Raw genomic sequence first — 227,657 nt, 5'->3', positions numbered from 1 at the left:
CGAGCAACGCCGTCGAAGTCCATATTCACGGGCTGCGTAAGAAGCTCGGCGCGGATGCCATCCGCACCGTGCGTGGCGTCGGCTACATGATGCCCGCGCAGACGGGCGAGAGCGCAAACGGTGGCTCGTCGGCGTCGGAGGCGAACTGATGCGCTCGATTCGCCGCCGTCTGCTCTTCGGGCTGCTTATCACGCTGGCGATTGCGCTGGTGCTCGCAGGCATCGCCATCTTCCGTCAGGCACGCACCGAAGCCAACGAGCTGTTCGACTTCCAGTTGCAGCAGATGGCGTTGTCGTTGCCCGCCGAATCGTTCTCCATCGTGCCGGGTGAGCACAACGACACGGAAGGTCTCGTCATCCAGATATGGAGTCAGAACGGTGTGGAGTTGTACTACTCGCACCCGCGCACGCCGCTGCCACCGCGTGCCGAACTCGGCTTCACCACTGTGCAGACGCCCGTCGGTGATTGGCGTGTCTACGCGGCGCGCGTAGGTGATAACGTCGTGCAACTGGCGCAGCCGATGGTGATCCGCGACTCGCTCGCCGTATCGATGGCCTTGCGCACCCTGTTGCCGCTGGTCGTCGCGATGCCGCTGCTCGGCTTGCTCGTGTGGATTGTCGTGGGACGTGGGTTGAGGCCGTTGCGTCGCGTGACGAAGGCGCTCGATGCGCGTGCGCCGGGGGCGTTGGAAGCGTTCCCCGAAGCCGGTTTGCCGGACGAAGTGCGTCCGCTGGTGCGTGCGCTTAACAGCCTGCTCGGCCGGCTCGACGACGCACTGGTTCAGCAAAAGGCCTTCGTCGCTGACGCTGCGCATGAGTTGCGTACACCGCTCGCCGCGTTGCAGCTTCAGGTGCAGTTGCTCGAACGCGCGCACACCGATGCAGAGCGCGCCGAGGCCATGCGCGATTTGCGTGAGGGCGTGCGTCGTGCGTCACACATGGTGGCGCAGTTGCTGACGCTGGCGCGTCAGGAGCCGGATGCCACGCGTGCGGCGGCGGCGTTCACCGACTTGCCGTTGGCCCCCTTGTTGCAGGACGTCGTGGCGCACCACGCGGCGCTGGCCGTCGCACGTGGGATCGATCTCGGACTGGACGCGCCTGACGCGCTGGCGCAGATCAGTCGCGTGCGCGGCGATACGAACGCGTTACAGACGCTCTTCGGCAACCTCGTCGACAACGCGCTGAAATACACGCCGCGCGGCGGACACGTCGATGTCCGACTGATATCGGCGACGCCATCTCCGGTGGTCGAAATCGAAGACACCGGCCCGGGCATTGCACCGGCCGAGCGCGAGCGCGTGTTCGATCGATTCTTCCGTGGCGGCGCGGCCACGACGGATGGCATGGCGCCGTCCGATGCGTCGGGCCAGCCTCCGGCGGACGCGGCAAGTGAGTCGGACGCGCCGCGCGCACAGGGCAGTGGTCTGGGGCTCGCCATCGTGCGAAACATCGCGCAGGCGCACGGCGCGCTGGTGGAGTTACTTGACGTTCGTGACGCTGGCAACGGTCACGGATTGCGCGTGCGTGTGAGCTTCGGCGGCGCGACCTCGGTGCCGCCAGCGCTGTGATCTCACGGGGCTCGCGTCTTGCGGTGCCGGCGCGCGCGCCGACACCGTGTTGGCGACGAACTGCGGCGCTCATCCCCGCGTCACGCTCGTGACCTTGTCGTTTTCAATCGTGAGCGTGCGGCGATCCGGGCGGTGATCGCGCGTCGTCGGCAGGGTCTTGCCGTCCTGCATGCCGATGCGCCACGGACACCCTTGCAGCATCGACTTCGCTTCCGTGAGCGACTTGCCGACGATCGCCTGATCGGTCGGCGCATCCTTCGAACATTCGCCGTTCTGGCTCTGCATCTGGCCGGACATCGCCCCTTGTGCCGGCGTCGAGTCCGCCGGCCCCTGCGTGCCCACACCGTTGCCCGATGCGGCCTGCGCAGACATCGCCAGCGTCAGACAGAGAAACGTACCGGCCGCGCCGATCCAGCGTGAAGCACGGCGAGCGTGATGACGGGACTGGGAGGATGTGGACGCTTCGGGGGTGTCCAACAAATCGATCTTGCGCATCGTGATTCTCCTGTCGATGAAAAAGCGCGGCGCGGAATTGCACCACTCAGCCACCGTAGACAGCGGCACGCGACGTACGCAAGTCGAACAACGCGAGGTGCGCCTTCAAACGCTTGCAGCCGTCACGCATAGCAATCACTGTGGCTTCGGATCGTCTTCGATGAATGACATTGCGGCGTCGACGTCTTTTCCGTGGAATGGCCGCGTTGCCGTCTTAAAGTCTTCTGAATGTTTCCTTAAGCTTCGTCTTAAGGTTCTCTTAAGGGAGCCTCTCTACGATGACAGTCATGTTCAAACGTGGTCGTCGGTAAGGAGAGACTCATGCAGACTTCGAAGCTCACTCGTACGTTGGTTGCCGGTGCCGTGCTCGTCGCCCTGACGGGCGGCTATGTGGCCGGTCGTCAGCACTGGCAGACGCCTCTGACCTCGGAAATGGTCAGCGATGCGAGCGCTGCAAGCTCCCCGGCCGCCACCCCGGTTGCAGCGCAAAATACCCCGAACACCGCGCCCCGTATGCTGGTGCCGGACTTCTCGCAACTGGCGGAACAATACGGACCGGCCGTAGTCAACATCAGTGTGACGCACGATGGGAAACCTTCGGCGCAACGCGGCGCGGCGGCGAACCCGTCGAATCAGCTCCCGCCGGGCATGGATCCGAACGATCCGCTGTTCCAGTTCTTCCGCCACTTCTACGGCGCACCGGGTAACGACGGTGGCGACGGCGGAGGGGACGACGGCAGCAGCGGGCCGACGCGCAGTCTCGGCTCGGGCTTCATCGTGAGCCCGGACGGCTACATCCTCACCAACGCTCACGTCGTCGACGACGCGAGTCAGGTGACGGTGAAGCTCACCGACAAGCGCGAGTACAAAGCGAAGGTCGTGGGCAGCGACAAGGCTAGCGACGTTGCGTTGCTGAAGATTGCCGCCACGGATTTGCCGACGGTGAAAATCGGCGATCCGTCGAAGTCGAAGGCAGGTGAATGGGTCGTCGCGATCGGTTCGCCGTACGGCTTCGATAACACCGTGACGGCGGGCATCGTGTCGGCCAAAGCGCGCGCGTTGCCCGACGAGAACTACACGCCGTTCATCCAGACGGACGTGCCGGTCAATCCGGGCAACTCGGGCGGACCGCTGTTCAACCTGAACGGTGAGGTCATCGGCATCAACTCGATGATCTACTCGCGTACCGGCGGATTCCAGGGCTTGTCGTTCGCGATTCCGATCGACATGGCGATGAAGGTCAAGACGCAGCTTCAGCAGTACGGCAAGGTGAGTCGCGGCCGCATCGGTGTGGCGATTCAGGAAGTGAATCAGTCGCTGGCGAAGTCGTTCGGTCTGCCCAAGCCTACGGGGGCGCTGGTGTCGTCCATCGACAAGAGCGGTCCTGCGGCGAAGTCGGATCTGAAGCCGGGCGACGTGATTCTGGCCGTCAACGGCGCGACCATCGAGGATTCGGTGCAGTTGCCGGAGAAGATTGCCGATATGCGTCCGGGGCAGACGGCCACGCTCACGGTGTGGCGTAACGGCGCGAAGCAGGACATCGCCGTGAAGATCGCCGCGCTGAACGACAAGAAGGACGTGGCGAGCACCGACGATTCGGCAACGCACGGTCGTCTGGGGCTGGCGGTTCGCGAACTGTCGCCGCAGGAGAAGCAGGCGGCGCAGGTGACGAACGGTCTGCTGGTCGCCCGTGCCGGGGGACCGGCGGAGCAGGCCGGGGTCGAGGCGGGCGACATCATTCTGTCGCTCAACGGCACGCCGGTGACAAGCGCCGCGCAACTGAGCGAGAAGCTCAAGAAGGCAGGCAATAATGTCGCGTTGCTCGTGCAGCGCGACGGGCAACAGATTTTCATCCCGGTCGATCTCGGCTAAGCCTCTGAGCAACACCACAGGCCCCGAGAAAGACGCCAAGGGGTGCCACGCACTACCCGGGTACCGACGGCTGCGCTGTCGGTACGAACCGCATCGCGAAGTCATGCAAGGGGAGGTTGAACATGTGGCAACAACAATGGCAACGCTGGTCGGTGGCTGCCGCCACCGCCGCAGCACTGACGGGCAGTCTGGGCGGCATTTCCGTCGCCCATGCACAGGGCGGCACATTGCCGCCGACGATGCAGCAGGGCAACGTGACGTACGTGTCCGGCGGTATCGACAGCGACGAGTCGGGCACTTTCAAGCGTGAAGCGTCGCGCTGGCCGCTGTCGATCACGATGGCCGCACGCGGCAATGGCGCGAACGAATACATTGCCGACGCACAGGTGCAGATCATGCACGGCGGCACGACAGTGCTCGATACGCGCTCGAAAGGGCCGTACATGCTGGTGAAGTTGCCCGACGGTGACTACACCGTGAAGGTGACGTACGAGGGCAAACCCATGACGAAGGATGTGAAGGTTTCCGCCAAGGGTCACGCCGTCGCAACGTTCCTGTGGCCGCACGACTGATGTGCCGATCGGTCGGACGAACACAGTGACGCAGTGGTTGATGGCTTGGAACGCGATTGACGAGCGCGTTTGAAGCCTGTTTGAGGCAGTTACCCAGGCAGTACCAGGCAGTACCACTCTGCAACGAGTGAGCGAGTTGCGCCGCCATGTTCCTCATGGCGGCGCTTTTTTTTGTGGATTTGGAAAGGTGCGGCGGGGGCGGGAGCGAACGAGGTGTCAGGCGGCGCTGCGGCACGCGGTCGCAGAAGGGGCGTCGTCGTCGGTGGCGCTGTCTACCGCATTGTCGGCACGCACGGCAAACGTCTGCGTGACGGCGATGCCGTTCTTGATCGCGGTCATTTCGGCCAGAATCGCCACGGCGATTTCAGCGGGCGTGCGTGCGCCGAGATGCATGCCGACGGGGCCATGCAGCCGCTCGATTTCCGTTGTGCTCAGATCGAACAGCGACAGCCGTTCGCGACGCCGCGCATTGTTCACGCGCGACCCGATGGCACCGATGTAGAACGCGGGCGATTTGAGCGCTTCGAGCAGCGCCATGTCGTCGAGCTTCGGATCGTGCGTGAGCGTGAGCACGGCGCTGTGCGAATCGAGTTGCAGACGGACGATGAGATCGTCCGGCATCTCGCGCGAGAGTTCGGTGCCCTCGACCTGCCATTCGTCCGCATACTCGCTGCGCGGGTCGCAGACGATCACGTGATAGTCGAGCGCGCACGCCATGCTCGCCACATACTTCGAGAGCTGGCCTGCACCGATCACGACCAGACGATGACGTGGCCCATGCGAGGTGATGAGACGCTCGCCGTCGAATTCGACAGATGGCGTGTGGTGCCCCGGGGCCATGCGGACCGCGCCGGTCGTCATGTCGAGTTCGCGCACGACGAGGCGGAATTTACCGATGCTGTCGAGCAGTTCGGGAATGCGCGACGTCTCGCGCACGGGTTCGAGCACCAGTTGCAGCGTGCCGCCGCAGGGTAGCCCGAAGCGATGCGCTTCCTCGGCGCTCACGCCGTAGCTGGTGATTTGGGGACGGTCTTGGGGCCAGTCGCCGTCGCGAATGCGCGCGACGAGATCGTCTTCGACGCAGCCGCCGGACACGGAGCCGACGAGATGACCGTCTTCACGGATCGCGAGCATCGAGCCCACGGGACGCGGGGCGGAGCCCCAGGTGCGCACAACGGTGCCCAGCGTGACGAAAAAGCCTGCGCGGGTCCACTGTACGGCGGACTTCAGCACTTCCAGATCGACACTGTCCATAGCACTTTTCCTTCGCCAATACGCAAGCGGCCGACCGCTGGCCAGGGGGACGCTGGCTACCGACGGTTCTGATGATTTGCCGCTCGATGTGATGCGGCGAGTATATCGCGCCTTGGCTCGCGCTGTATTTCAGCCGATACGCCGGTCGGACGGAGGGGCGGAGGGGGCCGACGAGGATTCGGCACAGCATAGGCAGTCGGGGACGCGATGCCGCAGCCGCGCTCTGACGGGCGGTAACTCGTGTCACAATAGTTCGATGTTCGAGACAACGCCGCAATGCCGCAATATCCAAACGTCGCCACACCGCGATGTCGCCACGCCACCTGACGGCCCGAAGTTCATCAGGCGCAGACGCTAAGGAGAAGGGCAATGGAGCTTAAGAACAGCCGGCAGTTACCCGTCGCGCGCGACGTCGCGTGGATCGCGCTGAACGACCCCGGTGTGCTGCAGGGATGTATTCCCGGGTGCGAGTCGATCGAGCGCGTGGACGACACGACGTGGACCATCGCCATCGCCGCGACACTCGGCCCCGTCGGCGGACGCTGGACCGGGCGTATCAAGCTCACCGACGTGATCGCGCCGACCTCGTACACATTGCATTTCGACGGGATCGGCTCGTCGGCCGGCCTCACACGCGGTCAGGCCGCCGTCACGCTGCAACTGCAAGGACCGATGACCACATTGATGACTTACGACCTGAAGGCGCAGTTCGGCGGCGAGTACGCCAAGCTCGATACGCCGCAGGTCGACGGCGCAGCCGCCGCGCTCGCCAACGAATTCTTCCGGCGCCTGACGGCCGCTATCGCGCCCCACCACAAGCTGAACGATCCCATCGCCGCCGACGGCGAAGTGGCCGCCGCGCTGGCGACCGATGCCGCCATGCGCGACATGCCCTCGACTCGGGGCAAACTCACGCGTTGGTGGCCATGGGCCGTGGCGCTGCTGATCCTGATCTTTATCGTGATGTGGGGCAACCATGCCAGCTGAGTACGACATTCGGGTACGTATTCGCGACGGCGAGACGCCGGTGTTCGGCCCGGGACGTCTCACGCTGCTGCGCGCCATCGATGCGACGGGGTCGATCTCGGCGGCGGCGCGTCGCATGAACATGTCGTACCGTCGCGCGTGGCTGCTCGTCGAAGCGATGAACCACGAGTTTCGGGAGCCGCTCGTGACGCGCCACATCGGCGGTGTATCGGGCGGCGGGGCGCAGTTGACGCCGTTCGCACAGAACCTCGTCGCGCATTACGACACGCTCATCAAAGAAATCCGCTCGCTGCTCGACGCCCACGTGCCGACCTTCGACGCCTATCTCAAAGACGGGAAAGCCGTCGATCCGGACGACGAGTGAATTTGTCCTGAGGCCCCCTCAGGACAGTCGTTCCGGCCCGCTTTCCACGATTCCCCTTCTGCACGCCCGGGCGCGGCAACACCGTTTGCCGCCCGGTATTCCCGCTTGCGCCGTTCGTCACGAAAAAGTTAATTCTTCGTGAGGACTTCGTCATCGGCATCCGGCGACACTGACTCCATCGAATAACACTTCTGCGATGGAGACCGCGATGACCACGATGACGAAGTCAGTGCCCCCTACGACACAGCCTCCGGTGCGTGCTGCTACGGTTCAGCCGTGGTGGCTGCGCGTGACTCACTGGCTCAACGTGCTGGCGGTCATCGCGATGGTGATGAGCGGCTGGCGCATCTACAACGCGTCGCCGATCTTCGGCTTCCGATTCCCGAACGAGATCACCCTCGGTGGATGGCTCGGCGGTGCAATTCAATGGCACTTCGCCGCCATGTGGCTGCTGGCCGCCAACGGGCTGATCTACCTGCTGGCCAACCTCGCCAGCGGCCGTTTCTCCCGACGCTTCTTTCCGCTGACGCCGCTTGGCGTGGTGCGCGATCTCTTCGCGGCGCTGCGTGGCCGTCTGGCGCATGACGATCCGCGTCACTACAACCAGGTGCAACGCGCGGCTTATCTGTTCGCAGTGCTCGATCTCGTGCTGCTGGTGGCGTCGGGACTCGCGATCTGGAAACCCGTGCAACTGGGCTGGCTGCTGGTGTTGTTCGGCAGTTTTCAGGGCGCGCGTCTGGTCCATTTCATCGCGATGTCGGGGTTGGTGGCGTTCATCGTGATTCACGTGGCGATGGTGGCGCTGGTGCCGCGAACGCTGCGCACCATGATCACCGGGCGCTGAGCGCAGCGACTTCACCCGATACCGCAACACGAACGATCCGGACGGCACTGCCATGACACTCGAACGTAAATCCAAGATCATCACGCCCGACGCGCCGGTCATCCGCGACGGCGAGGCGATTCTCCGCGAAGCCCGCACGCTGATGACGCGCCGCGTGACCGAGCCGTCGCGCCGAGCCTTCCTCACGCGCACGCTGACACTAGGCGGGGTGGCCATGCTCTCTGGCTGCTCGCTCGACAACAACGCCAGCGTGGAGACGGCGCTCACCCGGATCTCGCGCTGGAACGATCGTGTGCAGGCCGCGATATTCCGTAAAGACGCGCTCGCACCCACGTTCCCGGCATCGGCGATCACGCGTCCGTTTCCGTTCAACGCGTTTTACTCCATCGACGAAGCACCGACGGTGGACGAGGCCGACTACCGGCTGGAGTTGTCCGGGCTGATTGCGGACAAGGCACCGTGGCGACTCGATGTCCTGCGCGATTTCGCTGCGACGCGTCCGTCCGAACAGATCACGCAACACATCTGCGTGGAAGGCTGGAGCGCGATCGGTCGCTGGGGCGGCGTGACGTTCGCGGACTTCCTGCGCCGCATCGGCGCGGACACCACGGCGAAGTACGTCGGCTTCAAATGTGCGGACGACTACTACACGAGCATCGACATGCCCACGGCGCTGCATCCGCAGACGCTGCTGGCGCTCACCTACGACGGCCAGACGCTGCCCCGGGAGTACGGCTTCCCCATGAAGCTGCGCATGCCCACGAAGCTCGGCTACAAGAATCCCAAACACATCCAAGCGATCTACGTGACCAACACGTACTCGGGCGGGTACTGGGAGGACCAGGGATACAACTGGTTCGGCGGCAGTTGATGCGATGGCCGGGGTGCGCGTTTCGCTTCCCGGCTGCGTACGGCTGCACGATTCACGGGACGGACAGGAAACGTCTCACTGGAAATTTCTCACTCTTGGAGCAAACGCAATGAAGACACGATATCTCGCAGTGATGGCCATGGGTCTGGCACTCGGCACGGGCGCTGCTTTTGCGCAGGACGCCATGGGCAAGGGCGATGCGATGGGCAAGGGCGATGCCATGGCCAAACACGACGCCATGGGCAAGGGCGATGCCATGAAGAAGGGCGACGCGATGGGCAAGGGCGACGCGATGAAGAAGGGCGATGCCATGGGCAAGCATGACGCGATGGGCAAGGGCGACGCCATGAAGAAGGGCGATGCCATGGGCAAGGGCGACGCAATGAGCAAGTAATCGCTTCCCAGGGCGAAAAAGTGACAAGGCGTCGCAGCGAGTTCCGTTGCGACGCCTTGTCCTTTTTCAAACGACGCGAACGCGCCTCCCACGCAAGGCTAGCGTGTCAGCGCCACCGACTTGATGAGTAGGTACACGTCGCGTCCCGGCGCGAGTTGCAGTTGATCGGCAGAAAAGCGCGTGATGCGCGCGCGAAGCACGGTATCGGCAGCGTCCCCGGAGAGGGTGGCCCCGACCTCGACCGAGTCGCCAAGGTCGCGAAGCGTGGAGACGCGTGCGCGAAGCACGTTGAGCACGCTCGTGTCGACCGGGACAGACGTCGCGATCGCCACATCGCGTTCGCGCACGAGTATGCGGCAGGCGTCGCCCGCTTCGCCACTCGCGCGGGGTACGCGCAAGCGGATCGTGTCGCTGCCGTTCACGGCAAGCTCCGTCAGGCCATATTGCGTGTCGTGCGAGACGATGCGCGTCTCCAGCACGGTGCCCGGCGATTCGGCGATGCCGTCCAGCGCATCGCGATGCACGTTGAGCACGTCGGCCGGCGCACCCTGCGAAATCGTGCGTCCTTCCTTGAACAACACCACCTGATCGGCCAGTCGCATCACTTCGTCGAGCGAGTGCGTGACGTACAGCACGGGTAGCTTCAGCTCGTGGCGAATGCGGTTCAGGTAGTCGAGGACTTCGAGACGTCGCGCGTGATCGAGCGAGGCCAGCGGTTCGTCCATGAGCAGCATGCGCGGGCAGGACAGCAGCGCACGGCCGATGCCCACCCGCTGCTTCTCGCCGCCCGAGAGTGCGCCCGGACGTCGGTCGAGCAAGTGGCCGAGGTTCAGCACGTCGACGACATGTTCGAGGGCGATGGCGCCCGTGCCTTCCGTGGTAGAAGCGGCGACATCGCGACGTCGCAACCAGCGCCCGAAGAGCAGGTTCTGGCGCACGGTGAAGTGCGGCAGCAGGCGGGCGTCCTGAAACACGTAGCCGATGCGGCGACGCCAGGTCGGCAGTGCGATACCGGCGGCGCTGTCGAAGAGCACGTTATCGCCCACGACGATGCGTCCGGCATCGGGCTTGAGCAGACCGGAGACGGCGTTGACCACCGTACTCTTGCCGCTGCCGGACGGACCGAACAAGGCCGTGACACCCATGCCGGCGGCGAACTCGGCGTCGAGCACGAAGCTGCCGAAGCGGTGTTGGAGACGAACTTCAACCGTCATGACCCATCGCCTTGCGATTGCCGAAGCGGATCAACACTTCGGAGAAGATAAGCGTGGCGACGGCCAGCACGACCGAAATCGCGCACATGCGCCAGACCATCGCGTCACCGTCGGGGACTTGCGTGGCCGTGTAGATCGCCAGCGGCAACGTCTGCGTCTGTCCGGGGATGTTCGAGACGAAGGTGATCGTCGCGCCGAACTCACCGAGCGCACGCGCAAAGGCCAGCACGAAGCCGTGCAGCACGCCGGTCGCGGTGAGCGGCAGTGTCACGGTGAGAAAAGTGAGCCAGGGACCGGCGCCGAGCGTCTGCGCGGCTTGCTCGAGCTTCATGTCGGACGACTCCAGCGCCTGCCGGATCGCGCGCACGAGCAGCGGAAAGCCCATCACGCCGGCCGCGAGTGCTGCGCCCGTCCAGCGAAAAGCGAAGGTGAAGTTGAACCACTCACGCAGCAGCTTGCCGATCGCGCCTTGCGCGCCGAACAGCACAAGCAGCGCGAAGCCCACCACCACTGGGGGCAGTACGAGCGGTAAGTGCAGGATGGCATCGAGCAGCGCCTTGCCGGGGAAGTGCCGGCGGGCGAGCAGCCAGGCGGCCGCGTAGGCGAAGGGCAGGCTGCAAAGCGTGCCCCACAGACCTACGCGCAGGCTCAGTTCAACGATGCCCCATTCTTCCGGGGTCAGGCTCATACCGAGTTACGGACGGGTGAAACCGAAACGCTGGAACGTGGCCTGAGCCGTCGGCGTTTGCAGGAATTTGAAGAACGGATCGGCGTCGGCGCGATTGGCCTGCTTCGTCACGGCCACCGGGTAGACGATCGGTGCATGGCTGTCGGCGGGGAACGTACCGGCGATACGCACACGCTTCTCGGCGTTGGCGTCCGTCTTGTAGACGATGCCGTACGGCGCTTCGCCACGGGCCACCAGCAACAGCGCGTTGCGCACGTTGTCGGCGGCGGCCACCTTGCCCTGCACCTTCGACCAGATACCGAGCTTCTCGAGCGCAGCCTTGCCGTACAGGCCAGCCGGCACGTGAGCGGGGTCGCCCATGGCGAGCTTGCCGTTGCCGATCTTGGCGTCGAGATCCGCGCCAGTCTTGAGGTCGACGTCACCCGAGGTCGTGGCGGGCGCGATCAGCACCAGTTCGTTGCCGAGCAGGTTGGTGCGGGTCTTCGTGTCGATCAGGTCGTGCTTCTGTGCGTAGTCCATCCAGTCCTGGTCGGCCGAGATGAAGACGTCGGCGGGGGCGCCTTTCTCGATCTGACGGGCGAGCGTCGAGCTTGCGCCGTACACGAGCACCGGTTTCTTGCCCGTTTCCTTGGTGTAGGCGGCCGACAGGTCGTCGAGGGCGTCCTTCATGCTGGCGGCGGCGAACACTTGCTGGGCTGCGGCGTGGCCGGCAAACAACAGGCTGGCACCGACGGCGGCAACGCCGAGCGCGCGGCGCAGCATCGTGCCAGGGGTATTCGAGGCTTGGGACGTGTGGCTAACAGTGACAGTAGTTGCGACAGCTTTCACGAAAGTGGTCTCCAGCGTGTGGTGGCAAGGCTGACTCGGCTGACGCGATATTCGGCGCGCAGCGCCGTGAGCCGGCTCTTGGATACGGTCGGGCAGCGAGGCCGGACCTTCGGCTGCGCGGGGTGCGCAACGCGTTATGTAGGATTATATATAACGATGCGGCGCTGTACAGCGATATGCCTTATCACGGCATTCGAATGGCGCGCGGCGCGGCGATGCCGCGTCGCGAAACGGAGAATTCGGGACAATGTGCACATTCGCCGGACATGGCGAAGTGCGTCAGGCGAGGGAAAGCCAAGGGTGCCGAAGGGGGCCGAAGGGCGCCCGTTCGCGTGACGACTGCTAATTAATATATGTAGTAAATCGAAAGGGGCCACGATCGGGCCCCTTCGTCACGTCTCAGGCGGCTGCCGTCTGCCCGCTCGGGCGCAACATCGCCGGGCTGGTGCGCAGCATGTCGAAAAAGCCGTCGACGACGGCGTCGCACTCAGCGCCGAGATCGTAGTCGGGCAGGAAGAGCCAGTCCGACATCATGCCGACGACCAGCGCGTGCAGCATGATCGCCGCGCGCCGTGTGTCGAGCGCTGCAGGCAACTGGCCGCGCTCGATGGCACGTTCCATGTCACGCGTAATGCGCTGCTTGCCGTCTGCGCAGGCTTCGCGCTGACGCTCCAGCACCGAGAGCATCTCGTTCGTGTATTCACACTTGTGGAACAGAATGTCCAGCACGCGACGGCGGCGCTCGTTGCGCGCGGTTTCCTTGAGCACCAGCTTGCAGATCTCGTGCATGCGCTGCATGGGGTCGCCGTCTTCCGGCTCGGTGCATTCCTCGTCGATCATGCGCTCCATCGGCAGACGGATGCGATCCGTCATGGCGTTGAAGAGGTCGATCTTGTTCTTGAAGTGCCAGTAAATGGCGCCGCGCGTGAGGCCGGCGGCTTCGGCGATGTCGGCCAGCGACGTGCGCGACACGCCTTTCTGAGCGAACACCGTCTCGGCGGTGTCCAGCAACAGATTGCGGGTCTCGATCGCTTCTTCTTTCGTTCTGCGGGCCATCGTCGTGTCACAGGGGCAGCGGAAATTTGTGAAATGTCATGTAAACCGCGCCGCACTATGGTGCGACGCAATGTGATTTACATACATTCATGAATGTATCTATAATAGCAGCCGCTTGCTCTATTGCACAGGGACCATTTAAGCTGCCTCCTCTAAGGGATAACTCCCTGACCGGAGAGAGCGAATTGATGAAGCCGCGCCGCCTGATTGGGGGTTAGGTGCGTGAGTCAAGGTCGCCTGATGTCCCGGAGCCTGTTCGACGATCTCACACGAGTGCCAGCGTGCGCGGCCTGTGTCGCGCCCGGGGACGTCTTGTTGGCCCGCCCGTCCCATCCGGTGGGCCTGTCTCCGATGGCCCGCTCAACCGGGCCTTTTGGTATTTGCCGCCCGCCTTTGTGCGACGGGATTGCGGACCGGCCTTCGCCGTCGCAATCGTCGCAACGTTATTCGTCATTTTGTTTGACCGCATTCCATTTATCGGGGGCGTATATGCACGTCAAGAGAAGTTCACTGGGGATGGTCACTGCCGTCGCACTCGCGGTATTGACCCTGGCCGCGTGCGGCAAGAAGCCGCAGCAGCCGCAGGGCATGGTGCCGGAAGTCGGCGTCGTGACACTGCAACCCCAGAGCGTCACGCTGACGACCGACCTGCCAGGCCGTACCGCGCCCTACCGCGTCGCCGACGTGCGTGCGCGCGTCGACGGGATCGTGCTCAAGCGCGATTTCACCGAGGGCGGTGACGTCAAGGCTGGTCAGCGTCTGTACAAGATCGATCCGGCAACGTATCAGGCGGCTTACGAGAATGCCAAGGCAACGCTCGCGAAGGCCGTGGCGAATCAGGCATCGACCAAGTTGTTGGCCGATCGCTACAAGCAACTGGTCGCCGTCGAAGCCGTGTCGAAGCAGGACTACGACAACGCGGTCGCCGCCGCACTGCAAGCCGATGCCGATGTGCAGGCCGGCAAGGCTGCCGTCGATACGGCGAAGATCAACCTCGGCTACACCGACGTGCCGGCCCCGATCTCGGGCCGCACCGGTCTGTCGCAAGTGACCGAAGGCGCTTACGTGCAGTCCGGCGCCGCCACGCTCATGACGACCGTGCAGCAGATCGATCCGATGTACGTGGACGTGACGCAATCGGCCGCCGACGGCCTGCGTCTGCGCCGCGCGCTGGCCGACGGCAAGCTGCAAAGCGCCGGCAAGAACGCCGCCAAGGTCGAACTGACGTTGGAAGACGGCACGACGTACCCGCTCGAAGGCAAGCTCCAGTTCTCGGACATCACCGTCGACCAGACGACCGGCTCGGTGACCGTTCGCGCGATCTTCCCGAACCCGAACCGCGAGTTGTTGCCCGGCATGTTCGTGCACGCCAAGCTCCAGGAAGGCGTGAAGGACGGTGGTCTGCTGGTGCCGCAACAAGGCGTGACGCGTGACCAGAAGGGGCAGCCGACGGCGCTTATCGTGAACAAGGAAGGCAAGATCGAGCTGCGTCAGCTTGTGACCGACCGTGCGATCGGCGACAAGTGGCTGGTGAGTTCGGGTCTTGCCGCAGGCGATCAGGTGATCGTGTCCGGTCTTCAGAAGGCGCGCCCCGGTTCGCCTGCGAAGGCAGTGCCGGCGCAGTTGCCGGGTGCACAGGCGCAACAGCCGGCGGGTGCAAGCGCACCGGCCGCTGCCAACGCTTCGGGCGCCTCGCAGGCCGACGCCGCCTCGAGCGCCAAAGCCCAATAACGCGGAGCCTTATTCATGGCAAAGTTTTTTATCGATCGCCCGATCTTTGCTTGGGTGATCGCCATTGTCATCATGCTGGCCGGTGCGCTTTCGATTCTGAAGCTGCCGGTCTCGCAGTATCCGCCGATCGCACCGCCGTCCGTGCAGATCACCGCGACCTATCCGGGCGCTTCGGCGCAGACCGTGCAGGATACGGTCACGCAGGTGATCGAGCAGCAGATGAACGGTATCGATCACCTTGAGTACATGTCGTCGACGTCCGACGGCTCGGGTACCGCTCAGATCACGCTGACGTTCGCTCAGGGTACGGACCCGGACATCGCCCAGGTGCAGGTGCAGAACAAGCTGCAACTCGCCACGCCGCTGCTGCCGCAGCAGGTGCAACAGCAGGGTATCAAGGTAGCGAAAGCGACCAAGAACTTCTTGCTGGTGATCGGCGCGTATTCCGATGACGGCAACATGACCGACATCGACCTGGCGAACTACATTGCCGCCAACGTGCAGGATCCGATCAGCCGTGTGAACGGCGTGGGTCAGGTCCAGCTGTTCGGTTCGCAGTACGCCATGCGTGTGTGGGTCGATCCGCAGAAGTTGAACGGCTACAACCTGACGGTCATCGACGTCTCGAACGCCATTCAAGCGCAAAACGTGCAGATCTCGGCCGGTGAGCTGGGTGGCGCGCCTGCGGTGAAGGGCCAGCAGCTCAACGCGACCGTGACGGCACAGAGCCGTCTGCAAACGCCGGAGCAGTTCCGCAAGATTCTGCTCAAGGTCAACAAGGACGGCTCGCAAGTGCGTCTGGGTGACGTGGCGCGCATCGAGCTGGGCGGTGAGTCGTATCAGGTCGTGGCACGTTACAACGGCAAGCCGGCCGCCGGTCTGGCGATTACGCTGGCCACCGGTGCGAACGCGCTGCAAACGGCAACTGCCGTCAAGCAGCAGGTCACCGAACTCGAGCCGTACTTCCCGCAGGGCATGAAGGTCGACTATCCGTACGACACCACGCCGTTCGTGAAGATCTCGATCGAGGAAGTGATCAAGACCCTCATCGAAGGTATCGTGCTCGTGTTCCTCGTGATGTATCTGTTCCTGCAGAACCTGCGGGCAACGATCATCCCGACGATTGCGGTGCCGGTGGTGCTGCTCGGTACGTTCGGCATCATGGGTGCGGCAGGCTTCTCCATCAACACGCTATCGATGTTCGGCCTTGTGCTCGCCATCGGTCTGCTCGTCGACGATGCCATTGTGGTGGTCGAAAACGTCGAGCGGGTGATGGCGGAAGAAGGGCTGAGTCCAAAAGAAGCGACGAAGAAGGCGATGGATCAGATCGTCGGCGCGCTGGTGGGTGTGGCGCTCGTGCTCTCGGCGGTGTTCGTGCCGATGGCATTCTTCGGCGGCTCGACCGGTGCCATCTATCGTCAGTTCTCGCTGACCATCGTGGCGGCCATGGCGTTGTCGGTGCTCGTGGCTATCGTGCTCACGCCGGCCATGTGCGCAACGATCCTCAAGCCGATCAAGAAGGGTGAGGTTCACGAGAAACGCGGCTTCTTCGGCTGGTTCAACCGCAAGTTCGACAGCGGCTCGAAGGCTTATCAGGGGCAGGTGGAGCGCTTGCTCAAGCGCACCACGCCGCTCGTGATCGTCTACGTGGTGATCGTGGCGGTCGTCGGCTTCCTGTTCGTGCGCATGCCGACGGCGTTCTTGCCGGACGAAGATCAGGGCTACTTCTTCAACCTCGTGCAATTGCCGCCGGGTGCGACGCAAGAGCGTACGCTCGACGTCATGAAGCAGGTCGAGAAGCATTACCTCGAGAAGGAAAAGGACTCGGTTCGTTCGATCTTCACGGTGACGGGCTTCGGCTTTAACGGCCGTGGTCAGAACGTGGGTCTGGCGTTCACGATGATGAAGCCGTGGGAAGACCGTCAGGCATCCGACCTCAAGGTGCAGGCTGTGATTGCGCGTTCCTACCAGGCCTTCGCCAGCGTGAAGGACGCCATGATCTTCGCGATCAACCCGCCGTCGGTGCCGGAACTCGGTAACGCGGGCGGTATCGACTTCGAGTTGCAGGATCGTGCAGGTCTGGGTCACGACGCCCTGATGGCCGCCCGTAATCAGATGCTGGGCATGGCAGCGAAGAACCCGAATCTGGCGAACATGCGCCCGAACGGTCTGGACGACACGCCGCAGTACAAGGTGGACGTCGACGAAGAAAAGGCCGCGGCACTGGGTCTGTCGATTTCCGACGTGTACCAGACGTTGTCGGCTTCGTGGGGCTCGTCGTACGTGAACGACTTCATCGACCGCGGTCGTGTGAAGAAGGTGTACGTGATGGCAGAGCCGAAGGACCGGATGCTGCCGCAGGACATCAACAAGCTCTATGTGCGTAACAGCAGCGGGACGATGGTGCCGTTCTCGGCCTTCGCCACGGGCAAGTGGACGTACGGCTCGCCGCGTCTGGAGCGCTATAACGGTGTGCCTGCCGTGGAAATTCAGGGTATGCCGGCACCGGGCAAGTCGTCGGGCGAAGCGATGAAGGCAGTGGAAGAAATCGCGAAGCAACTCCCGCCGGGTATCGGTCTGGAGTGGACGGGTCTGTCGTTCGAAGAGCGTATTTCGGGCTCGCAGGCTCCGGCGCTGTATGCGATCTCCATCCTGATCGTGTTCTTGTGTCTGGCCGCGTTGTACGAAAGCTGGTCGATCCCGTTCTCGGTGATTCTGGTGGTGCCGCTGGGCGTGTTGGGTGCACTGCTGGCCGCCACGTTGCGCGGGTTGTCCAACGACGTGTACTTCCAGGTGGGTCTGCTGACCACAGTGGGTCTGTCGGCGAAGAACGCAATTCTGATCGTGGAATTCGCCAAGGATCTGCAGGAGCAGGGCCGCACGCTGATGGAAGCGACGATGGAAGCCGTTCGACTGCGTCTGCGACCGATTCTGATGACGTCGATGGCGTTCATTCTCGGTGTGCTGCCGCTGGCGATCTCCAACGGTGCAGGTTCGGCTTCGCAGCACGCCATCGGTACCGGTGTGATCGGCGGTATGCTGGCCGCGACGTTCCTCGCGATCTACTACGTGCCGGTGTTCTTCGTGCTGGTGCGCAAGCGCTTCGCACATGAGAATCTGGACACGGTGGAACATCCGGAAATGCGTCACGAGAACCCGGACGCGACCAACGGTCCCGCCAAGGAAGGAAACTGACCTATGAAGCACAAAGCATTGCCGATGGCCTTGGCGGCGGCGTTCCTGGCAGGCTGTACCCTCGCGCCGCACTATGAGCGGCCCGAGGCACCGGTCGCCACGTCGTTCCCCACGGGCCCGGCTTACAAGACGCCCGGCGCGGCGAACCAGAACGGGGCCGCCGACAGCAATGTCGTGGCCGCCGATCTGGGATGGCGTGATTTCTTCGCCGATCCGCGCCTGCAAAAGCTGATCGAGATCGCGTTGGAGAACAACCGCGATCTGCGTGTCTCGATGCTCAACGTCGAAGCCGCACGTGCGCAGTACCAGATCCAGCGCTCGGCGCTGCTGCCCTCGGTGGGGGCGGCAGGTCAGGCGTCGGTTCAGCGCTCGCCGGCCGATCTGTCGTCGTCGGGTCGTGCGGGGATCAGCCGCAGCTATCAGGTCGGCGTGGGTTTCACGTCGTACGAACTCGACTTGTTCGGTCGCATCCAGAGCCTGAAGGATCAGGCATTGGAGTCGTACCTGGCGAGCGAGGACACGGCCAAGGCGGCGCATATCACGCTCGTCTCGGAAGTGGCAACGGCGTACCTCACGTGGCTGGCCGATCAGGAGCTGCTCAAGCTCACGTCGGACACGCTCAAGAGCCAGCAATCGTCGTATAACCTGACCAAGCGCAGTTTCGACGTGGGTACGGCCTCCGGGCTGGATCTGCGTCAGGCGCAGACGCCGGTCGATACGGCGCGTGCGAACTTCGCGCAGTACACGCGTCAGGTGGCACAGGACGAAAACGCGCTGGCGTTGCTCATCGGCCAGCCGCTGCCGGCCGATCTGCCGCCGGCACGTCCGCTCGACGGGCAGGGCCTGCTGGCCGATCTGCCTGCCGGGCTGCCGTCGGACTTGCTGCTGCGCCGTCCGGACGTGACGGCCGCCGAGCACACGCTCAAGGGTGCCAACGCGAACATCGGTGCGGCACGTGCGGCGTTCTTCCCGTCGATTTCGTTGACGGCGAATGCCGGCACAGCGAGCGCATCGCTGAGCAATCTGTTCAAGGGCGGGCAGGGCGCATGGTCGTTCGCACCGACCATCACGCTGCCGATTTTCGCGGGCGGGCAGAACATCGCCAACCTCGATCTGGCCAAGGTGCAGAAGCGTATCGAGATCGCCAACTACGAGAAGGCGATTCAGACGGCGTTCCGCGAAGTGTCCGACGGTCTGGCGGCACGCGGCACGTTGGACGATCAGATTGCGGCGCAGGAATCGCTCGTGAAGGCGAGCGACGAGAGCTACAAGCTTTCGGACCTGCGCTACCGCAATGGCGTGGACAGCTATCTGAACGCGCTGGTTGCGCAACGCTCGCTGTACTCGTCGCAGCAAACGCTGATCGCGACGCGTCTGGCACGCTGGACCAACCTCGTCACGCTGTACAAGGCGATGGGCGGCGGTTGGGAAGAGCGCTCGGCACCTGCGAATGCAGGCACGGCGTCCGCAGCCTCTGCGTCGTGATGTAAGGTTTGACGATCGAGAAAACGCCCGGCAATGCCGGGCGTTTTTCATTGCAGTGCCGGTTGCGTTCTGTACATCGCGTGCGCCGGGCGATTTTGGTAACAAGCAACTCAGTTCCCGAGAGGTTTAGACGCAGGGTTCTACGCTGGCCCCTACCTTGCGTAGGCCATCGTCGCTATCCTTGTTCGCGTTGTATTCGCAACATCCCGAGCGTCGACGCGTGTGCCGCACACCTTGCTGCCAACATCGCCCAGTCGTCGCGCGGGTCACTTATAAGCTGACTGTTTTTCCAGGGAGAGACACCATGAGCGATCTTCAAGCCCGCTTCGACGAGGCGGTAGCCCAATCCAAGACGCTGCCCGAACGCCCCGACAATCTGACGCTGCTGCGCATCTACGCGCTGTTCAAGCAAGGCACGGAGGGCGACGTGACCGGTTCCCGCCCCGGTGCGATGGACTTCGTCGCCCGCGCCAAATTCGATGCCTGGGAAATGCTCAAGGGCAAATCGAAAGACGAAGTGCAGACGGCCTACGTCGAACTCATCGAATCCCTCAAGGGGTGAGGACGGTGTGTGCATCGTCGATGGCCCCTTGCGCTTTCGTGTGACGTAAGCGTCATGCTTAGGTGACGCGCGCTCGCAGCACGGCACGCGACCATCGATGAGAGGAAAGACGGCGACTTCGGTCGCCGTTTTTTATGGCGATGACGGATGCGATGAATGGGCTGGCACGGCTTTGCGTATGAGAAGTGAGGTGGCGCATAACGGGGCGGGTTTTGCGGTGCTGTCCGATTGGTTGGGCGATGGCGATGCGCGACGATGGACACGTCTTCAACGAGCCATCAACAACCCATCAACGAGTCGAGGAATCGCACCATGCAACAGGATCGCCATCACATGCTGCAACGCGTCGGGCATCACACGTCACGCCATGTACAACTGAACCGTGTGCGTGCATCGTCCCCGCCGACACCACCGAGACCGCATTCGCCGCCCGTTCGTTGTCGCCGCGCGATGCGAGGGGCAGCGCTGCTCGACGTCCTGTTCACGATGACCACGCTCGTCGCCGGTGCGCAGGGCTTCGCGCACTGGCAAGCGGCGGGCGGTATGTCGTCGGCCACAGTAGGGGTTGCGCACAAAGTGGTGACAACGGCATTGCCGTCTCCTTCGATGCACGCCGTCATGGCTGTCGAGCGTCAGCCATGACGACATTGCCAATGACGCATCGTCTACCGGCAGGCAATCGTCGCATGCGTGGCTTCACCTTGCTCGAATGGGTGATCGCCATGCCGCTGGGGCTGCTGATCGTGATGGCTGCGACTGCGATCTATCTCGCGGGTCTCCGGTTGTGGCGCGTGCAGGCGGAACGATACGAGGTGAACGAGCGTGCCGCCTTCGCGTTGACCCAACTCACACGTGCTGTCGGCATGGCCGGATATCGAAACTGGGATCCGTTGGAGGGGCCGATTCTCAAAGCAGATCAATCGGTTCGGCCCGGTCTGGGCGATTGGCCTTCACTGCGCGCCAGTGCCGAATGCGCGAGCACGGTCGACACCTGTCCGAAGCGTGGCTGGCAGGGCAGCACGATGCTGGAGGTGCAGTATCACGGTGCGGGCTACGGCGACGAAAACGGCAATGGCAGCGGTGCGGTGCAGAACTGTGGCGGGGCAAACGTCATCGCGCGAAGCAATGGTGATGACCGTAACGTGAGTGCCTTCTACGTCGACAAGAGCGAAGACGGTGTGCCGTCACTGTTCTGTCGTTACGGCGACCGGGGCTACAAGATCACGACGTTGCGCCCTGCGCAGGTGCTGGTCATCGGCGTCGAGGCGATGTACATCCGGTTGGGCGTGCGCGCCGGGGGAACCGGGCCAATGCGTTGGATGAATCCTGTGAAGAGCGCGCGACGCAAACCGCCCAGTGCGCCGGCCGGGTCCGGTGGCTGGGAGAACGTGAGTGCCGTGGCATTTTCACTCGTGCTGAGGGGGACGCCGCGACGTGGGGGAAAACAGCGTGTGGGCCGGACCGTCGAAGTTTTCGATGCGGCGTCCGGTGGTCGAGAGTACAAGTGGCTGACCAATGCCGGCGACGTCCATTTACATGTGTTCACTGTGGTGGCCTACCGGCGTAACGATGGCGGTATTCGCGAGGAGGCGAAATGGTTGGTGTCTTCATCGTGATGTGGCTCGCGGCGCTGATGGCGCTGGCGGCCTCCGGCATGCAGCATCGAGAGCTGGCGACTCGCTTCATCGCGTACACGAACGACAGGGTGTTTGCTTTCGGCGCAGCGCACGATGCACTGCGGGCGGCCCGCGCGCGCTTGGTCGGTGGTGCGGAGGCGCCAGACATTGCTGCGCCGTACGAATTCGACGAGGGGCCGCATGGTGTCATCGGTGCCCGTTACCGGGACGGAAGCCGGGAGCCCAACCAAATGGCGAACTGGATCGGGATCGGCTGGAAGGATGCGCGCGTCGTCGCGGTGAGCAACGCGCGGTACTTCATCGAGCGCATTGCGTTCACCGAATATTTGCCGGACGCGCGGGAGGCGAAAGCGGCAAGAGCCTCGCTCGTGCGCCGATACCGCGTGAATGCGATGGGGTGTGGCAAGTTGCCCGGGACACGCGTCTTACTGCAAGCGATCTATGAGGTCCGCGCGTCTCGTGGACGCAACGCCGCGGGAGTCGCTGTGCTGACATCGTTTTCGTCGCGCAGGTTGAACTGGCGCGAAGTCGCGACCTGGCATGACAGCGCAATATCCACGCGCGTGCCGGGTGCCAGACGTGAGCATTGCGATGCGTGATCGGGCCGGCGCGCCACGTCGGATCGATAGGCGGGACAGGTTCTGCAGGTTCGGTGGGTTCGATGCACGGTCGATGCGCGGCGTCACGCTGATCGAATGCCTTGTGGCGATGGCGGTGCTTGCGGTTGCGCTGTTTGCTGTTGCGCCGTCGATCGAGGCGGTGCGGCGTCGTGTGGCGGTGGAGACGACGGCGCGCGCATTTCTGGCGACGATGCAGGCGGCGCGCGCGGAGGCATTGGGACGACATCGACGTATCGCGATCGCACCGCACGACGGTGTGAGTCTCAACAGCGGTTGGGTAACGTTTGTCGACGAGAACCGCAATCACAGGCTCGATGCGGGCGAGCCGCTATTGGGACGTCATGCGCCGCTGCCGGCGGGCGTGAGCATCGAGGCGAGGTGGGGGTTGCATTACACGCAGGGGCTGGCATTCGCCGAGAGTGGCTTCATCCGGACCGAGGCGCGCAAGTGGTTGTCGGGCACGGTGCGCATCACGGGGCATGATAGGCGCATCTGCATCACCATCAATGCCTACGGTCGCGCACGGGTCGCAAAGCGTTGCGATGCGTAGGCGGCCGTATGGACAAGGGGCGACGACGGGCGTGTCTGCGTGTCTGCGTAAGAGGGGAGGAGGGGAGGAGGGGAGACGCGGGCAGAGGCGTGGCAAACCGGACTAGATGTCCGGCTTGCCGCGACTGCCGGTATTACATCAACGGCGGGGAGCCGCGATCCTTATCTTTGGATTGCGTCGGTGAGGCGGTTGCTGCGGGATTCGTCGAGGTCGCGGGGTCTGTCGAAGCGTCGGCTTGTGTCGACGATCCTTTCGTCGATTCTTGCCAAAGCTTGATGCCTTGCCACGCGAGTACGCCGAGGCTGCCCCACTTGAGTCCGCGTCGGGCGATGCGTCCGACAGGTGTGTGCGAGAGGCCTGTCAGCGCAATCGATGCCACCGAGCTGACGAGCGGATAGCGTTCGAGCAGACCGCCGAGCTTGAGACCGGAGTTGGCGAGGCCACCGAGGCCGCCGAGTCCGGAGAAGCGGGCGAGGCCGCCGGGCAACAGGTAGCGAACCCAGCGGAAGTTGCGCAGGCGCTCGCGAGTCACGTGTGACGCCTGAATCAGTTCGGCACGCTCGACGGCAATGCGCGTGAGCACGATTTCCTTGCGGATGGCGAGGAGTTCGTGACGGGAGCGTCGCGACTGACGCGGGCGACGTGGTCGTTGAGGATGGTTCTGTTCCAGCGGCACGGGCGGGTCTCCTTCAGTCCGGACGCAGCGCGTCGCGGTCCTTTTCGAACTCGGCCAGTGTGGCTTCGAACGGCATCGGGGCATCGCGCAGAATGTTGCGCGCACGCATGGCGCACCAGCTCGCGAGCAAGAGATACACGACGAAGATGCCGGTCATGGCCTGGAGGCGATAGGTGTCCCAGAAGATGACGATGACCAGCGCGGTCAGCGACACGAGGGCGAGAACACCGAAGAGCATTGCGGCAAGACCGAGAAACGCAACGCCCATCAGGCGTTCCTTCTCTTCGGTCAATTCGATGCCGATGAGTTCGATGCGCGACTGAAGGATCTCGAGCAACGCACCGGCGAGGCGCCGCAGCGAAGGTCGCGGCGGGGTCGTGCGATCATTGTCGGTCATGGGCTGGACGGGGCGGCCCACCCGACCCGTCGCACCGGTCAGGCAGGCTCCGCCTTTGGCAGAGTAGGCGAGAAAGTGACTTGTGCTGGTCGCGCTGACTGCGCGTATTCAGCGAGCTTACTTGCGGTTGAGCAGCAGGCCGATCACCACGCCGATACCGGCGGCGATGCCCACGGCTTGCCACGGATGATCGTGCACATAGTCGTCCGTGGCGCGAGCGGCTTGCTTGCTCTTTTCGACCACGACGACCTGAACGTCCGAGGCCTTTTCCTTGGCTTGCTTGAGCAGGGCGAGGGCCTTGTCGCTCAGTTCGGAAGCACGCTCACCGGTCGTGTTGGCAGCTTGCTTGAGCAGGTCTTCGGCGTCGGCCAGTACGGATTTGATATCGGTCATGAACTTCTCCTTGTTGATATGCACTTGCGACATAGTCGTTACCCGTTTCTGGGAGGAAAATGCGGGGGGATGTGCGGCTGATATGGGGGTTATCGTACCGCTTTCAACGCGTCGTTGCCAGAAAACAACAGACGGGCTGCGGTATATTTCCAGAAATCATTTGGAACAAATTTTTTATTCGTTCTGACTAAGCTTAGCATCCTTTAGTCTTGATCCCACTGAGTGAAAGGTTCTCAAGGAGACCGTAAATGACATTGCGTTTGGGTGATATCGCTCCCGACTTCGAGCAGGATTCGTCGATCGGCACGATCAAGTTTCACGAATTCCTCGGCGATGGCTGGGGTGTCCTTTTCTCGCACCCGGCCGACTACACGCCGGTGTGCACGACCGAACTGGGTCTGACTGCCAAACTCAAGGGTGAGTTCGAAAAACGTAACGTGAAAGCCATCGCCTTGTCGGTGGACGATGCGGAGTCGCACAAGGGCTGGATCAGCGACATCAACGAAACGCAGAACACCACGGTCAATTTTCCGATCCTGGCCGACGGCGATCGCAAGGTTTCGCAGCTGTACGACATGATTCACCCGAACGCCAGCGAAACCGTGACGGTGCGCTCGCTGTTCGTGATCGATCCGAAGAAGAAGGTGCGTCTGATCATTACGTACCCGGCAAGCACGGGCCGCAACTTCGACGAGATTCTGCGCGTCATCGATTCGCTGCAACTGACCGACAACTACTCGGTCGCCACGCCGGGCAACTGGAAAGATGGCGAAGACGTGGTGATCGTGCCGTCGCTCAAAGACGAGGCTGTACTGAAGGAGAAATTCCCGAAGGGCTACAAGGCCGTGCGCCCGTACCTGCGCCTCACGCCGCAGCCGAACAAGTAATCGATGGACGGATGAACGGTGGATGTGCGGATGCATCACGTTGCGCCGCACTCACCGAAGCAAGAAACGAAAAAAGCCAGCTCGCATGAGCTGGCTTTTTTGTTGGGTACGCGCCGTCACTCGGTGGATTGACGGCCCGCGACATGCGGCTCGAGAAACGACGCGTACCGAACAACAGAGATACAACCGCAACGCGGAGGCACGGGGCGATCCTCTCGGCCCAGGGAGACCGATGTGTCATCGACCTCCGAAGATCCGAAGAGGGACCGCAGGTCCCCCGCGCTTCTCACGTTTTCTACACTCCCGGAAATCAGAAGAACGCCTGAATGCCCGTTTGTGCACGCCCCAGAATCAGGGCGTGGATGTCGTGCGTGCCTTCGTAAGTGTTGACCACTTCGAGGTTCACGAGATGGCGGGCGATGCCGAACTCGTCCGAGATGCCGTTACCGCCGAGCATGTCGCGCGCCAGACGTGCCACGTCGAGTGCCTTGCCGCACGAGTTGCGTTTCATGATCGAGGTGATCTCGACCGCCGCTGTGCCTTCGTCCTTCATGCGACCCAGGCGCAGGCAGCCTTGCAGGCCCAGCGTAATTTCCGTCTGCATGTCGGCCAGCTTCTTCTGAATCAACTGGTTGGCGGCGAGCGGACGACCGAACTGTTGGCGATCGAGCACGTACTGACGCGCCATGTGCCAGCAGAATTCAGCGGCACCCAGCGCGCCCCAGGCGATACCGTAGCGGGCCGAATTCAGGCACGTGAACGGACCCTTCAGGCCGGAGACGCCCGGCATCAGGTTCTCTTCCGGCACGAAGACCTGGTCCATCACGATCTCACCGGTGATGGATGCACGCAGGCCAACCTTGCCGTGAATGGCGGGCGCCGACAGACCCTTCCAGTCTTTTTCCAGAATGAAGCCGCGGATCTTCTCTTCGCCGTTCTCGTCGGCGAGCTTGCCCCAGACGACGAAGACATCGGCGATGGGCGAATTCGTGATCCACATCTTGCTGCCGCTCAGCTCGTAACCGCCGGCGACCTTCTTGGCACGCGTGGTCATGCCGGCCGGGTCCGAACCGTGGTTCGGCTCGGTCAGACCGAAGCAGCCGATCCATTCGCCGCTGGCGAGCTTCGGCAGGTACTTCTGCTTTTGCGCTTCGCTGCCGAACTCATAGATCGGGACCATGACGAGCGACGACTGCACCGACATCATCGAGCGATAGCCCGAATCCACGCGTTCGACTTCGCGGGCGATCAGGCCGTAGGCCACATAGTTCAGACCGGGGCCGCCATATTGTTCGGGGATCGTCGGGCCGAGCAGACCGATCTCGCCCATCTCGCGAAAGATCGATGCGTCGGTGCGCTCGTGACGGAACGCTTCGAGCACGCGCGGCGCGAGCTTGTCGTTCGCATACGCGGCGGCCGCGTCGCGAATCATGCGCTCGTCGGTGGTGAGCTGTGCGTCGAGCAACAGCGGATCTTCCCAGTGAAACTGTGCATTGCCTGCCATGACCCATCTCCTCCAATCAACTTGACGAAAGTTCCGCAATGCGGAACAATGTTCTGAAATCGAAGTTAGTTTAACACTAAAATTTTTCGCCGGGCAACGGCCAATGCACGCATTGGCCGAATCTGTTTGATCGTGCTCGATCCTGTTTGCCCGGTCGTTCAATGTGACTGTGAAGTCGATGCGGAGTGTGCGATGGCTGTGATCAAAACGTCCCTTTCTGCCCTTACCGGTGCGCCGGCTCATGGCGTGTCGCCGTCGCACGACGAGCGCAAGTTCGTTACCGCGTTGGCGCGAGGCCTTGAACTGCTGCGCGCCTTCGGGCCGGACGACATGCTGCTCGGCAATCGCGATTTCGCGGCGCGCACGGGACTGCCGAAGGCGACGGTGAGCCGTCTGGCATACACGCTCACCGAACTCGGCTACCTGCGCTACGACGTCGACCTCGGCAAATATGCACTGGATGCCGGCGTGCTGGCCCTCGGCTACGCGTTCCTGAACGGCACCGATATGCTGACGCTGGCGCGTCCCCACATGCGTGCGCTCGCCAAGGAAATGGGATGCTCGATCTCGCTCGGATGTCGCGAGGGCGTGGACATGATGTATCTGGAGACGATTCGCAGCGATTCAGCGCATCTCACGCTGGGTCTGACGGCGGGCTCCCGCTTGTCGATGCTGACCAGTTCGATGGGGCGCGTCTATCTCGCGGCCATGACGCCGACCGAGCGCGAGACGATGCTCTCGGATTTGCACGATGCCTACGACGCCAATCCCGCCGCACTGCGCAACGTCGGCTGGGACGCGCTGCAATCGGGTGTCGACAAAGGGATCGAATCCTACAAGCGGGAAGGGCTCTGCTACTCGTTTCGCGAGTGGCATGAAGGTGTGAATGCCGTCGCCGTGCCGCTTCGCGATATCCGTCAGAACCGCTGGCTCGCGATCAGCTGCAGCGGGCCGTCTTCTTCGATTCCGGATTCGGTGTTTCGGGAGGAGATCGGACCCCGATTGAAACAGTTGGCCGCGCGGCTTAGCGGAAACGCTTAATCGGTCTGTGGTTAATCGACTTGGGTGTCGCCCGCAGCACTCCACTACCTTTAAGTCGCACTGCGGGCGACACCCAAGTCGATTCGTCACCTCATCAGATGCGACGACACCAAATGGTCGACAACCGCACCGGGTTTTGGGACATTCGATGGCGGTGATTGTCCGGCCCCTGACGTAGCGACTTAAAGGTAGTGGAGCGGAGTCAGGGGCCGGGCAAGCGCCGCTGCCCCGGGCACGTGACATAGGCGCTAACCGTATTCAACCGATTGGGTAAACGAAAAAGCGCCGTTGCCCGGACATCGAACAACGGCGCTCACCGAATCTAAGCGATCGGTTCCAACCAAAAACTCACAGCAACGTCCGCACGTGCCAAAGCTCGGGGAACAACACGACGTCGAGCATCTTACGCAGATACGGCGCGCCATTAGTGCCGCCGGTCCCTTGCTTGAAGCCGATGATGCGTTCGACCGTAGTCACGTGACGGAAGCGCCACTGACGGAAAGCATCTTCGAGATCGACCAATTCCTCGGCCATCTCATATAGCTCCCAGTGCTGCGACGGATTGCGATAGACCTCAAGCCATGCCGCTTCGACGCTCGTGTCGTGCGGCGTCGGCTTTGTCCAGTCGCGCTCCAGACGCTCCGGCGCAATCGCAAAGCCACGACGCGCCAACAGACGCACCACTTCGTCATAGAACGACGGCGCGTTGAGCGCAGCTTCGACCTGCTGATACAGGTCCGGACGATGCGAGTGCGGTGCCAGCATCGCCGCATTCTTGTTGCCCAGCATGAACTCCAGAATGCGGTACTGATACGACTGGAAGCCCGACGAGCTGCCCAGCGACGGACGCATCGACGAATACTCCGACGGCGTCATCGTCGCCAGCACACTCCACGCCTGCACCAGTTGCTCGAGAATGCGCGACACGCGTGCCAGCATCTTGAACGCCGGCGGCAGTTCGTCGTTGTGAACGGCCGTGCGCGCTGCCTGCAACTCGAACAGCGCGAGCTTCATCCACAGCTCACTCGTCTGATGCTGAATGATGAACAGCATCTCGTTGTGGTCCGTCGAACGCGGATGCTGCGCGTTCAGAATCGGATCGAGCGACAGGTAGTCGCCATAGCTCATGCTCTTCGAGAAGTCGAGCTGCGCGTCGTGCCATTGTGTGGCATTGGCAGACGTGCTGGCAGTCGTGGAAGACGTGGTGGACGTGGCGGACGCACCGCCAGTCGCTTCGCTTCCATGCCCGAACGGGCACCCGCCTTGAGCGGGCGTGTCGGACGTCGGCGTCGTAGTCTTGGGGGACGGCTTGGTCATGCTGACAACTCCTCGCTCAGGTCACCGTGCCACGGCGATGGAACTCGGGCTTGTCCCACGAACCGGTGCTCAGCACGTCGCGCAGAATCTCGACCGAATCCCACACGTCGGCAAAGCTCGTGTACAGCGGCGTCATGCCGAAACGCATGATGCGCGGCTCGCGATAGTCGCCGATCACGCCGCGCGCAATCAGTGCCTGAATCACGGCAAAACCTTCCGGATGCTCGAAGCTCACCTGCGAACCACGCGACGCGTGATCGCGCGGCGTCACCAACGTCAGCGGGAATTCGGCGCAACGCTCTTCAACCAGCTTGATGAACAGATCCGTCAGCGCGAGCGACTTGCGACGCAGTGCGTCCATCGACGTCTGCGCAAAGATATCCAGACCGCATTGCACCAGCGACAGCGAGACGATCGGCTGCGTGCCGCACAGGTAACGGCCGATGCCGTCGTCCGGGGTGTACTCCGGCGTCATCGCGAACGGCGTGCGGTGACCCCACCAGCCCGACAGCGGTTGCCAGAACGTGTCCTGGTGCTTCTTGTTGACCCACACGAATGCCGGCGAACCCGGACCGCCGTTCAGGTATTTGTACGTGCAACCCACGGCGTAATCGGCATCGGCGCCGTTCAGATCGACCGGCACCGCGCCCGCCGAGTGGCACAGATCCCACACTGCCAGCGCGCCGCTCGCATGAATCTCGGCCGTGCGCGCCTTCATGTCGTACATCGCGCCCGTGCGGTAGTTCACGTGCGTGAGCAGCACCACGGCAACGTCGTCGCCCAGCGCGCTTTGCAGCTCGTCCGGCGAGTCGATCAGGCGCAGCGAGTAACCGTCGTCGAGCAGACGCGTCAGGCCCTGCACGATGTACAGATCGGTCGGGAAGTTGCTGCGCTCGGAGATCACGACTTTGCGCTTGGGCGAACGCTCACGCTGCGCGTCGAGCGCGGCGGCCATCACCTTGAAAAGGTTGCTCGACGTGGTATCCGTCACCACGACTTCACCCTTGCCTGCACCGATGATCGGGGCGAGGTTGTCGCCGAGCGTGCGCGGCAGTGCGAACCAGTCGGCTTCGTTCCAGCTGCGGATGAGGCCCACGCCCCATTCGCCGGTAATCACTTCCTGCGCGCGCTTGGCCGACGCGATCGGACGCGCGCCCAGCGAGTTGCCGTCGAGATAGATCACATCCTTAGGCAGGTCGAACTGTGCGCGCAGCGGGGCAAGGGCATCGGCCGCGTCGAGGGCCAGACAATCGTTGCGAGAAGACGTCATGGTTTGCGTAGTTGAGTAATGAGTAAAAGCGTTGGATGAAAAAAGAAAACCGTGTGTGTCGCGATGCTCAGAGCGCGCGAAGCACTGCGCGCACCGGGCTTGCATCGAGCCGCATGAACTTCAGCGGCAGCGCGATGAGTTCGTAATCGGCCGGAGAGATGGCGTCGAGCACCAGCCCTTCGAGGATCGCCATGCGATGCGCACGAATGCGGTGATGGGCGTCCATCGTCTTGCTCTGCTGCGGATCGAGCGAGGGCGTATCGATGCCCACAAGCTTCACGCCGTGCGACGCCAGCAAATCGATCGTCTCCGGCGCAACGGCGCAGAACTCGCTGTCCCAGCGCGAAACCGGCGCTTGCGTATATGTGCGCAACAGCACGCGCGGCGGAACGTTGGTGAGGTGCGGCGCGACCATCTCGGGCGTGACGACCGGCGAAGCGCCAAGGCAATGGATCACCCGGCACGGCCCTAGATATGTCTGAAGATCGACTTCGCCGATGCAAACGCCCGCGTCGTCGTAATGACGTGGCGCATCGGCATGCGCACCAGTGTGCGGCGAGAGCGTGATGCGGCCGACGTTGACCGGGCAGCCGGGGCCGATCTGCCACACGGCTTCCTCGGTCAGCGGCGTGTCGCCGGGCCATACGGGCGTGTCTGCGGACAAGGGGGCGCTGATGTCCCACACGCGACGTTCGGTCGTGGTGGCCACTTCTGCGGTGTTGGCCGCGGCATTCGGAGCTTCCGGAGCGTTCGAAACGTTCATACGCAAGCGCTTGATAAAGCGCGTTTTGTGGAGGAAGAAATCCCAGATAGTGTAGGAAATTCTTCGCCGCAGGTGCTTGCGTATTCGAATGGCCGGGTAGGTTGAATTGAAATCAGGCAAACATTTTTGCCTGTTTCTCGGTGGATTCTTTTAAGTTTTGCGAATTTGATCGAATTCGATGCGAGTTCGCCCGAATTCGTCGGTGGGGTAATACGAGGGGAAGTGAGCGTGCGGGGAGGGCGACTAACCTCGATGCGTCATCTGGTCGATGAGCTCGCGCAGCGCTTCCTTGAGTTGTGCCGACTGCGTCTCGCCGAATCGGGCAAGCACGCTCGCCTCATGACGTCGCGCCCCCGCCAGCAGCGGGGTGACCTGGGCGATGCCCGCGTCGGTGAGCGTGACCAGCGATTGCCGGCGGTCAGTGGCGCTCTCGCCCCGCACGACGTCGCCCGAGGCTTCGAGCCGGTCGATGACCTTGGTCACGGTCGGCTGCTTGGCGAGCACGATGTCTGCGAGTTGATTGATGGTGCGCGCGCGCCCGTCGGACAACGTCGCAAGCACGCGCCACTCCAGCACGCCGAGACCGGCGGCAGCCACTTCGCGATGAAACTCGTCCGACACGAGCGCGCTCGCGCGGGCGAGCAGGTACAGCAGATAGTCGTCGACGAACGGTGTGTCGGAGGAAGCCGGTGTGACCGGCCGCGCAGCAGACATGATGTGCCTCAGCCCAGCGATTGCGGCTTGTGGAAACCGCCTGCGTGGAAGATCAGCGGCATGCGCTCAGCCACATCGGTATGCACACCGCAACGCTCCACTTCACCCACGAAGATGACGTGATCGCCTTCGTCGTAACGGCTACGGTTGTGGCATTCGAACCAGGCCAGCGCGCCATCGAGCACCGGGGTGCCCGACGCCGACAACGTGTACGGCACGCCCGCGAACCGGTCGCCCTTCATCGTTGCGAATCGCTTGCACAGATCGAGCTGATCGGCAGCGAGCACGTTCACGGCGTAATGTGTGTTTTCACGGAACACGGGCATGCTGCCCGCACGCGTGGCAAGACTCCACAAGATAAGCGGCGGCGTGAGCGACACCGAATTGAACGAACTGGCGGTGATGCCGATGAGCGAGCCGTCGTCGGCCCGCGTGGTGATCACGGTGACACCGGTCGCAAATTGACCGAGCGCACTGCGAAAAGCTGCGCTGTCGAAATCAGGCGCCGAGGCGCGATTGGCGTTCACTTTCCCTGCACTCCCGTCCGGCTAATTTGATCGGGTTGATTTGTATGAATATTCATATACTATGGCACGAACAACAGATCGACAAGACGCGTGACGGCCAACGTTGCCCGGCAAGGGCGCAAGGGTCAGACGCTCAGGAGACGATATGCTGATCGAGCGAATCGAGCATAAGTGGATCGACGTATTTGCCGAGACCTTGCGGCGCTGCGACATACGACCCGGTGATGTGGTGGCGATTGTAGCTGAAACGCAATCCCGGCCTATCAATGTGGAATTGGCGCAGTTGGCCGCCGAGGCGCTTGGCGCAAGGCCGTTCCGGCTGGTGGTGCCCAGTCCGCGTGTCAGTGCCCCGGTGCCTGTGCGCTCGACCGGCGCCAGCGACGCGCTGGGGCAACTCGCCCCCGTCGTGGCGGCCCTCAAGGCGGCGACACTCGTCGTCGACTGCACCGTCGAAGGCCTGTTGCACGCCCCCGAATTGCCCGAGATTCTGGGCGGCGGCGCGCGCGTGCTGATGGTGTCCAACGAACACCCCGAGATTCTGGAACGCTGCGCCACCGACCCGGCACTGGAGCCGAAAGTACGCGCCGCGATCAAGCGTTTGCGCAGTGCAGCAGAAATGCATGTGACGTCCGCTGCCGGCACCGATTTGCGCATCGGACTTCGCGATGCGCGCGTGGGGGGCGTGTGGGGCTGGTGCGCCAAACCGGGACAGGTCGCGCATTGGCCCGGCGGCCTCGCGCTGGCGTTTCCCGCAGCACACAGCGTCAACGGCCAGCTCGTGCTCGCGCCGGGCGACATCAATCTCACCTTCAAACAATATTTGCGCGATCGCATCGCGCTCACCGTCGAGGACGACTATGTCGTGGCCATCGACGGAGAGGGCGTCGACGTCGATCTCATGCGCGATTACTTCGCCGCGTGGGGCGACCGCGAGGCGTACGCCGTGTCGCACGTCGGCTTCGGCCTGAACCCGCGCGCTCGCTGGGATGCACTCGCCTGCTACGACAAGCGCGATTGCAACGGCACGGAGCAGCGCGCCTTCGCAGGCAACTTCCTGTACTCGACGGGGGCCAACGAGGTCGCGGGACGCCACACGCTGGGTCACTTCGATCTGCCATTGCGTAAATGCACGATTGCACTCGACGGCGATGTCGTCGTGCGCGACGGGCAACTCCAGGGCGAGTTCGCATGATGACGTCGCCATCGATGGCTGCGCCTGCTTGCCCCGCCTATCGGGAGTCCGGCGACGGTCCGCTCACGCTTGTACTGCTGCATGGTATCGGCGGGAACCGTCACGTCTGGCCCGCGCAGTTCGACACGTTCGTCGCCGCTGGCTACCGGGTGGTGGCGTGGGATATGCCGGGCTACGGCGATAGCGCCATGCCAACTGAGCCGACGATGGCGGCGCTCGCCGATAGCCTTCTTGCGTTGCTCGATACGTTGCGTTCGACGTCGGAGGCACCGCGCTTTGTCCTCGTCGGACACAGCATGGGCGGCATGGTCGTGCAGGAACTGATGGCGCGCGGCGCACCCTCGACCCGCGACGTCGTCGGTCTCGTGCTGTGCGGCACGTCACCGGCCTTCGGCAAACCGGACGGCGACTTCCAGCGCGAGTTCGTGCGTCAGCGCACGGCGCCGCTCGACGCGGGCAAGACCCTGCGCGAGATGGCCGAAGCGATCGTGCCGGGCATGCTCGGCGAGCCGGACGACGTGACACGCGCGAGCGCACATGCACTGGCCGTCGATGCGATGGGCGCGCTCACGCCGCCCGCATACCGCGCCGCGTTACAGGCCCTCGTCGGTTTCGAGCAACGCGCGGCATTGGCGCGACTGAACGTGCCGGTGTTGCTGGTCGCGGGCGAACACGACAACAACGCGCCACCGAAAGTCATGGCGCGCATGGCCGAGTCGATTCCGGACGCGCGCTACGTCTGCCTGCCCGGCGCAGGCCATCTCATGAATCTGACACACCCGGCCGCCTTCGACGCCGAGGTGCGCACCTTCCTCGCAACGCTCTAGAACAAACATCAGGAGACAACCGTGGCCTATCAGCCTCCCTCGATCGTCGGCGAGCACTTCCCGCTCACGGACAAGCAGCGGCGCTTGCTGGCGCTGGCAGAACAGGTCGGCCGCGAATCGCTCGCCCCACGCGCCGCGCGCTGGGACCGCGAAGCGTCGTTCCCGTTCGAGAACTACGACGACATGCGCGCTGCTGGCCTGCTGAAGTTGTGCATCCCGGAAGAAGACGGCGGGCTGGGCGCGGACTTCGCCACGTACATGATGGTGTCCGCCGAACTCGGCCGCCATTGCGGCGCGACCGCGCTCACGTTCAACATGCATACGTGCTCGATGATGTGGACCGGCATTCTGTCCGACGATCTCGACATGACGCCCGAGCAACGCACCGAGCATGCGGGCTATCGAAAGCACCACTTCGAGCGCGTGATTCAGGACGGCGCGATCTACGCGCAACCGTTCTCCGAAGGCAGCGCGGCGGCGGCAGGCAAGGCGCCGTTCGGCACCACGGCGACGAAAGTCGACGGCGGCTGGATGATCAACGGCCGCAAGATCTTCGCATCGCTCTCGGGCGCGGCGAACTACTACGGCGTGCTGTGCACGGAAGACAAGCCCGAGCTGTCGATGAAGGACACGTTCTACATCGCCGTGCCGGGCGACGCCCCGGGCGTGACCGTCACCGGCGACTGGGACCCGCTCGGCATGCGTGGCACGGTCTCGCGTACGCTGCTCTTCAAGGACGTGTTCGTGCCGGATGAGCTGCAACTGATGCCGCGCGGTGTCTACTATCAGGCCGCGAGCCGCTGGCCGCACATGTTCATGACGCTGGCACCGACCTATATGGGCATCGCGCAGGCGGCGTACGACTTCACCGTCAAGTATCTGCGCGGCGAAGCCGAGGGCATGGGCGCGCCGGTCAAGCGTCGTATGTATCCGACCAAGCAGATCGCCGTCGCGCAGATGCACATCATGCTGGAGCAAACGCGTGCGCTGTTCCTGCGAGCCTTGCAGGACGGCCGTGCCGATCCGGGCAAGGAAGCGCGTCTGCGCGCCTATGCAGCGCAGTACACGATCATGGAGAATGCGAACGAGTTGTGCCGTCTCGCGATTCGTACGTGCGGCGGCCAGTCGATGCTCAAGACCTTGCCGCTGGAGCGCATGTATCGCGATTCGCGTTGCGGCGCGCTGATGTTGCCGTGGACGGCCGAGCTGTGCCTCGACCGCATCGGCCGCGAGGCGCTGTACGAGCCGGGCGAGCGCGACGAGTGAGCCATCCCCGGGCGAGGCTTTCGCATCGCCCATCAGGAGTGCCGTGGTTCAGCGAATCGGCGAGACGATGACTGTCTCGCCGTCTCTCTTGTGACGGAGAAGAAGTTGACGCCTTTTGTAGAAGCGCTTGCCCGTCATGCGCGCGCCACGCCCAAGCGGCTGGCGCTGCGCTGCGGGTTCGGTGACGAAGCCCTCACGACCGCAACGACTGCCACGACTGATTACGCCGCGCTGTGGCGACGCGTCGAGCGCGTTGGCGGCCACCTGCGCGAGACGTGGCGCATTGCGCCGGGCGACCGCGTCGCCTGTCTCGGTCTGAACGACGAATTGCAACTGGCGCTGCTGTTTGCCTGCGCGCGCGCCGGTGCCATCTTTCTGCCGCTGAACTTCCGGCTTGCCGTGCCGGAACTGGCCGCCATCGTGCGTCATGCGGGCGTGCGCGTGCTGTGGTTCGACGCCACGCATCGCGACGCCGCACGTCAGATTCGCGACCTGCTCGAACAGGACACCATCACCGATCTGCCCCCACCGGCCATCGCGCCCATCGACGGCTTGATTGCGGTGCCGTCGGTCAAACCGGTCGACTACCCGGACGTGCCGGCCGATGCCCCCGTGCTGCTGGCTTACACGTCTGGCACGACCGGCGAACCCAAGGGCGCGTTGCACACGCAGGCCGGGCTGCTGGCCAATGCCGAAGCGAGCTGGTGGTCGCACGACATGCGTGCCGACGATCACATTCTTTCGACGCTGCCGATGTTTCACGTCGGCGGTCTGTGCATTCAGACGCTGCCCGCGCTGCTCTGTGGCGCAACCGTCACCTTGCATCCGCGCTTCGATCCGGCGGCATGGCTCGCCGATGTCGCGCGGCATCGCCCGACGCTCTCGCTGATGGTGCCCGCCACGATGCGCGCCGTGCAGACGCACCCCGCCTGGGGCGCGAGCGATCTCTCGTCGCTGCGGGGGGTGATGGCGGGATCGAGCGTGGTGCCGATGTCCGCCATCGACGCCTTCCACGCGCGCGGCATTCCACTCGGGCAAGTGTATGGCGCAACGGAGACGGGGCCGGTGTCCATCGCCTTGCGCTTCGGCGAGGCGAAGGCGCACCCCGGTGCGGTGGGGCGTGCGTGTCCTGGCGTGGAAGTGCGTCTGGTCGACCCGGCGGGGCAGGACGTGGCGCTCGGTGACGTCGGTGAAATTCTCGTGAGGGCGCCGAACGTGATGCGCGAGTATTGGCGTGCGCCCGATCACGTGTCGTTCGCCGATGGCTGGTTCCACTCCGGTGATCTGGCGCGACTGCGCGAAGACGGTTGCTATGAAGTCGTCGGCCGCAGCAAGGACATGATCATCTCGGGCGGCGAGAACATCTATCCCGCCGAAATCGAAAACGCGCTGGTCGATTGCCCGGGCGTGCTCGAAGCGTCGGTCGTCGGCGTGCCGGACGAACGCTGGGGAGAAGTGCCGGTGGCCGTGGTCGTGACAACGCCGCAAGCAGGCGCGACGCAGACGTCGGTACTCGACTTTCTCGGCACGCGCATCGCGCGCTTCAAACTGCCGCGACGCGTCGTCATTTTCGAGAGCTTGCCCAAGAGCGCACTTGGGAAAGTGCAAAAACCGATTCTCATCGAGTGGCTATCAAGCGCTGCGAATTCGCAAATGGCTACTAGAAGTCGCTAATCAGAAGCTTTATTCAAATCTTGCTTAAAAGCGCTGAATGCCTTGTCAGACAGGGGGTTCGGCGTTTTTTTATGCCCGACTTCCGCGATGCATAAGGGAAAGTCCCTATGCGTAATCTCCCAATTTGTTACCATCCGGTGAGAATTGCATTTTTTACTTTGGGAATTGCATCGCAAGATAGCGCCCATGTCGTCATCAGCGGCACAGCCTGCTGATTTTTTTGCTTTCTTTGGTTTTTGAAGACGATGGACACCACCGAAGCTCATTCGGTCTCCGAGCGCGTACTGCAAGTCCTCGTGACTGTAGCGCGTCATGGACGACCGATCGCGGCACGCGAGATCGCCGCGCAAACGAGCCTGCCGCTCTCTACGGTTTACCGCCACCTCGTTCCGCTCAAGAAGTGGGGGCTGGTACAGGAGCACGCCCATGAGGCGCTCTACGAACCGGGTCCGGTTGGCGTGCAATTGGCGTGGGGTTTCGACCACAACTCGCATCTTGTGACTCAGGCACGTGAAGAGATCGACGCCCTCGTGCAGCGCACCGGGGAGACCGTCGGTCTGCTCGTCGCCGCCAATGGTCAGGTCGTCTGCCTCGACATGCACGAGAGCGAGCAATCGCTGCGTTGCTCGTTCGCGAAAGGCCGCGCGCACCCGCTGGTGCACGGCGCCTCGGCCAAGGCCTTGCTCTCCTTCCTGCCCCAGACCACCCGCGAGAACCTGATCGGCCGTCAGCTGGCTGGCCAGCCGGTCGCGCAGGAGCGTCTTGCTGCGCAGATCGAAGAGATTCGCAAGCAACGGTACGCGGTGTCGGAGAGCGAAGTGGATTTCGGCGTCTGGGGCGTATCGGCTCCGGTCTTTGCCGCGAAGGAACGTCTGGAGGGCACCATCACGCTGATGGCGCCGGCCGTGCGTGTGGCGCAGCGCCACGAAGAGCTGATCCGCCTCACGGTGGCGGCAGCCGAGCGTATTTCGAATCGATTGCAGTACTTTTAACCGGTTTTTCCGAACCGAGACTACACGAAGGAGTACCAGATGAAATTGCGTCACATCCTGTTCACGATGGCGCTGGCCGTCACCTGCTCGAGCAAGGTCTTCGCTGCTGACGACGTGCTGCGTGTTGCCACCGACGCCACGTTCCCCCCGTTCGAGTATGTGGATAACGGCAAGCGCACCGGCTTCGACGTCGAAATGATCGAAGCGCTGGGCAAGGCCATGGGCAAGAAGGTCGAATGGACGGATATCGACTTCAAGGGTCTGATTCCGGCCGTGCTGTCCAAGCGTGTCGACGTGGCCGCCTCGGCGATCTACATCACCGACGAACGCCTGAAGGCCGTGAACTTCACGCACCCGTACTACACCGGCGGTCTGGCCATCATGGTCAAGGCTGACAACACCAGCATCAAGGAACCGGCCGATCTGAACGGCAAGAAGGTGTCGGTGCAGGTCGGTACGAAGTCGGTGCAGTTCCTGACGGAAAACTACCCGAAGGTCTCGCGCGTGGAAGTCGAGAAGAACGACCAGATGTTCGAACTCGTGAAGATCGGCCGTGCCGACGCCGCAGTGACGGGCAAGCCGGCAGCGCTGCTGTATGCCAAGGCCAACCCGAGCGTCAAGGTGCTCGACAAGACCCTGACCGTCGAGCGTTATGGCTTCGCGCTGCGCAAGGACGACAAGGCGCTGACCGAAGAAATGAACAAGGCGCTGGAAAAGGTGCGTGCTGACGGCACCTACGCCGCGCTCGTGACGAAGTACTTCGGCACGTCGAAGTAAGTCGCGTCATTCGCGAGTTGGTCGCATCACGTATGACCTGAGCAATACCGGGCGGGCTGGCCGTCACTCGTGTTGGAGTGACGTCGCCCGCCCAAGTAATAAAGCAATAGCGCAGTAGAGCAACTGACGGAGTACGCATGGAACTCGATTTTTCGCCGGTGTGGGCAAACTGGACGGACCTGGCGCGTGGCGCGCTGGTGACCGTCGAAGTCACCGCCTGCGCCCTGGCCCTCGGCTGTGTCCTGGGTTTGCTGGTCGGCATGGGCCGACTCAATCCGGCCAACCGCATTCGCTACGGCATCTGTACCGCGTACGTCACGTTCATTCGTGGCACGCCGCTGCTGGTGCAGCTCTTCATCCTGTTCTTTGGTCTGCCTCAGTTCAATATTCTGCTGCCGGCGTTTTTGTGCGGCGTGCTGGGTCTGGGCATCTATAGCGGTGCTTACGTCTCGGAAATCGTGCGCGGCGCCATCCAGTCGATCGAGCGTGGTCAGATGGAAGCCGCCCGCTCGCTCGGCATGCCTTACGGTCAGGCCATGCGCTCGGTGATTCTGCCGCAGGCAGTGGTGCGCATGATCCCGCCGCTGGGCAACGAATTCATCGCGCTGATCAAGAACTCCGCCCTTGTGTCGCTGCTCACGATTCATGACGTGATGCACGAAGGTCAGAAGATCATCAGCGTGTCGTATCGCTCGCTGGAAGTGTATCTGGCGATTGCATTTGTTTATCTGATTCTGACCGGTGTCACGACGCTGCTGCTGCAGCGCGCCGAGAAGTCCCTGCGTGCCGGAGGTGCCGTGCAATGAGCGAAGTGAAGACAACCAACGGCGCCCCGATCCTCAAGATCGAAGGGCTGGGCAAGGCTTACGGCAGCCATCAGGTCCTCAAGGGCATCGACTTCGAAGTGCAGCCGCGTCAGGTCGTCGTGGTCATCGGCCCGAGCGGTTCGGGCAAGAGTACGTTCCTGCGCTGCTGCAACGGTCTGGAAACAGCCGAGCAGGGCACCATCGAGATCGTCGGCAAGAAGCTCGTCGATCACGGCAAGATGATGGGCGAGAACGCACTGAACCATCTGCGCACGGAAGTGGGCATGGTGTTCCAGTCGTTCAACCTGTTCCCGCATCTGACGGTGCTCGATAACGTGACGCTCGCCCCGCGCAAGCTGCGCGGCATGAAGCACGCCGACGCCGAGAAGCTCGCCCGCGAACTGCTCACGAAGGTGGGTCTCGCCGCGAAGGCGGACGTCTACCCGGGCACGCTGTCCGGTGGTCAGAAGCAGCGCGTGGCGATTGCCCGCGCGCTCGCCATGCAGCCGCAGGTCATGCTGTTCGACGAACCGACGTCGGCACTCGATCCGGAACTGGTCGGCGAAGTGTTGCAGGTGATGAAAGCGCTGGCGAACGACGGGATGACGATGCTCGTCGTCACGCACGAAATGGGCTTCGCTCGCGAAGTCGCCGACGTGGTGGTCGTGATGGATCAGGGCCGCATCATCGAAGCCGGCTCGCCGGAGCAGATTTTCACGGCACCGCGCGAGGCGCGTACGCGTGAATTCCTGCAAGCAGTCATTACGCGTTCGGCGTAACGACCTGGCGGCACCGGCAGTGCCGGTGCTGGTCGGCGCGCGTCGATGCGAGTCGATGCGAGTCGATGAGTTAGGCAGAGTAATTCGGTAACGATCAGGTAAGGCAAGGCAGGAAAACGTATGACAATCGATCGAGCGGTCTGGCAAGGCCGTGTGGATACCGGCGAAACTGGGCACACGCTGCGTCTGCATCAGGTGCTGCGCGACTACGATGCTTGCGAAGCATCGGAAGTGGCGGGCGGCGCGGTGGTGCTGGGCTTTTGCAGTGACGAAGGCGTGCGTCGCAATCATGGACGTCAGGGCGCAGTTGCCGGTCCGGACATGCTGCGCCGGGCACTGGCGAGCCTGCCTGTGCAGGGCACGCCGGCCGTGTTCGACGGCGGCAACATCGTGTGTGCCGACGAACGGCTCGAAGCAGCGCAAGCCGCGCTGGGTCATCGTGTCGCCGAGGTGTTGGCGGCGGGTGCGCGTCCGGTGGTGCTGGGTGGCGGACACGAGATCGCTTACGGCACGTTCCTGGGCGTGGCGGAACACTACGGTGACCGTCTGCGCGACGAGCCGATTCTGATTCTCAACTTCGACGCCCACTTCGATCTGCGCGCACAGCCGACAGCCAGCTCCGGCACGCCGTTCTGGCAGATCTCGCAGTTGCTGGCGGGCCGTCAGGCGCCGTTCCACTACGCGTGTCTCGGCGTGAGCCGTTACAGCAACACCGATGCGCTGTTCGAGCGTGCCACCGCGCTGAACGTCGACTATTGGCTCGACTCGACGATGCTTGCGCACCGACTGCCGGAAATGTGCGAACAGTTGGAGAAGAAGCTGGCGAAGGTGAGCCACGTCTATCTGACCATCGACATGGATGTGCTGCCCGGCGAGAAGGCACCGGGTGTGTCGGCACCGGCCGCGCACGGTGTGGCGTTCGAAGTGGTGGAAGCGCTCATCGGCGTGGTGCGTCGTTCGGGCAAGCTGCGCGTGGCGGACATCGCCGAGTACAACCCGACGTACGACCGCGACGGTCTCACGGCACGTGTCGGTGCGCGACTGCTGCATCCGCTGATCACGCAGCTGCAGGGGTAAGCTGAACGGGTGGGCGCAAGGGTGAAGGGCAGGGTGAAGCGAACCGGCGAACGCATGAGCGCTTGAACGGTGCAGCTGCGGGGCGAGACGTACCGTTCATTCCGTTACGCACCGTGCCATGCTTAAGGTTATTTGCGCCGTTCGCGGGACTTCTGCGCGACAATAGGGCGGGCGATCGAACTCTCGATCGCCCGCCCTATTTGTTTGGTGCACTGCGGCATGCCGGACCGTCGCACGTGCGCACAATCGCAGTCGACAAGCGAGGTCAAGATGACAGAGCAGACGAACTCCCCGAGCGGTACCCGTACCGAAGTCGCCACGCTGGCTGGTGGTTGTTTCTGGTGTCTCGAAGCCTGCTATCAGCAACTGGACGGCGTGAAGTCTGTCGTCTCGGGTTATGAAGGCGGCCATGTCGACAATCCCTCGTACGAACAGGTTTGCGAAGGTGACACGGGCCACGCGGAAGTGGTGCAGGTGACCTACGACCCGGATGTCGTCACGTTCGAAGAAGTCCTGATCGTGTTCTTCCAGATTCACGATCCGACCACGCTCAACCGCCAGGGCAACGATGTCGGTACGCAATACCGCTCGGCGATCTTCTATCACAACGACGCACAGAAGGCGGCGGCCGAACACCTCATCGCCGAACTGATGGCGGAGATGACGTATCAGCATCCCATCGTCACCGAGGTCGTCGCGACGCAGACGTTCTGGCCCGCCGAGGCGTACCACCAGAACTACTTCCGTCAGCATCCCGATCAGGGCTACTGCGCCTATGTTGTCGCGCCGAAGCTCAAGAAATTCCGCGAGAAGTTCGCCCGTCGGTTGAAGCCGGCGGCGTAAGTGACGAGGCCTTGCGTGCAGCGCAAGGCTCGTCCTCGCTTGCGAACAAGTGGCGGCCGTCACAGGGCTCGCGGAATGGAGCGACAGGCGGTTAGCCCGACGCGGCGGAGTCGCTCACAGGATCGTGCAGTTGTAGAGCGGGTCGTGCTCACGCGACAGCGGATAAGGTGGATACGGAGGATGAGGTGGCGGACCGCTGTCCGCTGCCTTACGACGCGCGCGTTGTGCGTCCGTCGCTGTCGACAACGGAATCCGGCCCCACGCGCTGCCGCTACTGCTTCGCAAGGGCGGTGGTTCGGCACGCTGTCGACACCGTTCGATATGCCCGATGAAGGTGGCGATGCGGTGTTGCTGGTGCCGCGCATTTCTCAGACGTTGATCCAACGGCGCATCAGGCGTTGCCACGGCCGCCGCGATCGCTGCTGCCTCCGACTTGAAGGGGGCTCTGAGTTCTACCGATGACGGGAAGGCTGTGCGCCTCATGGCTTCAAGCGCTTGAAGGGCTTCATGCGCCGCAAATGCGCCAACCCCTGCTGCACCGTAATGGAAGTCGAGAATGCGTCTGTGGTCGCGCACGACTTCCGCCGCGTGCGGGCTGTCGCTATCAAGGTAAGACAACTCACGCGCGCCTGCCTCATGTAACGCGTCATCCCCTGGCGTATCGACGTCAGCGAGATCGGGCAACTCGCTTCGCCCGATGGCCACGATCTGTGCGCCCACGTCATACCGTAACGCTTCCAATGTTCCCGGCAGATATTGCGGCTCGTCGCGGAGCAGTGAAGGCAATCCCAGCGATTTCAATCTCGCTTCGAGCAATGCGGTGCCGCCCTCCGGATGCAGCGCCAGCGCGGTCGCGACCGAATGCCGAAGCTCCGCGTTGCGCGCATAGCGTCGCGACGGACACCCCTCCTTGGGCGTGACCAGGGCCGCGAGCACGTTGTGCATGTAGTCGTCCAAATGCACGCCCTGACACGGCGTTTCCGTAGGGACGGCATGCGCTTTTATCCCCACGGGGGCCGTGCGAACGGTATGCCCCTCGGGCAAGCGATTCCTGATGCTGGTGAACTGCGATGCCGGACGGGCGTTGTCGGGTGCCTCGCCTGCTTGGATTTGCCAGTTCGACAATTGCGGCCAGTAACCCGGAAGCGGTTGTGACGGTGCGGGCATGAAGTCCTCTCTCAAAGTCTGTCGTTGCTGTCATGGCTGGCGTCGGGCAGTCGCCCAACGGGGCGCGGCGCTCGCGAGATCCTGCGAAGCGTCAGAGAATGACGCAGGGACCGGTTTGCATCGTGTCGAGCGGTGAGACGGGATACACGCGCGATCCGCTGGCCAGGATTGAACGTGCGGGGCGCCCGAGGCGTCGACACCGCGTGAGGTGCGCAGTGAAATCCGAGAGATGTGTTTCGTCTTGTCCAGCGTTGACGTAGCCCGTCGGCGGTAGCGCCGTATGGCCTCGCATGCCAGCCGCCCGGTAGTGGAAGTCGAGGATCGACGCATGGTCCTCTCTGACCAGCGGGGCGACAGGGTCACCTTGACGAAGATGGGCCAACTCGCATTCGCCGGCAAAACGAAATGCTGCTGCCTTGCTATAGGGGTCGGTCTCCGGGAGTTTGAAGCGCCCAAGACGAATGGCGTTTGCCCCGACGTCGTAACGCATCGCACCGAGCGTCCCGGGTAAATACGTCGGATCGTCACGCAGCAAAGAGGGGTACCCCAACGCCTCGATTCGTTTAGCCACGCTCACCCCTTCGCCATCCGGGTGAAGCGCCAGCATTTCGGCAAGTTCTGCTCGGAGCGCGGCATTGCTCGCGAACGTTCGAGGAGCGCATTCGCCGCGAGGCGTGATGAACTCGGCGAGGGCATTGGCCAGGTATTTGTCGACCGGTGTCGGTTGGCATCCAAAAGCGCGGCGAGTCGATTTGACGAAGGCGTCGCCCCGATCCGTTGGCGATTCCTTGTCGATGACCGGCACAATGCCCCTGACCACTTGCGTTTCAATGGCGATCGACGGGATGACGGGGAGATCGACATTGGACGTGGCCGAAACAACGTTTCTGACCGCTTGTATTTCGATGGCGGTCGACGGGATGACGAAGTCGGCGTTGGACGTGGCCGACGCAGCGTTCGCGCGGGCCTGCGCAAGCGAAGCCCCAAATGTGAGAAACGGCATGGTCAAAGCTCCCTGAGCGTGGATACATCGTGGAAGAAGATGTGACGGCACGAGGAATGGCGAACCTCGTGCGTTGTGCAAACGCCGACATCGCGTCACGTCCACCTGCGGACCCCTCGAACGCCTACCGCATCTACCCGGCGACAGTTGCCGCGCCACCGGTCACTGAAGCGAAGAGGATCAGGCAGGGCTCGCCCACGTCTGCCGCATGCCCATAGGCGGCGTCGAAATGATCGAAGTAGAACGCTTCGGCGGGGCAGGGCACTTGTTGCGTGACGATGGCGAACTGGTGGTGATCGAAACGAATATCGAGATACGTGAGGCTTGCGTAAAACCAGACGACATACCCGGCGTACGGCAGTGTCTCGGGAATCTCCGGGAGTGCGGCCGTTTCCTGCGTCGACGCTTGTGCGTCAGCCGTTGCCTCGCCGCGCTGGGCGTTCAGCCATCGTCGATAGTCTTCGCGCGCAGGGCGTTGTTTCATGGGCGTATCTCCAGAGAAGTGACGACGACGCTTTGCGAAGCGTCGAGCGATGGTGCGACCGTTGTTAAAGCGCGGTTTTGGCGAATGCGCCGGGGATTGACGTATTTGCTGCGGTGCACGCCCGGCCAGGACACATCGATGATGCCCGCCGCCGAGGGGCGTGGGGTTGTGGCGCGTCCGAAAGGGGGATCGGACAACGCCCCGATTTCAGGGGATGGGGGCCAACACGAGATGCAAAACGAACGTTTGTTGAATTTTTTATGGATATTCGTTGAATTTAATTTTGTGATGACTTCGCAACAGCGCAAGAGGAGGCGGGGGACGCAGAACGAGGCATGCCGGGGGCTCTGGGCCGGAAATGCGCGTCATGCATAACCGTTCATATATTCATTATTTTTCGCATAAAATGGCGGCTCCCCTCCATGAAGTCTTCAGGTAGTTTGCCGTGCGCCCCCTGCCTTTCCGCGATGCGTTGATGGCCATGATCGGCATCGCGCTCGTCAACATGCTGGTCGCCCTCGACCAGACCGTCGTCAGTACAGCACTTCCCTCCATCGTCGCCGAGCTCAAGGGTTTCGAGTATTACGCCTGGATTGCGAGCATTTATTTGCTGGCCTCCGTCGTGACCGTGCCGGTATTCGGGCGGCTCGGCGATTACTTCGGTCGACGCAAGTTCGTCATCGCCTCGGTGCTGACGTTCACGTTCGCCTCCCTGCTGTGCGGGCTCGCCCCCAACATGCCGTTCCTCGTGTTCGCGCGCGGCCTGCAAGGCATTGGCGGCGGGATGATGGTCGGCACGGCCTTCGCGTCCGTTCCGGACCTGTTTCCGGATGCCCGTTCGCGTGTGCGCTGGCAGGTGGTGATCACTACGGCGTATGGCATCGGTACGGCGGCTGGCCCGTCGCTTGGCGGTCTGCTCTCCGAGCATTTCGGCTGGCGCTCTACCTTCTTCGTCAACCTGCCGGTCGGGCTGGCGGCGCTGTACTTCGTCTGGCGCTATCTGCCGAAATTCCCGCCCGCGCACAAGGGCGACGTTCGCGTCGACTGGCGCGGGGCGCTCTGGATCGCAGTGGTATTGGGCGGCTTTCAGGTGTTTATCGAGAGCGTGCCCGAGCATGGCGCATCGCTGGTCAATCTCGCGCTGATCGCCGCCGTCGCGATCGGGTTCTGGGCGTTGCTGCGCACCGAACGGCGCGCGACGCATCCGATCGTGCCGCTCGACATGTTCCGCCATCCGCAGCTCGTGGTGCTGTTCACGCTCTCCGTGCTGATCGGCTTCGTGATGTATTCGCTGATCTTCTTCGCGCCGCTGTTGTTGCAAGGCGGCTTCGGCCTCAGCCCGCAGGCTGCCGGGCTGATCGCGACGCCGATTGCGGCATGCATCGCGCTGGGCAGCTTCATCAATACACCGGTGGTGGTGCGTCTCGCACGGCCGACGAACATGCTGGTCATCGGCTTTTGCCTGCTCGCGGTGGCCTCAGTGGGCGTGGGGGTGGCGCATAACACTACGCCGCACGGCCTGCTTGCGTTGGCGATGGCCTGCGCAGGCATCGGCATCGGCTTCATCCTGAACAACATGAACGTGTTCGGGCAGGAGATCGCCGGGCGCGAGCGCTTCGGCATCACGACCGCACTGCTCCAATCGACGCGCATGGTCGGCGGCATGCTGGGCACGACCATCGTCGGTACGCTGGTCAATCACTGGTACGCGCGTGGTGTGGCCGGGGCCGTGACGAGCTACGACGGCACGCCCGCAGCGCACGCCGTGGCGCGCGCCCTCGATCCGCGCATCCTGATCGACCCGGCGCTGCGCACCGACTTGCTGACCGACCTGCGTGCCATGGGCATCGACGGCCTGCCGCTGGTCGAAACGGCACGTCAGACGCTGGTCAACGCTGTGCACGCTGGCGTGCTGCTCACGGGCGTGGCCGCTATCGTGGCCGCCTTGCTGGTGCGCCGCATTCGTCAGATCCAGTTCCCTAAGCGGGTCGACCGAACGGTGGTCGTTGCGCCGGAATAGCGCCGGAATAATCCGAATGGCGTTCGGCACTGTCTGATCGGGCATTGCCGAACGGCGGAAAGCGCCCGGAAATCAGGCGGCTGGCCGGGCAAAACGGTCTCAAACTGCCGGGCCCGGCCCGACCTCGTTTACAATGCGCGGTGTTTGCCGGGTGAGCCGGCATCACCGAATTTTGTGAATGAGGTTTCCATGATCATCAAGCCACGCGTGCGCGGCTTCATCTGCGTCACCACCCATCCCGTCGGCTGCGAAGCCAACGTCAAGCAACAGATCGAGTACGTCAAGGCGCAAGGCCCGATCGCGAACGGCCCGAAGAAGGTGCTCGTGATCGGCGCGTCGACCGGCTACGGTCTGGCTGCCCGGATTACCGCCGCCTTCGGCAGCAACGCCGACACGCTGGGCGTGTTCTTCGAGCGCGCCGGTAGCGAGACCAAGCCGGCCACGCCGGGCTGGTACAACACCGCCGCCTTCGACAAGTTCGCCACCGAAAAGGGCCTCTACGCGAAGAGCATCAACGGCGACGCCTTCTCCAAAGAAATCAAGGCCAAGACCATCGAGACGATCAAGAACGATCTCGGTCAGGTCGATCTGGTCGTGTATAGCCTGGCGGCTCCGCGCCGCACGCATCCGGAAACGGGGCAGGTGTTCAACTCGGTGCTCAAGCCGGTCGGCAAGTCGGTGACGCTGCGCGGCATCGATACGGACAAGGAAGTCGTGAAGGAGTCGGTGTTCGAACCGGCCTCGCAGGAAGAGATCGAGAACACGGTTGCCGTCATGGGCGGCGAAGACTGGCAGATGTGGATGGACGCGCTGGCCGAAGCCGGTGTGCTCGCCCCGGGTGCCAAGACAACCGCCTTCACGTATCTCGGCGAGAAGATCACGCACGACATCTACTGGAACGGTTCCATTGGCGCGGCCAAGAAGGATCTGGACGAGAAGGTGCTGGGCATTCGTGCGAAGCTCGCCCCGACCGGCGGCGATGCGCGCGTTGCCGTGCTCAAGGCACTCGTCACGCAGGCCAGCTCGGCGATTCCGATGATGCCGCTGTATCTGTCGCTGCTGTTCAAGGTCATGAAGGCCAAGGGCACCCACGAAGGTTGTATCGAACAGATCTACGGTCTGTACAAGGACAGCCTGTACAACGCGTCGCCGCTGCTCGACGAAGAAGGCCGTGTGCGTACCGACCAGAAGGAACTGTCGCCGGAAGTGCAGAGCGAAGTCTCGGCGCTGTGGGATAAGGTGACGAACGAGAACCTGTACGAACTGACGGACTTCGCGGGTTACAAGCACGAGTTCCTGCGTCTGTTCGGCTTCGAGATCGAAGGCGTGGACTACGACGCCGACGTGAATCCGGACGTCGCAATTCCGCACCTCGTCGCGTAAGCGCGTCGCGCCTTTCGCGTTCGAATGACGATGGCCTGAGTCTGGCGTAACTGCCGGCTCAGGCCATTGTCGTTTCTGGGGTGTGCGTCGGGGCGCGCAATGGCGACTCGGCAGTACCGGTCAGTCTGCGCTACCTTCGGCGGACGTCTGCGACAACTCGGAAATGCGCTCGGCCAGCGCCTTGCACGACAACGGCGACGACCCTTCCGCCTTGTTGTTGACGATGACGTAGACGGGGTGCCCGGCCAGTGCATAGTGCGTGGCCAGTGCGGCGAGCACGTCGCGCGTCGTCGGATCGGGATCGACGATCTTGTCGAACGGTGCGTACTTCGCTTTCGCCTGTTCGTACTTATGGCCGCTGTTCAGATTCCAGCGGACCACGAGCGGCCCTGCGCCCATCTCGTCGAGCAATGCCAGTGCGGCGGCCTGACGCTCCACGTGCGGCATGCGCGCATGCAGACCGATGCAATAACGCACACCCAGTTGCCCCAGCGTGCGCATGAGACGCGGCGTCAGCAGCGCACCATCGCGAATCTCCAGCGCGTAGCAGGGGCCAGGCGCTGTCGTCCCGTCGGGCAGCGTCTCGCCTTGCGGCAAGGGGGGAAGGGCGGAGAAAAACGATTCGATGCGCTGAACTAACGCGGGGATATCGCGTAGCAGCTCGGTCGGCAGCGGCGACATCTGAAACACGAGCACACCGGCCTTCGACCCCAGTCCTGCAAGGCAGGGCGCGACGAATTGCTCGGTAGCGATGCGCGCGTCGAGAAAACATGGGTTCGTGCTGAGTCCTTCGCCTTTCTCGCCACGCACGACCGCATCCGTCACGACGCTCGGTGCTTTCACCAGAAAGCGAAAATCCTTCGGAACCTGTTCGGCGTACTTCTGGTACTCGACGATCGACATCGGCTTGTAAAACGACCGGTCGATGCCGACGCAACGCAGCACGGGATGGCTGGCGTAAGCGGTGAGTCCCTGACGCGAGAGTTTGGTGTCGCTGTAATCGTCGTCCCAGACAATGCCTTTCCAGCCCGGGAAGGACCACGACGAGGTGCCGAGACGGATGTTGCCGGGCAGGCGGTCGCCCAGCGTTTGTACATCGGGAGAAAGGTCGGCCGCGCCGACACCACCGCCATTAAGCGATGGACGTCGGCCCTCGGAAGAGGCCGCAGACGCGGACTTGCCGTCGACCTGCCCGGCGCGTCCCCCTGGCGCTGGATCGTCAGGCGGCGCGCCGAACAGATCGATCTGACTCATTGATTGTTGCGATTCTCGTACATGTAACGGCGCGACCACGGAAGCTGCTTCGCCGATTGTCCTGCCTTGCGGCACACGACCTGATAGATCGAGACGTGATCGTGCTCGAACGCATAGGCGCAACCCGCAAGATACACGCGCCAGACACGGAAGCGTTCTTCGCCGGCCAGCTCGCGCAGACGCGGCGCGTTCGCTTCGAAGCGCTCCGACCACAGCCTGAGCGTTTGGGCGTAGTGACGGCGCAGACTTTCCACGTCGCTCGCCTCGAGTCCGCCGCGCTGCATCGACTCCAGCGCCAGGCTGATGTGCGGCAGCTCGCCGTTCGGGAACACGTACTTGTCGATGAACTCGCCACCGCCCATCGCCGTCTCGCCGCTATCGGGATCGGTCGACGTGATGCCGTGGTTCATGGCGACGCCGTCGTCCTTGAGCAGGGAAGCCATCTTCGCGAAGTAGTCCTTCAGATTCTTGCGCCCGACGTGCTCGAACATGCCCACGCTCGTGATGCGGTCGAACTGACCTTCCACGTCGCGGTAATCCTGAATGCGGATCTCGATCTTGTCTTCCAATCCGAGCTTTTTGACACGTTCGGTCGCCAGTGCGAACTGATTTTCCGAGAGCGTCACGCCGAGGCACTTCGCGCCGAACTTCTGCGCGGCGCGAATCACCAGGGCTCCCCAGCCACAGCCGATATCGAGCAGCGTCTGGCCAGGTTGCAGTCCGATCTTCGTGAGGATGTGATCGATCTTCTTCTCTTGCGCCGTGTCGAGGTCTTCGTCGCCATTTTCGAAATAGGCACACGAATAGACCATGTTCTTGTCCAGCCACAGCTGGTAGAACTCGTTCGACACGTCGTAGTGAAACTCGATCGAGCGCTTGTCGGACTTCTTGGTGTGATTGAAGTGACGCACGGCACGCTCAAGCGGACCGATGGTCGTCAGGCTGCTGCCCGCGAGCGCGTAGCTCATGTCGATGACGTCGGCCAGTCGGCCTTCGACATCGATCTCACCCTTCACATACGCCTCGCCGAGATTATCGAGGCTTGGACTCAGTAGACGCGTCATGGCCGCGGGGCCATTGATGCGCAACGTTACGCTGGGGTTGTCGAAGGCACCAAAATCGTACTGCTGACCGTTCCAAAGCGCGAGGCGAATGGGCAGGTTCGAAGAGGTCTTGACGCCGCTGACCCAGTTTTCGAGTTTTTTCTCCCACAACATGGATGTGCTCCAAGTGTCACCAAAAAAACTTTCATCCGTACCGTCGGCACGGTGACGTCTCCTCGTCGAAAACGGGCGGGCAGGCGTACCGCGTCGGCGTAGCCGACACAACAACGTTTAAGGGGACAGGCGCGCGACGCGCCACGCTCCATCGGCAAGCCGGAAAAATTTGATGCGATCGTGCAGGCGCGATTCGCGGCCCTGCCAAAACTCGATGGTTTCCGGCACGAGCCGGTAACCACCCCAGTGCGGCGGACGCGGCGGGGCGTCGCCGAACTGGCGCCGGAACTCCGCTTCGCGTTGCTCGATGATTGTGCGGTCGGCCACTTCGGCGCTCTGCACCGAGGCCCACGCGCCAAGGCGGGAACCCACCGGGCGCGAATGGTAATAAGCGTCGCTTTCTTCTGCGCTCACCTTCTCGACACGCCCCTCGATGCGCACCTGACGCTCAAGTTCGATCCAGTGAAACAGCAGGCAACCGTACGGCGTGGCCGCCAACTCCTGACCCTTGCGCGAATCGTAATTCGTAAAGAACGTGAACCCGCGTTCGTCGGCGCCTTTGATGAGCACGATCCGTGCATCGGGGCGGCCGTCCGGCGTGACCGTGGCGAGCGTCATGGCGTTCGGCTCGGCCAGTTGGGCCGCGAGCGCTTGCTCAAACCAGAGTCGGAATTGGTCGAACGGGCTGGACGCGACATCGGTCTCCGAAAGTGAGCCGAGGGCGTAGTTTTTGCGCAGGTCCGCGAGAGAAAGCGTCTGGTTCACGACGATCGTAATCGGTCTGGTGCGTTGGGGGTTGCGACACAGTATAGCGAAGAGTTAGGGAAATTGCGCACGTGGCGATTTGTCGCATCGTGCGCGCAACGATCCGCTGAATGCCCCGTGGAATGGGCATCTCACGCTATGTGCTTGATATTTAATGAGTGAAGTATTTCCGTTCAGAGCCGCACCCTGTCCCGAAAATCACCCCGGAAGGCGACGGCAAATCCATCACGTTGGCATGGGCATTGCTTTGCATTCTGTGGGCCATTGGCCGTGCCATGCCCATGCAACGCGAATCGGTCAGGGCTTTTCGCTCCCTGCGCCGACGGTGGCTGACGGAGACGTCTGCGAGGTGTGTCCGCGGCCGCCAGGCTTGCCGTCGGAGGCGTTACCCGATCCGGTGCCGGGGCCCTTCGCATCGGGGACCGGCTTGACGTTGGCGGGGTTGCGGCTCGGCGGGTGTTGCAGCTTGGCCAGCAGTTCGCCGCAGGGGCTGTCCTTGCCGGGGCCGAGTTCGAGCAACGGGATGAGCGCGGTGTACGGGGCGAGCACGCCCAGTGCAATGGCACCCCCTGCGCGAGCCACGAGCGTCGGTACATTGACGCCCACGTCCGGATGCTTGAAGGTGCCGCGCACATACAGCGGCGAGCGCAACGACAGCAGGCCGAAGTGCTTCGGCTCGGGGCGGATCGTCAGGTTGAAGTGTTCGCGCTTGAGGTCGACCTGACCCGTCACCCCAATGCTGGTGTCGTCGGTGTCGATCACGAAGGTGCGGGCGTCCATCAGGCCGTCGCGCACGGCAAAGTCGGCGGCGGCGCAGCGCATTTCGATCTGCTTGTCGCCGAAGAGCTTCGTCAGCACGATGTTGCCGACGTTCAGCCCCATGTATTGCAGCAGCAGCTTACTGACCGAGCCTTGGTCGATGAGCGTCTTGATCTCTCCGTTCGACGAGCCGGCCAGCGCCGCAATCGAGTTGCCGGTGGCGGTCAGGGCCGCGTCGCCATTCACTTCGCCGACACTCGTTTTCATCAGATCGACGTCGGGCAGCAGCTGCTTCATTTTCAGATGGCGCAGTGAGATCTGCGAATCCACCTTCATCGGTTCGGCCTGTCCGTTGAGGACGAGCGTCGACGTAATGCGTCCGCCCGCCACGCCGAATTCCAGCGGGCGCAGCGAGAGCACGCCGTCGTCCAGCACGAGATGCGTGACGAGGTTGTCGATCGGCAGGCTCTTGTCCTTGATGATCTTGCGGCCGGTGAATTGCACGTCTGCGTCGATGGCGCGCCAGCGGTCCGTCTTGAACGGATCGACCGGCAGCACCTTGTCGGACGGCGGCGCTTTCGGCTTGCCCGACAGGTCGCTGCCGCCCGACGGATTCTGTCCGCCGATGGCCGGTCCCAGATCGACCAGACGCAATTGATTCGAGACGACCGCGCCTTGCAGAATGTTGCGCGGCTCGCGCTGGCGGAACACCAGCGTGCCCGAGAGATCGCTCTGACCGACCTTACCCTGGAAGCGCTCGTACCGCCAGACACCGGCGGTATGCAGCAGGTGCCCGTTGGTTTCGTAAGAGGGGGTCTCCGGCAGCAGCACGCCGGTAATCGGATAAAGGTCGGCCATCGTCGGCCCGGCCAGACGCAGGTGCATGTCGAGTGCAGAGAGGGTGGCCGGATTCGTGAACGTGCCCTTGGCGGCGATCTGCGTGCGGCCGATGCGCACGCTCGCGTCGAGCGGATAGGGCTCGCCGGAGTCTTCGAGCGAGAGGACGTCGCCGCCACGCGCTTTACCGGTGACGGCGACCTTGCGGAACGTGCCTTTCAGCGAGACACCGATGCCGTAGGGGGCCTGACCGTCGATGGTGGCGATGTTGGCCGTCAGATCGAGTTGTTGCGGCGCGAGATTGGCGCGCACCACACCGTCTTCGAGAATCAGACGTCCGATGCGGAATTTCCACGGCGACGGCTGGCCATCGCCCTTCGTGAAGGTCCAGTTGTTGCGCCCGTCCGCCTGCTGTTCGATGACAACCTTCGGTGCGGACAGCGCGACTTCGGGCAGCACGATGTGCTTGTCGAGCAGGGGCAGCCATTCGAGCGAGAACGTGAGCCGGCCCACCGAGATCATGTTCGGCTCCTGACTCCACGCAACGTTGCCTAACACGATATCATTCGCGATCAGGCGAGGCCGCGGCAGCCAGCGCCCCAGACCCGGGGCCTGCGCATTCGGGGCCAGCCAGTGCAGCGAAAGGTCGCCCCGGATGGCAAACGGGCGGCCCGTCGCGGTGCTCACCTCCCGGTTGATAAAGGGCCGGGCGTAGTTCCAGTCAAACCACGTGATGAACGCCGCGAATGCCAGCACGATGGCGACTATCGTGATCGCCAGCCATTTCAAGGACGTTACCCATCGCATCATGAACAGTACCCCGTCGATCGTTGTAACTCCGGTGCCTGCCACGCCATCGGAGAAGGATTATGACGCGAACCGCCGTTTCGGCGGCCTCGCGCGCTTGTACGGTGACGACGGTCTCGCGCGTCTGCGTGAAGCCCACGTGGCCGTCATCGGCATCGGCGGCGTTGGCTCGTGGGTGGCCGAAGCGCTGGCGCGCAGCGCCGTGGGCCGACTCACGCTTATCGATCTCGATAACGTCGCCGAAAGCAATACCAATCGTCAGGTGCACGCACTCGATGGCAACTACGGCAAACCCAAAGTTGCCGCGATGGCCGAACGGATCATGGCCATCAATCCTGGTTGCCAGCTTACGCTCGTCGAGGACTTCGTCGAACTGGAAAATCTCGACGCCATGTTGGGCGGCGGCTTCGACTGGGTGGTCGACGCCATCGACAGCGTTCGGGTGAAGACGGCGCTCATCGCATGGTGCGTAGCGCATAAGCAGCGTCTGATCACCGTGGGCGGTGCAGGCGGTCAGATCGATCCGACACGGATTCGTATCGACGATCTCACCCGCACGATCCAGGATCCGCTACTTGCGAAAGTGCGTGCGCAATTACGCAAGCAACATGGATTTGTCCGTGGTCCGAAAGCCAAGTTCAACGTGCCGGCCGTGTACTCGGACGAGCCGTTGCACTATCCGGAAGCAGTGTGCGCGCCGGGCGAAACGCCCCAAACGTCCGATGCCGCTGTGGCTCCGCAGGGCTTGAATTGCGCCGGTTTCGGTTCGAGCATGTGTGTCACAGCGACATTCGGTATGGCCGCCGCAGCTCACGTTTTAAAGCAGGTGACGAAGGTCGGACGTTGAAATCGGCTCGGTGCGGGCACTCACGTGCCCGAGATTTTCCCAAGCCTCGCGCGTCACGTCTGTAACCAAAAGTTACGAAAGGGTGGCGGGTCGCTGTGCGGCGCACAGGAAATACCTCTCGATCAGTCTCTCGATTTCCAAAACAACAACGGCCGGAGAATCTCCGGCCGTTGTTGTTTGCAGCGCGTTGTTTCGTTATGCATAACGAAACAACGTGAATGCGGCACTGCCGCAATGAGAACGTCTCAGCGCAACTCGCGACGCAGCACCTTGCCCACGGGCGTCTTCGGCAGTTCGGTGCGGAACTCGATGACGTGCGGCACCTTGTAGTTCGTCAGATGCTGGCGGCAGAAGTCGATGATGGCCTTCTCCGACAGATCCTGCGATTTCTTGACGATCACTGCCTTGACTGCTTCGCCGGTCCGCTCGCTCGGCACGCCCACGACCGCTGATTCCAGCACGCCCGGGCACATCGCGAGCACGCTCTCGACTTCGTTCGGATAGACGTTGAAGCCCGACACGATGATCATGTCCTTCTTGCGATCGGTGATGCGCACGTAGCCTTGTTCGTCGATCGTGCCGATGTCGCCGGTGCGCAGCCAGCCGTCAGGCGTAATGGTCTTGGCCGTCTCGTCGGGGCGATGCCAGTAGCCCTTCATGACTTGCGGGCCGCGCACGCAGATCTCGCCTTCCTGGCCGAAGCCCAGCGCTTCGTTGGCATCGTTGCGAATGCTGACTTCGGTCGACGAAATCGGCAGACCGATGGAGCCGTTGAACTCGCTGCCGAGCGGATTGATACACACGGCAGGCGACGTCTCGGTCAACCCGTACGCCTCGATCAGCGGGTGCCCCGTGACCTTCTGCCAGCGTTCGGCCACCGCGCGTTGCACGGCCGCGCCACCGCCCAGTGCGCACTTGAGCGCGGTGAAGTCGAGCTGATCGAAGCCCGGCGTGTTGAGCAAACCGTTGAAGAGCGTATTCACGCCCGTCATGAACGTGAACTTCCACTTGCCCAGTTCCTTCACGAAGCCGGGCATGTCGCGCGGGTTGGTGATGAGCAGGTTGAGTGCGCCGAGCTGAAGGAACACCAGACAGTTCGCCGTCAGACAGAAGATGTGATACAGCGGCAGCGCTGTGACGATGATCTCCTTGCCCTCTTCGAGACCCGAGCCGATCCACGCGCGCGCCTGCAACATGTTGGCGATCATGTTGTAGTGCGTGAGCATCGCGCCCTTGGCCACGCCGGTCGTGCCGCCGGTGTATTGAAGGAAGGCGATGTCGTCGTGATCGAGTTGCGCTTCCTCGAACTTGGCGCGTGCGCCTTGCGCCATGGCCGTGCGAAAGGGTACGGCGTGCGGAATGTTCCACTCGGGCACCATCTTCTTCACGTGACGCACGACGTAGTTGACGATCCAGCGCTTCGGTGCGGGCACCATATCGCCGATGGCCGTGGTGATGACGTGCTTGACCGGCGTATTCGGCAACGCCTTTTGCAGCGTGGCGGCGAAGTTCTCGATGACGAGGATCGCGCCGCAATCCGCGTCCTTCAATTGATGTTCGAGTTCACCCGCCGTATACAGCGGGTTGACGTTCACGACGACCATGCCTGCGCGCAGGATGCCGAAGACAGCCACCGGATACTGGAGCAGGTTCGGCGACATGATGGCCACACGCGATCCGCGTTGCAATCCGGGCAGGCTTTGCAGATACGCGGCGAAGTCGCGCGACTTGCGCTCGAGGTCGGCAAACGTCAGCGTGACACCGAGATTGGTGAACGACGGACGATTCGCGAACTTCTGGCAGCTTTGCAGAAACACATCGTTCAGCGAACGATAAGTGTTGACGTCGATCTCGGCCGGTACGCCGGGCGGATAGCTTTTGAGCCAGACTTTATCCATGAGCGCCTCCTTGGACTGGTTTTTATCGCATCTGGCGCGCCGGGGGAAGTACCAGTGAAAAAGTACAGGGCGACCGATGCATCGTTTCATCGCATGTCGTGTGGGGGTGCGAGCGGGGCGTCTCCTTGCCCGATTCTGCCTCGCGTGCGCAGCGGGTGCGCCATTCGATGCGTTGCAAAAAGCCGTAGCATACCGTGCCGTCTCCGGCGCGAGCACATGGAAAGCCCTGATTTGATGCGGGTTTGCGTGGAGTAATTGTTCTAGCGGCAAAGGCTTGCCAGTGAGGGGGATTCCGCGCTAATCCCGCATGAATTGCCCGATGCGGCGAGAAAACTGGGGATATGACAAAAGAATTGCAAAAAACACTTGCGTGGTGAGTTGGTTTCTTACATAATTCTGTTCTCACAGCGCGGCTGTAGCTCAGTTGGATAGAGTACTTGGCTACGAACCAAGGGGTCGTGGGTTCGAATCCTGCCAGCCGCGCCATCTATTTCGAGGGTCTCCTCACGGGGAGACCCTTAGTTTTTCGGGAGAGTCCTTCCGTTGATGCACCGAGTGTCATGCACCGGTCAGTATCGATGAAAGGCAAGCCGACAGCAGCAGGATCGTCTGATCGGTGTCTCGTGCAGTAAGTGCGGCTGTAGCTCAGTTGGATAGAGTACTTGGCTACGAACCAAGGGGTCGTGGGTTCGAATCCTGCCAGCCGCGCCAACTCAGTTGGCAAAAACGCTCCAGAGGCGAAAGCTTCTGGAGCGTTTTTCGTTTACCGCTCACCCTTGATGTCATCCATTCATCGGGTGCGAGCGTGACGGCATCCCTCTCGCGAATGCCGTCACCGCAATGACGATCAACTCGTCGTCTGTCCCACCTGCCAACCCAAGCCCAGCGCCTTTTGCAACGTCACGAACGACTTGAGCAGTTGTGCGTCGCCCGCAATCCGGTCCTGCTCGGCAGAGAAGCGTGTGCGTTCGGCGTCGAGCCAGTCGAGCGTGCTTGCCGTGCCAGCGCGGTAACGCTGGCGGGTGAGCGTTGCCGCACGCGTGGCCGATGCTTCCACACTGCGCAAACGGTAGACGTTCTCACGCTGATGACCGTAGCGTGCCAGTGCGACGTCGGCATCACGCAACGCCGTGAGCACCGCACTCTCATACTTGGCCTGTGCCTGATCGCGTCCCGCCTTGGCACCGTCGACGCCTGCCTGCACACGTCCGAAGTCGAGCACGTTCCATTGCAGGCGCGGCAGCGTCATCCAACTGAAGTTGTCCTTGCGCACGAGATGTCCCGGATCGAACGCCGAATACCCGAGTTCGCCCATGATCGAGAGCTTCGGAAACCAGTTGGCGGTTTGCACGCCGATCTGTGCGTTCTGTGATGCGAGACGCCGCTCGGCCGCACGAATGTCCGGGCGCGCCTGCAACAACGCCGACGGATCGCCGATGGCTACCTTCGCGGGGACATTGGGCAATGCCTTGGGCGACTTGAGTGTCTCATCCAGCGAGCCCGGTGCGCGCCCCGTCAGGAGTGCCAGTTGATCGAGCGATTCGATGACGTCGGCTTCCAGTGGCAGCACCCGCGATTGCGTCTGCTCGACCTGCGTGAAGAGTCGCTCGACGTCCAGCTCCGAGGCCACGCCGCCTGCACGCCGCTGACGTGTGAGTTCGAGCATCTCGCCTTCGAGCTGCGCCGAGTCGCGCACCAGCGCAAGCCGGGCCTGCTGGTCGCGCAGCGCCACGTAGTTCTGCGCGACCTCCGCCGCCAGTTGCACGTGCGCGTCGGCGAGGTCTTCCGACGCCGCGTCGGCATCGGCGCTCGCAGCTTCCACGGCGCGACGCGTACCGCCGAACAGATCGATCTCCCAACTGGCGTCGAAACCGGCGACGTAAAGGTCGAGGGGGCCGCGTCCGCCGCCACCGCCATTGCCGGTCAGCATGCCGAGATCCGGCGAGCGCGTGCGCAGCATGGCAGCGTCGACGGTGGCCTTCGGCAACAAGTCCGCCTGATGGCTGCGAAGACTGGCGCGCGACTGACGCACTTTCGCCTGCGCCGCGCGGATATCGGGGCTATGGGCGATGGCGTCGTCGATCAGCGCGGTGAGCTGCGGATCGTCGAGCGCGGTCCACCAGCGTGCTACGCCGGGCGCGTGCGCTTCGACGCCTTCGCCCGCATGAGCAAAGGTCGCGCCGGTGCGCAGTGCGTCGCCGGCCACGTCGGGCGCGCCGCGATAGTCGGGGCCAACCGTGCAGCCTGCGACGAGAAAGGCGGCCGCGACGGCCAGCGTTTTGAGATGAAAAGTCATGATCGTTCAATGCCCGCCGGAGCTGAAACCGGCCGGTTGCTTGAGCATCAGGGCGAGCGGCACGCAGAGCAGCAGTGCGATCCCCAACGCATAAAAAGTCTCGGAAAACGTGATGACGCTGGCCTGTCTGGCGATCTCGGCGGCAAGCTGCGCTGTCGCCTGCAATTGCGCATGAACCATGTCGCCCGTCTGCGCGAAAAAGCCTGCCGCATTGGACGAGAGATGTTCCTGTCCCATCGGGTTGTTGGCGGTGAGCGACTCACGCAGCACGGCGTCGTGATAGTCCGTGCGGCGATCGATCAGCGTGCCCAGCAGCGCGAGGCCAACCGAGCCGCCTAGATTGCGGGCCATGTTGTAGAGGCCTGCGGCGTCGCCGGCGTCCTCTGCAGCCACTGCCGCCATCGAAGCCTGATTGAGCGGCATCATCGCGAGCATCTGTCCAACGCCGCGCAGCAACTGCGACAACGTGAAATCGTGCCCCACGCTTTGCGCCGTCAGATCGATGTCGAGCATGCAGCTCGCGAAGAAGCAGAGCAGCCCGAGAATCACCAGCAGACGGATGTCCACGCGACTGATGAGGCGCGGCAAGAACGGCATCATCAAAAACGCGGGCAAGCCCGAAAGCAACATGATGTTGCCGGACTGCTGCGCGTTGTAGCCCGCAATCGTGGCGAGGAACTGTGGCAGCAGATACGACACACCGTAAAGCCCGGCACCGACGGTGAACACGATGTAGATCACGCTGGCGTAGTTCTTGTTGCCCAGCAGCGCGAGTTTGACGATGGGCTTCTCGGCGGTGAACTGCGCCACGAGCATCATGCCGATGCCAATGACCGAGAACACCGACAGCCAGATGATCATGTGCGAATCGAACCAGCGCTCGCGCTGTCCTTCTTCGAGCACGACGGTGAGCGTACTCAGTCCGATCGTCAGACCTACGATACCCAGCCAGTCCGCTTTGAGGAACGCCTGCAAATTGGTCGGTTCGCGCTTGAGGCCCAGGCCGAGCAACGTCACGATGGCCGCAGAGAGCGGCAGGTTCAGGAAGAAGCACCAGCGCCAGTTCGCATTTTCGGTGAGCCAGCCGCCGACCACCGGACCGAGCAGCGGGCCGAGCAGAACGATCAGGCCGAACATCGCCATGCCGACACCCATCTGATGCCGGGGTAGACGCGTGCGAATGATCATCTGGGCCGTCGGAATCATCGCGCCGCCTGCGAAGCCCTGGCCGATCCGGCCGACCACCATCTCGGTCAGGCTGCTCGACACACCGCACATCATCGAGAACAGCGTGAAGAAGACGGCGTTGAGCATCAGAAAGCGACGCAATCCGAGCACGCGTGTGAGCCACGCAGCGAGCGGAATCATGACGATTTCGGACATCAGGTAGCCCGTGGAAATCCACGTGCCCTCGGTGCCCGACGCCCCGATTTGCCCCTGAATCTGCGGCAGTGCCGAGTTGGTAATCGAGATGTCGAGCGTGGCGAGCAGCGCGCCGAGCGCTCCGGCGGCAACGGCGATCCAGTCCGACGCGTTCGCGTTGGCCGGTTTGGCTGCTGCGCCGGCGATGCCAGCGGCCCCGGTGTTAGCCACGTTGGACTCCGCTAGCCGGTGCGGTACTGGCGTTCGACGGCGTGTTCGTCGCGGGGCCGACGCCCGAGCCGAGCGGCGCGCTGAGCGACACCTTTGTCGGTGCCGCTGCCGTCTTTTGGGTCGTTGCGTGCGTGTCGACGTCTGCCGTCACCGACAGGCCGGGCAGCAGCACGGCGCGCAGCGATTCCGGGGCATCGAGGCGAATACGCACCGGCACGCGCTGCACGATCTTCGTGAAGTTACCCGTCGCGTTTTGCGCGGGCAGCAGAGCGAACTGCGAGCCGGTACCCGGGGAGACGGAGTCGACCACACCGTGGATCGGCTCGCCGGGTAGCGCGTCGACGTGAATCGTCACGGGTTGACCGGGGCGCATATGACCGACCTGCGTTTCCTTGAAGTTCGCCGTCAGATAGACGTTCTGCACCGGCACGACCGTCAGCAGACGGGTGCCGGGTTGTGCGAACTGGCCCACGCGAACGGCACGGTCGCCGACGCGTCCGGCCAGCGTGCTCTTGACCACGGTATCGGCAAGATCGAGTTCGGCCTTGCGGGCGCTGGCCTGTGCCACGGCCAGTTGGGCCTTGGCCTGTGCGAGCGCCGCGGTCAACGTATCGGTCTGACGCTCGGTCGACTGAAGGCTGGCTTCGTTGCTCTTGAGCGAGGCATCCGCGCGGGTGCTGGTGTTACGCAGCTCGGCCAGTCGTTCGTCCGTCTCCGCGCCGGTCGCCACGAGCGGGGCGTAGCGCTTGACCTGACCGGCCGAGTAAGCGGCGTTTGCCTTTGCGCTGTCGAGTTCGGCGCGCGCCTGCGCAATCGTCGCGGCGTGTTGCGAAAGCTCGGCCTGTGCGCGGGCGACGTCCGCCTCACGCGCCACGACCGTCGCCGTCGCCTCGTCGTATGCGGCCTGATACTGACGCCCGTCCAGCCGCACCAGCGGTTGTCCGACCGTCACCGTTTCGTTGTCGCGCACCAGCACCTCGGTGACGTAGCCGCCGACCTTCGGCGCGACCGTCATGCTGTCGGCTTGCAGATAGGCGTCATCGGTCGATTCAATGAAGCGACCCACGAACCACCAGTGCGCGCCCCAGCCCAGCCCCGCAACGACGCCCAGCGCAAGCGCGCCCAGCAGCAGCTTCTTGCGACGCGGATTGGCCGGGGCCTTCGTCTGGCCGGGCTTTCCGGCGTTTTCCATCGCCTTTGCGGCGGGGGCGTCGGCCGGACGCTCCATCGTGTGCACCGGTTCCGACGGTTTGACCTGTGTTGCGGTATTCATGGGAAATTCCCCAAATTATTCCAATTGGCAGAATTATTCCAGTTGATCGATTTATGTCAAGTGTTATATTTTTGACGAAAGTTTTGGGAAGCAAGGAGAGTCATGACAGGGACATCACGTGCCGGGCGCGTTCGCATGCAGAGCACAGCCACGCGCCCGCGGCATGCGGTCGATACCGGCTATCAGCGCGGCGAGGAAACGCGTGCGCGCATCATCCTCGCGGCAATCAAGTGTTTCGGCGAGTTCGGCTTTGCCGGGGCGTCCACGCGCGACATCGCAAACGAGGCGGGCGTGAACGCCCCGGCGCTTCAGTACTACTTCGACAACAAGGAGGGGGTGTACAAGGCCTGTGTCGAGTACATCCTGGGGCTGGTACTCGGGCAGATGGGCGAGGCGATCGAGTCGGCCGAACGGGTGATGGCCGATCCCGATGCGACCGACAAGCAGCTCATCGACGCCTTCTGCGAGTTACAGAATCGCAAGGCGGGTTTCATGGAGGAAGTGCCTGAGATCGAGGGCTGGAACATGTTCATGGCCCGCGAGCAGGCGGGGCTCGGGCCGGAGGCGGGATTCAAGGTGTTTCACGATCGCTTTTCGCGCCGTCTGGCGTCTGTGGGCGCGAACATCGTGACGCGGCTCGCGGGCGTTGCGCCCGACGACGAGGCGATGCGGATACGCGCCGTGTGCATCAGCACGCTCGGGATGGCGTTTCGCGTGATGCGCCGTTCCGTCGACAGCTCGATGGGATGGGACTCGGAGCCGAACCCGGATCGCAATCGGATGGTGCGCGAAGCCGTGCTGGAGCAGACGCGTTACTTGCTGGAGCGCACGGTGCGGCAGCGCAAGGCAGCCGCGAAGTCGTGAGGAGCTGAACGACGTGACACGCGCCGATATGTGAAGCGGCGCGTGAATCGGAAAAGAGACGGGGCATCCATGGATGCCCCGTCTCTTTTTGTCACTGCGTGTGGTGAACGCTTACGATTGCGTCGCCGTGCGCGCCTGCGGCTCCCCGTCGCGTTTGCGGTACCACAGGAAGTAGATCAGCAGCACGGCGGCTACGAACGGCACCCCGAAGATCATCGTCATGCGGAACACGCCGGTCAGGAGCGTCGTGAGCATGATGGCGGCCATGAGTGCGGCCCCCAGCAGCGTGAGCCACGGAAAGCCCCACATGCGAAACGCCAGCGGCGGATGATTCTCGCGTCGCCATGCGCGACGGAAGAAGAAGTGCGTGACGAAAATCATCATCCACGTGAGCATTGCGCCGAACATCGAGATCGCCATCATGAACGTGAACGACGACTCGGGGTACAGGAAGTTCACGAGCGTCGCCAGCGCAATGCCGACCGTCGAGAGCAGCAGGGCGGCCAGCGGCACGCCGCGCTTGTTCACTTCGCCGAAGCGGGCGGGCGCATAACCGGCGCGCGAGAGCGAGAACATCATGCGGGTCGTAATGTAGAGCTGGCTGTTCATCGACGAGAGCGCCGCGATCAGCACCACGAAGTTGATCACGCCTGCTGCACCCGGAATGTTGATGGCCTGCATCACCTTCACGAACGGGCTTTCGTCCTGTCCGGCGGCGGTCCACGGCACGATGGCGAGCATCAGCGCGAGCGTGAGCAGATAGAACAGCACGAGACGCACGACCGTCGAGCGGAAGGCGCGCGTCACGGCGCGCTCCGGGTTCTCGGCTTCACCGGCGGCCACGGCGATCATCTCGATGGACAGATAGCTGAAGATCGAAATGATGACGGCCACCCACATGCCCCAAAGCCCCTTCGGAAAGAACCCGCCGTGCGCGGTGTAGTTCGCGAATCCGGCGGGAGAATGCGCCCCGTCGGCCACGGAACCCGGTGCAATGAACACCACGTAAGCGCCGATCAGAATGAACACGACGATGGCCGTGATCTTGATGAGCGAGAAGCCGTATTCGATGGCACCGAACAGATTCACCGACATGGCGTTCACGAGCACGAGCGCAGCGGAGAAGCCGGCGACCCAATACCAGCCCGGCACCTGCGGGAACCAGTACTTCATGTAGACGGCGATGGCGCTGACCTCGGTGCCCACGGCCAGCACGATGCACGACCAGTAGGCATAGCGCACGAGAAAACCCGCCCACGGTCCGATGTAGTGTTCTGCGTACGCGCCGAACGAGCCCGACGTCGGATGCGCGACGGTCATCTCGGCAAGACATCCCATGAGCATGAGCGCGATGAGCGCCCCGATGGCATAAGAGATCAGCACGCTCGGCCCGGCGAAGCCGATGGCAAAGCCGCTGCCCAGAAAGAGACCGGTGCCGATGGCGCCGCCAATGGCGATCATGGCCATCTGGCTGGCGGTCAGCGAGCGTCGCAAGCCTTGTTCGCGGCGCGTGATGTGCGAGAAATCGCGCTTGCCGGACGAAGATGACGAGGAAGACGAAGGGGGCTGGGGAGTACGCGTCATGACACACCTTTCACAACAAAAAGTTGAAGCGTGCTACGGGGGAGGGCGCGAGCCCGTCCGGAACGGAACGATGCTCGCGCCAGCCGCTTAGAAGATGTGGCGGATGCCTGTGCCCACACCGACTTGTGTCGAGTTACCCGGCAGTTCGACGCGTGCTGCGCCGCTGACCTTGTTGTAATCGACCGTGCCGTAGAGCTGCGTGCGCTTGGACAGTGCGTACTCGGCGAGCAGCACGTACGTGTAGCGACGGCCCGAACCGGCATCGCCCGCCTGGGCGTTGATGTTCTTGATGTCGTCGAAGTACGCTGCGCCCGTGATCGCGAGGTTCGGCATCGCTTGAATGGTCGTGCCGAGGTAGAACGTCGTGTCCTTGCGCGGGTTGTCGTTCAGGTTGCCCGTCGTGACCGTGTGCGCCGGATCGTTGAGCGTGCCGTCGAGCCAGCCGCTGCGATCGCGTCCGCCCATGTAGCCCACGAACACCTTGGCGATGGAGACGCTATAGATACCGCCCAGGCCCCACATCTGCTGCACACGCTTGGCAGCGTCGCGCGCCTGTTGATACACGCCGGCGACCTGGAACGGACCCATCGCATACGCGGCGCGTGCACCCCAGTAGTTGCTGGCAGCCATCGTGCCGGCCGTGTTGCCGAAGCCGTACGTTGCACCGACCGACAGACCGCCGAACGTGCCGGCGTAGCTCACCGCGTTATCCACACGGCCGCGCGTGATGTTGTACATCCACGAGTTGTTCGCGTAGTTGCCGATGGTGAGCGGGTCGAAGTCGCCGTAGACGTTGAACGCCTCGGTGGCCTGACGGCCGATCTTGATCGTGCCGTACTGGTTTTGCAGGCCGACGAACGCATAACGGTCGAACAGACGCGGACCGTTGGCGAGCGTGCCGTTTTGCGGGTTGATACCCGATTCCAACTGGAAGATCGCCTTCATGCCGCCGCCGAGGTCTTCCGTGCCCTTGAAGCCGAAGCGGCTGTTGGTCACTGCACCGTTGGCGACTTGCCACAGGGCGTCGTTATTGGCGTTCGAGTTGGTCTGATAGCGCACGCTCTGGTCGACGATCCCGTACAGGGTGACGTTGCCCGAACTTTGTGCTGCGGCGGTGGTGCTGAGGGTCAGGCCGCAAGCGGCCGAGAGGATGGCCAGACTGGCCGGAATTGCAGACTTCATGGGTCTCCTGGTGACGCCTTGTAGACGTTTTATGAATGCTCTTTAAAAACGATCCGCCGTTCCTTCCGATATAGGAGACAGCGGATTCTGCTCGGCACGATGACTGCAATATCTGAAAGCGCCCCACGGGGAATGTCTCACCCTTGCGGCGCGGGGCCGAGGGCTATCATATCAACGCAAAAATTGAATTTGCTTGCTATTTCTATCAAGCAACTGGCGGTAAATCGAAGGATCTGCCAGAATCCTGGGAAACTTGATGGATTCTGCCGATGAACCTCGACCTAGCCGATCTGCGTATCCTCCGCCATCTCGAACTCAATGGCCGCATTTCCAATCAGGAACTGGCGGATGCCGTCGGGCTGTCGCCGTCGGCATGCCTGCGCCGGGTGAAATTGCTGGAGGATCGGGGAGTGATTTCCGGATACCGCTGCATCGTGGACGCACAGCATATCGGGCTGGAGTTCGAAGCGCTAGTGCAAATCACGCTGCGTCCGGACGTCGATCAGTGGCATGAAAAGTTTCTGGCGGCCGTACAGAACTGGCCCGAAGTGGTCACCGCGCGCATCGTCACCGGATCGGCGAACTACATCTTGACGGTAAGAGCGCGCAACCTCGCGCATTACTCCGACTTTATCGTCAATGAGCTGTATCGAGCACCGGCCGTTATGTCGATTCAATCGAACATTGTCCTAAAGACAATCAAGAACACGCAGTCGCTTGTCGACCTCGTGAAGCAGAAATAAAAAAATATAGAACATATTAACTATTCTCAAAGTACGAGAGAGAATTCTTAAAAGAAGAGACGCAGCATGGCAGTGATCACCACCATCGAGGACTTGCGGGTTCTCGCGCAACGGCGCGTACCGCGCATGTTTTACGAGTATGTCGATTCCGGCTCGTGGACCGAATCCACGTATCGGGCCAACGCCGACGATTTCGGTGGTATCGGTTTCCGTCAGCGGGTGGCGGTCAACATCGAGCATCGCAGCACGCGCACGACGATGCTCGGCCAGTCGGTGGCGATGCCGGTTGCGTTGGCGCCCACGGGCATGACCGGCATGCAGCATGCCGATGGCGAGATCCTGGCGGCGCGCGCAGCGGAGGCGTTCGGTGTGCCGTTCACACTTTCGACCGTGTCGATCTGTTCCATCGAGGACGTGGCGGCGCACACCAAAGCGCCGTTCTGGTTTCAGCTGTATGTCATGCGCGATCGCGACTTCATCGAGCGTCTGATCGACCGGGCGAAGGCGGCTGGGTGCTCGGCGTTGATGGTGACGATGGATCTGCAAATCAGCGGTCAGCGTCACAAGGACATCAAGAACGGACTGTCGGCTCCGCCGAAGCTCACGTTGCCGAACATCGCGAACATGATGACCAAGCCGCGCTGGTGCATGGGCATGCTGGGCACGCGTCGTCGCACGTTCGGCAATATCGTCGGGCATGCGAAGGGCGTGGACGACATTGGCTCGCTGGCGGCGTGGTCGGCGGCGCAGTTCGATCCGTGCCTGTCGTGGGACGACGTCGAGTGGATCAAGAAGCGCTGGGGCGGCAAGCTGGTGCTCAAGGGCGTGCTCGATCCGGAGGATGCGCGTGCTGCACGCGATACCGGGGCGGATGCCATTGTGGTGAGCAATCACGGCGGCCGGCAGTTGGACGGTGCGATCTCGTCGATCCGCGCGCTCCCGGACATCGTGGCGGCGGTGGGCCGCGACACGGAAGTCTGGCTCGACGGCGGGATTCGCTCGGGGCAGGACGTGATCAAGGCGATGGCGCTGGGCGCGAAGGGCACGCTGATCGGGCGTCCGTTCCTGTACGGTCTGGGCGCGATGGGGGAGGCCGGTGTGCGTCGCGCGCTGGAGGTGATTGCAAAGGAGATGGACGTGACGATGGCGCTCACGGGCCGCACGACCGTCGACCGTCTCGACCCGTCGATGCTGATCCCGGGCAGCTACCCTACGGGCATCGGCCCGTACTTGCCGGAGCCGGGCGGCCGCTAGCTAGCCCCCGCGTCAATCAGAAAAGCCGCAGCGACTCGCTGCGGCTTTTTTCGTTTCCGTACCAGGAAAGCGGCTTGAAGTTCGGGCGGTCTGAGGTCAGACACGCCCGACACCCTGCATCAATGATGATGTTTGCGATGACCGCGACGCTTGCCGCGATAGTGGTCGTCGTCGTACGAGCTGGAGCGGGACATGTTGCCGCCGAGCGCCGCACCGGCACCACCGCCGACGGCAGCTCCAATCAGGCCGCCCGAGCGTCCGCCCATGGCATTGCCCGCCGCCGTACCCGCGCCACCGCCCAACGCACCGCCGAGAATCGCGCCTGTGCGCTCGCGACGGTTCGACGTGATCGCGCCGCCGGCACCCCCGCCGACCGCACCGCCCAGCACCGCACCGGTACTCCCACCCAGCGCGCCGCCCACGGCCGCGCCGGCTACGCCGCCCAGCGCACCGCCGAGGGCATTGTTCATATCACTGGCGCTCGCGCTCAGAGAGGTCGTTGCAGCCAGCGTGGCCATCGCCACGATCGGAAAAATTCGCTTGAACATGAGTCTTGATTAGAATTCGGATGAACGCGACGCAAGTATAAAGAGACCCCGCTGCGCCGCCGTCGCCCTAATGTTTCACTTCTCGTAAGACGGGTAACAAAGTGTTTCGGTGCGTGCAATCACGACGCATCGACGCTATCGACATTCTCTCCACCGTCGATGTCCGGCGTCTCCACGTCCGCCGCGCGCCGTCGCGCCCCCACCTTCATCTCCGCCACGAAGCGGTACAACTGCGCCGCCGCCGGCGAGAGCGGACGCGCCTTGCTGCGAATCATTCCCATGCGACGCGTCACCACCGGATCGACCAGCGGCACACTCGTGAGCAACGGATGACCGCTGCCCGGCATCGCCATCGTCGGCACGGCCGCGACGCCCAGACCCGCTTCCACCAGCCCGATCATCGTCGTGACGTGCTGCGTCTCGCAAATACTCGGCGGACGTTGCGGCAACCCGGTCAGCGCCTGATCGAGCAACAGCCGGTTGCCCGAGGCCTTGCCGACGGTGATGTAGTCGTACTCGTAAAGCTCGCGCCACGTCACGCGCTTCTTGCCCGCCAGCGGATGATCGCGACGGCATGCCGCCACGTACCGCTCCTGCAACAGCAGCTTGAACTCGATGTTCGGCTCCTGACTGCCGATGAAATTCAGCCCGAAATCGGCGTCGCCGTTCACCACGGCTGCCAACACTTCGTTGGCGCTCGCGTCGAGCACCGAGACCCGAATGCGCGGGAAGGCCCGGTGATAGCGCGAGATCACTTGCGGCATGAAGTAATAGGCGGCCGACGGCACACAGGCAATCGTCACATGACCTAGGCTGGAAGATGCTACGTCGCGAATCCCAAGCAGCGCGTTGTCGAGATCGTCGAGAATCCGCTCGGCATCTCGGGCGAAGGCCCGCCCGACGTTGGTCAGCGCCACACGACGCGTACTGCGCTCGAAGAGTTTGACGCCCAACGCGTCTTCGAGCTTGTCGATGCGACGCGAGAGCGCGGGCTGGGAGAGATGGATCGACTCGGCCGCGCGGCGGAAGCTCGCGAGTTGCGCGACGGCGCGAAAGGCCTGCAGATCGTTCAGATCGAAGTTGATCGCCATGACATGGGGGAATGAATGCCGTACAAGCACACGGCGGACCCGGAAACCCTTAATGGCAAGGGGACGCGGGCAAATACCGGCGCGGCGCAGAGTGTAACGTGTTACCGCTCGGTAGGTGCATTAGCATCCTGCCATTGATAGCGTATGTGCATCAATCCTTCCAAAACTTGCAATTCACAAGCGCGGAACTTCCGGCGCAACATTAGCGGCTTCATCAAGCGTCCGTGACGGCCCGACACGTCCTGGCAGAGACGCAGTGCGACGATTAATCTCGGCCCGACCCCCCGGGCCGCAGGCAACACGGAGACAGCGCATGTCACAGCGCCCCCAAGACGCGGTTTCGCGTCAACCCTCGAAAGTCGGCGCGGTCATTCGCGTCACCGCCGGTAACTTCCTCGAACAATTCGATTTCTTCCTGTTCGGTTTCTACGCCACCCAGATTTCGCGCGTCTTCTTCCCGACGGACAGTGAGTTTGCATCGCTCATGCTGACCTTCGCCGTCTTCGGCGCAGGCTTCCTGATGCGTCCGCTCGGCGCCATCGTGCTGGGGGCTTATATCGATAACGTCGGCCGTCGCAAAGGGCTGGTCACGACGCTGGCCATCATGGCGAGCGGCACGATCCTCATCGCCTTCGTGCCCGGCTACGAAACCATCGGTCTCGCCGCTCCCGTGCTGGTGCTGATCGGCCGTTTGCTGCAAGGCTTCTCGGCCGGTGCCGAACTCGGCGGCGTGTCCGTGTATCTCGCGGAAATCGCCACGCCGGGCCGCAAGGGTTTCTACACGAGCTGGCAGTCGGCCAGCCAGCAGGTCGCCATCGTCGTCTCGGCGGCGCTCGGCTTTACGTTGTCGCTCACGCTCACTGCGCAGCAGATCGCGTCGTGGGGCTGGCGTCTGCCGTTCCTCGTGGGCTGCATGATCGTGCCGGTGATCTTCGCGTTGCGCCGCTCGCTTCAGGAAAGCGACGAGTTCAAGGCACGCAAGCGTCACCCGTCGGTCAGCGAAGTTTTCCGCTCGATGGCGGCGAACCTCGGCGTCGTGATCGGCGGCACCATGCTCGTGGCGCTGACCACGACGGCGTTCTACCTCATCACCGTCTACGCGCCGACGTTCGGCAAGAGCGTGCTGCACCTGTCGAGCGCGGACGCGCTGCTCGTCACGCTATGCGTGGGTGTGTCGAACTTCATCTGGTTGCCGATCGGCGGTACGTTGTCGGACCGTATCGGGCGTCGTCCGGTGTTGCTGCTGTTTGCCGGTCTCACGCTGCTGACGGCGTACCCGGTGCTGTCGTTCCTCGTGCAGGCCCCGAGCTTCACGCGCATGCTGGTCGCGCTGCTGTGGCTCTCGTTCCTGTACGGCATGTACAACGGCGCGATGATCCCGGCGCTCACCGAAGTCATGCCGCCGGATGTGCGCGTCGCGGGTTTCTCGCTCGCGTATAGCCTCGCAACGGCGCTCTTCGGCGGCTTCACGCCCGCTCTGTCGACGTATCTGATTCACGCGACGGGCGACAAGGCTGCACCGGGTTACTGGATGAGCTTCGCCGCACTGTGCGCCATCTGCGCGACGCTGGCGCTCTATCGTGGCCGCCGCGGCGGTCAGAACCCGGCCGGACTTGCGGCCGGCTGATTTAGCTGACTGACAACACAAAACATCACCGGATACCGGACGCCGCGAAACAACGGCGTCCGCATCATCCCAACGCACAATAACGAGAGACAGGTCACACCATGAAAGCCATTTCGACGCGACGTTTGCTGAGCGCACTGGGCGCAGGCATCGTTCTGACGGCGACGCTCGGCGCCGCACCGGCGAGCGCAGAAAATCTGAACGTGATGAACTCAGGCGGTTTCACGGCGGCGTACAAGCTGCTGCTGCCGAAGTTTGAAGCCGCGAGCGGCGATCACGTCGACACGGCGTGGGGGCCGTCGATGGGTAAGGCGCCCGAGGCGATCCCGAACCGGTTGGCGCGTGGCGAATCGGCCGACGTCGTGATCATGGTCGGTTACGCGCTCGACGACCTCATCAAGGCAGGTAAGGTCCGTGCGGACTCGCGCGTCGATCTGGCCGACTCGCGCATCGGCGTCGTGGTGAAGGCGGGCGAGGTCGTGCCTGACGTGAGCACGCCGGAGAAGCTGAAGGCAGCGTTGCTGGCGGCCAAGTCGGTCGCGTACTCGGACAGCGCGAGCGGCGTGTATGTCGAGCGCGAACTGTTCAAGAAACTGGGCATTGCCGAGCAGATGCAAGGCAAAGCGGTGATGGTGCAGAAGACGCCTGTGGCCGAGAAGGTTGCGGCGGGTGATTACGCACTGGGTCTGCAACAGGTCAGCGAACTGCTGCCCGTCAAGGGCATTGCCTACGCGGGCAAGATTCCCGAGTCGCTGCAATCGGTCACGCGCTTCGCCGGTGGCGTGCCCGTGAGCGCACCGCATCCGGAAGAAGGCAAGAAGTTGCTGACGTATATGGCTGCGCCGTCCGTGGCGAAGGATGTCGCTTCGACCGGTCTGGATCCGCTGGCGCACTGAGCACTGCGACCTCCGGTATGAAAGCCGACGCGGCCCGACTTTCGTCGGGCCGTTTTTTTTGCTCGCCTTACTGGTCTTCCGTTGTTGCCGGTCCGGTCATCGGTTTGATCTGAATTTTCGCGACGTTGCCGTCGACGCCCAGCACGGTGATGATCCGTTGCGAAAGATCGTCGTACAGCGACTGACCGACTTGCAGCGACGTTTGCACCGGTCGTGGGCCTGACGGGGTATTGGTTGGGTCGACAATCGAACTCGCGATGATGTTCTCCAGTGGGTTCGATACCCGGATGGTGACACCGGTTGCCAATGGGGAGTTATCGTCCCAATCGTCGAAGCGCTTATCGGGGCGACGATATTCCAGCTGCAATTCGGAGCCGTCTTTGCGAGGAATTCGGAGGCCGACCGGCGCGGCGGCTCCCGCCGGGCTTCCATGTGAACCGGCGGGGCGTTTGGTCCAAATCGCCGCCAGTGTGAACGTGGTGCTCGGGTCGGCGTCCAACACGAGTGGATCGTCGTCTTCGGTAAGCCAACCGGCGTAACGCTGGTAGTTCACGGGATACGTTCCGTTGTGTAACAAAGACATCGGATCGGTGATGTCCTCCATGGTCGTTGTCGTGCAGTTTGCATTGAGGTGCCATTGACCGTGATTCTGTTTGCAGTTCCCAATGGTCGTCGCGTCAGAGAACCCTGCTATGCGTCCAAACAATGGGGCGATCCAGCGCACCCCTCCCAGACCCATCGACACCATCCATCGATTTGAGGGCTCGGCGAAGTCCTTGCCGTAACAGGCGCCAACATTCATTGGCGTGTCGATAAGGAAGTAATCGTATTGGCTCAGATCGATCTTTTTGGCATGTAGAGCGTCCTGCGTTGCTTTTATTATGGCTTCCGGATCGCAATTTTCTGGGACTGCGCCGAGGTCGACGATCTCCGGCACCGGATGTTTGCGAGCGTCCGGTCGGGCATCGACAAGATTCAATTTCCCTCTCGACACCTCGTCGATGTAACCCCAAAAACTGAAGGGACGCATGCCCGGCTCAGTTCCGAACAAGATGTCCAGAATCTCACTTGGGTAGTTGTAGGGGTAATCGGTGAAGCTGACCGGAACGAAAAGCAGCTTCTTGGTGCCGATCAGGTCCGTACGTGGCGGGCGCGTTCTCTGAAGCCGATACCACTGCGTGTCCGTCGCGTCCGATGACGGTGAGAGGCCGAGCTGCTGACGTTTCGCGTCGTAATTCAGACTCTGCTGCTTTTCGGGATCGCTGAAGGCCCCGTTCCTGAGCAACATTCCCCCTTTGCGCCCCTCGCCGATGATCCACGTGTCGGCAAGGCTCAAATCCCCGTCGCACTGTTTGAGCACCAGCCCGCCAGACCAGGGCACGGCGGTCAGGCACCGCGAGTCGTCGTCCGAGTTGTGGATGAAGTAGTTTCCTGTGTCCACGGGGTCGATTCGCCATAACTGGCCTTTCGATCCGTCGCATGCCTCCAGCGAGATGTTGTCGCCATCGGCTGACGCGTTCAGACACGCAAGCGCGTCGCCCTTGAACGCCTTGATCGGTCCCGGGCCTGCCGCGGGCGCGCTGAGCGCCGGGGCGCAGATCAGTGCCGACACCATCGCAACCGCCATCAGTCGATGCTTCATTTGCCATTCCTTATCGGGGGGAGGGGGAGCCAGAAGAGCGTCAAAAGAGGCTAGGAGCATTGCCCGCGAGCGAGAGGAAAAGCGCGTGAATTCGAGTGTTTTCCTCGCGGTCCGTGATCGCTGCGGATGAGCGAATCCCGATAGCGAATATGTGAAATAATTTTTCGCTTCGGCGTCGAGGCCGGATTGGTCGACAATGACGTACCACGTACCTGCCGGATAAGGACGTCGCACCGGACGACGTCGATACCATCGATTCCATGGATAGCGAGGAGACATATATGGCCGCAGTGCCGAACCTGAACGACATCGTCGCGCTCGACGCGCTGGCGCTGTCCGACGCCATTCACAGTCGTCGCGTGTCCTGCCGCGAGGTCATGCAGGCGTATCTCGCGCACATCGCGCAGTACAACCCAGAGGTCAATGCCATCGTGTCACTGCGCGACGCGCAGACGCTGCTCACTGAGGCCGACGCACGCGACCGTCAACTGGCCAGCGGTGAGTCGCTCGGCTGGATGCATGGCATGCCGCATGCGGTGAAGGACATCGCGTCGTGTGCCGGATTGCCCACGCGCAAGGGGTCGCCGTTGACCTCCGACGCGCCGGACACGCAGGACAGCATCAGTGTGTCGCGCATTCGCGCGGCGGGGGCCATCTTCATCGGCAAGACGAACGTCTCCGAGTTCGGACTCGGTTCGCACAGCTACAACCCTGTTTTCGGCACCACGGGCAACGCTTATGCCCCCACGCGTATTGCCGGTGGAAGTAGCGGCGGCGCGGGCAGCGCACTGGCGTTGCGCCTGTTGCCGGTGGCCGACGGAAGCGACTTCATGGGCTCGCTGCGCAACCCGGCGGCATTCGGTAACGTCTACGGATTCCGGCCGTCGCAAGGCCGCGTGCCGTATGGTCCGGCACCGGAAGTCTTCGTGCAGCAAATGAGCACCGAAGGACCGATGGGACGCACGGTCGCCGACGTCGCGCAATTGCTCGACACGCAGTCCGGCTACGACAAGCGCAGCCCGCTGTCCATTGCGAACGGCGCGTCACGCTTCGCCGGTGCCTTGCAGCGTGATGTCAAGGGCGTGAAACTCGGCTGGCTGGGTGACTACGGTGGCTATCTGCCGATGGAAGAGGGTGTGATGGCGCTGTGCGAGGCGTCGCTGAAGGATTTCAGCGCGATGGGATGCGAGGTCGAGGCGTGCGCGCCCGACTTTGCGCCTGAGCGGCTGTGGCAGACGTGGCTCACGCTGCGTCACTGGATGGTGAACGGCTCGCTCGGCGAGATGTACGCCGATCCGGTGCGTCGCGAGAAGCTCAAACCGGAAGCGCGATGGGAAGTGGAGGGCGGCAAAACGCTGAGCGCGGCCGACGTGTTTCGCGCGTCCATCGACCGCAGCGAGTGGTACCGGTCACTGGCGCGGCTCTTCGAACGTTACGACTTCCTGCTGCTGCCGTCGGCTCAGGTGTTCCCGTTCGACGTCGAGACGCACTGGCCGTCCGAGGTCGCGGGCAAGTCGATGGATACCTATCACCGCTGGATGGAAGTCGTGATTGGCCCGACGCTCGCGGGCTTGCCGGCGATCAGCGTGCCGGTCGGGTTCGACGCGCGCGGGTTGCCGATGGGCATGCAGATCATCGGCCCGGCGCAGGCCGACCTCGCCGTGCTGCAACTGGCGCATGCGCACGAGCAGCAGACGCAGTGGGTGCGTCGTCGTTTGCCGCCGATGCTCGCAGGGCGCTGAGCGTCTTACTTCCGGTGTGAGGCCTGCTGCGCCTGCGCGCGCAGCGGCCTCAGCAATTCGCCAAGCGCGTTATGGTCGATCTCGTGCATCAGCGCGAGCAGACGGCCGATCTCGTTGGGGGGAAAGCCTTCGCGGGCGAACCAACTGAGGTAGTTCCCCGGCAGGTCGGCGATCATCGTGCCCTTGTGCTTGCCGTACGGCATGGGCGTGGTTACGAGACGCATGAGTGCGTCGGCGTCGAAATCGAGCATGGGGACAGGTGCCAGGCGAAGCGGGGCGGTGAGACGGAAAGCGTCACGCTATCACAGCTGACGGATGTCGCGCCTTGGGCGATGCCGGGTAAGCCCCGGTCAGTCAAACCCGCGACGTCAGCAACTGCCAGCCCGCCGCACCGAAGACGACAGCCAGGCAGCCGTCGAGCCAACGGCGGATTCTGAGGTACACGCGTCGAGCGGTTTGCGTCGAGAACAGCATTGCGTAGCCGCAGAAGATCATCAGCCCGAGCATTGCGCAGCCGGGCACGACAGCCACCGGCATGGTCCCGTCCGGTCCCGACGACAGCGCGACCACAGACATCCACCCCAGCACGGCCTTCGGATTGGTGAGATGGAACAGCGTGCCGCGCACATAGAGGCGCTTGAGGGACAACACGCCGTTGGCGTCCATCGGCACGAAGGTCGCCGCTTTTGAGGGCCTCAGTGCCGCACGTCCCGACTTGAACGCCAACCACAGCAAGTAAGCACCGCCGAAGAGCTTGAGCGCGACGAGGAACTGCGCATAAGCCAGCAGCGTGGCCGAGATCCCGAGCATGGCGACCGCCGCCCAGAACAATGAGCCGGACATGACGCCCAGTGCGAACGTGAGCGCCGGACGGCGTCCATGGTTCGCGGCGATGGACATGATCGCGAGATTGCTCGGACCGGGACTCGCGGCGTTGACGAAGTACGCCGTGAAGGCGACCAGAAGATGGGCGGAGAGCGCGGTGCTGACGATCATGGCGGACCCTATGGACCTTAGGCCCGATGACCGATGCCCTATGAGGGGCCAGCGGACGGGCAATCTGACGGGGAATCGTCAGAGTGTCGGCGCGCGACTCGCCTCGCGCCATAGACAGTTCGCATGAAATCCACCGAGCCAGTTGGGTAGCGACCGACTCGGCGTCATTCACTCAGATGTTCCGTCTTGCCACGCCTCAGACCTTGATCGCAAAGCGCCGGTCGAAGGTCGGCCGGACGTCGAGCGGCTGACGCAGTAATCCGACCTGCGCGTAGAAATCCGCGGTGCGTTGCTGCTCGGCGACGAGTGCGTCGTCGATGTTGCGCCATTTCGTGGCCCGACGCGAGAACTGGAGCTTGGCCGCTTCCGGGGGAATACCGATGATGCGCGCCATCGCGGCCGAGTACGCGTCCACGTGCTGGTAAGACCAGACCTGCGCGCGCACCGCTCGGGCCAGAAAGTCTCGCAGCACCTCTTGTTTGGTGGCGATGGCGGCGTCTGTCGCTGCGAGATAGCTCAGGCCCGACCAGAGTCCCCGACCGTTCACGAGCACCCGCGCACGCCCCGTGGTTTCCGCCACAGCCGTATAGGGCTCCCACGTGGCCCAGGCGTCGACCGAGCCGCTTGCCAGTGCTGTGATCGTATCGGCGGGCGGGAGGAAGCGGAAATTGACGTCGCCCGGCGCAAGCCCGGCCGCCGTGATCGCCTTGAGCGTGACGAAGTGCCCGATGGAGCCGCGCGTCGTGCCGATGTTCTTGCCCTTGAGGTCGGCTGCGGTGCGCAGCGTCGCGTCCGGACGCACGAGCACGGCGGTGCCGAAAGCGTCCGAACGATTGGCACCGATGATCTTGATGGCTGCACCGGCGGACAACGCGAAGATCACCGGGGCGTCGCCAATCGGTCCGCAATCGACTGCGCCTGCGTTGAGCGCTTCGGCCAGCGGTGCGGCGGCGGGGAATTCCGTCCACTGAATGTCGTACGGCAATTGCTTCAGTTCGTCGGCCGCTTCGAGCAGCGCGCGCAGTCCGCCTTTCTGGTCGCCTGCCTTGAGGACAGGGCGTCCCGATTGCGCAAATGAGATGCCCGGCAGCGCGAGCGTGGTCAGCGTACCGGCGGCGCTGGAAGTCGTGACGTATTGCAGGAAACGGCGTCGGGAAATCGTCATGGTGAGAGCCTGTGGTGGATCGGAGAAATCTTGATTGAAGTGTTGGTCGTGGGGCCCTAATGGGCGTTAGTGCACGAAGCCGCCTTTAACGAAGCGCACGGGGTCGTTGTCCATCTCGCGAAGCGTAGCGGTGAGCGGGTCGCGTGCAGACGCCGTGTCGCCGTCTTGCAGTGAGGTCGACGTCGTGCACATGAGGCCCCCGTCGGCCCAGCCACGACGTCCTGCCGGGGCGAGCGCGCGCAGCCAGCCGTCGCGGTCCGCGAGCCACTCGGTGCCCGCCAGACCGGCAGCCGAAGCGCCCGCGATCTGCGCGAAGACGGGCCACGCGTCACGCGCATCGGCAACACAGTCCGCGCGGGTGCCGAACAGCGGCGTGACGTTGCCGGGCGCGGCCACGGTAGCCACTTTGCGCACTGACGCAGTCGCCGGTCCGGTCGCCTGACCATCGTCGCGCCGGATCAGCAGCGTGAGGAATCGTGGATCTTCGAATGGCGGCGGATGGGCGGCATCGACCGCCACCACGCGAACGCGCTGATGGCCGCGCCATGCGTCCAGCGGACGGTCGGGACGGCCCGCGCACTTCACGGCGACCGACGGCAGCGCAATCGGCACGGGCCAGCTTCCGCCAGCGGCCATGCCTGCGGACGCGGACAACACGCGCATGTAATCGAGCGCGGCCCACACTTCGCGGTCGCTCAGGCGTCCAACGAAGCCGGGCATCGTCACGCCCTGATCGTCGCGCATGCCGTACAGCACGTGCCAGAACAGTTCCCCGTCGGCACGACGGCTCAGCAGCGCACTCGCCATCGTGGGTGGCCAACGTCTGAGCGTGGCAGCGAGCGGCCCCTCGCCGCGACCGTCCGCGCCGTGACAGGCCGCGCATTGCGCCGAGTAGATGCGTGAGCCGCGCGCGATGCTGTCCACGGTGAATCCCGTCGGGCTGGAATGAAAGCTGGTCGGTACGGCCGCCGTTAGCCACAACGTGGGGGACGGCCACGGCGAGAGCACAAGCGCACCGATGGCGGCCGCTGTCAGCCAACGCCACGCACGTCGCCAGCACAACGCAAGCAACAGGCAGACGATGGCGAACGCGATGGCCGCCAGCATCCAGGCGAACTGCCGGGCGAGCGCCACGTCAATGACGAGGTTTTCCCCCGCGATGCGCTGCGCCCACGGCCATGCGGGTGCGCCGTGCGAATCGTCGGTGATGCCCAGCGCATAGAGCGCGCCGAGCCACGTCGACTGCACGAACTGCAACGCTTGCAGCAAGGCATTGAGCCAGAGATGGGAGGGCGGCGACGTCATCGGCCCCACACCGCGCCGGGGCGGTCCGATGACAGCGTGCGAGACGACTTCAACGACGTTGCAATGCGACGAACGACAACGCCCAGTCCAGAATTACCAGCTTGCATCGAGCCCCAGATGTCGGAGCGCTTCGTGGCGCAGTTCGGTGATGCGAGCGTCGCCGCGATGGCGCGGGTAGGGCAGATCCACATGCAGCTCCGCCACGATCTTCGCCGGACGCGGGCTGAACACGATCACGCGCTGTGCGAGGAACAGCGCTTCCTCGACGTCGTGCGTGACGAGCAGCGCCGAGAACCCGGCGCGTTGCCACAACTCGACCAGTTCGCTTTGCATCGCCAGCCGTGTGAGCGAATCGAGCTTGCCGAGCGGTTCGTCGAGTACGAGCAGACGCGGGTCGTTCACGAGCGCGCGAGCGAGCGCGACGCGTTGGGCCATGCCGCCCGAGAGTTGATGCGGGAAGGCGTCGGCGAACTCGGACAGTCCCACGCGTGCGAGTGCCGCGTCGACGCGATGACGTTCCTTTCCGAGGACGCCACGCGCTTGCAGACCGAGCGAGACGTTGTCACGCACCGTTCGCCAGGGGTAAAGCGTCGGGTCCTGAAACACCACGATGCGCGACGGGTCGGGGCGCGTGATGGCAGTGCCGTCCTGTGTGATCGTGCCGCGCGTGGCCGTCTCCAGACCGGCGACAAGGCGCAGCAACGTGGACTTGCCGCAACCGCTCGGCCCGAGCAGCGCGACGAATTCCCCGGGCGCGACTTTCAGATCGACGCCGTCGAGCACCTGCAACGGTGCCTGACGCGAGCCGAACCAGTGGCTCACCCCTTGAATGTCGATCTGCGCGCCAGTGTCGTTGGCTGAGTGTGCGCTGTCCTGAATCGACGGCGACGTCACATCGATGTCTGCGCCTGCGAATGTGGGTGAAGAAGTGGCGGCGCTTACCATTTGACGGTTCCTTTCTGCCAGGCGAGTGCACGGTCGCGCACGGTGAAGAGCAGCGTGATGACGCCGGAGAAGAGCAGGGCCATGACGATCAGTGCGGCGTACATGTTCACGTAAGACGCCCAGCCTTGCGCCCACGTGAGATACCAGCCGAGGCCGGACTTCACGCCCATCATTTCGGCCGTCACCAGCACCGAGAACGATGCACCCAGCCCCATGAACAGGCCGACGAAGACATTCGGCAGCGCGGCAGGAATCGCCACGCGCAGCACCAGAAACGCTTCGGATGCGCCCAGCGTGCGGGCCACGTCGTAATAGCTCTTGTTGACGCCCGCAACGCCCGACCACGTGAGCACGGCCACGGGAAACGCCGTCGACAACGCGATGAGGAAGGCCGCCGCCGAATAGCTCGACGGGAAGAAGTAGAACGTGAGCGGCAACAACGCCGTCGCGGGCACGGGGCCGAGCACGCGAAGCACCGGATGCACCCAGTACCCGATGGCGCGCGACCAGCCGATCGACACGCCGATCAGGAAGCCCGCAACCGCACCGAAGCCGAAGCCCAGACCGAGCAGCTTGAGCGTGTTCGCGGCGCTGTCGCCGAGGCGTCGCCAGTCTTCCGTGTAGACCTCGATGAGCGCCTGCGGCGGTGCGAAGAACGGCGTGGGCAGCGAACCGGTCTTCGCCGTGAGGATCTCCCAGGCGGACAGGGCCACTGCGATGGCCACAAGCCACGGCCCCGAACCGGTCAGCGCTTCACGTAGTCGCAACAGCGGCGGTGTCGCGCGACCGGCGACGGACAGCACGGCGAGTAAGGCGGCGACCGCCAGCGCGAACACCCCCAACTCGTCGGTGAAGGCCCAGTCGGAGAAGCCGACGACCTTGTTCGGCCAGCGCAGCGTGAGCGAACCGAAGGCCGCCCATGCCAGCGCGGCGGCGAAGCCCGTGCCCCACAGCGCAGACGTGCGCGGAGCCGCGAACAACTGATCGATTTCGGTCTCGTCGAAGGCGGGGATGCGCGGCGCAGAGGCGGCGCCCACCGCACCTGTTGCGCGGGTCCGCAGCGCGGACCCTTCGGTCTGTTCCGTCAGCTCAAGCGCACCGGCGGGCGATGCACCGCCTAATGCGCGACGTGAGGCGGCGTTGTCGAGAATGGCACTCATGGTCACTTGTCCAGTGATTCGCGCTCAGCCCAGCACGTTGGCGTAGACGTGTTGCGCGAGTTTCTGCGGATCGGTCGTCTTCTTGAGCACACCGATGCGGCGGAAGTCGTCGGCGAAGTACGCGATTTCGTCGCGCAGGTCCACGCCGGTCGGGTGGTGGGAATAGGTGAGCGTGGCGTACAACTTGCGCAGATCCTCGGGGCTGATCTTCGGCGAGTACTTCGCGAAGATCTTCGCGGCCTCGTTCGGGTTCTCGTTGACGAACTCGGTGGCCTGCACGATGGAACGCGCCAGCGCGCTCGCAGCAGCACGGTCGTTGCGCACGAGATCGCCGCGCGCGCCGATCACGCAGCACACCTTGCGCGCGTACTCGCCGGAGAGGTTCGTCGCCAACTCGACGTAAGCGCCATTGGTGCGCTTCTCCAGCAGATAGAGGTTCGGGTCGCCGTCGGCAATCGCCTGAATTTCCCCCTTGTCCACGGCCACGCCCAGCAGGTCGGCCGGGTACTGACGCCACGTGATGTCACGCTCGGCGTCGATGCCGTTCTTCGCCAGCAGAATCTGGAAGAAGTGCTTGCCTGGCGCGGCCAGATCCGACACGCCAACCGTCTTGCCCTTGAGGGCTGCGAGCGAGGTGATGCCCGCTGCCTTCGAGCCGAGCAGGCGCACGCAGCCGCCGTGCGAGCTGCCGATGATCTTCACGTCGAAGCCCGATTCGAGCGGCTTGAGCCAGCGGTGAATCATGCCCACGGCGGCGTCTGCCTTGCCGGTGGCAATGGATTCGAGGAGCTGGTCCGTCGATCCGCTGTAGTTGATGAGGTCGACTTGCAGGCCGTTTTTCTCGAAGAAGCCGCGCTCCTGTGCGGCGACGATGGGCGTCAGGCAGAACGAGTTCTGGTTCCACGCAAAGGTGAGCTTCTTCGGCTGCGACCATGCCGGACGGCCGAGCAGCAGGGCAGGTGCGGCGAGCGCGACAGCGGTGCCTGCACGCAGCACCTTGCGGCGACCGGCGTGCACATCGGTTGGCGTGGAAATGCTGGCAACGCCTGTGGTCTTGTCGGTGTGGCGAAACTTCATGGGTACGACTCCCCTATTGATTTCTGATGTTTGTGTGTGCGGTGCTTCGGTCGACCGCTTCAGTCGAGCAGGTCGGGCTCGGCTTCGACGAGCCCCTCGTAAAGGCTTTCGAACGAATACAGCGCGCCTTCCGGACCGCCAACCTGACTGTGCGTGTGACGTGCCGTCGCTTCGTCGATGGGCTGGGGCGTACCTGCCGCTTCGGCGAGCAATTGCGTGTGCGCCACGTTCTCCAGCGCGATGTACCACCACGCGGCGGCTTCGACGCTCGGACCGGCGGTGAGAATGCCGTGGTTCTTCAGGATGACGCCCTTGACCGTGCCGCTGCCGTCGGGCTTGTTCAGCGCGTGCGCGATGCGGTCGCCTTCGCTGCCGTCGACCACCATGCCGGTGAAGTCGTCGAACAGGGCGTGGTCTTCGAAGAAGCCGCAGGAGTCCTGCGTGAGCGGATCGAGCGGACGACCCAGCGTCGACCACGCTTTGCCATAGGTCGAGTGCGTGTGCGCGGCGGCGACCAGATGCGGATGCGCTTCATGGATCGCCGCGTGAATCGCAAACGCGGCCTTGTTCAGGGGACGGTCGCCGACCACGGTTTCACCCTTGGCGTTCACGAGCAGCAGATCGGAGACCTTGATGCGCGAGAAGTGCACGCCCAGCGGATTGACCCAGAAGTGGTCGGGCAACTCCGGATCGCGTGCGGTGATGTGACCGGCCAGCCCAAGGTCGAAGCCGTGACGCGCGAAGATGCGGAACGCCGCAGCGAGCCGCGTCTGACGATGGCGGCGCTCAGTGAGGATGTCGCTGCGCACGGGCGGTGCGTCAAACCAGAAACGCTGTTGCGGCGCGGCGTTGAGCACGAGACCGGTCGGCGTGGTACGGGTCGGGGTGGACGTGGTGGACGTGGTACGTCCAAAACTGTGCGTGTCGACGGGCAGAACGGCAGCCATTGTGTTTTCTCCGTGTTGGGTGGGGACGCCGTTCAGGCGGCGCGGCGCGTGGCGTCGTTCTGACGGTCGCGCTCGGCGACCAGCGTGCGCAGACGCGGGATCAACTCGCGGCCGTAGTCGATGGCGTCGCCCAGCGGATCGAAGCCGCGAATCAGGAACGTTGTGACGCCGAGGTCGTAGTAGTCGAGCAGCGCGTCGGCGACTTGCTCGGGCGTGCCGACCAGGGCCGTCGAGTTCGAGCGTCCGCCGATGAGCTTGGCGATCTCCGTCCACAACACTTTGTCCAGGCGTGCGCCCTTGTCGGCCGCCGCGAGCAGGCGTCGTGCGCCTTCGCTTTGCAGCGCCGAACCTTGCGGCACACCGGCGGCTTCGCGGATCGCTTTGGCTTGCGCCAGGATCTTGTCTGCGCGTTCCCACGCCTTCGCTTCGGTCTCGGCCAGCACCGGGCGGAACGACACCGAGAAGCGCGGCGTGCGGCCATGCACGGCGGCCGCAGCCCGCACGCGCGTGGTGATGTCGCGCACCTGATCGAGCGATTCGCCCCACAGCGCATAGATGTCGGCGTGTTTGGCCGCGACTTCCAGTGCGGCTTCCGACGCCCCGCCGAAGAAGATCGGCACATGCGGCTGCTGCACAGGCTTGACCTCGGAGAAGCCCTGTTTGAAGCGGTAGTACTTGCCGTCGTGATCGAACGGCGTGTCTTCCGTCCAGATCCGGCGCAGGATGCTCAGGTATTCGTCGGTGCGTGCATAGCGCTCGTCGTGCAGCAGGAAGTCGCCGTCGCGCTGCTGCTCTTCGTCCGATCCGCCGGAGATGAAGTGAACGCCGAGACGTCCACCGCTGAACTGGTCGAGCGTGGCGATCTGACGCGCGGCCAGCGTCGGTGCAACGAAGCCCGGACGATGCGCGAGCATGAAGTGGATGTTCTCGGTCACGGTCGAGGCATAAGCGATTGTGAGCGTGGCCGACGGGCTGGTGGAGTGGTGCGGCACGAGAATGCGGTCGAAGCCGGATTGCTCGTGAGCGCGCGCAAAGTTGCGCACGTAGTCGCGGTCGACGGCGGCACCTTGCTTGGGATGAATTTCGGATTGCTTACTGCTTTGAATCATGCCGATGATTTCTACGCTCATGACGACGTTCTCCTTGTGGGGTAAGGGACGCGTGCACGGCGACGTGGGTCGGTTTGCGCTACACGCCCATCGATCGGATCAGACGGTGAATGGGAGTGAGCCTACGCAAACAATCATCGAGCGTTAAATAATCATTTACGCAAAGATTATTCGATATGGATGGTTGGGCATGGCATCGCCGAGCCTTACGCTAGCGGCACTGCGTAGCGCGGCGCACCCTGCGTCGAACGCGTATTTGCTTATTCCAAAATCATGAATGCTTCAGGTCTCGCACCTATCGGGGCGGTGCTGACGCTGCCGCCCCAGCCAAGTGGAGATGGCCCCGCACGTCACGCGCAACTCGATGCGCTTCTGCCTCCGATCACACGCGCGTTGGCTGAGAGTGCAACTGCGCTTGATCGCGATGCTCGTTTCCCGTTCGACAACTTCGCACTGCTGCATCGCCACGGGCTGATCGCGGAAGTGGTGCCGCGTGCGGCGGGTGGGGGCGGTGGCGGGCTGACGGTGGCTCGGCACGTCATCGGGGCCATCGCCAAAGGCGAATCGGCCACCGCGCTTGTGCTGACGATGACGTATCTCCAACACCGCTCGCTTGTGCGCGAAAGCACGCGCTGGCCCGAGGCGCAGCGCCGCACGGTGTTCGAGAGCGCGGTGCGCGACGGCGCGTTGATCAACGCGCTGCGCGTGGAGCCGGATCTGGGGACGCCTGCCCGGGGCGGGTTGCCATCGACGATCGCGCGACGCACCGAGACGGGCTGGCGTTTGTCCGGCCGCAAGCTCTATTGCACCGGCATTCCCGCATTGCGTTGGCTGTCCGTCTGGGCGCGTACCGACGAAGCGGAGCCGCGCGTCGGGGTGTTCCTGGTGCCGCGTCCGGTGGGGCCGGAGCACTCGCCGGACCGCCCGGGCATTCGCGTCGTGCAGAACTGGGATCACCTCGGGCTGCGCGCGTCTGCGAGTCATGAGGTCATTCTGGAGGACATCGATCTGCCGTTCGGCAACGCCGTCGATATTCGTCCACCGAACGAATGGGCACCGGCGGGCATCGGACAGCGCGACAACGACGCGCACATCGAACAACAGGCATGGATGAGCGTGCTGCTGGGCACGCTTTACGATGCCGTGGCGCGTGCCGGCGTCGACTGGCTCGTGACGTTCCTGAACACCCGCGTGCCGGGCAATCTCGGCGCGCCGCTCGCCACCGTGCCGCGTATTCAGGAGACGGTCGGCGAGATCGCGGCGCTGTTGCACGTCAACCAGCGTCTGCTGGACGCGGCGGCGCAGGCGGCCGATGCGGGAGAACCCGATGACGATATCGCCAGCGGTGCGCTAAAGTTCACGGTGACGGGTAATGCGATCCGTGCCCTTGAACTGGCCTTGCAGCTTTCGGGCAATCACGGGCTTTCGCGCAACAACCCGCTTGAGCGCTATCATCGCGACGTGCTGTGCAGCCGTATCCACACGCCGCAAAACGACACCATTCTGAGCGCTGCCGGCCGGCAGACGCTCGCTGCTTTCCGGGAATCCGCATGACTGGTACGACCGAAGTGCTGGATGGCATCGCGTTGTCGCGCGACCTGCCGGCTCACGATTACGACGCGCTCGATCCCTTGCGCACCTTCGTCGCCGCATTTTCGCGGTTGTTGGAGCGGCGTCCGCACGAGACGACGCTGCTCGAAGAGGGCGCGGGCCTGCTCGCGCAACTGGTGGCCCGCGACGACTGGCTGCCGGACGCGTTCGCCACACCCCATCCCGACCATTACCAACAGTTCTTGCTGCACTGCGATTCGGCGCAGCGTTTCTCCATCGTGAGCTTCGTCTGGGGGCCGGGGCAACGCACGCCGATTCACGACCACACTGTGTGGGGCCTGATCGGTATGCTGCGCGGCTCGGAAGACTCGCAACCGTATGTGCTCGACGCGAAGGGCGTTCCCGTCGTGGCGGGTGAAGCGGTTCGGCTTTTGCCGGGCGATGTGGAGGTGTTGTCGCCACGGCTGGGCGACATTCACCGCGTGAGCAATGTGTATGCCGATCGCGTGTCCGTGAGCATCCACGTTTATGGCGCGAACATCGGCGCGGTGCATCGCAGCGTCTTTACGGAGACGGGCGAGCGCAAGGGTTTCGTGTCAGGCTACGCCAACGCGCAGTTGCCCAATCCGTGGGGTAAGGCCGCACCGCCCGCCGACCAGCAATGAACAAGCATCAACGTTTCGACATCTGACGAATTCAAGGAATGACCGTGTCCGAGTATCCGAACCACACGACCCACGATGCGCCCTCGCAGGCCGCAGACTTCCCCGAACTGACCTATGCCGACGTGCGCGCCGCGCTGCTCGCGCGCGAGGAAATCGCACTGCTCGACGTACGTGAAGAAGACCCGTTCGCGCAGACGCACCCGCTGTGGGCCGCCAACCTGCCGCTCTCGCGCGTGGAGATCGACGCGTGGGCGCGCATTCCGCGTCGCGACACGCGCATCGTCGTCTACGGCGTGCACGCTGGCGAAGACCTCGCGCCGCGCGCAGCCGCCGTGCTGCGCAAGCTCGGTTACACCGACGTCAATCTGTTGGCGGGCGGTCTTGACGGCTGGATTGCCGCCGGTGGCGAAGTCTTCCGCGATGTGAATGTGCCGAGCAAAGCGTTCGGCGAGTGGGTCGAAGGGCTGCGTCATACGCCGTCGCTCTCGGCGCAGGAAGTGCAGGCACTGCTCGATGCGGATGCCGACGTCGTGGTCGTCGATGCCCGACGCTTCGACGAATATCAGACGATGAACATTCCCGGTTCGACGAGCGTGCCCGGTGCCGAGCTGGTGCTGCGGGTTCGCGAGCTTGCGCCGGACCCGGCCACGCGCGTGATCGTCAATTGCGCAGGACGCACGCGCAGCATCATCGGCACGCAATCGCTCGTGAACGCCGGACTGCCGAATCCCGTGGCTGCGCTGCGTAACGGCACCATCGGCTGGACGCTCGCCGGTCAGACGCTGGAGCGCGGCGCAGACCGCCGTCATCCGGCCACGGTGCGCGAGGCCACCCTGGCCGTTGCCCGTGAAGGGGCGCGCGCTGTGGCGGATCGTGCGGGGGTGCGTCGCATCGCGCTGGACGACGTGCCGTCGCTGAATGCGCCGGGACGCACCGTCTATCGCTTCGACGTGCGTACACCGGAGGAGTATGCGGCGGGGCATCTGCCGGATTTCGCCAACGCACAGGGCGGTCAGCTCGTGCAGGAAACGGATCATCAGGCACCGGTGCGCGGCGCGTGGATCGTATTGGCGGACGATGACGGCGTACGCGCCGACATGACCGGCTCGTGGCTCGCGCAAATGGGGTGGACGGTGTATGTCGTGGAGCCGCACAGCGCGCATGCACGTAGCGCGCAGGGCGGCTGGCCGCTGCACACGCCGAGCGCACCGGAGGTCGCGACCGTGACGCCTGCGCTGCTCGCGCGCTGGCTTGAGGAAGCCGCGCCCGGACAGATCGCGGTGCTCGACTTCACGTCAGGCGTGAATTACGTCAAACGTCATGTCCCGGGCGCATGGTTCGTGATTCGCGCGCGTCTGGCCGAAGCGCTGCGCACGATTGGCCCTGTGCAGCGTTATGTGCTGACGTGCGGCTCCAGCCTGCTGGCGCGCTTTGCGGCAGCCGACCTGCGGCGTCTGACCGACGCCGAGATCGTGGTACTCGATGGCGGCACGCAGGCGTGGATTAACGCCGGGTTGCCGCTTGAGACGGGAGAGACGCATCTGGCTAGCGCCCGTGACGACCGCTATCGCCGTCCGTACGAAGGCACCGACAACGCAGCGGAAGCCATGCAGGCGTATCTCGATTGGGAGTTCGGTCTCGTTGATCAACTGCATCGCGACGGCACGCATCACTTTGCGGTGGTGTAGGTCGTCAGCGTAGAGGGCATTTGTCCGAATCTGCCGGGACGCGAACCGTCCCGGCGGTGCGCCCGTGGCATACTCCCGAACTTCCGGCGCTGCCCTGCGACGGCCTGCAAATTCGATCTCGCAGATCGGCGATGAGTGGGCCGGCGATATCGCGATACCGCGATAGGGCCGCCCAGCTTTCGAACCGACCATGCCACTTCCGCGTTTCATCGCCCGCCGACTGGAGGCGCTCACCGAGCCGAGCACCCGCATTCCCTACGCGTGGGTGTATCACGAGCCCGACGTCTTCATGCAACGCACGTCGGCGTTCACCGTCGCCAAAAAATACCTCCATCGCCGTCTGCGTCTCGCGATGAGTGGCCAACCGCGCCATGAGGTCCGGCACGTCGCGCCGCACGCACGTGTGTTGTGGATTTACGGCGGAAAGCACTCCGTGGGCGACGCCGTCATGGATATGTCGGGCCGTGCGTTGCTGCGCGGGCGCGAAGGTCCCATCGATCTGCTCATCAGCCCAGGACTCAAGGCGGTGTTCGAGGGCGACGACATCTTTCGCAACGTCTTCGACGATCCGGCGGCCGTGAATCCGGCCGATTACGACGTTGTCGTCATGCAGGAATTCAACTACCCGACGCTGCGCATCAAACGCCGCTTTTTCGCGACGCTGCCGTTCGCGTGCCTGTTCCGCTTTTTCCACGGACCGGACCGGAATCAGACGCAGTTCAGTCTGGCGGCCGTCAACGATGTCTTCGGCCTGCAACTGGGACCGGACGAACTCTTTACACAGGCAAAGCCGTATCTGCGTGAAGAGACGGACTTGCCGGCAGCCGTCGTGAATCAACTGCCGTCAGGGCCGTTCGTGGTGCTGGCGATGGGCGGTGTAGAGCCGCGCCGGACTTATGCCCACTGGCATGCGTGCCTCGACGCCTATGACGCAGCGTATGCCCCCGGCTTGCCCACTGGCATCGTGTTGTTGGGTTCGGGCAACGGTGCCGATGCCGCCAAGGCGCTCATGGAGGCAAAGTTCCGGCATCTGGAGTTGGTGTCGTTCGTCGGTCAGTTGACGTTGCGCGATGCCAAGCGAGTGATTGGGAACGCATCGCTGTTCGTCGGCGCAGACGGCGGGCTGATGCATGTAGCCCACACCACACGCGCGCCGAGCGTGACGCTGTTTGCTGCCGCCGAGCCGCCCTATCTGCGTCTCACGCCGCGCTGCCAGTCCACGCCGCTGCAAACGGAAAGCGACGTGAGCGCGGTCGATCCGGCGGAGCTTGCCGAGACCATGATCGCAACGCTGGCCACTACGCCGTCGTTTATCCCGAATCTGCCTGATCTGGCGAAGTCGCCGTCAGCGCCGTCTTCCGCCTCCGGCGGTGCCCGCTGAGGGGCATTTCTCCGACCTTGCGCCGCTCCCGAACGCCTCTCGCGTCGGGACGGCCGCGTCCCGAGCATTACACGAAAGCTTCGCCTTGACACCTGTCAACGTTGACAGGTGCGATTTCGGCCGTCTGAACCTAACTTTCAATCAATAAAGATGTCGCAACCCCATGATTGCATAGGGTTTTCCCTTGCAAATAAGACGGGGTGCGGCCGACAGTCCACGAGGTCGGGCAATCAGGGGGGGGTGAAGGGGCTTGTTTGTCGGCGGATCGCCTGGTGGGGGCGACCGCCGGTCTTGTCGCATCAATCGGTTTGTCATGCCTTTGTGTAGGAGAACCGTATGAAAACGTCAAAGCCCAGGACGCTTGCGCGTCATCCGATTGCACATGCCGTCGCGGTCTGTGTGGCGTGCCTGGCGGCTCAGGCCCATGCGGCGATCGTGGACGGTGTTGCTCAAACCGTTGCGGCACCGGGAAACCCGGCGGAAACGTGGAGTGTCATCAACGGCGGTTCGCTGACAGTCGAACCGGGGGCGGCGACCAACTTCATCACGCTCTCCACGGGAAGCACGCTGAACATGGATGGAGCGACGGTGCTGCAAACCGTGGGCGTGAACTCAGCCATTCAGTTTCTGAATACCTCGGGCACCATCTCGAACAGTTCTGTCACCAGCACTCGTTCGACAGCCGTTGCATTGGGGGCGGCCGGTGGGTCTACCGTTCAACCTATTGTGACCATCAACAACAGTACGCTCTCGGGCGTGCTGTTCGGTGCGTCCGTGGGGGCGCGAGGGGTATTGACGATCAACAACTCGACGTTGAGCGCCAACGGCCCGGACCCATTTCAATCCGGTGTTGCCAACTTCGCTTCCACCTTGGTCATTAATGGCGGTAGCGTGACGGGCCAGAATGGTATGTGGGTCGCCACGGGGACGGGCGGTGTCGCCTCGACGACGACCCTCAACGGCACGTCACTGACCGGGAACGCCGGGGCCGGCATCCTCATCCAGCCTCAGAACGGCATTACCGATGGCCCAACGGCAACCATCAATATCGAGAACGGCACTACGATTACCGGTAGCGACGGCAACGTCATCAAAGCCGTCGGCGCTATGACCTCGACGGTGACCGTCGACAATTCACAACTGACGGGGAACGTGACCGGAGACGGCACCGCGATTGTCGATCTGACTTTACAGAACAATGCGTCACTGACGGGCTCTCTCGTCAATCTCAATTCGCTCGCCGTCAATTCCGGTGGCAAGTGGAACCTGACGGCGAACAACACGGTGCCGACCGTGACCATGAACGGCGGCACGATCAATATTTCGGGCACGGCGGCCGGTACCGGAACCTTCCACACGTTGACGCTCGGAACACTCTCCGGTAACGGCGACTTCCAGATGGGCACCAACATCGCGACCCACACCGGCGATTTGCTGGCGGTGACGGGCAACGCGACCGGCAGCTACCAACTTCACATCCAGAACACCGGCGCGGAACCGCCGCAAATCCAACCTTTGACCGTGGTGACGACCGGCGGCGGCGGCGCTGCATTCTCGCTGGTGGGTGGCAAAGTCGACGCCGGCGTGTATAGCTACGACCTGCGTCAGGATGGGAACAACTGGGTGCTCATGACCGATCCGCACGATCCCGGCGACCCGGGTGGGCCGGATCTGACGCCGGGCGCTCAGACCGTCATCGGTATTTCCGGCGTAGCACCGACAGTCTGGCAGGGCGAGCAGGCGATTCTGCGCACCCGTCTTGGCGATGTCCGTCTCGCAGACCAGAGCAATAGCGGCGCATGGATTCGGACCTATGGAAAGCAGTTTCATGCGACGCCGGTCTCCGGTGTCGATTACAGACAGACCCAATACGGCGTCATGGGCGGTGCCGACGCCGTCGTCGGGAAGGCCTGGGGCGGCACATGGCTGGTCGGCGCATTGCTCGGTACCAGCCACAGCAAGCTCTCATTTGACGGTGGCTCGACCGGTGGTGTGAACAGCTACACGGCAGGTCTCTATGGCACGTGGCTCGCCGCAACGGGTTACTACTTCGAGACCGTGGTGCGCTACAACCACTTCCAGAACGATGCCAACGTGATCATGAGCGATGGTGAAGGCGCGCACGGCAGTTTCGGTGAAAACGGCGTCGGTGCCACGTTCGAGTTTGGCCGTCATATGAAATTCAACGACGACTGGTTCCTCGAACCCTATGCGCACCTATCATTGCTGCGCGTAGGCGGAGACGACTTCACGCTAACCAACGGCATGCAATCCAGTACGGCGCATACCGGCTCGGTGCAACTGCGCGTGGGGGCTGCGTTTGGCAAGACACTGGCGCTCTCCGGCGGTGGTCTGATCCAACCCTACCTGAAGCTCGCGCTGGTTCAGGAGTTCATCAAGAGCAATCAGGTCGTCGTCAACGGTATTGGTTTCAACAGTGATCTGTCAGGAACGCGCTTCGAGTTCGGCGCAGGGGTGACGGGGCAAGTGCGCCGCAATCTTCAGATCTATTCGGAAGTGGAATCGAGTGTCGGCCGTCACATCAACCAGCCCTGGGGTGTTCAATTGGGGGTGCGTTACACGTTCTGAATCGGTGAGTGCGGTGGAATATCGGTGAATTTCGATGAATATTGGTGTTTTTCATCGCAAAAATTAAGTTTTAGTGGGAGGTGTCCGTACGCTTCGCGTCGTTTTGATCATTTTTGGAAACGACCATCATGCGTACGACCAGCCAGCGGCGCGATGCCGCATCTCCCCATTCTCCTGCGTCTTCGTCTCTTTTTCCGAGCCGTATCGCACAGGGTGTTGCGCTCCTGCTCGCGTGTCTGAGCGTCACCGCGCAGGCCCGGATCATCAGCGACGGCGGCGAACACACGCTTGACGCGCCGGGTGATCCTTCAGAAACCTGGGTCGTGAACAACGGCTCTCAATTGACCGTCAACCCGGGCACAGAGACGAATTGGATCCGCGTCAATGAAAATAGCCATCTGAATCTCGATGGCGTGCGAGTGCATGGCACTGTCGGTATGAACGGCGGTCTCGCGCTTGAGAATTCGACCGCAATCGTCCGAAACTCTCACATTTCGAGCGAGAACGGTGTCGGGTTGTGGCTCGGTACCGGGGGGCAGAACGTTAAGCCCTCCGGGGCGTCGGTGTTCAACTCCACGATTACGGGCGTTGGATTTGGCGTGCACTTGGGCCGGAGTGCATCGCTCCTTCTCAAAGATTCGCACATCCGCGCCACGCCACGCCCGAACCCCAACGGCGAGAAAACTGCCGGCGTGTATTCTCGCGATTCCGAAGTTCACATCTTCGGGGGGAGCGTGACGGGTGATCACGGCATCTGGCTGTCGAGCGGCGTCAGCCGAGATGAATCGCGAGCTGTCCTGAACGGAACGCACATCGAAGGCACCGATGGTCCCGGCATTCTGATTCAGGCCGATCCTGTCGATAGGGAAGGTAAGAAGGTGGTGCTTGAGATTGAGAACGGCACCACGATCACAGGCTCGAATGGCGTGTTGATCGAACTGCGAGATGGTCTCGATTCGACCGTGAGCGTCGATAACTCCCAGTTGACCGGCGACATCGTGAGCGACGGCAGCGCGACGCTGGATCTGACGCTGCAAAACTATGGCTCCATCACCGGAAAGCTGATCGGCGTCGATTCGCTGGCCGTCAACTCGAACGGCAAATGGGCGCTGACCGCCGATCAGGAGATGGCCAAGATCACGATGGACGGCGGGTTCATCGACATCCACGGCACTGCGGCCGCAGGCACTTTCCATACGCTCGACGTCGCCGATCTGTCAGGCAACGGCACCTTCCAGATGCAAGCAGACCTGCAACTGGGCGGCGCTGATCTGCTCGACGTGGAGAACGCGACCGGCGAGCACCAGTTGCACGTTAAGAACACCGGGACCGAAGGCGGCGTCGAGACACAGCTTCTGGTCGAACAGGGGGCCGGCGACGGCACGTTCTCGCTTGTGGGCGACAAGGTGGATGCCGGTGTGTACTCGTATGTGCTCAAATCCACGGGCGACGCGGGTGGCGAGCAGTCGTGGTATCTGGAGAAAACTGAAGAGTTGACGCCGGGTACCGACGCGACGGTCAACATCCACAACGCATTGCCGACCGCGTGGCTGGGTGAGCACACTGTGCTGCGTCAGCGATTGGGTGAAGTGCGACTGGGTGAGGGCGATGAGGGCGGCACCTGGGCTCGTGTGTTCGGTAGCAAATACAATGCGCGTCCCGCAGCGGGTACGGGCTACAACCAGAATCAATGGGGTGTCATTGGCGGTAGCGATGCGGTCGTGGCGCGAAACGACGCGGGTCGCTGGCTGGTGGGTGGCATGTTCGGTACCAGCACGAGCCGGTTGAAGTTCAACAACGGTTCGAACGGCACCATCGAAAGCCACACCGTAGGCGCTTATGCCACCTGGCTGGGCAATAACGGTTACTACTTCGACGGTGTGCTGAAGTACAACCACTTCGGCTCGGAGCTGGATGTGCGCATGAGCGATGGCACGCGCAGCAAGGGCGACTTCAACAACCATGGTGTGGGCCTGTCGGCGGAAGTCGGTCGCAAGATCGAATTCGGCAATCGCTGGTTCATCGAGCCGTTCGGACAAGTGGCAGGCATGTGGGCCAGCGGCACGGACTTCACGCTGGACAACGGCATGCATGCCGAGACCAGTAGCACGAAGTCGCTGCTCGGCACGGTCGGTATGCATTTCGGCCAGACGTTCGAGACGTCGAAAGGCACGTTCCAGCCGTACGGCAAGGTTGCGGTGACGCACGAGTTCGTTCGCAGCAACTCGGTCCGTGTGAACGGCATCGATTTGCAGCAGGACATTTCGGGAAGGCGAAGAGTCCGACGAATACGATCACGACGACACCGTCTACGTCACCTTGCGTGGCAACGAGGACGCGATAGTCGGCTGTGCGCGCCTGTTGCCCGCCACGCATCGCTATCTACTACGAGATCATTTCCGGCACCTTGTGGACGATTTGAACGCCGCTGTGGACGTCGACGGCATGGACGACGCACCGGATTTTCACTGCGGCGATGGCGGTGGGAGTGCCGTGGTGTCCCGCGTGTGGGAGTTGTCCCGATTTGCGTGGGATTCGCCGAAGTCCGACGACGCACCCGCAACACAGAAGGACGCGTCGATGGCCGGCACACGAGAGTTGCTGCGTGCCGCAGTCTTCACCGCGAGAGCGTTGGGCGCGCGCCGACTCATCGGCGTGACGTTCGTAAGTCTCGCTCGCCTGTTCGTGCGTCTTGGCGTGCCGACTCACAAACTCGGCGCGGCGTATCGCATCGATGGCCGCTGGGTGGCGGCTTACCGCATCGATCTCGATACGCAGACGCTCGCTGCACTTGGCCTCATCAGCGAGATCACTGCCGCCCAGCCGGCGGCCCCCTGGGGCACGCCGTGCGAGGCGGCAGATGTGATTCTGCCGCGCGAAAGCACTAGCGCCACATAACGAGGCGGATCGCGCTCTGCACCTTGTTTCGGCAGCCGGTTTTGTCGAGACAGTTGCGGATGTGGAAATTCACCGTGCGTGTGGAGATGCCGAGAATATCGCCGATCTCGTCGGCGGTTTTCCCTTCGGCTGTCCATAACAGCACTTCGCGTTCGCGCGTCGAGAGCGATGCCACATCGAACGGCGGGCGTTGCGGGCGCAATAGGCGGCTCATCGATTCGTGCGTGTAATTCGACAGCACGCCCATACCCACCTGAAGCGAATTCATTTCGACGGGCGTAAGCACCTCTGTCGACCGACCGAAGCTCAGCAAGCCAAACTCCCCATGCGGCCCCCAGCTGGAGCGCGCAACGCCGTGGTTCAGCCCGAAATCGTTCGCGTCGCGCCATAGCTTGTCGGCGCGGGGCAGTAGCGGGTCTTGCCAGGACAACAGCCGTTCGGTGTGTGCGCCGACGGCGACCGTCGGGTCAATGTCGAGAAATCCACTCTTGCCGTAGTGCTCCATCCAGCCGGTCGGATAGCTGTCGAAGACCCGAACTTCGGACTGCGTAGCACTACGATGGTGCCGAAATCCGTAGCAACAATAGTCAAACCCAATACGTTTCGAAAACGAATCGATACGTTGGAAAAGCTTATGGGAATCGGTGATCCCGCTGCAATCGTCATGAATCGTTTCGAGCAGGTGCATCAAGGCAGACATGATGTCTCCAGGGGAAATAATTCGATGCTTGTGCGTTCAACTGTTTTTTAGAGACACCGATTCCGAAAGCGCGAACGACGCCATCACGGCAAAAAAATGCCGTGTCGGCCCCTGGGTCGTGCTGCTGCTTCGGAATATTTAAATTGAGTGCTGCAAAAAGATGGTGTCGCTAACGTTGGCAATCGTTTCGCACGCCGTGGCAATGCAACAAATCGAAAGCTTTCCGTATCGATGCCGGGCGGCTCTAACCGCATGTATGAACTTGGTTCCGTACACCGATGCGCTGAAGAATATCAACCGGTTAACGCGATTTCAATGAATGCATTGAAAATATTGAAAAACGAGACTCCTCGAATTTCGAGATATTTTTTTGTTGTTTTTTTCGACCTAGAATCAAGGATTTTGTATGAAACGGACCCTCTTTTTTTGAGCGGTTTTGCTTGAAATTTTTTGCTCATTGTTTTGTTGAGAATCGTTATCGGTAATTCTAATGATTGGCGATTGCGTGGGCAAGCAATAATTAAATGTTCATTTATCGGATGTGGTCAACGTCACGCGCGATTCGCTTTGATGGCTTCGCGAATGAGATTGATTATCGCTTTCTCGTTGATGGTATCGCCTTCACGGAAATCGATGGCGCGTCGGGTATTGCCTTCGAGGCTCGCATTAAAGAGACCAGTAGGGTCGGGAAGCGAAGCGCCCTTGGGGAAGGTCAGTTTGACAGCGGCCTTATAAGTTTCGCCGGTACATAGGATTCCGTCGCAAGACCAGACGGGCACGCGCCATTTCCACTCTTCGACGATATCGGGGGCTGCGCGGGTGACGATGGCACGAAGGCGGGCAAGGATCTCGCCGCGCCAGTCTGGGAGTTCAGCGATGCGGGCGTCGATGAGTGCAGAGGCTTCGGCGGGGGAGGGGAAGGCCTTCTTCATGTCGAGCGTCTCCGTGAGAGAAAAGAGGCTGCGCGCGGTGTCGCGCTCAATTCTAACGAAGACAGAAGGGTTTCCGGGGAGGGGGAAGGCGGGAGACGGACCGGGGCTCCCTTCTGAACCGAGTTGGGTCTATGTCTGAGGGGCGGAAGGGAGCCCCGGTCCGTCGGGGGGGCTGGCTAGCGCGATGGGCGTCGACGCATCGCCAGCATGGAATCAGAACGCCGCCGAGTAAATCGCGAACGCGTCGGCTTCGGAGACTTCGCGCGGGTTATTCACCAGCAGGCGGGTCTGGAGCATGGCGTCGCTGGCCATACGGCCGATGTCGTCCTGCTTGACGCCGACATCGCGCAGTGTGCGAGGAATTGCGGTGTCGACGATCATCGACTCGATGTGTCCGATCAGCGCATCGGTTTTCGCTTCATCGCTGCCGGTCGCTTTCAAGGGAAGAATGACGTCGGCAAGTTCTGCGTAAAGCTTGCTGGCTGCGGGCGCGTTGAAACGCATGACGTGTGAGAGCACGAGCGCGTTCGACAAACCGTGGGCGACGTGGAAGATGCCACCGATCGGATAGGCGAGCGCGTGCACAGCGGCCACCGGCGAGTTGGCGAACGACTGTCCGGCAAACATCGCGCCGACGAGCATGGCTTCGCGGGCGTTGCGGTTCGCACCGTCGTTGCAGGCGGGCAGAAGATTGCGCGAGAGCAATTCCAGCGCCTTCACGGCGAGCATGTCCGAGATCGGATTCTTGAGATGTGCCGACGTATACGCTTCGATGGCGTGCACCATCGCGTCGATGCCGGTGGCGGCGGTGGCCGCGCGCGGCAGGCCGAGCGTGAGTTCCGCGTCGAGAATCGCAAGATCCGCGAAGAGTTGCGGTGCGACGACACCCATCTTCGTCGTCTCGCCGGTCGTCACGATCGACACGGCGGTGACTTCCGAACCGGTGCCGGCGGTCGTCGGCATTTGGACCAGCGGCAGGCGCGTGCCCGTCACCTTCTTTACGCCGTACATTTCCTTGATCGACTGCGTGCCCGGCAGCAGTACCGCGAGCAGCTTGGCCACGTCCATCGACGAGCCGCCGCCCAGACCCAGCACGATTTCTGCATCTGCCGCGCGAGCGCGCTCGGCGGCTTCGAGTACCACGTGCTCGGGCGGATCGGCGATCACGTCGTCGATGACCGACACCTGCCAGTCGTGCTTCGTCAGATCGGCGAGTGCCGGTGCGAGCAGACCGCTCTTATGCAAAAAGCCGTCCGTGACGACGCACAGGCGCTTGGCCGACGGAAACTGTTCGCGCAGCAGCGCACCCAGGCGGCGCGCTGCGCCGAATTCCACAACGACGGTGGGGACCGTCTGGAAACGAAATGCGTTCATGATCGCTTTCCTATTTTCCTAATGAGACTTGATGAAACTCACGCGACCATCTGGCCGCGATCGATCCGGTAGACGTTATCGAGCACGGCACCGGCGTGCTGCAAATCCGCGCCCGAGAGAATGACGGCGAGGCCTTCGCCGCGCATCTGGCCGATCACTTCGGCAATACGCTTCGAGAGCGCCGGGGCCACGCCTTCGAACGGCTCGTCGAGCATCAGCAGACGCGAGCTCGTCATCAGCGCGCGACCGACGGCCACCAGTTTCTGCTGGCCACCGGACAATTGCAAGGCGCGGCGCGGGGCCCACTCGCGGGCTTCCGGAATGATGCGGTAGACCTTGTCCAGGCGCGCTTGCACATCTTTCGCCTTGAGCGCCCACGCAGGCACGCACAGGTTTTCCTCGACCGTCATGTCCGGAATCAGACGGCGGTCTTCCGGTGCATAGCCGATGCCCAGCGCCGTGCGTTCGTGCGACGGTGCCTTGACCAGATCCACGCCGTCGAACGTCAGCGTGCCGCCGTTTGCTTTCACGAGACCCATGATGGCGCGCAGCGTCGTCGTCTTGCCCGCGCCGTTACGGCCGATCAGACCGACGATAGCGCCCTTGGGTACCGAGAACTGTACGCCGCGCAGAATGTCCGTCGCGCCGAAGCGCACATTCAGATTTCCGACTTCAAGCATGGGCTACCTCGCCAGCCATATTTCCCGACGACGGCGCTGCAGCCACCGTCTCGCCAATGATCAACTCGCGCACCTGCGGGTCGGCCAGCACCACGTCGGGTGTAGCGTCCGCCAGAATGCGGCCGTCGCAGAACGCCAGCACGCGGTCGCTGTAGCGGCGCACGATTTCCATGTCGTGTTCCACGAACAGCACCGTAATGCCCAGTGCACGCGCGGCATCCAGCACGCGATTCATCACGTCGAATTTCTCTTCCGCTGCAACGCCGGACGTCGGCTCGTCGAGCAGCAGGACTTCCGGTTTGCAGACCATCGCGAGCGCGATGTCGAGCAGTTTGCGCACGCCTTCAGGCAAGGTGCCGGAGATCATGTCGGCAAACTCCAGCACGCCCAGACGCGCAAGACTCTCGTTCGCCAGATCCGCCGACAAACCCGAAATCGCCAGTGCGATCTCGATGTTCTCGCGCGCAGTCTGCGAGCCGAACAACTGCGGAATCTGGAACGAACGCGCAATGCCCAGCCGCGTAATTTTGCGCGGCGCGAGCCCCGTGATGCGTTTGCCTCGGAACATGATCTCGCCGCGATCCGGCTTGATGTAGCCCGTGAGCATGTTCACGAACGTCGTCTTGCCTGCGCCGTTCGTGCCGATCAGACCGACCACGCTTTGTGCGTCGATATTGACGGTGATGTCCTTCGCGGGCGTCACGCTCCCGAAGGTCTTGTGCAGGCCCGTAGCCTCAATGATGTGTGTCGATGCCATCTCGTGCCCCTTATGCCGCGTCGGCCGAAGTGCTGGCTTTCGCAGTCGCCGTCTGCGTGACGGGATGTGCAGCCGTCGTCTTGCGACGCCCCAGACCCAGACTCGTGAGACCACCCGGCAGGAAGGCGATGATCGCGAGCATGATCGCGCCCATCACGATTTGCCACGTGTTCGGTGCGTAGCGATACGCCATCGCCCGCGCGACTTCGAGCAGCAACGCGCCGATGAACGGCGAGAACGCGAAGCGGGTGCCCGAGAGCACGGCGATGAAGACGAATTCGCCCGAGGTGGTCCAGAACGCCATGTCCGGATCGATGTGACCGATGTTGAACGCCTGCAACGCGCCGCCCAGACCGGCGAGCGCGCCCGCGATCACATACGTCAGATGAATGTTGCGACGGGCGGACGTGCCCAGATATTCCACGCGGATCTCGTTGTCCTTGATCGCGGGGCCGAGGCGTCCCTGCGTGGAGCGCATGTACACGGCCACGGCCATCACGCACACGATGGCGGCAATGAAGCCCACCGCGAACAGGTTCGTGCCCGTGAGCTGCCACGGCTCGGCGCTGCTGCCGAGTGTCGGGGCGTTCACGTTGAAGCCGTCGCTGCCACCAAGCTCGACGTTATTGAGCAGCAGGCCGTAGCAGATCATCGACAGTGCGAGCGTGAGCATCGCGAAGAAGATGTCGCGATAGCGTGCGAGCAAAAAGCCCAGCACGAAGGCGAGCACGGCCGACACGATCATCGAGACGGCGAGCAGCGCGAACAGCTCCGTCAGGCCGTAGTAGTTCATGCCGAGGCCGACACAATATGCGCCGACCGCGAAGAACAACGCCTGACCGAAAGAAGCGAGACCCGTGCGCAGCAGCAGCGCGAGACCCAGTGCGACGATGCCCTTCGACAACGCCACGGAGACCAGAAATTGCCATTGGGGCAGAGCGAGACCTGCCGCGCCGATGACGACGAAACCGACCACCGCGAGCCACGTGCCGGGCGCGCGCAGTTGGGAACAGATTGCGGAACTCATATCTTGCGAGCCTCCAGCGGAGCGAAGATGCCTTTCGGACGCACAGCCAGCACCAGCGCCATGACGATGTAGATGGAGAACAACTCGCCTTGCGGCCAGTAGTGCACGGCACTCGCGCGCACCAGACCCACGAGCAACGCACCGAACGCTGCGCCGGGCAGCGAACCCAGCCCGCCGATCACGACCACGGCGAAGGTGAGCACCACGATCTCCACGCCCATGCCGGGTGCGACCGACACCGTCGGTGCGGTGAGCGCGCCGCCGATGGCGGCGAGCACTGCGCCTGCCATGAACGTCACCACGAAATAACGACTCACGCGAATGCCCATCGCCTGACTGACTTCACGGTCGTGAATCACGGCGCGCAGCAAACGGCCGCTGCGGGTGAACTTCAGGAATGCCGTGAGGCCGATGCCCGCGACGAGCGCCACGCCCACGATCAGGAAGTTGTAGTTCGGGTACGAGAGGTCGCCGAGGTCGAAGTTGCCGAGGAAGCTGTACGGCTCCGAGACCGAGTACGGATCGACGCCCCAGACGAGCTTGATGGCGTCTTCCATGATGAGGAAGAGCGCATAGGTGACGAGCAGCAACACCACGGGGTCCTGCCCGTAGAAGCGCTTCAGAATGCCGCGCTCCATGATGAAGCCGATGGCTCCGCCCGCGACGATGGCCGCCAGCACGAGCAACAGATAGCTCACGTAAAGATTGCCGCCCTGGGCAACCCACGGGCCGATCAACGTCACGCCAGCGTACGCGCCCAACGCGTACAGGCTGCCGTGCGCCATGTTCAAGATTTTGAGCACGCCGTAGACGAGGGTCAGTCCCAGAGCAACCAGGAACAGCCACGCGGCGTACATCACCCCGTCCACCAGGACGGCGTAGATCTGCGACATCTCGCATTCTCCTTGGAACGCAAAGCCGCGCGCGGGCAGTCGCCACGACGCAGGCTTTGCGGGTACCGCTTTATTGCGAGGAAGACGAGGCTCGCCCGTCCTCCCGATCTTGATGCTTAAGTCTTGCGTTGATGCTGGATGGGCCGGGGATGGCTTAGTGCTTCAGGCCGCCCTTGATCCAGTCGGCCGACTTAACCCCTTCCGGCGGCGTGACTTCGGCGATCGAGTACTGCTTCACGTCCGTCACGGTGACCTTGCCGTTCACGTTCTTCACGATGCCGAACGCGGTGCCTTGCGCGGCCTGGTGTCCCTTGCCCAGCGTCAGACCGATCTTGCCGGCCGGGGCTTCGAAGGCGAGGTGTTCGAACGAGGCGATGACCTGCTCGGGCGTGGGCTGCTTGCCGCCGTTCGCGGCTTGTGCCTTCTCGTAAGCGGCCTTGAGCGCGAGGATGCTCTGGTTCATCTTGTACGACGGGTAGCTCGGCGTATCGTTGAACTTGGCGCTGTAGGCGGTGCGCAGCCAGCGGTTCAGCGCGTTGTCCGGCGCGAACATGCCGTACATGCCGCGTGCACCGATGATCACGCCGTCCGGCAGACGCGTCTTGCCGTGCGTGGCGGTCTCACCGGCGGTGAGCACCGTGAGCGACTTCTTGAACAGATCGCGCGGACCGGCCTGCACGACGAGACCTTCGAGGTCGCCGCCCCAGAAGCTCGAATGCAGCACGTCCGGGTGGGCGGCGAGCAGGCTCGAAATGCCAGCGTTGTATTGACCCGCGCCGAGTTGCGGCATTTGCGAGCTGACCGACTTGGCGTTCGGCTTGAGCGACTTGAGCGTGCCTTCGAAGTCGGCCCAGGCGTCCTGACCCCAGGCGTAGTTCTGGTTGATACCGGCGTACGTTTGCAGATCGGGCTTGCGCTCGGCGACGTAGCGGGCCGCACCGACGTTGTCCATCGTGGCCGTGGCCACCGGACGGAAGACGTACTTGAAGCTCGCGTCTTCGAACACGCGCGGCGTGCCGCAATCGAAGAACAGCGTGACCTTCTTCATTTCTTCGGCCACCGGTGCGATCGCCAGGCAGTTGCCCGACGAGGTGTAGCCCACGACGTAGTCGACGCCCTGGTTCAACAGGTTGCGGTATTCGCTGACCTGCTTGCTCGTGCTGCCCGCTTCGTCGATGTAGACGAGTTCGATCGGCGCACCGCCGAAGCCCTTCGTGGCATACGGGGCAGGCACCTTGCCGGCGTTAAGCTCGGCAGCGGTGACTTCGGCGGCGTTCTTGGCCGGCACGCCGAAGGGACCGGCGGCAGCACCCGACATGAAGGTCACGATGCCGATCTTGATCGGCTTGGCATCGGCGTGTGCCGTGGTGGCAACCGAGGCGATCGCGGCGCCGGCCGCAAGTGCGAGAGCGAGCGGCTTCATGCCGCGCTGGATAACGCGCTTCATACTGGTTTCCTTTGGTGGTGTTGCGACGCGTACGTCGATGGGAGTCGATGTATGTCGATTTATGAACGTGCGGAGTCTGATGCCCCGGTGCGGTGCCCGGGCCTGCCAGGTGTTTTCCGAAGATGTGCCCGGCAGGCCGCCTACCTCACACTTGCAGGCACAGGTACTTCATTTCGAGGTATTCCTCGATGCCGTAGCGCGAGCCTTCGCGGCCCACGCCCGATTGCTTGATGCCGCCGAACGGCGCGACTTCGTTGGAGATCAGGCCCGTGTTCAGACCGACCATGCCGTACTCGAGCGCTTCGGACGTGCGCCACGCACGGGCGATGTCGCGCGTATACAGATAGGCGGCGAGGCCGAATTCGGTGTCGTTCGCCAGCGCAATGGCGTCGGCGTCGCGCGTGAAGCGGAAGAGCGGGGCGACCGGGCCGAAGATTTCTTCGCGCGCCATGCGCATTTGCGAGGTGGCGTCTGCGATCACGGTCGGCGTGTAGTAGGTGCCGCCCAGTGCATGCGCTTCACCGCCCACGAGCACGCGACCGCCGCGCGACTTCGCGTCTTCGACCAACGTCACGACCTTGTCTACGGCTTTGCCTTCGATCAGCGGGCCGATGACCACGCCGTCTTCCAGACCGTTGCCGACCTTCATCTCCGCCACGCGCTTGGCGAACTTCTCGGCGAAGGCGTCGTAGACACCGTCCTGAATGTAGAAGCGGTTGGCGCAGACGCACGTCTGACCACCGTTGCGGTACTTCGCCGCGAGTGCACCTTCGACGGCGGCGTCGATGTCGGCATCGTCGAACACGATGAACGGTGCGTTGCCGCCCAGTTCCAGCGACAGACGTTTGACCGTGGGGGCGCACTGCGCCATCAGCAGACGGCCCACGCCGGTCGAGCCGGTGAACGACAGCTTGCGCACGCTCGGGTGCGACGTCAGCACGCCGCCCACAGCGCGAGCGTCGCCCGTGACCACCTGGAACACGCCACCAGGAATGCCGGCACGATGCGCCAGCTCAGCCAGTGCGAATGCCGACAGCGGGGTGAGTTCGGACGGCTTGACCACGATGGCGCAGCCGGCCGCCAGTGCCGGGGCGACCTTGCGCGTGATCATCGCCGCCGGGAAATTCCACGGCGTGATGGCGGCACAAACGCCGACCGGTTGTTTGATGGTGACAAGGCGCTTGTCGGCGGCGGGCGTGGCGAGCACGTCGCCGTCCACACGCTTGGCTTCTTCCGCGAACCATTCGATGAAGCTGGCCGCGTAAGCGATTTCACCGCGGGCTTCGGCCAGCGGCTTGCCTTGTTCGCGGGTCATCAGGTACGCGAGGTCGTCGGTGTTCGCGATCATCAGATCGAACCAGCGGCGCAGCACATTGGCGCGCTCCTTGCCGGTGCGGGCGGCCCAAGACTTCTGGGCGGCCTCGGCGGCGCTCACGGCGCGCGTGGTTTCTTCCGCGCCGAGTTCCGGCACCGTGGCGAGCACTTCGCCGGTCGCCGGGTCGAGCACGTCGAACGTCTTGCCGCTGTCGGCCGAGATCCATTGACCGTCGACCCACGCAAGGGTCTTGAAAAGGTGGGTGTCTTTGAGTTGCATGGCAGTAGGCCGGGCGAACCGGCGTTTCCTATGGGCAGTGTCTCGGGTTGTTGCTTGCCGTTCTATCTATTGAACGGTATTCTATGTATTGAATGTGATTCTACGTATTGAACGTTTTAGGTGCAACTAAGGGGTTTTCCCTAGGCCAGAATGAGAATGACTTGCCCGTACCATGCTGGCGGCGAGTTTCTCGTCACCTGGCTCGCGACCCGAACCATCCCTACGAAATCGACGCCGTTTCCTGAGATTCCCGAGATCCCCGATTCATGCCAAAGCGCAAACTCGATCTGCCTGCCAACGTTTCTCCGACCGCTGCTGCGGTCCATTCCGATGAGCCGATGAAGACCACGGCACCGGCGGTTGTGCGTGCCGTGCATGTCCTCGATGTGATTGCGGCGGCATCGGAGCCGGTGGCGTTGGCCGATCTCGCGCGGGAAACCGGCGTGCCCAAGAGCACGCTGCACGGGCTGTGCGACACGCTGGTCAAGCTGCGTCTGGTGAAGCGTCATGCCAATGGCGGTATGACGATGGGGTCGTATGTGATGGGATGGGCGAATGCGTTCCTTTCGCAGACCAACATTACCGAGGAGTTCCGGGCGGTCTGGGAGGCGTCGCGTGCGTTCTCGGAAGAAACCGTCACGCTTTCCGTGCTCGATGGCGCGGAAGTGATCTATCTCGCATGCCACAACGGCAACCGCCCGCTGGGCGTGACGTTTCGTATCGGCATGCGCTTGCCCGCACCCTATACGGCGACCGGCAAAGCCATGCTCTCGACATTGCCGCCGGGCGAGGCGGCCGATCTGCTGGCCGGTGCATGGCCTGCACCGCTCACGCGTGCGAGCGTCGGCACCTATCCCGCGTTGGCCGAAGAGATGGCGCAGGTGCGTCGCGACGGCTACTCGATCGATAACGGGCAAATGCGCGAAGGCATGATCTGCTTCGGCGCGCCGGTGTTCGACGCGAGCGGCGAGCGTGCGGTCGCCGGGTTGGCGGTGAGTTTCCTGACGAATGAGATCGATGCGCAGACCGGCCAGCGCATCGGACGCCAGATGCGCGAACTGGCCGATCAGCTGTCGGTGCGACTTGGGGCACCTGCCGGGGCAACGTCGCGACGCTGAACCGGTGATGCGTCGGTACTGAGGCCGCACCGTCGACGAAGAAAAACACGCACGGAAAATTCGTGCGTCGTTGAGTCGAACTCAAGCGGTTTGCGGGAACTGTTTGGCGCCTTCCGGCGCACCCTGCACTGTCGGGTACCTCGAATCTTCCTATAATTGCCCCTGCCAAAGGTGGGGGCATGAGCATTGGGCTCCGCCTGTCGGGGCTATCCCGTTCACTCACCCGTTGCGCCTTGCTGCGCGGGGCTTTTCGGCCGGTGGCGCCCATGGCGGCGCACTGTCAGCGCCGCGTCATCTTCCTGTCAGTTTCGTGCTCGCGAAGCGACAGCGTCCTGCATTCGTTCGATTGTTATCTTTAGCGGAACAGTCATGTCCACGAATGCGGGCTATTCCCTAGGGGTTATCACTGGCATTATCTGGCCTTGACTGATGTCCAGACAGCCAGAGGAAGCGTAGGGAAGCGCGATCCCGGCGGTGCCATGGGGCGGACATCCAATAGGGAAGCACTACGCCATGTCCAATATCGCAATCGTCTATTACTCGCAGGGCGGCGCAACCGCCATGATTGCCCATTCGGTCGCACAGGGTGTGAATGACGCGGGCGCACACGCCCAACTGTTCAGCATCGAGCCGCATCAGCTTATCGGCAATCAATGGCACGACGAAGTCATGCTGTCGCGTCTGGCTGCCGCCGACGCCATCATCTTCGGTGCACCGGCATTTCAGGGCGGCGTTGCCGCCGCATTCAAGGCTTTCGCCGACGCGACCACGGGCATGTGGCGCGCGCGCAGCTGGCGCAACAAGGTTGCGGGCGGATTCTCGTTCAGCTGCCGTTCCGGCGAAGACAAGCGCAACACGCTGGATTACTTTGCCGCGCTGGCTGCACAGCACGGCATGGTGTGGGCCGATGCGCAAGCGGACGACGCCGACTTCGAAATGCGTGGCTCGGCTGGATCGCCGATCACGCGCTTCGCCGGTGATTTCCCGGCGGTCACGGCCCCGGGCGTCGAAGTCGACGCGGCCTATGCGCTCGATCCGGCCGATGTCATTGCTGGCAAGCAGTACGGTCGTAATGTGGCGTCGCTTGTCGCGCGTCTTGCCGGAGAAGTGCTTGAGTCGCCGGCAGTCCTGGCGCGTCGTGCGCTGGAGGCGGCAGAGCGTCGGCTGTAACGTCGCGTAGACGTGAAGCGTCGGCCGGTCCGACGCGAAGCGAGGCATTGCGCGGCAAAGACAGCCGCAGAGAAGGTCGCGACAACGTCAGTCGCAAAGAAGAACGGCACGTTGAGTGAATGCACTCACGTGCCGTTTGTCGTTTCTCGTTTGTTGTTGGCGCGGTGTTGGTGAGATGCGTCGCGTCAGTTGCTTGGCGCGTCGCTTGCCGGTTCGGCGTGAATTTGCAGGACGGCGTCGCGCTTGGCGAGCAAATGCTTGCGCAGAATCTCACCGAGTCGTTTGCCGTCGCGCTTCTCCAACGCGTCGATCATCTGCTCATGCTCGTTGATGGCGCGATCCCACTTGTCCGAATGGAAGTTCGAGCGAAAGCGCAGCGCCATCAGCCGACGGTTGATGGCCACATAAGTCTGTCGCAATGCCCCGTTGCGCGCCGCTTCGTTGATGCGATCGTGAATCGCCTGATTGCGCGCGTAGTAGCCCGGCAGGTCTTGCTGCGCGCGGCACGCGAGCATGGCGTAGTGCAATGCCTTGATCTCGGCGAGTTCGACGACTGTCATACGCTCGGCCGCCAACTCCCCCGAGAATGCTTCGAGCGCACTCATCAGCTCGAACATCTCGCGGATTTCCTTCTCCGTCATGCGGGCGACGCTCGCGCCGCGATTCGGTGCGATCTCGATCAGCCCTTCGGCCGCCAGCACCTTGAACGCTTCGCGTAGTGGCGTGCGCGAGATACCCAGCGTCTCGCACAACTCGCGTTCGTTGAGCTTGACCCCGGGGGAGAGCACCCCCTCGATGATGAGGCGGCGCAGGTGCTCGACGACAGTGTCGTGCAATCGCAGGCGCTCGACACGCGGGATTTCGGGGGCGGCAATCGTCGACGTGTTATCCATTTTTTGCATTCAAAATCATCAAATCGGCATCAGGCGTCATGGTCGCGATTGTAACGCACGGTATCAGGCGTCCGTATCTCTAGGGTAAACGACTGTATTTAAAACGCTTCTCACCCCTTGCGAAAGTCATCCGCTCTGCTAAAGTATTTTGAATGCAAAATTCAAAAACGAATTTTTCAAGAGGAGATAGACGTTCATGTTGAAGCTCGATTTCCATCCCTCGGGTCGCCATTTCCTGCAGATCCCTGGCCCGAGCCCGGTGCCCGATCGCATTCTGCGCGCCATGAGCTATCCGACGATCGACCATCGCGGCCCCGAATTCGGTGCGCTCGGTCGCAAGGTGCTCGCCGACATCAAGAAGATTTTCAAGACTGAACAGCCCGTCGTGATCTATCCGGCGTCGGGCACCGGTGCGTGGGAAGCCGCGCTGACGAACACGCTCTCGCCGGGCGACCACGTGCTCATGTTCGAGACCGGACACTTCTCCACGCTGTGGAAGAAGATGGCCGAAAACCTCGGCCTCAAGCCGGAGTTCATCGGTCTGCCGGGCACCGACGGCTGGCGTCGTGGCGTACAGCCGGACATGATCGAAGCGCGTCTGCGCGAAGACACTGGTCACGCCATCAAGGCGGTGTGCGTGGTGCACAACGAAACGTCCACCGGTGTGACCTCCGATATCGCGGCCGTGCGTCGCGCCATCGATGCGGCCAAGCATCCGGCGTTGCTGCTCGTCGACACGATCTCGGGCCTCGGCTCGGCCGACTACCGCCATGACGAATGGGGTGTCGACGTCACCGTCTCGGGCTCGCAAAAAGGTCTGATGCTGCCGCCGGGTATCAGCTTCAATGCTGTCTCGCCCAAGGCGCTGGAAGCTGGCAAGCAAGCTAAGCTGCCGCGCGCGTTCTGGGGCTGGCAGGAAATCATCGAAGCGAACAAGAACGGCTACTGGCCGTACACGCCGAACACGAACCTGCTGTACGGCCTGTCCGAAGCGCTCGACATGATTCTGGAAGAGGGGCTGGACAACGTGTTCGCGCGCCACCAGCGTCTGGCGGAGGCGACGCGTCGCGCCGTCAACGCCTGGGGTCTCGAGATTCAGTGCCAGGACCCGGCGGTGTACAGCCCGGTGCTCACCGGTGTGGTGATGCCGCAAGGCGTGGATGCCGACGAAGTCCGCAAGCGCATTTACGAACGCTTCGATATGTCGCTCGGTCAGGCGCTCGGCAAGATTCGCGGCACGATGTTCCGCATCGGCCATCTGGGCGACTGCAACGATCTGACGCTCATGGCAACGCTCTCGGGCTGCGAAATGGGCCTGCAAATCTCCGGCGTGAAGCTGGCTGGCTCGGGTGTTGTTGCTGCAATGGACTATCTGGCGCACGCGAAGGACACACCGTCGCTCAAGGTCGCCGCGTAACCTGCCGTTAGTAATCCTAACCAGGAGACGAGGGGCGCTGTTGATGTGTTTGGAGGATCATCGGCGCTCCTGAAGTAAAACGCTTTAATTGTCATTCACGCGTCACAGAGCCTCACAACAGAAGCGCTCGCGACGCAGCAACACCTTTGCGCTGCCGGCATGCTGCGGGCGCGCTCCACAGGATGTTTCAGGAGACATGCAATGAAGCTTTTCAAGGCGACAAGGGTCGTGCTGGTGATGCTATGCGTTATGTATTTCATCACCTACCTCGATCGCGTCAACGTCAGTACGGCGGCAGCCGGCTTCGGTAAGGAATTCAATCTCAGCAAGACGGAAATCGGTCTTGTCTTCTCGGCATTTGCCTATCCCTATCTGGTTTTCCAAATCATCGGCGGTTGGGTGAGCGATCGCTTCGGTGCGAAGCGCACGTTGCTGGTGTGCGGCGCATTGTGGGCGGTTGCGACGATCCTGACCGGTATGGCCGGCGGCCTCGTCACGCTGTTGCTGGCCCGCTTGCTGCTGGGTCTGGGCGAAGGGGCGACGTTCCCGGCGGCCACCTCGGCCATGTCGCGCTGGATTCCCAAGGAAAAGCGCGGTTTCGCGCAGGGGATCACGCACGCGGCTTCGCGTATTGGTAACGCCGTGGCCCCGGCCGTGGTGGTGTTCATCATGGCCACGCACGGCTGGCGCGAATCGTTCTACCTGTGCGGGATCGTGAGTCTGATCTGGGTGGCGCTGTGGGCGTTCACGTTCACTGAACGTCCGCAAGATCATCCGCGCATCACGACCGAAGAACTGGCCGTGCTGCCCGCGCTCAAGGCCAAGACCGGCTCGGTGCCCTGGGGCCCGCTGTTCAAGCGCATGATGCCGGTCACGGTCGTGTACTTCTGCTATGGCTGGACGCTCTGGCTGTTCCTGTCGTGGATTCCGCAGTACTTCCTGCATAGCTACGACCTCGATCTGAAGAAGTCGGCGCTGTTTGCTTCGAGCGTGTTCTTTGCCGGTGTGATCGGCGATACGCTCGGCGGGATCGTCACCGACAAGCTCTACGAGCGCACTGGCAACCTGAAGCGCGCACGTAGCTGGATGGTCTCCGTGTGCATGCTGCTCACGCTGATCTCGCTCGTGCCGATGATGTTCACGCACCATCTGTATGTGTCGATGGCGTGTCTGGCATCGGGCTTCTTCTTCGCTGAAATGACGATTGGCCCGATGTGGGCGATCCCGATGGACGTCGCACCGGAATACTCGGGCACGGCCAGCGGCATGATGAACACCGGTTCGGCGCTCGCGGCGATCATCTCGCCGGTGCTCTCGGGTTATCTCATCGACCGCACAGGGAACTGGGAACTGCCGTTCGTGGGCAGCATGATTCTGATGGCCGTCGGTGTGGTGCTGGCCTTCCGCATGCAACCCGAGAGCAAGTTCTCGCTTGCCGGCGATGCCGCTAACGCAAGCAACGCTCGTCAGCCGGCCTGACGTGCACTTGATGTCTGCCTGATCCGTCGGATCGTGAGGGGGTGCTGAGCGTCCGCACGATCCGCCACGATCAGGCCGACAGGCGACATCTCCCGCAGAACACCTGCCGGACGGGCCTCGTGTCCGTTCGCCGCAGGCCCGTCCCCGATGCCCGGTGCATCTTCTTCGGTACGGCCAGCTCAACGCCAGCAACGTCATGAATTCCCAATCGAACGCCCGCGCGACGCCTCACGGCACCTCTCCCACTTCTCCGGTTACTTCGACGACCGCCAGCCAGCCCGTGCATCTGATGCCGATGCAGCGCGGCGGGGTGGCGCTCACGCCGTTGCAGGACCGCCTGCGACGTGAGCTACGCGGCGATGTGCTGTTTGATCGCGCCAGTCGCGGCCGTTATGCGACGGACGCGTCGATCTATCAGATATTCCCTATCGGCGTCGTGGTGCCACGCGATCAGGAAGACCTGATTCGCGCGCTCGATATCGCGCGCGACCAGAAAGTGCCGGTGCTCGCACGAGGGGCGGGCACGAGCCAGTGCGGGCAGACCATCGGTGAAGCGCTCGTCATCGATAACAGCAAGTGGCTGAACCGTGTGATCGATTTCGACGCCGAGGCGCGCACGGTGACCGTCGAGCCGGGTATCGTGCTCGATCATCTGAACGCATGGCTCAAGCCGCACGGGCTGTGGTTTCCGGTGGACGTTTCCACTGCCGCGCAATGCACCATCGGCGGCATGACGGGCAACAACTCGTGCGGTTCGCGCTCCATTGAGTACGGCAACATGGTGCACAACGTGCTGTCCATCGATGCCGTACTGGCCGATGGCGCGCAACTGCACTTCGGCTCGCTGCATACGCCACCCACGGACGCACGCACGAAGGCGATCCTCGCAAGCGTTCACGACATCGCAGTGCGCGAGCAGGCGGAGCTGCGTGAGCGCGTGCCGCGTGTGCTGCGTCGTGTGGCGGGCTACAACCTCGATCTGTTCGATTGCCTGAACCCGCGCGCGTACACGGACGACGGCGTAGCGAATCTCTCGCATCTGCTGGTGGGCTCGGAGGGCACGCTGGCGTACAGCCGTCAGATCACGCTCAAGCTTGCACCGCTGCCCGCGCACAAGACACTCGGCGTGGTGAACTTCCCCACGTTCTATCAGGCGATGGACCTCACGCAGCACATCGTGAAGCTGGGGCCGGTGGCGGTGGAACTGGTCGATCGCACGATGATCGATCTGGCGATGGACAACGCCGCGTTTCGTCCCGTCATCGAGAAGGCACTCTCGGGCGATCCGCAGGCGATTCTGCTGGTCGAGTTCGCGGGTGACGATCCTGCCGCACTGCGCGCGAAGCTCGACGATCTCGCCACGCTGATGGGCGATCTCGGCTTGCCCGACAGCGTGGTGAAGATGCCGGACGCGGGGCCGCAAAAGGCGCTCTGGGAAGTGCGCAAAGCGGGCCTGAACATCATGATGAGCATGAAGGGCGACGGTAAGCCCGTGTCGTTCATCGAAGATTGCGCGGTGCCGCTGGAACATCTGGCGGAGTACACGCGGCGGCTGACCGAAGTGTTCCATCGCAATGGGACGGAAGGTACGTGGTACGCCCATGCAAGTGTGGGCACGCTGCACGTGCGTCCGATTCTGGACATGCGCCGCGACGGTGCGGTGAAGATGCGTGAGATCGCCGAGGAAGCGGCGGCGCTCGTGCGCGAATACAAGGGCGCTTATTCGGGCGAGCACGGCGACGGGTTGTGTCGTGGCGAATGGGTGGCCTGGCAGTACGGGCCGCGGATCAATGCGGCGTTCGGCGAGATCAAGGATCTGTTCGATCCGGAGAATCGCTTCAATCCGGACAAGATGGTGCGTCCGCCGAAGATGGACACGCGCGAGCTGTTCCGTTTCGCACCCGGCTATGCGGCAAAGCCGGTCACGCCTGCGCTCGACTGGACGGCCTGGAACGTCAAGCGCGATGCGCTGACTGGCGAGCAGAGCGCACCGGACACGGGGACGGACGCCACGCACGGCCTCGCGTCTGCCGTCGAGATGTGCAACAACAACGGCCACTGTCGCAAGTTCGATGCGGGCACGATGTGTCCGAGCTATCGCGTCACGCGCGACGAGCAGCATGTCACGCGCGGACGGGCGAATACGTTGCGTCTGGCCGTCTCCGGGCAACTCGGCGACGAAGGGCTGGCGAGCGACGAGGTGAAGGCGGCGCTCGATCTGTGCGTGTCGTGTAAGGGCTGCAAGCGCGATTGTCCGACGGGCATCGATATGGCGCGCTTCAAGATCGAGGCGCGTCATGCGCGCGCGAAGCGCCACGGCGTGTCGTTGCGCGACAAGCTGATCGCGTACCTGCCGCGCTATGCGCCGTGGGCCAGTCGGGTGGGCGGCCTGCTGGATGCGGCGCAGCGTCTGCCGGGCAGCAACACGGCGAAGCGCTGGCTCGGGCTCGCGCTGGAACGCTCGGTGCCCGCGCTCACCGGCTCGTTCCTGGCGCGTCAGACGCCGCTGGGCCGCCCCGTCGACGCGGCGAATTCGCGTCAGGTGCTGCTCTTCGTCGACACGTTCAACAACTACATGGAGCCGGAAAACGCCCGCGCGGCGAAGCAGGTGCTCGAAGCGGCCGGCTATACCGTCCATGTGAATCAGCGCGCCGGTGAGCGGCCGCTGTGCTGCGGCCGGACGTTCCTCGCGGCCGGTCTGGTGGACGAAGCGAAAGCAGAAGCGCGACGTCTGCTCGACGCGGTAATGCCGTTCGTCGAGCATGGTGTGCCGATTGTGGGGCTGGAGCCATCGTGCCTGCTCTCGCTGCGCGACGAGGTGCTCGGCTACGGCTTCGGCGATGCGGCCCGCAAGTTGGCGGACAACGCGTTTTTGTTTGAGGAATTTCTGGTTCGCGAGAAGGCGGCCGGTCGACTGAATGTGGCCTGGCAGGCGTTGCCGGACGGCGTGGGAGGTGGCGTGGACGAGGCGCTGGTGCATGGGCACTGCCATCAGAAGGCGTTCGACGCTTATTCGCCCGTCACAACGGTCCTTGGTTGGGTGCCGGGGCTGAAGGTATCATCGATCGAATCGTCGTGCTGCGGCATGGCGGGCAGTTTCGGCTACGAGGCGGAGCATTACGACACGTCGCGCGCCATGTCTGAGTTGACGCTGTTGCCGGCGATTCGCCAACGCAGCGAAAACGCCATCGTGGTGGCTGACGGCACCAGTTGCCGCCATCAGATTCACGATGGGGCGCAGACGGAGGCGTTGCACGTCGCGCGCGTGCTGGCGCAGGCGTTGCCGGGCGGAGTGACTTAAGCGACGGCCAGTGCGACGGCGTGCGTGTTGGCGTGGCCTCGACCTTGACCTTGACCTCGACCTCGACCGAATGCCGCCATTTTCTGCGAACGCCCATCAAAGGATTGAGGATTGTGATGCCAGATTCAGTCAATACGGTTTCGACGTCGGCAGGTGCTGCAAACTTGGCACCCGGTAACATTGCCGTGCCGCCCGTGGCACGTGTAGGCGACACGCTCGCGCAGGTGGCCACACCTTCGCTGCTGCTCGATCTCGACGCGTTCGATGCGAACGTCGAACGCATGGCGAGCGCAGCGGCCGCGCGCGGCGTCGCCGTGCGTCCTCATGCCAAAGCGCACAAGTCTGTCGCTATCGCGCGTGCGCAAATGGCGGCCGGTGCGGTCGGCATTTGCTGTCAGAAAGTCACCGAGGCCATCCCGTTCGTCAACGCGGGCATCGGCAACATCCATATCAGTAACGAATTCGTGGGCGAAGCGCGTGTAGCGCTGGCCGTGGCGATGGCGGCGCACGTCACGCTGTCGGTGTGCGTCGACGACGTGCGGCAGGTGGCACCGCTCGGCAAGGCCGCGCAGCGCGCTGGCGTGCGCATCGCCGTGCTGCCCGAAGTGGATGTGGGGCAGGGACGTTGCGGCGTGGATTCGACGGATGCCGTCGGGCAACTGGTCGACGCCATCGATCACTACGAGGGGCTGCGTTTCGGCGGATTGCAGGCTTATCACGGCAGCGCGCAGCACGTGGACGGCTGGGAAAAGCGGCGCGATACCGCACGTCTCGCCGCGGACCGCGCGTCGGCTTACGTGCGCTTTCTCGAAGCGCGCGGCATCGCGTGTCCGGTCGTGACGGGCGGTGGCACAGGCACGGCCGAGTTCGACATCGAAAGCGGCGTGTACACCGAAATTCAGCCGGGGTCGTATGTGTTTCTCGACGGCCATTACGGCTCGCTCGAATGGCGCGACGACTGGCGCTTCCGGCATGGCCTGTTTCTCGCGTCGACGGTCATGAGCACGGCGCGCAATGGCATCATCGTGTGCGATGCGGGGCTCAAGAGCGTGGCGACCGATTCGGGCTTGCCGCGCTTCTGGTCGTCGCAACAGGCGAGCAAGCCGCATTACCGGACCGCCTCGGACGAGCATGGCGTGCTGGAACTCGCCTCGGCGGACGAAGACAGCGCGCCGTGGCTGGGTGAGCCGATTCTGCTGGTGCCGGGACACTGCGATCCGACGGTCAACCTGTACGACCGCTACGTGGCGGTGCGGCACGGGCGGGTCGAAGGCCTCTGGCCGATCGAAGCCCGAGGGCTAAGCCAGTAAGGCGGGGGATTGCGAGGGGCGGCGGTGGCCGAGTCATCGCGGTGACATCCGGCGCCGTCAAAATATTTTGATGCGGGGGCTTCCCAAGGTCGGTAAAGCACGCTATAGTCTCACTTCTTCGCCGTACGGGGGTATAGCTCAGCTGGGAGAGCGCTTGCATGGCATGCAAGAGGTCAGCGGTTCGATCCCGCTTACCTCCACCAAAACGGAAGACTTTAGGTCCCCTTCGTCTAGAGGCCTAGGACATCACCCTTTCACGGTGAGTACAGGGGTTCGAATCCCCTAGGGGACGCCAGATTTAGCGGCGTGATTCTCGGAAAGCTCCAGAAACACGACGTGCAATCGGTTGTCGACAAACGCGCTTGGCTTCACGGCCAAGCGCGTTTTGTTTTTTGTGCTGCCGGTTCATGTGCCCGGCCATCTTTCAGCGCACCGGCGTGCTTGCCGTCTTCCCGACGACTGTCGTCCACGGTCGTACGCGCCACGTTTTCACCAGACCATTCACCACATACGGGTCGGCCTTCGCGAAGGCTTCTGCCGCCGCGGGCGAGTCACCTTCGAAGAGCAGGGCTGCCGTGTCGACGGGCGACTCCAGCGCGCCCGCAAGCAGCAGTTCGCCGCGATCCGACGCCGCCCAGGCGAGCGCCAGATGCGCGTCGCGGTACTGACCGCGACGGTCGAGGTAATCGTCGACGAGTTCGTAAGTGAGCAGGTAGTGCATGGTGTGATCTCCGTGAATTCTTGTGCGGGCGGTGACGTGATGAACTTGTGCCATCGCATCGACGCGCGCCGTACGCGTCATTATCGATAAAACGCCGACGGCGGTACGCCGAAGTGCCGTTTGAACATCGCCGCGAATGCGCTCTGGCTGGCATAGCCATGATCGAGCGCCACATTCACGATTTTTTCGCCGCGCGCCAACGCTTCCAGCGCTTGAAGCAGGCGCGCTTGCTGACGCCAGCGGCCGAACGTCAGGCCCGTCTCCGTGGAGAAGCGTCGCTGAAACGTCTTCGGTGAGAGGCCCGCTTCGCTAGCCCAATGGTCGATGATCGCGTCGTCGCAAGGGCTTTGCATCAGACGATCGCAAACGCGTGCCAGACGAGCGTCTCGCGGCCATGGCAGGTAGAGCGGCAGGACGGGCAGAGCGATCAGTTCGTCGAGCAGCAAACGCATGAGACGCGCGTCCCGCGAGTCGGGCGCGTAGTCCGGCGGCACGTGGATGGCGGCCAGAATCAGCTCGCGCATCAGCGGTGTGATCTCGACGACGCAACTGGTGTCGGGCAACGGTTCGCTGCCCGGTTCGACAAACACGGTGCGCATCTTGACGTTGCCGCTCATGCGCACCGTATGTTCCAGTCCGGCCGCGAGCCAGACGCCGCGTGTCGGTGGGACCACCCAGCGACCCGACGACGACGCGATGATCATCACGCCCTCGATCGAGAAGAGCAGTTGCGCGCGCCGATGCGAATGCGAGGCGATGAACTCGTTGTGCGCGTAGTCGACCGCCATCGCCGCCATCGGCATGGGGGTGCTCTCGAATCGCAGGTGATCGGTCAGGCGCGGATCGATGACACGACGCACAGCCTTTTCGCGCTTTTCGGTCGCCACGGGATGTCCTTTTTGAGACAGGTTTTGGAATTTTAGCGTGAGACGGTCCGGTGTGACATCCCCGACGATGGCGCTTCCTTTGTCAAACCTGTGGGAAATCGTCATGGGGTACTTTCTGTATCCGCTCGGCGCCATGTTGTTGTGGGCCGGCAATGTCATCGTTTCGAAGCTCTCGGCCACGACCATCGCGCCGTCGGCCATCACGTTCTATCGTCTGGTGCTGGCGCTCGCCGTCATGACGCCCTTCGTCATTCGTCCGCTACTGCGCAACTGGCATCACATCCGTCCGCAACTCGCCAAGCTTGGTTTCCTCGGCTTTCTGAGCATGTCGTTCTATCAGAGCCTGTCGTATCTCGCGGCGCACAGCACCACGGCGACCAATATGGCGATCGTGACGGCGCTGGCCCCGCTGCTGACCCTGCTGTGGAGCGTGGTGCTGCTGCGTGAGCCGCCGACCCTCGGCATGCTCGTGGGTGGCCTGCTGTCGCTCGCAGGGCTGGTGTATCTGATCGGGCAGGGGCATCCGTCGCAGTTGCTCGACGGCGGCATGCATCTGGGGGACATCCTGATGCTGATCGCCTCGGCATCGTACGGGTTGTACAGCGTGCTGCTGCGACGCTGGCACGTGGCGGTGCCGCCTGCGCAGTCGACCTACGTGCAGGCGTGGGCGGCGCTGATCACGATGATTCCGATGCTCGCGATGGTGCCGGCCGGTCAGGCGCAGTTGAATGCGGCGACGGTGCCGTTGGTGCTGTACGCGGGATTGGGCGCTTCGATTGTGTTGCCGATCCTGTGGATTCAGGGCATCCGGCATCTCGGGCCGAACCGTTGCAGCATGTTCATCAACGTGCTGCCGGTCATGACGGCGGCGATTGCTGTCGTGCTGCTGGGTGAGCAACTGCACACATTCCACGTGATCGGTGGCGGTGTGGCGCTCGTCGGCGTGTTCATTGCGCAGCGCTGGCAACGTCCGCTGCCCGGCTTTGGTGGCGTGGAAGATTCGGACGAAGTCCCGGCGTAATTTCCTGGGGGGCATACGTCCAGCAAAAGGTCCAGTCAGCATGTCGCTGACTGGACCTTCGGCATTCAGTTTGTACTGCCTCGCATTTGTAGGGGATACGGCCCGAAAATCATAAGCTCGTGAATAGTTCGGGTGAGTTCGGGCTGGTCCGTGAGAGGGGAGCGCTAGCTGATTGATCGGTCGCTCTGAATCGATTGCTGAGTAAGCGGCACTTGCCTTGGCGGGCGGTGCATCCTCAATTCGCGGCGACTGATAGCCCATGTGATTCATCGGTACGAACTGACCAATGAATAGTTCGTGAATAGTTCAGGAATAGTTCGAGGTTCACTTGGCCCGGGCGCGCATCGCAGGTCGCACCCCCCCCCGCCGATTCCCGTTCCCAAGCGGAAGGGGGCGAGGGGCAGGGTGCTCAGGTGTTCCGTACCGCTACCCCGTAAGTACTCACTATGCGACGGTCCTGTTCGGCGGCGGAGAAGGCTTCCCACAGCAGGCCGTTGCAATCGGTGCTGCTCGAATACTCGGGCGCATCGTCGTCTTCGAATCCCACGTGGCGCAGCTCCCCGGCGCGCGACGGCGATTGATTGATCGAGAAGTTCAGCAGGTCGGTGCGCCACATGGCGTACGCGCCCGGCACGACGGCCGCCGGGGGTTGGCCGAGACGTGCTGAATAATCGGTGATGGATTCGTCGAGATCGCGCACGGCGAGCGCGATATGAAAGCGTTTCATGGGGTCTCCTGACGCCGGATTCGATGGGAACGCCGCCGCTGCACTGTGTGAGCGCCCGCTCGCATCTTGTGGCGGATAGCGCGGTGCAGGCGGGATGTCGGCGAAATCCATCTTAGGCGTCAGCAGACACGCTAACCAGACGGGCAGTTATCCCGGTATCCGTAGTGATGGGATGGGGGATGAAGGGAAGGGGGGCGTCGACTGACGTCAGATCGTCAGTCGATGTCGGTCGCGGTGAGTCGACGATAGCGGGCGCTTACTGGGGGCGTTGAAAGTCGTTCTCGACCCACGCACGCGCACTGTTGCGCGAGAGCTTGAACGACGGCGGCACTTTGACCGTCGCAATCGTTTCGCCGAAGCGGTCAATGGCGCTGAGCATGGCGTAGGGATCGTAGTCGTCGGGCACGATATCGAGCGTCACGTCGATTTCGCCGTCCGGCCCGTCTACGCTGATGCGCTTGTGCAACTGCGCGCGCAGTTGCTGTTCGTGACGCCGCAGCACCTCGCTCGCCGTCTTCACCAGCGTATGGAACGCGCCGACGTCCAACGGCTTCGGATTCTTCTTGTCGCGCCCCATCGTCCAAGGCCCGACGAGGGCGGGTTCCGACTCGCCGTCCTTGAACATCGCCACCGCCCAGCCATCGTCCTCTTCATTCTTGACGACCTTCGCCGTCCACCCGTCGTCGCGCCACAGGCGGTCTTCGTGGATGGTATCCGTAGTGCTGGTGTCGTCAGTCGGGATGTCTGCGGGTGTGGTGGGAGTTGCGGTCACTGTCTGAATTCGGGGCTTGAAAGTGGGGTGGGTGGGCTGGATGCGACGGGTGTGAGCGCGCGCTCACAAAGACGGCAATTTTACCGCGTCCGGCGACAGCACGGACGCGTTCCCCGTCTTGCGTATGACGGACAGGGCGTCGCGGGCTCAGCCCTTCACCAGCCCGCCGTCGACGATGAGGTTCTGCCCCGTGACGGCACGCGCCCACGGCGAGAGGAAGTACAGCACGGCGTCGGCGAACTCTTCGGGCGTCGTGACCCGGCGCAACGGCGTGAGGCTCGCGATCAGATCGAACACGGCTTCCGGCGTGGCGGCACTGGCGTCGGTCACGCGCAGCAGACCGCCCGAGACCATGTTGACGGTGATGCCGTCGGGGCCGAGATCGTTGGACGCCGTGCGCGTGAGCGAGAGCAGCGCGGCCTTGGCCGTCGTGTAATCGTGATACGGCACGACCGGATTCTGGAACAAGTTAGTGCCCACGTTCACGATGCGTCCGAAGCCGGCTTCGCGCATGCCCGGCAGGGCAGCCTGCATCGTGTTGAGTGCGCCTTTGACCGCCCCTTCGAGCTGCTGCGAGAAGCGCGACCAGGAGATGTCTTCCAGCTTGGGGCGTGCGTCGCCATCGAAGCGGAAGTCGGCCAGCGCGTTGTTGACGACGGAGACGATCGGGCTGCCGATGCGCTCGCGGGCCTCGGCGAAGAGGCGCGCAACGGCCTTCTCGTCGGTGACGTCGGCCTGCAAGGCGATGGCGCGATCGCCGAGCGATTCGGCCAGTTCGCGTGCGGCGACGTCGCTGCGCAGATAGTTGATGACGACGCCTGCGCCTTCACGCGCCACCGCGCGCGTAATGGCCGCGCCCAGTCCGCGCGCCCCACCCGTGACCAGCACCCACTGCGAATCCAGCTTCATTCCGATATCCCCTAATCCTGCAAAACCTGCAAAAAGGCCGTCATTATCGCGCGTTCTGCAGGATTGTTCGTCGGGGACGGCGGCGGCTCACTCGTTGGCGGTGGCGAGCGCGGCGAGCAGCACGACCGGCAGCAGCACGCTCCAGAAGCCCGCGCCGTGATACGCGAAGCCGCCGAGGATGGCACCGACGGCGAATGCACCCAGCGCCGGCAGCATCTTGCGCAGACGCGTTCGTGCCGCCTTGTCGTCGCCGCAGTTGCCGCTGGCGAGTTCCACCATGTCGATCACGATCTGCGTGGTGTTGCCGGTCATGATGGTGGTCGGGGCGAGGTCGGCGAGCACCAGTCGTCCGATGGCGTTCTGGATCGCCAGCGCGGCCACGCCGAACATGCCGGAGAGAATGGCGAGCGGCGCGTCTGCCGAGAGGATGGGTTGCGCGGCCATGCCGATGATCATGAAGCCCAGCAGCAGCAACGTCTGCAAAATCAGCAACAACCGGAGCGGACGACGGTTGGTGTTCGCAAAACCTTGCACGATGAGCTTGACCATCGCGACGAAAATGACGAACACGGGCAGCGCGAGCAACTTGGCGAGCACGCCGACGTGGGTGCTCGCGACCAGTTGCACGCCGATCATCACAAAGTTGCCGGTCACGTGCGCGGTGAAGAGGCCGAACAGTGCGATGAAGCCGACCACGTCGATATAACCGGCGACGAACGCGAGCGTCATGCCGATGACGGTGGGTTTGGAGAAGTGGCTGACCCAGCTACGGGCGAGCGTGGCGGCCTCGGTCGGTGTGGGAATATGGCGGGGAGTACCCATGACGGCTCCTGTGTCGGCATGCGTGGCAGATGGCGTCGCGTGCAGCGCGCTGGCCCGGATACTGCGTCACTGCGTGCCCGAAGCGGGCGTCTGTCCGGCCCCGGACGCTGATGAAGCATATCACCGGCCCGCTACGGCGGACGCCACGTTGACCCGCTATACTGCATCACGCTGGCGGTCCTGCGCGACCGTCCGAACGTCTTATTGCATCGCGTGGCCGAAGTGACAACGTCGGCGTCGTCGACATGCGCGACACCGGCCACGCTGCTCACATCGACAGGAGATTTCCATGAAGACCAGCGCTCGCAACCAGTTCAACGGCAAAGTCGTTTCGCTGCAACGTGGTGCGGTAAACGACGAAGTCACGCTGCGCACAGACGCAGGCCAGGAGATCGTCGCGGTCATCACGCATGCGAGCACGGTGAATCTGGGCCTGAAGGAAGGCAGCGACGCCGTAGCGCTGATCAAGGCCTCGTCGGTGATCGTGATGGTCGACGCCGACGCGAGCAAGGTCTCCACGCGCAACGTGATCACCGGCAAGGTCTCGCGCGTCGAGACAGGTGCAGTGAACAGCGAAGTCGAAATCACGGCCGATAGCGGTGCGATCATTGCCGCCATCGTCACGAACGAAAGCGCGAAGCGTCTGGGCCTTACGGCCGGTCGCGCCGCCGCCGCGCTGGTCAAGGCATCGAGCGTGATTCTGGCCGTCGCCTGAGTCACATCACTGCGCATCATTCTGCAAAATTGCCTGAACGCCAGGCAATGTCTTTCATGCACGGTCTCACACTGACACCTTCGCATGCACGCCCCGAGGCGACGCTGTTCGCCTCGCTCCTTGTGGTCAATGCCACGCCCGAGCGCTTGGCGCGCCTCGGGCTGTCGGGGGCGGCGCTGGCGACGTTATTGCGTCGCCATTTTCATCCTGTGTCCGACAGTTGGCAGACGCTCGCCGCAGCATTGCCGACGCCCGCGTGGGCATCGCACGCAGTCTTCGTCGTCGAGATGAAGGAGATGCTGCGCCGTCGTGCCGATCCGATGCTCCATCCGGTGGATGCCGCCGACATGGCGACGATTCTCGCCACGGCGTGCCTGCGTCCCGATCATCTCTGGCGTGATCTCGGCCTGACAGGACGCGACGACGTCACCGCGTTACTCACGCACTTCTTCCCGACGCTGGTCACCGAGAACACGGCAAATCTGCGATGGAAGCGATTCCTCGCGGAAGCTTGCGCGCAGGCTTACGGACGCGCCCCTGGACCCGCGCCGGGGTGCCCCGGCTGTGAGGCGTATGGCGAGTGCTACGCACACCTGCGCCAGACCGTCATTCCGATTGGAACGGTGGATCCGACGCGTCGTTGACTCGCCTATCGAATCTCCTCAAGCGCGCGGGGCACGAGATCCAGTAGATCCTGAGCCATTGAGCCGGCCTTGGCAGCACCGTCCTCGATGTCGTCGTCGGTCATGTCCGTCATGCCGGGCTCCGTCATTCTCGGCATCCAGGCACGCTCCACCTGATATCGGAGGTCATACGCGAAGAGGAGGTCGCCGCGGTATGCGTTCATGCCAATGAGCGTCAAGGCGCTCAGCAGCGAAGGGGTCGCTTTCAGATACTGCGTATGCGCTCGATAGTAATCGTCTGGCTCGACCGTCTTCTTGTCTCGTATCGCCTCTTCACGGAACGCCTTGCGCTGATCGTCCAACGTCTCCAGCACGGGGGCGTTTTCGTGCCGAAACGACAGTATCAGGTGCGCCATGTCGTCAGCTTGCAACAACATCGGCAATTGCGACGTCCAGTCACGAGGGGCCAAAAACAGGTAGTCGCCAATCTGGAAGCGGGGACCGTGGCCATTGTCGATGTGCCACTGCAAACGATGGCGATGCTGCGGTTCGACGCAGCGCAGCAGGGTCGCAAATGCCTCGAATCTATCTCGGGTCGTTTCCGCTGTCGCGAGCGTGTGAACCGCATTCATGGCAACGGATTTATTCGTGCCGTAGTACCAGTCCTTGATGCTCTCCCAAAGGGATCTCAACGCGAATTTGAGACCGGGCTGGGTGCAAGTGTCGATGATGTCGTCGTTAAGACTGCGTGAATGCGCACCGGCCAGGCCGATGTGTGTCGTTGAAAGTGAAATGGACATCTCGATGACTCCTTATGTTTGACTGCGCGGTGGCGTGAGCCCGCCTCAGGCACCGTATTGGCCGATCTCTCGCCTCGGCACCGGGCTGCGGCTCGCCGCGAGACGCTCATGAAACATGTCGGTCACCAGCAACATGACGTCCTGCGCCATGCTGCCCATGAGCGCGCTGGACGCATCGATACCTTCCTCATCGGTGCTTGCACTCCCGACCGTCGCTTCGCGCCATGCCTTTTCGACCTGTAGGCCAAGTTCGTGCGATTCGTCGCAGCGAACGCCATTGCGGTTCATGCCGATGAACTCCAGCGCTTCGACGAGTTTGGGCGAGCTTTCCAGATACGTTTTTTTGGTGCTCAGATCGTGGAGGACAACGCCGTCGTCCTCCGCGCTTTGCTCCGGCGCACGCAACAGGTGGACCGTTTCGTTTTCAACGCGCACGAACGCCGACAGTAGCGACTCGTCGCCGTGATGCATCCTCAGCAACATCTGGGCCATGTCGTCAACGCTCAGATGCATCTCCCCGTGCGCGGACCAGTCCGGCGCAGCGAGAACGATGCAGTCGCCGATCATGAAATAGGGATCTCCGCCATCGCCCGCGCACCACTTCAACTGTTCGCGGTGTTCCGGTTCGATGCAACGCAGGAGATCGAGAAATGCGTTGATTTGCGTGCTGGACGACTCGGTTGTGGCCAGCGAGTGAATCGCGGTCATTGCCGCGACCTTGTTCGTGCCGAAGAACCAATCCTTGATGCGCTCCCACAGGCTGCTCAACGCGTAGTTGACGCCGGTTTTCGTGCACACCGTGACGGTCTCGGCATCGAGGCTGCGCGGGATAGCGCCAATGAGTCCGATCGACGAATTTGCTGCTGAAATTGTCATTGCTAACAGTCCTTTCTCTGCTGAGCGGTTTTTGTGTCCGGTGAAGATTCCGGTCAGGAAGCGCGATTGAGCGATGAGCGGAGCGTCAGGTTGACCGACAGCGCGACTCGCTTCAGGTGCTCGCGATCGTGGAACATGGTGCTCACCAGGCGCATCAGGTTTTCTGCGTTGTGTGACGTTGCGGCGGCCTGGTCGTCGTTTGCGCAGACGCGTGTCAGCGCCGTTTTGACTTCGCATCGCAGCTGGTAAGCGAGGTCACCGTTCTCGTCGTTTCGATGCAGGCCGATGAGTTCCAGCGCGCTCCCAAGCGACGGCGACTGTCTCAGAAACCACTGTTGTGCTTCGCACATCCGGTCAGCGTCAACTTCGGCCTTTTTCTCTGGAAACGGCCTCTCGTGTGCCACTTCAGAAATGCGACGGAGGCCGACCTCGCGCAGCGTTTCCAGCACCGGCAGTCTCTTGTATCGAAGGGACAGCAACAGCTTCGCCATATCGGCTACGCTCAGCGGCGGTTCCGACGGCACCAGAGACGCCCAGTCTGCCTTCCACGGCACGAGGTATGGACCGATCAGGAAGGAGGGGCGTCCGATGTCGTCAATAATCCAGGCCAACTGATTGCGATGCTCCGGCTCGATATATCGAAGCATGTCGATGAACGACGCGTACAACGCGTGAGTTGTCTCGGCGTTCAGTATGCGGAATAGCGCCTTTTTTGCGTCTACGCGGTGGGTTCCGAAAAACCAGTCCTTGATGCGTCCCCAGAGACTCTCCAGATCCAGCTCGGAGCGCGCATTTGCACATTCCTCCAGACTTTGTGCGCGCAAACTATAGGCGGTGTCGCTGGACAGCGCGGGTAACGGCGAAGACAAGCTTGTGATCATCAGGACGACTCCTTTGCAAGCGAACCCTCGGTTCTCAGGACGATACGTTGCGCCTCCCTGGGAGGGCTTCAGTAGCGATCTTTGAGCGCCTCCGCCAGCTTCGACAGTTGCTCGGCGTTACGGCCGATCTCGCCGGTGAATGGTGCCTCTATCCCGTTGATCTCGAACATCAGTGCGTTGATCGCGGCTTTCACGCGGGTGCTCAGCCCGGGTAGCTGCTTTTCCAGATGCAGTCGCATGATCTGAAGCGCGTCGAGCAGCGTCGGCATAGCGCGGAGTTGGGTCTTGCATCTCTCGAGCGTCGCGCTGCAGTTTGGTGTGTCGGACAGATCGTACAACTGCAGCCCGAAGTAGTCGCATCCCGTTAGCACGTTATAGCCGTCGAACCGTAACGTGAGCAGCAGACGGCAACTGTCTTCGAAGTCCATCCACGCGGCATGCTTCATGTAATCGGCCGCGTCGTGCGCAGGCGCAAAGACGTGATCGCCGATCTGAAAGCCAAGCACTTCGTGACTGGAGAGGTTCCAATGCAAACGGTAGAGGTCGGCGGGTGCCACATAGCGCAGCAGCTCGGTGAACGCCGACAGCTGTTCGTCCATATTCTTCGGATGCGCCAGCCGAAACAGGGCGAGTTGGGCGGCTTCCATATGCGTGCCCAGGAAGAAGTCCTTGATCTGTCCCCAGACGCTCATGAGCGCCTTCTCGTTTTCGGCGTCTATGCACTTCTGGACCGTCTTGGCACTCAATGTGCAAGGGAGGTAGCCAGTGAGTTGGGGAAAAGGAGAGACGGAAACCGTCGAACTCGCCATGCTATGAAGTCCTTGTGTCGTGATGGGGCACCGAGCGCGTTGTCGTTGCTTCGCTGCCCCGGGCTATCAATTCTGCGCAGAGGCTACGAGCGACGAATTCCAGAAATCGCCCGGTGCGCGGCAGGAAAATTCCTGCGCTGATAGCATGTGCCTTTGCCCCGCCATCCCCCGCTACGCGCACTTTGCGCAATGGGTCATCTCCCGAGGAGTTCCCCGATGTCCATCACCCTCTATCGCGCCACGATTCCCGTTTATCTCCGTGGCCTGACCGTCATGGCCGACTACATCAAGAAGGCGCGCGCGCATTGCGAAGCCACGTCGACCGACCCGGATTCGATTCTCAAGGCCAAGCTCGCGCCGGACATGCTCGACTTCGTTGCGCAGGTGCAGCGCGTGAGCGATACGGCGAAGTTCGCGGTGTCGCGCATCACGGGCGTAGAGTCGCCGAAGTTCGAAGATTCGGAGACGACGTTCGATCAACTGCATGAGCGCATCGTCAATACCGAGGCCTACATCGCAGGTATTCTCGAAGACCGTTTCGAAGGGGCGGAGTCGCGCCCGATCACGCTGAAGTTCAAGACGCAGCAGACCACGATGGACGCCGTCGACTATCTCTTCAAGTTCGCGCTGCCGAACTTCTATTTCCACGTGACGACGACGCACGACCTGCTGCGCGCGCAAGGCGTGGAAGTGGGCAAGATGGACTATCTGGGACCGTTCGAGATGCAGCCGGTCTGACGCTTTGACGACGTGCGCCAAGTCGCTGGCGTGCGTGTGAAATAAGCGAGCGCGCCGACCCGGACAGGTGTCGGTGCGCTCGTTTTCATTGGGGAGACGGCTGGCGGCTCAGTGCGTGGCAATCGGCAGATACATGCGGATGTCGTCGCAGAAGCCATTGCCCACGCGCATGGCGTCGGGCTCGCGGCCGATTTCCACGAAGCCGAACGATTGGTAGAGCGCAAGGGCCGCCCGGTTGTCGGCATTTACCTGAAGTGTGAGATGGCGCAGTCCGGGCTGTGAGCGTGCGAGGGCAAGGGCGGCGTCGAGGAGCGCTCGGCCAACGCCGCGCCCGACGGCGTCCGTATGGACGTACATGCCCCACAGGAAACCGACGTGCGCGAAGTTCGCGCGCGCCTGACGTCCCAGACCGACCACGCCCACCAGCCGTTCGTTTTCGAACGCACCGAAAACGCCCGCATCCGGGCGTACCATGAGCCACTCGCGCACACGTTCGACCGGCCAGTCCTTTTCTTCGGCATAGCTCGATCCGAACGCCTCCGGATGCGCCTGCAAACCGGAAAGACGCAAAGCCTGAAAGGCGAGGGCGTCGGCGGGAACGAGCCGACGCACTTGAACCGGAGACACCGTCGTCATGGCAGGCGCGGCTCCATCATCGCCAGCACCGTACGTGCAGCTTCTTCCGACGAGGCAGGGTTCTGCCCGGTGACGAGACGCCCGTCGCCGACGACATGGGACGCCCAGTTGTCGCCTTTCTCGTACAGTCCGCCCAGCCGCTTGAGTTCGTCTTCCACAAGGAACGGCACAACGTCGGTGAGGCCGACGGCGGCTTCTTCATCGTTGGTAAAGCCGGTGACATGGCGTCCGCGCACGAGCGGTTCGCCGTTCGCGGCGCGTACCTGACGCAGCACGCCCGGCGCATGGCAGACGAAGCCGATGGCCTTGCCTGCGCGCTCGAAGGCTTCGATCAGATGAATGGAGTGCGGGTCTTGCGCGAGATCCCAGAGCGGACCGTGGCCGCCGGGGTAGAACACAGCGTCGTAGTCGTCGGCGTTGACGTCGGCGAGTCTGAGCGTGCTGGCGAGGGCCTTCTGCGCGTCGGGGTCTTCGCGAAAGCGCCGGGTGGCTTCCGTTTGCGCGTCAGGCTCGTCGCTCTTGGGATCGAGCGGTGGCTGGCCACCGGCCGGCGAGGCGAGCGTGACGGCGAGCCCTTCGTCGATGAATACGTAGTAGGGCGAGGCGAATTCTTCGAGCCAGAAGCCTGTCTTCTTGCCCGTATCGCCCAGGCGGTCGTGCGAGGTCAGAACCATCAGGATGTTCATGAAACGTCTCCCTGTCGAATCGGCCATGCGAGTCATTCTACCCGTCATGTATGATCGACGAAACCGGCCATAACGGCGCCATAACGGCACCATAACGGCGATAGGCGCCTCGAACCCAGGAGCGAGACATGCAGTTGATCGGAATGCTGGACTCGCCGTACGTGCGTCGTACGGCCATTTGCCTGAAGTTGCTCGGGCTGCCCTTTGAGCACCGCTCGTTGTCGGTGTTCAGCACCTTCGACGCGTTCGCCGCGATCAATCCCGTCGTCAAAGCACCGACGCTCGTGACCGACGACGGCACGGTGCTCATGGACTCGACCCTCATCCTCCAATATCTGGAATCGCTGGTCGATCCGTCGCAGCGGCTGGTGCCGGTCGATCCCGTCGAGCGTGTGCGTGCCTTGCGTCTGACGGGGCTGGCGCTGGCGGCCTGCGAGAAGTCGGTGCAGCTCGTGTACGAGCGCGAACTGCGTCCGAGCGAGAAGCGGCATACGCCGTGGACCGATCGAGTGCGCACGCAAGTGCACGCGGCGTTTCACGAGCTGGAGCTGGAGTTGGCGCAGGTGCCCATCCTGGCAACGCCGGAGCAGATTGGCGAACATGGCGTGGCGGTAGCCGTGGCGTGGCGCTTCCATCAGTTGCTGTTGCCGGAGGTCGACTTCGGTGCGGAGTTTCCCGAGATTGCCAACTTCTCGGCGCAGGCCGAAGCGCTGCCCGCGTTTCGCGAGACGCCGCCGATCTGACGTATTGGGGAAGGGGGGAAGCGGGGAGGGAGCTAGAGACGGGAAAAAGACAAGCCGGACGGTATCACCGTCCGGCATGGCTCTGCATCAGCTCTTCAGGCGATAGCCCGTCTTGAACATCCACGCGACGACGGCGAGGAAGATCGCAAGGAACAACAGCGTCATGCCGAGACTCACGGCGACGCTCACATCCGCCAGTCCGTAAAAACTCCAGCGGAAACCGCTGATGAGATAGACGACCGGGTTGAACAGCGTGACCGCGCGCCAGAACGGCGGCAGGATGCTCGTCGAGTAGAAGCTGCCGCCAAGGAACGTGAGCGGCGTGATGATGAGCAACGGCACGAGTTGCAGCTTCTCGAAGCCATCGGCCCAGATGCCGATGATGAAGCCGAGCAGGCTGAACGTCACCGCCGTGAGCACGAGGAAGAAGATCATCCAGATCGGATGCTCGATGCGCAACGGCACGAAAAGCGCGGCCGTGCCCAGCATGATGACCCCGAGAATGATCGACTTGGTCGCCGCCGCGCCCACGTACGCGCACACGATCTCCATGTAGGACACGGGCGCAGAGAGCACCTCGTAAATCGTGCCGGTAAAGCGCGGGAAATAGATGCCGAACGAGGCGTTCGTCACACTCTGCGTGAGCAGCGAAAGCATGATCAGGCCCGGCACGATGAACGCACCGTACGGCACGCCTTCGATTTCCGGAATGCGCGAGCCGATCGCCGCACCGAACACCACAAAGTACAGCGAGGTCGAGATGACCGGCGAGATGATGCTCTGCATCAGCGTGCGACGGGTGCGCGCCATCTCGAAGTTGTAGATCGCCTTCATGGCGTAGAAATTCATGGCGCGGCTCATCCTTCTTTCCTGTGCACGAGCGAGACGAAGATGTCTTCGAGCGAGCTTTGCGTCGTGTGCAGATCCTTCACCGACATACCCGCGCGCTCCATGTCGCGCAGCAGCGAGGCGATGGACGTCTGCTCGATATTGGCGTCGTACGTGAACACGAGTTCAGTGCCGTTGTTGCCGAGCGTGAGGCCGTAGGCGGCGAGCGCGTCCGGAATGGCGGAGACCGGCTCGGTCAACTGCAACGCGAGCTGCTTGCTGCCCATGTGCCGCATCAGTTCGGTCTTCTCTTGCACGAGCGTAATCTGCCCGCCGGTGATGATGCCCACGCGGTCGGCCATTTCCTCGGCCTCTTCGATGTAGTGCGTGGTCAGGATCACGGTCACGCCGGTCTCGCGCAGCGATTGCACGAGACGCCACATGTCGCGGCGCAGCTCGACGTCCACACCGGCCGTGGGCTCATCGAGGAACAGCACGCGCGGCTCGTGCGAGAGCGCCTTGGCGATCAGCACGCGTCGCTTCATACCGCCCGAGAGCTGCATGATGCGGCTGTCCTTCTTCTCCCACAGCGAGAGCGAGCGCAGCACCTTCTCGATGTGCGCCGGATTCGCGGGCTTGCCGAACAGGCCGCGCGAGAAAGAGACGGTGGCCCACACCGATTCGAACGAGTCGGTGGTCAGCTCCTGCGGGACAAGGCCGATGGCTTCACGCGCCGCACGGTAGTCCGTGACGATGTCGTGACCGTCGACAGTCACCGTGCCCGAAGTCGGTCGCACGATGCCGCAGATGGTGCTGATGAGGGTCGTTTTGCCGGCGCCGTTCGGGCCGAGCAGGGCGAAGATCTCGCCGCGCTGGATTTCCAGGTTGATGTTCTTCAGTGCCTGGAAACCTGTCGCGTACGTCTTCGACAGATTCTGGATAGAGATCACGGATGGCATGGCGGCGACGATAGCACAGGCGTGAGGAACTTGTCGGACACGAACCGGCGGACAGCCGAGGAACAAAAAATGCTCGCCGCCCAGAGACGGGCGACGAGCATCGATGCGTGTCTGTCTGCGTGCCGGGAGATCTGGCGAGAGCGGGGGAATCAGCCCTTCGGCATTTCCTTGGGCACGATCACCATCCAGTTCATGCCGAAGCGGTCCTTGACCATGCCGAACGTTTTCGCAAAAAACGTCTCGCCGAGCGGCATGTTGACCGAGCCACCCTCGGCCAGCGCGTGGAACGCCTTTTCGGCCGCGGCGACTTCCGTGAAATCGACTGACAGCGAGAAGCCGTCGAACTTCGGCTTACCGCTCACCATGCCGTCCGAGGCCATCACCATCGATTCGCCGATGAAGAACTCGCCGTGCATGATTTTGTTGTCGCTGCCCGGCGGCAGCATGCCTTCGGGGCACTTTTCCGGACTTTCGCCGTAACGCATCAGCATGCCGCGCCGTGCGCCCAACGTCTTTTCGTAGAAATCAATGGCTTCTTCACAACGACCTTCGAAAAACAGATAGGAATGAACTTGCATGGAACGCTCCTCGATGTGTCGGTAAAAAAGGGCGTGGGGACGCCCCGTTGGGGAAGTGTCATTGGGCGAACGTCTTCGGTACCTCATCAACCATAGTGCCTTCGCATTTAATGCGCGAATGTGACGAAGCCGATGCCGTCTGACGCACTGCAACTTGCCTTTGTGGACAGTGTACACAAACAATAGCAGACATAATGGACACTGTCCACAAGGGGTAGCAATGACAGAACAAGAAACAACGACCGGGCCGGCGCGCGCGACTTACCGCCACGGCGACCTGCGCCGGGCGTTGCTGGAAGCGGGGATTGCGCTGGCGCGCGACGGCGGGCCGGACGCGGTGATCCTACGTGAGGCGACGCGTCGCGCCGGGGTCGTTCCCAATGCCGCGTACCGGCATTTCGCCAATCGTCAGGATTTGCTCGATGCGGTGCGTGCGGCCGCGCTGGCCGAGCTGGCAACAGGGATCGAGCACGAGCAGGCGATGATCGACGCAGCATCGATGCCGGACGGCGTGTCGCGCTCGCGCGCCGTGCTTCGCGCGGTGGGCATTGGGTATCTGCACTTCGCCCGGCGGCAGCCGGGGTTGTTCCGCACGGCATTTGCGCCGTCGGAGAACGTGCGCTCGGCGGGCGGGCCGGAGAAGGCCGGCGCGAGCGGTTTGAATCCGTTCGAGTTGCTGGGCGCGGCGCTCGACGGCATGGTAGCGGCAGGCATCATCGACGCCGCGCAGCGGCCCGGCGCGGAGTATCTGGCCTGGGCGGCGGTGCATGGCCTCGCCGTGCTCGTCATCGACGGCCCGCTACGAGACTTGCCCGACGATCAGGTCGATGGGCTCGGGCAGCGGCTTGTCGCGATGGTGGAGAGGGGTCTGTAGGGGACCGAATGAGCGCCGAAAGGCGCCCGCAGAAGATGCCGTACTACAGACGCGGCGTCAGCAGCTCCGCAAGCCAGTTCATGAAGGCCTGCGCGCGTCGCGGCAAGTGACGCCGGTTCGCATACAGCAGCGAGACGGCCAGCGGCTCCGCCTGAAATTCCGGCATCACCTCCTGCAACTTGCCCTCTGCGATCAAGCCGCGCACGCCGCCTTCGGGGGCCTGTATGAAGCCCAGTCCGGCGACGCAGGCGGCCTGATAGGCGTCGGCGTTGTTCACCGTCAGCACGCCCTCCATGGGCCATTGCGCATAGCGTTCGCCATCGAAATACTCCCAGCCTGCCGGACGTGTGCCGAGTGTCGTCGTGTAATGGATCAGACGGTGGCGGCTCAGGTCGTCCAGCGTCGTCGGCACGCCGTGACGTTCGAGATACGCGGGACTGGCCACATTGATCTGACGCATATGACCCAACGGCCGCGCGATCAGCGTGGAGTCGGCGACCGCGCCCACACGCAGCACGCAATCGAACCCTTCGCGTACCAGATCGACGCGCCGGTCGGTGCTCGACAACTCCACCCGCAGCGCCGGATGCTGCGCGAGAAACGTGGGCAATGCCGGGATCACGGTCGTGCGGGCGAGCGTCGCGGGCAGATCGACGCGCAGGCGGCCCGTCAGTGCTTCGTCGCGCGCCACGAACATCGTTTCCCACTCTTCGACGTCGGCCAGCAGGTCCTTGCATCGTTCGAGGCAAGCCTGTCCGTCCTGTGTGAGTTGCACGCGTCGCGTCGTTCGATGCAGCAGGCGCGTGCCCAGCTTCGTTTCGAGTTGCTTGATGGCGTTGGAGACGCTCGCGCGCGGCAGGCCGAGACTGTCGGCGGCCTGGGTGAAACTACCGGTTTCGGTAACGCGCACGAAGATGCGCATGGCGTCGAGCTGATGCATGGGGGCGAGGGGCCAATCGTCTCGACGGACGATCGATTGTTATTTGAATTTGATCAGTGTAATCAAATTCGACGGGTTTATTGGTGAAATTCGTTGCAATAGGATGTTGAACAGTTCAACGCGGTGTGGCCGGGCGGCCTCGCCGGATCCCATTCAGCATTCAGGAGAATCACCATGACCCGCAAGATCGCTCTCATTACCGGTGGCAGCCGTGGTCTGGGCCGTGCATCGGCCATCGCGGCGGCGCAACACGGCATCGACGTCATCCTCACCTATCGCAGCCAGCGCGCCGAGGCCGATGCCGTCGTCGCCGAGATCGTCAAGCTGGGCGCAAAGGCCGTGGCCTTGCCGCTCGACGTGTCGGAATCGTCGCAATTCGTGCCGTTCGCGGCGCAGGTCAAGCGTGTGCTGGGCGAGGTCTGGCAGCGCGACACGTTCGACTTCCTCGTGAACAACGCGGGCACGGGCCTGCACAAGCCGGTGACGGAAACGACGGAAGACGAGTTCGACTTCCTCGTGCGTTTGCACCTGAAGGGTCCGTACTTTCTCACGCAGACCTTGCTGCCGATGATTGTTGATGGCGGACGCATCCTCAACGTGTCGAGCGGTCTCGCACGCTTCACGTTCCCGGGTGCTTCGGCGTACGCCATGATGAAGGGCGGCATCGAAGTGTTCTCGCGCTATCTGGCGAAGGAGCTGGGTGCGCGCGGCATTCGTGCCAACACGCTTGCGCCGGGGGCCATCGCCACCGACTTCAACGGTGGCACGGTGCGCGACAATCAGGCCGTGCACCAGATGGTTGCGGGCACGACCGCGTTGGGACGTGTGGGTGAAGCCGACGACATCGGTGGTGTCGTGGCGGCGCTGCTCGGCGACGAAATGGGCTGGATCAACGGCCAGCGCGTCGAAGCGTCGGGCGGCATGATGCTCTAAGCGACGCGACGACGTTCCGCTTGGAGACGGACGGCTCAGTGAGCCGGGCGGCGTGAGCGCATCGAGCCGGACCACGCGACGGCACCGACGATGCACACGCCGCCAATCGCCATCTTGAGCGTGGGCGAGGTGCCGAACAGCACCCACGCGAACGCAATCGCATAGACGGGTTCGAGCGCGATCACGACGGCCGCCTGACTCGCCTTGACGGTGCGCAGCGCGTGAATGAAGAGGGTGTAGGCCAGCGCGGTGCAAACGACGCCCAGACACGCGAGCCATCCCCATTGCGCGGCGGGCAGTGTCAGCGACTCGCGCCACGCGAATGGCCCGAGCACGATCAGAATGCCGAGGCATTGCCACCAGCTCGCCTGCAACGGCGAGGCGTGCGCGCCCAGCACCCGGTTCGACAGGGCGATGACAGCGTAGATCGCGCCGGACAGCACGCCCCACGCAAGACCCACAGTCGCGCCAGCCTGCCAGTCGAACGCGGGCGTCACCAGCGCTAGGCCGATACAGACGAGTGCGATCACGCCGGCGTCTCCTAACGAGGGACGCTCACGGCGCAGCGGCCATTCCAGCAAAATCACGAATGCCGGGAAGCAGGCGAAACCGAGCGTGCCGACGGCCACGCCGCCCGCTTTGATCGCGAGGAAGAAGGCCAGCCAGTGCACGGCCAGCAGCACACCGGCGACGATGAGACGCGCGCCGGATGCCATCGACAGGCCGCGCCACGGCGCACCGCCCGACAGCCGCGCGGCGCTGCGCATACCGGCCAGTCCGGCGAGTGCGATGACGGTGAGGGCAAGCCACGAGAACAGCCCGCGTCCGAAGACGATCATCGTGCTGCTCGCGGCAATATGTTCGCCGAACAGGGCGGACGCGCCGAAGAGCATCGCCGCCACATGGAGTGCAATCTGCTGGCTGGCGCCCCCCTGCGGCGCGGCGCTCAACGCGCCGGCCGGTGAGGACGAAGTGTCGGAAGTGGCCTCAGGCATCGCCCGAGGCGTCTGGCGGCTGGGGCACCGGCACGGCCGTGGTGTACATCACTTGCTTGAGCGCGAAGCTCGAACGAATGTTGCGGATACCCGGAATGCGCGAGATGCGGTCGGTGATCAGCGATTCGTAAGCGGCCATGTCGCTGACCATCACACGCAGGAGATAGTCGGCGTCACCCGACATCAGGTAACACTCCATGACGTTCGGCAGCGCGGTCACGGCGGCTTCAAAGGCATCCAGTCCGTCACGATTCTGGTTTTCCAGCGTGACGTGGATGAAGACGTTGATATGCAGCCCGAGGCGCGACGGGTCGAGCAGCGTCACGCGCTGCCGGATATAGCCCGCCGCTTCGAGCGCCTTGACGCGCGCCAGACAGGGCGACGGCGACAGGTTCACGCGCGAAGCGAGTTCAACGTTGGTGAGGCGGGCGTCGGCTTGCAGCTCCCGCAGAATCTTCAAATCAATGGCGTCGAGTTCCATACCACTCTACGCACGTGCCCCGGATGGGGGCCGGCGTTCCGTTCAATTAGCCGCTCGGTAGGCGACAGTGCCGCGATATTAGCCTATTTGTCGTTCACACGATTGTTTGAAACTGAAAGACCTCGCCACGGCCCATTGCCGCTCGATAGATTGCAGTCTTGTGCTTCTCGTGCGAGGTCCTATGGATCGTAGTGTCCTTCGTGAGCGTGTTCGTGTGGGCGGCTTCCGAACGCATGGTGTCGTATTCGCTATTGCTTGCATGGCGTGCATCGCGCCTGCTAGGGCAAGCGAGGCCGGTTCGGGCGGGGATGCCACGGCATTTGTGTTCTCCCGGATGCGTAACGTTGCATCTCCTTGCCGACCCTCGCGGGTCGCGTGGTCACCCGATTCAAAGCAATTTGCGCTGCTGGGCGACGGGATGAACGGAACGAGCGGCACGAGTGGGAAGGGCGTCTGCCTGCATAACGTTGCCGATCTACGGCTGAAAGGTCAGATACCTTTGCCCTATGGGACGTATCTCGGTGGTTTGGCATATGCGCCGGACGGCACACGACTCATCGTCGGCGTGGTGGATGTGCACGTGTTTCGCATCGCCGATGGCGAAGCGTTGAGCACGTACGTCAACGAGCCGACCGTGAACGGTCACGCCGCCCCAGTCAAACAGATGGCTCTCAGTCCGGACGGCAAGGTGCTGGCGATCGACTATTTGGCGCTGACAGGTGATGGCAAGAATCAGCTTCCCGAACGCCTGCGATTGATCGACGCGGCAACGGGTGCCACGCTTCGCGAGATTGATCTCGACGGCCGTCACGTCTCGACCGACATGGTGTTTTCGGCCGATAGCCAAAGCCTGCGTTTCGCTGGCAGCGAAACCCTGCTGGATCGTGAGGGCAAGCGGCGGATCGGTTTCTTTTCGCAACGAACGATCGTGCAGGAAGTCGGCGTGGGTGTCGTGACGCAGAAAACCATCGCACGCGACATTCATACGATGTCGCCAACTGCGCTGGCCATCAGCCGCGACGGGCGGTTCGCGTTCACCGGCACCGACACGGGCGCGATTCACGACACGCTGGATCAGGGAACCGGCAAGTGGGTCCATACAGAAAATTCGGACCCGATTCGCATGTTTGCCGTGAGCGACGGTCGTTTGATGCAGACGTTTTCCCCGATTTCGGGAAAGGTCGTCTCTCTGATGATCAGCGCCAGTGGTGAGACGCTGGTGTCGTGTCAATTCGATGTGAAAACGTCGCAAACGGTCACGGTCTGGGACGTTAGAACGCGTACGGCACGCTACTCCTTCGCAACGCCGGGGAAAAGTCGCGGACCATCGGTATGCGCGCTCAGTCCCGATGAAAAGCATCTGATATACGCAGCGGGCAACGAGGTTCTCCTCATCGATTTCCATTAGGTGGGAATGTCCCGCGTGCGGTAAGGCACTGAAATGTTGTATTTCGGTGTTGTCGTTGCCGTCAGACGACAACATTTGTTGACGCTGGGTGATGGTTTGTTAATATCCCGAACCTGTGAATGAGAACGTTAACGATTCTCATTAAAAATATATTGTTTAGTCACACGGGATTTCAAGCATGTCTTCCGCTCCGGCTCACCGGGTCAGCCGCGCTTTGCGCGCGAATGGCCGCCTCGCTGCACGTCACCTTTCTCTGGCTCCCCGTAGTACCGTCGCACCCCTTGCGCTTGCCACGTTGCTGACGTTCGCTGCGTCGTCCGCGTTCGCGCAATCGGCCGCCGACGCCACCGACTCCACTCAGGCCGGGGCCGCACCCGCCACGCTCAAGGCGACGACGGTGACCGACTCGACGCTGCGCGAAACGCCGCAAAACCTGAAGCAGTCGGTGCAGGCCGGTGCGCTCGGCTCGCGCAGCCAGCTCGACACGCCGTTCTCCACGACGGTCGTGAGTCAGGAGCAACTTGAGAAGCGTCAGGCCACCAAGCTCGGCGACGTGTTCGTCACGGACGCTTCGGTGACCGACGGCAGCAACGCCTTCGACGCATGGGCCGGTTACATCTACGTGCGCGGCATGCCCATCGACTGGCAATCGGGCTTCAAGCTCGACGGCATGCCGGTCATGACCTACGGCGTGACCATGCCGTACGAACAGTTCGATCGCGTGGAATTGCTCAAGGGCCTGTCCGGCTTCATGTACGGGTTCGTCGCGCCGGGCGGGGTGGTGAACTACGTCACGAAGAAGCCGACGGATGAACGCATCGCCAGCATCGACGTCGGTTTCCAGTCGGAAGGCATCTGGCGCGAGCACGTCGACCTCGGCGGTCGCGCCGGTCCGAACGATATGTTCGGCGCGCGCTTGAACTACACGCACGAAGAAGGCCGCACGTACACCGACGGTAATCTGAACCGCGACACGGTCTCGGTCGCCCTCGACGCGCGTATCACGCCCGACCTCACGTGGAACTTCGGCGCGATGTATCAGGACCGTCGCGCTACGGGCACGTCGCCGTCGCTCTCGACATACAACTTCACGGGCAACCAGTTGCCCGCACCGATCAACGTGTCCAACGCGAACCTGCAAACGCAGGCGACGCACCTGAACACGATCACGCAGTTCTACACGACCGGCCTGCAATATCAGCTCAATCCGGACTGGAAGGTCTCGGCCAACTTCGCGTACAACAAGTCGACGCGCGACCGTAACGAAGCGACCCTGTACCTCCTGAACGGTGCCGGTAACTTCAGCGGCATGAACGACCTCGGCGACGAGGTGAACACGTTCCACGCGTGGCAGGTGACGGCCGAAGGCAAGGTCCGCACTGGCCCGCTGACCCATCAACTGACGTTCGGCTACGCCTCGCAATATCAGACGAACGACTACGCCTACACGTACAGTCCGAGCTACACGGGTAACCTGTATCAGGGCACGTCGTATCAGTTCTACGGCGACGGCACGCCGCTTCAGGCGCAACGCTCCAGCGCCATCGAGCAGAAGTCGGTCTTCGCGTCGGATACCGTGCAGATCACCGACCGGTTCTCGGTGCTGGCCGGTGGCCGCTTCACGAATTACGACCAGACGAACGCGCAGGGCTTGTCGACGTACTCGACCAACGGCGTCTTCACGCCGACGCTGGCCGCGATGTACAAGCTCACGCAGAACACCACGGCGTATGCCAGCTATGTGGAAGCGCTCGAAGCGGGTGAAGTGGTCGGTTCGACCTATGCCAACGCAGGTGCGGTGCTCAACCCGTTCAAGAGCCGTCAGTACGAAGTCGGCGTGAAGACGGAGCAGGCGACGTGGAGTACCACGGCCGCGCTGTTCCGCATCGAACGCGGTGCCGTGTACACGAACAGCGCTAACGCCCGTGTGGCCGACGGTCAGTCGATCTATCAGGGTATCGAACTCGCCGGCTCCGTGAAGCTCGGCCCGCAATGGACGCTGGGTGCCAGCGCCATGGCCCTCGACGCCTGGTACGCACGCACGGCCGGTGGCTTCGATGGCAACCGCGTTGGCGGCGCACCGCGCTTCGTGCTCTCGGGCAACGTCGAGTACAAGGTGCCTTACGTGCCGGGCCTTTCGGTCGGCGGCGATATCCGCTACAACGGCCGCACGACGCTCAACCCGCAGAACTCGCTGACGGTCTCCGGCTACACGCTGATCAACATCGGTGCGACGTACCGCACGCGCGTTGCCGGTAAGGACGTGACGCTGCGCGCGGCCGTGAGCAACCTCACCAACCGCAAGTACTGGGAGTACCAGTACGACAACTACATCAAGCCCGCCGACCCGCGCATGGTCAGCCTGAACGCCAAGATCGATTTCTGATCGACGCTCAGTGTCCTGAGACGACGAACTTGAAGTGACGAAAAACAGCGACCTGCGGGCCGCTGTTTTTCATTGGGCAGACGATGATCGTCCGAGCGAGGCTATCGTTGTCATCGAAACAATCAATCGACGTCTCCGAAGAAAGCGCTTGACTGTCTACCTATCAGTAGATAAAGTTCGTCACATGAACCGCACAACGACATCGCCCGCTGCACCGACCGTCCGGGAACAACTGCTCGATCATGCGCAGACGTTTCTGATGACGCGAGGCTACAACGGGTTTAGCTACCGCGATCTGGCGGAGCGCGTCGGTGTGAAGACGTCGAGCATTCACTACTACTTCCCGGCCAAGGAAGATCTGGTGCTCGAAGCGATCAAGGCGTACGACGGTTTCATCAGCGAAGGGCTGGCGGCGATCGACGAGACGCTGCCCGCACCGGAAAAGCTGGCGTTGTACGCGAAGGGCTTTGGACGAATCATCGAAGACGGTCACCGGATCTGCCTCTGCGGCATGCTGGCGGCGGACATCGAAACGCTGCCGGAGACAGTACGCGAAGCGGTGCAGCGGTTCTTCGCGTTTCACGAAGCATGGCTGGCGCGAGTGCTGACACAGGGCACGCAAGCGGGCTCGCTGACGTTGACGTCGTCGCCGGAAGCAACGGCCCGCGCGCTGTTTGCGGGGTTTCAAGGTAGTGTTATGGCGTCGCGATTGTTCCGGGCGCCGTCGAGGCTGGAGGATGTAGTCGCGTCGGTGTGTGGCGTGGCTTGAAGGTCGCGCCGCAGACCATTGCAGGGCAGCAGGATCAACACGGGAGACATCTCCCGTTTATTTGGGTTTGATCATCTATCTAGTGATAGATAGGTATTGTGAGATGCGAGAAACGGGACGGGCGAAGCGGCGAGGTTGGCGCGACGTTCACAGAAGGTGTCCCGTGGGTGCATTAAGATGACCGCTTGGCTGCAAGGCACCGCGTTGTGCTGTGTCGGGTCAGGAAGGTCGAAGTTTGGAAGTGAAATTTTTCTACTTACCAGGAGTTCGTCATGTCGATCGAAAAAGTGCTGTACACCGCCCATGCCACCGCCACCGGAGGCCGTGATGGCCGCGCCACGTCGTCGGACGGCGTGCTCGACGTCAAGCTGGTCGTGCCCAAGGAAATGGGTGGCCCCGGCGTTGGCGGCACGAACCCGGAGCAACTGTTCGCCGCTGGCTACTCGGCCTGCTTCCTGGGCGCGCTGAAGTTCGTCGCCGGCAAGGAAAAGGTGACGTTGCCCGCCGAGACGAAGATCGACGGTAGCGTCGGCATCGGTCAGATCCCGACCGGCTTCGGCATTCAGGCCGAACTGAAGATCAGCGTGCCGGGTGTCGATCGCGCCGTGGTCGAAGGCCTCGTGCAAAAGGCGCACATCGTGTGCCCGTACTCGAACGCCACGCGTGGCAACATCGACGTGACGCTGACGATCGTTTAATCGCCATCGTTCACGCACGTCGGATGTGAAAAGAGCAGCCCTCGGGCTGCTCTTTTACTTTCTGCGTTCTGCGTTCTGCGTTCGGTGTATTACTTCGTCTTCACTTCGACCTTGATGCCGTCCGGCAGTACGGTGATCGCCCCCGGTTCGACGTCGCGTCCGCCGTACTTCAACTGCTCCGGCTTGAACGTGTAGATCGGGTATTGATTGAGGACCTGCTGCGCGACGTTGCCGCCAATCGCCGTGAGTTGCTGACCGTAGGCGGGCGGCATGCCGTTCACGTCGACACGCTCGACGCTCGGGTTGTCGAGCAGCACGGCGCGCCTGACCGGGTCGTACTTCAGCGCACTGGAGATCGCGAGCACGCCTTTGAGCGGCTGACCTTGCAGCAGGACGTTCTGCACCTGCGCGTCGACTTGCGTGTTGATGCGGTTCGCCTGCGGATTGAAGCCGATCTGCGGATGCGTCAGCTCGACGGCGAGCAACTGGCCGTAGTTCAGCGTCGTGGGAAAACGTTTGTCTACGGCGGCCTCGATGTCCTTGCGCGTCATCGTGTATTCGCCGGTCCAGATGTTGTAGGCAGCATCGGCAGGGCGCATGAACGGCGTGAGCGTCAGGCTGAGCACGCCGCCGATGGCCAGGCGCAGGGTGTCGCGGCGCGAGAAGGCGGAAGGAGCGGACGAATCGTCGAGATGAATCGATTGCGCGATGGCAGGGGTGTGGCGAGAGCGTTGCGAAGTCATGTCACGGGGCCCGGCGAGCGGGCGTGCTTGAATCGTCGATGGTCATGTGACCCGCATGGCGTGGAATCGTTCTGAATGCCGCGTTGATCTGCGTAATCGAGCTCGGAAACAAGATTCCACAATTTCCGTTGCGGGGCAGCCACAAACGCTGCCGCAACGGGGCGCGTCTCAATAGTGCGGCGGGATCTCGTGACGCGGATTGCCGTCACCACCACCACTCTGACCTTGGGACTGCATCTGCTGATAAAGCGCCTTGAGCTGCTTTTGCAGCAGGTCGATTTGCTGCTCCTGACGCGTCACGATCTCGTTGAGCGTCTCCAGCAGATCTTCCTGAAAGGCTGCTTTGACTTCGAGTTCGACGACGCGGGCTTCCAACGATTCCATGAGCTTCTCCGGTGAACGCGGCATTGTAGGCCATTGAACGATGCGCACGTCCGCGTTGCATGGCGTGACGTGCTCTGGCGAGACGTTTCACGAACGCGCCGGGCATAATCGCAACATGAAAACCTTTCTGCTTTATGTCGTCACGGCGGTGGCGGAAATCGTCGGCTGCTACTTGCCCTGGTTGTGGCTCAAACAGGATCGCAGTGCGTGGCTGCTGGTGCCCGGTGCGGCGGCGCTCGCATTGTTCGCGTGGTTGCTTACGCTGCATCCGTCGGCCGCCGGACGCGTCTATGCCGCGTATGGCGGCGTGTACATCAGTGTCGCGATTGTGTGGTTGTGGCTGGTCGACGGCGTACGTCCGACGTCATGGGATGTGGCGGGTGTCGTCGTGGCGCTCGCGGGCATGAGCCTGATCGCGTTTCAGCCGCGCTGAGGTCGTTCCCGCAGCAATAGCAAAGACGGCCGTTCAGGCCGTCTTCACCCGATAGGTGCAGCGTTGTCCGCCCGCGAGGATATGCGTCTCGCGCGAGACGGTGCCGCGCTCACCGATCAATTCCTGGAACAACTCCAGTTCCGTGCGGCAAAAGCCCTGACAGGTTTTGGCCGCCGCGCAGATCGGGCAGTGATCTTCGATCAGCAGCCAGTCGTCGCCATCGCGCTCCACGCGCGCCATGTAGCCTTCCGCCGAACGAATCTCCGCCAGCTTCTCCATACGCGCCGGTAGTCCGGGCAGCGGGTCGATGGCCTTTTTATAGCCAGTCCGCGTCTCGGCAGCGCGTTGCGTGATCAGCCGGTCGAGCCCCTCCTCGCCGAACAATTGACGGATCGAGCCGATCAGTTGAATCGTGAGTGTGGAGTGCGCGTCGGGAAAGCGGCTGTGGCCCGCTTCGGTGAGCGTCCACGCCTGTCGGGGACGTCCCGCGCCGCGCGAGGGCATCGTCTCACCGACGAGCAGGCCGTCCGCCACCAGCTTCTGCACCTGCTGACGCGCCGCTTCCGCTGTGATCCCCAATCCCGAGGCGACTTCCGCCGTCGACGCCGGGCCCTGCGTCTTCAACCAATGCAAAACGCGCTCGTGCCCGGCAACCGGGGCCACGAGCGGCGCTGCCCTATTATCCAAGTGGTTATTTGGGTAATTCATCGTGAGGCATGTAATATCCAAGAACTTTCTTGCATATTAGTCGCCCCAGAGGTGACTGTCCATCCATGACAACGAGCACGACGAATTCCACAGCGCCGGGCTGGCGCGATTTGTTGAGTGGCAACAACGGCTGGCGGTCGCTGGCGCTGGCGGGGGGCGTCGCGTTGCATGCGACCAACGTGTATGTGGCGACGACGGTGTTGCCCTCCATCGTGAAAGAGATCGGCGGACTGGATCTGTATTCGTGGAACACGACGCTGTTCGTTGTGGCGTCGATCCTCGGTTCGGTCTTCGCGGCCCAGATGCTCTCGACGCTCGGGCCGCGCGTCGCCTATATCGCGGCACTCGTTGGCTTCAGTGCGGGCACGATCGTGTGTGCGGCTGCGCCGAGCATGCCGTGGATGTTGGCCGGGCGCACGTTGCAAGGCTTCGGCGGCGGCATTCTGCTGGCGCTGAGCTACGCCTTGATCCGCATCGTTTTCGCGCCGCCGCTGTGGTCGCGGGCGATGGGACTGGTCTCGGGCATGTGGGGCGTGGCAACGCTCTGCGGTCCGGCCGTGGGCGGCGTCTTTGCGCAGTTCGGTCACTGGCGCTGGGCGTTCTGGTCGTTGCTGCCGATTGTGGTCGGATTGGGTCTCATCATCCGCGCACAGGTACCGGCCGGACGCGCGGTGAAGGCCGCCGACGGCACGTCGCAAAGCCACGGCGACCACGACGACGCGCACGCCGTGCCGTGGTTCAAGGTCGTGCTGCTGTGCGCGTCGGCGGTGGCGATTTCGCTCGGTGCGGTGGTGGACTCGCACCTCGTGGCCGCCGCGTGGATGGTGTTCGGTCTCGCACTCGCCTGGTGGCTGGCACAGCGCGAGCGCAGTGCGCGACACGCGTTGCCGCGACTGATGCCCACGGGCGCGTACTCGCTGCGCACGCGCTTGGGCGGACTCTACGCCACCATGAGCCTGCTCGGTCTGGCCATGACGAGCGAGATCTACATCCCCTATTTCCTTCAGACGATTCACGGACAGACGCCGTTCGCTGCGGGCTATCTCGCCGCACTCATGGCGGCGGGCTGGTCGGTCGGCTCGATGACGAGCGCGAGCCGGCAGGGCGACGCCGCCGAGCGTCGCGTTCGCCTCGGCCCGGTCATCGTTGCCGTGGGCATGTTCGCGCTGGCGTGGCTGTTGCCGCAGGCATCGCTCTTCGATAGCGCAGCAGGGATTACGTCGCTTTACATTGCGCTGTTCGGTGTGGGGATCGGGGTCGGCATCGGCTGGCCGCATTTGCTCACGCGAGTGATGACGGCGGCGCGTCCGGGCGAGGCGGGGCTGGCGTCTGCCTCGATCACCACGGTGCAGTTGTATTCGATGGCGCTCGGCTCGGCGCTCGCGGGGCTTGTCGCGAACTCGGCAGGTCTCGCCGACGGCGGACTGCCCGAAAGCCAGCGCGCCTCGATCTGGTTGTTCGCGGTCTTCGCTCTCGCACCGGCGGGCGCAGCCGTCATCATCTGGCGCGGCAAGACTGCGGCATCCATTAACGCACAGAACGAACAGAACGAACGAGAAGGTCAGGAGGCATCATGATCGATCGAATCACTGCCATGCGTACCTTCGTACGCGTGGCCGAAGTCGGCAGCTTTACGAAGGCGGCGGCGTCGCTCGATATTCCGCGTGCGACGGCGACGACACAGGTGCAACATCTCGAACGCTGGTTCGGCGTGGCCCTCTTCACGCGCTCCACCCGGCGTGTTGCGCTCACGATGGAAGGTGCGGCGTACTACGAGCGATGCTCGTCGATTCTCGCGGACGTCGAAGAGGTCGAGTCGGGGCTGTTCGGTGCGCAGGCGCAGTTGCGCGGACGCCTCGCCGTCGTGCTGCCGCCGGTCATCGCACGCGAGGTTGTCATGCCTTCGCTCGCCGAGTTTCAGGCGCGATATCCGGGGCTGGAGATTGCGTTGGATGCGACGCCTGCGCATGGCGACTGGCGGGGTGACGGCGTGGATTGTGGCGTCGTGCTGGGGGAATTGCCTGACTCGCGGTTGGTGGCGCGACATCTGGGCGACCTGCCGCGTGTGACGTGCGCAAGCCGTCGCTATCTCGACCAGCACGGCACCCCGGAGGATCTCGACGGGCTGGCCACGCATACGTCGGTCAAATGGCTGTCTGCGCCGGCGGAGTCGTTGGCCTCGACCGCCGCGCCGCCGCCGGGATCGTCCGTCGAGAGCGGGCAGGGCTTCATGTTGCCGACGCGCTGTGGCGACCTCACGCTGACGGTCGGCGGCAAGGCGACCTGCGTGCGCACCCGCGGACAGTTGCACGTTGGCGATGAAGCGGCGTATCTCGCGGCAGGGCTGGAGGGACTGGGACTGATTCAGCCGACGTTGCTCGCGGCTGCGCCGTATCTGGCGTCGGGGCGGTTGGTGCCGGTGCTGCCGAAGTGTCCGCCACCGCCGTTGCGACTGTCGGCGGCGTATCCCGCGCAAAAGCGTGTGTCACCGCGTGTGAGAGCGTTCGTCGACTGGCTGGCGTTGATCTGCGAGCCGCTGGGTCATGTAGCTCATGCGCAGACGGCCGGTGACGATGTGACGGGAGATGCCGGGACGGCAACCGCGAATGTCGGTTCTAAAGTCGGCCCCCAAGTCGGCATGAAGGCCGACGCAAAAGCTTATACGCCTCTGCCCGTCTTGCCCGAGGGCACGCCGTCCAGCACGCGACGCTCGTTGACGCTGCCCGCATAGTGATTGCGCTTCTCTTCGTACATCAGTAAATCGGCGCGCTGGATAGTGGCTTCGAGCCGTTCGCCGGCTTCGCACGTCGCCATCCCCATCGAGAACGACAGCGGCGTGCCGGGGTAGAACGAGTTGTTCAGTTCCACGAGCTGACGAATGCTCTCGATCATGGCGGCACCGCCTGTCTCGTCGGTCGACGGCAGCAGCAGCGCGAATTCGTCGCCCCCGATGCGTGCCGCGATCTGAGGCGTGGCGACGGCCTTACCCAGCACTTCGCCCGCGCGACGCAGCAACGCGTCGCCAGCGGCGTGACCCAACTGATCGTTCACCGCTTTCAGGCCGTTCAGATCGGCGACCACCACCGTCACCGGATACGGGCCCTTGCGCTCCAGCCGGTTGAGTTCGTCCACGTAGAACGAACGGTTGCGAAGCTTGGTGAGCACGTCGTGCTTGCCGAGGAATTCCAGATACGATTCGGCCTTCTTGCGCGCGGTGATGTCGGTGAGCGCAACGAGCACCAGATCCCAGCGCGACTCGTGGCCGGGCAGCACGGCGAATTGCAGATGGACGTTGATCTCGTTGCCGTCGAGCGCGTAGTTCACGACTTCGCGTTGCTGAAAGAGCTTGTTCTCCCACAGGTCGATCAGTTGCTCGCGGAAGTTGTGACGCATGTCGTCGCGGAACACGTCGGGCAGACGGCCGAGCAGGGTGGCCTTGTCGGGCGCCACGAACATCGCCAGCGTATGACGGTTCACGTCGAGCACATCGATTTCCTGCATGCAGCGCTCGACGAACTCCGGGTGTACATCGGTGAACGTGCGGAAGTCGGTGATGCCGCGTGCGCGCGCATCGTCGAGCAGCAGCTTGATCGCGCTGAAATCTTCGACCCACAGCGAGACCGGCGAGTATTCGAACAATCCCCGGGCGTATTGTTCGCCCATCGTCACGCGCTCGCGGGCGTGTTCCAGCTCCGTCACGTTCTCCAGCGAGATCAGCACACGGTCGAGCGTGGCTTCATGACCGGGCAGGACGGAGCCGTTCAGCAAGACATCCAGACGACGGCCGTCGAGCGTGTAATTGACGGTCTTGCTCGTGAAATGGGTATGGCCGTCCCACAGTTGGCAAAGCTCTTCGATATGCGTCTTGAGCATGTCGTCGCGGAACACGCGCGACAGGTTGGCGACGAGTTCGTCGAGGGTGGACGCGTTGAACATCGTCAGGGTCCGCCGGTTGACCTTGATGACGCGAATACGTTGGGAGCACTGCGAGACATGCGCCGGATCGGCTTTGAAGTGTGCGCGCAGATCGACCACGCCCTGTGCACGCCATTCGTCGAACAACCGCTTCACGCCGCTGAAGTCTTCGAGCCACAGGGAGACGGGCGCGAGGTCGAACATCAGGGCGTCGTCGGTGACGCTGGATACCGAGCTGGTCTCCGCGCTGGTCACCGATGTCCCGGCAGTGGCGGATGTCGCGTTAGGCGAGTTAGCTGAGGGTAGGGCGGGCATGGCGTCCGGCATGTGGCACCTGGTCTGTTATGTCTGCTACGTCTGTTTAAGCCCGCCATTTTACGTTCAAACGATTTGCAAGCTGTCCTGACTTCGTGCGACTTCGCGTTGCGTCGAATTACAGCAGTGGCGCACCGGTATCGCGTTTGACTTCGCGTAGGGAAAGCATCGACTCGATGGATGACACGCCGGGCAGGGCGCGCAGCACGTCGCGCGTGAAACTGCCGTAATCGTCGAGGTCGGTGGCGACCACGCCGAGCAGATAGTCGGCGCTGCCGGAGATGTTGTGGCACGACACGATACGGTCGATGGCCTGCACTTCCCGCTCGAACTGTTCGGACAGGGCGCGATCGTGCACCGCGAAGCGCACATGGACAAACGCGGTCACGCCGAGGCCCAGCGCGCGGTGCGAGAGTTCGGCGCGGTAGCCGGTGATGTAGCCCTCGGCTTCGAGACGCTTGAGGCGTCGAGCACACGGCGTTTCGGAAAGCGATACACGCTCGGCAAGGCGGGCGTTGGAAATGCGGCCATCGCGTTGGACGATGGCGAGAATCGCCCGATCGATCGCGTCGAGTTCGTTCATTGTGGGTATCCCGCTACAAAATCTGCTGCAAAGATGGCATTCCACCACGATATGGAAGGAGGGGAAAGTGTTTCCCTCGTCCGTTTGGACTAAGCCGATCGGCAACGGGGTAAAGATGGAGTTGGCGCTTTTTATCGATATTAAATAGATGGTGGTGTAATGCTCCAATAAATGAAATAGAGATGGGTGGAAAACGCCATCTATCGCTCATCGAATGGCGAGATCATGAAGCTCATTTTCGTCCGCTTTCATTCATTGGGGAAAAGCATGGTCTCGCTGCAGTTGCTCACCGTATTCATTGGCGCGCTGGTTGTCGTCTACGCGCTGCCCGGCCCCGATATGGCGGTGGTGATGCAAACGAGCATGACGCGAGGCACGCGACACGGGCTTGCCACGGCTGCCGGTCTGGCGCTGGCGCGTGCGGCGCACGTGACGCTCTCGGCCTGCGGCGTGGCGGCGCTGTTGCGCGCAGCGCCCTGGCTGTTCGAGACGGTGCGCATTGTTGGCGCGATCTACCTGGCATGGGTGGCGATTCAGATCTGGCGCTCACCGGCGTTCGGGGTGCAGGCCGTGGCCGCCGCAGACGATGCTGCACCACCGCTTTCCCACGCGTTTCGCCGAGGCGTGTTGTCGAGCGTGCTCAACCCGAAGGCGCTGCTGTTCTGTTCGGTGCTCCTGCCGCAGTTCGTCCGACCCGAAGCGGGCCCGGTGTGGACGCAAGTGCTTGAGCTCGGCGTGCTGTTGCTGATCGTCGGGGCGATGTTCGACGTGGCGCTCACGTTCGGTGCGGCGCGCATCGCGAACTGGCTGCGCACCCGGCCGCTTGCACAAAAAGTACAACGCTGGTCGTTTGGTGCTGCGCTCATGGCCTTTGCCGTACGGCTGTCGCTCGACTGAAAAGCCGGGCACAATACATCTCACCTACATCACCTTCCAGTGATCGCACCAATCAGGTGCATTTCGCTGCGACACGGCAAATTGGGGTGCGACACAACGTCGCACCCATTGAATTCCCAGAACCTTCCCGCATTGCTGCATTGCACAGCGTTTACCGCCAAAAAGGTGTCGATCTGCTCGGAAATCGTCGCGCGCGTACGCGTGAAGGCCGCGCGACACATTGTCGCGCAGGCGGGTGTGCGATGTCCGGCCTAATTAAACTTCGGCATAATGCCGCACCGTGATGGAAGTAAAAGACAAGAAGTCGGACAGTGACTTGAGGTCTGCGGGCGGCAATCCGCCCCGGTTCACGTCTTTTCGATGACACAGTCGTCGTAGTTCGACCGGTGCAATACCGGCGAGACGACTGCTCCCGTCCCACCTAACCCTTGCCAACCTCCTGCGACCCTGCATCAGGCCGGTAAGCCCGTGTTGCGCCGTTCGCTGGCCAACTCAACCCTGTCGTGTGACATGAAGAAACACAGAAACCCGCGATTGTTTAGGCTGCTCGCCTTGTGCTCGCCGCTGCTTTTGGCAGGCTGCGACATGACGCTGCTCGACCCTAAGGGGCAGATCGGAATTGAGAACAAGAACCTGATCCTCACGGCCACCTGGCTGATGCTGATCGTGGTCATTCCGGTCATTCTGATGACGCTGTGGTTCGCGTGGAAGTACCGCGCAACCAACAAGTCGGCGCGCTATGAGCCGAATTGGTCGCACTCGACGGCCATTGAGGTCGTGGTCTGGCTCGTGCCGATCATCATCATTGCGATCCTCGCGCGCATCACCTGGGTCTCCACCCACGAACTCGATCCGTACAAGCCGCTGGAAAGCGACGTGAAGCCGATTACGGTCGAAGTGGTGGCGTTGAACTACAAGTGGTTGTTCATCTACCCGGAACAGGGCATTGCGTCGATCAACGAACTGGCCGTTCCTGTCGATGTCCCGGTGAATTTCAAGATCACCTCGGAATCGATCATGAACTCGTTCTTCATTCCGCAATTGGGTAGCCAGGTCTACTCGATGGCCGGGATGGAAACGAAGCTGCACCTGATCGCCAACCACGTCGGCACGTACGACGGGATTTCGGCGAACTACAGCGGCGGCGGCTTCTCGGGCATGCGTTTCAAGACGCTGGCGATGACCGATGGCGATTTCCAGCAGTGGGTCACGAAGGTGCGCGAGTCGAAGAAGGTGCTCGACCGCGATGCCTACGCCTCGCTGGTGCCGATGAGCGAGAACACGCCGGTCACGTACTACAGCTCGGTCGACGCAAAGATGTTCGAATCGATCGTGCACGCCCCGATGGCATCGGGCATGGCGCAGCAGCATGAAGGCCATGAAAACCACGGTGCCATGGAAATGAAGGGCATGGACATGAAGATGGAAATGAAGGGCGCGGGCACCGACGCCGCAACGGCTCCGGCCGCTGCTGCCAACGTGCAAGGCCAGTCGATGACCATGGCCATGGACGCCGGCGCGCACGCGATGCACGCTGCCGGTCCGGCTGCGCACGCGCATAAGGAGTAATCAACAATGTCAGCACTGTTTGGCAAACTGACTCTCGAAGCCATCCCGTACCACGAGCCGATCATCGTCGGCGCGGTCGGCATGATGGTGCTGGGCGGGCTGGGCATTTTTGCCCTGCTCACCTACTTCGGTAAGTGGAAGTATCTGTGGAACGAGTGGGTTACGTCGGTCGATCACAAGAAGATCGGCGTGATGTACGTGCTCGTCGCGCTCGTCATGCTGCTGCGCGGCTTCGCCGACGCCATGATGATGCGTACGCAGTTGGCGCTTGCGCACAACTCGCCGGGCATTCTGCCGCCGGATCACTACGACCAGATCTTCACCGCCCACGGCGTGATCATGATCTTCTTCGTGGCGATGCCTTTCATGACGGGTCTCGTGAACCTCGTGGTGCCGCTGCAAATCGGCGCACGCGACGTGGCGTTCCCGTTCCTGAACACGCTGTCGTTCTGGCTGTTCGCCGCTGGCGCTGTGCTGGTGAACCTGTCGCTGGGCGTGGGTGAATTCGCACGTACGGGCTGGCTGGCTTACCCGCCGCTCTCGGGCATTCAGTACAGCCCTGGCGTGGGGGTGGATTACTACATCTGGGCCTTGCAGATTTCAGGTCTGGGGACGTTGCTCACGGGTGTGAACTTCGTCGTCACGATTCTGAAGATGCGCGCACCGGGCATGAACCTGATGAAGATGCCGATCTTCACGTGGACGTCCCTGTGCACGATGGTGCTGGTGTGCGCTGCGTTCCCGGTCCTGACCGTGACGCTGGGCCTGCTCTCGCTGGATCGCTATCTCGACTTCCATTTCTTCACGAATGAGTTGGGCGGCAATCCGATGATGTATATCAACCTGATCTGGATCTGGGGTCACCCTGAGGTGTACATCCTGATCTTGCCGGCGTTCGGTATCTTCTCGGAAATCATCTCGACGTTCTCGGGCAAGAAGCTGTTCGGCTACAAGTCGATGGTGTACGCCACGGCCGCGATCATGGTGCTGTCGTTCCTCGTGTGGGCGCACCACTTCTTCACGATGGGTTCGGGCGCAAGCGTGAACGCGTTCTTCGGTATCGCGACGATGATCATCTCGATCCCGACGGGCGTGAAGATCTTCAACTGGCTGTTCACGATGTACCGCGGTCGCGTGCAAATGACCGTGCCGGTGCTGTGGACGCTGGGCTTCATCGTGACGTTCGTGATCGGTGGTATGACGGGCGTGCTGCTGGCTGTGCCGGGCGCGGACTTCGTGCTGCACAACTCGCTGTTCCTGATTGCTCACTTCCACAACGTGATCATCGGTGGCGTGCTGTTCGGTTACATCGCCGGTATGAACTACTGGTTCCCGAAGGCTTTCGGCTTCAAGCTCGACGAGCGCCTGGGCAAGGCAAGCTTCTGGTGCTGGCTGATCGGCTTCTACCTCGCGTTCATGCCGCTGTACGTGCTCGGCCTGATGGGCATGACCCGTCGTCTGAACCACTACGACAATCCGGCATGGCAGCCGTGGCTGATCGCCGCGCTGATCGGTGCACTGTTCATCGCCGCCGGTATTGGCTTCCAGGTGCTGCAACTGGTCGTGTCGATCAAGAACCGCAAGGCGCTGGCCGACACCACGGGCGATCCCTGGAACGGCCGTACGCTGGAGTGGATGACGTCGTCGCCGCCGCAGTTCTATAACTTTGCCGAAGAGCCGCGCGTGCATGACATCGACGAGCTGGCTTATCGCAAGGAACACGGCATCAAGAGCGATCTGAAGACGAGCTACGCCCCGATTCACATGCCGAAGAACACCGGCGCCGGCTTCATCATCAGCGCGTTCTCGCTGGTGTTCGGTTTCGCCGCCATCTGGCACATCTGGTGGCTGGCTATCGTTGGCTTCGTGGGCATGATCGTGACGTTCATCTGCCGCAGCAACAACGATTCGATCGACTACTACGTGCAGTCGCCGGAAGTGGTGGCCATTGAATCGGCTCACCATCAGGCACTGGCCGCAGCAGCAAAGGCTTAATCATGACGAGCGAAGTTCTCAAACACACGGGCGCGCATGCCGATGCGCATGCGCACGACCACGCGCACCACGACACCGGCGGCAACACGATCTTCGGTTTCTGGGTGTACCTGATGACCGACTTGGTGCTGTTCGCCAGCCTGTTCGCCACCTTCGCGGTGCTGCGTGACTCGACGGCGGGCGGCCCCACGGGCAAGGAACTGTTCGACCTGAAGTTCGTGCTGGTCGAAACGTTCATCCTGCTGTTCTCGTCGATCACGTATGGCTTCGCCATGATCGGCCTGCACAACGGTAAGAAGGGCGCCACGATGGGCTGGCTGGCCATCACGTGGCTGCTGGGCGCGGGCTTTATCGCGATGGAACTCTACGAATTCCATCACCTGATCCTCGAAGGCGCAGGTCCGAACCGTAGCGGCTTCCTGTCGTCGTTCTTCGCACTGGTGGCGACGCACGGTCTGCACGTGGCCTCGGGCCTGCTGTGGATGGCCGTGCTGATGTTCCAGATCGCCAAGAAGGGCCTGACGTCGACCAACACGACGCGTCTGCAGTGCCTCTCGCTGTTCTGGCACTTCTTGGACGTGGTCTGGATCGGCGTGTTCACGGTCGTGTACCTGATGGGAGCGATGTAATGAGCAATAGCAAATCGGTGCAATCGCACGGCCACGAAGCTGGCCACAACGCAGCCGGTGGTAGCCACGGTAGCGTGAAGTCGTACCTGATCGGCTTCGTGCTCGCCGTGATCCTGACGGTCATTCCGTTCAAGCTGGTGATGGACGGCACGATGCCCCCCTCGACGGTGCTGCCGCTGATTCTTGGCGCAGCCCTGATCCAGATCATCGTCCACCTGATCTACTTCCTGCACATGGACCGCTCGTCGGAACAACGCTGGAATGTGATGGCGTTCCTGTTCACCGTGCTGATCGTCGCCATCGTGCTCGTCGGCTCGCTGTGGATCATGCACAACGCCAACTCGCTGATGATGCCGGGGATGTAAGTCCCGGAGCTTGCCGGTAGTCTTCGGCAAGTGCTAAAGGCGGCTTCGGGTGACCGGGCCGCCTTTTTCTATTTTTGGCTTCCGTAGTACGCAAAAAGGGCAATTCGAATAATCGAATCGCCCTTTTTGCTCATGCGCTATCTGTTCGTCGACACCGCCCGCCGTTCCTTCCCTCCAGCCCTTGCCCCCCTCCGGACCCGCGGCGCTTGCCGGTACCCTGACTCCGCTCCACCTGAAAGTCGCTCCGTCAGGGCACCGACAATCACCGCTCATACATCCTGTCCAACCACCGCCTGAACATCATTGGGTGTCGTCGCATCGCCAACGCCCGCGAATCGGTGTGGGGGCCGCCCGCGGTGCGACTAAAAAGGTAGTGGAGCGCCGCGGGCGGCCCCCACACCGATCCACCTCGGGAGGGAGAGGCGGGGCAGGTGCATCCTCACCGCCGCCGCCACTTATCAACCATGCGGTGGCTTGTCATCCGGCGGCGTATCCGACGTCGGTGCCGCCAGTATTACCCCCGGGCGGACCGGCAGATCCGGTCGGATCCCCAGCAGGGGCAGCGCCTGCGACGCAATCTCCGCAAACGCCGGACCCGCCGCCTGCCCACCAAAGTGCTGCGACGCCTTCGGCTCATCCACCGACACCGCTATCACCAATCTCGGCGCCGACAACGGCGCAATCCCGACGAACGACGCACGATATTTCGAATGGTCGTAACCGTGCGCCCCCGCCTTGTACGCGGTCCCCGTCTTCCCACCAATGCTGTATCCCGCCACCTGCGCCGTCGTCGCCGTGCCGCCCGTGTCCACCACGGCCGCCAACATCTTGCGCATCTCGGACGCCGTATGCGTATCGATGACACGCACGCCCTCCGGCTGCACCGGCGTATCCGGCTTGATGATGGAGATAGGGACCATCACGCCATCGTTCGCAAAGATTGTGTACGCGCGCGCCAACTGGAACAGCGACGCCGAAATCCCATAGCCGTACGCCATCGTCGCCTGCTCGATCCGTCGCCATGACTTATACGGACGCAAACGTCCCGATACCGCACCCGGGAAGCCCAGCTTCGGCTGCTGCCCCAAACCGATCTCGGTGAACATGTCCCACATCTCTTCCGCCCGCAACATCGTCGACACTTTCGTCATGCCAATGTTGCTCGACTTCTGAATCACACCCGCCGCCGTCAACGTGCCGTTCGCACTGTCGTCACTGATCGTCGCACCCTCGAATACATATCGGCCCGGGCCGGTGTCGATGAGTGTCGTCGGGGTCAGACGATGCAGGTCCAGCGCCAGCGCCATCGTGAACGGCTTGAGAATCGATCCCGGCTCGAAGACGTCAGTGAACACACGGTTGCGCAACTGTTCCCCCGTCAGATGCTCACGGTCGTTCGGGTTGTATGTGGGCAAGTTGGCCAGTGCCAACACCTGTCCGGTCTTCGCATCGATGACGACCGCCATCGCAGCCTTCGCGCCCGTGCGATCCAGCGCATTCTTCAACGCCTCATAGGCGATGTACTGCACGCGGGTGTCGAGCGTCAGACGAATGTCCTTGCCGTCGCGCGGCGGACTGGAGTCGTCGAGATCCTGAATCGTGCGGCCGATCCGGTCCTTGATCACGCGCCGTACGCCCGCCGCACCTTCGAGCAGCGGCTCCTCGCCCAACTCCATGCCTTCCTGTCCCTTGTCCTCGACATTGGTGAAGCCGACCACGTGCGCGGCCACTTCTCCTTCGGGATAGAAACGCTTGTATTCGCTGCTCTCGTAGACGCCGGGGATGCCCAACGCTTCGACCTGCTTGCCGATCTCCGGTGACACCTGACGCTTCACGTAGACGAACTTTTTCTCGCCAATGAGCTTGGTGCGCAGTTCTTTCGCGGGGATGTCGAGCAGCTTGCTGGCCTTCTGGATGTCGCTGTCGGATAGGTCGTCCGGCACTTCGGCAGGCACGGCCCAGATGGTGCGCATCGGCAGACTGGTCGCGAGCACGCGGCCGTCGCGATCTTCGATCTTGCCCCGCACCCCCGGCATGACGATGGCGTGCTCGTAACGCTTTTCGCCCTGCGCAATGTAGAAGCTGTTGCCGGGTCCGGCAATCCAGAACGCCCGGACGACGAGTCCGATGAAGGCGATGGTGATGACGATGACGACGAATTTGGAGCGCCACAACGACATGCGCGATTGCAAAACAGGACTGGCGGCGAACGTGACGTCCTTGGGCTGGCGATTCTTTTGCATGGCGCTCGCGGGGCGAATGAGAGGCGGGTTACAGCAATTAGCAGCAATGAGCCCGTCAACCAACTATGGCTCAAATTCTAGGCGAGATAGCGTAGCACGCAAGCGACTGTTGCAATAGCGCAAAAGCCCCGTCAGACGGGGCTTTCAGGGTTATTTTGGAGGCTTTCGACACGACATTTTGCATGGGTGTCGGCAGGTGAAACCAAAGGCGGATTTTTACCCAGATTTCCACTCGGACGGGGGCGTCGATCCTCAACCCGATTCTTCCTATTTCCCCGCGTCGAATCGCACGTCGCCGTACCACGCGTGCGCCGTCGCGTGCGTGTTGTCGCTGTCGGTAAAAATGCCATAACCGAGCAACTTGCCCGGCTTCTCTTTATAGATGCGCTCGTAATCGGCGGCGACGTTGCGTGAGAAGGTCTGCCACTTGCCGAGCGACGCGTCGCCGCCCGCCACGACGAGCATCTGGACCCGGTCGGTATGCGGGTTCTGGATGACACCGCCCACGGGCGCATCGTTGGACCAGATGTACATGAGCGTGGCGTACGGCAAGTCTTCGCCGCCCGCCTTGGCCAGCGTCATCGTCGCGCGGTCGCCGAACGACAGGGTCGATTTGTCGCCGTCGAAGAAGAACACGAGCCGCGCCGGTGCATCCTCTTTGTCGCTCACCCGGTTGTCCGCGCCCGGAATGGCCTTGTCGACTTTCCATCGCCATGCGACGACGGGCGTCGCGTTCAGATCGATACCGTCACCCTTGGCCATGAGCGCCGACGCCGAATCGGCAGAGTTGGCCTCGATGACGTTGCGCTTGCCGTCCGCTACCACCGTGTAGACGGTGAGCTTCTTGCCGCTCACGACGGGCAGGTTCTGCCATCCCGATGGCAACGCGCTGCCCGGGCTGGCTTTCGAGAAGGGGACGGCCGCTACGCCACCACCGGAGGTGGCGTCGGCCGAGACGGCGTCAGGCACATACCCCAGCGCAGCGAGCCACGCGATGGCGGCAGCCAGTGCCACGCCCGTCACGCGACGGGGCGGCTGGTGGGCGGCTTGGGTGGAGCGAGAGACGTACGGCGAACGAAGCGTCGAGACAATGCGTTGCATGGTGAACGACTCCAACGTTGAAGGACGAACTCAGCGGGACGAACTCTGTGGGCTGAACTCAGCGCTGCTGCATGGCGACGCGCACGCCCAGGCCGATGAAGATGGTGCCGATGATCTTGCCCTGCCAGCGCAGCAGCCAGGTGAAACGTCCCACGAACTTGCCCAGCGGACGCACCGACATCGCAATCGCCGCCGTATAAAGCGCGCTCATCGCAACGAACACCAGCCCCAGCACGAGGAACTGCCCGAAGGCGTTGCCCTCGCTCGCGTGCACCAACTGCGGCATGAAGGCGAGGAAGAACAGGGCGGTCTTCGGATTGAGTACCTCGGTTGCCACGGCCTGCCCGAACGCGCGTCCCGGCGAGACTTTCGGCGCAACCGGCAACTGCGGGTCGGACGGGCGCTCGCGCAGCGCCTTGACGCCCAGGTAGATCAGATAGGCCGCACCCACATACTTGACGACGTCGAACGCCAGCGCCGAGGTCATCAACACCGCGGAGAGTCCGACCGCAGCGCACAGTGTGTGCACCAGATCGCCGAGCGCGATACCCATGCCGGTCATGACGCCGGCGCGGCGTCCGCCTTGCACGGTGCGGGTGATGGTCAGCAAGACGGCCGGGCCGGGAATCAGAAAAAGCCCGAGGACAACGACAACGAATGTGGCAAGCGTGGCAAGGGTCGGCATGGAAAGCCTCCGGTGGGATCGAGGGCGGTGCAGGCACTGCAATGGCGACATCATCCCAGATTCCGAAGGAGGGTGCCCAAAAGGGCGCAGAGCGAATCCTGAAGCGCGGAATGCGTCGGTGACAGACCATGCCCGGTCTTTCGATCTCGCCGGATTACGGCATTCAGGAGCCAGCGCTATGTCACTCATCTCATCCGCATTCGATACGGCCTCTTCCGCTTCGTCTTCTTCGTCGTCATTTCTCTCGACGGTCTCGTCTCCTTCCCCCACAAGCTCAATCTTTCAGATCGCTCTGAACGCGATGCATTGCGTCTTCGACGGCTTCCGCGGCGATTTCTCGGGCGCGGCAGCGTGCCTGCGCGAGAGCGGATTGCACCAGTTGCTGTCCGACACCTTGCAGCAAGCGGGTCATCGGTTTCAACAGCACGCACCGACTCACTCCGGTGTCGCCGATATCGGCTTTGCCTGCGCGCTGAGCGCGATCACCGTCGGCGCGACATGCACTTACCTCTGGCCCGAACTCAAAGCACTGGAGCGCGCTATCGACGGGGGCGACGCGACGCAGCGTCAATGGGCGCTGCAAACGGACACGCAACTGCGTCGTCGCACGGTGGCGGATGTGACGGCGATGCGTCAGTGTCTGGCAGTCTTCGACGCCACGGCCCTCGCCGCCTCGGCGCAGAACGCAGGCACAGACATGCCTCGGCGTGCGTTGGCCGAAATGCGCATTGCCGAAGCGCTACTGCTTCATATCGCCGATGCCCCCCAGCCCGATTTCGCAAGGAGCGATCGGGTCGCCGGGCTGTGCCAACTGATGGCCCACGGCCTTGGGTTCAAATTGCCCAGAACGGTGCGCGACGCCTTGCACATCAGCGACGAACGCCCCTCCCTGATTCGCGACGACAACGCGTTTGCCCTGCTCAAGGCCCAGTTGGCACCGGACTGGCGTGAGGATGAGCCGGGCTCCGCGACCTTTACGGTCCATCCCATCGATGTGCAGGTGTTCGACCCCGATGAGACGACCAGCGATCTCTCGTCGCAAACACGCAACGAACGCCGCTTGCTGACGCACCCGGCTGCACTGCGTCGTGTGCGCACCAAACTCGGCGCACTGTTTGCCGCCAGCGTGCGCGACGACTGCGGGGGGATAGGTGATTGGCGTGCGCTCGCGCAGCGCGCACTGATGGTCGCCGCGCAGCACGGGATGTCGTGCGACAAGGTGCTGCTCGCGATGGGCATCGCCATACGCTCGGGCATCAGCGCTCGCTTTGCGTGGCGCTGGAGCGACGAGCCGGTACCCCAACCGGGAGAAACGCTACGGCCGACGATTCCCGTGGACGTGGCCCAATGGATCGCCCGCGTGATGATCGTCGCGGGCAATCCCGACGCGAATCTGCCGTGCCCGGCCCGTCTTGCGGCACTGGTGAGAGGCGACACCCCGCCGACGCTCAAGATCGGCAGTGACGAATGGGTACGTCTGACGGACGGGATCGATGCGCTCGGACGCGATCATTGGCACATGTCGTTCGCGCAGGTTTGCGACGCCGCACGCGGGGCACGCCGCGTGTGACGCGGGCCGCATACTCAGAGGTATGCGCCGCCCAGCAGTCCGGCGACGCTGCCCGCCGCGAGCCACCACAGCGGGTGCACGCGCGTTCTGATCGCCAGCACCGCCACGCTCGCGGTGATGCCCGCGAGCAGCCACGACGTGGCCGACGCTTCGGCGATCAGTGCCGCGCTCGCGGCCACGAGCCCCGCCGTCATCGGCATCAGACCCGCCTGCACGATGCGTCGCCACGGACGATCACGAAAACGCTGCCACAGATGCAGCACACCGATGGTGATGAGCGACGACGGCCCGAACTTGGCCAGCGTGGTGACGAGCATGCCCTGCCAGCCAGCGACATGCCAGCCGACGAGCGTCACGATCATAAGGTTCGGCCCCGGCGCAGCCTGTCCCAGCGCGAACAGCGCGCTGAATTGTTCGGACGTCATCCAATGATGCAGGTCGACCACCTGCCGTTCCATCTCGGGCAGGATCGTGTTGCCGCCACCGAAGGCGAGTACCGACAACTGCGTGAAGATGAGTGCAAGCGAGATGAGGGTGCTGGTCATTGCGAAACCCTCCACGTGGCGTAAATCGAGATCGGTGTCATGACGAGCATGGTGAGCACCAGCGGCACGCGCAGCACGAAAATCGCAATGAAGCACGCCACCGCCACGCCGCCGAGCGCGACGGACTTGCGCAGCGGCCACGCTACCTTCCACGCCATCTGAATCAACAGACCGGCCGCAGCCGCTGCCAACCCCGCAAACAGATGCTTCACATGCGCATCGCTCTGAAAGTGCTGGTAGATCGTGCCCAGCATGATCACGACCGCCGACGGCGCTGCAATCAGACCGAAGATCGACGCAAGCGCGCCGCGCCAGCCGTGAAAGCGCATGCCGAGCGCAACCGACAAGTTGATGATGTTGCCGCCCGGCAGAAACTGACACAGACCGAGCAGATCGGTGAACTCGGCACCGCTCAGCCAGCGATGCTTGTCGACGATCATGCGTCGCGCCAACGGCAATGCCCCGCCGAAGGCGGTCATGCCGAGGCCGAGAAAGCCGAAGAAAAGGGCGCGAATGCTCGGGATGTCCGCTGCTGCTGTGTCGTGCCCGGCGGTCGGGGCGGCAGAGGTGTCTGGCGCAAGGCGGGTGTCGGGCTTCCCGGGAGCACCCGGGTTGGGGGAGGTGAAGGGGGCCTGAGTGTTCATGGCGGTCAAACTCTGAAAACTGAACTACGGTGGGGCCGCCCGGCAGGGAGTGTCATCGAGGGAGTGATGCATAGGTGCCGCGCGGGACACCCTCAGAGTAGGGGGATTGCGCCATATTGTCCAATATATGAATGTCGATGTATTCATATCGAATGAATATGGTTTTGGGTAAAAGATGGTCAATGACAACGGCGCGTCTGACGACGCTTGCCCTGACAACGTTGACAGGTGGCAAGCGATAGATCGCCCGATAGAGTGGGACAAGCGTGTCACACAGGCATGCGCTGGCGACCAGCCACCTTTCTCAGGAGCGCATCATGAACCTAAAGTCCTTGCAGCGACGTTTTCCGCGAATTCAGCCGATCGAGATTACGCCCGGCAACACGGAGTTGATTCACGACGACCGGCTGTTCTGTGAATTCGACGTCACCCAAATTCAACCACTGAACGCGGGAAACTGGGCCGCTCAGGTCGTGGGCGCGATGGACTTCGCGAGACCGACACAGATGCTTGCAGTCATCAGTGACGTGATCGAAAGCAACCCCGATTACACGGCGGGAGACAACTATGGGATCGTCGTGTCGTATGAGCGATTCCATATCGAGATTCCATTTGGTCCGGACCTGGACGAACTGCGTTCAAGTCCGGACGATTACATCAATCTCATGAACTTGTTGTGCCTTATCTATTACGAAATTCGTCTCGACGCCTATTTCCGCCTTGATGGACTGGGTCGATTCCTCCGCGAGGACGAAGAGAAGCAACTCCCGGATTGGGCATTCATGCCCATGGCCGACAACACTCTCGAACTGCTGATCAACGCTGTCAGAGGGCGGCAATATATCCCGCTTCAACAGGGCATCGGTATCACGTCGCCTGGCAAGCCGATGAAGTTCTACACAAGTGGCGCGGCGCACTTTACGGATCACCCGGGACTGGGCACTGTTCCCGGTGGCATGCGTTTCATCGATCTCAGCACGTGGGACGGCGAATTTCACAACTACACCGAGGACGAACTCGGCACGATTGAGTGATTCACCGCCGTCCGGCCTTGCGGGTGGCCGGACGGAGATATATCGTTCGATATCTTTGGTGGAACATCGATATCGAAACGATATGGCAAATGTGGACGTGCGCTTGCTGCGCTATTTCATTGCGGTGGCGGAAGCCGGGCACATGACGCGAGCGGCCGAACGGCTGGGTATCGGACAGCCACCGCTCTCGCAACAGATCCGCGTGTTGGAGACGCAATTAGGCGTGACGCTCTTCGAGCGCTTGCCGCGAGGCATGGCGCTGACCGACGCCGGTCAGGCCTTCCTCGCCGACGCCTACGAAGTCGTGCGCAAGCTCGATCAGGCCGTGGACGACGTGCGACGCGTGGCGGCTGGCATCAAGGGACGTCTGTCGGTCGGTTTCACCAGCTCGGCGGCGCTGCATCCGTTCGTGCCGACGGTCATTCGTGCGTTCCGCAGCGATGCACCATCGGTGTCGTTGGCGCTCGACGAGTCGAGTACGGGAGATTTGCTCGACGGGTTGCGCGACGGGCATATCGACGTCGCCTTCATCCGTCAGCCGCAGGGCAACACCGGCGAGATCACCGTCGTGCAGGTGCTGGAAGAAGCGATGGTGCTGGCCGTGCCGTCTGCGCATCCGCTGGCGCTCAAGGGGAAAGCCGGGAAAGCCGCCGTACCGATGACGGCCATCGCATCAGAAAAGCTGATTCTCTACCGACGACGCGCAGGGCAGGGGCTGTACGACGCCATCATCGCCGCCTGCCACGGCGCGGGTTTCAGCCCCGCCATCGAGCAGGAAGCGCCGCGTCTGCTGACGACGCTCTCACTCGTCGCGGCCGGACTCGGCGTGTCGGTGGTGCCCGCGTCGCTCATGCGCATGCAGATCGAGGGCATTGTCTACCGGCCCCTCGCACCGCCGCCGCGCGCACCGCTGTGCTGTGCCTACCGCGAAGGCGTGCTCGCCGGTCCGACGGCGCGTCTTCTGGAACATGTGAACGCTGCGGTGAGAACCATCGCGAAGGCATGACCGCGGCGTAGACCTTCAGGCCGACGTGCCACCCTTTTGCGCGACCAGCGCTTCGATGTGACCGTGCAACCCCACGTCGTTCCAGTCCAGTTCGCCCATGCGCCAGAAGCGCGCGTTACCCGCACGGTCGACGAGATACGTCGCGGGCAGGCCGAGTGAGCCGAAGCGTTTGTAGACCGCGCCGTCGGTGTCGAGCAGCACGGTGCCGTCGATGGGGAGCTTGTCGACGAAGGGCTTCACCGTCGTCGCCGGTTCCTTGTAGTTGACGGCGAGCAACGCAAGACCGCGCCCACGGTACTGACGCACCACCGCCCCCATCGCCGGGATCTCTTCGCGGCAAGGCCCGCACCACGTGGCCCAGAAGTTGACGATGACGACGCGTCCGCGATACTGCGACAGCGCGTACGTCTTGCCGTCGAGTCCTTCGAGCGAGAACGCCGGTGTTGCACCGCGCCATGCCGACAGCGTGCCGCCGGACGTGCCGGCGAGCGCGCTGTCGTCGACCTCCGCCGCACCCTTTGCCGGACCAGCCGCGAGCGCATTGGGACCGGTGGCCCCTAATGCTCCCGCAGCGCCGAGCGCCCCCAGCGTGTGAAGAAAGTGACGACGTTGCATGGCGATGCGCTCCTTCATTGGCGTGTGACGGTCCCGCCGGGGCCGATGTCGTTGGTGCCGGTTGCCTGGATCAGGCGGTGATCTCGCGAGCGTTCATGCGATAGCGGAAGGTGTCCGGATTCAGGCTGTCGAGCTGAGCACGGGCGACTTCGCCATTTGGGTACATGAGGAACGGTGTGCTTGCCGGTTTGCCCTGTGCGCCCGGCAACGGAATGTCCGCGCCATGATTGAACGCGACCCAGTTCATTTCCCACTGACCGAAGAGCATCGCACGGGCCGCGCGCACGCGCGGATCGTCGAGCGGCAGACCGCCCGGCACTTCTTCGAGCACGACCTTGCGCACGTCCGCCGGATCGACGGGGATCCAGCCGTAACCCGCCGCGTAGAACTCCGCACGGCAATGCTGAGCGCGCGTGACGTCGCCCGCCTTGCCCAGACTGTTGAAGCCGTGACGCGACGTCGCCACGCGCACACCGTAAGCGTCGCGCGCGGGAATGCCGACGGAGCGTGCCAGCGCGGTGAAGAGCGCGTTGATGTCGGCACACTTGCCCGCAAGGTCGCCGGTCGTGAGCATGTAGCGCACGTCGCCGGTGCCGCAACCGCGCACCGAGCCTTCGCGACGGCAGTTCTCCACGATCCATTGATAGATGGCGCGCGCCTTCTCCACGTCGCCCTTCTCGCCACGGGTAATCTTCTCAGCGGTTTCGCGCACCAGACCGTCGGTCGGCTGAAGTTCGGTCGGTTGGAGGTACTGACGCAGCACCGCCGCCGATTCGCGCGGCGCGTTGGCCGACGGCGGCTGCGACAGATCGACGACGCGATCGCGCGTCGCGAAGGTGTTCGTCAGGGTGACGGTGCGAGCGCCTTGGGCTGCGCTGTCGGGCCATGCCACGGCGAGCATCGGCACGCCGATGCCCGACGCCCCGCGCACCATGCGCAGCTCGGCCTTGGCTCCCGGGGCATCCCAGTGCGTGGCGAGCGCGTGCTGATAGGCCCCCGACGGCGACGTCGCGACCGGCAGCCAGACGTTCGCCGGACCGTTGCCGGCCGGCAGGTCGACCTGCGTCGTCAGCTCGAACGTGCGCCAGCCGTCGGCAGCGCTGGGCGTCTGGCCCGACGACTTGGCCGCGTGGGCATAGCCGGGCAGCAGCGACGTGGAAAGGAGCGAGGCGGGCAGGGCGTAAGCGCCCAGAGACAGGAAGCGGCGGCGTTGCATAGTGGTCCCCTTTTGGCATCAGCGCTCACGGCGCATTGAGGTTAGGGCAGTAGCGGTGGTGTCCCATGCAGGGACGATGTGAACCGGTAGCATGACACCGTCGGATACTGACCACAGTCATTTCGAGACATGGCGACGGCGCAAAGCTGCTTCATAATACGTCGACTTAAGGAAAACGAACACCAACGACCATGACTGCAAACGAAGCAACTCAGGTGGGTGCTGAAAAGGTGGCACAAAAGTCCGCACAAGCGTCGGCGCAAGCGCCGCGTCTGACGTCGCTATCGCATGGCGGCGGCTGCGGCTGCAAGATCGCGCCGGGCGTGCTTTCCGAATTGCTGGCGCGCAACGACGCGCCGCTGCCCGCCCCGGCCGCACTGCTCGTGGGCACCGAAACGTCGGATGACGCGGCCGTCTACCAGCTCAACGACGAGCAGGCCATTATCGCGACGACGGACTTCTTCATGCCCATCGTCGACAATCCGTTCGACTTCGGCCGCATCGCCGCGACCAACGCGCTCTCCGATATCTACGCGATGGGTGGCAAGCCGATTTTCGCGCTGGCTATCGTCGGCATGCCGATCAACGTATTGCCGCACGACACGATCCGCGAGATTCTGCGTGGCGGCGAGTCGATCTGCGCAGAGGCGGGCATTCCGATTGCAGGCGGTCACAGCATCGATTCCGTCGAGCCGATCTACGGGCTGGCGGCGCTGGGTGTGGTGCATCCGAAGCGACTCAAGCGCAATGCCGACGCACAGGCAGGCGACGTGCTCGTGCTCGGCAAGCCGCTCGGCGTCGGCGTGATGTCGGCGGCGCTCAAGAAGAATCAGCTGGACGACGAAGGCTACCGCTGCATGATCGACGCCACGACGCGCCTCAATCGCGTAGGCCCGGCGCTGGCCGCGCTGCCCGGCGTGCATGCGCTGACCGACGTGACCGGCTTCGGTCTGCTCGGCCACACGCTGGAGATGTGCCGCGGCGCGAATCTCGCCGCCTATCTGCGCATGTCGGACGTGCCGCTGTTCGACGGCGTGCGCGAACTGGCCGACAAGGGATGCATTACCGGCGCGTCCGGACGCAACTGGGCGTCGTACGGCAAGTCGGTCGAGCTTGGGGATCGCATTACGGAACGTGACCGCGATCTGCTGTGCGATCCGCAGACGGCCGGCGGCCTGCTGGTGTCGTGCGCCCCGGGCGCGGTGGACGACGTCCTCGCCGTATTCCGTGCGGATGGCTTCGACGCAGCGGGCATCGTGGGCGCAATGCGTCCGGGTACACCGGGCGTGCGCGTCATCTGACGAACCGCTGGCGGTCGTGAAATAGCAACGGGCGTCCTCCGAATGCCGGAGGACGCCCGTTTCGCTTTTTGTGACGTCAGATGCGAGCCGCGACCATCACGCCGCCTGACGCTGCACCTGTGCGCCGATGAACGCGACGATGGCTTCGCCCAGCGGTGCGGGGGCGTCGCGATGCGGCGAGTGTCCGCAGTCCGGCAGCTTCACCACCTTCGCGTGCGGCACATGCGCGGCAATGCTGTCCATCTGCGCCATCGTGCCGTACTCGTCGTCTTCGCCCTGAATCGCGAGCAACGGTTTCGAGATGGTGGCCACCGCGCCGACCAGATTCCAGTCGCGGAACGCCGGATTCAGCCAGATGTCGTTCCAGCCCCAGAACGCCGAGTCCACGTCGTCGTGATAGCGGCCGAGTTTCACGCGCAGGTCCGTCGTCTCGTAGACGGTTTTCGTCTTCGCGATGCTCTCGACGGACACGTCCTCGACGAACAGATGCGGTGCGATCACGACCGCGCCAGCCAGCCGGTCGGGGAAGGCGGCCGAGAACAGCAGGGCAATCGAGCCGCCATCGCTGTGGCCGACGAGCCACACGCGGTCCGCCTGCTCCGTACCGACACCGACTGCATCGAGAAACGCGGGCAGCACTTCGCGCGCCTGACGGTGCATGAAGTCGACGGGCCACTTCTCATCCTTCGGGCGGGGCGTCGAGCGGCCGTAGCCGTTGCGCGAAAACACGAGGCCGCGATAGCCGCCTGCGTCGCACAACTGCTGCGGCCAGTCCTTCCACATGGCGATGGACCCGAGCCCTTCGTGCAGAAACACCAGCAGCGGCGCGTCGGTGCGCTCGCGGTGGATCCATCGGTACTCCAGCGAGAGCGCACCGTGCGAGGGCGTCTCGATCTCGGCGAACTGTACGTCCGACATTCTGTGTCTGTCTCCTAAAGCAACTCGCGCAGCTTGAAGCGCTGAACTTTGCCCGTGGCGGTCTTCGGCAGATCGTCGACGAACACCAGCTCGCGAGGATATTTGTGCGGCGCGAGGCGCGCCTTGACGAAGGCCTTCAGCTCGGTCGCCATGGCGTCCGTGGCGACCAGCCCCGGCTTGAGGACGACGAACGCCTGCGTTTTCGTCAGACCGTTGTCGTCGCGTCCCACGACCCCTGCCTCCAGCACCGCGTCGTGTTGCATCAGCACCATCTCGACTTCGATGGGGGAGACGTATTGGCCGCTGACCTTGAGCATATCGTCACTGCGTCCCGCATAGACGTAATACCCATTGGGCAGACGCTGGTACTTGTCGCCGCTCTTGAGCCAGTCGCCGAGGAATGTCGAGCGCGACTTTTCGCGGTTGCACCAGTACATGAGCGCGGCGCTCGGCCCTTTGATGTACAGATCGCCGATCTCGCCGTCGGGCACCGGCTGACCGTCCTCGTCGCGCAACTCCACGGCGTAGCCCGGCACCGGTTCGCCGGTGGTGCCGTAGGCGACCTGACCCGCACGGTTCGACAGGAAGATGTGCAGCATTTCGGTCGAACCGATGCCGTCCAGAATCTCCGCGCCGAAGTGCGCGGTAAAGCGCTCGCCGATCTCGCGCGGCAGCGCTTCGCCAGCGGACGTGCACAGGCGCAGCGCCACGTCCGCGCGCGCAGGCAGATGCGGTGAGGCGAGCAGTGTGGCGTAGAGCGTCGGCACGCCGTAGAAGATCGTCGGACGATGCTCGCGCAGCCGTTTCGCGACGGCTTCTGCCGTGGGACGCTCCGCCATCAGCACGACGGTCGAACCGACCGACAGCGGGAACGTCAGCCCGTTGCCCAGGCCGTATGCGAAGAACAGCTTGGCCGCAGAGAACACGACATCGTCTTCGCGAATGCCGAGCACGTTGCGTCCGTAGGTCTCTGCCGTCCAGTAAAGATTGGCATGCGTATGCACCGTGCCCTTGGGCTTGCCGGTCGAGCCCGACGAGTACAGCCAGAACGCAATGTCGTCGCCTGCCGTGTCGACGGGCAGGGCGCTGGGCGGGCCGTCGATGAGTGCATCGAAGTTCGGCAAGGCGGTCGCGCCATCGGTCTCGGCCGCAATCGGTTGCGAGACGATGCACGGTGGCGGCGAACCGGTCTCGGCGACCTTGTCGAGCGCGGCCTGCACCGTCGGCATCAACGCGCCGGACGCGATCACGAGTTGCGCCTTGCTGTGCGCGATCATGTACGCATAGTCGTCGGCCGTGAGCAGCGTGTTCACTACCACAGGCACCACGCCCGCATACAGCGCGCCGAGAAACGCGATGGGCAGATCGATGGTGTCGAGCATGACGAGCAGGATGCGCTCTTCGCGATGCACACCCGCGCGCGTGAGGCCTGTGGCGAAGCGTCGGCTTTGCTCGGCCAGTTCGCCATAGGTCAGCGAGCGTGTGTCGTCGAGATATGCAGTCTTGGCAGCGCGCTCGCGGTTGAGCGTCTCCAGATGCGCGGCGAAGTTGAAGTTCGCCGGCGGTGGGGTGAGTACGGCTTCCATGTTGCCTCCGGTGGATCACCACGCGGCACAGCGCACTCCAACGGGCGCGGCACGCGTGGCGTGAGTTCTTTTCAGCGCTCTGACGGCGCCTCTTTGAATCACCTTGACTGCGACGGCTTGCGACTTCTACTGCTGGCGTAAAACGATGTGAATCGGATGCGGGATGTGTCTGTGAATGGCTTACGATCTGGCGGCGACGCGGTGACGACGTTACGACCTCGGCAGTTCGACGGCGTCCTGCGTCAGCGCTTCGACGAGCGCGGCGGGCCCCTGAACGGCCGAGCGCACGTGATAGAAGCGCAGCGCGCGCAGCCCGCCGAGTTCTTCGCCGCCACCGGCGCGTCCCGGGCCGCCGTGCAGCGACTGCGGCATGACGTTGCCGTGACCGGTCTGCGTCTTCGCAACCGACGGATCGACGGCGTGAACGCGCCCATGCGCGTCGGCCAGCGCGAGGGCAGGCGTGCGCATGGCGACGGCGTCGTTGCTGTACAGCGAGACGACCAGCGACCCCTGACCACGCTTGGCGAGCGCGACGGCCTCATCGATATCGCGATAACCCACGAGCGTCGCCACCGGCCCGAAGACCTCGGTGTCGTGCACGCGCTTGCCTGCCGCGCCATCGCGCAGGCCCAGCAGCACGGGGGCGACACAGGCGCTATTCGCGTCGGTATCGACGAAAACGGCGTCGCGATTGCCGTCGTAGAGCGTTTCGGCTTCGGCTTGCAAATGCGCGATGCCATCGAGCACCGCGCGCTTTTGCGCAGCGCTCACGAGCGAACCCATCTTCACGGACTCGTTGCGCGGATTGCCGACGACCGTCTTCGCCAGACGCTCGGCAATGGCGGTGGCCGCCGCGTCGAAATGCTCGACCGGCACCATCGCGCGACGAATCGCCGTGCACTTCTGTCCCGACTTGACCGTCATCTCGCGTGCCACTTCGCGCACGAACTGATCGAAAGCGGCGGTGCCTGGCGCGGCGTCCGGCAGAAGGAGGGCGCTGTTCAGGCTGTCGGCCTCTACGTTGATGCGCGCGGAGCGTTCGGTGAAGGCGGGATGCGCGCGCAACGTGGCGGCAGTGTCCGCCGAGCCGGTAAACGAGACCACATCGAACGGTCCGATGCGGTCGAGCAGACCGGCGGCGCTGCCGCAGATCACCGACAGACTGCCCGGCGGCAGAATGCCTGCGGCGACCACATCGGCCACCATGCGCTGCGTGAGCCACGCGGTCGAGGTCGCCGGTTTGACGATGACGGGCACACCCGCCAGCAGCGCCCCCGCCGCCTTCTCCCAGAGACCCCACGCGGGGAAGTTGAACGCATTGATAAAGAGGGCCACACCCGGCGTCGGACGGAAGACGTGACGCACGGCGAACGAGGCGTCTTTGGCGAGCGGCACGGCCGCGCCATCGAGCAACGTGTGCGCATCGCCCAGCGACGCACCTAGCTTCGCGTAGGTCGACAGCGTGTAAATCGCGCCGTCGATATCGACGGCAGAATCCGTGGCGACCGTGCCCGAGTTGGCCGTCGCGATGGCGTAGTAATCGTCGCGATTCGCGTGCAACGTGGTGACGATCTGCGAGAGCCGTTGCGCCCGTTCGCCGTACGACAGCGCGCGCAGCGCCGGGCCAGCCGTGTCGCGCGCGAAGGCGAACGCGGCGTCGAGATCCAGACCGGCGCTTGAGACGAAGGCGAGCGTGTTACCCGTCACAGGGTCGGTTAGCGCAGTGCGCTCGCCGCCGCCGGCCACCCATTGGCCAGCGACATAGTTTTCCAGCAAGGCAGGGGTACTCATATCCATCACCGAGGTGAGTCAAGCAGGGAAGCAGGGAAGCAAGGGCGCGCCGGTCTCAGGCGCTGCGCGTGAATTCGATAGCGCCTTCGGGCAACAGGTACAACACGAGGGCACGGCCGCTCGCCACCGTCGGACGATGTGCGGTGCCCGGACCGTAGACGCACCAGCCCGCCGGGTGGCCGTCGAAGGTCGCGCCCGGCGTGAGCGGCATGATCAGATCGATTTCGCCGTTGGGATGCACGTGGTGTGGTCCGGCCAGATTGGCCATATCGACGACATCCACGGAAAAGCCATGCGTGTCGGGCGTAGGTTTGATGACGCGGCCGTACCGAATGCCGCCGCCTTCGCGATTGCACAGCCAACCGTCGGCCACGCCGATGCGGCAGGCATCGATGAGCGCTTCGTAGCCTGGGGAGCCCGCGCCGTAGTTGGCGTTGAGCCAGTCGGCGAGCGAGCTGTCTAGCGGGCGGCCGTCGAGCTGACGTGTCACGTCGGCGATCAGCGCCTGAAATTGGGGCACATCCATCCATGTCTCCTGGGGACGTCGTGTTTGCTTTTTTACTGACGCATGGTGAAAATTAGAGCATGCAAATTTGGCTGTCAAGCAATATATTACATGTTACCTGCTTCGAGGATCTCATCCGATGAATAAGAGTGCGCAAGCCGATGGGGTGCCGACGGCGCGAGGCGCCGGCGAGAAAGACCCGTTCCTGGTCGCACTGGGCGAGCGGGTTCGGACGCTGCGCGCCCGTCGAGGCCTGACCCGTAAGGCGCTGGCGCTGGACGCCGGGGTCTCCGAGCGTCACGTCGCCAATCTGGAGTCGGGCGTGGGGAACGCCTCCGTGCTGTTCCTGCGTCAACTCGCACAGGCACTAAATTGCACGTTGGCCGAAATCGTGGGTGACGAAACCACGTCGTCCGCCGAATGGCTGCTGATTCGCGAGATCCTGCACGGGCGCGACGGCGAGGCGCTGACTCGCGCGCGTCAGGCGCTGAGCGAACTCTTCGCCGGCAGTGAGCGAGACCCGGACCGGCGCGGGCGCATCGCGCTCATCGGGCTGCGCGGCGCGGGCAAGTCGACGCTGGGCCGCATGCTCGCCGACGAAATGCACGTGCCGTTCGTCGAACTCAACCGCGTGATCGAACAACTGGCCGGCTGCCCGCCGTCGGAGATCTACTCGCTGTATGGCGCGAGCGCCTACCGCCGGTATGAGCTGCGCGCGCTGGAAGCCGTGGTGGCCGAGCATCCGCGGGCCGTGATCGCTTCGCCTGGCGGTATCGTCAGCGACGCCGCTACGTTCAACTTCCTGCTGACCCACTGCTATACGGTGTGGCTGCAAGCGTCGCCCGAGGAGCATATGAAGCGCGTGGTCGCGCAGGGCGACTTGCGGCCGATGTCGGGTAATGCGGAAGCGATGGACGACCTCAAGCGCATTCTGGCTGGGCGTCAGGACTTCTACGCCAAGGCCGACATGAGCTTCGACACCGGCGGGCGGGCGCTCGCAGACGCCTATCTGCAACTGCGTGGACGCCTGGCAGTGCAGTTGTCATCCGACTGATGGGATGCATTCTGCAAAATAATTCATTTTTATTTGTGTAAACGGTTGACGGTGGGTTTGTGCTGCACTATATTGCAATTCAACAAGATCATTATTCGAGTTGGAGGCAATCATGTTCGGCAAACCCCACGTCGACTACCGTACGGACCCCACGCAGTACAAGCACTGGAAGCTGAGCTTCGACGGCTCGGTGGCCACGCTCGCCATCGACATCGCGGAAGACGGCGGCATTCGCGAGGGCTACAAGCTCAAGCTTAATTCGTACGATCTGGGCGTGGACATCGAACTGCACGATGCCATCCAGCGCATCCGGTTCGAGCATCCGGAAGTGAAGACGGTGGTGGTCACGAGCGCCAAGGACCGTGTGTTCTGCTCGGGTGCGAACATCTTCATGCTGGGCCTCTCCTCGCATGCGTGGAAGGTCAACTTCTGCAAATTCACCAACGAAACGCGTAACGGTCTCGAAGACTCCAGCCGTCATTCGGGCCTGAAGTTTATTGCCGCCGTGAACGGTGCCTGCGCCGGCGGCGGGTATGAACTTGCACTGGCGTGCGACGAGATCTATCTGGTGGACGACCGCTCGTCGTCGGTCGCGCTGCCGGAAGTGCCGCTGCTGGGCGTGCTGCCGGGCACCGGCGGCCTCACGCGTCTGACGGACAAGCGTCATGTGCGCAACGACCGCGCCGATATCTTCTGCACCATCGTCGAAGGTATTCGTGGCGAGCGCGCCAAGCAATGGCGTCTGGTTGACGAAGTGGTCAAGCCCGCGCAGTTCGCGCAAGCCGTGGCCGCACGTGCACAGGAACTGGCGCAAGACAGCCATCGCCCGGGCGGCAAGGGCGTGACGCTCACGCGCATCGAGCGCACCGACGAGCCGGATGCCATCCGCTATGAATTCGTCGACGTCGAAATCGACCGCGCCAATCGAACCGCAAGCTTGACCGTGAAGGCGCCGAAGTCTGCGCCGCCGAGCGACATCGCCGGTATCGAAGCCGCAGGCATCAACTGGTGGCCGCTGAAGATGGCGCGCGAACTCGACGACGCGATTCTTAACCTGCGCACGAACGAACTCGACATCGGGACATGGCTGCTGCGCACCGAAGGCGACGCTAAGCATGTGCTCGCCGCCGACGCGTCGCTGCTCGCGCATCAGGACCACTGGTTCGTACGCGAAACCCTCGGCATGCTGCGCCGCACGTTCGCCCGCATCGATGTGTCGTCGCGCTCGCTGTTCGCGCTGATCGAGCCGGATTCGTGCTTCACCGGCACGCTCGCCGAATTCGCGTTCGCCGCCGACCGTACCTATATGGCAGCGCTCCCGGCGAGCGAAGAAGACGAACCGGCCATCACGCTGAGCGAAGTCAACTTCGGTCTGCTGCCGATGGTGACCGATCAGTCGCGTCTGGCACGCCGTTTCTATGAAGACGCTGCCGAGCTTGAGGCGGTGCGCGCCACCATCGGCCGTCCGGTGCGTCCGGACGAAGCCGAGCGTCTGGGGCTGGTCACGGCCGCCGTCGACGATCTCGACTGGCCGGACGAAATCCGCATCGCCATCGAGGAACGTGCAGCGATGTCGCCCGATGCGCTGACCGGCATGGAAGCCAACCTGCGCTTCAACGGTAAAGAGACGATGAACACGCGCATCTTCGGCCGTCTGTCGGCATGGCAGAACTGGATATTCATTCGTCCGAACGCCGTGGGCGAAAAGGGCGCGCTCAAGGTCTACGGCAAGGGCAACAAGGCGCAGTTCGATCTGAACCGCGTCTGACGAATACGCGGGGAGCGGTAGCCGCCGCCCCCGCACCCGATCAAACGTTTCCATAGAACACGTACGAGACACGAGGATTCCCACGATGGCTTCGATCAACTACAGCGAGAAGATCCCCAACAACGTCAACCTGTCGGACGACCGCACGCTGCAACGCGCGCTCGAACAATGGCAGCCGAACTTTCTGTCCTGGTGGGGTGACATGGGCCCGGAAGGCTCGCATGGTTTCGACGTCTATCTGCGCACGGCCGTGAGCGTCGATCCGAGCGGCTGGGCGCACTTCGATCACGTGAAGATGCCGGACTATCGCTGGGGCATCTTCCTCACGCCGGGCGAGTCGGATCGCAAGATCCACTTCGGCGAGCACAAGGGCGAAGCCGCGTGGCAGGACGTGCCGGGCGAGCATCGCGCGAACCTTCGCCGCATCATCGTCACGCAAGGGGACACGGAACCGGCATCGGTGGAACAACAGCGTCACCTCGGGTTGACCGCGCCGTCGATGTACGATCTGCGCAACCTGTTCCAGGTGAACGTGGAAGAAGGCCGTCACCTGTGGGCGATGGTCTATCTGCTGCATCGCTACTTCGGCCGTGATGGCCGTGAAGAAGCCGAAGCGCTGCTCGGCCGCCGCTCGGGCGACGAGGACAATCCCCGCATTCTCGGTGCGTTCAACGAGAAGACGCCGGACTGGCTCGCGTTCTACATGTTCACGTATTTCACGGACCGCGACGGTAAGTTCCAGTTGTCCGCACTGGCCGAGTCGGGGTTCGATCCGCTGGCCCGCACCACCAAGTTCATGCTGACGGAAGAAGCGCACCACATGTTCGTGGGCGAGTCGGGCGTGTCGCGTGTGATCGCCCGCACGGCGCAGGTGATGAACGAGCTGAAGACCGACGACGTTTCGAAGCTGCGCGCGGCCGGCGTCATCGATCTGCCGACGATCCAGCGCTACATCAACTTCCATTACTCCGTGACGATCGATCTGTTCGGCGCGGACCAGTCGTCGAACGCGGCCATCTTCTATAGCTCCGGCCTCAAGGGTCGCTATGAAGAGAGCAAGCGCGACGATGACCATCAACTGAACGGTCAGATGTACCGTCTGCTCGATGTCGACAACGGCAAGCTCGTGGAGCGCGAAGTGCCGATGCTCAACGCGATGAACGAAGTGCTGCGCGACGACTACATCAAGGATTCGGTCGCCGGTGTGAATCGCTGGAACAAGGTGCTGGAGAAGGCCGGGATCGACTTCCGTCTGACGGTGCCGCACAAGGCGTTCAATCGTCAGATCGGGACGTTCGCGGGCGTGCGTGTGTCGCCGGACGGTCGCGTGGTGAGCGAGACGGAATGGGCCGCGCACGAGCGCGAGTGGCTGCCGACCTCGGAAGACCGCGCGTATGTGGCGTCGCTCATGGGGCGTGTGACCGAGCCGGGCAAGTTCGCCAACTGGATTGCGCCGCCTCCGCTGGGCATCAACCGTCAGCCCATCGATTTCGAGTACGTGCGTTTCAACTAAGTCTTTGCCAGGTTATTGCCAAGTTATTGGAAAGGCCGCAAGAGCCATCCCCACAAGGAGACAGCATCATGAACGGCCCCGTTCCGGTCGAAGTCCTGAAGCAGCATCTGATCGATCCGGAGATCTGCATTCGCTGCAACACCTGCGAGGAGACGTGTCCGATCGACGCGATCACGCACGACGAGAACAACTATGTCGTGCGTGCGGACACGTGCAATGGGTGCATGGCGTGTATCTCGCCGTGCCCGACGGGGGCTATCGACAACTGGCGCGACGTGCTCAAAGCCGAAGTCTATGCCGTCGACGACCAGCTCTCGTGGGACGAACTGCCCGTGCAGGACGATGCGCTCGCCGGGCAGGGGACGATTGGCGAGGCATCCGAGGGTGCGGCTGGCGGTGCATCGGCCGATGCTCCGGAGCCCGTCATCGGCGGCTCGGATCTGGTGCGCGGCTCGGTCGTGCCGCCATGGTCCGCCGCGAAGCCCTACGTCAATCTCTACAACCACAAGGCCCCGGTGCAGGCCACCGTGGTCGGCAACTATCGCGTGACGGACGCGAGTACCGAGAGCGATATCCATCACATCGTGCTCGACTTCGGCAAGCAACCGTTCCCGGTGCTCGAAGGGCAGTCCATCGGCATCATCCCGCCGGGCACGACGGCGGACGGGCGTGCGCATCATGCGCGTCAGTATTCGATTGCGTCGCCGCGCGATGGGGAGCGTCCGGGGTACAACAACCTCGCACTCACCGTGAAGCGGGTGACGAAGGACCATCAGGAGCAAGCCGTCGGCGGTGTGTGCTCGAACTATCTGTGCGACCTGAAGAAGGGCGACGTGGTCAACGTGATGGGGCCGTTCGGTAGCACGTTCCTGATGCCGAACCACGCCGACTCGCATCTTCTGATGATCTGCACCGGCACGGGCGCGGCACCGATGCGTGCAATGACGGAATACCGCCGACGTCGCCGCATGAAGGGCGCGACCGGCAAGCTGATGCTGTTCTTCGGTGCGCGCACGCAAGGCGAGCTGCCGTACTTCGGCCCGCTGCTCAATCTGCCGAAGGATTTCATCGATACCAACCTGGCGTTTTCGCGCACACCGGGAAGCCCCAAGCGTTACGTGCAGGATGCGATGCGCGAGCGTGCGGCCGATGTGGCGGCGCTGCTGCGGCACGAGCATACGTACATCTATGTCTGCGGGTTGAAAGGCATGGAGGACGGCGTGCTCCAGGTGTTGCAGACCATCGCCGGTGAAGCGGGTCTCGACTGGCAGACGCTCTGGCAACGGATGAAGACGGAAGGGCGTTTGCATCTGGAAACTTATTGACGAATCGATTGACCGACGGCGTTCTGCGCCGACTTAACACCGCGTGCTTCGTCACGCGGTTTTTTTTCGTCCCGAGGTTGTCCAATGCTGTCTCAAGTGCGTCACCGGAATTGAGTAACATGGAGGGGCTGTTTCCCTTCCATTTTTTCTCTGAACGGAGAGTCACATGGGCAAGAAGCGGATTCTGGTGTTGGCGGGCGACTACGTCGAAGACTACGAGCTGATGGTGCCGGTGCAGGCGCTGATGGCCGTTGGGCATCGCGTGGAGGTCGTCTGCCCTGGCAAGAAGGCGGGCGACAAGGTGCGCACCGCGATTCACGATTTCGAAGGTGATCAGACCTACAGCGAGAAGCGCGGTCACGACTTCACCCTCAACGCCACATTTGACGGCCTCTCGCCCGCCGATTTCGACGCGCTGGTGATTCCTGGCGGACGTGCACCCGAGTACTTGCGGCTGAACGAACAAGTCCTCGCCGCCGTGCGTCACTTTGCCGAGAACGACAAGCCGATTGCCGCGATCTGTCACGGCGCGCAATTGCTGGCGGCCGCCGGTGTGATCGAAGGGCGCGAGTGTTCGGCGTATCCGGCGTGCGCGCCGGAAGTGCGTCTGGCAGGCGGAAAGTACATGGAGATCGCCATCGACGACGCCCATACCGACGGCAAACTCGTCACCGCCCCGGCCTGGCCCGCGCACCCTGCGTGGATCGCGCAGTTCCTCGCCGTGCTCGGCACGAAAATCGAGCTGTAAAGCCGACGTAGGGCGGAGGTAAAGTAAGACCCGCCACCGGACGCCGCCGCCACTGCGGTCCTTGCCGCAGACGCGCGGCGGATTCGTCCGATCTTGCCTCATTTTCGAAAGCTGGACGCGCGACGCCGCAGCAAGATTGCCGGTCTCAACCGGGAGGCCGGCGTCCGCACACGTAGCGGCCCCCCTGCCACGACCAGGGAGCGTCGCGATGCAGATCAACACTTTCCTCGTTCACAGTGACATCAACCACGGCCGGCACGACGGGTTGACAGGCGACGCCTCCGGGCACGCAGCCTTGTTGCCGGAAGCCGGTCCGTTGGGCATCTTCGGTGCGGTCATCGGGCACGACGGCAGCGGTGCGTCCTTGCCGGACATCGGTCCTTACGATTTCTCCAACGCCACGCGCGTGACCGATGCCGCGCCGATGGGCAGCACCGGGTCGGCTATACGCATGTCGCTCACGCCGCATGCAGATATGCCTCAGTACGTCATCAAAGCGTGCCCGAGCGCGGGGCATGCCGCGCAGGCATGGCTGGCGTCACGCCTCTTTGGCGCTGTGGGACTCGCGACACCGACCGCCGTGCTGGTGCGTGGGTGCTCGCAAGCGTTCGACGGGACGCACGACCCGGCGCGGGTCTATCTGGCAACGACGTTTCTGTCCCGATATCAGGATCTCGGCGACTGGCTGGAGAGCGACGATGCGTGGCGTGTTCTCGAAGGGACAACCGGTGCCGACCGGCCCGACGTGTCTCGGCTGCAAGTGGTGAGGAACGAAGCGAGCGCGGCGAGGCGGCAGATGGCGGGACTGGTGACGTCCGGCGGTGTGCCGTTTCACGCGCTGAGCGGTGAGGCGGCGAAGGGGTATGCAGACGCATTGGCACGTCGCAACGCCATGCGCCATCAACTGTGTCACGCGTTGCCGGACGTCTATCAATGCGCGCTCGAACGTCACTACATCGCGGCACTCTGGCTCGGCAACTGGGATCTGTGCAACGTCTTCATGGAGAACATCGGTGTCTGGCGCGACAAGAACGACCTGCCGTATGCGATGTCGCTCGACTTCGACGCGTGCCTTCACCTGGGCTTTCAAGGCCTGACCAAAGACCAGAGCTACGACGTGGCGGTCAGTCAGCGCAATGCCGTGCCTTCGCTGCCTGCGCTGACGTCGACATTCCGGCGAGACGCGGCGGACTTCAGCACCGCGCTCGCCGAAAATTCGCTCACCGACCTCTCGCAATTTCCGTACGGCGATCAGTACGCGCCATTTGTTCGTCGCCTGAGAGGACTCACGTCCGGTGCGTCAAACAAGTCAGTGCACGACGCATTGAAGAACCCGGTTAGCGTACGCGCGCTGGCGGCTGAAATGGCTTACCGGCTGGGCCGGATTTCCGCGCCTGACATTCGGCCGTGGGCGCAAAGTGTCTACGAGGTGGCGAAGGACGGGGACGCGGCGGGCGGCGTGTTTCCTGACGTCGCAGCCATATGTGAACCGGAGGCGCTCGTGAACCGGCTGCTTGCGCGTCGCGATCACCTGGTGGAATGCCTCGGCGGCACCTGGGCCGCGCAAACCTGGGCGCATATGTATGCCACGCGTGCCAAGGCGGTCGACGCTCAGCAAGAGCCGTTTCTGTGTACGGGGCAGCGTTGATCGTCGATGCTGACGTCAGACGCTTCGTCGTCTGAGCGTCGTTTGATCATCACGCCGTTGGTGGCATCCCGAGCAATGCCGGTGCGGCGCTCACCAGCGCATCGATCGCAGCGCGCAGCTTGGGAGACGGATGACGCGTGTCGGGCCAGACCAGATGCAACGGCGTGCCCGGCACGCGAATCTGCGGCAGCAAGCGCACGAGCGTGCCGTCGGCGATCGAACGCATGATGACCCAGTGCGGCATGCAAGCGACGCCGAGCCCCTGCTCAGCGGCTTCCACGAGTGCGATCAGATCGTCGAGGATGAAGCGCGGCGAGCGATGGGGGCCGTCGGCGGGCATCATCGGCGTGGGCCATCGATACAGATTGCCTGCGCGTCCGTACATCAGACATTCGTGATCGGCGAGATCGTCGACCGTCTGTGGAGTGCCGTATGTCGCCAGATAGGCAGGCGACGCGCACAACATCATCGTTTGCTCGCCGAGCGAGCGCGCCTTGAGTCCGGGCGTATCGTCGAGCCGCCCGCTGCGCACGGCCAGATCGTAGCCTTCCTCTACCAGATCGATGCGGCTGTCGCTGAACGCCATCTCCAGACGCAACTGAGGATGCGTCTTCGCCAGCGTCAGCAAGACCGGCGCGATGCACTGCCGACCGATGTGCACGGGCATCGTCACGCGCAGCTTGCCCATGGGGGTCTGCGAACCGGCGCTCAGTTCGTCTTCCGCCTCGGACAATTCCGTCAGCACCTTCGTGCAACGTTGATAGAACGTCTGGCCTTCGCCGGTCAGATGCTGGCTGCGGGTGGTGCGGTGAAACAGACGTACGCCCAGTCGCGTCTCCAGCCGGGCGATGCGTTTGGCGACGGCCGAGCGCGTGAGATGCAGCCGTTCGGCCGCGCCTGCAAAGCTCCCGGCATCGACCGCCGCAACGAACGCCGAGATGCCCGAAAGCCGGTCGGGCGTGTAAGTCTCATTGGTTCTCATGAGTCGCCAATCAGTGGAGAAATCGCCATCACTGCTGCGAAGTATTCTCCAATAAGCTAATCCTTGTCCACCCGGCTTGCCGGGATATCCGTTTTGAGAACGTCGACGAGGAAATTGGCAATGACAACGATGCAGCAATGGCAAATGACGACGCTGGGCGAAGCTTCGCTCGCAATGGCGACCGTGGACGTGCCAACGCCCGGTCCCGGTGAAGTGCTCGTGAAAGTGAGCGCGGTGTCGCTCAACTATCGCGATGCCCTCATGATCGACACCGGCATGGGGTTGCCGGTGACGTTCCCGTTCGTGCCCGGTTCGGACATGGCGGGGGAAGTCGTGGCCGTGGGCGATGGCGTGACGCGCGTGCGCGTCGGCGAGCGCGTCGTCAACACGTTCTGGGATCGCTGGAGCGAGGGGGAACAGGCCCCGGCTGGTTTGCAGATCTTCGGTGGCACCTTGCAGGGTGTGCTTCGGGAGTACGCCGTGTTCGACGAGGCGGCGCTGGTGCGTGCCCCGTCCACGCTGGACGACGTGGCAGCGTCGACGTTGACGTGTGCCGGACTCACCGCCTGGTTTGCGCTGTTCGGGACTGGCCGTCAGCTCGCGCCCGGCGAGACGGTGCTGTCGATTGGCACCGGCGGTGTGGCCTTGTTCGGTGCGCAATTGGCGCTGGCGCATGGGGCCAAGGCCATCGTCGTGAGCGGTAGCGAGGAAAAGCTGGCGCGCGCGGCGGCGCTGGGGGTGACGCACGGTGTCCAACGTCGGGAAGGTTGGGCGGACGAAGTCCGTCGACTGACCGAAGGGCGGGGCGTTGAGCAGGTGCTGGAGCTGGCCGGCGGCGACATGCGCGAGACGATGGCGGCGCTCGCGCCCAACGGCAAGGTTTCGGTGATTGGCACGCTGGGCGGGGATTTCCTGCAAATCCCGGTGTACCCGGTGCTGCTCAAGCGGGCACATGTGCAGGGCATCGGGGTGGGGCACCGGCAGGGGCTGGAGGCGCTCGGTGCGATGATCGACCGCCACGGTATTACGCCGGTCGTGGACGCCGTCTACGAATTTGCCGATGCCGCCGAGGCGCTGTCGCACTTGCGCCGTGGGGCGTTCGGCAAGGTGGTGGTGCGTGTCTCCGGGTCAGTTGCCTAACGTCCCAAGCTCGCGTAAACTATCGACGCCACAAACCCCGCGTGACTGGCGATTAGGGCCCACACCCTTGTGTGCCCGAGGTGGAGCAACCCACCGGGAAGCGCCGGGGTCTTATTTGCCGTTCGCCTGGGCAGCCGTGATGGTTGGTGCTGCCCTGTCTATCGTCTTCCGAAGCACAAAGGAAGGCGCGCCGCAGCATCCCCTCCCGGAAAATCTGTTCAACTCAACGGAACCGCCATGTTCGACAAATCGAAATCTACCGTTGCCTCCGTCGATCCCGACGTCTGGGCCGCGATTCAGAAAGAAAACCAGCGTCAGGAAGATCACATCGAACTGATCGCGTCGGAAAACTACACCAGCCCGGCCGTGATGGAAGCGCAGGGTTCGCAGCTGACCAACAAGTATGCGGAAGGTTATCCGGGCAAGCGCTATTACGGCGGTTGCGAGTATGTCGACGTCGTCGAACAACTGGCGATCGACCGCGTGAAGGCGCTGTTCGGCGCAGAAGCCGCCAACGTGCAGCCGAACTCGGGCTCGCAGGCTAACCAGGGCGTGTACTTCGCCATGCTCAAGCCGGGCGACACGATCATGGGCATGAGCCTCGCCCACGGCGGTCACCTCACGCACGGTTCGCCGGTCAACATGTCGGGCAAGTGGTTCAACGTCGTGAGCTACGGCCTGAACGAAGCCGAAGACATCGATTACGACGCCGCTGAAAAGCTGGCGCAACAACACAAGCCGAAGATGATCGTGGCAGGTGCCTCGGCCTTCGCGCTGAAGATCGATTTCGAGCGCATGGCCAAGATCGCCAAGTCGGTCGGCGCTTATTTCATGGTCGACATGGCGCACTACGCCGGTCTGATCGCCGCAGGTGTGTACCCGAACCCGGTGCCGCACGCCGACTTCGTCACCACGACCACGCACAAGAGCCTGCGCGGCCCGCGCGGCGGCGTGATCCTGATGAAGGCGGAATTCGAGAAGCCGATCAACTCGGCCATCTTCCCGGGCATTCAAGGTGGCCCGCTCATGCACGTGATCGCCGGCAAGGCCGTCGCGTTCAAGGAAGCCGCCACGCCGGAATTCAAGGAATACCAACAGCAAGTCGCGAAGAACGCACGCGTGATGGCCGAGACGCTGGTCAAGCGTGGTCTGCGTATCGTGTCGGGTCGTACCGAATCGCACGTCATGCTGGTCGACCTGCGCGCCAAGAACATCACCGGTAAGGCTGCCGAAGCCGCGCTGGGCGAAGCGCACATCACCGTCAACAAGAACGCCATTCCGAACGATCCGGAAAAGCCGTTCGTGACGAGCGGTGTTCGTCTGGGCTCGCCGGCCATGACCACGCGTGGTTTCAAGGAAGCCGAAGCCGAGCTGGTCGGCAACCTGATCGCCGACGTGCTGGACAACCCGGAAGACGCTGAAAACCTGGCCCGCGTGCGCGCACAAGTGGCTGAGTTGACCAAGCGTTTCCCGGTCTACGGCTAAGCCACGGCGTCGCACGCATGCGCTGCCCGTTCTGCCGGCACGACGACACGCAGGTCATCGACTCGCGTGAAGCGGAAGACGGCGCCGCCATCCGGCGGCGTCGGAAATGCCCGTCGTGTGACAAACGCTTCACGACTTACGAGCGTGTCGAACTCGCCATGCCGGTCGTCGTCAAGAAAGACGGCAGCCGCGCCGAGTACGACCGTGCGAAAGTGCGTGCCAGTATGCAGTTGGCGATTCGCAAGCGCCCTGTGAGCGCCGAAGCGATGGATGCCGCGATTGCGCGCATCGAGTACAAGCTGCTGGCCGGTGCGGAGCGTGAAGTGATCAGCCAGCGCATTGGCGAACTGGTGATGCGCGAGTTGAAGCGGTTGGACAAGATCGCGTACATCCGCTTCGCGTCGGTCTATCGAAGCTTCGAAGACATCGCAGAATTCCGCGATGTCCTTGAGGAAATCGACAGCCCGGACGTCAAGCCCAAGCGCAAGCCGGTGGCCTGAACTCGGGCGGCGTACGCTACCTGCGTCGATGATTGCCGGAAAGACTTAGGTGGGTGACACACCACCGGTCGAATGAATGACGAAAAACCCGTCGTGCCTGAAAGGGCGCGGCGGGTTTTTTTATGGTTCTCTGAGAAGTGGCCCCATACGCTTCTGACGGGCTCCTGCGACGTGGAGCTACACGAAATTCACTCATGGGATGCGACTGAAAGGCGCCGTCACACCGTTGTGCGCGCGCTGCACGCGTCAACGCTTTTAAGGAAATAAGAAGTGTTATAACTATTATTTTGGGATGATTCGGAAATTATTTAAATGAATATTATAAGAATGATCCCAAATGAAAATTCTGATTGAATTATGGGGTAAGTACTAAAAATTATTCGGACTGATAGGATTTCGATAGTTCGTCTCTAGAATTCACAGCCTTGATGGTGGCAGGTGTGTCGCTGTTGTGGCGGTAGCGAATCAACTCGCTATTTAATGTGAATTGAAAAAGAGATTTATCGAATGCAAAAGAATCACCCGAAGTCGAATGTCCTGCGTCGGACGAAGATTTGTGTCGCTGCTGCGGCAGTGGTGACGGCAGCGGCGCTGCCTGGCCATGCGGTATCGCAAACGGCATCGCAGTGGGAGCGTGAGCGTGATGCTCGTGTAGCAGTACTGTCCAACCAAATCGACGCGTTGGATCCGGAGCTTGGTGCGGCCAGGGCGACGGAGGTATTTGCGCAGAAGATTCATGAGCAAATCGATGCGGCATCGGCTGCACTTGTTGATGGCGTAAAGCACTCGGATATAAAAGATCTGTTTGAATTGTTGGGTGCGACGCTCGATGAAACGCTAAAAATAGATAATAAATATCTGACGGCCGACGGATTGAAGAAAAAAGGCGAGCTATCGGCGCTTAAAGCAAGCATCGAGACTGCCATGCAGGCAGCGACAGGGTCGGACCGTAACGCCATGGCGACTGCGCTCACCGGGCTGGAACAGGAAATCAAGAAACACGCCGGCTTTCTCGAGGACACCGTGAAGGCCCGCAGGCCGGTAGAGCGCGAAAGCAAGCTGCTCATGCAGAAGGACGCCCGCGTGAGAGATGTCGATTCCGAGGCCGAACTGAACGCACTCAAGAACACACGCCAGTTGGATGCAACGACGCCCGGCGCGGCCAAGCATCAGGACGTGCTCACGTGGAGCGACAAGAACCTGACCAACTTCATGGGCGACGATGGCGTAACCGATACCCATGACGTGATCGGAAAGGACAGCATCCTCGAACTGACGCGCCGCTCGGGAGAGGAATCGGACGCGATTGCTGGAACCGGCGGCGTGCGCGACATAGGCACACTCCACGCACGCAGGTCTGCAAACCACGATGTGCGCGTCGACGGTGGCACGTTGAACGTTCATCAGGAGATTGGCGGGGATGGCCGACTCGATATCACGGTCGGTAAGGGCGGCAAGCTTTACTTTGCCGACGACGGTGTCGGCGTGTCGTCGGATGCAGGCGACGTGACACTGTGGGCTGTACGCAGCGAGAAGGGATCCCCTGATGGCGGCGCGATCGAGTTTGGCAAGCGTACGAGCTCGGGCACGGCAGAGATCATCCTGAAACAAGGTGGAAGCCTGCATTTCGCCGAGGGTGCCGACGCAGGCATCAGCGATATCGACATTGCACAGGGGGCAAGTGCCACGCTCCACGCGGCAAATGCCGCCGCCGCAAGCATCGAGAACAGCGGGACGCTGACGTTCGAGGCGGGGGCACAGGCCGGTCGCGCCGATATCGTGAATACGGCGAGCGGGCTGACGACGTTCCAGGACACCGATCTTCAGCGCGCCGAACTCGTCAACCTGGGCCGGATCCAGATGGACAAGACGAAGGGCGGATCGGCCACGTTGATCAATGGTGTGGACGCTCAGGTGGACGTGCTCGATTCGGATCTGCAACAACTCGGATTGGCCAACGTCGGCGTCGTCAAGCTGCGGGGGAATACGCAGGCGAACGGCGCACGAATCGAAATGCTGGGCGGCAAGCTGAACATCGCGGATATCGAGGCGCAGGCACCGGGACGCAAGGCCGAGAAGACGTTGTCCATCGGTTCGCTGAGCGGTACCGGCCGGATCGTCACGGGAGACACGAAGCTGGTGTTGGGCGAGCGTAACGAAGACGACATTTTCGACGGTCAGATCGTGCGCGAGGACGCGTCTTCCGGCGCGAAGGCGGACACGCTGCGACGCGCCGCCAAGTCGAACACGCAAGCTTCGGCGGCGACCGGCTCGGATGTCGTCAAGGCCGGTACCGGCAATCTGACGCTGGGTGGCGATCAGAGCGGCGTTGCCAGCCTGCGTGTCGAAGGCGGTAGCGTGACGGCGGCACATGCGAAGGCGTTGGGCGCGGGTACCGTGACGGTAACGGAGCGAGGTGCCATCAAGTTGGCGTCCGATGTCGACGGTGTGGGCCACATCGACAACGCCGGTCAGATCGATCTGGGCACGAGCAAGCTGGCGGTGAACAAGTACACGTCGAAAGCGGGCGCAAAGCTCAAATCGCATGTGGCGCGCGTGGGGGCGGACGTCGCGAGTGGTGCGATTCAGGTCTCGGAAGACAGCGACTTCACGAACACCGCCATCGACGTCACCGTTGCCAATGACATCACGCTGGCCGACGTTCAGGACAAGCTCGGCGTAGTGAGTGTCGCGGCTGGGAAAACGGCCAAGCTCGGCAAGGTCACGATCGGCAGCATCGTCGGCGGGAAGGCGGAGGATCCGACCGATCCGACCACGACGACCGACCCCACCGACCCGACTAAACCCACCGATCCTACTGGTCCTACCGATCCGTCGGACCCTTCGGGCGTTATCACCAGCCAGAACGTCGTGCAGTACCTGGCGACCGACGGCAACTACAGCGCGAACGAACAGGCGGTGCTGGCATCGGTCAACGGCGTCACGGTGGGCGATCTGACCTCGGGCAGGATCGGCGGCAAAGTCCTCTCAGAGATGGCGCTGCAAACGGCGGGCTCGGACGAACAGCGCCGCTCGGCCAGCCTGCTCTCGGGTGAGTCGCTGGCGAACAACGCGCTCGCCGCGCAAGGCGCGACAACGGCATTCCAGCGCGGTATGCAGTCGCGCATGCTGGCGGGCGGCGCAATGTTCGACGACAAGACCGCTAACGGGTCGAATGCCGACAGCCACGGCATCGCAGGCTGGGCATCGTTCTCGGGTGGCAACACCTCACAACGCGGCGATGCCCTGTCGTTCGACGTTCGCGGCATCGATGGCGCAATCGGGGTCGACAAGCGTATCGGCAACAGCACGGTCGTGGGCGCGTCGGTCGGCATGGGCAACCAGAACTCGAAGGCGAAGGGCATGCCGGGCGAGTCGAAGATCAACAGCGTGAGCGTCGGTCTGTACGGCTCGCATCTGAACGACGCCAACGTATTCGTCGGTGGTGGCGTGTCGTACACGAATCACAGCGTGACGACGGACCGCACGGTGGCGGCACGCAACGCGTCGGCGCGTCTGTCGGGCAAGACGAGCGGTAACACGTTCGGCGCATTCGGCGAGATCGGCAAGCGTTTCGATGTGGCAGGCTTCAACGTCGACCCTTCGATTGGCCTGCGCTTTGCGTCCACGCGTCTGAACGCCTTCGACGAAACGAACCGCGACACTGCGGGCGGCAACGACGGACTGAAGGTCGGTGCGCAATCGCAGACGTCGGCGCGCAGCGTGCTGGGCGTGCGCTTCTCGCGTGACGTGATCAACTTCGATGGCGGCAAGGTGACGCCGATGCTGCGTCTCGCGTACGAGCATGAGTTCGGCAATACGCAGGCGAGCCTGACGAATTCGCTGTACGGCGCACCGCGTGCGTTCAGCGTGAAAGGCGCGAAGCTGGGACGCGATGTCTTCACGGCGGATCTGGGTGTCGATGTGCAACTGAAGAAGCGACTCAACGTCCACGTCGGCGGCAATGTCAGTGTGCGTCAGGGCGAGAGCGCGCTGGGCGGCGGTATCTCGGCGAAGTACCGCTTCTAAGCGATGTGCCGGGCCGCATCTGTTGCGGCCCGTCTGAGTGTAGCGACGAAACCCGTCGTGTCCGAAAGGACGCGGCGGGTTTTTTCGTTCGTAGACTTCAAAAGTCATCGGAGGAAATGCCGCAATTGCATGGGCGACATGTGGTGTCCGAGCGTCACGCCGACGTCCGTTTGGGACGATGACGGATAAAACGCATTTGAGTATGAGCGATTAATTGAAATTTAAAATCAATCGTATTGGGATTTGACGTCTATTCGAATTGTTGGTGACGGTTGGGTGAAGTACCAAAGCGCATTGATATCGGAAGTATTCGAATCATTCGACTCCAGAATTTGCCGGAACGATGGCGGCCGAGAAGCCACTGTCTGAAGCGTGATGAGGGAATTCATCATTTGAGGCGAATTGAATAGGAGTTGTCGAATGCGAGGGAATCGTCCGAAGTCGTATGCGCTGTGTCAGACACGAGTTTGCTTGGCTGTAGCTGCCGCTGTGGTAGCGATGGGCCTGCCGCCGCCGACATTGGCGGCAATCCCGCTCGATAAGAGCATCAAAGAGGAGCGGCTTGAACGATTGAACACACTTGTCGAGCAATCGAATTCCGATCTGAAGGAAAAGCGGCAGGACAATTTGGATAAGAAGTTTATTGTTGAGGTGGGCTTTCCATTGCATGAGCCTTTGTCTAATTGGACGGATGACGCCAAATTAAAAGAAGTTTTGTCGAAAACATCAGATGACTTGCAAGCGAAAATTGACGCGCTGAAAACCGAAATCGGTCAGGGGCAGCCTACTCCGTCACAGCAATATCGTCTGGATGAATTGAATGCGTTGAAAGAGAAGGTAGACAAGCTCAACGGAAGCGCGACACCCACGGACCCGACGGAAAAGGCGGATCTGGTCGCCGAAATCCGCAAAGATGGTGATGCGTGGACTGCGTCAGCCAAGGACCTGACCGACGCGGAACACCTGAACGACTCGCTGTCGTACAAGAAAGACCGCTGGGAGCACGTGCCGGAGGGGGCTGAGGCGGAACGTCTGTCTAAAACGCGGGAACTGAGCCCGCGAGACACCAGCGATCCCAGCCAGCGGACTACCTGGAACGATAAGCATCTCATTGACTTCATGGCGGATGCGGACCGTCCTCAGGACGGGGAGACGCTCATCACAAAGGACGCCACGCTGGAAATCTCGCAACGTTCGGGATTTGAGTCCGATGCCATCGAAGGGGCCCCCAATCGAGTGCGCGAGGTAGGGCTGATCCGGGCGATGGACGGCGCTTCTCATACGGCCTATGTGGATAACGGGTCACTGAACGTCTACGAAGGCATCGACGGCAAGGGGCGGCTCGGTATCGATGTCGGCACAAACGGTACGTTGAATTTCAAGGGCGGCCCGGGCATCGACAAAGATGCGACGAACATTTCTCTGGTCGCCGGCCTCTCCAAGGGCGATCAACCGGCAGACGACAAGAAGGGCGGTGTCATCGAATTCGGCGAAGGCACGAGTTCGGGGGGCGCGACCATCGATGTCCGGGACAAGGGGCAAGTCCGGTTTCTGAAGGACACAAACGCAGGCACTAGCCAGATCTCCATTGCGTCTGGCGGCTACGGATTGTTCGACAAAGGCGCGAACGCTGCCAATGCGAAGATTCGAAATCAGGACCACCTGGAATTCATCGGCGCGAAAGGGGGAGATGCGCACGTCGACAACGATCAGCGTGGCACCGTGACGCTCGAAGACACGGATCTGGAGCGCATGAGTATCGTCAGCCGTGGCATGGTCGACATGAGCGGGAAGACGACGGCAGACAACGCCGCCGTCGCGCTGGACAACGGTTATCTCAACGTCGCGGAGATCAAATCCCCTGATACAAACGGCGACACCAAAGCGCCAACGCTTACGCTCGGCTCGCTGAGCGGGAAGGGGCGTGTCGGCACGGGTAACACATGGCTTCGCATCGGCGCCCTCGGCCGTGATGAAACGTTCGCGGGAGAGATCGGGAAGGACGTCCTGGGCTCGCCCGGTGCCAACGTCACCAAAGTCGGCACCGGCAATCTCACCTTCAGCGGCGACCAGAGCGGCATCGACTCGCTGAGCGTCGAGAACGGCACGCTGACCGCCGCGCATCGCAACGCGCTGGGCACCGGACTGCTTGCGCTCGCCGAGCCCGGCACGATCTCGCTCGCCAACGACGTCTACGACGTCAAGAAATTCGAGAATGCCGGGACGCTCAAACTCCACGGCTACAAGCTGGTGATCGATTCCTACGCGTCGAAGGGCGATAAATCGCGAATCGAATCCGATGCGAAGAAGGACGCCGACGGCATTCATCGCGGCACCATCGAAGTGAACAAGGACGGTGACTTCACGAAGACGAAAATCGTGCTGCGTCCCATCGACGAATCGGTCACCCCCAAGGAGTTGCTCGACAAGAAGATTCAGGTCGTGGTGCCCGGCCCTAACGCCGACGTGAAACTCGGCGAAGTCGACTACGGCAGCATTCCCACGGAGCCGGGCGAGGGCGGCGGCGGCGGGGGCGGCGGGGGCGGTGGCGGTGACGTCATCATCGATCCGGGCAAGGAGATCGGGTTTCTCGATCCCGATGCGCCGTACTCGGGCAACGAGCAAGGCGTGCTGGCGTCGCTTCAGGGCGTGACGCTCAACGACATCATCGACGGCCGGGTCGGCGGTGCGGTCCTCGGTCAGTTGGTGATGCTCCCCGCAGGGTCAGCCGAACAACGACGCGCCGCACGAATGCTCTCGGGCGAGTCGCTCGCGAACAACGCAGACGCCGCCTACAGTGCCTCCGACGCCTTCCGCAGCAGCATGCAGACGCGCATGCTCGCGGGCGGTTCGCTACCCGACTGCAACACCACCAACGGGCAACGTGCGGGCCAGAACGGCACGTCCGTCTGGGGCTCGTTCAAGGGGGCGGGCGCGAGTCGGAGTGACGGTCAACAAGGCTTCTCCACGTCGGGCATCGACGGCGCTTTCGGCATCGACCGACGTCTTAATCAGAACGCGCTCGTGGGCGTTTCGTTCGGGCTGGGCAGCCGAACCTCGCGCGCCGACGATTTGCCGGGTGATGCCAGCGTCAGAAGCGCCAGCGTCGGCCTGTACGGCTCGTATCTGAGCGACGCGCGCTGGTTCGCCAACGGCGGCGTCTTCTTCACCAACCATAACGTGACGACCGACCGTACCGTCGCGGCACGCGACGTGTCGGCTCGCGTCACGGGCAAGACCAGCGGGCGTACGCTCGGCCTGTTTGGTGAAGTCGGTCAGCGTGTACTGGCCTCGGGTATGAACGTCGACCCGTTCATCGGCATGCGGATCGCCTCGACGCGTCTGAACGGCTATGACGAAACGGACCGGGACGCTGGACAGGGTAACAACGGGTTGCACGTCGGCTCGCAGATCAGCAACTCGCGACGGGCCATTCTCGGCGTGCGTCTGTGGCGCGAGCTGGTGAACACGAGCGGCGGCAGCGTGATTCCGTCGTTACGGCTGGCGTATGAGCACGAGTTCGGCGACACGCAAAGCAGTCTCACGAACGCCATCTATGGCGCGCCGCGCGCGTTCACGGTAAGGGGTGTCAAGCTCGGACGCGATATCTTCACCGCCGATCTCGGTGCTGACGTGCGCATCACACGGCAACTGAACGCCCATGTCGGCGGCAATCTGAGCCTGCGCTCGGGGGAGAAGGCTTTCGCAGGCGGCGTGACGGTCAAATATATGTTCTGACGCCAACATCAAGGACAAGCGCCAGCGCGCGAGTCACGAAAACGCAGGCCCCCCCCCAAAAGCAAACCGCCCGGTCGATGCCGGGCGGTTTGTCGTTTCCGTGATGCGTTGCCGTCGTCAGAACGAGTGCGACACCCCGATATAGGCGCCCATCTGGTTCTTGCCCGCAGGCGGGTTGTCCAGCGAGTCGCTCGGAATCGCTGCCACCGAGAAGCTCTGGCCCGAGCTGTTCATCACATACGCGATCGTGCCGTACAGGAAGGTACGTTTCGAGAGGTTGTAGGTGGTGCCCAGTTCGGCCATCGTGGCGTGTCCGAAGCCGCCCGGCACGTTCACGTGATAGACGGCTGCGTTCGCTGCCCACACGGCCGTCGCCTGATACTTCACGCCCGCCCAGTAATGGTCGGCGCGTGTGGCGAAGCTCGGGGCCGGTGCGTCCGGTGCGGACATGTGCGTGTAGCCCAGCGAGATCGTGAAGCGATTCAGGAAGATATTCGCCCCGGCGAAGTATTCCCGCGAGGTGGCGAACACGTCGGTGAAGCGTCCGTTGGTGTCGCGAATTTCGTCATACAACGCGCGCAACTGGAACCGGTCGTGCGTGTACGTCAACTGCGCGCCCATCCCACGGCCGTTGTTGAATTGCCCTGCGATGTTGGAGAAGGCGTACTGACCGGCAATATCGAACCCGCGCCAGTTCGGGCTTTGATAGTTGACGGTATTGCTGGCCTGCGGCCAGTTGCGTCCACGCACGAGCGACGCCGACGAGAAGGCCTGCTGCTGGAACGGATCGAAGTCCCAGACACCATTGCTGATGAACAGGTTGCGCCCGAGTGTCAACTGGCCCCACGAGCGGGAGTTGAAGCCAACCAGGGCACGACGGTCGAAGATGGAACCCGAGCCGTTGTTGTTGTAGCCGTTCATCAACTGGAAGCCGCCTTCCAGATTGAATACCGCATGCAATCCCTGTCCGAGATCTTCGTAGCCTCGCAGGCCGAACAGGCTGGTGCCGTAGTCGCCGCCCTGTGCGCTGAAGCGCGAGGCGGTGCCGCCGTTACCATCCTGCAAATTGTTCATGAACTGAAAGCCGCCATCGACGCGGCCGTAGAGTTGCACGCTCGTTTGCGCGTGCGCAAACGTACCGATGCCGCAAAGCAGGCTTGCTGCAATGAGCTTCTTCTTCATGATCTGCTCCCCAGGTTGCGTTTTGCCCCGCACCTTCTTTTGCGTGGTTATGCCCGTCGTCGTCGCGACACGCCCGCGCGGGGGCGTGCAGAGACCTCGGCGGAAAAGCCTGAAATATCGTTACGAATGACGAGAAATCGGCAAGCGGGGACGCCTGAGCAACGGGCGCCGCGTGGGGGAACGCGGCCGGTTGCGAGTGATGCCTGCACGTTCTGCATATCCATGACGGATAGTTCGAACATGTCAAACGTTACGCTCTGGTTTTCAGAGATCGTCGTCATGGCAGTCCACTGGCGTTGGGTCTGCGGCCACGCAACATGCGCGAGACCATTCGACCGGAATGCGTGGCGGGAAGGGGCGTAGCGAACCCGGTCTGCGGGCCGATAAAGTTCGCATTACGTACGAATTCGTAATACTCGTAATGTGAAGCGAACGCACCTTCGCCTGATTGGCTTCTTTATATCCGAATTCCTCCCGACGCAACATCAGGGAAAGGCTTAGTTTTTCGACTGTTGCGCGCCAGCAACCAGAATGCGTCCGGCGTGACATTTCTATGGCGAAAAGTCTCGTGGGGACGTTTCAGTCGTCCGTTTTGGCCGGCGGCTCGGGCGTGTCAGTCCGGCGCGCCAAAGGCTTCCATCTTGCTGGCGAGGTGCGTGAGCAAGCGATTGGCGGCACCGGACAAGCGTCGTCCGGCGCGCGTGATCAGGTGCGCCTCGGCACTGCTGAGAATCGGATGATCGATGGGCAAGGCGCGCAGCACGCCGGCGTCGATTTCCTGCGAGACGGCAAACGTCGGCAAGAACGTCGCGCCAAGACCGGCCCGCACGAAGTGCTTGAGCACGGAAATCGAATTGGTTGTGACCGTTGGAATGAGCCGGTGCTTCTCCGACTGCTCGGCCAGTTCCATCAGTTGACGTGTGCCGTACGAGCCATGCATGAGCGCGAGCGGCACATCGTAGAGCGCGTCGAGCGTGAGCGTGCCGAGCTTGTCGGCCTTCTCGATGAGCGGCGAACCGGGGGCGACGATCGCGTGCACTGGTTGCGCCAGTTGAGCGCGCGAGACGATCTTGGGTTCGGCCGGCGGGTTGTAGACGAGTCCGATGTCCGCATCGTCTTCCGCCACGAGCCGCATGACTTCGTTCGTCCCGGCCAGATCGAGTGTCAGGGTGATGTCCGGATAGCGTTTGCAGAAGAATTGCAGCGGCGCACCCATCAGATCGCTGACGAAGCCCTCGCCGACGGCCAGCCGAATGTGGCCGCGTCGCAGTCCACGCACTTCCTGAAGCTTGGCGAGCAAGTCCTCCTGGTGCGCGCGCTGCTCGCGGTAGTACTCCATGAGCAGACGTCCGGCTTGCGTCAGGTGAACCCCGCGCTTGTGACGTTCGATGAGTGGCAGCGCCAGTTCGGCCTCCAGCAGGGCGATCTGGCGACTGACGGCGGACGGGGCGATGTCGAGTCTGTCGGCGGCGGCGCGCACCGTGCCGCACTGGACGGCTTCGAACAGATACGACAGGCGGCTTTCGTTGATGGCGGGTGTCATGCCCTAAAGACTAATAATTAGAACAAAAATGTTCAAGCGTTGTCATTGAGCGTCATTTTTTTTCAATCCACACTGCGAAGCATGCGGATCGGCCCCGACGCCGTGCAACGAACCCAGGCGAGGCCCGGTGTCGGCGGTCCGATTCCGCGCCACTCACCCCTCGGAGGCACCCGATGAGCCTGACGATTCCGCCACGCAATTCGCGATTCGGCATCGATCATCCGCTGGTGACGGTCCATGACCATCCGCGGCGGCTGGCGCATTACGAGCGCATGGGGTTTGCCCCGTCGCCGGTGTCGTATCACCCGTGGGGTACCGTGACGTCGCTGATGATGTTCGGCGACAACTTCATCGAACTGATCGGCGTGGACGACGCGAGCAAGTTCGGCACGAACGCCGTCGGCGACTTCTGCTTCGGACGCTACCTTGGCAGTTTCCTCGCCCGCGAAGAGGGCGTCTCGCTCGTGGCACTGCACAGCAAGGACGCCCGCGCCGACCATGCCCGTCTCACGCAAGCCGGGCTGGACACGCAGGGCATCATCGATTTTCGCCGCGCGATGCGCAAACCCGACGGCACGCCTGACGAGGCCGTGGTCGCTTTGGGCCTGTTCATCGACGACTCGCTCGGCGACGCCTCCAATTTCATCTGCCACCAGCATCGCCCCGAGTTGATCTGGGTACCCGAGTGGCAGAACCACGCGAACGGTGTTACCGGCATCGTCGGTATTACGTATGTGACGCCCGACACGGTGTCGTTGCGCACGCTCGCCACACGCTGGCAGCGCATGTATGGCGCGCGCCACGTCGATCTGTACGACGGCGGGGCCGTGGCCGATACCGGCTGCGGTCACCTGCGGGCGATGTCGCCGCAGCGCGCCGAAGCGCGCTACGCCGCTGTGGGCCTGCCGATGGCGCAGGGCGTACGCACGCACGCCGTGGCGATCACGCTGCTCACACCGGATCTGGCGCACGTCGAGGCGCTGTGGCGGGAGAACGGCGTGCCTTATGGCTATAACGAGCATGGACTGGTCGTGGAGCCCGAGTTCGCGGGCAATGTGGTGCTGGAGTTCGTCAATCATTAGTGCCCGAACCAGAACGCATCAACACATAACGATCCCCTGAATTACCCACCGGCCGGATGTCCTGGGCGGTGTCGAGCAACGCGGCGTCGCCCGTGGGGGCGGCGTCATCTTCGCAGTCAAATTGGAGTCAACATGAAAATCATCGGAGTGGTCGGACTGGGCAATATGGGACGCGGCATGGCGCTGTCGTTGCAGCGCGGCGGTTTCACGGTGCTTGGGTTCGATCCGTCGCCGGCCGCTGGCGCCGCGCTCGCAGAGGCTGGCATCGGCCTGCGCGCTTCGGTCGCAGAACTGGCTCGCGAAGCCGACGCCCTCGTGCTGTCGCTGCCGACATCGCAAGTTGTCGAGGCCGTGGTGAACGGCGCGGACGGCATCGCTGCGAACGGACGCGAAGGTCTGGTCGTGGTCGACACGTCGACGGCCGATCCGGAAAGCACCCGCGCGCTGGCCGTCACGCTGCGCGACAAAGGCATCGCGCTGGTCGACGCACCGGTCTCCGGTGGCCCCAAGGGCGCGCTGAACGGTGCACTCACGATGGTGCTGGGCGGTTCGGCTGAAGACATCGCTCGCATCGAACCGGTGCTCGCCGCCATGTCGGCCAAGCGCGTGCACATTGGCGATGTGGGCGCCGGTCACGTGACCAAGCTGATCAACAACCTGATGTGCGCGGCCCACCTCGTGGTGGCCGGCGAGGCGATGCGTCTGGCGAAGGCGGCGGGCGTGGCCCCGGAGCAAGTGCTCGAAGGTCTGAACGCCGGTTCGGGCCGCAGCGGCATCACGCAAACCAACTATCCGACGTGGATCCTGAACGACGCCTTCGACTCCGGCTTCACGATGAAGCTCATGCGCAAGGACGTGCGTCTGGCCATGGCGCTGGCCGAGCAGACCGGCACGCTCGCAACGGGTCCGTTGTCGGCGGAAGTCGGACGCCTGTGGGCCGCGAGCGCCGCAACCGTGGGTGACGACGAAGACTTCAACCGCATCGTGCAATTCATCGAGCCGGGCCGCGCGTAATCTCCGCGTGCCTGCATCGATGTTTCACGACGTACCCCACTGATTTTTTGTTTTGACGACACGATGCGCATCTGAGTGCGCATCGCACGGAGCTTTCTCATGGCAGACCAACAAGCCGCCGCTTTGCTCGGCGCATTCGCCAAGTTCTTCCCCAACGCCACCACCATCGGCTCGTTCGTCAATGGCGAACTCGTTGAAGGCGCGGGCGAGTCCAGCATCGACATCGTGAACCCGGCCACCGGCCAGACTGTGTTGACGTACCGCGACGCAGGTGCCGCCGTCGTGGCGCAGGCCGCCGATGCCGCGCAGGCCGCACAAAAGACCTGGTGGGCGCTCACGCACGCCGCGCGCGGTCGTGTGATGCAGGCCGTCGGCGCGAAGATTCGCGACAACGCCGAAGCGCTCGCCCAGCTCGAATCCATCGGCGCAGGCAAGCCGATCCGGGATTGCCGTGGCGAAGTCGCCAAGGTGGCGGAGATGTTCGAGTACTACGCCGGCTGGACTGACAAGTTCTTCGGCGACGTCATCCCCGTGCCGAGCACTCACCTGAACTACACGCGTCGCGAAGCCATGGGCGTGGTGTTGCAGATCACGCCGTGGAACGCGCCGGTCTTCACCTGCGGCTGGCAACTGGCCCCGGCGATCGCCATGGGCAACGGCGTGCTGCTCAAGCCGTCGGAACTCACGCCGGCCAGTTCGCTGGTCGTCGCCGCCCTCGCCGAGCAGGCGGGTGTGCCGCGTGGTCTCATCAATGTGCTCGCCGGCTTCGGCCATACGACGGGCCAAGCTGCGATTTCGCATCCGGTCGTCAAGAAGGTCGTGTTCGTCGGCTCGCCGGCGACGGGCAGCAAGATCGCTGCCGCCGCTGCGCAACGTCTGCTGCCGAGCGTGCTGGAACTGGGCGGTAAGTCGGCCAACATCGTGTTCGACGACGCCGACCTCAAGCGTGCGTGCCTCGGTGCACAGGCCGCCATCTTCTCGAGCGCAGGCCAGAGCTGTGTGGCCGGTTCGCGTCTGCTGGTGCAGCGCGGCGTGTACGACCAGATGATCGACATGCTGGCGCGTGGCGCGGAGAAGATTCGCGTGGGCGAGCCGATGGACGACACCACCGAAGTCGGTCCGATCTGCAACCGCACGCAGTACCAGCACGTCATGAACATGATCGACGCAGGCGTGGAAGGCGGTGCGCGTCTGGCTGCCGGTTCGCAGCAACGCAGCGAGGGTGGCTTCTTCGTGCGTCCGACCGTGCTGGCCGATGCCAACAATTCGATGGGCGTGGCCCGTACCGAAATCTTCGGCCCGGTGGTCGTGGCGATTCCGTTCGACACGGAAGAAGAAGCGCTGGCGATTGCCAACGACAGCGAGTTCGGTCTGGCCGGTGCCGTCTGGACGCAGGACGTGGCGCGCGCACACCGTGTGGCGTCGCAGGTCAACGCCGGTACGTTCTGGATCAACGGCTACAAGACGATCAACGTCGCCTCGCCGTTCGGCGGCTATGGCCACAGCGGTTATGGTCGTTCCAGCGGCGTGGAAGCGCTGTATGAGTACACGCAGACGAAGAGCGTCTGGGTCGAGACGGCCGCCAATCCGGCCACGCCGTTCGGCTACGTCTGAGCGTTTCAGTCCACGAGACATCGGGCCGAAACGGGGTTTTTGACCGCGTATAATGCCGCCCTCGGGTGGTTCGGTGCGCGGGGTTGGTAACTACGCTGTTGCTGTCACTAAGGCGTGCCAACATGGCGGGCGTTTAGCCGCCATGTGCCAAAAGTCCGCCGGTGTATCTCGTCATGATCGAATCGACGGGGCTCACCGGACGGACGGCGTGCCGAACTTCCTTAACTACCGAAATGGTGGCCGACCCGCCGGATAGCTGGATGGCGGACGACATCGGACCGGCTCAATAGCAAGTGCAGTGGAGACCCAGATGGCAGTCATGGAACAAAAAGCGGCCAAGCCGCAGGGAGGCGCCTTCAGCGATGGCGTGCGCCTGTATGTTTGGGCAATCGTGATCCTGGTGGTCGCGGAGCTGATCGGCGCGATCAGCATCAATGCCGGTCACGGCAAGATCGTGTTGTTGCCGATGGTCTGGGCCTTGTTGCTCGGCGCGGCGTTGGGCCTGTCGCAGGCGCGCTTGCCGCGTTTCGCACAGATCGACCTCTCGATGCAGCATAAAGCGGCTGCCATTTTGCAACCGGCACTGCTGCTCTTCGTGGCAAAGCTCGGCCTGCTCGTGGGCGGCTCGCTGCCCAAGCTGGTGGCCGCAGGCTGGGCGCTGGTGTTCCAGGAGTTCGGCCACTTCGTCGGCACGATCATTCTGGGCCTGCCGGTCGCACTCATGCTCGGCATCAAGCGCGAAGCCATCGGCGCGACCTTCTCGGTCGGCCGTGAGCCGAGCCTCGCGATCATCGGCGAAAAGTACGGTTTCGACTCGCCGGAAGGCCGTGGCGTGCTGGCCGAGTACCTGACGGGCACCATCTTCGGTGCGGTGTTCATCTCGCTGTTCGCCGGTTTCGTCGCCAGCCTGAACCTGTTCCATCCGCACTCGCTCGCCATGGGCGCCGGTGTGGGTTCGGGTTCGATGATGGCCGCTGCCGCCGGTGCGATTGCTGCACAGCAGACGCCGGAAGTCGCCAAGGAAGTCGCCACGTTCGCCGCTGCGTCGAACCTGATCACGACGACCATCGGCACGTACTTCACGCTGTTCATCTCGCTGCCGCTCGCCGTCTGGGGCTACCGCGTGATGGAGCCGGTGCTGGGCCGCATGAGCAAGCGTGGCCGCGCCAACGCCGAAGCCGCTGCCGTGGCCGATGCCGACGCCGCCAAGGAACTCAAGGAAGCCAGCAAGGCGCACACCGTCGAGATGAACTTCGGCGCGCGTCTGTTCGCATGGTTCTTCTCGGGCGCGCTCGCGCTGGTCGGCAACAGCATGGCCTTCAAGACGCCGTTCCTCGACGGCGTGCCGGGCATGCTGATCATCATCGGTGCTGTGCTGGTGGGTGAAGCGCTGTACTTCGTCACGCGTCGCAAGGTGCCGGCAGTGTGCTGGGTGTCGCTGATCGCCATGTTCCTGACGTCGCCGGCCTTCCCGTTTGCGCCGATCGTCGAGCAGTTCACGGGCAAGATCAACTTCCTGTCGCTGGTCACGCCGATGCTGACCTACGCCGGTCTGTCGGTCGCCAAGGACGTGCCGGCCTTCCGTCGTCTGGGCTGGCGCATCGTGGTCGTGTCGTTCCTCGCGAACGCCGGCACGTTCCTCGGCGCTGCGATCATCGCCGAATTCTTCCACGTGTAATGCCTGACGGCGAACGCGCGACGGTGACAGGTCGCGCTTTCGCAGGCAGTCGGAAGATGCAATAGCTGGAATGCTGGAAAGCGAAGGGCCGGGTTCTGCGGTATGCAGACCCGGCCCTTCGTGTTTTAAGACATGAGGCAATCAGGGCTTCGTCGTGGCGGCATCGGCCTGTGCCCGGTCGTGATAGTAACGTCGGAAGAAACTGCGGATTTCCGCGGGTGAGAGCTTGCCGTCGTGATTGACGTCGATCTCGTCGAAATGCTGGTACAGGAACGGCTCCGATGCGGCGACTTCGTCGCGGCTCAGGTAGCCGTCGCCGTCCTTGTCGGCCGCCTTGAAATAGCGCTCGAATGTGGCGCGACGCGCCTGCAACTGGCTACGCTGATACGCGGCCCATTCGTTGCGGTCGATCTTGCCGTCGTGATTGGTATCGATGGCGTCGAACGAGCGCTGCAGGTACAGACCCAGCGCAGCGTTCTGATCGGCGGCGTCGCCGTAGTCCGGGCCTGCCGTGGGCGGTGGCGGCGGATTCGGCGTTGTCGGTACGACGCCGTTGATGGGGGGCGTGCCCGACTGCGCAAAGCTTGGCATCGCGGCCAGCGATAAAGCGGCCGCGCCCGCACAGACGGTCACGACAGCGAGGGTCCGACGACTGATGCGTCGTGTCTTGAGCGTGCGAAGCGTACGCTGGCGAAGGGTGTCCTGGGAGTTCATATCTCGCTTCTCCATATTGCGGCATCAGATGCGGGGGCCGTGTTCGACCCGCTAGGGGGCGGACAGCGGCGGACGGCGGTGGTCATAGGCCATCGGCACCGATCAACGACGATGGCGATCGTCCGTGATGACGTTACCGATCACACCGCCGACAACGGCACCGCCCACGGTCGTGCCGAGGTCACCCCCCGAGATGAGTGCGCCGCCCAGTGCGCCGACGCCGGCACCGACTGCGGTATTACGCGATTCGCGCGGGGTCATGCCGCCGCAACCGGCCAACGTGCCGATAAGCGCCGCGCCCACGAGGATCGGGGCGGCTGAGCGCGAAAGATGTGAGATGTGCGAGATCCATCGTTGTGTGGTTTTCATGACGCATGACTCCTTCGGTTGGGGCGGCAGCCCCTGGGATTTCAAAAAGCGGCGGGCGCTCAATGCGCGGTGGCCGAGCCGTTCTCCGGCGCTGAGGCCCCGTCGGCCGGGTTTGATTCCCGGTAAGCCGGCGGCGGCGGGGGCGGCGGATACGGGCGTCCCTGCGCGTCGGTCGGATACGGACGGCCATAGGCGTCCGTCGGCGGATAAGGTCGACCGTAGGCATCGGTATTCGGGACCGGTGCGGCCGGTGCCGCGTACGGACTACATGCCGAACCCGGTGCATACGGGGGCGGCCCGCAGTTCGGCTCAGCGGATCGGTACGCTGGATTCGTGCTTTCGTTGCCTCGATACGGCAAGCGCGGCTGTGGTGGCGATTCATACGCGCAACCGGCCAGCGTCAACAATATCGTCGCGAGTCCCACTGCTGAGGACACCTTGGCAAGGTGCACTCTCACGCGATGGGCCGCCTCTGCGTTTGCAACTCCCTCAGGGTTCGTTCTCATCATGACCTCCGTTCGAGCGCGGTGTTTGTCCCACGCTTCGTCATCATGGATTGATTGGAATGGCTTGAATGGTTTAAGGGGATGACTGAAGTTGGACGTGGATTGCGGGATTTGGATCGCTGCATCTTGTAAATCTTTGTAATTGCCTCGCAATGCGCCGTCCTGTGGGGCTTTGTACGGATATTGCATTGCACACAATTCGTCGAGTGTAGGATGGAGTCCGAAATAAAGTAAGAATGCGCTGACAGCGTATGCCTACGACGCGAATCACGCGCGCGTCGACGCCACAATCAAACGCTCAATCAAACGGTCAATCAAACGGTCAATCAGATACGCAAAGTGCGTACTCGTATGCGTATCAATCGACCTCCGTGCCGGACTTCCGTGTTCTTCCGTATTCGTCCGTATTCATTCAAGTATTCGCGTTCATATACGAAACGCATGGGGCATCGACACCGTTTCCATGCGTGAAATGCATGACATCGAAATTGTTCAATTTTGAAATATCTGACGAGAGATGTCAGGCAAGAAGCGACGTCCTGCCCCCATGCGGGCAATGTGCGGCAACCCGACGCATTACGCGATGTCTGTCATCGCAATTCGCGTTGTGTGCGTGGAAATACCGGGAAAATCCGGGGGAGTGTTTGCGCTTAGTTTTCGCCGCAAGCTGCGTTTGCACTGGCATACTGTGCGCGCTGACATTGTGTATCGACGTCAGCGGGAGTTGAGAATTAACGATCGAGGTGCCCCGCCTAACGGTGCAGGCTCACATATGCCACAAGTCAAGAAAGAAGACATTCGTCTCGCCATTCTCGAAGCCTCGCATGCCCTGTTTCTCGAAAAAGGGTATGTGGACACCACAATGGTGCAGATCGCCAAGCGTGCCGGAATTTCGCACGCGAACATTTACAGCTACTTCACTGCGAAGCTGCAAGTCTTCTTCTGTGTCTACGACAAATGGTTCAAGGCGCGCATCACGGCCCTTGAGTCGGAAGTCATGTCGGCACACGGCCCGCATGCCCGCATGCGCGCGCTGCTCGCCGGCTTGCTGGTCGACACGCCGAGGCTCGACAACGGCTTCTCGCACAATCTGGTGCAGGCGCTCTCCACGGTGACGCCGGGCGACCCGTACGATCCGTCGCTGCTTCAGTGGTTCAGGGAACGTTTGTCGGCGATGCTGGCGGCCTGTGCGCCGAGTCTGGCACGTGACGGTGTGCGACGCGCGCGTCTTATCGACATGCTCGTGCTGACTTTCGACGGGTGCCTCGTTAACTACCATGTCAACCCGGCCTCGCTGCCGGACGTGGCCATGCTCGAAGAGTACGTTGCTGCCTTCCTGTCGACGGAGCCCGCCGAGTCGGCGCCCGCGCCGCAGGGGGCAGATTCGGTGACGGCGTCCGGCACGACAGCGACAGCCTGAACAGGACGCCGATGCGATCACTTCCCTGGACAGCCCTTAATCTCGGACGAAAGCTCAAATTTCACCAGCTTCAGGTCTTCGACCGCGTGCTCGAAACGGGCTCGCTCGTGCGCGCCGCGAATGAAACCGGCCTCACGCAGCCTGCGGTGAGCAAGATCGTGCATGAGCTGGAAGCCTGTTTCGAAGGCCCGCTCTTCGTACGCAGCAACCGCGGCATGCAGCCGACCGAACTCGGCGAGTTGCTGGGCCATCGCGTGAAGTCGCTGATGGCCGAACTGCGTTATCTGACGGACGAAGTGAACGCGTTCAGCGCAGGCACGAGCGGGCATGTGATCGTCGGCACGCTCATTTCAGCCGCCGCCGACCTGCTGCCGCGCACGATCGCCATGCTCAAGGAGCGTACGCCGGGCGTGCTGGTGACGGTGCGTGAAGCGACGACCGCACAGCTCTTCCCGGCGCTGGCCAGCGGCGATCTGGATATCGTGGTGGGACGCTTGCCTGAGCGCTCGCTGCCGGTGGCCAACGCCTTCGCCCTGACGCACGAAATTCTCTTCAACGAATCGCTCAGCGTGATCGGCGGCAAGCGTCACTGGACGCACCTGCCGGACCGTGTACCGCTCGCCGAACTGCGCGAAGGCGCGTGGATTCTGCCGGTGCCCGAGTCGCCCTCGCGGCTGGCGGCGGAGCGTCTGTTTCACGATGCCGGGCTCGCGTTGCCGGAGGACGTCGTGGAATCGCTCTCCGTGCTGACCAACATCGGCCTGATGCTGGAGACGCCTCGCGTCGCGCTGATGCCGCGTGCGGCGGCGACACCGTTCGTGGAGTCGGGCTTGCTGCGCGTGCTGGCCGACACGATGTCGGGCAGCTTCGGCGACGTCGGCTATTCGCTGCGTACGGACAAGTCACCCAGCCCGGCCTGTGCGCGATTCGTCGCCTGTCTGCGTGAGGTCTGTGGTCTCAAGCCATAGCGGCTGTGGCGGTCGAGGAACCCGGAAAAAGGGCGTGCCGACGAATCGGCACGCCCTTTTTTCATCACGCGAGCGCAAGGACTTACAGGCGCGCGAGCGAAGACACCAGCCCCGGGTTCTGTTGCACCAGCCGTATCAGACAGGCGGCCTGGGCGTTCGGGCGCGCGCGCCCTTGCTCCCAGTTCTCCAGCGTACGGGGATTGGTCCGGAGATAGTGGGCGAAGACGTTACGGGACATGCCCAGATGTTTGCGCAGGGCAAGCAACTCGTCGGGAAAGACTTCCAGCTTGGGAAGCGGTGTACGCGGCAACTCCTTGATGTTGAGCGGGAGGTCCGCAGGGAGCCCGTTCTTGACGTGAGCAGGCTCGGCAGGCGGCGGCGCACCGGTGTCCTGCGTGAGCAGCCAGCGGAAGGGATTCGAAGGCGTATTGGTGTAAGCCATAGTCCTGACCGGTGTCGTTAGTTGTTGATCGGGTGCGCTTGCAAAGGCAATCAAGCGGAGCCGATTGCACCACATCCATTTGCTGGGTGCTTTCACAAAACACTCCCGATTTTCGCGTCTGACACCTATCGAGTACTACGCACCTCGTGGAGACGAGGTGCCGTAGAGTGTACGCAGACAGGGGATGCGCGTGGCTTGGCGCGCGTCTCAGACGCCGAGGTAGGCCTGCAATTCCGGCAACGACTGACGCAGCTTCGACGAGTCGCCTTGCCACGCCACACGGCCCTTATCGACGATGTAGTGCTGGTCGCCGAGTTCGAGCATCGGGGCCAGATTCTTGTCGATGCAGAGGATCGACAGGCCGCTGCCTTTAAGTTGCTTCAGGCATTGCCAGATTTCACCGCGAATGAGCGGTGCGAGGCCTTCCGTTGCTTCGTCCAGAATGAGCAATTTCGGATTCGTCATCAATGCACGGCCGATGGCGAGCATCTGCTGTTCGCCGCCGGACAGATTGCTGCCGAGGTTTTTTTCCCGTTCGCGCAGACGCGGAAACAGGCCGTAAATGCGCTCCAGCGTCCACGGCGACGCCGCGCCATGGCGGTTACCGGCCGTCGCCACGAGGTTCTCGCGCACGGTGAGCGTGGGGAAGATCTGGCGGCCTTCGGGGACCAACCCCATGCCGGCCCGCGCAATCCGATGCGAAGGACTGGCGTGGACCGGCTGCCCGTCGAACACGATTTCGCCGCGTGCGGGGCGCATCAGCCCCGTCATCGACCTCACGGTGGTCGTCTTGCCCATGCCGTTACGCCCGAGCAGGGTGACGAAAGCACCGCGCTCGATATTCAGTTGCATGCCGAACAGCGCCTGACTCGCGCCGTAGTAGGACTCGACGCCGGATAAAGACAACAAGGTGCTCATGCCGTCGCTCCCAGCATTTCGTTGCGGGTTTCGTCCCCGAGATAGGCTTCGCGCACGCCCGCATCGTTGCGGATGGTGTCGGCGTCGCCACAGGCGATGGCGCGTCCGTAGACGAGCACCGTGATGCGGTCGGCCAGCGCAAATACGGCGTCCATGTCGTGTTCCACGAGCACGATGCCGTAGTCGCCCTTGAGGTCGGCAAGCAGATGCGTCATCTGTTCGGACTCCGCCTGCGACATACCGGCCATCGGCTCGTCGAGCAGCAGCAGTTTCGGACGGCCGGCCAACGCCATCGCCAGTTCGAGCTGACGGTGTTCACCGTGCGCGAGCGCGCTGGCGGGTACGTTCATGCGGGCGGCCAGCCCGGTGCGCGCCAGAATCTCGCGCGCCGGCTCGACCAGCGCCGCTTCGCGAATCGCCGGACGCCAGAAGCCGAAGCTATGCCCCTGCATCGCCTGCACGGCGACGAGCACATTCTCCAACGCCGTGAATTCCCGGAAGACCGAGGTGATCTGATACGAGCGCGCCAACCCGGCCCGCGCACGTTGCTCGATGGGCATCGTCGTGATGTCGTGCCCGTCGAAATGAATGCTGCCCTCGTCGGAGCGCAGCTCGCCCGCCAGTTGGCCGATGAGCGTGCTCTTGCCCGCGCCGTTCGGTCCGATGATGGCGTGCAGTTCGCCCGGTGCGACGTCGAGACAGAAGTGATCGGTGGCGGTCAGTCCGCCGTAGCGTTTGACCAGTTGGTCGACACGAAGGAGGCTCATGCTTTGCCCTCCACGGTGCGCGTGCGACGCGACAGACGCACTTGCAGATCGCCCAGCAGCCCATACAGACCGCGGCGCGAGACCAGCACTGCCACCACGATGAGCGGCCCGAAGATGATCATCCAGTGCTCCGTCATGCCCTTGAGCCATTCCTCGATGAGCAGCATCGCGGCACTCCCCAGCACCGGCCCGAAGAACGAGCCGAGGCCACCCAGCACGACCATCACGATCAGCTCGCCCGAGGCGGTCCACGCCATGTAGGCCGGCGAGACGAAATGCGTGAGATTGGCGTACAGCATGCCCGAGACCCCACAAACCATCGCGCTGATGACGTAGGCCACGAGCTTGTAGCGCAGCGTCGGATAGCCGAGCGCACGCATGCGGCGGTCGTTCTGACGCGCGCCGCGAATCACCATGCCGAAGCGCGCTTCGACCAGTCGACGGCCCCCCCACACGCACAGACACAGCACGGCGAACGCGACGTAGTACAGCACCGCCGGGTCGTCGAGCGTCACACTGCCGAAGCGGCTACCCGCGTTGACGGGCAGGCCGTCGTCGCCGCCGTACTGCTTCAGGCTCACGGCGAGGAAGTAGAACATCTGCGCGAACGCCAGCGTGATCATGATGAAGGCGATGCCGGTCGTGCGCAGCGACAGCAGGCCGGTGAGCGCGCCGACGAGCGCGCACAGCACCAGCGTCACGCCCAGATGCAGGAAGCCGTTGTCGATGCCGTGGAAGCTCATGATGCCCACGACATACGCGCCGAGGCCCAGATACAGGGCATGACCGAAGCTGACCATGCCGCCGTAGCCGAGAATCAGATCGAGCGAGACGGCCGCGATGGCGAACACCACGATGCGGCCGAACAGGGTGAGGAAGAACGGTTGCTGAGCAAACGTCGCGTAAAGGGGCACCAGCGCTAGCAGGACCAGCAGCAGTATCGGCACGGCGGTGCGTAGGTTGAGTTTCATTTCCATCGTTTCCATCGTCAGCCGTGTTTCACCGGGAAGAGGCCTTGCGGACGCACCGCCAGAACCGCCGCCATTACAAGATAGATCAGCATCGACGCCAGCGCGGGGCCGGCGGTGTCGGCCGTGCTGCGCTCCATCATGCTGCGCAGTATCGAGGGCAGCGCGGTGCGGCCCAGCGTGTCGACCACACCGACAATCAGCGCTGCGAGGAACGCCCCGCGCACCGAGCCGATGCCACCGATCACGATCACGACCATCGTCAGAATCAGGATCGGCTCGCCCATGCCCGGTTGCACCGACAGAATCGGCCCGGCCATGAGACCGGCGATACCGGCGAGAATCGCGCCCAGCCCGAACAGCAGCGAGTTGAGCAGCACGATGTTTACGCCGAGCGCGCCGACCATCTGACGGTGCGTCGAGCCTGCGCGAATCAGCATGCCGATACGGGTGCGGTGAATCAGCAGGTAGCAGCCGAGCGCGACGACAAGACCCACGACGATGATGAGGAAGCGATACGCCGGATAGTCGAGACCGAAGAGGTTGACTGTGCCGGAGAGCCATTCGGGCACTTCCATGTAGTACGGCGACGGGCCCCAGATCATGCGCGCCAGTTCGTTGAAGAACAGGATCAGACCGAAGGTCGCGAGCACCTGATCGAGGTGATCGCGGTCATAGAGTGTCTTGAGTGCGACGAATTCGACGATCAGGCCGATGAGCAGCATGGCAGGCACGATCGCGATGGCGGCCAGTGCGAACGACCCGGTGTAGTTGTAGACGGTGGCGGCGATGAACGCACCCATCATGTACAGCGAGCCGTGCGCGAGGTTCACGAAGTTCATGATGCCGAACACCAGCGTGAGGCCCGCGGCCATCAGGAACAGCAGCACCCCGAGTTGCAGCCCGTTCAGGCACTGCATGATGAAAAGCGTCAGGCTCATGTCGCCTCCCGGGGCAGGCCCATCTGACGGAAGATGGCTTGCGTGAGCGGGCTTTGCGCATCGTTCAACGTGAGCACGATATCGAAGTGGTTCGTGCCGGGCATCGGGACGTACTCGCCCGTGTAACCCTTCTCGCGCCACGCGGCGAGATAGTCGTCGGTCTGGCGCTTGAACTCGGGTGTCTCCGTCTCGCCGTAAGACACGACGAGCGGACAGCCGCGCAAGGGCAGGCGGAAGAACGGGCTATTGCGTTGTGCGTCGTCTGCCGAGAGCTTCATCCATTCGTTGATATGCGTGAACGGAATCGGCGTGAGGTCGAACAGGCCGGACAGCGGGGCCGCGCCCGCGACGACATCCTCGGGCACACCGTATTCGGCATGCCAGCCCTGCGCGAGCAGCATGCCGACGAGATGACCGCCGGCCGAGCTGCCGCAAATATGAATGCGGCGCGCGTCGCCATGATGCTCGCCGATGTGACGATGGACCCACGCGAGGGCGCGACGCGTCTGGTCGACGATGGTGTCGAGCGACGCGCCCGGCGCGAGCGAATAGTTGACGGTGACGACGGTGGCACCCGCTTGCGTGAACGCCGGGGCCATGTTGCTCGAATCGCTCTTGTTCAGCGCGCGCCAGTAGCCGCCGTGAACGAAGAAGAACACCGGCGCGCCGGGCTGCGGCGCGGGGAAGATGTCGAGCGTTTCGTCGGGGTGGTCCCCGTAGGCGACATCGAGCACGCAAGGCACGGTGGCGCGGGCATGCGCGCTCTGCTCGGCGTATTGCGTGAGGATGTCGAGAATGTTGGGGGTGGTGGCGCGAGCGTTGTACTGAACATCCAGCTCGGCTTCGTCGAAATTGCGGTAGCGCTTCATAAACCCTCGATAGTGCTCAAAGACCGCGGGGGCAGGGCGCCCCCGCTTTACTGCATTGCACAACGTTGAGCGGCTTACGAGCGGATCTTGCACATCGACGCGAGGTTGGCGCGCGTCTTGATATCGATCTTGCCCTTGTTCGCGAAGGCGGCGCCGCTGCCGTCCTTCACCACATCCACGCGATAGAACGGCGCAATGGGGAACTGGTTGCTGGCGAACTTGAACGATCCACGCACCGACTGGAAGTCGGCGGACTTGAGCGCGGCGCGCAGCGCCTCGCGGTCGGTCACGCTGCCCTTCGTCTTGGTCAGCGCGGAGTCGATCAGGTTCGCAGCGTCGTACGACTGCGCGGCGTACATCGACGGCACACGGTTGTACTTCTTCTGGAAGGCCGCAACGAATTGCTTGTTCTGCGCGTTGTCGAGGTCGGGCGAGTAGGGCGCGCTGGTGATGCTGCCCACGGCCTGTTCCTTCAATGCGGGCAGGGTCGAGCCGTCGATGGTCGACACCGAGATCAGCGGAATCTTGCCGAGCAGACCCGCCTGACGGTACTGCTTGACGAAGTTCACGCCCATACCGCCCGGATAGAACACGTAGACGGCGTCCGGCTTGGCGGCGGCGAGTTGCGCGATTTCAGCCGAATAGTCGGGCTGGTTGACCTGCGTGTACACCTCGTCGACGATCTGGCCCTTGTAGTCGCGCTTGAAGCCGTTCACGGCGTCGCGTCCGGCCTGATAGTTCGGGGCCATCACATACATCTTCTTGTAGCCGAGATCGGTCGAGAGCTGACCGCCGGCTTCATGCAGTTCGTCGTTGTCCCACGAGGTCGAGAAGAAGTTCGGCGAGCATTGTTCGCCCGCAATCGGCGTCGGGCCGGCGTTCGAGCCGACCATGACCACGCCCGCGTTCGTCACGTTCTTGTGGATGGCCATCATCACGTTCGAGAACGTCACGCCGGTGATGAGCGAGACCTTGTCGCGCTCCACCAGTTTGGTCGCTGCCTGCACGCCGACGTCCGGCTTGAGCTGGTCGTCTTCCTTGATCACCTGCACCGGCACGCCGCCGAGCTTGCCGCCCTTTTGCTCGATGGCGAGCATGAAGGCGTCGTACTGGTCCTGCCCGAGCGCGCCGCCCGGGCCGGAGAGTGTGCCGATGAAGCCGATCTTCACCTGTGCATGGGCACCGCCCGAGGCGAACATCGCGGCAGCTGCGGCGATGGCACCCAATACTGCGATGGCTTTACGTTGCGTGGTCTTCGTTCCCGTCATCATGGTCTCCAAACGATGAATTCAAGCACTGTCAGCTGCGGACTCGCGCCGGGATACTTGACCGCTTCTTCACGTCGGTCATGGCAGGCCAGGCGCGTCAGACTAATTCAAAACTTCCAGAATTGTTTAAGCATCAAATATTTCTATGCCCAGCCTAAACGACGCCTTTTGCGTAGGCAAGCATTTTTAAAATCACCTCGGGAAAGCACCAGTCACAGCCCGAAGAACTCGACGGCATTCCCAGCCAGAATGCGGTGCCGTGCGTTGTCGTCGAGGCCCGGCTGATTTGCCACCAGACGCCCGATGTCCTGCTCGCCGAGCGGGAACGGGTGGTCGGAGCCGAGCATGATGCGCTCCACGCCCATCGTGTCCACCAGTAGGCGCAGGGCGCGCGGGTCGAACACAGCGCTGTCCACGTAGAAGCGGTCCAGATAGTGCGATGGCGGGTGCGGGCTGTCGGCGCGCACGATGTCGCGGCAATGCCAGGCGTTCTCGGCGCGGCCGAGCAGGTACGGGAAAGCACCGCCGCCGTGCGCGAAGCACAGCTTGAGCGAGCGCGGCAGGCGTTCGAACGCGCCTGAGAGGATCAGCGAGAGGATCGACAGTTGCGTCTCGGCGGGCATGGCCACGAGCCACGGCATCATCCACTTCTTCATGCGGCCGTCGGTCATCATGTCCCACGGATGCACCAGCACGGGGATGTGCTCGTCGCCGCAGTGCCGCAAAAACGCCACGAGTTGTTCGTCGTCCAGATCTTTTTCACCGAGGTGATTACCGATCTGCACGCCGACGTGGCCGGTGGCCTTGGCGCGCGACGCCTCAGTGCACGCCAGATCAAGGTCTTGCAGCGGCACCTGTGCCATGGCCTTCAGGCGGTTAGGGGCGTAGGCGCAGTGCTCCAGCGCGAGATCGTTCATGCGCTGGACCCAGTCCATGACGGCACGCCCGTCGTAGCGGTAGCCGAACATGATCGGCGTGGCGCAGACGACTTGCAGGTCGACGGCGTGGCGATCGAGTTCTTCGATGCGCAGCGACGGGTCCCACAGGGCGCGGTAGACCGGACGGAAGGCGCGATTGTCCAGCATGATGTTGCCGGTCTCGCCGCTTTCGTCGATTCGCAGCCACGGGGCGGTAGCGGCGTCGAGGCGGGCCGCTTCTTCCTGCGTGATGCGCGGGAAGAAGTGGGCGTGCATGTCGATTTTCTTCATGACGTGACGTGTGAGTGTCTGTGTTCGGCGTGGCGGCTCAGGCTGCCGTTGTCTTGGGGTGTGCCGCGCGCCCCGGGTGGATCTCGCCACAACCCGGGCAGCGACGCAGTGTTTCGTTGCCGTAGAACGCTTCGAAGAGCGGCGGCAGATCGGTCACGATGCTCTTGAGTTGCACTTCCACGCGATGCACCAGCGTGCCGCAGCTCAGGCAGTACCACTCGAAGCCGTCGAGCAGGCCGGCCGGGCGCTGACGCTCGATCACGAGACACAGGCTGCCTTCCTCGGGACGCTGCGGCGAGTGGCGCACATGCGGCGGCAACAGGAAGATGTCGCCTTCCTTGAGATCGACGCGCTCAGGTCTGCCGTCGATCCAGAGATTGACCCAGGCATTGCCCTTGAACTGATAAAAGAACTCTTCGAGCGGATCGTCGTGATAGTCGGTGCGATGGTTCGGACCGCCCACGACCGTCACGATGAAATCGCTGTCCTGCCAGACTTGCTGGTTACCGACCGGCGGCTTGAGCAGGTGCGCGTGATCGTCGATCCAGCGCTGGAAATTGAACGGCTTGCCATACGTCAACATGCTTGTCTCCCGGGTCATGTCGCGCAATGTTATGTGTGCGTGCGAGTGTGCGTGAACGAAGCGAAGCGAAGCGGCGGCTCAGCGTGCGCGCGGCGCATAGGCCACGCACTTGATTTCGATGAGCAGCAGCGGATGCGGCAACTGATGCACGGCCACCGTCGTGCGGGTGGGACCGTTCTCGTCGAAGTACTCGCCGTACACCTCGTTGTAGCCGCCGAAGTCGTTCATGTTCACGAGGAACGAACCGACTTCCACGACGTCCGCCAGTGTCGCGCCAACGCTCGCGAGAATGTCGCGAATGTTCTCGATGACGGCGCGCGTCTGCTCGCGAATATCGAGTTGGGTAACGCCCAGCGCATCGACCTGCGCACCGGCATACGAGTTATCGGGGCGTCGCGAGCTGGTGCCCGAGACGAACAGGAAGTCGCCCGCGCGCTTGATGTGCGGGAACTTGCCGCGCGGCTTGGCCTTGCCTTCAACGACGCGGGCTTGCGTGTTTTGCGATGCGCTCATGGATTCGAGTCTCCGTTGTGTTCTTTTGACGGGACGGCGCGCGGGTGCGGCAGCCTCGACCCCCATCGAGATTGCCGCACCGTCGCCTCCCTACATGGCTATGACGTACCGCGTTGTTTATAGCTTGATGCAGATGTTGGTGATTTCGGAATAAAAATCGAGCGAGTGACGTCCGCCTTCGCGGCCGAGGCCCGAGAGCTTCACGCCGCCGAACGGCGTGCGCAGATCTCGCAGGAACCACGTATTGACCCACACGAGACCGGTCTGGAACTGACGCGCCACGCGGTGCGCGCGCGACAGGTTCGTCGTCCACACACAACCGGCGAGGCCGTAGTCGCTGTCGTTCACGCGACGGATGACTTCGTCCTCGCTGTCGAACGGGGCGATGTGGCACACCGGGCCGAAGATCTCTTCGCGCACACAGCGGGCCGTGTCGGGGAGTCCCGTCCAGACCGTCGGCTGCACGAAAGCGCCTTCGTCGCGGGCGTCGCCAAAGACCGGCACACCGCCGCCGGTGACGACCGTCGCGCCTTCCTCGACAGCCAGCTGATAGTACGAGAGCACCTTCTCGCGATGCTTGCGAGAAACGAGCGGACCCATCTGCACGCCTTCCGCGTTCGGTGCGTCGATGCGCAACGCGGCGGCGCGCTCGGCGATGGCGGCGACGAAACGGTCGAAGATCGGGCGTTCGACGTAGACGCGTTCCGAGCACAGGCAGACCTGACCGGCGTTGGTGAAAGACGAGCGCACCACGCCGTCGACCGCTTTGTCGAAGTCGGCGTCGGCGAAGACCACGGCGGCGTTCTTGCCGCCCAGCTCGAACGAGATTTCCTTAACCCCGTCGGCCACGGCTTTCATGATGGCACTGCCGGTGCGCGATTCGCCGGTGAAGGTGATGGCGGACACGTCCGGGTGCTTTGTCAGAAACTCACCGGCCGAGTTGGGACCGAAGCCATGCACGAGGTTGAAGACACCGGGCGGCACACCGGCGGCGTCCATGACTTCGGCGAGCAGGGTGGCCGATGAGGGCGTTTCTTCCGAGGGCTTCGCGACGACGCAGTTGCCCATGGCAAGCGCCGGGGCCACCTTCCACGTGAAGAGCAGCAGCGGCAGGTTCCACGGCGAGATGATGCCGATGACGCCCAGCGGCTTGCGGGTGATGTAGTTCATCACGTCGCCGCCATCGGCTGCGCGCATTTCGTAGACTTCGCTGCCCGCCGTCTTGATGAGGTCGGCAAACATGCGGAAGTTGGCGATGCCGCGCGCGATGTCGAGCGTGCGGGCCTGTTCCTCGGGGCGGCCGGTGTCGGCCACTTCCGCGGCGACGAACTCGTCGAAACGCGCCTGAATGCCATCGGCGATACGGTGCAGCACGGCCGCGCGCTCGGCGGGCGTGGTCTTGCCCCACGGGCCGTCGTGCAGGGCGCGACGGGCGGCGCTCACGGCGCGCTCGACGGTAGCGGCGTCGGCTTCGCACACTTTGGCAACGAGGTGGCCGTCCACCGGGCTGACGTTATCGAACTGGCGATCGGTGGCGACGAATGCGCCATCCACGTAATGCCGCAGCAGCGGCGCAGTCGCAAGGCTCACGAGGTCTCCTGGAGCGGATTGTTTTGCGGGGCGGCAGATCGCCGGTGACGCTTTGCGCCACGGCACCACCGCCGGATGCTCACAAGTCTAGGCAACCGTCGATATAAAAAATAATGAAATCTATCGTGGCGTCTATTCCTTAATGGAATAGATGAGGGGAAGGTGCGTGAAGCGCTTCTGGGAGTATCCCGTCGCAGTCGTTAGGATGCCGCCCGAACGGCACCTATGCCGTGTCGAAAGCAGAAGATCCGCGGATGTCTCATAAAGTGATGGGCCGCATAGAAGTCAGGATGGAATCTCCTACTACCTGAAGGAGAAACGTCATGATTGAAGCTAACCCGCAGCCAACTGTGCCCGTCGTTGTCACCTCGCCGCCGGAGGTGACGACGCAGGCGAAGGGGCAAGAGAGCCTCAGCGCAGACTTTACCGGTGCTGCACGCCGTGAGGGACCGAGCGACGATGCCCACGTCGAACTCGGCAACCCTCCGATTGAACCGGATTACGGGCATGGGCGGCTGCCTGACGGCGGGCCTAGCAATTTTCCGGGGTTGGACTTCGTCGGTACTCAGGCCTTAGGCCGTGTGATCGCTCCAACAGATGAAGGACCCGACGACCATTGGGAGGATGGCACGCCACGCGATGTGGAGTCGCTGACCCGGCGTGGGCGTTCCCCCGCGCCGCCGCCTTGGGGGCGACTTTCGAATAGCTCGCAAGTCCAGCGGGCTACCAGCACTCGGGCCTCGCCGGTTGTGGGCGATGATCGCTTGTGGGACGGTGAATTCTCTGGAAGAGAAAACAGGCATTGGTATTCGGCGGGCTCGCCATCTCCCCAGGTCCATACCGTGTTTGAAGTGCGCGCCAATGTGCCGGCGAAAGTTCAAATTACGACCGACCAGAGCTTCACGTCGCGCCAACTGATGAATCGGCAGGATCCCGCGGGCTATTCACGCTATGCCGCGACAGATGTCGGCGAGGTTCGTGGGAAGCGCCTTCCGACGCAGGCTTGCACCACCGTCGCGGGTGCTGCAACCGCCGGACCGGCTGACGATCCGTTCATAACATATGTCAGAGAAAAGCTCTTGCCAGACTGGTCAAGCGCGGCCAAAGAGGATGGCGACACCGCATGCGACGCATTCTATGCGTCGACGGTACAGCGTTCCCTCGATTCTGCCGAAAAGCAGATCTATGAGACTTATCAGAACGGCTTCGTCTCGATGCTGGGGGAGTTGCCTCACGAGTACAGACTGAAGGCTCTCACGCGGCTTCTTGCGCAAGAGAAGGGTGACGCCAAGGCGGCCGTCAAGAAGCATCTGGCAACGGTGAAGGAGGTAATTCCCGACAATGACAAAGAAGCGTTGGCCGAAATTCTGAGTGGCCACGGCATAAAGGGTTGATCTCCGGCTGCCCGAACCATCGGTTCAGGACTCACGTGTGCGACGTCGCATTTATGTCGACGTCGCGCTGTCTCGCGAAATGCCGACAACTCTAACGATGCGAATCGTGACTCACCCGCGCCCGAGCCTCACGAAGTTCGCGGGGATCGCGTTCCTTGCCGATGGCGGCCGGTGGCAGGTCGCTGTCGAGACACTCGACCAGATGGGCGTTGAGCACCGCAGCAAGTCCCTCGCCGCCACGCCGCATCACGTAATTGTGGTTCCAGCGGAACAGCGGTCGGGCCAGCGGTGCGAGCTTGTTCATCCACTCCCGCCGGGTGTGGACGTCCCACGCATAGCGAACTACGGTAATCGCACCGTCCCCTTCCGTCTCGAAGCGCCATACGCCCGTGCCTTCAGCCTCGCCTGTCGCGACGCTGCGCACTTCGCGCATCGGATCGATGTGCGTAATGCGGGTCTCGAAGGTCAGCGTGTAGGGCAGCGCCCCATGCCACTTCAGCGCGCGTACGGCACCGACGCCGTCGGCACCGCCCGGATCGAGCGTGCGCACCTCCCGCACGCAGGGCCACCAGCGGGCCCAGTGGTCGACATCCCGTAGCGTGTCCCAGACTTCGTTCAGCGGCGCAGTGAGCCGCCACAAGGTGAGGAAGTGATAGTCGTTCATGGCCGTTCCCGGTCGTGGAGAGAGGGGGTCCTCATGCCGCGATGCCCCCTGTCGAGAGGGGGGATTTTCAGTATAGGCGGCATCCCGGCAACCGTCGGAAGGCGCGTTTCGATCATGGAACCCGGGCGGCCGACGTGCCGATCCAGCATCCATGAGGCCTCCCGGGCTGTCACGAATTCATCACATTGCCTCCATAGAATCCCGGAGTGAAAACGTTTTCGTAAACGTTTACATTTGCGTAAAATCCGTCAACTTCAAAATTCGACGGTCAAGACTAAGAGGAGCGGGGTGTGGCTGATATTCGGGATGTGGCGCAGCGTGCAGGGTGTTCGATCGCGACGGTGTCGCGCGCGCTCAATTCGCCGCAACTGGTGCGTCCCGAGACGCTCGCCAGAGTGCAGGCGGCCGCCGCCGAACTCAAATTCCGTCCCAACGCGCTCGGCCGCCAGCTGCGCGGCGAGCGCACCGGCTTGATCGGTGTGATGCTGCCCACCCTCGGCAACCCGGTGTTCGCCGATTGCCTCGAAGGCATCGAAGCCGCCATCGACGGCACGGGCCGTCGCCTGTTGCTCGTCACCACCCAGTACGACCCGGAACGCGAACGCAACGCCATCGAAACCCTGCTGCAACAGCGGGTCGACGGCTTGCTGCTTACGCTCGCCGATGCAGAACACAGCGCGCTCGTCGACGATCTCGCGGCCGAGGGTGTGGCGTGCCAGCTCGTCTACAACGATGCCCCCGAGCGTCCTTGCGTGTCCGTGGACAACCGCGCGGCCGCAGCCCAGGGCGTGGCCATGCTGATCGAAGCCGGGCACCGCGACATCGTGATGGTGACGGGCGCGCTGCACGCATCGGACCGCGCCAAGCGTCGTTATCTCGGTTATGGCGACGCCATGCAGGCCGCCGGCCTCACGCCGCTGCCGGCGTTCGAAATCGACTTCAACAGCGGGGCGCGCGGTGAGCGGGTGCGCGAGTGGCTGGCGCAGCGCGAGCGCGACGGCGCACGCCCCACGGCACTGTTCTGCTCCAACGATCTGCTCGCGCTCGGTGTCATGCGCGCGCTGCGCGAAGCCGGTCTGCGCGTGCCGGACGACATCTCCGTGCTCGGCTTCGACGGCCTCGCCGTGGGCGAACTGCTTTCGCCGACGCTCGCGACCGTCGTGCAACCCAGCGTGGAGATCGGCCGTCACGCAGCGCAGCGTCTGCTCGCTCAGATCGACGGACGTGTCGGTGGCGCTGGCGTGACGGCATCGCACGATCCCGCGCTCAGCCACGCGCTGATCCTGCCGCACGAGATTCGCCGCGGCGGCACAGTGTCGGCCCCGCCGGGCAAACGGACATGACGACGGGCACATACGGTTTAGAAGCAAACGCAGCACCCCAGTACTAGCAAGCAAGAAAGTGGCCGATGACCGACTCCGTCAAGAGAGTGCGGCGTTGGCCAAGGCAATCAGGCATCCGGCCGCAAGGCCTGAACTCAACGGTAGAGAACGTAACCTGCGGCGGCACATGCGTGCCGCCGACGCTCAGACTTTCAGGAGCCCAGAAATGAAGCTTTGGATCACCCGCGCCGCTCGCACGCTGGCGTTGTTCACCTTGCTCGGCGCTGGCGCCGCGCATGCTCAGCAGACGGCGATCTGCTACAACTGCCCGCCGGAATGGGCGGACTGGGCCGGTCAGGTCAAGTCGATTGCGCAAGACACCGGCATTCGTGTGCCGCTGGACAACAAGAACTCGGGTCAAGCTGTCGCACAGCTGATCGCTGAGCAAAAGGCGCCGGTCGCCGACATCGTCTATCTGGGCATCACGTCGGCTATCGAAGCTGCGAAGAAGGGCCTGCTCGCCCCGTACAAGCCGGCGAACTGGGATCAGGTGCCGGCAAACCTGAAGGATCCGAACGGCATGTGGACGACGATCCACTCGGGCACGGTCGGTTTCTTCGTGAACCGCGACGCGCTGGAAGGCAAGCCGGTGCCGCGTTCGTGGGCCGACCTGCTCAAGCCGGAATACAAGGGCATGGTGGGTTATCTGGACCCGAGCAGCGCCTTCGCCGGCTACGCAGCCGCGATTGCCGCCAACCAGGCGCTCGGCGGTTCGATGGACAACTTCGGTCCGGCGATCGGCTTCTTCCAGAAGCTCAAGGCCAACGCACCGATCGTGCCGAAGCAAACCGCGTACGCCCGCGTGCTCTCGGGTGAAATCCCCATCCTGATCGACTTCGATTTCAACGCTTACCGCGCCATTTACAAGGACCGCGCGAACGTGCAGTTCGTGATTCCGATGGAAGGTTCGGTGTCGCTGCCGTACGTGATCGCGCTCGTGAAGAACGCGCCGCACGCCGACAACGGCAAGAAGGTGATCGACTACACGCTGTCGGACAAGGGCCAGGCCCACTGGGCGCAAGCATTCCTGCGCCCGGTCCGTGCCAGCACCATGCCGGCCGACGTCGCAGCGAAATTCCTGCCCGCTTCCGACTATGCCCGCGTGAAGCCGGTCGATCTGCAAAAGTTGGCCGCACAGCAGGACGCGTTCGGTCAGCAGTATCTGAAGAACGTGCGCTAAGTCCTCGCGACTGAACGCACGGTAATGTCCAACGAGGAAGAGGAGCAAAGCAAGCGATGCGTGACCTGACTCTGCCGCGCGGCTGGCGCGTGGCACTTCTGCTACCGGCACTGGCGGTCTTTCTGGCGTTCTGGCTTTTGCCGATGGCCGCACTTGTGCAGGTAAGCGGCGACGGTCACGCGTTCGAGACCTATCGCGCCATTCTCACCAATGCGCGTTATCTCGATAGCCTGTGGCAAACCGTGGTGCTGTCGGCCTTGGTCACCCTGGCTACTCTGGCGTTGTCGCTTGTGGCGGGCCTCTTCCTCACCCGTCATGACTTTCCGGGCAAATCGGCACTCGTGTCGATGTTGACCCTGCCGCTGGCGTTCCCCGGCGTGGTGGTCGGCTTCATGGTCATCATGCTGGCGGGACGCCAAGGCCTGATCGGCGATCTGACGTCGAAACTCTTCGGCGCCAAGGTCGTGTTCGCATACTCGCTCACCGGCCTGTTTCTCGGCTACCTGTACTTCTCGATTCCGCGCGTGATTCTGGCCGTGATGGCCGCTGCGGAGTCGCTCGATCATTCGCTCACGGAAGCGGCGTCCTCGCTGGGCGCAGGACCCTTCGCGATTGCCCGCGACGTGACGCTGCCCGCGCTCGCGCCCGCGCTGATCGCCTCGGGCGCGATGTGCTTCGCGACCTCGGTCGGCGCGTTCGGCACGGCCTTTACGCTCGCCACCGACATCGACGTGCTGCCGATGACCATCTACACCGAGTTCACGCTCAACGCCAATGTGGCGACGGCGGCGGCGCTCTCGGTGATTCTCGGCATCGTTACGTGGGCCGTGCTGATGCTCGCCCGCAATTTCACTGGGCAGGCTGTCGCCGCCGGAGGTTGATCCGCATGCTCAAGAAAACCCTTTTCACGCTGCAACTGCTGCTCACGCTGCTGATGTGCGCGTTCCTGCTGATTCCGGTCGGGATGTCGATTCTCGCCGGGCTGTCGGTGAACTATTTCCGTGGTCCGTCGGCTGGCCTCACGTTCAAGTGGGTGATTCAGGTCTGGCAGGACTATCACGACGCGATTCTGAATTCGCTTTACGTCGGTGCTGCGACGCTGGTGCTGGTTGCGCTGCTTGGCGTGCCCGCCGGTTACGTGCTCGCCCGCTGGCAGAGCCGTTTCGCGCGCTGGATCGAAGAACTGCTGACGTTGCCCATCGCACTGCCGGGGCTGGCGAGCGCGCTGGCGCTCATCAGCGTGTACGGCGGCATGCGCGGCTTTCGCGAAAGCCTCGCGTTCATCGTCGTGGGGCACGTGATCTTTACGCTGCCGTTCATGGTGCGTGCGGTGGCGGCGGCCTGCGCCGACTCGCGCATCAAGATGATGGAAGAGGGCGCGGCCAGTCTCGGCGCGAGCTTCCTGCGACGCTTCATGACGGTGGTGCTGCCGAATATTCGCGGCGAAATCGTGGCGGCGGCGCTGATCGTCTTGACGCTCTCGCTCGGCGAATTCAACCTCACGTGGATGCTGCATACGCCCGACACCAAGACGCTCCCGGTGGGGCTGGCCGACGCCTACGCGTCGCTGCGTCTGGAGATCGGCAGCGCATACACGGCGGTGTTCTTCGTGCTGATCGTGCCGCTGCTCATCGTCATGCAAATGACGGCCCAACGGGCAAAAGTTCGCAATTCACGCGGGCGCACCTGATTACGGATATGACGATGAAACTGACTTCCATCCCCATTCATCTCGAACGCTGTGCCAAGACGTTTCACGGCAACACCGTCCTGCAGCCGCTCGATCTGACGATCGGTGCGGGCGAGACGCTGGTGCTGCTCGGCCCGTCGGGATGCGGCAAGACCACGACCCTGCGCATGATCGCCGGGCTTGAGCGCCCCGATGCTGGCGGACGCGTTCGCTTCGGCGACGAAGACGTCACGCGCCTGCCGATTGAAAAGCGTCGCGTCGGCATGGTCTTTCAGAATTACGCCCTGTTCCCGAACTTCACCGTGCGCGGCAATGTAGCGTACGGCCTCAAGTTGCGCGGTCTGCCTTCGGCGCAGATCGACAAGCGTGTGGACGAGTTGCTTGATCTGGTGCATCTCACGCCCTACGCAGACCGCGCGATCGCACAGCTCTCCGGCGGTCAGAAGCAGCGCGTCGCACTGGCGCGTGCGCTCGCGCCGGAACCGCGTGTGTTGCTGCTCGACGAACCGCTCACTGCCCTCGACGCCAAGCTGCGCGAGACGGTACGCGCCGACATGGACCGTCTGCTGCGCGGGCTGGGGGTGACGACGGTGTACGTCACCCACGATCAGGACGAAGCGATGGCGCTCGGCGACCGCATCGTCGTGATGAGCGCGGGGCGTATCGAGCAGATCGGCGCGCCGCGCGACATCTATTACCAACCGGCGTCGCGTCACGTGGCGAACTTCGTCGGCACGCTCAATCGTCTGGCCGGTGTGTGGCGTGACGGGCACTTCCATCTGGAAGGCGGTCGCGTCGAATGCCCGAATGTGCGCGCCGATGTCGAGGAGCTGTATTTCCGCCCCGAGGACGCCATCGTCGTGCCCGCCGGCGAGGCCTCGCTGACCGGGCAGATCGAAGAGGTGCAGTTCCTCGGCGACCGTACGCGTTTGACGCTCAGCGGCGTGTCCACGGCCGGTGCGGTGCTTGTCGAAGTTTCCAGCCGTCGCGAGTGCCGCGTCGGCGATAAGGTGGGCCTGTCGCTGCCCGCCGCCCATGTCTTTTCGCTTCACGGATAAACCGCTCATGCTGTTCGCGCAAATCAGCGACCTTCACATCAAACGCCCCGGCAAGCTGGCCTATCGTCGCGTCGATACCGCCGCTTATCTCGAGCGTTGCGTGGCACGTCTCAATACGCTTACGCCGCGTCCCGACTTCGTCGTGCTCACGGGCGATCTCGTCGACTTCGGCGCGCGTGAGGAATACGAACATCTGCGTCGCTTGCTCACGCCGCTGGAAATCCCGTACTACCTCGTCATCGGTAATCATGACGGCCGCGACGCGCTGCGTGAAGTGTTCCCCGAGCACACATACCTCGGCAAGCCGGGCGACTTCGTGCAATACACGGCGATGTTCGGGCCGCTGCGACTCGTCGCACTCGATACGCAGGATCCGCCCAACGGCGGCGGGAAGTTGTGCGACGAGCGTCTGCAATGGCTCGAAGCGACGCTCGCCAGCGATACGCAAACGCCGACGGTCGTCGCCATGCACCATCCGCCGTTCGCGTGCGGTATCGAACACATGGACATTCAGGCGCTCGACGCTGCCGATGCGGCGAAGCTGGCCGCCATCGTGCGTCAGTTCGACAACGTGGAGCGTGTGATTTGCGGCCACGTGCATCGTCCGATTCATACGCGCTTTGCAGGCACCGTGGCGAGCGTGTGTCCGTCGCCTGCGCATCAGGTTGCGCTCGATCTGCGCGAGGGTGGACCGTCCGCGTGGGTGCTCGATCCGCCAGCGTTCCAGTTGCATCGATTCACGCCGCAGACGGGTCTCGTCTCGCATCTCGCCTTCGTGGACGATGCGGGTGGTTCGCACCCGTTCTATGACGCGGCGGGTAAGTTGATCGACTGAGCGGTCTCGGCGTTAAACGGTCGTCATGCAAAAAGGCTCCCTCGGGAGCCTTTTGCGTTGCTGGTGCGGCGAGTTGCAGTGAATTGCTGAGAAGGATTGCAGCGGAGGATTACAGCAAGTGATCCAGCGCGTCCGGGCCGAAGACTTCGCGGCGCATGCGTCCGGCGGACACACCGGCGTCGCGCAGAGCGCGCCATTGCGTCTGCATGAAGGCGGACGGGCCGCACATCAGGTAGTCGGCGTCCGCAGGCAGCGAGAGACGCGAGAGGTCCATGCGTCCGGCATGCGTGTAATCGACGTCTGCGCGGTCCGTGCTCAACGGCGCTTCGAGGAACGTGACGGTTTGCAGATTCGGCAACTGCGTCTTCGCGAAGGCCAGATGGCGGCGCAGCGCGACGTGCGAGCCATTGCGACCGGCGTGGGCGAACAGCACTTTGCGATGTGATCCCTTGGCGGCCAGTGCAGCGACCATCGACATCATCGGCGTGATCCCCACACCGGCGCTGAGCAGCACGAGCGGACGGGCGGAGTCTTGCGGCAGCGTGAACTCGCCGTAGGCCGGACCGACCAGAATGCGGTCGCCTGCCTTGATGTTCGCGTGCAACCAGTTCGAAACCATCCCCTCGGGCTTCGACGCATTGGCTTCTTCGCGCTTGACGGTGATGCGCCAGTGCGGGGCATCGGGGGCGTCGGAGAGGCTGTACTGACGACGTTGTTGCAGGCCGTCCGGCAGCGTGACGGCGACGCTCACGTACTGGCCCGGTGCGAACTCGCCCGGCGAGCCGCCTTCCGGCGTGCGCAGGTAGTACGACACGACGTGCTCGGTCTCGCGGTCGACGTCGGCCACGATCAGCTCGCGCAGTGCGCCCAGCGGGGCACGCGATTGCTCGGACAGTCGCGCTTCTGCCGCGATCAGTTCGCCCGCGAGCAGCCAGTAGGCTTCGTCCCAGGCGGCGATGAGTTCAGGCGTCGCAGCGTCGCCCAGCACGGCCTTGATGGCCCCGAGCAGGTAACGTCCGACGATCGGGTAGTGCGCGGGCGTAATGCCGACAGAGACGTGCTTGTGAACGATGCGCTCAAGCACCGGGGCGAGGGCCGCCGCATTGTCGATGTTCGCCGCGTAAGCGAAGACGGCCGAGGCGAGCGACTGCTGTTGCGCACCGCTTGCCTGATTGCCCATGTTGAACAGATTACGCAGCTCAGGATGGGCTTCGAACATGCTCGCGTAGAAGTGGCGCGTGATCGCAAGACCGTGTTCGCGCAGGACCGGAACGCTTGCGTCGATGTAGGGGCGGGATGCGGCGGAAAGCATGGCAAGACTCCTGAATTTATAAGATGCAAATTAAATGCATCTTTTTGGTCGCACTTGTGGGTGTTTCATCTAAGCCGTGGACGCTCACTGTCTGGGGCATCCACGGTGCGGCATTCGGTCGCCGGTCCCCGGGGCTCACATCACGAACAACTGGAACAACTCGACAACAACTTTCTGGGGGCCGGCGGAGTGATTATAAGATGCAAATTAAATACATGTTATAGGGCTGCGGCGGAATGTCGCAACGGATCGGCGGGTGCATTGTGCTGGGAGGGCAGCTGTCGGCCAAGGCGAGGCTTGCGGCGGTGCTCGACGATCTGCACTGCGCGCTTGCGTGTCTGAACGATGAAGAAGAAGCCTGCGCGCACGAAGCGAACCCGCTCGGATGAAAGCGCAGTGAGCGCCGTGTTGCCCGCGTTGTTAGGCCGGGTCGGATCGCCGCCGTAGCGTAATGCCGTGTTGAGCATGTAGTCGGCGTAGATGGCGTCTCGCGGGTGGTGTGTTGTCGCGGCAAGGAAGTGCATGAGCGAGTTGCCTTCGTACACGGGCGTATTGCAGTCGGGATGAAAGGCGAGCAGCACTTCGGCTGCACCACAAAAGCCGTGGGACGCCAGCCATATCACAGGCAGCGCACCGTCTGCATGTTGTTGGGTCAGATCCATGCCGCGTTGTTGCAGCAACGCCGCCAGCGCAAACAGCGTCTCGTGCGCCAGCAAGGGGTCTTGACCGGCATCGCACAACCGCTTCGCTTCGCGCATCATGGCGGCGCTCGCGGCAGGCACGTTGTTCGTCGCCTCGCTGCCGGAGACCGTGTCCGGGTTGGCAATGACGTGCAGGGCGCGCTCGCGTGCCTGCTTCACCATCTTCTGCGTCAATCGCAGGTAGCTCACGAGACTGTCCGGCAAGAGCGAGACGGGGGTGACGCCCGCGTCGTTGGCCCGATCCGGATCGCCGCCGTAACGCAGGGCGAGGATGAACAGAAAGTAGGCAGAGAACGAGTAGGGCCGCAACCGTGTGGTGGCCGCGAGCTGATGCATGAGCGTGTTGCCCTCACGACCGATTTCGGCGGTGTTGCAGGCGGCACCCAGCGAGAGCAGGACGTCGGCCGCCGCGCAGTAGCCATTGAAAGCCAGTAGCACGACGGGCGGCGAACCCGTGAGGGCGGGCTGGGTGAAGTCGGCACCGTGCGACAGGAGCATCTTTCCCAGACGAAAGAGCGAATCGTGTGCCACGAGCAGGTCACGACCGTTCAGATACAGACGCTCGGCTTCGGCGGCCATCGCCGTGGCGATGAGCGGCACGCCGTTCGCTGTGGCCTGATTCACGTCTGCACCGAGGTCCAGCAGCGACGGCAGCCATTCCACGGCGACGTGACCGCACAAGTGCGACAGCGGCAGGTGAACGTCTCCCGCGACCTCGGACACCGGCACGTTGTTGGTCTTGTCGCGACCGCACGCAATTAGCACGCGCAGCGCACTGGAGACGGTCGACGACGGGAGTGTGGGGAATTCGTTGGCCATGAGGGCGTCCACGAACACCGTGGGGTAGGCGGACGGCTCCGCAGCGTACCGGAGCCAGAGTTGCAGGCCCATGTCGCTTAGCAACAGATCGGCGTCATCCGGCTCAAGGTCGTCGCGCGCCGACCGGCTAACGAAGACACCGGCATTTTCGAGATCGCTGAGTGTTCTGTGCTGCACTGGTGTGCAAAACAGGGTGGCCATCGAGAAGACGAGCTTTTTGGGATTGTCCGGTCGTGCCAACGAACAACTGTCGTGGAGTTCACGGCCGGCGGTTGTCGTCGGGCTCATCAGGATGTCCCACACTTCGCGCGACGTACAACGCGTCTCGCGTCGCGCGCGCAGGAGGGCTTCGAGCGTGAGGCCGTCCGGTAAGGCAGCGTTGTTGCTCTCGGAACCGAGATGCGCGGCTGGCGATATCGACTGGGGGGGGATTGAGGGTATGGGCATGGCGGGCGAGTGGGTCAGCTAAGGGCTCTGATGCGACGGAACGCGGCCGTGCGGACAGTCGTGAGGAATGCATCGTCGATTTGCGGGCTGAGCGAAATCGGTTCAGGCAACCATGATCGAGCCGTGTGTCCCGCCGCGTTCGGCACGTCCAGATTGCCGCCGTAGCGCAGAGCGAGGATCAGGACGTAATGGGCGAGCTTGGCGTTTTCACTATGCGTTGGGGCGTCGCGCATGTGAACGGCCTGGGCCAGGTGATGCATCAGCGTGTTCCCATGACGGTCGGCTGCATGGGGACTGGCGCCGTTCACGAGCAACGCTTCGGCCGCGCCGCACAGTCCGTGAAACGCGAGCAGCGCGACGGAGGGCACGCCGCGCGCGTTCGGTTGCGACAGATCGGCACCGTGCCGTTTGAGAAGTCCGGCGAGCTGCAACAGCGAGCGATGTGCACACATGAAGCTCTGTCCCGCGTTGTGCAGCCGGATCGCTTCGGCACGCATGGCATTCACAATCAGCGGTACCCCGCGTTGACTCATTTGATGCGGGCAGCCGCCGAGTTCGAGCACGCGGCGCAACCAGTGCGGCGCGACCTGGCTGCACAGATGGGAGAGGGGGTTGACGGGGGCGAGGTCGGACGGATTCGACGGCGTGGCGGCGGTACGATCGCGCCCGCAAGCGATGAGAATCCGCAGAATCTTTGCGATACGTGTTCTGTCGTGCATCGACGTCGCACCGTAGATGTCTGAGCCGTCGAATACCTTGAGGTAAGCCGTCGGCGTCGCAGCGTATTGCAGCCAGAGAAGCAGTCCTTCGTTGCTGCGTAGCAGGGCGCCGTCTTCAGGGCGCAGATAACCGGCACGCGCCGGAATGAGAAAGACGCCTGCGTCCGTGAGCCGGTCGACCGTGCGCTCCGATTCGGGCATGGTCAGCAGCGTCACCATTTCGAGAAACAGCGGACCGTTCGGCGATGCGGCTTCGCACGCACCGCGCAATTCGCGCCCCGCACAGCTTTGCGGGTCGACGAGCATGTTCCAGATGTCCTGCGTCCGATACAGCGACCCGCGTCGCACGTCGAGCAGATCCATCAACGAGGTGGCGGACAAATGCCGTCCTTCGGGTTGCGGATGGGAGGCGGCGATGTCGTCGCTCGGGCTGTGGGTGTACGTGCTGTGCGCACTGGTGGTGATGGGTGGGGTACCGGGCATGGTCGTGGGCGCGTGGCGTGGAGAAGCCGCATCGTCGCGCACACGCCGCGCGCGGGTTTTGGTATTCGCCCCGCCAGGTTTTCCATGACGGACATGCCGACGCGGGGCGACTGCCGCACTACAATGCGGTATTCATGAATCATTGCCACGCATTTGTATGACGGAGAAAAACATTCCAGACGCCGCGTCCGCCGAGAACCCGTTGCAGACGCAGGACAACGAGGCCGTGATCGCCGCGACGCGCCACTGGCTCACGCGCGCCGTGATCGGCCTGAACCTTTGCCCGTTCGCGAAGGCGGTGCACGTCAAGGATCAGATCCGGTATGTCGTGAGTGCCGCGCGCGATATGGAAGGTGCGCTGCTCGATCTGGAGAGGGAGTTGCAGTGGCTGTCGCAGGCCGACCCACAGGCCGTCGATACGACGTTGCTGATCGTGCCGGAGGCGTTGCTCGACTTCCACGAGTACAACGACGCACTGTTCTTTGCCGAGCGCATGCTCAAGCAGTTGCAGCTCGAAGGCGAACTACAGATCGCGAGTTTCCATCCGGACTATCAGTTCGAAGGCACCGATCCGGACGACGCCGAGAATTTCACGAACCGTTCGCCGTATCCGATTCTGCATTTGCTACGCGAAGCGAGCATCGACCGTGCGGTGGAAGCGTTCCCGGAAGCCGAAACGATCTACGAGCGTAACGAAGCGCTGATGCGCAAGATGGGCGTCGCGGGATACCACGAGTGGATGGCGCAACCGGCCGAAGACGAAGATGGCGCGAACGACAACGTCATTGATGACGATGAGGTGGGCAAAGCGGGGAAGTGATGAGGGGCGTCGGGGAGAGTGAGGATTCGATGTCTCTCTCCGGCACTAACGAACGCCAAAAAACAAAAAAGCCGCGCGACATAATCGGGCGGCTTTTCTGTTGACTGCTGAGTACTTCGTCTTGCTTGCATCACCAGGGACTGAGTAAGTCGCTGGTGCCGGAGAGAGGAATCGAACCCCCGACCTTCTCATTACGAATGAGCTGCTCTACCGACTGAGCTACTCCGGCGCTGCGAAGAAGTGAGATATTAGCAGACTTTACGGATTTGTCACTACTTTTTTCGAAGATTTTTTGCTGTGACTGCGTCAGTCACGCGTAAATCATTGAAATTTCAGAAATCCTGCGCTTCCGTCGCCGCGAAAAAATTTTCACGACATCGCATCGTCTTCGCGACGACGAAACCGCGTCCTCACGTCGCTTACTTCTTGTCGGCTTCGTGGTGATAACCGGTCACACGTTCGACTTCGTTCTTCGAGCCGAGGAACACCGCAACGCGCTCGTGCAGCTTCTGCGGTTGAATGTCGAGAATGCGCTGTGTGCCGTTCGTGGCCGCACCGCCTGCCTGCTCCACGAGGAAGCTCATCGGGTTCGCTTCGTACATGATGCGCAGCTTGCCCGGCTTGTCCGGGTCGCGCTTGTCGGCCGGGTACATGAACACACCGCCGCGCGTCAGAATGCGATGCACGTCCGCCACCATCGACGCGATCCAGCGCATGTTGAAGTCCTTGCCGCGCACGCCTTCCTTGCCTTGCAGCAACTCGCCGATGTAACGCTGCACCGGCGGATACCAGTGGCGCTCGTTCGACATGTTGATCGCGAATTCCTTCGTGTCTTCCGGAATGCGCATGCCTTCCTGCGTCAGCACCCACGACCCCATCTCGCGATCGAGCGTGAAGCAGTTCACACCGTGGCCCGTCGTGAGCACCAGCACCGTTTGCGGACCGTACACCGCATAACCGGCCGCGACTTGCTGCGTGCCCGGTTGCAGGAAATCCTTCTCGGTCGGGTCCGTCACGCCCTCGGGGCAACGCAGCACCGAGAAGATCGTGCCGATCGACACGTTGACGTCGATGTTCGACGAACCGTCGAGCGGGTCGAACATCAGCAGATATTCGCCCTGCGGATAGCGATTCGGAATGTGGAAGACGTCTTCCATCTCTTCCGAGGCCATGGCCGCCAGGTGGCCGCCCCATTCGTTGGCTTCGAGCATGATCTCGTTGGAAATCACGTCGAGCTTCTTCTGGACTTCGCCCTGCACGTTCTCGCTTCCTGCGCTGCCCAGCACGCCACCCAGCGCGCCCTTGGACACGGCGTGGCTGATGGACTTGCACGCACGTGCGACGACTTCGATCAGCAAACGAAGCTCGGCGGGAATGTTGTTGAATTCCCGCTGCTGTTCGATCAGATATTGGGTAAGGGTCTTGCGCCGCATGTGGGCCTCCGGAAAAGCGAAAAAGCGTGGATATCGAGATGCCCGCAATTTTACTCGTAAAGCGACACTGCCCCCGCGAAAAATCCTTGGGGGCAGTGCAGTATCGGCATCGTCCGACGAACGATTCGGATTTCTCCGACGCGTTCGCGGCGCGCGAAATCAGTCGAGACCGTCGAACAGCGCGTCGTCCGGACCGATGTGCGACGGCGAGCGCCAGGCGGCGTCGCGCATGCTGTGCTGGACTTGCTTGTCCACGCCGAGCAGGATCGCGAAGATCGCCATGCGCACCGGAATACCGTTGTCCGTCTGACGGAAGATCGCCAGACGCGGATCGTGATTCAGATCCGTCGACAGATCGTTGGCACCCGGGCGGCTGTCGCGCGGCAGCGGGTGCATGATGATCGTGCGGCTATCGCAATACTGGTTGATCAGCGCTTCGTTGATCTGGAAGTCCGGCGTGTAGCCTTCGATGGCCTCGTCGGCAAAGCGCTCTTTCTGGATGCGCGTCGCGTAGACCACGTCCGCACCGGCCAGATCGGCGAGCGAATTGCTCTGCACGATGACGTGGCCGTTCTGCGAGATCTGGTCGAGAATGTACGTCGGCATTTCCAGCGACGGCGGCGAGATCAGCGTGAACTTCAGGCCGCGATACAGCGCGAGCAGTTTGATGAGCGAGTGCACCGTGCGACCGTAGCGCAGGTCGCCGACCATCGCCACGTGCGCGCCGTCGACCAGCTTGCCCAGACGCGAGAACTCGCGGCCGATGGTGTACAGATCGAGAATCGCCTGACTCGGGTGTTCGCCCGGGCCGTCGCCGCCGTTGATGACGGGGATGTTCGTGGCGCGTGCGAATTCGGCGACCGAACCCTTTTCCGGGTGACGCACGACGAGCGCGTCGACGTAACCGCTCATGACACGGCTCGTGTCGTAGATCGATTCGCCCTTGGCCATCGAGGAGAACGTGAAGCCGGTCGTGTCGCACACCGAGCCGCCGAGGCGGCAGAAGGCGGAGCCGAAGCTCACGCGGGTGCGGGTACTGGCTTCGAAGAACAGGTTGCCCAGCACAGCACCTTCGAGCACGCGCGAGATCTTCTGGCGGCGCGCGATCGGTTGCATGATGTCGGCAACGTGGAACAATTCTTCGAGCGAATCGCGCGAGAACTGGTCGACGGAGATCAGATGCGGCTTGCCGTCGAGGCCCATGCGTTCGCGCAGCGGCTTGTGTGCGCTTTGCGTAGATTCCGCAGAGGGCGCTTCGCGACCGAGAATT

General features: G+C 63.0%; 206 protein-coding genes, 5 tRNA genes, 1 pseudogene and 1 riboswitch (2 of these 213 running past the window's edge). Of the genes and pseudogenes, 104 read left to right on the top strand and 108 right to left on the bottom strand.

Annotation, left to right across the window (positions count from 1 at the left end; all coding sequences use genetic code 11):
- Both PAQ31011_RS18610 and PAQ31011_RS18605 read left to right on the top strand, forming a co-directional pair.
- Positions 1-149 carry the final stretch of a response regulator gene (locus PAQ31011_RS18610; protein WP_150577206.1) on the top strand. 556 nt of this gene lie to the left of the window's left edge, so only the last 149 of its 705 coding nucleotides appear in the window; its start codon lies off the left edge, out of view; it ends in the stop codon at positions 147-149.
- Entirely contained in the window at positions 149-1,567 is a 1,419-nt protein-coding gene (locus tag PAQ31011_RS18605) for an ATP-binding protein (RefSeq protein WP_150577205.1), read from the top strand. Before PAQ31011_RS18610 ends, PAQ31011_RS18605 begins: the two co-directional genes overlap by 1 nt.
- Positions 1,568-1,636: 69 nt before the next feature.
- Here the strand turns inward: PAQ31011_RS18605 and PAQ31011_RS18600 are convergent, their stop codons facing one another.
- Entirely contained in the window at positions 1,637-2,062 is a 426-nt protein-coding gene (locus PAQ31011_RS18600) for a hypothetical protein (protein ID WP_150577204.1), read from the bottom strand.
- A gap of 321 nt (positions 2,063-2,383) precedes the next feature.
- Between PAQ31011_RS18600 and PAQ31011_RS18595 the strand changes: the two genes are divergently transcribed.
- A complete protein-coding gene (locus PAQ31011_RS18595) occupies positions 2,384-3,934 on the top strand; it encodes a DegQ family serine endoprotease (protein WP_150577203.1) in 1,551 nt (516 codons plus the stop codon).
- A 122-nt stretch (positions 3,935-4,056) separates the two neighbouring features.
- Positions 4,057-4,506: a carboxypeptidase-like regulatory domain-containing protein gene (locus PAQ31011_RS18590; RefSeq protein ID WP_150577202.1), complete on the top strand. Its 450-nt coding sequence runs from the start codon at positions 4,057-4,059 to the stop codon at positions 4,504-4,506.
- Positions 4,507-4,722: 216 nt separating this feature from the next.
- Here PAQ31011_RS18590 and PAQ31011_RS18585 read toward each other — a convergent pair whose 3' ends face one another.
- A complete protein-coding gene (locus PAQ31011_RS18585) occupies positions 4,723-5,760 on the bottom strand; it encodes an XdhC family protein (RefSeq protein ID WP_150577201.1) in 1,038 nt (345 codons plus the stop codon).
- A gap of 369 nt (positions 5,761-6,129) precedes the next feature.
- Here PAQ31011_RS18585 and PAQ31011_RS18580 point away from each other — a divergent pair, with 369 nt between their 5' ends.
- From PAQ31011_RS18580 to PAQ31011_RS18560, 5 genes are all read left to right on the top strand, one after another.
- Positions 6,130-6,747, top strand: coding sequence for an SRPBCC family protein (locus PAQ31011_RS18580; protein WP_150577200.1), 618 nt, complete (start codon positions 6,130-6,132; stop codon positions 6,745-6,747).
- Positions 6,737-7,111, top strand: coding sequence for a winged helix-turn-helix domain-containing protein (locus PAQ31011_RS18575; RefSeq protein ID WP_150577199.1), 375 nt, complete (start codon positions 6,737-6,739; stop codon positions 7,109-7,111). The genes PAQ31011_RS18580 and PAQ31011_RS18575 overlap by 11 nt, the downstream gene beginning before the upstream one ends.
- A 217-nt stretch (positions 7,112-7,328) precedes the next feature.
- Positions 7,329-7,955, top strand: coding sequence for a cytochrome b/b6 domain-containing protein (locus tag PAQ31011_RS18570; RefSeq protein ID WP_425495119.1), 627 nt, complete (start codon positions 7,329-7,331; stop codon positions 7,953-7,955).
- Between the two features lie 52 nt (positions 7,956-8,007).
- Positions 8,008-8,826, top strand: a complete 819-nt coding sequence (locus tag PAQ31011_RS18565) for a molybdopterin-dependent oxidoreductase (RefSeq protein ID WP_150577197.1) — start codon at positions 8,008-8,010, stop codon at positions 8,824-8,826.
- Positions 8,827-8,935: 109 nt separating this feature from the next.
- A complete protein-coding gene (locus tag PAQ31011_RS18560; RefSeq protein WP_150577196.1) occupies positions 8,936-9,220 on the top strand; it encodes a pentapeptide MXKDX repeat protein in 285 nt (94 codons plus the stop codon).
- 98 nt (positions 9,221-9,318) lie between these two features.
- Here the strand turns inward: PAQ31011_RS18560 and modC are convergent, their stop codons facing one another.
- The 4 genes from modC to PAQ31011_RS18540 form a co-directional block, all read right to left on the bottom strand.
- Positions 9,319-10,434, bottom strand: coding sequence for a molybdenum ABC transporter ATP-binding protein (gene modC / locus PAQ31011_RS18555; protein ID WP_150577195.1), 1,116 nt, complete (start codon positions 10,432-10,434; stop codon positions 9,319-9,321).
- Positions 10,424-11,122, bottom strand: a complete 699-nt coding sequence (gene modB, locus PAQ31011_RS18550; protein WP_150577194.1) for a molybdate ABC transporter permease subunit — start codon at positions 11,120-11,122, stop codon at positions 10,424-10,426. Before modB ends, modC begins: the two co-directional genes overlap by 11 nt.
- Positions 11,123-11,128: 6 nt before the next feature.
- A complete protein-coding gene (gene modA / locus PAQ31011_RS18545; RefSeq protein ID WP_246179651.1) occupies positions 11,129-11,950 on the bottom strand; it encodes a molybdate ABC transporter substrate-binding protein in 822 nt (273 codons plus the stop codon).
- A gap of 399 nt (positions 11,951-12,349) precedes the next feature.
- On the bottom strand, positions 12,350-13,006 hold the full coding sequence (locus tag PAQ31011_RS18540) for a TetR family transcriptional regulator (RefSeq protein WP_150577193.1): 657 nt from the start codon (positions 13,004-13,006) through the stop codon (positions 12,350-12,352).
- 489 nt (positions 13,007-13,495) lie between these two features.
- Between PAQ31011_RS18540 and PAQ31011_RS18535 the strand changes: the two genes are divergently transcribed.
- The 8 genes from PAQ31011_RS18535 to PAQ31011_RS18505 all read left to right on the top strand — a co-directional run bounded on the left by PAQ31011_RS18535 (position 13,496) and on the right by PAQ31011_RS18505 (position 22,786).
- A complete protein-coding gene (locus tag PAQ31011_RS18535; protein WP_150577192.1) occupies positions 13,496-14,737 on the top strand; it encodes an efflux RND transporter periplasmic adaptor subunit in 1,242 nt (413 codons plus the stop codon).
- 15 nt (positions 14,738-14,752) lie between these two features.
- Positions 14,753-17,932 (top strand): efflux RND transporter permease subunit, encoded by a 3,180-nt coding sequence (locus tag PAQ31011_RS18530; protein ID WP_150577191.1) that lies wholly within the window; start codon positions 14,753-14,755, stop codon positions 17,930-17,932.
- A gap of 3 nt (positions 17,933-17,935) precedes the next feature.
- On the top strand, positions 17,936-19,417 hold the full coding sequence (gene adeC / locus PAQ31011_RS18525) for an AdeC/AdeK/OprM family multidrug efflux complex outer membrane factor (RefSeq protein WP_150577190.1): 1,482 nt from the start codon (positions 17,936-17,938) through the stop codon (positions 19,415-19,417).
- Between the two features lie 304 nt (positions 19,418-19,721).
- The gene (locus PAQ31011_RS18520; protein ID WP_039396661.1) at positions 19,722-19,979 is read left to right on the top strand and encodes an acyl-CoA-binding protein; all 258 of its coding nucleotides are present in this window, start codon (positions 19,722-19,724) and stop codon (positions 19,977-19,979) included.
- A gap of 312 nt (positions 19,980-20,291) precedes the next feature.
- Positions 20,292-20,621, top strand: a complete 330-nt coding sequence (locus PAQ31011_RS26480) for a hypothetical protein (protein WP_174990183.1) — start codon at positions 20,292-20,294, stop codon at positions 20,619-20,621.
- A gap of 11 nt (positions 20,622-20,632) precedes the next feature.
- Positions 20,633-21,595 carry a PilW family protein gene (locus tag PAQ31011_RS18515; protein WP_174990182.1) on the top strand — a complete coding sequence of 321 codons (963 nt, stop codon included), beginning with the start codon at positions 20,633-20,635 and terminating at the stop codon, positions 21,593-21,595.
- Positions 21,574-22,215 carry a pilus assembly protein gene (locus PAQ31011_RS18510; protein WP_150577188.1) on the top strand — a complete coding sequence of 214 codons (642 nt, stop codon included), beginning with the start codon at positions 21,574-21,576 and terminating at the stop codon, positions 22,213-22,215. Before PAQ31011_RS18515 ends, PAQ31011_RS18510 begins: the two co-directional genes overlap by 22 nt.
- A gap of 73 nt (positions 22,216-22,288) precedes the next feature.
- Complete coding sequence (locus tag PAQ31011_RS18505) at positions 22,289-22,786, top strand: GspH/FimT family pseudopilin (protein ID WP_174990192.1); 498 nt, start codon at positions 22,289-22,291, stop codon at positions 22,784-22,786.
- A gap of 133 nt (positions 22,787-22,919) precedes the next feature.
- Here the strand turns inward: PAQ31011_RS18505 and PAQ31011_RS18500 are convergent, their stop codons facing one another.
- From PAQ31011_RS18500 to PAQ31011_RS18490, 3 genes are all read right to left on the bottom strand, one after another.
- On the bottom strand, positions 22,920-23,462 hold the full coding sequence (locus PAQ31011_RS18500) for a DUF3318 domain-containing protein (RefSeq protein WP_174990181.1): 543 nt from the start codon (positions 23,460-23,462) through the stop codon (positions 22,920-22,922).
- A 13-nt stretch (positions 23,463-23,475) separates the two neighbouring features.
- Positions 23,476-23,859, bottom strand: coding sequence for a phage holin family protein (locus tag PAQ31011_RS18495; RefSeq protein WP_046292761.1), 384 nt, complete (start codon positions 23,857-23,859; stop codon positions 23,476-23,478).
- Between the two features lie 117 nt (positions 23,860-23,976).
- On the bottom strand, positions 23,977-24,285 hold the full coding sequence (locus PAQ31011_RS18490) for an ElaB/YgaM/YqjD family protein (protein WP_150577185.1): 309 nt from the start codon (positions 24,283-24,285) through the stop codon (positions 23,977-23,979).
- A 215-nt stretch (positions 24,286-24,500) separates the two neighbouring features.
- On the opposite strand from PAQ31011_RS18490, the gene PAQ31011_RS18485 reads away from it, so the two are divergent.
- Positions 24,501-25,139 (top strand): peroxiredoxin, encoded by a 639-nt coding sequence (locus PAQ31011_RS18485; protein WP_150577184.1) that lies wholly within the window; start codon positions 24,501-24,503, stop codon positions 25,137-25,139.
- Positions 25,140-25,449: 310 nt separating this feature from the next.
- On the opposite strand, the gene PAQ31011_RS18480 is transcribed toward PAQ31011_RS18485, so the two are convergent.
- Complete coding sequence (locus PAQ31011_RS18480) at positions 25,450-26,643, bottom strand: acyl-CoA dehydrogenase (protein WP_039396682.1); 1,194 nt, start codon at positions 26,641-26,643, stop codon at positions 25,450-25,452.
- A gap of 192 nt (positions 26,644-26,835) precedes the next feature.
- On the opposite strand from PAQ31011_RS18480, the gene PAQ31011_RS18475 reads away from it, so the two are divergent.
- Entirely contained in the window at positions 26,836-27,684 is an 849-nt protein-coding gene (locus PAQ31011_RS18475; protein ID WP_246179650.1) for an IclR family transcriptional regulator, read from the top strand.
- A gap of 348 nt (positions 27,685-28,032) precedes the next feature.
- Here PAQ31011_RS18475 and kynA read toward each other — a convergent pair whose 3' ends face one another.
- From kynA to PAQ31011_RS18450, 5 genes are all read right to left on the bottom strand, one after another.
- Complete coding sequence (gene kynA, locus PAQ31011_RS18470) at positions 28,033-29,001, bottom strand: tryptophan 2,3-dioxygenase (protein WP_150577183.1); 969 nt, start codon at positions 28,999-29,001, stop codon at positions 28,033-28,035.
- A 16-nt stretch (positions 29,002-29,017) separates the two neighbouring features.
- On the bottom strand, positions 29,018-30,271 hold the full coding sequence (gene kynU, locus PAQ31011_RS18465; RefSeq protein WP_150577182.1) for a kynureninase: 1,254 nt from the start codon (positions 30,269-30,271) through the stop codon (positions 29,018-29,020).
- Positions 30,272-30,338: 67 nt separating this feature from the next.
- A complete protein-coding gene (gene kynB, locus PAQ31011_RS18460; RefSeq protein ID WP_150577181.1) occupies positions 30,339-31,034 on the bottom strand; it encodes an arylformamidase in 696 nt (231 codons plus the stop codon).
- A gap of 243 nt (positions 31,035-31,277) precedes the next feature.
- The gene (locus tag PAQ31011_RS18455) at positions 31,278-31,748 is read right to left on the bottom strand and encodes a MarR family winged helix-turn-helix transcriptional regulator (RefSeq protein ID WP_150577180.1); all 471 of its coding nucleotides are present in this window, start codon (positions 31,746-31,748) and stop codon (positions 31,278-31,280) included.
- 8 nt (positions 31,749-31,756) lie between these two features.
- Positions 31,757-32,275 (bottom strand): flavin reductase family protein, encoded by a 519-nt coding sequence (locus tag PAQ31011_RS18450; protein ID WP_039396694.1) that lies wholly within the window; start codon positions 32,273-32,275, stop codon positions 31,757-31,759.
- A 145-nt stretch (positions 32,276-32,420) separates the two neighbouring features.
- Between PAQ31011_RS18450 and PAQ31011_RS18445 the strand changes: the two genes are divergently transcribed.
- From PAQ31011_RS18445 to msrA, 10 genes are all read left to right on the top strand, one after another.
- Positions 32,421-33,467 (top strand): 2,5-dihydroxypyridine 5,6-dioxygenase NicX family protein, encoded by a 1,047-nt coding sequence (locus PAQ31011_RS18445; RefSeq protein WP_150577179.1) that lies wholly within the window; start codon positions 32,421-32,423, stop codon positions 33,465-33,467.
- A complete protein-coding gene (locus tag PAQ31011_RS18440) occupies positions 33,464-34,294 on the top strand; it encodes an alpha/beta fold hydrolase (RefSeq protein WP_150577178.1) in 831 nt (276 codons plus the stop codon). The genes PAQ31011_RS18445 and PAQ31011_RS18440 overlap by 4 nt, the downstream gene beginning before the upstream one ends.
- 21 nt (positions 34,295-34,315) lie before the next feature.
- Entirely contained in the window at positions 34,316-35,560 is a 1,245-nt protein-coding gene (locus tag PAQ31011_RS18435) for an acyl-CoA dehydrogenase family protein (RefSeq protein WP_150577177.1), read from the top strand.
- Between the two features lie 105 nt (positions 35,561-35,665).
- Positions 35,666-37,234, top strand: coding sequence for a class I adenylate-forming enzyme family protein (locus PAQ31011_RS18430; protein ID WP_150577176.1), 1,569 nt, complete (start codon positions 35,666-35,668; stop codon positions 37,232-37,234).
- Between the two features lie 245 nt (positions 37,235-37,479).
- Positions 37,480-38,226, top strand: coding sequence for an IclR family transcriptional regulator (locus PAQ31011_RS18425; protein ID WP_039396700.1), 747 nt, complete (start codon positions 37,480-37,482; stop codon positions 38,224-38,226).
- Positions 38,227-38,265: 39 nt separating this feature from the next.
- Complete coding sequence (locus PAQ31011_RS18420) at positions 38,266-39,003, top strand: transporter substrate-binding domain-containing protein (protein ID WP_150577175.1); 738 nt, start codon at positions 38,266-38,268, stop codon at positions 39,001-39,003.
- A 137-nt stretch (positions 39,004-39,140) separates the two neighbouring features.
- The gene (locus PAQ31011_RS18415; RefSeq protein WP_150577174.1) at positions 39,141-39,809 is read left to right on the top strand and encodes an amino acid ABC transporter permease; all 669 of its coding nucleotides are present in this window, start codon (positions 39,141-39,143) and stop codon (positions 39,807-39,809) included.
- Positions 39,806-40,588, top strand: coding sequence for an amino acid ABC transporter ATP-binding protein (locus tag PAQ31011_RS18410; protein WP_150577173.1), 783 nt, complete (start codon positions 39,806-39,808; stop codon positions 40,586-40,588). Before PAQ31011_RS18415 ends, PAQ31011_RS18410 begins: the two co-directional genes overlap by 4 nt.
- Before the next feature lie 120 nt (positions 40,589-40,708).
- Positions 40,709-41,665: a formimidoylglutamase gene (hutG, locus tag PAQ31011_RS18405; protein WP_150577172.1), complete on the top strand. Its 957-nt coding sequence runs from the start codon at positions 40,709-40,711 to the stop codon at positions 41,663-41,665.
- A 270-nt stretch (positions 41,666-41,935) separates the two neighbouring features.
- The gene (gene msrA / locus PAQ31011_RS18400; protein ID WP_150577171.1) at positions 41,936-42,508 is read left to right on the top strand and encodes a peptide-methionine (S)-S-oxide reductase MsrA; all 573 of its coding nucleotides are present in this window, start codon (positions 41,936-41,938) and stop codon (positions 42,506-42,508) included.
- A 114-nt stretch (positions 42,509-42,622) separates the two neighbouring features.
- Here the strand turns inward: msrA and PAQ31011_RS18395 are convergent, their stop codons facing one another.
- The 3 genes from PAQ31011_RS18395 to PAQ31011_RS18385 all read right to left on the bottom strand — a co-directional run bounded on the left by PAQ31011_RS18395 (position 42,623) and on the right by PAQ31011_RS18385 (position 45,162).
- A complete protein-coding gene (locus tag PAQ31011_RS18395; protein ID WP_150577170.1) occupies positions 42,623-43,675 on the bottom strand; it encodes a hypothetical protein in 1,053 nt (350 codons plus the stop codon).
- Positions 43,676-43,766: 91 nt separating this feature from the next.
- Positions 43,767-44,729, bottom strand: a complete 963-nt coding sequence (locus tag PAQ31011_RS18390; protein ID WP_150577169.1) for a hypothetical protein — start codon at positions 44,727-44,729, stop codon at positions 43,767-43,769.
- Positions 44,730-44,811: 82 nt separating this feature from the next.
- Positions 44,812-45,162, bottom strand: coding sequence for a hypothetical protein (locus tag PAQ31011_RS18385; RefSeq protein ID WP_150577168.1), 351 nt, complete (start codon positions 45,160-45,162; stop codon positions 44,812-44,814).
- Between the two features lie 481 nt (positions 45,163-45,643).
- On the opposite strand from PAQ31011_RS18385, the gene PAQ31011_RS18380 reads away from it, so the two are divergent.
- Positions 45,644-47,182 (top strand): MFS transporter, encoded by a 1,539-nt coding sequence (locus PAQ31011_RS18380; protein ID WP_150577295.1) that lies wholly within the window; start codon positions 45,644-45,646, stop codon positions 47,180-47,182.
- Positions 47,183-47,371: 189 nt separating this feature from the next.
- Positions 47,372-48,565, top strand: a complete 1,194-nt coding sequence (gene fabV, locus PAQ31011_RS18375) for an enoyl-ACP reductase FabV (RefSeq protein WP_150577167.1) — start codon at positions 47,372-47,374, stop codon at positions 48,563-48,565.
- Positions 48,566-48,685: 120 nt separating this feature from the next.
- Here the strand turns inward: fabV and PAQ31011_RS18370 are convergent, their stop codons facing one another.
- The 4 genes from PAQ31011_RS18370 to PAQ31011_RS18355 all read right to left on the bottom strand — a co-directional run bounded on the left by PAQ31011_RS18370 (position 48,686) and on the right by PAQ31011_RS18355 (position 54,207).
- Positions 48,686-49,819, bottom strand: coding sequence for a DUF72 domain-containing protein (locus PAQ31011_RS18370; RefSeq protein WP_150577166.1), 1,134 nt, complete (start codon positions 49,817-49,819; stop codon positions 48,686-48,688).
- Positions 49,816-51,036, bottom strand: a complete 1,221-nt coding sequence (locus PAQ31011_RS18365; protein WP_150577165.1) for an SAM-dependent methyltransferase — start codon at positions 51,034-51,036, stop codon at positions 49,816-49,818. Before PAQ31011_RS18365 ends, PAQ31011_RS18370 begins: the two co-directional genes overlap by 4 nt.
- A gap of 117 nt (positions 51,037-51,153) precedes the next feature.
- Entirely contained in the window at positions 51,154-51,801 is a 648-nt protein-coding gene (pdxH, locus tag PAQ31011_RS18360) for a pyridoxamine 5'-phosphate oxidase (RefSeq protein ID WP_150577164.1), read from the bottom strand.
- Positions 51,802-52,098: 297 nt separating this feature from the next.
- Positions 52,099-54,207, bottom strand: a complete 2,109-nt coding sequence (locus PAQ31011_RS18355; RefSeq protein ID WP_246179648.1) for an AsmA family protein — start codon at positions 54,205-54,207, stop codon at positions 52,099-52,101.
- Here PAQ31011_RS18355 and PAQ31011_RS18350 point away from each other — a divergent pair.
- Positions 54,206-55,051: a tRNA threonylcarbamoyladenosine dehydratase gene (locus PAQ31011_RS18350; protein WP_150577163.1), complete on the top strand. Its 846-nt coding sequence runs from the start codon at positions 54,206-54,208 to the stop codon at positions 55,049-55,051. The genes PAQ31011_RS18355 and PAQ31011_RS18350 overlap by 2 nt on opposite strands.
- A 245-nt stretch (positions 55,052-55,296) precedes the next feature.
- On the opposite strand, the gene PAQ31011_RS18345 is transcribed toward PAQ31011_RS18350, so the two are convergent.
- Complete coding sequence (locus PAQ31011_RS18345) at positions 55,297-56,949, bottom strand: AMP-binding protein (RefSeq protein WP_150577162.1); 1,653 nt, start codon at positions 56,947-56,949, stop codon at positions 55,297-55,299.
- Positions 56,950-57,358: 409 nt separating this feature from the next.
- Between PAQ31011_RS18345 and PAQ31011_RS18340 the strand changes: the two genes are divergently transcribed.
- Together PAQ31011_RS18340 and PAQ31011_RS18335 are read left to right on the top strand one after the other, a co-directional pair.
- Positions 57,359-57,435, top strand: a tRNA-Arg gene (locus PAQ31011_RS18340).
- Between the two features lie 148 nt (positions 57,436-57,583).
- Positions 57,584-57,660 (top strand) — tRNA-Arg (locus PAQ31011_RS18335).
- Positions 57,661-57,796: 136 nt separating this feature from the next.
- On the opposite strand, the gene PAQ31011_RS18330 is transcribed toward PAQ31011_RS18335, so the two are convergent.
- The 3 genes from PAQ31011_RS18330 to PAQ31011_RS18320 are packed head-to-tail and all read right to left on the bottom strand — an operon-like array spanning position 57,797 to position 62,066.
- Positions 57,797-59,245: an efflux transporter outer membrane subunit gene (locus PAQ31011_RS18330; protein ID WP_150577161.1), complete on the bottom strand. Its 1,449-nt coding sequence runs from the start codon at positions 59,243-59,245 to the stop codon at positions 57,797-57,799.
- A 6-nt stretch (positions 59,246-59,251) separates the two neighbouring features.
- Positions 59,252-60,838, bottom strand: coding sequence for a DHA2 family efflux MFS transporter permease subunit (locus PAQ31011_RS18325; protein WP_246179647.1), 1,587 nt, complete (start codon positions 60,836-60,838; stop codon positions 59,252-59,254).
- The gene (locus tag PAQ31011_RS18320; protein ID WP_150577293.1) at positions 60,831-62,066 is read right to left on the bottom strand and encodes an HlyD family secretion protein; all 1,236 of its coding nucleotides are present in this window, start codon (positions 62,064-62,066) and stop codon (positions 60,831-60,833) included. Before PAQ31011_RS18320 ends, PAQ31011_RS18325 begins: the two co-directional genes overlap by 8 nt.
- Positions 62,067-62,213: 147 nt before the next feature.
- Between PAQ31011_RS18320 and PAQ31011_RS18315 the strand changes: the two genes are divergently transcribed.
- Positions 62,214-62,975: a CerR family C-terminal domain-containing protein gene (locus PAQ31011_RS18315; RefSeq protein WP_246179646.1), complete on the top strand. Its 762-nt coding sequence runs from the start codon at positions 62,214-62,216 to the stop codon at positions 62,973-62,975.
- A gap of 111 nt (positions 62,976-63,086) precedes the next feature.
- Here PAQ31011_RS18315 and PAQ31011_RS18310 read toward each other — a convergent pair whose 3' ends face one another.
- Positions 63,087-64,559, bottom strand: coding sequence for an amino acid permease (locus PAQ31011_RS18310; RefSeq protein ID WP_150577160.1), 1,473 nt, complete (start codon positions 64,557-64,559; stop codon positions 63,087-63,089).
- A gap of 87 nt (positions 64,560-64,646) precedes the next feature.
- Positions 64,647-65,741: a porin gene (locus PAQ31011_RS18305; protein WP_150577159.1), complete on the bottom strand. Its 1,095-nt coding sequence runs from the start codon at positions 65,739-65,741 to the stop codon at positions 64,647-64,649.
- Between the two features lie 269 nt (positions 65,742-66,010).
- On the opposite strand from PAQ31011_RS18305, the gene PAQ31011_RS18300 reads away from it, so the two are divergent.
- Positions 66,011-66,484 (top strand): Lrp/AsnC family transcriptional regulator, encoded by a 474-nt coding sequence (locus tag PAQ31011_RS18300; RefSeq protein ID WP_039396747.1) that lies wholly within the window; start codon positions 66,011-66,013, stop codon positions 66,482-66,484.
- A gap of 66 nt (positions 66,485-66,550) precedes the next feature.
- Positions 66,551-67,738, top strand: coding sequence for an alpha-hydroxy acid oxidase (locus PAQ31011_RS18295; RefSeq protein WP_150577158.1), 1,188 nt, complete (start codon positions 66,551-66,553; stop codon positions 67,736-67,738).
- Between the two features lie 119 nt (positions 67,739-67,857).
- On the opposite strand, the gene PAQ31011_RS18290 is transcribed toward PAQ31011_RS18295, so the two are convergent.
- Together PAQ31011_RS18290 and PAQ31011_RS18285 are read right to left on the bottom strand one after the other, a co-directional pair.
- On the bottom strand, positions 67,858-68,286 hold the full coding sequence (locus PAQ31011_RS18290; RefSeq protein WP_150577157.1) for a hypothetical protein: 429 nt from the start codon (positions 68,284-68,286) through the stop codon (positions 67,858-67,860).
- 119 nt (positions 68,287-68,405) lie between these two features.
- Positions 68,406-69,377 (bottom strand): LysR family transcriptional regulator, encoded by a 972-nt coding sequence (locus PAQ31011_RS18285; protein WP_246179645.1) that lies wholly within the window; start codon positions 69,375-69,377, stop codon positions 68,406-68,408.
- A 313-nt stretch (positions 69,378-69,690) separates the two neighbouring features.
- Between PAQ31011_RS18285 and tcuC the strand changes: the two genes are divergently transcribed.
- Both tcuC and PAQ31011_RS18275 read left to right on the top strand, forming a co-directional pair.
- The gene (gene tcuC / locus PAQ31011_RS18280) at positions 69,691-71,004 is read left to right on the top strand and encodes an MFS transporter (protein ID WP_150577156.1); all 1,314 of its coding nucleotides are present in this window, start codon (positions 69,691-69,693) and stop codon (positions 71,002-71,004) included.
- Positions 71,005-71,105: 101 nt separating this feature from the next.
- Positions 71,106-71,900, top strand: coding sequence for a substrate-binding domain-containing protein (locus tag PAQ31011_RS18275; RefSeq protein ID WP_150577155.1), 795 nt, complete (start codon positions 71,106-71,108; stop codon positions 71,898-71,900).
- A gap of 67 nt (positions 71,901-71,967) precedes the next feature.
- Here the strand turns inward: PAQ31011_RS18275 and PAQ31011_RS18270 are convergent, their stop codons facing one another.
- A complete protein-coding gene (locus PAQ31011_RS18270; protein WP_150577154.1) occupies positions 71,968-73,542 on the bottom strand; it encodes an RICIN domain-containing protein in 1,575 nt (524 codons plus the stop codon).
- Between the two features lie 281 nt (positions 73,543-73,823).
- On the opposite strand from PAQ31011_RS18270, the gene PAQ31011_RS18265 reads away from it, so the two are divergent.
- A complete protein-coding gene (locus PAQ31011_RS18265) occupies positions 73,824-75,284 on the top strand; it encodes an amidase (RefSeq protein ID WP_150577153.1) in 1,461 nt (486 codons plus the stop codon).
- 5 nt (positions 75,285-75,289) lie between these two features.
- On the opposite strand, the gene PAQ31011_RS18260 is transcribed toward PAQ31011_RS18265, so the two are convergent.
- From PAQ31011_RS18260 to PAQ31011_RS18220, 9 genes are all read right to left on the bottom strand, one after another.
- The gene (locus tag PAQ31011_RS18260; RefSeq protein WP_150577152.1) at positions 75,290-75,535 is read right to left on the bottom strand and encodes a DUF3820 family protein; all 246 of its coding nucleotides are present in this window, start codon (positions 75,533-75,535) and stop codon (positions 75,290-75,292) included.
- 103 nt (positions 75,536-75,638) lie between these two features.
- A complete protein-coding gene (locus tag PAQ31011_RS18255) occupies positions 75,639-76,280 on the bottom strand; it encodes a LysE family translocator (protein WP_150577151.1) in 642 nt (213 codons plus the stop codon).
- Between the two features lie 196 nt (positions 76,281-76,476).
- Positions 76,477-77,445: an ABC transporter substrate-binding protein gene (locus PAQ31011_RS18250; protein ID WP_150577150.1), complete on the bottom strand. Its 969-nt coding sequence runs from the start codon at positions 77,443-77,445 to the stop codon at positions 76,477-76,479.
- A gap of 66 nt (positions 77,446-77,511) precedes the next feature.
- Complete coding sequence (locus PAQ31011_RS18245) at positions 77,512-78,750, bottom strand: c-type cytochrome (RefSeq protein ID WP_150577149.1); 1,239 nt, start codon at positions 78,748-78,750, stop codon at positions 77,512-77,514.
- 93 nt (positions 78,751-78,843) lie between these two features.
- On the bottom strand, positions 78,844-79,695 hold the full coding sequence (locus PAQ31011_RS18240; protein WP_150577148.1) for an ABC transporter ATP-binding protein: 852 nt from the start codon (positions 79,693-79,695) through the stop codon (positions 78,844-78,846).
- Positions 79,689-80,783 carry an ABC transporter permease gene (locus tag PAQ31011_RS18235; RefSeq protein WP_425495118.1) on the bottom strand — a complete coding sequence of 365 codons (1,095 nt, stop codon included), beginning with the start codon at positions 80,781-80,783 and terminating at the stop codon, positions 79,689-79,691. Before PAQ31011_RS18235 ends, PAQ31011_RS18240 begins: the two co-directional genes overlap by 7 nt.
- A gap of 96 nt (positions 80,784-80,879) precedes the next feature.
- Positions 80,880-81,932, bottom strand: a complete 1,053-nt coding sequence (locus tag PAQ31011_RS18230; RefSeq protein WP_150577147.1) for an ABC transporter substrate-binding protein — start codon at positions 81,930-81,932, stop codon at positions 80,880-80,882.
- Positions 81,933-81,991: 59 nt separating this feature from the next.
- Positions 81,992-82,879, bottom strand: a complete 888-nt coding sequence (locus tag PAQ31011_RS18225; RefSeq protein ID WP_150577146.1) for a class II aldolase/adducin family protein — start codon at positions 82,877-82,879, stop codon at positions 81,992-81,994.
- A gap of 32 nt (positions 82,880-82,911) precedes the next feature.
- Positions 82,912-84,009 carry an LLM class flavin-dependent oxidoreductase gene (locus PAQ31011_RS18220; RefSeq protein WP_150577145.1) on the bottom strand — a complete coding sequence of 366 codons (1,098 nt, stop codon included), beginning with the start codon at positions 84,007-84,009 and terminating at the stop codon, positions 82,912-82,914.
- 252 nt (positions 84,010-84,261) lie between these two features.
- Here PAQ31011_RS18220 and PAQ31011_RS18215 point away from each other — a divergent pair, with 252 nt between their 5' ends.
- The 7 genes and pseudogenes from PAQ31011_RS18215 (at position 84,262) to PAQ31011_RS27015 (ending at position 94,760) form a co-directional block, all read left to right on the top strand.
- Positions 84,262-85,542 (top strand): acyl-CoA dehydrogenase family protein, encoded by a 1,281-nt coding sequence (locus PAQ31011_RS18215; RefSeq protein WP_150577144.1) that lies wholly within the window; start codon positions 84,262-84,264, stop codon positions 85,540-85,542.
- Positions 85,539-86,204, top strand: a complete 666-nt coding sequence (locus tag PAQ31011_RS18210) for a cysteine dioxygenase family protein (RefSeq protein WP_150577143.1) — start codon at positions 85,539-85,541, stop codon at positions 86,202-86,204. Before PAQ31011_RS18215 ends, PAQ31011_RS18210 begins: the two co-directional genes overlap by 4 nt.
- A gap of 38 nt (positions 86,205-86,242) precedes the next feature.
- On the top strand, positions 86,243-87,892 hold the full coding sequence (locus PAQ31011_RS18205; RefSeq protein ID WP_150577142.1) for a rhodanese-related sulfurtransferase: 1,650 nt from the start codon (positions 86,243-86,245) through the stop codon (positions 87,890-87,892).
- 190 nt (positions 87,893-88,082) lie between these two features.
- A complete protein-coding gene (locus PAQ31011_RS18200) occupies positions 88,083-89,273 on the top strand; it encodes a glycosyltransferase family 9 protein (RefSeq protein WP_150577141.1) in 1,191 nt (396 codons plus the stop codon).
- A gap of 336 nt (positions 89,274-89,609) precedes the next feature.
- Entirely contained in the window at positions 89,610-91,862 is a 2,253-nt protein-coding gene (locus PAQ31011_RS18195) for an autotransporter outer membrane beta-barrel domain-containing protein (RefSeq protein ID WP_150577140.1), read from the top strand.
- A gap of 128 nt (positions 91,863-91,990) precedes the next feature.
- Positions 91,991-94,126: pseudogene (locus tag PAQ31011_RS18190) on the top strand (autotransporter outer membrane beta-barrel domain-containing protein); the annotation flags it as partial.
- 55 nt (positions 94,127-94,181) lie between these two features.
- Positions 94,182-94,760 (top strand): acyl-homoserine-lactone synthase, encoded by a 579-nt coding sequence (locus PAQ31011_RS27015; RefSeq protein WP_425495117.1) that lies wholly within the window; start codon positions 94,182-94,184, stop codon positions 94,758-94,760.
- Here PAQ31011_RS27015 and PAQ31011_RS18185 read toward each other — a convergent pair.
- Positions 94,747-95,460, bottom strand: coding sequence for an autoinducer binding domain-containing protein (locus PAQ31011_RS18185; protein WP_246179642.1), 714 nt, complete (start codon positions 95,458-95,460; stop codon positions 94,747-94,749). The genes PAQ31011_RS27015 and PAQ31011_RS18185 overlap by 14 nt on opposite strands.
- A gap of 147 nt (positions 95,461-95,607) precedes the next feature.
- Between PAQ31011_RS18185 and PAQ31011_RS18180 the strand changes: the two genes are divergently transcribed.
- Positions 95,608-95,904 (top strand): hypothetical protein, encoded by a 297-nt coding sequence (locus PAQ31011_RS18180; protein WP_150577138.1) that lies wholly within the window; start codon positions 95,608-95,610, stop codon positions 95,902-95,904.
- Between the two features lie 107 nt (positions 95,905-96,011).
- Here the strand turns inward: PAQ31011_RS18180 and PAQ31011_RS18175 are convergent, their stop codons facing one another.
- The 8 genes from PAQ31011_RS18175 to PAQ31011_RS18140 all read right to left on the bottom strand — a co-directional run bounded on the left by PAQ31011_RS18175 (position 96,012) and on the right by PAQ31011_RS18140 (position 104,164).
- Positions 96,012-96,392: a DUF1801 domain-containing protein gene (locus tag PAQ31011_RS18175; protein WP_150577137.1), complete on the bottom strand. Its 381-nt coding sequence runs from the start codon at positions 96,390-96,392 to the stop codon at positions 96,012-96,014.
- Between the two features lie 213 nt (positions 96,393-96,605).
- Positions 96,606-97,766 carry an iron-containing alcohol dehydrogenase gene (locus PAQ31011_RS18170; protein ID WP_150577136.1) on the bottom strand — a complete coding sequence of 387 codons (1,161 nt, stop codon included), beginning with the start codon at positions 97,764-97,766 and terminating at the stop codon, positions 96,606-96,608.
- Positions 97,767-97,804: 38 nt separating this feature from the next.
- Positions 97,805-98,446, bottom strand: a complete 642-nt coding sequence (locus PAQ31011_RS18165; protein ID WP_150577135.1) for a branched-chain amino acid ABC transporter ATP-binding protein — start codon at positions 98,444-98,446, stop codon at positions 97,805-97,807.
- Positions 98,439-99,203 carry an ABC transporter ATP-binding protein gene (locus PAQ31011_RS18160; protein ID WP_150577134.1) on the bottom strand — a complete coding sequence of 255 codons (765 nt, stop codon included), beginning with the start codon at positions 99,201-99,203 and terminating at the stop codon, positions 98,439-98,441. Before PAQ31011_RS18160 ends, PAQ31011_RS18165 begins: the two co-directional genes overlap by 8 nt.
- A gap of 10 nt (positions 99,204-99,213) precedes the next feature.
- Complete coding sequence (locus PAQ31011_RS18155) at positions 99,214-100,230, bottom strand: branched-chain amino acid ABC transporter permease (RefSeq protein ID WP_150577133.1); 1,017 nt, start codon at positions 100,228-100,230, stop codon at positions 99,214-99,216.
- The gene (locus PAQ31011_RS18150) at positions 100,227-101,123 is read right to left on the bottom strand and encodes a branched-chain amino acid ABC transporter permease (RefSeq protein ID WP_039396822.1); all 897 of its coding nucleotides are present in this window, start codon (positions 101,121-101,123) and stop codon (positions 100,227-100,229) included. Before PAQ31011_RS18150 ends, PAQ31011_RS18155 begins: the two co-directional genes overlap by 4 nt.
- Positions 101,124-101,277: 154 nt before the next feature.
- The gene (locus tag PAQ31011_RS18145; protein WP_084103494.1) at positions 101,278-102,570 is read right to left on the bottom strand and encodes an ABC transporter substrate-binding protein; all 1,293 of its coding nucleotides are present in this window, start codon (positions 102,568-102,570) and stop codon (positions 101,278-101,280) included.
- A gap of 145 nt (positions 102,571-102,715) precedes the next feature.
- A complete protein-coding gene (locus PAQ31011_RS18140) occupies positions 102,716-104,164 on the bottom strand; it encodes an NAD-dependent succinate-semialdehyde dehydrogenase (protein WP_150577132.1) in 1,449 nt (482 codons plus the stop codon).
- Between the two features lie 266 nt (positions 104,165-104,430).
- On the opposite strand from PAQ31011_RS18140, the gene PAQ31011_RS18135 reads away from it, so the two are divergent.
- Positions 104,431-105,282 carry an IclR family transcriptional regulator gene (locus PAQ31011_RS18135; protein ID WP_150577131.1) on the top strand — a complete coding sequence of 284 codons (852 nt, stop codon included), beginning with the start codon at positions 104,431-104,433 and terminating at the stop codon, positions 105,280-105,282.
- 513 nt (positions 105,283-105,795) lie between these two features.
- Positions 105,796-106,452 carry a flavodoxin family protein gene (locus PAQ31011_RS18130; RefSeq protein ID WP_150577130.1) on the top strand — a complete coding sequence of 219 codons (657 nt, stop codon included), beginning with the start codon at positions 105,796-105,798 and terminating at the stop codon, positions 106,450-106,452.
- Positions 106,453-106,637: 185 nt separating this feature from the next.
- Here the strand turns inward: PAQ31011_RS18130 and PAQ31011_RS18125 are convergent, their stop codons facing one another.
- Positions 106,638-107,354 (bottom strand): GntR family transcriptional regulator, encoded by a 717-nt coding sequence (locus tag PAQ31011_RS18125; RefSeq protein ID WP_150577129.1) that lies wholly within the window; start codon positions 107,352-107,354, stop codon positions 106,638-106,640.
- Between the two features lie 187 nt (positions 107,355-107,541).
- Between PAQ31011_RS18125 and PAQ31011_RS18120 the strand changes: the two genes are divergently transcribed.
- From PAQ31011_RS18120 to PAQ31011_RS18095, 6 genes are all read left to right on the top strand, one after another.
- On the top strand, positions 107,542-108,762 hold the full coding sequence (locus PAQ31011_RS18120; protein ID WP_039396834.1) for a pyridoxal-phosphate-dependent aminotransferase family protein: 1,221 nt from the start codon (positions 107,542-107,544) through the stop codon (positions 108,760-108,762).
- Positions 108,763-108,963: 201 nt separating this feature from the next.
- Positions 108,964-110,241 carry an MFS transporter gene (locus PAQ31011_RS18115; RefSeq protein WP_150577128.1) on the top strand — a complete coding sequence of 426 codons (1,278 nt, stop codon included), beginning with the start codon at positions 108,964-108,966 and terminating at the stop codon, positions 110,239-110,241.
- A gap of 196 nt (positions 110,242-110,437) precedes the next feature.
- Positions 110,438-113,542: an FAD-binding and (Fe-S)-binding domain-containing protein gene (locus PAQ31011_RS18110; protein WP_150577127.1), complete on the top strand. Its 3,105-nt coding sequence runs from the start codon at positions 110,438-110,440 to the stop codon at positions 113,540-113,542.
- Between the two features lie 224 nt (positions 113,543-113,766).
- Positions 113,767-114,852 carry a DSD1 family PLP-dependent enzyme gene (locus tag PAQ31011_RS18105; protein ID WP_150577289.1) on the top strand — a complete coding sequence of 362 codons (1,086 nt, stop codon included), beginning with the start codon at positions 113,767-113,769 and terminating at the stop codon, positions 114,850-114,852.
- 127 nt (positions 114,853-114,979) lie between these two features.
- A tRNA-Ala gene (locus tag PAQ31011_RS18100) sits at positions 114,980-115,055 on the top strand.
- Positions 115,056-115,071: 16 nt separating this feature from the next.
- Positions 115,072-115,147 (top strand) — tRNA-Glu (locus PAQ31011_RS18095).
- A gap of 129 nt (positions 115,148-115,276) precedes the next feature.
- On the opposite strand, the gene PAQ31011_RS18090 is transcribed toward PAQ31011_RS18095, so the two are convergent.
- Both PAQ31011_RS18090 and PAQ31011_RS18085 read right to left on the bottom strand, forming a co-directional pair.
- Positions 115,277-115,573, bottom strand: coding sequence for a YciI-like protein (locus PAQ31011_RS18090; protein WP_150577126.1), 297 nt, complete (start codon positions 115,571-115,573; stop codon positions 115,277-115,279).
- Between the two features lie 80 nt (positions 115,574-115,653).
- Positions 115,654-116,376: an AraC family transcriptional regulator gene (locus PAQ31011_RS18085; protein WP_150577288.1), complete on the bottom strand. Its 723-nt coding sequence runs from the start codon at positions 116,374-116,376 to the stop codon at positions 115,654-115,656.
- A 187-nt stretch (positions 116,377-116,563) separates the two neighbouring features.
- Between PAQ31011_RS18085 and PAQ31011_RS18080 the strand changes: the two genes are divergently transcribed.
- Positions 116,564-117,481 carry a DMT family transporter gene (locus PAQ31011_RS18080; RefSeq protein ID WP_150577125.1) on the top strand — a complete coding sequence of 306 codons (918 nt, stop codon included), beginning with the start codon at positions 116,564-116,566 and terminating at the stop codon, positions 117,479-117,481.
- A gap of 409 nt (positions 117,482-117,890) precedes the next feature.
- Here the strand turns inward: PAQ31011_RS18080 and PAQ31011_RS18075 are convergent, their stop codons facing one another.
- The 4 genes from PAQ31011_RS18075 to PAQ31011_RS18060 form a co-directional block, all read right to left on the bottom strand.
- Positions 117,891-118,208 (bottom strand): VOC family protein, encoded by a 318-nt coding sequence (locus tag PAQ31011_RS18075; protein WP_150577124.1) that lies wholly within the window; start codon positions 118,206-118,208, stop codon positions 117,891-117,893.
- 256 nt (positions 118,209-118,464) lie between these two features.
- Positions 118,465-118,980, bottom strand: a complete 516-nt coding sequence (locus tag PAQ31011_RS18070) for a hypothetical protein (protein ID WP_150577123.1) — start codon at positions 118,978-118,980, stop codon at positions 118,465-118,467.
- A 147-nt stretch (positions 118,981-119,127) separates the two neighbouring features.
- The gene (locus PAQ31011_RS18065; protein WP_150577122.1) at positions 119,128-119,889 is read right to left on the bottom strand and encodes a 3-oxoacyl-ACP reductase; all 762 of its coding nucleotides are present in this window, start codon (positions 119,887-119,889) and stop codon (positions 119,128-119,130) included.
- 87 nt (positions 119,890-119,976) lie between these two features.
- Positions 119,977-120,711 carry a YoaK family protein gene (locus PAQ31011_RS18060; RefSeq protein WP_150577121.1) on the bottom strand — a complete coding sequence of 245 codons (735 nt, stop codon included), beginning with the start codon at positions 120,709-120,711 and terminating at the stop codon, positions 119,977-119,979.
- A 289-nt stretch (positions 120,712-121,000) separates the two neighbouring features.
- Between PAQ31011_RS18060 and PAQ31011_RS18055 the strand changes: the two genes are divergently transcribed.
- Both PAQ31011_RS18055 and PAQ31011_RS18050 read left to right on the top strand, forming a co-directional pair.
- A complete protein-coding gene (locus PAQ31011_RS18055) occupies positions 121,001-121,426 on the top strand; it encodes a TOBE domain-containing protein (protein WP_150577120.1) in 426 nt (141 codons plus the stop codon).
- Between the two features lie 56 nt (positions 121,427-121,482).
- Positions 121,483-122,070: a nitrogen fixation protein NifQ gene (locus tag PAQ31011_RS18050; protein ID WP_246179641.1), complete on the top strand. Its 588-nt coding sequence runs from the start codon at positions 121,483-121,485 to the stop codon at positions 122,068-122,070.
- Between the two features lie 5 nt (positions 122,071-122,075).
- Here PAQ31011_RS18050 and PAQ31011_RS18045 read toward each other — a convergent pair whose 3' ends face one another.
- The 4 genes from PAQ31011_RS18045 to PAQ31011_RS18030 all read right to left on the bottom strand — a co-directional run bounded on the left by PAQ31011_RS18045 (position 122,076) and on the right by PAQ31011_RS18030 (position 125,298).
- Positions 122,076-122,849, bottom strand: coding sequence for a hypothetical protein (locus PAQ31011_RS18045; RefSeq protein ID WP_150577118.1), 774 nt, complete (start codon positions 122,847-122,849; stop codon positions 122,076-122,078).
- Positions 122,850-122,894: 45 nt separating this feature from the next.
- Entirely contained in the window at positions 122,895-123,725 is an 831-nt protein-coding gene (locus PAQ31011_RS18040) for a hypothetical protein (RefSeq protein WP_150577117.1), read from the bottom strand.
- Positions 123,726-123,778: 53 nt separating this feature from the next.
- On the bottom strand, positions 123,779-124,606 hold the full coding sequence (locus PAQ31011_RS18035; RefSeq protein WP_150577116.1) for a hypothetical protein: 828 nt from the start codon (positions 124,604-124,606) through the stop codon (positions 123,779-123,781).
- Positions 124,607-124,674: 68 nt separating this feature from the next.
- Positions 124,675-125,298 carry a hypothetical protein gene (locus PAQ31011_RS18030; protein ID WP_150577115.1) on the bottom strand — a complete coding sequence of 208 codons (624 nt, stop codon included), beginning with the start codon at positions 125,296-125,298 and terminating at the stop codon, positions 124,675-124,677.
- 333 nt (positions 125,299-125,631) lie between these two features.
- Between PAQ31011_RS18030 and PAQ31011_RS18025 the strand changes: the two genes are divergently transcribed.
- Complete coding sequence (locus PAQ31011_RS18025) at positions 125,632-126,153, top strand: DUF1993 domain-containing protein (RefSeq protein WP_150577114.1); 522 nt, start codon at positions 125,632-125,634, stop codon at positions 126,151-126,153.
- Positions 126,154-126,261: 108 nt separating this feature from the next.
- Here PAQ31011_RS18025 and PAQ31011_RS18020 read toward each other — a convergent pair whose 3' ends face one another.
- Both PAQ31011_RS18020 and PAQ31011_RS18015 read right to left on the bottom strand, forming a co-directional pair.
- Complete coding sequence (locus tag PAQ31011_RS18020; RefSeq protein ID WP_150577113.1) at positions 126,262-126,789, bottom strand: GNAT family N-acetyltransferase; 528 nt, start codon at positions 126,787-126,789, stop codon at positions 126,262-126,264.
- Positions 126,786-127,475: a type 1 glutamine amidotransferase domain-containing protein gene (locus PAQ31011_RS18015; protein ID WP_150577112.1), complete on the bottom strand. Its 690-nt coding sequence runs from the start codon at positions 127,473-127,475 to the stop codon at positions 126,786-126,788. The genes PAQ31011_RS18020 and PAQ31011_RS18015 overlap by 4 nt, the downstream gene beginning before the upstream one ends.
- 128 nt (positions 127,476-127,603) lie before the next feature.
- Between PAQ31011_RS18015 and PAQ31011_RS18010 the strand changes: the two genes are divergently transcribed.
- Positions 127,604-128,218: a glutathione S-transferase family protein gene (locus PAQ31011_RS18010; protein ID WP_150577111.1), complete on the top strand. Its 615-nt coding sequence runs from the start codon at positions 127,604-127,606 to the stop codon at positions 128,216-128,218.
- Positions 128,219-128,305: 87 nt separating this feature from the next.
- On the opposite strand, the gene PAQ31011_RS18005 is transcribed toward PAQ31011_RS18010, so the two are convergent.
- From PAQ31011_RS18005 to PAQ31011_RS17995, 3 genes are all read right to left on the bottom strand, one after another.
- The gene (locus PAQ31011_RS18005; RefSeq protein WP_039402551.1) at positions 128,306-129,067 is read right to left on the bottom strand and encodes an ABC transporter permease; all 762 of its coding nucleotides are present in this window, start codon (positions 129,065-129,067) and stop codon (positions 128,306-128,308) included.
- Positions 129,068-129,075: 8 nt separating this feature from the next.
- On the bottom strand, positions 129,076-130,005 hold the full coding sequence (locus PAQ31011_RS18000; protein WP_150577110.1) for an ABC transporter ATP-binding protein: 930 nt from the start codon (positions 130,003-130,005) through the stop codon (positions 129,076-129,078).
- 149 nt (positions 130,006-130,154) lie between these two features.
- Positions 130,155-130,583 (bottom strand): VOC family protein, encoded by a 429-nt coding sequence (locus PAQ31011_RS17995; protein ID WP_150577109.1) that lies wholly within the window; start codon positions 130,581-130,583, stop codon positions 130,155-130,157.
- 220 nt (positions 130,584-130,803) lie between these two features.
- Between PAQ31011_RS17995 and PAQ31011_RS17990 the strand changes: the two genes are divergently transcribed.
- Positions 130,804-131,457, top strand: coding sequence for a TetR/AcrR family transcriptional regulator (locus PAQ31011_RS17990; RefSeq protein ID WP_150577108.1), 654 nt, complete (start codon positions 130,804-130,806; stop codon positions 131,455-131,457).
- A 43-nt stretch (positions 131,458-131,500) separates the two neighbouring features.
- On the opposite strand, the gene PAQ31011_RS17985 is transcribed toward PAQ31011_RS17990, so the two are convergent.
- Positions 131,501-132,397 carry a LysR family transcriptional regulator gene (locus PAQ31011_RS17985; RefSeq protein ID WP_150577107.1) on the bottom strand — a complete coding sequence of 299 codons (897 nt, stop codon included), beginning with the start codon at positions 132,395-132,397 and terminating at the stop codon, positions 131,501-131,503.
- Between the two features lie 174 nt (positions 132,398-132,571).
- On the opposite strand from PAQ31011_RS17985, the gene PAQ31011_RS17980 reads away from it, so the two are divergent.
- A complete protein-coding gene (locus PAQ31011_RS17980; protein WP_150577106.1) occupies positions 132,572-133,330 on the top strand; it encodes an SDR family NAD(P)-dependent oxidoreductase in 759 nt (252 codons plus the stop codon).
- A 35-nt stretch (positions 133,331-133,365) separates the two neighbouring features.
- Here PAQ31011_RS17980 and PAQ31011_RS17975 read toward each other — a convergent pair whose 3' ends face one another.
- Positions 133,366-134,325, bottom strand: a complete 960-nt coding sequence (locus PAQ31011_RS17975; RefSeq protein WP_150577105.1) for a DMT family transporter — start codon at positions 134,323-134,325, stop codon at positions 133,366-133,368.
- Complete coding sequence (locus PAQ31011_RS17970) at positions 134,318-134,806, bottom strand: Lrp/AsnC family transcriptional regulator (protein WP_039396891.1); 489 nt, start codon at positions 134,804-134,806, stop codon at positions 134,318-134,320. The genes PAQ31011_RS17975 and PAQ31011_RS17970 overlap by 8 nt, the downstream gene beginning before the upstream one ends.
- 259 nt (positions 134,807-135,065) lie before the next feature.
- Here PAQ31011_RS17970 and PAQ31011_RS17965 point away from each other — a divergent pair, with 259 nt between their 5' ends.
- From PAQ31011_RS17965 to PAQ31011_RS17950, 4 genes are all read left to right on the top strand, one after another.
- Positions 135,066-136,214: a WD40 repeat domain-containing protein gene (locus PAQ31011_RS17965; protein WP_150577104.1), complete on the top strand. Its 1,149-nt coding sequence runs from the start codon at positions 135,066-135,068 to the stop codon at positions 136,212-136,214.
- Positions 136,215-136,392: 178 nt separating this feature from the next.
- The gene (locus PAQ31011_RS17960) at positions 136,393-138,600 is read left to right on the top strand and encodes a TonB-dependent siderophore receptor (protein ID WP_150577103.1); all 2,208 of its coding nucleotides are present in this window, start codon (positions 136,393-136,395) and stop codon (positions 138,598-138,600) included.
- Between the two features lie 184 nt (positions 138,601-138,784).
- Positions 138,785-139,369 (top strand): TetR/AcrR family transcriptional regulator, encoded by a 585-nt coding sequence (locus PAQ31011_RS17955; RefSeq protein WP_150577102.1) that lies wholly within the window; start codon positions 138,785-138,787, stop codon positions 139,367-139,369.
- A 272-nt stretch (positions 139,370-139,641) separates the two neighbouring features.
- On the top strand, positions 139,642-140,067 hold the full coding sequence (locus PAQ31011_RS17950; protein ID WP_150577101.1) for an organic hydroperoxide resistance protein: 426 nt from the start codon (positions 139,642-139,644) through the stop codon (positions 140,065-140,067).
- Between the two features lie 89 nt (positions 140,068-140,156).
- On the opposite strand, the gene PAQ31011_RS17945 is transcribed toward PAQ31011_RS17950, so the two are convergent.
- Positions 140,157-140,810, bottom strand: a complete 654-nt coding sequence (locus PAQ31011_RS17945) for a DUF1439 domain-containing protein (protein ID WP_150577100.1) — start codon at positions 140,808-140,810, stop codon at positions 140,157-140,159.
- 168 nt (positions 140,811-140,978) lie between these two features.
- Complete coding sequence (locus PAQ31011_RS17940) at positions 140,979-141,194, bottom strand: SlyX family protein (protein WP_370855767.1); 216 nt, start codon at positions 141,192-141,194, stop codon at positions 140,979-140,981.
- A gap of 115 nt (positions 141,195-141,309) precedes the next feature.
- Between PAQ31011_RS17940 and PAQ31011_RS17935 the strand changes: the two genes are divergently transcribed.
- The gene (locus PAQ31011_RS17935; protein WP_150577099.1) at positions 141,310-141,627 is read left to right on the top strand and encodes a YnfA family protein; all 318 of its coding nucleotides are present in this window, start codon (positions 141,310-141,312) and stop codon (positions 141,625-141,627) included.
- A gap of 33 nt (positions 141,628-141,660) precedes the next feature.
- Here the strand turns inward: PAQ31011_RS17935 and PAQ31011_RS17930 are convergent, their stop codons facing one another.
- Positions 141,661-142,335, bottom strand: a complete 675-nt coding sequence (locus PAQ31011_RS17930) for a helix-turn-helix transcriptional regulator (protein WP_174990180.1) — start codon at positions 142,333-142,335, stop codon at positions 141,661-141,663.
- A 65-nt stretch (positions 142,336-142,400) separates the two neighbouring features.
- On the opposite strand from PAQ31011_RS17930, the gene PAQ31011_RS17925 reads away from it, so the two are divergent.
- On the top strand, positions 142,401-143,912 hold the full coding sequence (locus tag PAQ31011_RS17925) for an MFS transporter (protein ID WP_150577097.1): 1,512 nt from the start codon (positions 142,401-142,403) through the stop codon (positions 143,910-143,912).
- Positions 143,909-145,066 (top strand): LysR family transcriptional regulator, encoded by a 1,158-nt coding sequence (locus tag PAQ31011_RS17920; protein ID WP_150577096.1) that lies wholly within the window; start codon positions 143,909-143,911, stop codon positions 145,064-145,066. The genes PAQ31011_RS17925 and PAQ31011_RS17920 overlap by 4 nt, the downstream gene beginning before the upstream one ends.
- Here PAQ31011_RS17920 and PAQ31011_RS17915 read toward each other — a convergent pair.
- Together PAQ31011_RS17915 and PAQ31011_RS17910 are read right to left on the bottom strand one after the other, a co-directional pair.
- Positions 144,994-146,454 carry a sensor domain-containing diguanylate cyclase gene (locus PAQ31011_RS17915; RefSeq protein ID WP_246179658.1) on the bottom strand — a complete coding sequence of 487 codons (1,461 nt, stop codon included), beginning with the start codon at positions 146,452-146,454 and terminating at the stop codon, positions 144,994-144,996. The genes PAQ31011_RS17920 and PAQ31011_RS17915 overlap by 73 nt on opposite strands.
- Before the next feature lie 229 nt (positions 146,455-146,683).
- Positions 146,684-147,148: an Lrp/AsnC family transcriptional regulator gene (locus tag PAQ31011_RS17910; protein ID WP_039396907.1), complete on the bottom strand. Its 465-nt coding sequence runs from the start codon at positions 147,146-147,148 to the stop codon at positions 146,684-146,686.
- A 267-nt stretch (positions 147,149-147,415) separates the two neighbouring features.
- On the opposite strand from PAQ31011_RS17910, the gene PAQ31011_RS17905 reads away from it, so the two are divergent.
- The 5 genes from PAQ31011_RS17905 (at position 147,416) to PAQ31011_RS17885 (ending at position 152,603) form a co-directional block, all read left to right on the top strand.
- Positions 147,416-148,045, top strand: coding sequence for a LysE family translocator (locus tag PAQ31011_RS17905; protein ID WP_150577094.1), 630 nt, complete (start codon positions 147,416-147,418; stop codon positions 148,043-148,045).
- A 510-nt stretch (positions 148,046-148,555) separates the two neighbouring features.
- Entirely contained in the window at positions 148,556-149,614 is a 1,059-nt protein-coding gene (cyoA, locus tag PAQ31011_RS17900) for a ubiquinol oxidase subunit II (protein WP_150577093.1), read from the top strand.
- Positions 149,615-149,629: 15 nt separating this feature from the next.
- On the top strand, positions 149,630-151,609 hold the full coding sequence (gene cyoB / locus PAQ31011_RS17895) for a cytochrome o ubiquinol oxidase subunit I (protein WP_150577286.1): 1,980 nt from the start codon (positions 149,630-149,632) through the stop codon (positions 151,607-151,609).
- A 2-nt stretch (positions 151,610-151,611) separates the two neighbouring features.
- On the top strand, positions 151,612-152,238 hold the full coding sequence (locus PAQ31011_RS17890) for a cytochrome o ubiquinol oxidase subunit III (RefSeq protein ID WP_150577092.1): 627 nt from the start codon (positions 151,612-151,614) through the stop codon (positions 152,236-152,238).
- Positions 152,238-152,603 carry a cytochrome o ubiquinol oxidase subunit IV gene (locus PAQ31011_RS17885; RefSeq protein ID WP_150577091.1) on the top strand — a complete coding sequence of 122 codons (366 nt, stop codon included), beginning with the start codon at positions 152,238-152,240 and terminating at the stop codon, positions 152,601-152,603. Before PAQ31011_RS17890 ends, PAQ31011_RS17885 begins: the two co-directional genes overlap by 1 nt.
- 458 nt (positions 152,604-153,061) lie before the next feature.
- Here PAQ31011_RS17885 and PAQ31011_RS17880 read toward each other — a convergent pair whose 3' ends face one another.
- From PAQ31011_RS17880 to PAQ31011_RS17870, 3 genes are all read right to left on the bottom strand, one after another.
- Positions 153,062-154,846: a peptidoglycan D,D-transpeptidase FtsI family protein gene (locus PAQ31011_RS17880; RefSeq protein WP_150577090.1), complete on the bottom strand. Its 1,785-nt coding sequence runs from the start codon at positions 154,844-154,846 to the stop codon at positions 153,062-153,064.
- Positions 154,847-155,113: 267 nt separating this feature from the next.
- Positions 155,114-155,947, bottom strand: a complete 834-nt coding sequence (locus PAQ31011_RS17875) for a DUF3047 domain-containing protein (protein ID WP_150577089.1) — start codon at positions 155,945-155,947, stop codon at positions 155,114-155,116.
- A 58-nt stretch (positions 155,948-156,005) separates the two neighbouring features.
- On the bottom strand, positions 156,006-156,632 hold the full coding sequence (locus PAQ31011_RS17870; RefSeq protein ID WP_150577088.1) for a LysE family translocator: 627 nt from the start codon (positions 156,630-156,632) through the stop codon (positions 156,006-156,008).
- 178 nt (positions 156,633-156,810) lie between these two features.
- Here PAQ31011_RS17870 and PAQ31011_RS17865 point away from each other — a divergent pair, with 178 nt between their 5' ends.
- Positions 156,811-158,202: a hypothetical protein gene (locus PAQ31011_RS17865; RefSeq protein ID WP_150577087.1), complete on the top strand. Its 1,392-nt coding sequence runs from the start codon at positions 156,811-156,813 to the stop codon at positions 158,200-158,202.
- 14 nt (positions 158,203-158,216) lie between these two features.
- Here PAQ31011_RS17865 and PAQ31011_RS17860 read toward each other — a convergent pair whose 3' ends face one another.
- Both PAQ31011_RS17860 and PAQ31011_RS17855 read right to left on the bottom strand, forming a co-directional pair.
- Positions 158,217-158,747 (bottom strand): chromate transporter, encoded by a 531-nt coding sequence (locus PAQ31011_RS17860; protein ID WP_150577086.1) that lies wholly within the window; start codon positions 158,745-158,747, stop codon positions 158,217-158,219.
- The gene (locus PAQ31011_RS17855; RefSeq protein ID WP_150577085.1) at positions 158,744-159,391 is read right to left on the bottom strand and encodes a chromate transporter; all 648 of its coding nucleotides are present in this window, start codon (positions 159,389-159,391) and stop codon (positions 158,744-158,746) included. The genes PAQ31011_RS17860 and PAQ31011_RS17855 overlap by 4 nt, the downstream gene beginning before the upstream one ends.
- Before the next feature lie 317 nt (positions 159,392-159,708).
- On the opposite strand from PAQ31011_RS17855, the gene PAQ31011_RS17850 reads away from it, so the two are divergent.
- Positions 159,709-160,425, top strand: a complete 717-nt coding sequence (locus PAQ31011_RS17850) for a hypothetical protein (RefSeq protein WP_150577084.1) — start codon at positions 159,709-159,711, stop codon at positions 160,423-160,425.
- 82 nt (positions 160,426-160,507) lie between these two features.
- Positions 160,508-161,431, top strand: coding sequence for a LysR family transcriptional regulator (locus PAQ31011_RS17845; protein ID WP_150577083.1), 924 nt, complete (start codon positions 160,508-160,510; stop codon positions 161,429-161,431).
- Positions 161,432-161,446: 15 nt separating this feature from the next.
- On the opposite strand, the gene PAQ31011_RS17840 is transcribed toward PAQ31011_RS17845, so the two are convergent.
- The gene (locus PAQ31011_RS17840; protein WP_174990179.1) at positions 161,447-162,046 is read right to left on the bottom strand and encodes a TlpA family protein disulfide reductase; all 600 of its coding nucleotides are present in this window, start codon (positions 162,044-162,046) and stop codon (positions 161,447-161,449) included.
- 70 nt (positions 162,047-162,116) lie between these two features.
- Complete coding sequence (locus tag PAQ31011_RS17835) at positions 162,117-163,262, bottom strand: transglutaminase-like domain-containing protein (RefSeq protein WP_150577082.1); 1,146 nt, start codon at positions 163,260-163,262, stop codon at positions 162,117-162,119.
- Positions 163,263-163,453: 191 nt separating this feature from the next.
- On the opposite strand from PAQ31011_RS17835, the gene selD reads away from it, so the two are divergent.
- Entirely contained in the window at positions 163,454-164,563 is a 1,110-nt protein-coding gene (gene selD / locus PAQ31011_RS17830) for a selenide, water dikinase SelD (RefSeq protein ID WP_246179640.1), read from the top strand.
- A 96-nt stretch (positions 164,564-164,659) separates the two neighbouring features.
- On the opposite strand, the gene PAQ31011_RS17825 is transcribed toward selD, so the two are convergent.
- From PAQ31011_RS17825 to PAQ31011_RS17810, 4 genes are all read right to left on the bottom strand, one after another.
- The gene (locus tag PAQ31011_RS17825; protein ID WP_150577081.1) at positions 164,660-165,481 is read right to left on the bottom strand and encodes an alpha/beta fold hydrolase; all 822 of its coding nucleotides are present in this window, start codon (positions 165,479-165,481) and stop codon (positions 164,660-164,662) included.
- 14 nt (positions 165,482-165,495) lie between these two features.
- On the bottom strand, positions 165,496-167,067 hold the full coding sequence (locus PAQ31011_RS17820; RefSeq protein WP_150577080.1) for a benzoate-CoA ligase family protein: 1,572 nt from the start codon (positions 167,065-167,067) through the stop codon (positions 165,496-165,498).
- Positions 167,068-167,277: 210 nt separating this feature from the next.
- A complete protein-coding gene (locus PAQ31011_RS17815; RefSeq protein WP_150577079.1) occupies positions 167,278-168,864 on the bottom strand; it encodes a 3,4-dehydroadipyl-CoA semialdehyde dehydrogenase in 1,587 nt (528 codons plus the stop codon).
- A 49-nt stretch (positions 168,865-168,913) separates the two neighbouring features.
- A complete protein-coding gene (locus tag PAQ31011_RS17810) occupies positions 168,914-169,384 on the bottom strand; it encodes a DUF4863 family protein (RefSeq protein ID WP_150577078.1) in 471 nt (156 codons plus the stop codon).
- Between the two features lie 118 nt (positions 169,385-169,502).
- Between PAQ31011_RS17810 and PAQ31011_RS17805 the strand changes: the two genes are divergently transcribed.
- The 6 genes from PAQ31011_RS17805 (at position 169,503) to PAQ31011_RS17780 (ending at position 177,419) form a co-directional block, all read left to right on the top strand.
- Positions 169,503-170,417, top strand: coding sequence for a helix-turn-helix transcriptional regulator (locus tag PAQ31011_RS17805; protein WP_150577077.1), 915 nt, complete (start codon positions 169,503-169,505; stop codon positions 170,415-170,417).
- 112 nt (positions 170,418-170,529) lie between these two features.
- Positions 170,530-172,185, top strand: coding sequence for a 2,3-epoxybenzoyl-CoA dihydrolase (boxC, locus tag PAQ31011_RS17800; protein ID WP_150577076.1), 1,656 nt, complete (start codon positions 170,530-170,532; stop codon positions 172,183-172,185).
- Positions 172,186-172,270: 85 nt separating this feature from the next.
- On the top strand, positions 172,271-173,698 hold the full coding sequence (gene boxB, locus PAQ31011_RS17795) for a benzoyl-CoA 2,3-epoxidase subunit BoxB (protein ID WP_039396949.1): 1,428 nt from the start codon (positions 172,271-172,273) through the stop codon (positions 173,696-173,698).
- Positions 173,699-173,766: 68 nt separating this feature from the next.
- Positions 173,767-175,023 (top strand): benzoyl-CoA 2,3-epoxidase subunit BoxA, encoded by a 1,257-nt coding sequence (boxA, locus tag PAQ31011_RS17790; RefSeq protein WP_150577075.1) that lies wholly within the window; start codon positions 173,767-173,769, stop codon positions 175,021-175,023.
- A 166-nt stretch (positions 175,024-175,189) separates the two neighbouring features.
- Positions 175,190-175,771 carry a DJ-1/PfpI family protein gene (locus PAQ31011_RS17785; protein ID WP_039396953.1) on the top strand — a complete coding sequence of 194 codons (582 nt, stop codon included), beginning with the start codon at positions 175,190-175,192 and terminating at the stop codon, positions 175,769-175,771.
- A 208-nt stretch (positions 175,772-175,979) separates the two neighbouring features.
- A complete protein-coding gene (locus PAQ31011_RS17780; RefSeq protein ID WP_150577074.1) occupies positions 175,980-177,419 on the top strand; it encodes a hypothetical protein in 1,440 nt (479 codons plus the stop codon).
- Positions 177,420-177,468: 49 nt separating this feature from the next.
- On the opposite strand, the gene PAQ31011_RS17775 is transcribed toward PAQ31011_RS17780, so the two are convergent.
- Positions 177,469-178,401 carry a LysR family transcriptional regulator gene (locus PAQ31011_RS17775; RefSeq protein WP_150577073.1) on the bottom strand — a complete coding sequence of 311 codons (933 nt, stop codon included), beginning with the start codon at positions 178,399-178,401 and terminating at the stop codon, positions 177,469-177,471.
- Between the two features lie 129 nt (positions 178,402-178,530).
- On the opposite strand from PAQ31011_RS17775, the gene PAQ31011_RS17770 reads away from it, so the two are divergent.
- From PAQ31011_RS17770 to PAQ31011_RS26575, 4 genes are all read left to right on the top strand, one after another.
- Complete coding sequence (locus tag PAQ31011_RS17770; protein WP_150577283.1) at positions 178,531-179,541, top strand: zinc-dependent alcohol dehydrogenase family protein; 1,011 nt, start codon at positions 178,531-178,533, stop codon at positions 179,539-179,541.
- 31 nt (positions 179,542-179,572) lie between these two features.
- Positions 179,573-179,680: riboswitch (ZMP/ZTP riboswitch) on the top strand.
- A 98-nt stretch (positions 179,681-179,778) separates the two neighbouring features.
- Positions 179,779-181,026, top strand: coding sequence for a serine hydroxymethyltransferase (glyA, locus tag PAQ31011_RS17765; protein WP_150577072.1), 1,248 nt, complete (start codon positions 179,779-179,781; stop codon positions 181,024-181,026).
- 17 nt (positions 181,027-181,043) lie between these two features.
- On the top strand, positions 181,044-181,526 hold the full coding sequence (nrdR, locus tag PAQ31011_RS17760) for a transcriptional regulator NrdR (protein WP_039396961.1): 483 nt from the start codon (positions 181,044-181,046) through the stop codon (positions 181,524-181,526).
- Positions 181,527-182,450: 924 nt separating this feature from the next.
- Positions 182,451-185,555, top strand: coding sequence for an autotransporter family protein (locus PAQ31011_RS26575; RefSeq protein WP_217424873.1), 3,105 nt, complete (start codon positions 182,451-182,453; stop codon positions 185,553-185,555).
- A 315-nt stretch (positions 185,556-185,870) separates the two neighbouring features.
- On the opposite strand, the gene PAQ31011_RS26465 is transcribed toward PAQ31011_RS26575, so the two are convergent.
- Positions 185,871-186,224 carry a hypothetical protein gene (locus PAQ31011_RS26465; RefSeq protein WP_174990177.1) on the bottom strand — a complete coding sequence of 118 codons (354 nt, stop codon included), beginning with the start codon at positions 186,222-186,224 and terminating at the stop codon, positions 185,871-185,873.
- 156 nt (positions 186,225-186,380) lie between these two features.
- Here PAQ31011_RS26465 and PAQ31011_RS17750 point away from each other — a divergent pair, with 156 nt between their 5' ends.
- Positions 186,381-189,293, top strand: coding sequence for an autotransporter family protein (locus PAQ31011_RS17750; RefSeq protein ID WP_174990176.1), 2,913 nt, complete (start codon positions 186,381-186,383; stop codon positions 189,291-189,293).
- A gap of 117 nt (positions 189,294-189,410) precedes the next feature.
- Here the strand turns inward: PAQ31011_RS17750 and PAQ31011_RS17745 are convergent, their stop codons facing one another.
- Positions 189,411-190,475, bottom strand: coding sequence for a porin (locus PAQ31011_RS17745; protein ID WP_150577069.1), 1,065 nt, complete (start codon positions 190,473-190,475; stop codon positions 189,411-189,413).
- A 613-nt stretch (positions 190,476-191,088) separates the two neighbouring features.
- Complete coding sequence (locus tag PAQ31011_RS17740) at positions 191,089-192,018, bottom strand: LysR family transcriptional regulator (protein WP_150577068.1); 930 nt, start codon at positions 192,016-192,018, stop codon at positions 191,089-191,091.
- Positions 192,019-192,191: 173 nt separating this feature from the next.
- On the opposite strand from PAQ31011_RS17740, the gene PAQ31011_RS17735 reads away from it, so the two are divergent.
- The 4 genes from PAQ31011_RS17735 to PAQ31011_RS17720 all read left to right on the top strand — a co-directional run bounded on the left by PAQ31011_RS17735 (position 192,192) and on the right by PAQ31011_RS17720 (position 197,406).
- Positions 192,192-193,100 (top strand): VOC family protein, encoded by a 909-nt coding sequence (locus PAQ31011_RS17735; protein WP_150577067.1) that lies wholly within the window; start codon positions 192,192-192,194, stop codon positions 193,098-193,100.
- A 36-nt stretch (positions 193,101-193,136) separates the two neighbouring features.
- Complete coding sequence (locus PAQ31011_RS17730) at positions 193,137-194,114, top strand: NAD(P)-dependent oxidoreductase (RefSeq protein ID WP_281350014.1); 978 nt, start codon at positions 193,137-193,139, stop codon at positions 194,112-194,114.
- 99 nt (positions 194,115-194,213) lie between these two features.
- Entirely contained in the window at positions 194,214-195,728 is a 1,515-nt protein-coding gene (locus PAQ31011_RS17725; protein WP_150577065.1) for an aldehyde dehydrogenase family protein, read from the top strand.
- Between the two features lie 310 nt (positions 195,729-196,038).
- Positions 196,039-197,406 (top strand): DUF3100 domain-containing protein, encoded by a 1,368-nt coding sequence (locus PAQ31011_RS17720; protein ID WP_150577064.1) that lies wholly within the window; start codon positions 196,039-196,041, stop codon positions 197,404-197,406.
- Positions 197,407-197,547: 141 nt separating this feature from the next.
- Here PAQ31011_RS17720 and PAQ31011_RS17715 read toward each other — a convergent pair whose 3' ends face one another.
- Complete coding sequence (locus PAQ31011_RS17715) at positions 197,548-198,120, bottom strand: EF-hand domain-containing protein (RefSeq protein ID WP_174990175.1); 573 nt, start codon at positions 198,118-198,120, stop codon at positions 197,548-197,550.
- A gap of 102 nt (positions 198,121-198,222) precedes the next feature.
- Complete coding sequence (locus PAQ31011_RS17710) at positions 198,223-198,489, bottom strand: glycine zipper 2TM domain-containing protein (protein WP_150577062.1); 267 nt, start codon at positions 198,487-198,489, stop codon at positions 198,223-198,225.
- A 1,278-nt stretch (positions 198,490-199,767) separates the two neighbouring features.
- On the opposite strand from PAQ31011_RS17710, the gene PAQ31011_RS17705 reads away from it, so the two are divergent.
- Positions 199,768-200,415 (top strand): TetR/AcrR family transcriptional regulator, encoded by a 648-nt coding sequence (locus tag PAQ31011_RS17705; RefSeq protein ID WP_174990174.1) that lies wholly within the window; start codon positions 199,768-199,770, stop codon positions 200,413-200,415.
- Between the two features lie 11 nt (positions 200,416-200,426).
- The gene (locus PAQ31011_RS17700; RefSeq protein ID WP_150577060.1) at positions 200,427-201,383 is read left to right on the top strand and encodes a LysR substrate-binding domain-containing protein; all 957 of its coding nucleotides are present in this window, start codon (positions 200,427-200,429) and stop codon (positions 201,381-201,383) included.
- An 82-nt stretch (positions 201,384-201,465) separates the two neighbouring features.
- Here PAQ31011_RS17700 and PAQ31011_RS17695 read toward each other — a convergent pair whose 3' ends face one another.
- The 11 genes from PAQ31011_RS17695 to PAQ31011_RS17645 form a co-directional block, all read right to left on the bottom strand.
- A complete protein-coding gene (locus PAQ31011_RS17695) occupies positions 201,466-201,825 on the bottom strand; it encodes a helix-turn-helix domain-containing protein (protein ID WP_150577059.1) in 360 nt (119 codons plus the stop codon).
- A gap of 207 nt (positions 201,826-202,032) precedes the next feature.
- Positions 202,033-202,743, bottom strand: a complete 711-nt coding sequence (locus tag PAQ31011_RS17690) for an ABC transporter ATP-binding protein (protein WP_039396980.1) — start codon at positions 202,741-202,743, stop codon at positions 202,033-202,035.
- On the bottom strand, positions 202,740-203,510 hold the full coding sequence (locus PAQ31011_RS17685; RefSeq protein WP_150577058.1) for an ABC transporter ATP-binding protein: 771 nt from the start codon (positions 203,508-203,510) through the stop codon (positions 202,740-202,742). Before PAQ31011_RS17685 ends, PAQ31011_RS17690 begins: the two co-directional genes overlap by 4 nt.
- Complete coding sequence (locus tag PAQ31011_RS17680; protein ID WP_150577057.1) at positions 203,507-204,481, bottom strand: branched-chain amino acid ABC transporter permease; 975 nt, start codon at positions 204,479-204,481, stop codon at positions 203,507-203,509. The genes PAQ31011_RS17685 and PAQ31011_RS17680 overlap by 4 nt, the downstream gene beginning before the upstream one ends.
- Positions 204,482-204,498: 17 nt before the next feature.
- Complete coding sequence (locus PAQ31011_RS17675; RefSeq protein ID WP_039396985.1) at positions 204,499-205,419, bottom strand: branched-chain amino acid ABC transporter permease; 921 nt, start codon at positions 205,417-205,419, stop codon at positions 204,499-204,501.
- A complete protein-coding gene (locus PAQ31011_RS17670; protein WP_150577056.1) occupies positions 205,416-206,288 on the bottom strand; it encodes an alpha/beta hydrolase in 873 nt (290 codons plus the stop codon). Before PAQ31011_RS17670 ends, PAQ31011_RS17675 begins: the two co-directional genes overlap by 4 nt.
- A 74-nt stretch (positions 206,289-206,362) precedes the next feature.
- Complete coding sequence (locus PAQ31011_RS17665; RefSeq protein ID WP_150577282.1) at positions 206,363-207,556, bottom strand: ABC transporter substrate-binding protein; 1,194 nt, start codon at positions 207,554-207,556, stop codon at positions 206,363-206,365.
- Between the two features lie 212 nt (positions 207,557-207,768).
- The gene (locus tag PAQ31011_RS17660; protein ID WP_150577055.1) at positions 207,769-208,764 is read right to left on the bottom strand and encodes an amidohydrolase family protein; all 996 of its coding nucleotides are present in this window, start codon (positions 208,762-208,764) and stop codon (positions 207,769-207,771) included.
- 37 nt (positions 208,765-208,801) lie between these two features.
- On the bottom strand, positions 208,802-209,347 hold the full coding sequence (locus PAQ31011_RS17655) for a 3-hydroxyanthranilate 3,4-dioxygenase (RefSeq protein ID WP_150577054.1): 546 nt from the start codon (positions 209,345-209,347) through the stop codon (positions 208,802-208,804).
- A gap of 78 nt (positions 209,348-209,425) precedes the next feature.
- Complete coding sequence (locus PAQ31011_RS17650; protein ID WP_150577053.1) at positions 209,426-209,860, bottom strand: RidA family protein; 435 nt, start codon at positions 209,858-209,860, stop codon at positions 209,426-209,428.
- Between the two features lie 117 nt (positions 209,861-209,977).
- Positions 209,978-211,450: a 2-hydroxymuconic semialdehyde dehydrogenase gene (locus PAQ31011_RS17645; RefSeq protein ID WP_150577052.1), complete on the bottom strand. Its 1,473-nt coding sequence runs from the start codon at positions 211,448-211,450 to the stop codon at positions 209,978-209,980.
- 323 nt (positions 211,451-211,773) lie between these two features.
- Here PAQ31011_RS17645 and PAQ31011_RS17640 point away from each other — a divergent pair, with 323 nt between their 5' ends.
- Positions 211,774-212,844, top strand: a complete 1,071-nt coding sequence (locus tag PAQ31011_RS17640; protein ID WP_150577051.1) for a hypothetical protein — start codon at positions 211,774-211,776, stop codon at positions 212,842-212,844.
- A 91-nt stretch (positions 212,845-212,935) separates the two neighbouring features.
- Here the strand turns inward: PAQ31011_RS17640 and PAQ31011_RS17635 are convergent, their stop codons facing one another.
- Positions 212,936-213,508, bottom strand: a complete 573-nt coding sequence (locus tag PAQ31011_RS17635; RefSeq protein ID WP_150577050.1) for an SRPBCC family protein — start codon at positions 213,506-213,508, stop codon at positions 212,936-212,938.
- A 290-nt stretch (positions 213,509-213,798) separates the two neighbouring features.
- Here PAQ31011_RS17635 and PAQ31011_RS17630 point away from each other — a divergent pair, with 290 nt between their 5' ends.
- From PAQ31011_RS17630 to PAQ31011_RS17605, 6 genes are all read left to right on the top strand, one after another.
- Complete coding sequence (locus PAQ31011_RS17630) at positions 213,799-214,851, top strand: LacI family DNA-binding transcriptional regulator (protein ID WP_150577049.1); 1,053 nt, start codon at positions 213,799-213,801, stop codon at positions 214,849-214,851.
- A 205-nt stretch (positions 214,852-215,056) separates the two neighbouring features.
- Positions 215,057-216,070, top strand: a complete 1,014-nt coding sequence (locus PAQ31011_RS17625; protein WP_150577048.1) for an extracellular solute-binding protein — start codon at positions 215,057-215,059, stop codon at positions 216,068-216,070.
- 56 nt (positions 216,071-216,126) lie between these two features.
- Positions 216,127-216,951 (top strand): ABC transporter permease, encoded by an 825-nt coding sequence (locus tag PAQ31011_RS17620; protein WP_150577047.1) that lies wholly within the window; start codon positions 216,127-216,129, stop codon positions 216,949-216,951.
- A 5-nt stretch (positions 216,952-216,956) separates the two neighbouring features.
- Entirely contained in the window at positions 216,957-217,760 is an 804-nt protein-coding gene (locus tag PAQ31011_RS17615; protein WP_150577046.1) for an ABC transporter permease, read from the top strand.
- Between the two features lie 14 nt (positions 217,761-217,774).
- On the top strand, positions 217,775-218,818 hold the full coding sequence (locus PAQ31011_RS17610) for an ABC transporter ATP-binding protein (protein WP_150577045.1): 1,044 nt from the start codon (positions 217,775-217,777) through the stop codon (positions 218,816-218,818).
- A gap of 7 nt (positions 218,819-218,825) precedes the next feature.
- Positions 218,826-219,653, top strand: a complete 828-nt coding sequence (locus PAQ31011_RS17605; protein ID WP_150577044.1) for a phosphodiesterase — start codon at positions 218,826-218,828, stop codon at positions 219,651-219,653.
- Positions 219,654-219,762: 109 nt separating this feature from the next.
- Here the strand turns inward: PAQ31011_RS17605 and PAQ31011_RS17600 are convergent, their stop codons facing one another.
- From PAQ31011_RS17600 to PAQ31011_RS17590, 3 genes are all read right to left on the bottom strand, one after another.
- Positions 219,763-220,965 carry a globin domain-containing protein gene (locus PAQ31011_RS17600; RefSeq protein ID WP_150577043.1) on the bottom strand — a complete coding sequence of 401 codons (1,203 nt, stop codon included), beginning with the start codon at positions 220,963-220,965 and terminating at the stop codon, positions 219,763-219,765.
- 218 nt (positions 220,966-221,183) lie between these two features.
- On the bottom strand, positions 221,184-222,932 hold the full coding sequence (locus tag PAQ31011_RS17595; protein WP_150577042.1) for an ankyrin repeat domain-containing protein: 1,749 nt from the start codon (positions 222,930-222,932) through the stop codon (positions 221,184-221,186).
- Positions 222,933-222,946: 14 nt separating this feature from the next.
- A complete protein-coding gene (locus tag PAQ31011_RS17590; protein ID WP_150577041.1) occupies positions 222,947-224,134 on the bottom strand; it encodes an ankyrin repeat domain-containing protein in 1,188 nt (395 codons plus the stop codon).
- Positions 224,135-224,291: 157 nt separating this feature from the next.
- On the opposite strand from PAQ31011_RS17590, the gene PAQ31011_RS17585 reads away from it, so the two are divergent.
- On the top strand, positions 224,292-224,954 hold the full coding sequence (locus PAQ31011_RS17585; protein WP_150577040.1) for a DUF1415 domain-containing protein: 663 nt from the start codon (positions 224,292-224,294) through the stop codon (positions 224,952-224,954).
- 153 nt (positions 224,955-225,107) lie between these two features.
- Here PAQ31011_RS17585 and PAQ31011_RS17580 read toward each other — a convergent pair.
- From PAQ31011_RS17580 to PAQ31011_RS17570, 3 genes are all read right to left on the bottom strand, one after another.
- Positions 225,108-225,183 (bottom strand) — tRNA-Thr (locus PAQ31011_RS17580).
- Between the two features lie 190 nt (positions 225,184-225,373).
- Complete coding sequence (locus PAQ31011_RS17575; protein ID WP_039397012.1) at positions 225,374-226,387, bottom strand: class 1 fructose-bisphosphatase; 1,014 nt, start codon at positions 226,385-226,387, stop codon at positions 225,374-225,376.
- 159 nt (positions 226,388-226,546) lie between these two features.
- Positions 226,547-227,657 carry the 3' portion of an aspartate carbamoyltransferase gene (locus PAQ31011_RS17570; RefSeq protein ID WP_039402605.1) on the bottom strand. It continues 173 nt past the right edge of the window, so 1,111 of the gene's 1,284 nt are visible here — the last part of the coding sequence; its start codon lies off the right edge, out of view — the gene reads right to left on this strand; its stop codon occupies positions 226,547-226,549.

This window comes from Pandoraea aquatica, from assembly GCF_902459565.1.
GTDB lineage: Bacteria > Pseudomonadota > Gammaproteobacteria > Burkholderiales > Burkholderiaceae > Pandoraea > Pandoraea aquatica.
The sequence above is the reverse complement of the archived record's forward strand: the minus strand, read 5'-3'. Positions and strand labels throughout refer to the sequence as shown.

Coding starts and splice junctions, on each gene's coding strand:
- PAQ31011_RS18605 (WP_150577205.1), top strand. CDS start 149: ATGCGCTCGATTCGCCGCCGTCTGCTCTTCGGGCTGCTTATCACGCTG.
- PAQ31011_RS18600 (WP_150577204.1), bottom strand. CDS start 2,062: ATGCGCAAGATCGATTTGTTGGACACCCCCGAAGCGTCCACATCCTCC.
- PAQ31011_RS18595 (WP_150577203.1), top strand. CDS start 2,384: ATGCAGACTTCGAAGCTCACTCGTACGTTGGTTGCCGGTGCCGTGCTC.
- PAQ31011_RS18590 (WP_150577202.1), top strand. CDS start 4,057: ATGTGGCAACAACAATGGCAACGCTGGTCGGTGGCTGCCGCCACCGCC.
- PAQ31011_RS18585 (WP_150577201.1), bottom strand. CDS start 5,760: ATGGACAGTGTCGATCTGGAAGTGCTGAAGTCCGCCGTACAGTGGACC.
- PAQ31011_RS18580 (WP_150577200.1), top strand. CDS start 6,130: ATGGAGCTTAAGAACAGCCGGCAGTTACCCGTCGCGCGCGACGTCGCG.
- PAQ31011_RS18575 (WP_150577199.1), top strand. CDS start 6,737: ATGCCAGCTGAGTACGACATTCGGGTACGTATTCGCGACGGCGAGACG.
- PAQ31011_RS18570 (WP_425495119.1), top strand. CDS start 7,329: ATGACGAAGTCAGTGCCCCCTACGACACAGCCTCCGGTGCGTGCTGCT.
- PAQ31011_RS18565 (WP_150577197.1), top strand. CDS start 8,008: ATGACACTCGAACGTAAATCCAAGATCATCACGCCCGACGCGCCGGTC.
- PAQ31011_RS18560 (WP_150577196.1), top strand. CDS start 8,936: ATGAAGACACGATATCTCGCAGTGATGGCCATGGGTCTGGCACTCGGC.
- modC (WP_150577195.1), bottom strand. CDS start 10,434: ATGACGGTTGAAGTTCGTCTCCAACACCGCTTCGGCAGCTTCGTGCTC.
- modB (WP_150577194.1), bottom strand. CDS start 11,122: ATGAGCCTGACCCCGGAAGAATGGGGCATCGTTGAACTGAGCCTGCGC.
- PAQ31011_RS18540 (WP_150577193.1), bottom strand. CDS start 13,006: ATGGCCCGCAGAACGAAAGAAGAAGCGATCGAGACCCGCAATCTGTTG.
- PAQ31011_RS18535 (WP_150577192.1), top strand. CDS start 13,496: ATGCACGTCAAGAGAAGTTCACTGGGGATGGTCACTGCCGTCGCACTC.
- PAQ31011_RS18530 (WP_150577191.1), top strand. CDS start 14,753: ATGGCAAAGTTTTTTATCGATCGCCCGATCTTTGCTTGGGTGATCGCC.
- adeC (WP_150577190.1), top strand. CDS start 17,936: ATGAAGCACAAAGCATTGCCGATGGCCTTGGCGGCGGCGTTCCTGGCA.
- PAQ31011_RS18520 (WP_039396661.1), top strand. CDS start 19,722: ATGAGCGATCTTCAAGCCCGCTTCGACGAGGCGGTAGCCCAATCCAAG.
- PAQ31011_RS26480 (WP_174990183.1), top strand. CDS start 20,292: ATGCAACAGGATCGCCATCACATGCTGCAACGCGTCGGGCATCACACG.
- PAQ31011_RS18515 (WP_174990182.1), top strand. CDS start 20,633: ATGACGCATCGTCTACCGGCAGGCAATCGTCGCATGCGTGGCTTCACC.
- PAQ31011_RS18510 (WP_150577188.1), top strand. CDS start 21,574: ATGGTTGGTGTCTTCATCGTGATGTGGCTCGCGGCGCTGATGGCGCTG.
- PAQ31011_RS18505 (WP_174990192.1), top strand. CDS start 22,289: ATGCGCGGCGTCACGCTGATCGAATGCCTTGTGGCGATGGCGGTGCTT.
- PAQ31011_RS18495 (WP_046292761.1), bottom strand. CDS start 23,859: ATGACCGACAATGATCGCACGACCCCGCCGCGACCTTCGCTGCGGCGC.
- PAQ31011_RS18490 (WP_150577185.1), bottom strand. CDS start 24,285: ATGTCGCAAGTGCATATCAACAAGGAGAAGTTCATGACCGATATCAAA.
- PAQ31011_RS18485 (WP_150577184.1), top strand. CDS start 24,501: ATGACATTGCGTTTGGGTGATATCGCTCCCGACTTCGAGCAGGATTCG.
- PAQ31011_RS18480 (WP_039396682.1), bottom strand. CDS start 26,643: ATGGCAGGCAATGCACAGTTTCACTGGGAAGATCCGCTGTTGCTCGAC.
- PAQ31011_RS18475 (WP_246179650.1), top strand. CDS start 26,836: ATGGCTGTGATCAAAACGTCCCTTTCTGCCCTTACCGGTGCGCCGGCT.
- kynA (WP_150577183.1), bottom strand. CDS start 29,001: ATGACCAAGCCGTCCCCCAAGACTACGACGCCGACGTCCGACACGCCC.
- kynU (WP_150577182.1), bottom strand. CDS start 30,271: ATGACGTCTTCTCGCAACGATTGTCTGGCCCTCGACGCGGCCGATGCC.
- kynB (WP_150577181.1), bottom strand. CDS start 31,034: ATGAACGTTTCGAACGCTCCGGAAGCTCCGAATGCCGCGGCCAACACC.
- PAQ31011_RS18455 (WP_150577180.1), bottom strand. CDS start 31,748: ATGTCTGCTGCGCGGCCGGTCACACCGGCTTCCTCCGACACACCGTTC.
- PAQ31011_RS18445 (WP_150577179.1), top strand. CDS start 32,421: ATGCTGATCGAGCGAATCGAGCATAAGTGGATCGACGTATTTGCCGAG.
- PAQ31011_RS18440 (WP_150577178.1), top strand. CDS start 33,464: ATGATGACGTCGCCATCGATGGCTGCGCCTGCTTGCCCCGCCTATCGG.
- PAQ31011_RS18425 (WP_039396700.1), top strand. CDS start 37,480: ATGGACACCACCGAAGCTCATTCGGTCTCCGAGCGCGTACTGCAAGTC.
- PAQ31011_RS18420 (WP_150577175.1), top strand. CDS start 38,266: ATGAAATTGCGTCACATCCTGTTCACGATGGCGCTGGCCGTCACCTGC.
- PAQ31011_RS18415 (WP_150577174.1), top strand. CDS start 39,141: ATGGAACTCGATTTTTCGCCGGTGTGGGCAAACTGGACGGACCTGGCG.
- PAQ31011_RS18410 (WP_150577173.1), top strand. CDS start 39,806: ATGAGCGAAGTGAAGACAACCAACGGCGCCCCGATCCTCAAGATCGAA.
- hutG (WP_150577172.1), top strand. CDS start 40,709: ATGACAATCGATCGAGCGGTCTGGCAAGGCCGTGTGGATACCGGCGAA.
- msrA (WP_150577171.1), top strand. CDS start 41,936: ATGACAGAGCAGACGAACTCCCCGAGCGGTACCCGTACCGAAGTCGCC.
- PAQ31011_RS18395 (WP_150577170.1), bottom strand. CDS start 43,675: ATGCCCGCACCGTCACAACCGCTTCCGGGTTACTGGCCGCAATTGTCG.
- PAQ31011_RS18385 (WP_150577168.1), bottom strand. CDS start 45,162: ATGAAACAACGCCCTGCGCGCGAAGACTATCGACGATGGCTGAACGCC.
- PAQ31011_RS18380 (WP_150577295.1), top strand. CDS start 45,644: ATGATCGGCATCGCGCTCGTCAACATGCTGGTCGCCCTCGACCAGACC.
- fabV (WP_150577167.1), top strand. CDS start 47,372: ATGATCATCAAGCCACGCGTGCGCGGCTTCATCTGCGTCACCACCCAT.
- PAQ31011_RS18370 (WP_150577166.1), bottom strand. CDS start 49,819: ATGAGTCAGATCGATCTGTTCGGCGCGCCGCCTGACGATCCAGCGCCA.
- PAQ31011_RS18365 (WP_150577165.1), bottom strand. CDS start 51,036: ATGTTGTGGGAGAAAAAACTCGAAAACTGGGTCAGCGGCGTCAAGACC.
- PAQ31011_RS18350 (WP_150577163.1), top strand. CDS start 54,206: ATGAACAGTACCCCGTCGATCGTTGTAACTCCGGTGCCTGCCACGCCA.
- PAQ31011_RS18355 (WP_246179648.1), bottom strand. CDS start 54,207: ATGATGCGATGGGTAACGTCCTTGAAATGGCTGGCGATCACGATAGTC.
- PAQ31011_RS18345 (WP_150577162.1), bottom strand. CDS start 56,949: ATGGATAAAGTCTGGCTCAAAAGCTATCCGCCCGGCGTACCGGCCGAG.
- PAQ31011_RS18330 (WP_150577161.1), bottom strand. CDS start 59,245: ATGACTTTTCATCTCAAAACGCTGGCCGTCGCGGCCGCCTTTCTCGTC.
- PAQ31011_RS18320 (WP_150577293.1), bottom strand. CDS start 62,066: ATGGAGCGTCCGGCCGACGCCCCCGCCGCAAAGGCGATGGAAAACGCC.
- PAQ31011_RS18315 (WP_246179646.1), top strand. CDS start 62,214: ATGACAGGGACATCACGTGCCGGGCGCGTTCGCATGCAGAGCACAGCC.
- PAQ31011_RS18310 (WP_150577160.1), bottom strand. CDS start 64,559: ATGACGCGTACTCCCCAGCCCCCTTCGTCTTCCTCGTCATCTTCGTCC.
- PAQ31011_RS18305 (WP_150577159.1), bottom strand. CDS start 65,741: ATGAAGTCTGCAATTCCGGCCAGTCTGGCCATCCTCTCGGCCGCTTGC.
- PAQ31011_RS18300 (WP_039396747.1), top strand. CDS start 66,011: ATGAACCTCGACCTAGCCGATCTGCGTATCCTCCGCCATCTCGAACTC.
- PAQ31011_RS18295 (WP_150577158.1), top strand. CDS start 66,551: ATGGCAGTGATCACCACCATCGAGGACTTGCGGGTTCTCGCGCAACGG.
- PAQ31011_RS18290 (WP_150577157.1), bottom strand. CDS start 68,286: ATGTTCAAGCGAATTTTTCCGATCGTGGCGATGGCCACGCTGGCTGCA.
- PAQ31011_RS18285 (WP_246179645.1), bottom strand. CDS start 69,377: ATGGCGATCAACTTCGATCTGAACGATCTGCAGGCCTTTCGCGCCGTC.
- tcuC (WP_150577156.1), top strand. CDS start 69,691: ATGTCACAGCGCCCCCAAGACGCGGTTTCGCGTCAACCCTCGAAAGTC.
- PAQ31011_RS18275 (WP_150577155.1), top strand. CDS start 71,106: ATGAAAGCCATTTCGACGCGACGTTTGCTGAGCGCACTGGGCGCAGGC.
- PAQ31011_RS18270 (WP_150577154.1), bottom strand. CDS start 73,542: ATGAAGCATCGACTGATGGCGGTTGCGATGGTGTCGGCACTGATCTGC.
- PAQ31011_RS18265 (WP_150577153.1), top strand. CDS start 73,824: ATGGCCGCAGTGCCGAACCTGAACGACATCGTCGCGCTCGACGCGCTG.
- PAQ31011_RS18260 (WP_150577152.1), bottom strand. CDS start 75,535: ATGCTCGATTTCGACGCCGACGCACTCATGCGTCTCGTAACCACGCCC.
- PAQ31011_RS18255 (WP_150577151.1), bottom strand. CDS start 76,280: ATGATCGTCAGCACCGCGCTCTCCGCCCATCTTCTGGTCGCCTTCACG.
- PAQ31011_RS18250 (WP_150577150.1), bottom strand. CDS start 77,445: ATGACGATTTCCCGACGCCGTTTCCTGCAATACGTCACGACTTCCAGC.
- PAQ31011_RS18245 (WP_150577149.1), bottom strand. CDS start 78,750: ATGACGTCGCCGCCCTCCCATCTCTGGCTCAATGCCTTGCTGCAAGCG.
- PAQ31011_RS18240 (WP_150577148.1), bottom strand. CDS start 79,695: ATGGTAAGCGCCGCCACTTCTTCACCCACATTCGCAGGCGCAGACATC.
- PAQ31011_RS18230 (WP_150577147.1), bottom strand. CDS start 81,932: ATGAAGTTTCGCCACACCGACAAGACCACAGGCGTTGCCAGCATTTCC.
- PAQ31011_RS18225 (WP_150577146.1), bottom strand. CDS start 82,879: ATGGCTGCCGTTCTGCCCGTCGACACGCACAGTTTTGGACGTACCACG.
- PAQ31011_RS18220 (WP_150577145.1), bottom strand. CDS start 84,009: ATGAGCGTAGAAATCATCGGCATGATTCAAAGCAGTAAGCAATCCGAA.
- PAQ31011_RS18215 (WP_150577144.1), top strand. CDS start 84,262: ATGAATGCTTCAGGTCTCGCACCTATCGGGGCGGTGCTGACGCTGCCG.
- PAQ31011_RS18210 (WP_150577143.1), top strand. CDS start 85,539: ATGACTGGTACGACCGAAGTGCTGGATGGCATCGCGTTGTCGCGCGAC.
- PAQ31011_RS18205 (WP_150577142.1), top strand. CDS start 86,243: ATGACCGTGTCCGAGTATCCGAACCACACGACCCACGATGCGCCCTCG.
- PAQ31011_RS18200 (WP_150577141.1), top strand. CDS start 88,083: ATGCCACTTCCGCGTTTCATCGCCCGCCGACTGGAGGCGCTCACCGAG.
- PAQ31011_RS18195 (WP_150577140.1), top strand. CDS start 89,610: ATGAAAACGTCAAAGCCCAGGACGCTTGCGCGTCATCCGATTGCACAT.
- PAQ31011_RS18185 (WP_246179642.1), bottom strand. CDS start 95,460: ATGTCTGCCTTGATGCACCTGCTCGAAACGATTCATGACGATTGCAGC.
- PAQ31011_RS18175 (WP_150577137.1), bottom strand. CDS start 96,392: ATGAAGAAGGCCTTCCCCTCCCCCGCCGAAGCCTCTGCACTCATCGAC.
- PAQ31011_RS18170 (WP_150577136.1), bottom strand. CDS start 97,766: ATGAACGCATTTCGTTTCCAGACGGTCCCCACCGTCGTTGTGGAATTC.
- PAQ31011_RS18165 (WP_150577135.1), bottom strand. CDS start 98,446: ATGCTTGAAGTCGGAAATCTGAATGTGCGCTTCGGCGCGACGGACATT.
- PAQ31011_RS18160 (WP_150577134.1), bottom strand. CDS start 99,203: ATGGCATCGACACACATCATTGAGGCTACGGGCCTGCACAAGACCTTC.
- PAQ31011_RS18155 (WP_150577133.1), bottom strand. CDS start 100,230: ATGAGTTCCGCAATCTGTTCCCAACTGCGCGCGCCCGGCACGTGGCTC.
- PAQ31011_RS18150 (WP_039396822.1), bottom strand. CDS start 101,123: ATGTCGCAGATCTACGCCGTCCTGGTGGACGGGGTGATGTACGCCGCG.
- PAQ31011_RS18145 (WP_084103494.1), bottom strand. CDS start 102,570: ATGAAGCGCGTTATCCAGCGCGGCATGAAGCCGCTCGCTCTCGCACTT.
- PAQ31011_RS18140 (WP_150577132.1), bottom strand. CDS start 104,164: ATGCAACTCAAAGACACCCACCTTTTCAAGACCCTTGCGTGGGTCGAC.
- PAQ31011_RS18135 (WP_150577131.1), top strand. CDS start 104,431: ATGCCAAAGCGCAAACTCGATCTGCCTGCCAACGTTTCTCCGACCGCT.
- PAQ31011_RS18130 (WP_150577130.1), top strand. CDS start 105,796: ATGTCCAATATCGCAATCGTCTATTACTCGCAGGGCGGCGCAACCGCC.
- PAQ31011_RS18125 (WP_150577129.1), bottom strand. CDS start 107,354: ATGCAAAAAATGGATAACACGTCGACGATTGCCGCCCCCGAAATCCCG.
- PAQ31011_RS18120 (WP_039396834.1), top strand. CDS start 107,542: ATGTTGAAGCTCGATTTCCATCCCTCGGGTCGCCATTTCCTGCAGATC.
- PAQ31011_RS18115 (WP_150577128.1), top strand. CDS start 108,964: ATGAAGCTTTTCAAGGCGACAAGGGTCGTGCTGGTGATGCTATGCGTT.
- PAQ31011_RS18110 (WP_150577127.1), top strand. CDS start 110,438: ATGAATTCCCAATCGAACGCCCGCGCGACGCCTCACGGCACCTCTCCC.
- PAQ31011_RS18090 (WP_150577126.1), bottom strand. CDS start 115,573: ATGCACTACCTGCTCACTTACGAACTCGTCGACGATTACCTCGACCGT.
- PAQ31011_RS18085 (WP_150577288.1), bottom strand. CDS start 116,376: ATGCCGATGGCGGCGATGGCGGTCGACTACGCGCACAACGAGTTCATC.
- PAQ31011_RS18080 (WP_150577125.1), top strand. CDS start 116,564: ATGGGGTACTTTCTGTATCCGCTCGGCGCCATGTTGTTGTGGGCCGGC.
- PAQ31011_RS18075 (WP_150577124.1), bottom strand. CDS start 118,208: ATGAAACGCTTTCATATCGCGCTCGCCGTGCGCGATCTCGACGAATCC.
- PAQ31011_RS18065 (WP_150577122.1), bottom strand. CDS start 119,889: ATGAAGCTGGATTCGCAGTGGGTGCTGGTCACGGGTGGGGCGCGCGGA.
- PAQ31011_RS18060 (WP_150577121.1), bottom strand. CDS start 120,711: ATGGGTACTCCCCGCCATATTCCCACACCGACCGAGGCCGCCACGCTC.
- PAQ31011_RS18055 (WP_150577120.1), top strand. CDS start 121,001: ATGAAGACCAGCGCTCGCAACCAGTTCAACGGCAAAGTCGTTTCGCTG.
- PAQ31011_RS18050 (WP_246179641.1), top strand. CDS start 121,483: ATGCACGGTCTCACACTGACACCTTCGCATGCACGCCCCGAGGCGACG.
- PAQ31011_RS18045 (WP_150577118.1), bottom strand. CDS start 122,849: ATGTCCATTTCACTTTCAACGACACACATCGGCCTGGCCGGTGCGCAT.
- PAQ31011_RS18040 (WP_150577117.1), bottom strand. CDS start 123,725: ATGACAATTTCAGCAGCAAATTCGTCGATCGGACTCATTGGCGCTATC.
- PAQ31011_RS18035 (WP_150577116.1), bottom strand. CDS start 124,606: ATGATCACAAGCTTGTCTTCGCCGTTACCCGCGCTGTCCAGCGACACC.
- PAQ31011_RS18030 (WP_150577115.1), bottom strand. CDS start 125,298: ATGAGCGTCTGGGGACAGATCAAGGACTTCTTCCTGGGCACGCATATG.
- PAQ31011_RS18025 (WP_150577114.1), top strand. CDS start 125,632: ATGTCCATCACCCTCTATCGCGCCACGATTCCCGTTTATCTCCGTGGC.
- PAQ31011_RS18020 (WP_150577113.1), bottom strand. CDS start 126,789: ATGACGACGGTGTCTCCGGTTCAAGTGCGTCGGCTCGTTCCCGCCGAC.
- PAQ31011_RS18015 (WP_150577112.1), bottom strand. CDS start 127,475: ATGAACATCCTGATGGTTCTGACCTCGCACGACCGCCTGGGCGATACG.
- PAQ31011_RS18010 (WP_150577111.1), top strand. CDS start 127,604: ATGCAGTTGATCGGAATGCTGGACTCGCCGTACGTGCGTCGTACGGCC.
- PAQ31011_RS18005 (WP_039402551.1), bottom strand. CDS start 129,067: ATGAATTTCTACGCCATGAAGGCGATCTACAACTTCGAGATGGCGCGC.
- PAQ31011_RS18000 (WP_150577110.1), bottom strand. CDS start 130,005: ATGCCATCCGTGATCTCTATCCAGAATCTGTCGAAGACGTACGCGACA.
- PAQ31011_RS17995 (WP_150577109.1), bottom strand. CDS start 130,583: ATGCAAGTTCATTCCTATCTGTTTTTCGAAGGTCGTTGTGAAGAAGCC.
- PAQ31011_RS17990 (WP_150577108.1), top strand. CDS start 130,804: ATGACAGAACAAGAAACAACGACCGGGCCGGCGCGCGCGACTTACCGC.
- PAQ31011_RS17985 (WP_150577107.1), bottom strand. CDS start 132,397: ATGCATCAGCTCGACGCCATGCGCATCTTCGTGCGCGTTACCGAAACC.
- PAQ31011_RS17980 (WP_150577106.1), top strand. CDS start 132,572: ATGACCCGCAAGATCGCTCTCATTACCGGTGGCAGCCGTGGTCTGGGC.
- PAQ31011_RS17975 (WP_150577105.1), bottom strand. CDS start 134,325: ATGCCTGAGGCCACTTCCGACACTTCGTCCTCACCGGCCGGCGCGTTG.
- PAQ31011_RS17970 (WP_039396891.1), bottom strand. CDS start 134,806: ATGGAACTCGACGCCATTGATTTGAAGATTCTGCGGGAGCTGCAAGCC.
- PAQ31011_RS17965 (WP_150577104.1), top strand. CDS start 135,066: ATGGCGTGCATCGCGCCTGCTAGGGCAAGCGAGGCCGGTTCGGGCGGG.
- PAQ31011_RS17960 (WP_150577103.1), top strand. CDS start 136,393: ATGTCTTCCGCTCCGGCTCACCGGGTCAGCCGCGCTTTGCGCGCGAAT.
- PAQ31011_RS17955 (WP_150577102.1), top strand. CDS start 138,785: ATGAACCGCACAACGACATCGCCCGCTGCACCGACCGTCCGGGAACAA.
- PAQ31011_RS17950 (WP_150577101.1), top strand. CDS start 139,642: ATGTCGATCGAAAAAGTGCTGTACACCGCCCATGCCACCGCCACCGGA.
- PAQ31011_RS17945 (WP_150577100.1), bottom strand. CDS start 140,810: ATGACTTCGCAACGCTCTCGCCACACCCCTGCCATCGCGCAATCGATT.
- PAQ31011_RS17940 (WP_370855767.1), bottom strand. CDS start 141,194: ATGGAATCGTTGGAAGCCCGCGTCGTCGAACTCGAAGTCAAAGCAGCC.
- PAQ31011_RS17935 (WP_150577099.1), top strand. CDS start 141,310: ATGAAAACCTTTCTGCTTTATGTCGTCACGGCGGTGGCGGAAATCGTC.
- PAQ31011_RS17930 (WP_174990180.1), bottom strand. CDS start 142,335: ATGAATTACCCAAATAACCACTTGGATAATAGGGCAGCGCCGCTCGTG.
- PAQ31011_RS17925 (WP_150577097.1), top strand. CDS start 142,401: ATGACAACGAGCACGACGAATTCCACAGCGCCGGGCTGGCGCGATTTG.
- PAQ31011_RS17920 (WP_150577096.1), top strand. CDS start 143,909: ATGATCGATCGAATCACTGCCATGCGTACCTTCGTACGCGTGGCCGAA.
- PAQ31011_RS17915 (WP_246179658.1), bottom strand. CDS start 146,454: ATGTTCGACCTCGCGCCCGTCTCCCTGTGGCTCGAAGACTTCAGCGGC.
- PAQ31011_RS17910 (WP_039396907.1), bottom strand. CDS start 147,148: ATGAACGAACTCGACGCGATCGATCGGGCGATTCTCGCCATCGTCCAA.
- PAQ31011_RS17905 (WP_150577094.1), top strand. CDS start 147,416: ATGGTCTCGCTGCAGTTGCTCACCGTATTCATTGGCGCGCTGGTTGTC.
- cyoA (WP_150577093.1), top strand. CDS start 148,556: ATGAAGAAACACAGAAACCCGCGATTGTTTAGGCTGCTCGCCTTGTGC.
- PAQ31011_RS17890 (WP_150577092.1), top strand. CDS start 151,612: ATGACGAGCGAAGTTCTCAAACACACGGGCGCGCATGCCGATGCGCAT.
- PAQ31011_RS17885 (WP_150577091.1), top strand. CDS start 152,238: ATGAGCAATAGCAAATCGGTGCAATCGCACGGCCACGAAGCTGGCCAC.
- PAQ31011_RS17880 (WP_150577090.1), bottom strand. CDS start 154,846: ATGCAAAAGAATCGCCAGCCCAAGGACGTCACGTTCGCCGCCAGTCCT.
- PAQ31011_RS17875 (WP_150577089.1), bottom strand. CDS start 155,947: ATGCAACGCATTGTCTCGACGCTTCGTTCGCCGTACGTCTCTCGCTCC.
- PAQ31011_RS17870 (WP_150577088.1), bottom strand. CDS start 156,632: ATGCCGACCCTTGCCACGCTTGCCACATTCGTTGTCGTTGTCCTCGGG.
- PAQ31011_RS17865 (WP_150577087.1), top strand. CDS start 156,811: ATGTCACTCATCTCATCCGCATTCGATACGGCCTCTTCCGCTTCGTCT.
- PAQ31011_RS17860 (WP_150577086.1), bottom strand. CDS start 158,747: ATGACCAGCACCCTCATCTCGCTTGCACTCATCTTCACGCAGTTGTCG.
- PAQ31011_RS17855 (WP_150577085.1), bottom strand. CDS start 159,391: ATGAACACTCAGGCCCCCTTCACCTCCCCCAACCCGGGTGCTCCCGGG.
- PAQ31011_RS17850 (WP_150577084.1), top strand. CDS start 159,709: ATGAACCTAAAGTCCTTGCAGCGACGTTTTCCGCGAATTCAGCCGATC.
- PAQ31011_RS17845 (WP_150577083.1), top strand. CDS start 160,508: ATGGCAAATGTGGACGTGCGCTTGCTGCGCTATTTCATTGCGGTGGCG.
- PAQ31011_RS17840 (WP_174990179.1), bottom strand. CDS start 162,046: ATGCAACGTCGTCACTTTCTTCACACGCTGGGGGCGCTCGGCGCTGCG.
- PAQ31011_RS17835 (WP_150577082.1), bottom strand. CDS start 163,262: ATGCAACGCCGCCGCTTCCTGTCTCTGGGCGCTTACGCCCTGCCCGCC.
- selD (WP_246179640.1), top strand. CDS start 163,454: ATGACTGCAAACGAAGCAACTCAGGTGGGTGCTGAAAAGGTGGCACAA.
- PAQ31011_RS17825 (WP_150577081.1), bottom strand. CDS start 165,481: ATGTCGGACGTACAGTTCGCCGAGATCGAGACGCCCTCGCACGGTGCG.
- PAQ31011_RS17820 (WP_150577080.1), bottom strand. CDS start 167,067: ATGGAAGCCGTACTCACCCCACCGCCGGCGAACTTCAACTTCGCCGCG.
- PAQ31011_RS17815 (WP_150577079.1), bottom strand. CDS start 168,864: ATGGATATGAGTACCCCTGCCTTGCTGGAAAACTATGTCGCTGGCCAA.
- PAQ31011_RS17810 (WP_150577078.1), bottom strand. CDS start 169,384: ATGGATGTGCCCCAATTTCAGGCGCTGATCGCCGACGTGACACGTCAG.
- PAQ31011_RS17805 (WP_150577077.1), top strand. CDS start 169,503: ATGAATAAGAGTGCGCAAGCCGATGGGGTGCCGACGGCGCGAGGCGCC.
- boxC (WP_150577076.1), top strand. CDS start 170,530: ATGTTCGGCAAACCCCACGTCGACTACCGTACGGACCCCACGCAGTAC.
- boxB (WP_039396949.1), top strand. CDS start 172,271: ATGGCTTCGATCAACTACAGCGAGAAGATCCCCAACAACGTCAACCTG.
- boxA (WP_150577075.1), top strand. CDS start 173,767: ATGAACGGCCCCGTTCCGGTCGAAGTCCTGAAGCAGCATCTGATCGAT.
- PAQ31011_RS17785 (WP_039396953.1), top strand. CDS start 175,190: ATGGGCAAGAAGCGGATTCTGGTGTTGGCGGGCGACTACGTCGAAGAC.
- PAQ31011_RS17780 (WP_150577074.1), top strand. CDS start 175,980: ATGCAGATCAACACTTTCCTCGTTCACAGTGACATCAACCACGGCCGG.
- PAQ31011_RS17775 (WP_150577073.1), bottom strand. CDS start 178,401: ATGAGAACCAATGAGACTTACACGCCCGACCGGCTTTCGGGCATCTCG.
- PAQ31011_RS17770 (WP_150577283.1), top strand. CDS start 178,531: ATGCAGCAATGGCAAATGACGACGCTGGGCGAAGCTTCGCTCGCAATG.
- glyA (WP_150577072.1), top strand. CDS start 179,779: ATGTTCGACAAATCGAAATCTACCGTTGCCTCCGTCGATCCCGACGTC.
- nrdR (WP_039396961.1), top strand. CDS start 181,044: ATGCGCTGCCCGTTCTGCCGGCACGACGACACGCAGGTCATCGACTCG.
- PAQ31011_RS26575 (WP_217424873.1), top strand. CDS start 182,451: ATGCAGGCAGCGACAGGGTCGGACCGTAACGCCATGGCGACTGCGCTC.
- PAQ31011_RS26465 (WP_174990177.1), bottom strand. CDS start 186,224: ATGCAATGGAAAGCCCACCTCAACAATAAACTTCTTATCCAAATTGTC.
- PAQ31011_RS17745 (WP_150577069.1), bottom strand. CDS start 190,475: ATGAAGAAGAAGCTCATTGCAGCAAGCCTGCTTTGCGGCATCGGTACG.
- PAQ31011_RS17740 (WP_150577068.1), bottom strand. CDS start 192,018: ATGACACCCGCCATCAACGAAAGCCGCCTGTCGTATCTGTTCGAAGCC.
- PAQ31011_RS17735 (WP_150577067.1), top strand. CDS start 192,192: ATGAGCCTGACGATTCCGCCACGCAATTCGCGATTCGGCATCGATCAT.
- PAQ31011_RS17725 (WP_150577065.1), top strand. CDS start 194,214: ATGGCAGACCAACAAGCCGCCGCTTTGCTCGGCGCATTCGCCAAGTTC.
- PAQ31011_RS17720 (WP_150577064.1), top strand. CDS start 196,039: ATGGCAGTCATGGAACAAAAAGCGGCCAAGCCGCAGGGAGGCGCCTTC.
- PAQ31011_RS17715 (WP_174990175.1), bottom strand. CDS start 198,120: ATGAACTCCCAGGACACCCTTCGCCAGCGTACGCTTCGCACGCTCAAG.
- PAQ31011_RS17710 (WP_150577062.1), bottom strand. CDS start 198,489: ATGAAAACCACACAACGATGGATCTCGCACATCTCACATCTTTCGCGC.
- PAQ31011_RS17705 (WP_174990174.1), top strand. CDS start 199,768: ATGCCACAAGTCAAGAAAGAAGACATTCGTCTCGCCATTCTCGAAGCC.
- PAQ31011_RS17700 (WP_150577060.1), top strand. CDS start 200,427: ATGCGATCACTTCCCTGGACAGCCCTTAATCTCGGACGAAAGCTCAAA.
- PAQ31011_RS17695 (WP_150577059.1), bottom strand. CDS start 201,825: ATGGCTTACACCAATACGCCTTCGAATCCCTTCCGCTGGCTGCTCACG.
- PAQ31011_RS17690 (WP_039396980.1), bottom strand. CDS start 202,743: ATGAGCACCTTGTTGTCTTTATCCGGCGTCGAGTCCTACTACGGCGCG.
- PAQ31011_RS17685 (WP_150577058.1), bottom strand. CDS start 203,510: ATGAGCCTCCTTCGTGTCGACCAACTGGTCAAACGCTACGGCGGACTG.
- PAQ31011_RS17680 (WP_150577057.1), bottom strand. CDS start 204,481: ATGAAACTCAACCTACGCACCGCCGTGCCGATACTGCTGCTGGTCCTG.
- PAQ31011_RS17675 (WP_039396985.1), bottom strand. CDS start 205,419: ATGAGCCTGACGCTTTTCATCATGCAGTGCCTGAACGGGCTGCAACTC.
- PAQ31011_RS17670 (WP_150577056.1), bottom strand. CDS start 206,288: ATGAAGCGCTACCGCAATTTCGACGAAGCCGAGCTGGATGTTCAGTAC.
- PAQ31011_RS17665 (WP_150577282.1), bottom strand. CDS start 207,556: ATGACGGGAACGAAGACCACGCAACGTAAAGCCATCGCAGTATTGGGT.
- PAQ31011_RS17660 (WP_150577055.1), bottom strand. CDS start 208,764: ATGAAGAAAATCGACATGCACGCCCACTTCTTCCCGCGCATCACGCAG.
- PAQ31011_RS17655 (WP_150577054.1), bottom strand. CDS start 209,347: ATGTTGACGTATGGCAAGCCGTTCAATTTCCAGCGCTGGATCGACGAT.
- PAQ31011_RS17650 (WP_150577053.1), bottom strand. CDS start 209,860: ATGAGCGCATCGCAAAACACGCAAGCCCGCGTCGTTGAAGGCAAGGCC.
- PAQ31011_RS17640 (WP_150577051.1), top strand. CDS start 211,774: ATGATTGAAGCTAACCCGCAGCCAACTGTGCCCGTCGTTGTCACCTCG.
- PAQ31011_RS17635 (WP_150577050.1), bottom strand. CDS start 213,508: ATGAACGACTATCACTTCCTCACCTTGTGGCGGCTCACTGCGCCGCTG.
- PAQ31011_RS17625 (WP_150577048.1), top strand. CDS start 215,057: ATGAAGCTTTGGATCACCCGCGCCGCTCGCACGCTGGCGTTGTTCACC.
- PAQ31011_RS17620 (WP_150577047.1), top strand. CDS start 216,127: ATGCGTGACCTGACTCTGCCGCGCGGCTGGCGCGTGGCACTTCTGCTA.
- PAQ31011_RS17615 (WP_150577046.1), top strand. CDS start 216,957: ATGCTCAAGAAAACCCTTTTCACGCTGCAACTGCTGCTCACGCTGCTG.
- PAQ31011_RS17610 (WP_150577045.1), top strand. CDS start 217,775: ATGAAACTGACTTCCATCCCCATTCATCTCGAACGCTGTGCCAAGACG.
- PAQ31011_RS17605 (WP_150577044.1), top strand. CDS start 218,826: ATGCTGTTCGCGCAAATCAGCGACCTTCACATCAAACGCCCCGGCAAG.
- PAQ31011_RS17600 (WP_150577043.1), bottom strand. CDS start 220,965: ATGCTTTCCGCCGCATCCCGCCCCTACATCGACGCAAGCGTTCCGGTC.
- PAQ31011_RS17595 (WP_150577042.1), bottom strand. CDS start 222,932: ATGCCCATACCCTCAATCCCCCCCCAGTCGATATCGCCAGCCGCGCAT.
- PAQ31011_RS17590 (WP_150577041.1), bottom strand. CDS start 224,134: ATGCCCGGTACCCCACCCATCACCACCAGTGCGCACAGCACGTACACC.
- PAQ31011_RS17585 (WP_150577040.1), top strand. CDS start 224,292: ATGACGGAGAAAAACATTCCAGACGCCGCGTCCGCCGAGAACCCGTTG.
- PAQ31011_RS17575 (WP_039397012.1), bottom strand. CDS start 226,387: ATGCGGCGCAAGACCCTTACCCAATATCTGATCGAACAGCAGCGGGAA.